The 227,133-nt window shown below is 64.6% G+C and carries 215 protein-coding genes and 1 tRNA gene (2 of these 216 running past the window's edge); 149 read left to right on the forward strand and 67 right to left on the reverse strand.

Annotated elements, in window-relative coordinates; all coding sequences use genetic code 11:
* Nucleotides 1–1,719, forward strand: partial view of a prolyl oligopeptidase family protein gene (locus tag B0G83_RS07840; protein ID WP_105506875.1) — the 3' portion only. It extends 387 nt beyond the left edge of the window; only the last 1,719 of its 2,106 coding nucleotides appear in the window; its start codon lies off the left edge, out of view; its stop codon occupies nt 1,717–1,719.
* Between the two features lie 103 nt (nt 1,720–1,822).
* Here B0G83_RS07840 and xth read toward each other — a convergent pair whose 3' ends face one another.
* The gene (gene xth / locus B0G83_RS07845) at nt 1,823–2,599 is read right to left on the reverse strand and encodes an exodeoxyribonuclease III (RefSeq protein WP_105506876.1); all 777 of its coding nucleotides are present in this window, start codon (nt 2,597–2,599) and stop codon (nt 1,823–1,825) included.
* Nucleotides 2,600–2,783: 184 nt separating this feature from the next.
* Between xth and B0G83_RS07850 the strand changes: the two genes are divergently transcribed.
* Together B0G83_RS07850 and B0G83_RS07855 are read left to right on the forward strand one after the other, a co-directional pair.
* Nucleotides 2,784–3,071, forward strand: coding sequence for a hypothetical protein (locus B0G83_RS07850; RefSeq protein WP_105506877.1), 288 nt, complete (start codon nt 2,784–2,786; stop codon nt 3,069–3,071).
* A 103-nt stretch (nt 3,072–3,174) separates the two neighbouring features.
* Nucleotides 3,175–3,251, forward strand: a tRNA-Met gene (locus tag B0G83_RS07855).
* Nucleotides 3,252–3,371: 120 nt separating this feature from the next.
* Here B0G83_RS07855 and B0G83_RS07860 read toward each other — a convergent pair.
* The gene (locus B0G83_RS07860; protein WP_105506878.1) at nt 3,372–4,070 is read right to left on the reverse strand and encodes an aspartate/glutamate racemase family protein; all 699 of its coding nucleotides are present in this window, start codon (nt 4,068–4,070) and stop codon (nt 3,372–3,374) included.
* A 247-nt stretch (nt 4,071–4,317) separates the two neighbouring features.
* Between B0G83_RS07860 and B0G83_RS07865 the strand changes: the two genes are divergently transcribed.
* Nucleotides 4,318–5,610 carry an amidohydrolase family protein gene (locus tag B0G83_RS07865; RefSeq protein ID WP_105506879.1) on the forward strand — a complete coding sequence of 431 codons (1,293 nt, stop codon included), beginning with the start codon at nt 4,318–4,320 and terminating at the stop codon, nt 5,608–5,610.
* Between the two features lie 173 nt (nt 5,611–5,783).
* On the opposite strand, the gene B0G83_RS07870 is transcribed toward B0G83_RS07865, so the two are convergent.
* Entirely contained in the window at nt 5,784–7,892 is a 2,109-nt protein-coding gene (locus B0G83_RS07870) for a M3 family metallopeptidase (protein ID WP_105506880.1), read from the reverse strand.
* A 327-nt stretch (nt 7,893–8,219) separates the two neighbouring features.
* Between B0G83_RS07870 and B0G83_RS07875 the strand changes: the two genes are divergently transcribed.
* Entirely contained in the window at nt 8,220–9,329 is a 1,110-nt protein-coding gene (locus B0G83_RS07875; RefSeq protein ID WP_105506881.1) for an acyltransferase, read from the forward strand.
* Nucleotides 9,330–9,468: 139 nt separating this feature from the next.
* Here B0G83_RS07875 and folD read toward each other — a convergent pair whose 3' ends face one another.
* The 5 genes from folD to fixL form a co-directional block, all read right to left on the reverse strand.
* Nucleotides 9,469–10,329, reverse strand: a complete 861-nt coding sequence (folD, locus tag B0G83_RS07880; protein WP_105506882.1) for a bifunctional methylenetetrahydrofolate dehydrogenase/methenyltetrahydrofolate cyclohydrolase FolD — start codon at nt 10,327–10,329, stop codon at nt 9,469–9,471.
* Between the two features lie 363 nt (nt 10,330–10,692).
* Nucleotides 10,693–11,643, reverse strand: a complete 951-nt coding sequence (locus B0G83_RS07885; protein WP_105506883.1) for a DUF2950 domain-containing protein — start codon at nt 11,641–11,643, stop codon at nt 10,693–10,695.
* A gap of 20 nt (nt 11,644–11,663) precedes the next feature.
* Nucleotides 11,664–13,007, reverse strand: a complete 1,344-nt coding sequence (locus B0G83_RS07890) for a DUF3300 domain-containing protein (RefSeq protein WP_105506884.1) — start codon at nt 13,005–13,007, stop codon at nt 11,664–11,666.
* A gap of 622 nt (nt 13,008–13,629) precedes the next feature.
* Nucleotides 13,630–14,274, reverse strand: coding sequence for an oxygen response regulator transcription factor FixJ (gene fixJ / locus B0G83_RS07895; protein ID WP_105506885.1), 645 nt, complete (start codon nt 14,272–14,274; stop codon nt 13,630–13,632).
* Nucleotides 14,271–16,787, reverse strand: coding sequence for an oxygen sensor histidine kinase FixL (gene fixL, locus B0G83_RS07900; protein ID WP_105506886.1), 2,517 nt, complete (start codon nt 16,785–16,787; stop codon nt 14,271–14,273). The genes fixJ and fixL overlap by 4 nt, the downstream gene beginning before the upstream one ends.
* Before the next feature lie 275 nt (nt 16,788–17,062).
* On the opposite strand from fixL, the gene aceE reads away from it, so the two are divergent.
* The 3 genes from aceE (at nt 17,063) to lpdA (ending at nt 23,533) form a co-directional block, all read left to right on the forward strand.
* On the forward strand, nt 17,063–19,759 hold the full coding sequence (gene aceE, locus B0G83_RS07905; RefSeq protein ID WP_105506887.1) for a pyruvate dehydrogenase (acetyl-transferring), homodimeric type: 2,697 nt from the start codon (nt 17,063–17,065) through the stop codon (nt 19,757–19,759).
* 85 nt (nt 19,760–19,844) lie between these two features.
* Complete coding sequence (aceF, locus tag B0G83_RS07910) at nt 19,845–21,464, forward strand: dihydrolipoyllysine-residue acetyltransferase (RefSeq protein WP_105506888.1); 1,620 nt, start codon at nt 19,845–19,847, stop codon at nt 21,462–21,464.
* Nucleotides 21,465–21,730: 266 nt separating this feature from the next.
* Nucleotides 21,731–23,533, forward strand: a complete 1,803-nt coding sequence (gene lpdA, locus B0G83_RS07920) for a dihydrolipoyl dehydrogenase (RefSeq protein ID WP_105506889.1) — start codon at nt 21,731–21,733, stop codon at nt 23,531–23,533.
* Nucleotides 23,534–23,915: 382 nt separating this feature from the next.
* Here lpdA and B0G83_RS07925 read toward each other — a convergent pair whose 3' ends face one another.
* A complete protein-coding gene (locus B0G83_RS07925; RefSeq protein WP_105506890.1) occupies nt 23,916–24,488 on the reverse strand; it encodes a phasin family protein in 573 nt (190 codons plus the stop codon).
* Nucleotides 24,489–25,267: 779 nt separating this feature from the next.
* On the opposite strand from B0G83_RS07925, the gene pbpG reads away from it, so the two are divergent.
* Nucleotides 25,268–26,455, forward strand: coding sequence for a D-alanyl-D-alanine endopeptidase (gene pbpG / locus B0G83_RS07930; RefSeq protein WP_105506891.1), 1,188 nt, complete (start codon nt 25,268–25,270; stop codon nt 26,453–26,455).
* 126 nt (nt 26,456–26,581) lie between these two features.
* On the opposite strand, the gene B0G83_RS07935 is transcribed toward pbpG, so the two are convergent.
* The gene (locus B0G83_RS07935) at nt 26,582–27,388 is read right to left on the reverse strand and encodes an IclR family transcriptional regulator (protein ID WP_105506892.1); all 807 of its coding nucleotides are present in this window, start codon (nt 27,386–27,388) and stop codon (nt 26,582–26,584) included.
* Between the two features lie 179 nt (nt 27,389–27,567).
* Between B0G83_RS07935 and B0G83_RS07940 the strand changes: the two genes are divergently transcribed.
* Together B0G83_RS07940 and B0G83_RS07945 are read left to right on the forward strand one after the other, a co-directional pair.
* The gene (locus B0G83_RS07940) at nt 27,568–28,290 is read left to right on the forward strand and encodes a (Fe-S)-binding protein (protein WP_105506893.1); all 723 of its coding nucleotides are present in this window, start codon (nt 27,568–27,570) and stop codon (nt 28,288–28,290) included.
* Between the two features lie 139 nt (nt 28,291–28,429).
* Entirely contained in the window at nt 28,430–29,845 is a 1,416-nt protein-coding gene (locus tag B0G83_RS07945; RefSeq protein WP_105506894.1) for a lactate utilization protein B, read from the forward strand.
* A 137-nt stretch (nt 29,846–29,982) separates the two neighbouring features.
* Here the strand turns inward: B0G83_RS07945 and B0G83_RS07950 are convergent, their stop codons facing one another.
* Nucleotides 29,983–30,549, reverse strand: coding sequence for a hypothetical protein (locus tag B0G83_RS07950; protein WP_105506895.1), 567 nt, complete (start codon nt 30,547–30,549; stop codon nt 29,983–29,985).
* 267 nt (nt 30,550–30,816) lie between these two features.
* Between B0G83_RS07950 and B0G83_RS07955 the strand changes: the two genes are divergently transcribed.
* The 10 genes from B0G83_RS07955 (at nt 30,817) to iscX (ending at nt 38,195) form a co-directional block, all read left to right on the forward strand.
* Entirely contained in the window at nt 30,817–31,056 is a 240-nt protein-coding gene (locus B0G83_RS07955) for a hypothetical protein (protein WP_105506896.1), read from the forward strand.
* 194 nt (nt 31,057–31,250) lie between these two features.
* A complete protein-coding gene (locus B0G83_RS07960) occupies nt 31,251–31,748 on the forward strand; it encodes a low molecular weight protein-tyrosine-phosphatase (RefSeq protein WP_105506897.1) in 498 nt (165 codons plus the stop codon).
* A 153-nt stretch (nt 31,749–31,901) separates the two neighbouring features.
* Nucleotides 31,902–32,432 (forward strand): Fe-S cluster assembly transcriptional regulator IscR, encoded by a 531-nt coding sequence (iscR, locus tag B0G83_RS07965; RefSeq protein ID WP_094783140.1) that lies wholly within the window; start codon nt 31,902–31,904, stop codon nt 32,430–32,432.
* Between the two features lie 86 nt (nt 32,433–32,518).
* Entirely contained in the window at nt 32,519–33,742 is a 1,224-nt protein-coding gene (locus B0G83_RS07970) for an IscS subfamily cysteine desulfurase (RefSeq protein WP_105507203.1), read from the forward strand.
* 72 nt (nt 33,743–33,814) lie between these two features.
* Nucleotides 33,815–34,228, forward strand: a complete 414-nt coding sequence (gene iscU, locus B0G83_RS07975) for a Fe-S cluster assembly scaffold IscU (protein WP_035546491.1) — start codon at nt 33,815–33,817, stop codon at nt 34,226–34,228.
* A 181-nt stretch (nt 34,229–34,409) separates the two neighbouring features.
* Nucleotides 34,410–34,733, forward strand: coding sequence for an iron-sulfur cluster assembly protein IscA (iscA, locus tag B0G83_RS07980; protein ID WP_035546490.1), 324 nt, complete (start codon nt 34,410–34,412; stop codon nt 34,731–34,733).
* A gap of 173 nt (nt 34,734–34,906) precedes the next feature.
* Complete coding sequence (gene hscB / locus B0G83_RS07985; protein ID WP_105506898.1) at nt 34,907–35,434, forward strand: Fe-S protein assembly co-chaperone HscB; 528 nt, start codon at nt 34,907–34,909, stop codon at nt 35,432–35,434.
* Between the two features lie 177 nt (nt 35,435–35,611).
* Entirely contained in the window at nt 35,612–37,483 is a 1,872-nt protein-coding gene (gene hscA, locus B0G83_RS07990) for a Fe-S protein assembly chaperone HscA (RefSeq protein ID WP_105506899.1), read from the forward strand.
* A 157-nt stretch (nt 37,484–37,640) separates the two neighbouring features.
* Nucleotides 37,641–37,982, forward strand: coding sequence for an ISC system 2Fe-2S type ferredoxin (gene fdx, locus B0G83_RS07995; RefSeq protein ID WP_097389705.1), 342 nt, complete (start codon nt 37,641–37,643; stop codon nt 37,980–37,982).
* Between the two features lie 15 nt (nt 37,983–37,997).
* Nucleotides 37,998–38,195, forward strand: coding sequence for a Fe-S cluster assembly protein IscX (gene iscX, locus B0G83_RS08000; RefSeq protein ID WP_035546481.1), 198 nt, complete (start codon nt 37,998–38,000; stop codon nt 38,193–38,195).
* A gap of 116 nt (nt 38,196–38,311) precedes the next feature.
* Here iscX and B0G83_RS08005 read toward each other — a convergent pair whose 3' ends face one another.
* From B0G83_RS08005 to B0G83_RS08030, 6 genes are all read right to left on the reverse strand, one after another.
* A complete protein-coding gene (locus B0G83_RS08005) occupies nt 38,312–39,025 on the reverse strand; it encodes a glycine zipper 2TM domain-containing protein (protein WP_105506900.1) in 714 nt (237 codons plus the stop codon).
* Nucleotides 39,026–39,393: 368 nt separating this feature from the next.
* Complete coding sequence (gene lysS, locus B0G83_RS08010) at nt 39,394–40,920, reverse strand: lysine--tRNA ligase (RefSeq protein ID WP_105506901.1); 1,527 nt, start codon at nt 40,918–40,920, stop codon at nt 39,394–39,396.
* A gap of 135 nt (nt 40,921–41,055) precedes the next feature.
* Nucleotides 41,056–42,160 (reverse strand): peptide chain release factor 2 gene (gene prfB, locus B0G83_RS08015; protein ID WP_105506902.1). Its coding sequence is split into 2 segments (ribosomal slippage): nt 41,056–42,078 and nt 42,080–42,160, totalling 1,104 coding nucleotides; the frame shifts between segments, so codons are not numbered across the junction.
* 181 nt (nt 42,161–42,341) lie between these two features.
* Nucleotides 42,342–44,048 carry a single-stranded-DNA-specific exonuclease RecJ gene (recJ, locus tag B0G83_RS08020; RefSeq protein ID WP_105506903.1) on the reverse strand — a complete coding sequence of 569 codons (1,707 nt, stop codon included), beginning with the start codon at nt 44,046–44,048 and terminating at the stop codon, nt 42,342–42,344.
* A gap of 42 nt (nt 44,049–44,090) precedes the next feature.
* Complete coding sequence (locus B0G83_RS08025; protein WP_105506904.1) at nt 44,091–45,179, reverse strand: regulator; 1,089 nt, start codon at nt 45,177–45,179, stop codon at nt 44,091–44,093.
* A 72-nt stretch (nt 45,180–45,251) separates the two neighbouring features.
* Nucleotides 45,252–46,484: an acyltransferase gene (locus B0G83_RS08030; RefSeq protein ID WP_105506905.1), complete on the reverse strand. Its 1,233-nt coding sequence runs from the start codon at nt 46,482–46,484 to the stop codon at nt 45,252–45,254.
* A gap of 481 nt (nt 46,485–46,965) precedes the next feature.
* Between B0G83_RS08030 and B0G83_RS08035 the strand changes: the two genes are divergently transcribed.
* The 9 genes from B0G83_RS08035 to ftsB all read left to right on the forward strand — a co-directional run bounded on the left by B0G83_RS08035 (nt 46,966) and on the right by ftsB (nt 58,248).
* Complete coding sequence (locus B0G83_RS08035) at nt 46,966–48,219, forward strand: lipoprotein-releasing ABC transporter permease subunit (RefSeq protein WP_105507204.1); 1,254 nt, start codon at nt 46,966–46,968, stop codon at nt 48,217–48,219.
* The gene (gene lolD, locus B0G83_RS08040) at nt 48,212–48,955 is read left to right on the forward strand and encodes a lipoprotein-releasing ABC transporter ATP-binding protein LolD (protein ID WP_181156755.1); all 744 of its coding nucleotides are present in this window, start codon (nt 48,212–48,214) and stop codon (nt 48,953–48,955) included. Before B0G83_RS08035 ends, lolD begins: the two co-directional genes overlap by 8 nt.
* 82 nt (nt 48,956–49,037) lie before the next feature.
* Nucleotides 49,038–49,826, forward strand: coding sequence for a TatD family hydrolase (locus B0G83_RS08045; protein ID WP_105506907.1), 789 nt, complete (start codon nt 49,038–49,040; stop codon nt 49,824–49,826).
* Between the two features lie 109 nt (nt 49,827–49,935).
* On the forward strand, nt 49,936–52,635 hold the full coding sequence (locus B0G83_RS08050; RefSeq protein WP_105506908.1) for a DNA internalization-related competence protein ComEC/Rec2: 2,700 nt from the start codon (nt 49,936–49,938) through the stop codon (nt 52,633–52,635).
* 77 nt (nt 52,636–52,712) lie between these two features.
* Nucleotides 52,713–53,510 (forward strand): alpha/beta fold hydrolase, encoded by a 798-nt coding sequence (locus tag B0G83_RS08055; RefSeq protein WP_105506909.1) that lies wholly within the window; start codon nt 52,713–52,715, stop codon nt 53,508–53,510.
* A gap of 171 nt (nt 53,511–53,681) precedes the next feature.
* Nucleotides 53,682–55,355, forward strand: a complete 1,674-nt coding sequence (locus tag B0G83_RS08060; RefSeq protein WP_105506910.1) for a CTP synthase — start codon at nt 53,682–53,684, stop codon at nt 55,353–55,355.
* On the forward strand, nt 55,352–56,206 hold the full coding sequence (kdsA, locus tag B0G83_RS08065) for a 3-deoxy-8-phosphooctulonate synthase (protein WP_105506911.1): 855 nt from the start codon (nt 55,352–55,354) through the stop codon (nt 56,204–56,206). The genes B0G83_RS08060 and kdsA overlap by 4 nt, the downstream gene beginning before the upstream one ends.
* Before the next feature lie 192 nt (nt 56,207–56,398).
* A complete protein-coding gene (gene eno / locus B0G83_RS08070; RefSeq protein WP_105506912.1) occupies nt 56,399–57,682 on the forward strand; it encodes a phosphopyruvate hydratase in 1,284 nt (427 codons plus the stop codon).
* A 131-nt stretch (nt 57,683–57,813) separates the two neighbouring features.
* Complete coding sequence (gene ftsB / locus B0G83_RS08075; RefSeq protein ID WP_105506913.1) at nt 57,814–58,248, forward strand: cell division protein FtsB; 435 nt, start codon at nt 57,814–57,816, stop codon at nt 58,246–58,248.
* A gap of 121 nt (nt 58,249–58,369) precedes the next feature.
* Here ftsB and B0G83_RS08080 read toward each other — a convergent pair whose 3' ends face one another.
* From B0G83_RS08080 to B0G83_RS08090, 3 genes are all read right to left on the reverse strand, one after another.
* Nucleotides 58,370–58,756 carry a hypothetical protein gene (locus tag B0G83_RS08080; RefSeq protein ID WP_105506914.1) on the reverse strand — a complete coding sequence of 129 codons (387 nt, stop codon included), beginning with the start codon at nt 58,754–58,756 and terminating at the stop codon, nt 58,370–58,372.
* 205 nt (nt 58,757–58,961) lie between these two features.
* Nucleotides 58,962–59,912, reverse strand: a complete 951-nt coding sequence (gene hslO / locus B0G83_RS08085) for an Hsp33 family molecular chaperone HslO (protein ID WP_105506915.1) — start codon at nt 59,910–59,912, stop codon at nt 58,962–58,964.
* A 64-nt stretch (nt 59,913–59,976) separates the two neighbouring features.
* Nucleotides 59,977–60,501: a gamma carbonic anhydrase family protein gene (locus tag B0G83_RS08090; RefSeq protein WP_105507205.1), complete on the reverse strand. Its 525-nt coding sequence runs from the start codon at nt 60,499–60,501 to the stop codon at nt 59,977–59,979.
* Nucleotides 60,502–60,795: 294 nt separating this feature from the next.
* On the opposite strand from B0G83_RS08090, the gene B0G83_RS08095 reads away from it, so the two are divergent.
* The 10 genes from B0G83_RS08095 (at nt 60,796) to B0G83_RS08140 (ending at nt 70,131) form a co-directional block, all read left to right on the forward strand.
* Nucleotides 60,796–61,809, forward strand: coding sequence for a ferritin-like domain-containing protein (locus B0G83_RS08095; RefSeq protein WP_105506916.1), 1,014 nt, complete (start codon nt 60,796–60,798; stop codon nt 61,807–61,809).
* An 83-nt stretch (nt 61,810–61,892) separates the two neighbouring features.
* The gene (locus B0G83_RS08100; RefSeq protein WP_105506917.1) at nt 61,893–62,777 is read left to right on the forward strand and encodes an alpha/beta fold hydrolase; all 885 of its coding nucleotides are present in this window, start codon (nt 61,893–61,895) and stop codon (nt 62,775–62,777) included.
* 99 nt (nt 62,778–62,876) lie between these two features.
* A complete protein-coding gene (locus B0G83_RS08105; RefSeq protein WP_105506918.1) occupies nt 62,877–63,707 on the forward strand; it encodes a 3',5'-nucleoside bisphosphate phosphatase in 831 nt (276 codons plus the stop codon).
* A 232-nt stretch (nt 63,708–63,939) separates the two neighbouring features.
* Nucleotides 63,940–64,575 carry an L-threonylcarbamoyladenylate synthase gene (locus tag B0G83_RS08110; protein ID WP_105506919.1) on the forward strand — a complete coding sequence of 212 codons (636 nt, stop codon included), beginning with the start codon at nt 63,940–63,942 and terminating at the stop codon, nt 64,573–64,575.
* A 47-nt stretch (nt 64,576–64,622) separates the two neighbouring features.
* Nucleotides 64,623–65,285, forward strand: a complete 663-nt coding sequence (locus tag B0G83_RS08115) for a site-2 protease family protein (protein WP_105506920.1) — start codon at nt 64,623–64,625, stop codon at nt 65,283–65,285.
* A gap of 6 nt (nt 65,286–65,291) precedes the next feature.
* The gene (locus B0G83_RS08120; protein ID WP_105506921.1) at nt 65,292–66,494 is read left to right on the forward strand and encodes a tryptophan--tRNA ligase; all 1,203 of its coding nucleotides are present in this window, start codon (nt 65,292–65,294) and stop codon (nt 66,492–66,494) included.
* A gap of 15 nt (nt 66,495–66,509) precedes the next feature.
* A complete protein-coding gene (locus B0G83_RS08125; RefSeq protein WP_105506922.1) occupies nt 66,510–67,109 on the forward strand; it encodes a bifunctional 2-polyprenyl-6-hydroxyphenol methylase/3-demethylubiquinol 3-O-methyltransferase UbiG in 600 nt (199 codons plus the stop codon).
* Nucleotides 67,110–67,152: 43 nt separating this feature from the next.
* A complete protein-coding gene (dapA, locus tag B0G83_RS08130; protein WP_105506923.1) occupies nt 67,153–68,079 on the forward strand; it encodes a 4-hydroxy-tetrahydrodipicolinate synthase in 927 nt (308 codons plus the stop codon).
* A gap of 131 nt (nt 68,080–68,210) precedes the next feature.
* Entirely contained in the window at nt 68,211–69,350 is a 1,140-nt protein-coding gene (gene bamC, locus B0G83_RS08135) for an outer membrane protein assembly factor BamC (protein WP_105506924.1), read from the forward strand.
* A gap of 7 nt (nt 69,351–69,357) precedes the next feature.
* Nucleotides 69,358–70,131, forward strand: coding sequence for an MBL fold metallo-hydrolase (locus B0G83_RS08140; RefSeq protein ID WP_105506925.1), 774 nt, complete (start codon nt 69,358–69,360; stop codon nt 70,129–70,131).
* Between the two features lie 119 nt (nt 70,132–70,250).
* Here B0G83_RS08140 and B0G83_RS08145 read toward each other — a convergent pair whose 3' ends face one another.
* Complete coding sequence (locus tag B0G83_RS08145) at nt 70,251–70,949, reverse strand: Bax inhibitor-1/YccA family protein (protein ID WP_007181342.1); 699 nt, start codon at nt 70,947–70,949, stop codon at nt 70,251–70,253.
* A 317-nt stretch (nt 70,950–71,266) separates the two neighbouring features.
* Here B0G83_RS08145 and ndk point away from each other — a divergent pair, with 317 nt between their 5' ends.
* From ndk to bamB, 7 genes are all read left to right on the forward strand, one after another.
* Nucleotides 71,267–71,692 (forward strand): nucleoside-diphosphate kinase, encoded by a 426-nt coding sequence (gene ndk / locus B0G83_RS08150; RefSeq protein WP_105506926.1) that lies wholly within the window; start codon nt 71,267–71,269, stop codon nt 71,690–71,692.
* A gap of 161 nt (nt 71,693–71,853) precedes the next feature.
* On the forward strand, nt 71,854–73,005 hold the full coding sequence (rlmN, locus tag B0G83_RS08155; protein ID WP_105506927.1) for a 23S rRNA (adenine(2503)-C(2))-methyltransferase RlmN: 1,152 nt from the start codon (nt 71,854–71,856) through the stop codon (nt 73,003–73,005).
* Between the two features lie 218 nt (nt 73,006–73,223).
* Nucleotides 73,224–74,339, forward strand: coding sequence for a RodZ domain-containing protein (locus B0G83_RS08160; RefSeq protein WP_105506928.1), 1,116 nt, complete (start codon nt 73,224–73,226; stop codon nt 74,337–74,339).
* A gap of 86 nt (nt 74,340–74,425) precedes the next feature.
* Entirely contained in the window at nt 74,426–75,742 is a 1,317-nt protein-coding gene (gene ispG / locus B0G83_RS08165) for a flavodoxin-dependent (E)-4-hydroxy-3-methylbut-2-enyl-diphosphate synthase (RefSeq protein ID WP_105506929.1), read from the forward strand.
* A 21-nt stretch (nt 75,743–75,763) separates the two neighbouring features.
* On the forward strand, nt 75,764–77,101 hold the full coding sequence (hisS, locus tag B0G83_RS08170) for a histidine--tRNA ligase (RefSeq protein WP_105506930.1): 1,338 nt from the start codon (nt 75,764–75,766) through the stop codon (nt 77,099–77,101).
* A 77-nt stretch (nt 77,102–77,178) separates the two neighbouring features.
* Nucleotides 77,179–77,808: a tetratricopeptide repeat protein gene (locus B0G83_RS08175; protein WP_105506931.1), complete on the forward strand. Its 630-nt coding sequence runs from the start codon at nt 77,179–77,181 to the stop codon at nt 77,806–77,808.
* Nucleotides 77,809–77,871: 63 nt separating this feature from the next.
* Nucleotides 77,872–79,017, forward strand: coding sequence for an outer membrane protein assembly factor BamB (bamB, locus tag B0G83_RS08180; RefSeq protein ID WP_105506932.1), 1,146 nt, complete (start codon nt 77,872–77,874; stop codon nt 79,015–79,017).
* Nucleotides 79,018–79,148: 131 nt separating this feature from the next.
* On the opposite strand, the gene B0G83_RS38515 is transcribed toward bamB, so the two are convergent.
* Entirely contained in the window at nt 79,149–79,319 is a 171-nt protein-coding gene (locus B0G83_RS38515; RefSeq protein WP_181156757.1) for a hypothetical protein, read from the reverse strand.
* Nucleotides 79,320–79,493: 174 nt separating this feature from the next.
* Here B0G83_RS38515 and der point away from each other — a divergent pair, with 174 nt between their 5' ends.
* From der to B0G83_RS08230, 10 genes are all read left to right on the forward strand, one after another.
* The gene (gene der / locus B0G83_RS08185) at nt 79,494–80,831 is read left to right on the forward strand and encodes a ribosome biogenesis GTPase Der (RefSeq protein WP_105506933.1); all 1,338 of its coding nucleotides are present in this window, start codon (nt 79,494–79,496) and stop codon (nt 80,829–80,831) included.
* Between the two features lie 153 nt (nt 80,832–80,984).
* A complete protein-coding gene (gene hfq, locus B0G83_RS08190; protein WP_006051315.1) occupies nt 80,985–81,221 on the forward strand; it encodes an RNA chaperone Hfq in 237 nt (78 codons plus the stop codon).
* 74 nt (nt 81,222–81,295) lie between these two features.
* Nucleotides 81,296–82,468 carry a GTPase HflX gene (gene hflX, locus B0G83_RS08195; protein WP_105506934.1) on the forward strand — a complete coding sequence of 391 codons (1,173 nt, stop codon included), beginning with the start codon at nt 81,296–81,298 and terminating at the stop codon, nt 82,466–82,468.
* Nucleotides 82,469–82,517: 49 nt separating this feature from the next.
* A complete protein-coding gene (hflK, locus tag B0G83_RS08200; RefSeq protein WP_105506935.1) occupies nt 82,518–83,927 on the forward strand; it encodes an FtsH protease activity modulator HflK in 1,410 nt (469 codons plus the stop codon).
* Between the two features lie 12 nt (nt 83,928–83,939).
* On the forward strand, nt 83,940–84,842 hold the full coding sequence (gene hflC, locus B0G83_RS08205; protein ID WP_105506936.1) for a protease modulator HflC: 903 nt from the start codon (nt 83,940–83,942) through the stop codon (nt 84,840–84,842).
* Nucleotides 84,843–84,886: 44 nt separating this feature from the next.
* A complete protein-coding gene (locus tag B0G83_RS08210; RefSeq protein WP_035546416.1) occupies nt 84,887–85,078 on the forward strand; it encodes a DUF2065 domain-containing protein in 192 nt (63 codons plus the stop codon).
* 246 nt (nt 85,079–85,324) lie between these two features.
* Nucleotides 85,325–86,476: an ATP phosphoribosyltransferase regulatory subunit gene (locus B0G83_RS08215; RefSeq protein WP_105506937.1), complete on the forward strand. Its 1,152-nt coding sequence runs from the start codon at nt 85,325–85,327 to the stop codon at nt 86,474–86,476.
* A gap of 225 nt (nt 86,477–86,701) precedes the next feature.
* On the forward strand, nt 86,702–88,048 hold the full coding sequence (locus tag B0G83_RS08220) for an adenylosuccinate synthase (RefSeq protein ID WP_105506938.1): 1,347 nt from the start codon (nt 86,702–86,704) through the stop codon (nt 88,046–88,048).
* A gap of 3 nt (nt 88,049–88,051) precedes the next feature.
* The gene (locus tag B0G83_RS08225) at nt 88,052–88,642 is read left to right on the forward strand and encodes a phosphoribosyltransferase (protein WP_035546411.1); all 591 of its coding nucleotides are present in this window, start codon (nt 88,052–88,054) and stop codon (nt 88,640–88,642) included.
* Between the two features lie 316 nt (nt 88,643–88,958).
* Nucleotides 88,959–90,845 (forward strand): potassium transporter Kup, encoded by a 1,887-nt coding sequence (locus B0G83_RS08230; RefSeq protein ID WP_105507206.1) that lies wholly within the window; start codon nt 88,959–88,961, stop codon nt 90,843–90,845.
* Between the two features lie 163 nt (nt 90,846–91,008).
* Here the strand turns inward: B0G83_RS08230 and B0G83_RS08235 are convergent, their stop codons facing one another.
* Nucleotides 91,009–93,357, reverse strand: a complete 2,349-nt coding sequence (locus tag B0G83_RS08235; protein WP_105506939.1) for a Tex family protein — start codon at nt 93,355–93,357, stop codon at nt 91,009–91,011.
* Nucleotides 93,358–93,796: 439 nt separating this feature from the next.
* Here B0G83_RS08235 and B0G83_RS08240 point away from each other — a divergent pair, with 439 nt between their 5' ends.
* The 3 genes from B0G83_RS08240 to B0G83_RS08250 all read left to right on the forward strand — a co-directional run bounded on the left by B0G83_RS08240 (nt 93,797) and on the right by B0G83_RS08250 (nt 97,370).
* On the forward strand, nt 93,797–94,657 hold the full coding sequence (locus B0G83_RS08240) for a hypothetical protein (RefSeq protein WP_308701402.1): 861 nt from the start codon (nt 93,797–93,799) through the stop codon (nt 94,655–94,657).
* 163 nt (nt 94,658–94,820) lie between these two features.
* Nucleotides 94,821–95,039: a DUF465 domain-containing protein gene (locus B0G83_RS08245; RefSeq protein ID WP_035546409.1), complete on the forward strand. Its 219-nt coding sequence runs from the start codon at nt 94,821–94,823 to the stop codon at nt 95,037–95,039.
* 63 nt (nt 95,040–95,102) lie between these two features.
* Nucleotides 95,103–97,370: an ATP-dependent DNA helicase gene (locus tag B0G83_RS08250; protein WP_105506940.1), complete on the forward strand. Its 2,268-nt coding sequence runs from the start codon at nt 95,103–95,105 to the stop codon at nt 97,368–97,370.
* A gap of 159 nt (nt 97,371–97,529) precedes the next feature.
* On the opposite strand, the gene B0G83_RS39075 is transcribed toward B0G83_RS08250, so the two are convergent.
* Complete coding sequence (locus B0G83_RS39075; RefSeq protein WP_081935648.1) at nt 97,530–97,805, reverse strand: hypothetical protein; 276 nt, start codon at nt 97,803–97,805, stop codon at nt 97,530–97,532.
* Between the two features lie 245 nt (nt 97,806–98,050).
* Nucleotides 98,051–99,292, reverse strand: coding sequence for a cupin domain-containing protein (locus tag B0G83_RS08265; protein ID WP_105506941.1), 1,242 nt, complete (start codon nt 99,290–99,292; stop codon nt 98,051–98,053).
* Between the two features lie 32 nt (nt 99,293–99,324).
* On the opposite strand from B0G83_RS08265, the gene B0G83_RS08270 reads away from it, so the two are divergent.
* Nucleotides 99,325–99,864: a peptidylprolyl isomerase gene (locus tag B0G83_RS08270; RefSeq protein WP_105506942.1), complete on the forward strand. Its 540-nt coding sequence runs from the start codon at nt 99,325–99,327 to the stop codon at nt 99,862–99,864.
* Here the strand turns inward: B0G83_RS08270 and B0G83_RS08275 are convergent.
* Both B0G83_RS08275 and mutS read right to left on the reverse strand, forming a co-directional pair.
* Nucleotides 99,844–101,211, reverse strand: a complete 1,368-nt coding sequence (locus tag B0G83_RS08275; protein ID WP_105506943.1) for a hypothetical protein — start codon at nt 101,209–101,211, stop codon at nt 99,844–99,846. The two genes, B0G83_RS08270 and B0G83_RS08275, sit on opposite strands and share 21 nt — an antisense overlap.
* Nucleotides 101,198–103,903, reverse strand: a complete 2,706-nt coding sequence (gene mutS / locus B0G83_RS08280) for a DNA mismatch repair protein MutS (RefSeq protein WP_105506944.1) — start codon at nt 103,901–103,903, stop codon at nt 101,198–101,200. The genes B0G83_RS08275 and mutS overlap by 14 nt, the downstream gene beginning before the upstream one ends.
* 169 nt (nt 103,904–104,072) lie before the next feature.
* Here mutS and B0G83_RS08285 point away from each other — a divergent pair, with 169 nt between their 5' ends.
* Complete coding sequence (locus B0G83_RS08285) at nt 104,073–105,791, forward strand: integrase arm-type DNA-binding domain-containing protein (RefSeq protein WP_105506945.1); 1,719 nt, start codon at nt 104,073–104,075, stop codon at nt 105,789–105,791.
* Nucleotides 105,788–106,474: a hypothetical protein gene (locus B0G83_RS08290; protein ID WP_105506946.1), complete on the forward strand. Its 687-nt coding sequence runs from the start codon at nt 105,788–105,790 to the stop codon at nt 106,472–106,474. Before B0G83_RS08285 ends, B0G83_RS08290 begins: the two co-directional genes overlap by 4 nt.
* 65 nt (nt 106,475–106,539) lie before the next feature.
* Here B0G83_RS08290 and B0G83_RS08295 read toward each other — a convergent pair whose 3' ends face one another.
* The 4 genes from B0G83_RS08295 to B0G83_RS08310 all read right to left on the reverse strand — a co-directional run bounded on the left by B0G83_RS08295 (nt 106,540) and on the right by B0G83_RS08310 (nt 112,703).
* Entirely contained in the window at nt 106,540–107,160 is a 621-nt protein-coding gene (locus B0G83_RS08295; RefSeq protein WP_105506947.1) for a hypothetical protein, read from the reverse strand.
* Nucleotides 107,161–107,317: 157 nt separating this feature from the next.
* Nucleotides 107,318–107,926: a hypothetical protein gene (locus B0G83_RS08300; RefSeq protein WP_105506948.1), complete on the reverse strand. Its 609-nt coding sequence runs from the start codon at nt 107,924–107,926 to the stop codon at nt 107,318–107,320.
* A gap of 143 nt (nt 107,927–108,069) precedes the next feature.
* Entirely contained in the window at nt 108,070–111,822 is a 3,753-nt protein-coding gene (locus B0G83_RS08305; protein ID WP_105506949.1) for an autotransporter domain-containing protein, read from the reverse strand.
* A 137-nt stretch (nt 111,823–111,959) separates the two neighbouring features.
* Nucleotides 111,960–112,703 carry a hypothetical protein gene (locus B0G83_RS08310; protein WP_105506950.1) on the reverse strand — a complete coding sequence of 248 codons (744 nt, stop codon included), beginning with the start codon at nt 112,701–112,703 and terminating at the stop codon, nt 111,960–111,962.
* Nucleotides 112,704–112,940: 237 nt separating this feature from the next.
* On the opposite strand from B0G83_RS08310, the gene B0G83_RS08315 reads away from it, so the two are divergent.
* From B0G83_RS08315 to B0G83_RS08330, 4 genes are all read left to right on the forward strand, one after another.
* Entirely contained in the window at nt 112,941–113,528 is a 588-nt protein-coding gene (locus B0G83_RS08315; RefSeq protein ID WP_105506951.1) for a hypothetical protein, read from the forward strand.
* Between the two features lie 92 nt (nt 113,529–113,620).
* Complete coding sequence (locus tag B0G83_RS08320) at nt 113,621–114,526, forward strand: murein L,D-transpeptidase catalytic domain family protein (protein WP_105506952.1); 906 nt, start codon at nt 113,621–113,623, stop codon at nt 114,524–114,526.
* 79 nt (nt 114,527–114,605) lie between these two features.
* Nucleotides 114,606–114,872 carry a toxin-antitoxin system HicB family antitoxin gene (locus tag B0G83_RS08325; protein WP_146120171.1) on the forward strand — a complete coding sequence of 89 codons (267 nt, stop codon included), beginning with the start codon at nt 114,606–114,608 and terminating at the stop codon, nt 114,870–114,872.
* On the forward strand, nt 114,869–115,330 hold the full coding sequence (locus tag B0G83_RS08330; protein ID WP_105506954.1) for a hypothetical protein: 462 nt from the start codon (nt 114,869–114,871) through the stop codon (nt 115,328–115,330). Before B0G83_RS08325 ends, B0G83_RS08330 begins: the two co-directional genes overlap by 4 nt.
* A gap of 66 nt (nt 115,331–115,396) precedes the next feature.
* Here the strand turns inward: B0G83_RS08330 and B0G83_RS38520 are convergent, their stop codons facing one another.
* The 14 genes from B0G83_RS38520 to B0G83_RS08395 all read right to left on the reverse strand — a co-directional run bounded on the left by B0G83_RS38520 (nt 115,397) and on the right by B0G83_RS08395 (nt 133,736).
* A complete protein-coding gene (locus B0G83_RS38520; RefSeq protein WP_181156759.1) occupies nt 115,397–115,570 on the reverse strand; it encodes a hypothetical protein in 174 nt (57 codons plus the stop codon).
* Nucleotides 115,571–115,671: 101 nt separating this feature from the next.
* Nucleotides 115,672–116,856: a hypothetical protein gene (locus B0G83_RS08335; protein WP_146120172.1), complete on the reverse strand. Its 1,185-nt coding sequence runs from the start codon at nt 116,854–116,856 to the stop codon at nt 115,672–115,674.
* 80 nt (nt 116,857–116,936) lie between these two features.
* Nucleotides 116,937–117,425, reverse strand: coding sequence for a hypothetical protein (locus B0G83_RS08340; RefSeq protein ID WP_105506956.1), 489 nt, complete (start codon nt 117,423–117,425; stop codon nt 116,937–116,939).
* A 395-nt stretch (nt 117,426–117,820) separates the two neighbouring features.
* A complete protein-coding gene (locus B0G83_RS08345) occupies nt 117,821–118,111 on the reverse strand; it encodes a hypothetical protein (RefSeq protein WP_105506957.1) in 291 nt (96 codons plus the stop codon).
* A gap of 105 nt (nt 118,112–118,216) precedes the next feature.
* Nucleotides 118,217–118,738 carry a hypothetical protein gene (locus tag B0G83_RS08350; RefSeq protein WP_105506958.1) on the reverse strand — a complete coding sequence of 174 codons (522 nt, stop codon included), beginning with the start codon at nt 118,736–118,738 and terminating at the stop codon, nt 118,217–118,219.
* Nucleotide 118,739: 1 nt separating this feature from the next.
* Nucleotides 118,740–119,342, reverse strand: a complete 603-nt coding sequence (locus B0G83_RS08355; protein ID WP_105506959.1) for a hypothetical protein — start codon at nt 119,340–119,342, stop codon at nt 118,740–118,742.
* Between the two features lie 131 nt (nt 119,343–119,473).
* A complete protein-coding gene (locus B0G83_RS08360; protein ID WP_105506960.1) occupies nt 119,474–122,476 on the reverse strand; it encodes a type IV secretory system conjugative DNA transfer family protein in 3,003 nt (1,000 codons plus the stop codon).
* 15 nt (nt 122,477–122,491) lie between these two features.
* Nucleotides 122,492–122,878: a hypothetical protein gene (locus B0G83_RS08365; RefSeq protein WP_146120173.1), complete on the reverse strand. Its 387-nt coding sequence runs from the start codon at nt 122,876–122,878 to the stop codon at nt 122,492–122,494.
* Nucleotides 122,879–122,985: 107 nt separating this feature from the next.
* Entirely contained in the window at nt 122,986–124,626 is a 1,641-nt protein-coding gene (locus B0G83_RS08370) for a hypothetical protein (protein ID WP_105506962.1), read from the reverse strand.
* 68 nt (nt 124,627–124,694) lie between these two features.
* The gene (locus B0G83_RS08375; RefSeq protein ID WP_258167778.1) at nt 124,695–125,408 is read right to left on the reverse strand and encodes a hypothetical protein; all 714 of its coding nucleotides are present in this window, start codon (nt 125,406–125,408) and stop codon (nt 124,695–124,697) included.
* Between the two features lie 243 nt (nt 125,409–125,651).
* Nucleotides 125,652–130,235, reverse strand: a complete 4,584-nt coding sequence (locus tag B0G83_RS08380; protein WP_105506964.1) for a hypothetical protein — start codon at nt 130,233–130,235, stop codon at nt 125,652–125,654.
* Nucleotides 130,236–130,470: 235 nt separating this feature from the next.
* A complete protein-coding gene (locus tag B0G83_RS08385) occupies nt 130,471–130,695 on the reverse strand; it encodes a hypothetical protein (RefSeq protein WP_146120174.1) in 225 nt (74 codons plus the stop codon).
* A gap of 135 nt (nt 130,696–130,830) precedes the next feature.
* Complete coding sequence (locus B0G83_RS08390; protein ID WP_105506966.1) at nt 130,831–131,721, reverse strand: HNH endonuclease; 891 nt, start codon at nt 131,719–131,721, stop codon at nt 130,831–130,833.
* Nucleotides 131,722–131,957: 236 nt separating this feature from the next.
* Nucleotides 131,958–133,736, reverse strand: a complete 1,779-nt coding sequence (locus B0G83_RS08395; protein ID WP_105506967.1) for a DUF5906 domain-containing protein — start codon at nt 133,734–133,736, stop codon at nt 131,958–131,960.
* 929 nt (nt 133,737–134,665) lie between these two features.
* On the opposite strand from B0G83_RS08395, the gene B0G83_RS38060 reads away from it, so the two are divergent.
* From B0G83_RS38060 to B0G83_RS08420, 5 genes are all read left to right on the forward strand, one after another.
* Nucleotides 134,666–134,872, forward strand: coding sequence for a hypothetical protein (locus B0G83_RS38060; RefSeq protein WP_146120175.1), 207 nt, complete (start codon nt 134,666–134,668; stop codon nt 134,870–134,872).
* Between the two features lie 198 nt (nt 134,873–135,070).
* On the forward strand, nt 135,071–135,652 hold the full coding sequence (locus B0G83_RS08405) for a hypothetical protein (protein WP_105506969.1): 582 nt from the start codon (nt 135,071–135,073) through the stop codon (nt 135,650–135,652).
* Nucleotides 135,653–135,739: 87 nt separating this feature from the next.
* Complete coding sequence (locus B0G83_RS08410) at nt 135,740–136,927, forward strand: hypothetical protein (RefSeq protein ID WP_105506970.1); 1,188 nt, start codon at nt 135,740–135,742, stop codon at nt 136,925–136,927.
* Between the two features lie 105 nt (nt 136,928–137,032).
* Nucleotides 137,033–137,794, forward strand: a complete 762-nt coding sequence (locus B0G83_RS08415; RefSeq protein WP_105506971.1) for a hypothetical protein — start codon at nt 137,033–137,035, stop codon at nt 137,792–137,794.
* Nucleotides 137,795–137,939: 145 nt separating this feature from the next.
* A complete protein-coding gene (locus B0G83_RS08420) occupies nt 137,940–138,986 on the forward strand; it encodes a tetratricopeptide repeat protein (protein ID WP_105506972.1) in 1,047 nt (348 codons plus the stop codon).
* 343 nt (nt 138,987–139,329) lie between these two features.
* Here B0G83_RS08420 and B0G83_RS08425 read toward each other — a convergent pair whose 3' ends face one another.
* Nucleotides 139,330–139,680: a hypothetical protein gene (locus B0G83_RS08425; protein ID WP_146120176.1), complete on the reverse strand. Its 351-nt coding sequence runs from the start codon at nt 139,678–139,680 to the stop codon at nt 139,330–139,332.
* Between the two features lie 171 nt (nt 139,681–139,851).
* Here B0G83_RS08425 and B0G83_RS08430 point away from each other — a divergent pair, with 171 nt between their 5' ends.
* From B0G83_RS08430 to B0G83_RS08450, 5 genes are all read left to right on the forward strand, one after another.
* Complete coding sequence (locus B0G83_RS08430) at nt 139,852–140,211, forward strand: hypothetical protein (protein WP_105506974.1); 360 nt, start codon at nt 139,852–139,854, stop codon at nt 140,209–140,211.
* 86 nt (nt 140,212–140,297) lie between these two features.
* On the forward strand, nt 140,298–140,786 hold the full coding sequence (locus tag B0G83_RS08435) for a hypothetical protein (RefSeq protein WP_258167780.1): 489 nt from the start codon (nt 140,298–140,300) through the stop codon (nt 140,784–140,786).
* 800 nt (nt 140,787–141,586) lie between these two features.
* Nucleotides 141,587–142,048: a hypothetical protein gene (locus tag B0G83_RS08440; protein ID WP_105506976.1), complete on the forward strand. Its 462-nt coding sequence runs from the start codon at nt 141,587–141,589 to the stop codon at nt 142,046–142,048.
* Nucleotides 142,045–143,106, forward strand: a complete 1,062-nt coding sequence (gene trfA, locus B0G83_RS08445; RefSeq protein ID WP_105506977.1) for a plasmid replication initiator TrfA — start codon at nt 142,045–142,047, stop codon at nt 143,104–143,106. Before B0G83_RS08440 ends, trfA begins: the two co-directional genes overlap by 4 nt.
* Before the next feature lie 15 nt (nt 143,107–143,121).
* Nucleotides 143,122–144,531, forward strand: coding sequence for a hypothetical protein (locus tag B0G83_RS08450; RefSeq protein WP_105506978.1), 1,410 nt, complete (start codon nt 143,122–143,124; stop codon nt 144,529–144,531).
* A 30-nt stretch (nt 144,532–144,561) separates the two neighbouring features.
* Here the strand turns inward: B0G83_RS08450 and B0G83_RS08455 are convergent, their stop codons facing one another.
* Nucleotides 144,562–144,867 (reverse strand): hypothetical protein, encoded by a 306-nt coding sequence (locus B0G83_RS08455; RefSeq protein ID WP_105506979.1) that lies wholly within the window; start codon nt 144,865–144,867, stop codon nt 144,562–144,564.
* 349 nt (nt 144,868–145,216) lie between these two features.
* Between B0G83_RS08455 and B0G83_RS08460 the strand changes: the two genes are divergently transcribed.
* Both B0G83_RS08460 and B0G83_RS08465 read left to right on the forward strand, forming a co-directional pair.
* Nucleotides 145,217–147,385 (forward strand): DNA topoisomerase 3, encoded by a 2,169-nt coding sequence (locus B0G83_RS08460; protein WP_105506980.1) that lies wholly within the window; start codon nt 145,217–145,219, stop codon nt 147,383–147,385.
* An 89-nt stretch (nt 147,386–147,474) separates the two neighbouring features.
* Complete coding sequence (locus B0G83_RS08465; RefSeq protein WP_105506981.1) at nt 147,475–148,116, forward strand: hypothetical protein; 642 nt, start codon at nt 147,475–147,477, stop codon at nt 148,114–148,116.
* A 66-nt stretch (nt 148,117–148,182) separates the two neighbouring features.
* On the opposite strand, the gene B0G83_RS08470 is transcribed toward B0G83_RS08465, so the two are convergent.
* Nucleotides 148,183–148,464: a hypothetical protein gene (locus tag B0G83_RS08470; RefSeq protein WP_105506982.1), complete on the reverse strand. Its 282-nt coding sequence runs from the start codon at nt 148,462–148,464 to the stop codon at nt 148,183–148,185.
* A gap of 558 nt (nt 148,465–149,022) precedes the next feature.
* Here B0G83_RS08470 and B0G83_RS08475 point away from each other — a divergent pair.
* The 8 genes from B0G83_RS08475 (at nt 149,023) to B0G83_RS08510 (ending at nt 155,084) form a co-directional block, all read left to right on the forward strand.
* Nucleotides 149,023–149,526, forward strand: a complete 504-nt coding sequence (locus B0G83_RS08475) for a DUF6876 family protein (protein WP_258167783.1) — start codon at nt 149,023–149,025, stop codon at nt 149,524–149,526.
* Nucleotides 149,527–149,589: 63 nt separating this feature from the next.
* Nucleotides 149,590–149,943: a phage protein NinX family protein gene (locus B0G83_RS08480; RefSeq protein WP_105506983.1), complete on the forward strand. Its 354-nt coding sequence runs from the start codon at nt 149,590–149,592 to the stop codon at nt 149,941–149,943.
* A gap of 3 nt (nt 149,944–149,946) precedes the next feature.
* Nucleotides 149,947–150,495, forward strand: coding sequence for a hypothetical protein (locus tag B0G83_RS08485; protein ID WP_146120177.1), 549 nt, complete (start codon nt 149,947–149,949; stop codon nt 150,493–150,495).
* Nucleotides 150,496–150,928: 433 nt separating this feature from the next.
* Nucleotides 150,929–151,528 carry an antirestriction protein ArdA gene (locus B0G83_RS08490; RefSeq protein WP_105506985.1) on the forward strand — a complete coding sequence of 200 codons (600 nt, stop codon included), beginning with the start codon at nt 150,929–150,931 and terminating at the stop codon, nt 151,526–151,528.
* A 214-nt stretch (nt 151,529–151,742) separates the two neighbouring features.
* Complete coding sequence (locus B0G83_RS38525) at nt 151,743–153,176, forward strand: hypothetical protein (protein ID WP_181156762.1); 1,434 nt, start codon at nt 151,743–151,745, stop codon at nt 153,174–153,176.
* Nucleotides 153,177–153,262: 86 nt separating this feature from the next.
* Nucleotides 153,263–153,706, forward strand: a complete 444-nt coding sequence (locus B0G83_RS08500) for a hypothetical protein (RefSeq protein WP_105506986.1) — start codon at nt 153,263–153,265, stop codon at nt 153,704–153,706.
* 81 nt (nt 153,707–153,787) lie between these two features.
* Complete coding sequence (locus tag B0G83_RS08505) at nt 153,788–154,396, forward strand: helix-turn-helix domain-containing protein (protein ID WP_105506987.1); 609 nt, start codon at nt 153,788–153,790, stop codon at nt 154,394–154,396.
* Between the two features lie 127 nt (nt 154,397–154,523).
* A complete protein-coding gene (locus tag B0G83_RS08510) occupies nt 154,524–155,084 on the forward strand; it encodes a hypothetical protein (RefSeq protein ID WP_105506988.1) in 561 nt (186 codons plus the stop codon).
* 75 nt (nt 155,085–155,159) lie between these two features.
* Here the strand turns inward: B0G83_RS08510 and B0G83_RS08515 are convergent, their stop codons facing one another.
* The gene (locus B0G83_RS08515) at nt 155,160–156,431 is read right to left on the reverse strand and encodes an integrase repeat-containing protein (protein ID WP_105506989.1); all 1,272 of its coding nucleotides are present in this window, start codon (nt 156,429–156,431) and stop codon (nt 155,160–155,162) included.
* A 140-nt stretch (nt 156,432–156,571) separates the two neighbouring features.
* Here B0G83_RS08515 and B0G83_RS08520 point away from each other — a divergent pair, with 140 nt between their 5' ends.
* The 3 genes from B0G83_RS08520 (at nt 156,572) to B0G83_RS08530 (ending at nt 158,205) form a co-directional block, all read left to right on the forward strand.
* Nucleotides 156,572–157,150, forward strand: a complete 579-nt coding sequence (locus tag B0G83_RS08520) for a helix-turn-helix transcriptional regulator (RefSeq protein WP_069744913.1) — start codon at nt 156,572–156,574, stop codon at nt 157,148–157,150.
* A gap of 2 nt (nt 157,151–157,152) precedes the next feature.
* Nucleotides 157,153–157,794 carry a uracil-DNA glycosylase gene (locus B0G83_RS08525; RefSeq protein WP_258167788.1) on the forward strand — a complete coding sequence of 214 codons (642 nt, stop codon included), beginning with the start codon at nt 157,153–157,155 and terminating at the stop codon, nt 157,792–157,794.
* A 156-nt stretch (nt 157,795–157,950) separates the two neighbouring features.
* On the forward strand, nt 157,951–158,205 hold the full coding sequence (locus tag B0G83_RS08530) for a hypothetical protein (RefSeq protein WP_105506990.1): 255 nt from the start codon (nt 157,951–157,953) through the stop codon (nt 158,203–158,205).
* A gap of 67 nt (nt 158,206–158,272) precedes the next feature.
* Here the strand turns inward: B0G83_RS08530 and B0G83_RS08535 are convergent, their stop codons facing one another.
* Nucleotides 158,273–158,656: a hypothetical protein gene (locus B0G83_RS08535; protein WP_146120178.1), complete on the reverse strand. Its 384-nt coding sequence runs from the start codon at nt 158,654–158,656 to the stop codon at nt 158,273–158,275.
* A 283-nt stretch (nt 158,657–158,939) separates the two neighbouring features.
* On the opposite strand from B0G83_RS08535, the gene B0G83_RS08540 reads away from it, so the two are divergent.
* The gene (locus B0G83_RS08540; protein ID WP_105506992.1) at nt 158,940–159,245 is read left to right on the forward strand and encodes a hypothetical protein; all 306 of its coding nucleotides are present in this window, start codon (nt 158,940–158,942) and stop codon (nt 159,243–159,245) included.
* Between the two features lie 166 nt (nt 159,246–159,411).
* Entirely contained in the window at nt 159,412–161,106 is a 1,695-nt protein-coding gene (locus B0G83_RS08545; protein ID WP_105506993.1) for a hypothetical protein, read from the forward strand.
* Nucleotides 161,107–161,152: 46 nt separating this feature from the next.
* Here the strand turns inward: B0G83_RS08545 and B0G83_RS08550 are convergent, their stop codons facing one another.
* Both B0G83_RS08550 and B0G83_RS08555 read right to left on the reverse strand, forming a co-directional pair.
* Entirely contained in the window at nt 161,153–161,998 is an 846-nt protein-coding gene (locus B0G83_RS08550; RefSeq protein ID WP_146120179.1) for a hypothetical protein, read from the reverse strand.
* 157 nt (nt 161,999–162,155) lie between these two features.
* On the reverse strand, nt 162,156–162,743 hold the full coding sequence (locus B0G83_RS08555) for a TerD family protein (RefSeq protein ID WP_181156764.1): 588 nt from the start codon (nt 162,741–162,743) through the stop codon (nt 162,156–162,158).
* A gap of 191 nt (nt 162,744–162,934) precedes the next feature.
* Here B0G83_RS08555 and B0G83_RS08560 point away from each other — a divergent pair, with 191 nt between their 5' ends.
* The 5 genes from B0G83_RS08560 (at nt 162,935) to B0G83_RS08580 (ending at nt 169,961) form a co-directional block, all read left to right on the forward strand.
* Nucleotides 162,935–163,600, forward strand: coding sequence for a helix-turn-helix domain-containing protein (locus B0G83_RS08560; RefSeq protein ID WP_105506996.1), 666 nt, complete (start codon nt 162,935–162,937; stop codon nt 163,598–163,600).
* A 29-nt stretch (nt 163,601–163,629) separates the two neighbouring features.
* The gene (locus B0G83_RS38065) at nt 163,630–164,073 is read left to right on the forward strand and encodes a hypothetical protein (protein ID WP_146120180.1); all 444 of its coding nucleotides are present in this window, start codon (nt 163,630–163,632) and stop codon (nt 164,071–164,073) included.
* A gap of 147 nt (nt 164,074–164,220) precedes the next feature.
* Nucleotides 164,221–164,514 (forward strand): hypothetical protein, encoded by a 294-nt coding sequence (locus tag B0G83_RS08570; RefSeq protein ID WP_105506998.1) that lies wholly within the window; start codon nt 164,221–164,223, stop codon nt 164,512–164,514.
* A gap of 18 nt (nt 164,515–164,532) precedes the next feature.
* On the forward strand, nt 164,533–165,042 hold the full coding sequence (locus B0G83_RS08575; protein WP_105506999.1) for a hypothetical protein: 510 nt from the start codon (nt 164,533–164,535) through the stop codon (nt 165,040–165,042).
* A gap of 167 nt (nt 165,043–165,209) precedes the next feature.
* On the forward strand, nt 165,210–169,961 hold the full coding sequence (locus B0G83_RS08580; protein ID WP_181156767.1) for a type ISP restriction/modification enzyme: 4,752 nt from the start codon (nt 165,210–165,212) through the stop codon (nt 169,959–169,961).
* Between the two features lie 66 nt (nt 169,962–170,027).
* Here the strand turns inward: B0G83_RS08580 and B0G83_RS08585 are convergent, their stop codons facing one another.
* The 6 genes from B0G83_RS08585 to B0G83_RS08610 all read right to left on the reverse strand — a co-directional run bounded on the left by B0G83_RS08585 (nt 170,028) and on the right by B0G83_RS08610 (nt 178,145).
* The gene (locus B0G83_RS08585; RefSeq protein ID WP_105507001.1) at nt 170,028–172,865 is read right to left on the reverse strand and encodes a UvrD-helicase domain-containing protein; all 2,838 of its coding nucleotides are present in this window, start codon (nt 172,863–172,865) and stop codon (nt 170,028–170,030) included.
* 168 nt (nt 172,866–173,033) lie between these two features.
* Nucleotides 173,034–173,708 (reverse strand): hypothetical protein, encoded by a 675-nt coding sequence (locus B0G83_RS08590; RefSeq protein WP_105507002.1) that lies wholly within the window; start codon nt 173,706–173,708, stop codon nt 173,034–173,036.
* A 71-nt stretch (nt 173,709–173,779) separates the two neighbouring features.
* Nucleotides 173,780–175,309 (reverse strand): hypothetical protein, encoded by a 1,530-nt coding sequence (locus B0G83_RS08595; protein ID WP_105507003.1) that lies wholly within the window; start codon nt 175,307–175,309, stop codon nt 173,780–173,782.
* Between the two features lie 151 nt (nt 175,310–175,460).
* Complete coding sequence (locus B0G83_RS08600; RefSeq protein ID WP_105507004.1) at nt 175,461–176,357, reverse strand: hypothetical protein; 897 nt, start codon at nt 176,355–176,357, stop codon at nt 175,461–175,463.
* A 54-nt stretch (nt 176,358–176,411) separates the two neighbouring features.
* Complete coding sequence (locus B0G83_RS08605; RefSeq protein ID WP_105507005.1) at nt 176,412–177,692, reverse strand: Y-family DNA polymerase; 1,281 nt, start codon at nt 177,690–177,692, stop codon at nt 176,412–176,414.
* Nucleotides 177,693–177,695: 3 nt separating this feature from the next.
* Nucleotides 177,696–178,145 (reverse strand): LexA family transcriptional regulator, encoded by a 450-nt coding sequence (locus tag B0G83_RS08610; protein WP_069744923.1) that lies wholly within the window; start codon nt 178,143–178,145, stop codon nt 177,696–177,698.
* 340 nt (nt 178,146–178,485) lie between these two features.
* Here B0G83_RS08610 and B0G83_RS08615 point away from each other — a divergent pair, with 340 nt between their 5' ends.
* Genes B0G83_RS08615 through B0G83_RS08630 form a run of 4 tightly spaced genes read left to right on the forward strand, consistent with a single transcriptional unit; the run spans nt 178,486 to nt 182,956 of the window.
* Nucleotides 178,486–180,213: an SIR2 family protein gene (locus B0G83_RS08615; protein ID WP_105507211.1), complete on the forward strand. Its 1,728-nt coding sequence runs from the start codon at nt 178,486–178,488 to the stop codon at nt 180,211–180,213.
* Between the two features lie 2 nt (nt 180,214–180,215).
* Nucleotides 180,216–181,661, forward strand: a complete 1,446-nt coding sequence (locus B0G83_RS08620) for a nuclease PIN (protein ID WP_105507006.1) — start codon at nt 180,216–180,218, stop codon at nt 181,659–181,661.
* 3 nt (nt 181,662–181,664) lie between these two features.
* Nucleotides 181,665–182,438: an abortive infection family protein gene (locus B0G83_RS08625; RefSeq protein WP_105507007.1), complete on the forward strand. Its 774-nt coding sequence runs from the start codon at nt 181,665–181,667 to the stop codon at nt 182,436–182,438.
* Nucleotides 182,435–182,956, forward strand: coding sequence for a hypothetical protein (locus B0G83_RS08630; RefSeq protein ID WP_105507008.1), 522 nt, complete (start codon nt 182,435–182,437; stop codon nt 182,954–182,956). The genes B0G83_RS08625 and B0G83_RS08630 overlap by 4 nt, the downstream gene beginning before the upstream one ends.
* A 3-nt stretch (nt 182,957–182,959) precedes the next feature.
* Here B0G83_RS08630 and B0G83_RS08635 read toward each other — a convergent pair whose 3' ends face one another.
* The 4 genes from B0G83_RS08635 to B0G83_RS08650 all read right to left on the reverse strand — a co-directional run bounded on the left by B0G83_RS08635 (nt 182,960) and on the right by B0G83_RS08650 (nt 188,020).
* Entirely contained in the window at nt 182,960–183,709 is a 750-nt protein-coding gene (locus B0G83_RS08635; protein WP_105507009.1) for a hypothetical protein, read from the reverse strand.
* Complete coding sequence (locus tag B0G83_RS08640; protein WP_105507010.1) at nt 183,706–184,389, reverse strand: hypothetical protein; 684 nt, start codon at nt 184,387–184,389, stop codon at nt 183,706–183,708. Before B0G83_RS08640 ends, B0G83_RS08635 begins: the two co-directional genes overlap by 4 nt.
* The gene (locus B0G83_RS08645; RefSeq protein ID WP_105507011.1) at nt 184,386–185,228 is read right to left on the reverse strand and encodes an endonuclease NucS domain-containing protein; all 843 of its coding nucleotides are present in this window, start codon (nt 185,226–185,228) and stop codon (nt 184,386–184,388) included. Before B0G83_RS08645 ends, B0G83_RS08640 begins: the two co-directional genes overlap by 4 nt.
* Nucleotides 185,229–185,506: 278 nt before the next feature.
* Nucleotides 185,507–188,020, reverse strand: coding sequence for an Eco57I restriction-modification methylase domain-containing protein (locus tag B0G83_RS08650; RefSeq protein ID WP_105507012.1), 2,514 nt, complete (start codon nt 188,018–188,020; stop codon nt 185,507–185,509).
* A gap of 182 nt (nt 188,021–188,202) precedes the next feature.
* Here B0G83_RS08650 and B0G83_RS08655 point away from each other — a divergent pair, with 182 nt between their 5' ends.
* From B0G83_RS08655 to B0G83_RS08760, 21 genes are all read left to right on the forward strand, one after another.
* Nucleotides 188,203–189,684, forward strand: a complete 1,482-nt coding sequence (locus B0G83_RS08655; RefSeq protein WP_105507013.1) for a hypothetical protein — start codon at nt 188,203–188,205, stop codon at nt 189,682–189,684.
* A 210-nt stretch (nt 189,685–189,894) separates the two neighbouring features.
* Nucleotides 189,895–190,212: a hypothetical protein gene (locus B0G83_RS08660; protein WP_146120181.1), complete on the forward strand. Its 318-nt coding sequence runs from the start codon at nt 189,895–189,897 to the stop codon at nt 190,210–190,212.
* 123 nt (nt 190,213–190,335) lie between these two features.
* On the forward strand, nt 190,336–191,472 hold the full coding sequence (locus B0G83_RS08665) for a hypothetical protein (protein ID WP_105507015.1): 1,137 nt from the start codon (nt 190,336–190,338) through the stop codon (nt 191,470–191,472).
* A gap of 129 nt (nt 191,473–191,601) precedes the next feature.
* The gene (locus B0G83_RS08670) at nt 191,602–192,702 is read left to right on the forward strand and encodes an ankyrin repeat domain-containing protein (protein WP_105507016.1); all 1,101 of its coding nucleotides are present in this window, start codon (nt 191,602–191,604) and stop codon (nt 192,700–192,702) included.
* A gap of 119 nt (nt 192,703–192,821) precedes the next feature.
* Nucleotides 192,822–193,166 (forward strand): ankyrin repeat domain-containing protein, encoded by a 345-nt coding sequence (locus B0G83_RS08675; protein ID WP_181156769.1) that lies wholly within the window; start codon nt 192,822–192,824, stop codon nt 193,164–193,166.
* A 111-nt stretch (nt 193,167–193,277) separates the two neighbouring features.
* The gene (locus B0G83_RS08680; protein WP_105507018.1) at nt 193,278–193,832 is read left to right on the forward strand and encodes a hypothetical protein; all 555 of its coding nucleotides are present in this window, start codon (nt 193,278–193,280) and stop codon (nt 193,830–193,832) included.
* 244 nt (nt 193,833–194,076) lie between these two features.
* Complete coding sequence (locus tag B0G83_RS08685; RefSeq protein ID WP_146120182.1) at nt 194,077–194,535, forward strand: hypothetical protein; 459 nt, start codon at nt 194,077–194,079, stop codon at nt 194,533–194,535.
* A 116-nt stretch (nt 194,536–194,651) separates the two neighbouring features.
* The gene (locus tag B0G83_RS08690; RefSeq protein WP_105507020.1) at nt 194,652–195,029 is read left to right on the forward strand and encodes a hypothetical protein; all 378 of its coding nucleotides are present in this window, start codon (nt 194,652–194,654) and stop codon (nt 195,027–195,029) included.
* 45 nt (nt 195,030–195,074) lie between these two features.
* On the forward strand, nt 195,075–195,818 hold the full coding sequence (locus tag B0G83_RS08695) for an SAM-dependent methyltransferase (RefSeq protein ID WP_258167793.1): 744 nt from the start codon (nt 195,075–195,077) through the stop codon (nt 195,816–195,818).
* A 67-nt stretch (nt 195,819–195,885) separates the two neighbouring features.
* Nucleotides 195,886–196,485: an ankyrin repeat domain-containing protein gene (locus B0G83_RS08700; RefSeq protein WP_181156772.1), complete on the forward strand. Its 600-nt coding sequence runs from the start codon at nt 195,886–195,888 to the stop codon at nt 196,483–196,485.
* 218 nt (nt 196,486–196,703) lie between these two features.
* Nucleotides 196,704–196,961, forward strand: coding sequence for a hypothetical protein (locus B0G83_RS08705; RefSeq protein WP_105507022.1), 258 nt, complete (start codon nt 196,704–196,706; stop codon nt 196,959–196,961).
* Nucleotides 196,962–197,063: 102 nt separating this feature from the next.
* Nucleotides 197,064–197,843 (forward strand): DUF5710 domain-containing protein, encoded by a 780-nt coding sequence (locus B0G83_RS08710; RefSeq protein WP_105507023.1) that lies wholly within the window; start codon nt 197,064–197,066, stop codon nt 197,841–197,843.
* Between the two features lie 124 nt (nt 197,844–197,967).
* Nucleotides 197,968–198,354 carry a hypothetical protein gene (locus B0G83_RS08715; protein ID WP_105507024.1) on the forward strand — a complete coding sequence of 129 codons (387 nt, stop codon included), beginning with the start codon at nt 197,968–197,970 and terminating at the stop codon, nt 198,352–198,354.
* Nucleotides 198,355–198,491: 137 nt separating this feature from the next.
* The gene (locus B0G83_RS38070; RefSeq protein WP_146120183.1) at nt 198,492–198,710 is read left to right on the forward strand and encodes a hypothetical protein; all 219 of its coding nucleotides are present in this window, start codon (nt 198,492–198,494) and stop codon (nt 198,708–198,710) included.
* 69 nt (nt 198,711–198,779) lie between these two features.
* A complete protein-coding gene (locus tag B0G83_RS08725; protein WP_146120184.1) occupies nt 198,780–199,145 on the forward strand; it encodes a hypothetical protein in 366 nt (121 codons plus the stop codon).
* A gap of 135 nt (nt 199,146–199,280) precedes the next feature.
* On the forward strand, nt 199,281–199,505 hold the full coding sequence (locus B0G83_RS08730; RefSeq protein ID WP_105507027.1) for a hypothetical protein: 225 nt from the start codon (nt 199,281–199,283) through the stop codon (nt 199,503–199,505).
* Nucleotides 199,502–199,714 carry an ankyrin repeat domain-containing protein gene (locus B0G83_RS08735; RefSeq protein WP_105507028.1) on the forward strand — a complete coding sequence of 71 codons (213 nt, stop codon included), beginning with the start codon at nt 199,502–199,504 and terminating at the stop codon, nt 199,712–199,714. Before B0G83_RS08730 ends, B0G83_RS08735 begins: the two co-directional genes overlap by 4 nt.
* Nucleotides 199,715–199,973: 259 nt before the next feature.
* On the forward strand, nt 199,974–200,546 hold the full coding sequence (locus B0G83_RS08740) for a hypothetical protein (RefSeq protein WP_105507029.1): 573 nt from the start codon (nt 199,974–199,976) through the stop codon (nt 200,544–200,546).
* 234 nt (nt 200,547–200,780) lie between these two features.
* Complete coding sequence (locus B0G83_RS08745) at nt 200,781–201,209, forward strand: hypothetical protein (protein ID WP_105507030.1); 429 nt, start codon at nt 200,781–200,783, stop codon at nt 201,207–201,209.
* A 4-nt stretch (nt 201,210–201,213) separates the two neighbouring features.
* On the forward strand, nt 201,214–201,714 hold the full coding sequence (locus B0G83_RS08750; RefSeq protein ID WP_105507031.1) for an ankyrin repeat domain-containing protein: 501 nt from the start codon (nt 201,214–201,216) through the stop codon (nt 201,712–201,714).
* 927 nt (nt 201,715–202,641) lie between these two features.
* Complete coding sequence (locus B0G83_RS08760; RefSeq protein WP_105507033.1) at nt 202,642–203,205, forward strand: hypothetical protein; 564 nt, start codon at nt 202,642–202,644, stop codon at nt 203,203–203,205.
* A gap of 97 nt (nt 203,206–203,302) precedes the next feature.
* On the opposite strand, the gene B0G83_RS08765 is transcribed toward B0G83_RS08760, so the two are convergent.
* Both B0G83_RS08765 and B0G83_RS08770 read right to left on the reverse strand, forming a co-directional pair.
* Nucleotides 203,303–204,181, reverse strand: coding sequence for a hypothetical protein (locus B0G83_RS08765; RefSeq protein WP_105507034.1), 879 nt, complete (start codon nt 204,179–204,181; stop codon nt 203,303–203,305).
* 229 nt (nt 204,182–204,410) lie between these two features.
* A complete protein-coding gene (locus B0G83_RS08770) occupies nt 204,411–205,130 on the reverse strand; it encodes a hypothetical protein (RefSeq protein WP_105507035.1) in 720 nt (239 codons plus the stop codon).
* A 562-nt stretch (nt 205,131–205,692) separates the two neighbouring features.
* Between B0G83_RS08770 and B0G83_RS08775 the strand changes: the two genes are divergently transcribed.
* Together B0G83_RS08775 and B0G83_RS39080 are read left to right on the forward strand one after the other, a co-directional pair.
* Nucleotides 205,693–206,373 carry an LPD29 domain-containing protein gene (locus tag B0G83_RS08775; RefSeq protein WP_105507036.1) on the forward strand — a complete coding sequence of 227 codons (681 nt, stop codon included), beginning with the start codon at nt 205,693–205,695 and terminating at the stop codon, nt 206,371–206,373.
* A 239-nt stretch (nt 206,374–206,612) separates the two neighbouring features.
* On the forward strand, nt 206,613–206,753 hold the full coding sequence (locus B0G83_RS39080; protein ID WP_258167798.1) for a hypothetical protein: 141 nt from the start codon (nt 206,613–206,615) through the stop codon (nt 206,751–206,753).
* A 63-nt stretch (nt 206,754–206,816) separates the two neighbouring features.
* On the opposite strand, the gene B0G83_RS08785 is transcribed toward B0G83_RS39080, so the two are convergent.
* Both B0G83_RS08785 and B0G83_RS08790 read right to left on the reverse strand, forming a co-directional pair.
* A complete protein-coding gene (locus B0G83_RS08785; protein ID WP_105507037.1) occupies nt 206,817–207,050 on the reverse strand; it encodes a hypothetical protein in 234 nt (77 codons plus the stop codon).
* 139 nt (nt 207,051–207,189) lie between these two features.
* Nucleotides 207,190–207,420: a hypothetical protein gene (locus B0G83_RS08790; protein ID WP_105507038.1), complete on the reverse strand. Its 231-nt coding sequence runs from the start codon at nt 207,418–207,420 to the stop codon at nt 207,190–207,192.
* Nucleotides 207,421–207,636: 216 nt separating this feature from the next.
* On the opposite strand from B0G83_RS08790, the gene B0G83_RS08795 reads away from it, so the two are divergent.
* The 25 genes from B0G83_RS08795 to B0G83_RS08895 all read left to right on the forward strand — a co-directional run bounded on the left by B0G83_RS08795 (nt 207,637) and on the right by B0G83_RS08895 (nt 226,227).
* Nucleotides 207,637–208,359 carry a hypothetical protein gene (locus B0G83_RS08795; protein WP_105507039.1) on the forward strand — a complete coding sequence of 241 codons (723 nt, stop codon included), beginning with the start codon at nt 207,637–207,639 and terminating at the stop codon, nt 208,357–208,359.
* A 392-nt stretch (nt 208,360–208,751) separates the two neighbouring features.
* Nucleotides 208,752–209,213 (forward strand): hypothetical protein, encoded by a 462-nt coding sequence (locus tag B0G83_RS08800; protein WP_105507040.1) that lies wholly within the window; start codon nt 208,752–208,754, stop codon nt 209,211–209,213.
* Between the two features lie 4 nt (nt 209,214–209,217).
* Nucleotides 209,218–209,385 carry a hypothetical protein gene (locus B0G83_RS38530; RefSeq protein WP_181156774.1) on the forward strand — a complete coding sequence of 56 codons (168 nt, stop codon included), beginning with the start codon at nt 209,218–209,220 and terminating at the stop codon, nt 209,383–209,385.
* A 205-nt stretch (nt 209,386–209,590) separates the two neighbouring features.
* Nucleotides 209,591–210,133 carry a hypothetical protein gene (locus B0G83_RS08805; RefSeq protein ID WP_146120186.1) on the forward strand — a complete coding sequence of 181 codons (543 nt, stop codon included), beginning with the start codon at nt 209,591–209,593 and terminating at the stop codon, nt 210,131–210,133.
* 49 nt (nt 210,134–210,182) lie between these two features.
* Nucleotides 210,183–210,722, forward strand: a complete 540-nt coding sequence (locus tag B0G83_RS08810; RefSeq protein ID WP_105507042.1) for a hypothetical protein — start codon at nt 210,183–210,185, stop codon at nt 210,720–210,722.
* Between the two features lie 42 nt (nt 210,723–210,764).
* The gene (locus B0G83_RS08815) at nt 210,765–211,079 is read left to right on the forward strand and encodes a hypothetical protein (RefSeq protein WP_146120187.1); all 315 of its coding nucleotides are present in this window, start codon (nt 210,765–210,767) and stop codon (nt 211,077–211,079) included.
* Nucleotides 211,066–211,323, forward strand: a complete 258-nt coding sequence (locus B0G83_RS08820; RefSeq protein ID WP_105507044.1) for a hypothetical protein — start codon at nt 211,066–211,068, stop codon at nt 211,321–211,323. The genes B0G83_RS08815 and B0G83_RS08820 overlap by 14 nt, the downstream gene beginning before the upstream one ends.
* A 142-nt stretch (nt 211,324–211,465) precedes the next feature.
* Nucleotides 211,466–212,056 (forward strand): hypothetical protein, encoded by a 591-nt coding sequence (locus B0G83_RS08825; protein ID WP_146120188.1) that lies wholly within the window; start codon nt 211,466–211,468, stop codon nt 212,054–212,056.
* 136 nt (nt 212,057–212,192) lie between these two features.
* Nucleotides 212,193–212,510: a hypothetical protein gene (locus B0G83_RS08830; protein ID WP_105507046.1), complete on the forward strand. Its 318-nt coding sequence runs from the start codon at nt 212,193–212,195 to the stop codon at nt 212,508–212,510.
* A gap of 53 nt (nt 212,511–212,563) precedes the next feature.
* Nucleotides 212,564–212,797 carry a hypothetical protein gene (locus B0G83_RS08835; protein WP_105507047.1) on the forward strand — a complete coding sequence of 78 codons (234 nt, stop codon included), beginning with the start codon at nt 212,564–212,566 and terminating at the stop codon, nt 212,795–212,797.
* A 219-nt stretch (nt 212,798–213,016) separates the two neighbouring features.
* The gene (locus B0G83_RS08840) at nt 213,017–214,648 is read left to right on the forward strand and encodes an ankyrin repeat domain-containing protein (protein ID WP_146120189.1); all 1,632 of its coding nucleotides are present in this window, start codon (nt 213,017–213,019) and stop codon (nt 214,646–214,648) included.
* 714 nt (nt 214,649–215,362) lie between these two features.
* Complete coding sequence (locus B0G83_RS38075; protein ID WP_146120190.1) at nt 215,363–215,545, forward strand: hypothetical protein; 183 nt, start codon at nt 215,363–215,365, stop codon at nt 215,543–215,545.
* 61 nt (nt 215,546–215,606) lie between these two features.
* Entirely contained in the window at nt 215,607–215,837 is a 231-nt protein-coding gene (locus B0G83_RS08850) for a hypothetical protein (RefSeq protein ID WP_146120191.1), read from the forward strand.
* A gap of 514 nt (nt 215,838–216,351) precedes the next feature.
* Nucleotides 216,352–216,744 (forward strand): hypothetical protein, encoded by a 393-nt coding sequence (locus tag B0G83_RS08855; RefSeq protein ID WP_105507050.1) that lies wholly within the window; start codon nt 216,352–216,354, stop codon nt 216,742–216,744.
* Between the two features lie 94 nt (nt 216,745–216,838).
* Entirely contained in the window at nt 216,839–217,501 is a 663-nt protein-coding gene (locus B0G83_RS08860; RefSeq protein WP_105507051.1) for a hypothetical protein, read from the forward strand.
* Between the two features lie 619 nt (nt 217,502–218,120).
* The gene (locus tag B0G83_RS38535; protein WP_181156776.1) at nt 218,121–218,831 is read left to right on the forward strand and encodes a hypothetical protein; all 711 of its coding nucleotides are present in this window, start codon (nt 218,121–218,123) and stop codon (nt 218,829–218,831) included.
* 92 nt (nt 218,832–218,923) lie between these two features.
* Entirely contained in the window at nt 218,924–219,382 is a 459-nt protein-coding gene (locus tag B0G83_RS38540) for a helix-turn-helix domain-containing protein (RefSeq protein WP_181156778.1), read from the forward strand.
* An 83-nt stretch (nt 219,383–219,465) separates the two neighbouring features.
* Nucleotides 219,466–220,719, forward strand: a complete 1,254-nt coding sequence (locus B0G83_RS38545) for an ankyrin repeat domain-containing protein (protein ID WP_181156781.1) — start codon at nt 219,466–219,468, stop codon at nt 220,717–220,719.
* Between the two features lie 397 nt (nt 220,720–221,116).
* Complete coding sequence (locus B0G83_RS08870; RefSeq protein WP_105507053.1) at nt 221,117–221,341, forward strand: hypothetical protein; 225 nt, start codon at nt 221,117–221,119, stop codon at nt 221,339–221,341.
* 99 nt (nt 221,342–221,440) lie between these two features.
* Nucleotides 221,441–222,232: a hypothetical protein gene (locus tag B0G83_RS38550; protein WP_181156783.1), complete on the forward strand. Its 792-nt coding sequence runs from the start codon at nt 221,441–221,443 to the stop codon at nt 222,230–222,232.
* Between the two features lie 103 nt (nt 222,233–222,335).
* Complete coding sequence (locus tag B0G83_RS08875) at nt 222,336–223,103, forward strand: helix-turn-helix domain-containing protein (RefSeq protein WP_181156785.1); 768 nt, start codon at nt 222,336–222,338, stop codon at nt 223,101–223,103.
* A 383-nt stretch (nt 223,104–223,486) separates the two neighbouring features.
* Nucleotides 223,487–223,912 (forward strand): hypothetical protein, encoded by a 426-nt coding sequence (locus tag B0G83_RS08880; protein ID WP_105507055.1) that lies wholly within the window; start codon nt 223,487–223,489, stop codon nt 223,910–223,912.
* Between the two features lie 83 nt (nt 223,913–223,995).
* Nucleotides 223,996–224,733, forward strand: coding sequence for a hypothetical protein (locus tag B0G83_RS08885; protein WP_105507056.1), 738 nt, complete (start codon nt 223,996–223,998; stop codon nt 224,731–224,733).
* A gap of 94 nt (nt 224,734–224,827) precedes the next feature.
* Nucleotides 224,828–225,655: a helix-turn-helix domain-containing protein gene (locus B0G83_RS08890; protein ID WP_105507057.1), complete on the forward strand. Its 828-nt coding sequence runs from the start codon at nt 224,828–224,830 to the stop codon at nt 225,653–225,655.
* A gap of 356 nt (nt 225,656–226,011) precedes the next feature.
* Nucleotides 226,012–226,227, forward strand: a complete 216-nt coding sequence (locus B0G83_RS08895) for a hypothetical protein (protein ID WP_146120192.1) — start codon at nt 226,012–226,014, stop codon at nt 226,225–226,227.
* A gap of 397 nt (nt 226,228–226,624) precedes the next feature.
* On the opposite strand, the gene B0G83_RS08905 is transcribed toward B0G83_RS08895, so the two are convergent.
* Nucleotides 226,625–227,133 carry the 3' portion of a lecithin retinol acyltransferase family protein gene (locus B0G83_RS08905; protein WP_105507060.1) on the reverse strand. 253 nt of this gene lie beyond the right edge of the window, so the window shows 509 of its 762 coding nt (coding positions 254–762); the start codon falls outside the window, past its right edge; the stop codon is at nt 226,625–226,627.

Consider the following 227,133-nt stretch of genomic DNA (forward strand, 5'->3'; position numbering starts at 1 on the left):
CTTTATCCCGATGGCGACCGCGCGTTGATCACGCTGTCGCCGGGCGGTTCGGACGCGCTGGTGGTGCGTGAGTTCGATATCGACGTAAGGCAGTTCGTCGACGGGGGTTTCGCGATCGCCAAGGCCGGCAAGCACACGGCGTCATGGATCGATCGGGATACGCTCTACGTCGGCTGGGACAACGGCCGCAAGACGCTGACGCGTTCCGGCTATCCGCGCGAGGTGCGGCGCTGGACACGCGGTACTTCGCTGGCCAATGCGCCCGTCGTCTTCAAAGCCGCGTTCGGCGATATCGGCGTGGAAGCGCATTACGATCCGGTCGAACAGCGCCACACGGTGGCGAGCAGCGTCGATTTCTTCGACTCGCACACGTACTACCTCGACAGCGCGGGCGCGCCCGATGTGTGGCATCGATTCGAGGTGCCGTCGCACGTCGGGGTGGGTGGCTGGCAGGGCTGGTTGCTGCTCGAACCGCGCCTCGATTGGGATTGCGGCGGCGTGCATCATCCGGGCGGTTCGCTGCTGGCCATTCGCGAGGACGCATTTTTGCGCGGCGAGCGCGATGTCGTGCCATTGTTCACGCCGACGCCGCTCACGTCGGCCTGCGAGTGGACGCACACGCGTAATCATCTGGTCGTCGCGTATCTGGACGATGTGCAAAACCGGACGCTGTTGTGGACGCCGTCGCAGCACGGCGATCAAACGTGGCAGTGGGCGCAACGCCTTTTCCCTTCGCGCGACGACACGCAAGCCGATGTTTCGCCGGTCGAACCGACGCTGAACGACGAAGTCTTCGTCGACACCGACGACTATCTGCAACCGCCGGCCTACTGGCTCACCGACCTCACGCGCCACGACCTGAGCGAATGGGAATTGCTCGACCGCTGGCCGACGCAATTCGACGCGACGCAGTACGCCGTGACGCGCGGACACGCGGTCTCCGCCGATGGCACACGCGTGCCGTACACCGTGATCGGTCCACGTGGCGGGCAGGCGTCGATGCCGGCATCCCCGCGTCCCTGTCTACTGAGCGGCTACGGCGGTTTCGCGATTCCCTTGCTGCCGAGCTATCTGACCGGCCAGGGCATCGGCTGGCTGGCACGCGGCGGCGTGTACGTGGTCGCGCATATTCGCGGCGGCGGCGAGTTCGGCACACGCTGGCATACAGAAGCGCAGGGCGCACAGCGCCAGCGCGCCTTCGACGATTTTCTGGCGGTGGCCGAAGCGCTCGTCGACAACGGCGTGACGAGCGCCGCGCAACTGGGCATTCAAGGCGGCAGCAACGGCGGCTTGCTGGTGGCGGCGTGCATGGTGCAGCGTCCCGAGTTGTTCGGCGCGGTGGTCTGCGAAGTACCGTTGCTCGATATGAGCCGCTACCACCTGCTGCACGCGGGCGCGTCGTGGATCGACGAATACGGCGATCCCGACGAACCCGACGAGGCGCGCGTGCTGGCCGCGTATTCGCCGTATCACCGCGTATCGGCGGAGGTGGTGTATCCGCCGGTGCTATTCACCACGTCGACGGCCGACGACCGCGTGCATCCCGGACACGCGCGCAAGATGGCCGCGCGCATGCAGGCGCAGGGACATGAGCGCGTCTGGTATCGGGAGAATACGGAGGGCGGCCACGGCGGCTCCGATGAACTGGAGCAGGCCGAGCACGATGCGATGGTGTTCGAGTTTCTGTGGCGGACGTTGAGCGCTTCGGCGGCGCTATGACAGCCTGAAAGAACGAGCGTCGGCCAAATGATCACGCCCGGTGTTGGGACTTCGGGTTATCGAAGTCTCACCACCGGGCGTGTTTGCGTCTGCCCGCAGGCAATCAGCTGAGCTGCGCCACCACCGGCGCGTGATCCGACGGCTGCTCCCACTTGCGCGGCACCTTATCGACTTCACACGACGTACAGATTTCCGCCAACGCCTTCGACAGCAAAATATGGTCGATGCGCAAACCCGCGTTACGGCGGAACGCCATCATCCGGTAATCCCACCACGAGTAGATCTTCTCCGGTTGCTCGAACTGGCGGAACGCGTCGCTGAGACCGAGCGCGATCAGCCGCACGAACTCCGCGCGTTCCTCGGGCGACACCAGATTCTGGCCTTCCCACGCTTTCGGATCGTGCACGTCGCGATCGTCGGGCGCGATGTTGTAGTCGCCGAGCAGCGCGAGCTTCGGATACAGCGCCATCTCGCTCGCGATCCAGTCGTGCAGCGCGGCGAGCCAGCGCAGCTTGTACGCGAACTTGTCGGTGCCCGGCGCCTGGCCGTTCGGGAAATACGCGGAGACGATGCGCACGCCTTCGATCGTCGCGGCGATCACGCGCTGCTGCGGATCTTCGAAACCGGGAATGTTGCGCACCACGCTGTCTTCGTCGACATTCAGGCCGGCGCGCACCACGATGCCGACGCCGTTGTAGGTCTTCTGGCCGGCGAACCAGCTGCGATAGCCTTTCTCCTCGAGTTCGGCGCGCGGGAATTTGTCGTCGGTCAGTTTCAGTTCCTGCAGGCACAGCACGTCGGTGCCGCTGGCTTCGAGCCAGTCGATCACATGCTGCTGGCGCACTTTCAGGGAGTTGACGTTCCAGGTGGCGATTTTCATGTTTCTCTCACATTCCTGCGGGATTCCGATAGTCCCGCATCTTATCGCGCGGCAGAACCGGCGGTGAAGGCGGGCGCGTGAAAAAATGCCGCGTGGCGAGCCAAAAATAAAAACGCGGCCGCTTCGGGGCGCGGCGTATAGTGAGACATCACATACGCGCGATCATGCGCATCGGGGAGGCATCATGGCGGAACGTTATCCCGCGCTTTATAAGGACTTCGAAGTGCACCCGCTGGTGTTCTCGCGGGCCTTCGACAAATTCGACGGCCACAAGCGTCACGCCGAAGGCTACGACGTCGCTGTCCGCGTGTGCCGGCCGGGAGCGCTCAGCGGTTCGACCGCGAGCCGCGTGTTCCGTCTCGTGTTGCCGTCCACCTTCTCCGATTTCGGCGTCGCCAAACGCAGCGCGAGCCAGTACGGCGCGGATATCATCGACGGCAAAGTGGAAGGTGCCACGGTGCAGGATCTTTGAGCGTTGCACGGACACGTATGCCGTCGCGCGATACGACCGCATGAAATAGTTCGCACGATTGTTTGACGTTTAGATGACGCCCAGCTATAATCTTTTTCTCTGACGCGGGGTGGAGCAGTCTGGCAGCTCGTCGGGCTCATAACCCGAAGGTCGTAGGTTCAAATCCTACCCCCGCAACCAAAGTTTGTTGAAAGCCCGCATGACGAAAGTCATGCGGGCTTTTTGACTTTCCAGCGTGTGAGACGCCGAGCGGCGAGGGTGCTTGCAGGGCATCCGCATGGCACCGCCGTCAACGGCTCCCTACGCCGACTCAATCGCCCATTCCACCGCCGCCTGCGCATGCAACGCCGTGGTATCGAACACGGGCAACACGGAATCTCCCGGTTTGACCAGCAACGTGATCTCGGTACAGCCGAGAATCACCGCTTGCGCGCCGCGCGCGGCCAGCGCTTCGATTACACGTTGATACGCCGCGCGCGAGTCGTCTTTCACCGTGCCGTGACACAGCTCGTCGTAAATGATGCGATGCACGTCCACGCGTTCGGCCTCGTTGGGCACTAGCGTGTCGAGCCCGTAACGCTCGCGCAGCCGGCCGGTGTAGAACGTCTGTTCCATCGTATAGCGTGTGCCGAGCAAGCCGACCCGCTCGATACCCGCGGCACGCAATGCATTGCCGGTCGGATCGGCGATGTGCAGGAACGGCACGTCGATCGCCTGCTCGATCGCTTCGTACACGCGATGCATCGTGTTGGTCGCGAGTATCACGAGTTCGGCGCCGCCGCGTTCGAGCTGACGTGCGGCATCGGCCAGTTGCTCGCCGAGCGCGTGCCAGTCGCCCGCGCGTTGCAGTGCCTCGATCGGCGCGAAGTCGACCGTGACCATCAGGCTGCGCGCGTTGTGGTGACCGCCCAGGCGTGCTTTCGTGTGGCGGTTGATCAGCTTGTAGTACTCGGCGGACGATTCCCAACTCATCCCGCCGATGACACCGATTGTTTTCATGGGTCTGCTCCACGAGTCGACGACGGACGCTGCGGCGCCAAGGCTGCGCACTCCGTTTGAATGGCCGAGTATAGGCGGCCGACGATGTGGAAGGCCGGTACGCATTGGCCGCTGCTCGCCGGTACGGCCGAGTGACAAAACACCGACACGGCGTTTGTGACGTCGATAGAATGGGGTCAATCCAACAAGCTGCACGGGACCGCGGTAAGCGCTAAAACGCTAACCGCGGCCGACAAAGGAGCGACACATGGATCTGATCATCCGCCGCGCGACGCTGCCGCCGGGCGCCGCGCCGCAGCACAAACACACGGTCGACATTGGCATCGAAGCGGGCCGCATCGTCGCCGTCGAACCGAATCTGGCTGCAATCGCCGCCGAAGAAATCGATGCCGCCGGCGCGCTCGTCACGCCGCCGTTCGTCGATCCGCATTTCCACATGGACGCGACGCTGTCGTACGGCCTGCCGCGTGTGAACGCGTCGGGCACCCTGCTCGAAGGCATCGCGCTGTGGGGCGAACTGAAACCGGACCTGACGCAGGAAGCGTTGATCGAACGCGCGTTGCAGTACTGCGATTGGGCCGTCGCACGCGGGCTGCTGGCGATCCGCAGTCACGTCGACGTGTGCGATCCGCGCCTGCTCGCCGTCGAGGCGTTGGTCGAAGTCAAGCGCCGCGTCGCGCCCTATCTCGACCTGCAACTGGTGGCGTTTCCGCAGGACGGCGTGCTGCGCAGCGCGGGCGCGTTCGACAACCTGAAGCGGGCGATCGGGATGGGTGTCGACGTGGTCGGCGGTATTCCGCATTTCGAGCGGACCATGGCCGACGGCGCGCTGTCCGTGCGGCTGCTGTGCGAGTACGCGGCGGAGCAGGGCCTGCGCGTCGACATGCATTGCGATGAATCGGACGACCCGATGTCGCGCCACATCGAAACGCTCGCCGCCGAAACGCACCGGCTCGGCATGCAAGGGCGCGTAACCGGTTCACATCTGACGTCGATGCATTCCATGGACAACTACTACGTCAGCAAGCTGCTGCCGCTGATGCGTGAGGCGGGCGTCGCCGCGATCGCGAATCCGCTCATCAACATCACGCTGCAAGGCCGCAGCGATACGTATCCGAAACGGCGCGGCATGACCCGCGTGCCGGAGATGATGGCCGCCGGCATCACCGTCGCGTTCGGCCACGATTGCGTGATGGATCCGTGGTACAGCCTCGGCTCGGGCGACATGCTCGAAGTCGCGCACATGGGTCTGCACGTCGCGCAGATGACGGGCGTCGACGGCATGCGGAAATGCTTCGACGCGGTCACGGTGAACGCCGCGCAAATTCTCGGTCTGGAGGGCTATGGGATCGCGTCGGGATGCGCGGCGAATCTCGTGCTGCTCGATGCGCGCGATCCGGTCGAGGCGATCCGTTTGCGCGCCGCACGACTCGCCGTGGTGAGCCGCGGCAAGGTGGTGAGCCGTGCGCCGGCGGCGCGCGCGGCGTTGTCGCTTGAAGGGCGGCCTTCGCAGGTGGATTTCAAGCTGCATCGCGATTAACGGGCATCGATCGCGAGTCCGCGCTCAGCGCGCCGAAAAGAAAAAGCCGGTGATTTGCTAACGCAAAAATCACCGGCTTTTCTCTCGAAACGGGATCAGGCACGCGAGCGCTCAACCTACCGCTTGAACGCTCGCTTGAACGCCCGCATCAACCGCTCGCGTGCAACGCGAGATCAATGCTCCGCGCCAGGCGCCATGCCGCTATGACGCAGCAACGCGTCGATATTCGGCTCGCGTCCGCGGAACGCCTTGAACGATTCCATCGCCGGACGGCTACCGCCCACTTCCAGAATCTCCTTGCGATACCGCATGCCGGTGGCCCGATCGAGCACGCTGCCGCTCGCGGCTTGCGCGGCTTCCTCGAATGCGGCGTACGCATCCGCCGACAGCACTTCGGCCCACTTGTAGCTGTAGTAGCCCGCCGCGTAACCGCCCGCGAAAATATGGCTGAACGTATTCGGCCAGCGCGAGAACGCCGCTTGCGGCACCACGTGGAAACGCTCGTTGATCTCGCTCGCGAGTTGGGTGGCGTTCTGCGTGCCGGACGCATCAAAGCCGGTATGCAGCTGCATGTCGAACATCGAGAACACGATCTGACGCAACGTGCCCAAGCCGCTCTGGAAGTTCTTCGCGGCCAGCATCTTGTCGAAGAGATCGCGCGGCAACGGCCTGGCGGTATCGACGTGCGAGGTCATGTCGCTTAACACGTCCCACTCCCAGCAGAAATTCTCCATGAATTGCGACGGCAGTTCGACCGCGTCCCACTCCACGCCGTTGATGCCCGACACACCCAGCTCGTCGACGCGCGTCAGCATGTGATGCAGACCGTGGCCGAATTCGTGGAACAGGGTGATGACTTCGTCGTGCGTGAAGCAGGCGGGCTTGCCGCCGACCGGCGCCGAGAAGTTGCAGGTCAGATACGCGACCGGCGTTTGCAAGCCGCCTTGCGCGTGCTTGTGACGGCCGCGTGCGTCGTCCATCCAGGCGCCGCCGCGTTTGCCTTCGCGTGCGTACAGATCGAGGTAGAACTGCGCGACCAGCCCGCCGTCCTGATTCTCGACGCGGAAAAAGCGCACGTCCGGATGCCACACGGCCGCTTCGTCGCGACGGATGCGCACGCCGAACAGCGTCTCGGTCACCTTGAAAAGACCCTTGAACACCGTGTCTTCCGGGAAGTACTGCTTGACCTCGTTTTCGGAGAACGAATAGCGCTTCTGACGCAGACGTTCGGCGGCGAAGGTCATGTCCCACGGCTGCAACTCGCTCATGCCGAGTTCGTTCGCGGCGAATTCGCGCAGCTCTTTCCAGTCCTGCTCGGCATGCGGACGCGCGCGGGTAGCGAGGTCTTCGAGGAAGGCCATGACCTGCGCGGGAGACTCCGCCATTTTCGGTGCGAGCGAGACCTCGGCGAAGTTGTTGTAGCCAAGCATGTGCGCTTCTTCCGCGCGCAGCTTCAACTGGTCGGCGAGCACGGCGGTGTTGTCCCACTCCGCTTTGCCGCCGCCATATTGCGGCCCGAGTTCAGAGGCGCGCGTCACGTAGGCGCGATACATCGTTTCCCGCATCGGACGATTTTCCGAGTACTGCATGACCGGGAAATACGACGGGAAGTGCAGCGTGAATTTGTAGCCGGTCTTGCCGTCGCGTTCGGCGGCTTCCTTCGCGGCTTCGATCACGTCTTCGGGCAGACCGACGAGTTGATCCGTGGCGCCTTCCTCGACGAGATACGCGTACGCGTTGGTCGCGTCGAGCACGTGGTCGGAGAACGATTTCGACAGCCCGGCCTGGCGTTCCTGCAATTCGGCGAAATGCGGCTTCTGGTCTTCCGGCAGTTCCGCGCCGGACAGACGGAAATCGCGCAGCGCATTGCCGAGGATCTTCTTGCGCTCGCCGGTCAGCGACGCGAAGTCGCTGCTGGCGTGCAGGGTCTTGTATTTTTCGTACAGCGCCAGATTCTGGCCGACGCTCGACCAGAATTCGGTGACGCGCGGCAGGTTCTCGCCGTAGGCGGCGCGCAACTCAGGCGTATCGGCGACGGCGTTCAGATGGCCGACCACGCCCCAGGCGCGCGCCAGCGGTTCGGTGGCGCGCTCGACCGGTTCGACCACGTCGGCCCACGAAGCGGGGGTGATCGGCTGGGCGGCGCGTTCGACGGCGGCGGCCGCGTCGGCGAGCAGCACGTCGAGCGCGGGCGTGACGTGTTCGGGGCGAATGTCGCCAAAACGCGGCAGGTCGGAGAAATCGAGGAGCGGATTGTCGTGCTTCGAGGGGGTAGTGGACATAAGGCTTCCTGTCTGACGCGAGTGAACGGGTAATCGGTGGATCGACGGGCGTGCCGAGGGGACGGTGTTCGGAGCGAGCGCGGGGCGTGCCCCGAGCGCCCGGATGAACGCCCGATGAAGACATTATTGGGGCAGGGCACGCCGATTCCAATCCGTTGGCACACAAATTATCAGATCAGCTCGTCGCGCGTGTACGGAGCACGAGCCGCGGCGCGTTTGTGCGACAGCGAACGGTGCCAATTGCTGCCGTGCCGCAAAGTGACGTGTCGCCGCCAGTCGTCAGTCGGCAGTCACCGGTTAGCGACGCTTTCTGCCTGAGAGGTATCGATGAACCCGCTTTCGCACGCTTTATCGCGCAACGGCAACAACTTCGACCTCGTGCGGCTTCTGGCCGCCGTGGCCGTCGTGTATGGCCACTCGTATCTGCTGCAGGCGCCGGACGGCACCACGGACTGGATCCAGAACGCGCTCGGATTCGACGGTTTCGGCGCGCTCGGCGTGTATGCGTTTTTCCTGCTGAGCGGCATGCTGGTGACCGCAAGCTTCGACCGGCAACGTTCGGTGCCGCGCTTCGCGGCATTGCGCATTGCGCGTTTGTGGCCGGCGGTCGCGTTGGGCTCGCTGGTGACGGTGTTCGTCATCGGGCCGTTGTTCACCACGTTGCCGCTGCGCGACTATTTCGCGTCCGGCATGACGTGGGCCAATCTCGACAACTTCTCGACCATCGTGCTGAAAACCGGCTGGGCGCTGCCCGGCGTGTTCGAACACAACCGCTTTCCCGTCGATATCTGCGGCCCGCTGTGGACGCTGCCGCTCGAAGTGCGCTGCTATCTGATCGTGCTCGTGACCGGCATGCTGGGGCTGCTGTCCAGCGCGCGCGGCGTGGCGCTGGCGGCGGCGCTGGGTGGCGCGGCGTTCGTGCTGCGTGTGCACGTGCCGCATCTGCAGATCGGACTGCGCGACTTCAGCGAAACGCCCGGCGGTTATTCGTTCTGGCCGGAGCCGTTCTTCATGCTGGGGATGCTGCTCTACGGATGGCGCGAACGGATCCACATTAGCGGCCTGACGGCGCTGGGGCTGATGATGGTGTTTCTCGTGTTCCGCGATACGGCCGGCGCGCAGCCGCTGTTTTATCTGGCCTTCGTGTACGGCGTGCTGTGGGTCGGCACGACGCCGCTGCTGCGGCGGCTGGTGCCGCGTCACGATTACTCGTATGGGATCTATCTGTACGGCTTCATGGTGCAGCAATGCATAGCGAATATCGCGCCGCAGTTGAGCCATGTGACGGCGGTGCTGGTCGCCGCGCCGCTGATCCTGCTGTGCGCGGCGCTGTCGTGGCACTGCGTGGAGCGGCCGGTGCTGAAGTGGTGTCGGGCACGGCTCGCGCGCCGCGAGGCGCCGCTTAACGCGGGCATGGCGGCGGGAGATCGGGTGTGAGGTGAGAGCAGTGGCGGGTGCCTCGAATCGGGCCGAGGGCGGCCACGCAGGTCGTGCGGCGGGATTTGCCGTGCGGGTTCGGCGGCAAGTCCCAACCCGCGTGCCGGCGAATCACTCCGCCGGCATTTCCCCTCAGCGTTTACGCGTTCGCCGCCGCTTCGCGCTCGGCGGCTTCGATCGTATTGACCAGCAGCATGGTGATGGTCATCGGGCCGACGCCGCCCGGCACCGGCGTGATGTAACCCGCCACTTCCTTGACGCCCGCGAAATCGACGTCGCCGCACAGCTTGCCGGCTTCGTCGCGATTCATGCCGACGTCGATCACCGCCGCGCCCGGCTTGACCATCTCCGCCGTCAGAATGTTGCGCAGGCCGGTGGCCGCGACCACCACGTCGGCATGACGCGTATGGGCGGCCAGATCGCGCGTCTTGCTGTGGCAGATCGTGACCGTTGCGCCGGCTTCGAGCAACAGCAGCGCCATCGGCTTGCCGACGATGTTCGAGCGGCCGATCACCACCGCGTTCGCGCCTTGCAGCGGAATCTCGTAAGCGGCGAGCATTTTCATCACGCCGTACGGCGTGCACGGACGGAACAGCGGCTGGCCTGTCATCAACGCGCCGGCGTTGGCGATGTGAAAGCCGTCCACGTCTTTCTCCGGTGCGATCGCCTCGATCACCTTGTGGCTGTCGATATGCTTCGGCAACGGCAGTTGCACGAGGATGCCGTGAATGCGCGGGTCGCGGTTCAGTTCGTCGATGCGCGCCAGCAACTCGGCTTCCGGCAGATCCGCCGGATAACGGTCGAACGACGAACCGAGGCCGTTGTCGTGGCAGGCCTTGACCTTGTTGCGCACATACACTTCGCTAGCCGGGTTGTCGCCGACCAGCACCACGGCGAGGCCCGGCTGATGGCCGCGGGCGGTCAACGCGGCGGCGCGCTTGGCGACGTCGGCGCGCAGGGTCTGGGAAAGGGCTAGGCCGTCGATCAGTTTGGCTGTCATGGTCGGGTCGAGATGGGCAGTTTGAAAAGCGGGGCAGGGCATGGGCGCCGGAGCGCGCCACGCAATGGCGCTTTTCGACGGGAGCAGGTCGCCGTATGAAAAGCGCGCGGCGCGAATCGGAGATAGGCGCCACTGCGAAGTCCGCCATTATACCGGCCCTACATGACGCGCCGCGTACGGATTCCCGCGCGCGAGCGACGTAGAGCATGCGTTGGGACGCTTGAGAGGCGGGCGGCGCGCGCGACAACGAGCCGCGCATGACGCGTTCCCGACACCTGCTTCGGCACGGCACCGCCGCCGTGGCACGCGGCAGACCGGCCGCGGTCGGCCGGCACCCGACCGACCGCAGCCTCATCGCCACCTTTAAGGCTGCGGCACCGCCTGCCAGCTATCGTCGGGATCGAACGCCCGGATCGCGGCCGCCGCCCGCGCGGTCTGCGGACCGAGGTTCTTCTGATACACCTGCCCGTCCCGATTGACGACGAAGCTCATCACGCCCGTCTTGCCATACTCGGCCGGCGACGCGATCAGCCCGAATCCGTCCGTCATCGCCCCGTTCAACACATAGTTGTGCGCGCCGCCCTGCGCATGCGCACCTTGCGCGGTCAGGATTCGATAGTGATAGCCGTGGTAGGCCTCCTTGGGCAGCGTGCCGTTCGGCATCGTGGCGGCGAGCGGGCCGAGCGGGCTTTCCGTTTCGCCGGGCGCCGTCGCCCAGTACAGGCCGTCGTGCTGTCCCGGTGTACTCACGAAGCGCTCGGCGTAGCGCTGGGTCAGATTGTGATAATCGTTTTGCGCATCGAGATAAGCGAGCGAGGTCATGATCGCCGCGCGCTCGTTACGCCCGATGCGGCGCGTCAGCATTTCGCTGCTCGCTCCGGGTGGATCGAAGCGCCAGCCGTGCGCGACCTGCACGAGCGGAATCGGCAGGGTCCAGCCGCTGTCGCCGACCGCTAGATGCGCGGTCGCGTGGCCGTGGCCTTTGCCGGTGGTCGGGTCGTCGACGATCTGATGGCCCTTCGACCAGGCGCCGAGGAACTGGTAGATATCGTCCTCGCCGATGCCTTCGGTCGGAATGAAGCGAGGGTAATCGCTGCCGAGCACATGTTTGAGCGCCCCTTCGTCGTTACGCGAGAGGGCGTCGACGAATGCCTTGGCGGCGTCGTCGGCACTGGGGTAGACCGCTTGAGCGTGCGCGGCCGGCGCGGCGATCAGCAAGGCCAATGCCATCAGCAGCGTGCCGGCCGTGCCGAATTCGGCGGCGAGTGTTGCAAGGTGGGCGCGCAGCGCGCCGCGTGGGGATAAGCGCATCATCAGAGACTCCTCTTGATCGTTCAACGGCCGCGGCCGAAATGGTGTCCACCGCCACCGCCTCCGCCGCCGCCCCCACCACCGCCGAGCCTGCCGCCGCCAGCGCCGCCGGCCCCACCACGCTGGACGCCGCCGCCGTTCGCACCGAGCCCGCCGCCCGCGCGCTGCTGGCCGCCGCCGTTCGCACCGAGGCCGCCGCCCGTGCGCTGCTGGCCGCCGCGATTCGCGAGCGATTCGCGACTCGACTGGCCGCGCTGCATATCCTGCCGGGCATTGTTGCCGTCGCCGGCGCCGCGCAGCGCGTTATCGCGATTGACGTTTTGCGCGCGATTCTGCAAATCGGCGTTCGCCGTGCCGCCCTGGTGGATCCCTTGCACGCGCTGGCTCGCGTTGCCGCTCAGATTTTGCCCGGTGCGATTCTGCAGGGTTTGCTGCGCCTGGGCGCGGGCGTCGTCGCGGCCACGGTAGGCATCGCGCTGCGCGCCGCCGCCGAGATTGTTGTTGCCGTTGCGGTTCAGATTCGCGTTGTTGACGTTGCGGTTGACGTTGGCGTTGCGGTTCCAGTTCGTCGTGTTGCTGTTGACGTTGAGCCGGTTGTTCACATTGACGTTGTTGTAGCGATTGACGTTGATGTTGACGTCGTGCGTGTTCCAGTTGAAGCCGCCCCACAGCGAATTCGCCACGGCGACGCCGGCGCCGAACGCGAGACCCGCGGCGAGACCGCTCGCGATCGCATAGCCGGGCGGCGGCGGCACATACACCGGCGGATACGCCGGGTAAGGCCAGGTGCCATACACCACCGTGGGGTTATAGGTCGGCACATACACCACCTGCGGATTGGCCGGCACGATCTGAATCGTGCTCTGCTCGACCACGACCTTCTGCTGCGAACTCGTCTTCAGATTGCCGGCGGCCTGCGCCTGCTTGCGCAGACGCTGCACGGAGTCCATCACATCGTTCGACTGGCCCAGAAAAGCGGTGCCCAGTTGCGCGACCCAGTCGGGTTTCGAGGCCATCGTGGCAAGCACCTGCGGAAACGCGACCAGCGACTGCACGCTCGGATCCCACGGCTCGGCGGCGACGGCCTTGACCGCGTCGTCGCCTTGCAGTTTCGAGTTCGCTTTCGACCACGCCGCCGCGGCCTGCACGTCCTGCGGAAAGGTCGAGGCCATCAGCACCTGCGCGAGCAGCGCGTCGGGATACAGCGCAATCGGCGCGGTCAGTGAGTCGAGCTGCTGGTTCGACATCTTCGGCGCGTTTTGCGCATGGACCGCGTTCGGCGCGAGCAGTCCGATGAAGAGTGGCGCCCCGGCCAGAGCGGCGCAGACCAGCACCACCCGCGAGCGGTGTGCTCCGGATCGTTTCACGATGAGATCCTCCCGGTTGTGTAAGACGCGAGACGTCGATGCGCAGCTAACGCTGCGCCGGTTCACGGCAATGGAACGGACGACGGAGCAAACGGCGGCGTAAAAACAGGCAGCAGCGAGGCAAGACGGCAAACGCCAGGCGTTGCGACGGCAACGCGGGCGAGACGCGGGAAGAGGATGAAACGGCCGGATGCGCGACGGCCATTGCCTTGCCGGGCCGGCCGACCCTGCATGCGGCGTTCGCGGCACGTCATTCCATGTTGATCGTGCATTGGCCATTCCCGTTAAGGCGCTCTGTTTAAATTAGGGCGCGCAGCGAGGCTTGTCAATCACGTCAGAGGAAAACGGGATTCAGACCGGGGTAAGCGATTGCTGAGTCATGCGTAACGATTCGCACGGGTGGGCGTTGTCGAAGCGAGGTGCCGAATCTTTTCAGTGGTGCGGGAATGGAGCGGGAAACAGAGGGGCCAAGGAAGGCGAGAGGCAGGACAGCGGGGCAAGATGACAAGGGCACCGGCACGCACGCATAACGGGCGCGGGCGCCTCGGGCCGGACTGTGTCGGAAGTCCGGCCGTGTTCCACTGTTCAGATCGGCGTGCAGCGGCGAGCGCCGCTACCGATCTTATTGCGCCTGTTGCGGCTTGTTCGACAGCGCCAGTCGCAGCAGATCGGCGACCGTGTTGACGTTGAGCTTTTCCATGATGTTCGCGCGATGTGCTTCGACCGTCTTGATGCTGATGCCGAGGTCGTCGGCGATCTGCTTGTTCAGACGGCCGGCGATGATGCGCTCCAGCACCTGGTGCTCACGCGCGGTCAGCTTGCCCAGACGCTCGGCGGCGGCCCGCTGTTGCTGGACGCTGGTGCTTTCGCTGCGCGCCTTGTCGAGCATGCGCTCGACCAGCTTGCGCAACTCGGCTTCGTCGAACGGTTTTTCGATGAAGTCCATCGCGCCTTTTTTCATCGTCGACACCGCCATCGGCACGTCGCCATGGCCCGTCACGAAGATGATCGGCAGCACGGAGTTGTCGGCGATCAGACGTTCCTGCAACTCGAGTCCGCTCATGCCGGACATCCGCACATCGAGAATCAGACAGGCGATCTGGCCCGGATGCGTATGCGGCTGCCACGCGTCGATGAACTGCTCGGCGCTGGAGAAGCATTGCACGCGGTAGCCGTTCGCCTCCAGCAGCCAGCGCAGCGAATCTCGTACGGCCTCGTCGTCGTCGACGACAAAGACGGTTTCCTGTGTGGTGACTGGGCTGTTCATAGCTCTCCCGTAACGGTTTGTGGTGTCGGCGCCTCTGACCCGCCGTTGCTCGGGCCGTCAGGCTCTCCAATAGGCAGACTGCAATGGAACGTGGCGCCTGTGATGTGGCCGTCGGATTCGACGTTGTTGACCACCCACAGACGGCCGCGGTGCGATTCGATAATCGAACGGCAAATGTTCAGCCCCATGCCCATACCATCGGACTTGGTGCTGTAAAACGGTTCGAACAGACGCTCGGCGGTGGCCTCGTCCACCCCCGGACCCTGATCGACGACGCTGATGCAAACAAACCCGCTCTCCAGCCGCACGACCACGCGGATCACGGGGTCGACGGCGTTCGGCCGCGCTTCGGCCATTGCTTCGGCGCCGTTCTTCAGCAGGTTGACCAGCACCTGCTCGATCAGCACCGGGTCGACGTAGATCACCGGCAGACGCGAGCGCAGATCGGTGACGATCCGGATGCGCCGCTTGCGTACTTCGATTTCCGCCAGTCCCACCGCGTCGGCGACGATATCGGCGACGCGTGTGGCCTGGCGCTTCGGCTCGCTGCGCTTCACGAACTCGCGAATCCGCTTGATGATCATGCCCGCCCGCACCGCCTGCTGGGCGGTCTTTTCGAGTACCGGCAGCAGGTTGTCGGGAGTGGTGCGACCGGATTTAACCAGCGCCACGGTGCCGGAGCAATAGTTATTGATGGCGGCGAGCGGCTGATTCAGTTCGTGCGCGAGCGACGAGGCCATTTCGCCCATCGTCATCAGGCGGCTGGTGAACTGCAGTTTTTCGTCCTGCTGGCGCGACAGTTCCTGCGCCTGCTTGCGGGTGGTGATGTCGGTCGCGATCTGCATCTGCGCGAGGTGGCCGTCCACCCACTGAATGTACTGGCGGCGCACTTCGAACCACTTCTGGATACTTTGCACGTAGATTTCCTGTGCATCGGCGGTGCTTTCGGTCAGCGCCGCGGCGGGCAGTCCCGCGTAGGTATCCACCATATCGATCGAGTCGGACGAGGCCTGTGCGCTATCGAACCCGCCGCCCGCCAATTCCAGATGGCCGTCCGGCCGAATCCCGAACAGATGGCGGTAGTAGCGGTTGGCGAACAGCAGCTCGGCTTCGTCGGCGGCGAGCACGGAGACGGCCGCGTCGAGGCTTTCGAGCACCGTGGTGAAGCGCTCGTGCGCGGCGGCGAGTTCTTCGCGCGCGCGTTTCGGTTCGGTGATGTCGGTCATGGACGACATCCAGCCGGTTTGGCGGCCCGAACTGTCGATCAGCGGCGATACATAGAGACGGGCGTGGAACGTCGAGCCGTCTTTGCGGCGCACCCGCAATTCGAAGCCCGACGACGGCGCCTTGCCGCGCAGTGTCATATCGAGCTGGCGTTGCATCTCCGGGTACGAATCGCGCGGCCAGTAAGCGAACGGCGCGTTCTTGCCGACCAGGTCGCTTTCGTCCCAGCCGGTCATGCGGCAGAACGCCGGATTCACGTGTGTGATGCGGCCGTGCATGTCGAGCACACGCATGCCGATCAGGACGGAGTTTTCCATCGCACGGCGGAAGAACGCTTCGGCGTACAGCGCCTGCTGCGCTTCGAAACGTTGCCGCGTGTGCTTCCACAAACTCCACAGACTCCACAGCACGAAGCACGACAGACCGGCCACCAGCCAGACGAGCGTGTTGTTGGTGAAGTTGGTCATCTGCGGGAACGCGTAGACGCGTACCGAGACGCCTTGGCCCGGCGGGTCGAGCGGCAGATCGTAGAACATGTCGCGCGGCAAGCGCGGGCGGGTCGACGTGGTGGTCAACTCGCGGTTGTTCACGTCGATGATGGAGATTTTGTATTTAGCCGACAACTCGGGCGGAATGTCGTGCTTCAGGATGCCTTCCACCGAGAACACGGCGGCAATCGTGCCGAGAAAATCGCGGTCGCGAAACACCGGCGTTTGCAGCGTGATGTAGCCGTTGCCGACGTCGTCGTAGATCAGCGGGGAGTAGACCTGGCGGCGCGTGTTGCGCGCCTCGGTGAAGGCGGCTTTGACCGCCTCGTCCATTTGCGCGTCGTTCGGTTTGGCGAGACGCTGGCCGAACACGGGCAGCGCGGTATTGGGCCAGCGCGGCTGCTGCTGGCTCGTATACCAGTTCATGTAGAGGATCTCGGGATGCCCCTGCATGATGTCCGTGGTGGACACCTGGAACGAATGCGGATCGGCGTGGCCGGCGACCAGGTCGCGGGCGAGCGCCTGAATCTGTTCCTGCGCGCCCGTCATGGACAGGCGGATCTGCTGCTGCGCCCACGCGACATTACGGTAAAGCGTGTCTTCCTGCTGTTGCTGTTCGCGCCGATTCAGGCTCCACAAAATCAGACTCATGACGACCAGAAACACGAGGATCGACAGGAGCGGCGTCAGCAAATAGGAATTCGACCACCATGGTCCATGGTGCCAGCGGGAGGACGGCGTCGAATCCGCCGGCGAACCGGCGGTGCGCGCCGAGCGAGCGAAAAGCCGTTCGGTCAACATGCGTGGCATTGTAGCGCAGCAGGTCACTAGCAAATGGCGCAAAAAAGCGCTGAAAGTGCCATTAATCGGCGCAAACTAGCCGACGTATCCGTCGAACGGCAGTCAATTCAGGTTGCGCCGCAGCAATTTTCCGCATTATGAGAAGTGATCTCGCAATTCGAAAATTTTGTTGCGCGGACGTCGGGACCCCTTTTACAATCGGCCGAAGCTGCCGCGGCCGTGCTTCGTCCGCGTCGTCTGTTCAAAGAGCGTTCCTCTAAATCCAGGAGACGAGCATGTCCGCTGTACCCGACGAAGTCATGAAATATGTCGCCGCCGAAAAAGACGACGATCCCCAGGAAACCGGCGAATGGCTGGAAGCGCTGGATGGCGTGATTTCTGCTGTGGGCCCCGATCGTGCCCACTACCTGATCGAGAAACAGATCGAATTCGCCCGCGTGCATGGCGAACATCTGCCGTTCTCGGCTAACACCCCGTACATCAACACGATTCCGGTTGCGCGCCAGGCGAAAATCCCCGGCGACCAGGACATCGAGCACCGTATCCGTTCGTACACCCGCTGGAATGCCATTGCCATGGTGCTGCGCGCCGGCAAGGACACCAACGTCGGTGGTCACATCGCCTCGTTCGCGTCCGCGGCAACGCTGTACGACGTCGGCTACAACCATTTCTGGCACGCACCGTCGCCTGAACACGGCGGCGATCTGATTTTCGTGCAGGGCCATTCGTCGCCGGGTGTGTACTCGCGCGCGTTCCTGCTCGGCCGTCTGACCGAAAACCAGCTCGACAACTTCCGTCAGGAAGTGGGCGGCGAGGGCATCTCGTCGTATCCGCACCCGTGGCTGATGCCGGATTTCTGGCAGTTCCCGACCGTGTCGATGGGTCTCGGCCCGATCATGGCGATCTACCAGGCGCGCTTCATGAAGTACATGCACGCGCGCGGTATCGCGAAGACCACGGGCCGCAAGGTCTGGGCCTTCCTCGGCGACGGCGAAACGGACGAACCGGAATCGCTCGGCGCGATCGGCATGGCCGGCCGCGAACGTCTCGACAACCTGGTGTTCGTGATCAACTGTAATCTGCAGCGCCTCGATGGCCCGGTGCGCGGTAACGGCAAGATCATCCAGGAACTCGAAAGCGAATTCCGTGGCGCCGGCTGGAATGTCATCAAGGTCGTGTGGGGCAGCCGTTGGGACGCGCTGTTCCAACGCGATAAGTCGGGCGCGCTGATGCGCCGCATGATGGAAGTCGTCGACGGCGAATACCAGACGTACAAGTCGGAGTCTGGCGCGTATGTGCGCGAACACTTCTTCAACACGCCGGAACTGAAGGCGCTGGTCGCCGAATGGTCCGACGAGGACATCTGGAACCTGAACCGCGGCGGCCACGATCCGCACAAGATCTACGCTGCGTTCACCGAAGCGTCGAATTCGCAAGGCCAGCCGACCGTCATTCTCGCGAAGACGATCAAGGGCTACGGCATGGGCGAAGCTGGCCAGGCGATGAACATCACCCACCAGCAGAAGAAGCTGCATGTCGATCAGCTGAAGAAATTCCGCGATCAGTTCCGTCTGCCAATCACCGACGAAGACCTCGTCAACGTGCCGTACCTCAAGTTCGAGGAAGGTTCGAAGGAACTCGAATACATGCGCCAGAAGCGCATGGACCTCGGCGGCTATCTGCCGGCGCGCCGTCAGAAGGCCGAGTCGCTGCCGGTGCCGGCACTGACGGCATTCGAGCCGCTGCTGAAAGGCACGGGCGAAGGCCGCGAGATCTCCACGACGATGGCGTTCGTGCGGATCCTGAACATCCTGCTGAAGGACAAGGCCCTCGGCAAGCGTATCGTGCCGATCGTGCCGGACGAGTCGCGCACCTTCGGTATGGAAGGGTTGTTCCGTCAGATCGGTATCTGGAATCAGGACGGCCAGAAGTACGTGCCGGAAGATTCCGACCAGCTGATGTTCTACCGTGAGTCGGAAACCGGTCAGATTCTGCAGGAAGGCATCAACGAAGCCGGTGGTATGGCGGACTGGATCGCTGCCGCGACTTCGTACTCGACGCACGGCGAGACGATGATTCCGTTCTACATCTTCTACTCGATGTTCGGCTTCCAGCGTATCGGCGATCTGTGCTGGGCGGCGGGCGACATGCGTTCGCGCGGCTTCTTGCTGGGTGGCACGGCGGGCCGTACGACGCTGAACGGCGAAGGTCTGCAACACGAAGATGGCCACTCGCTGCTGTGGGCCGCTTCGGTGCCGAACTGCATCAGCTATGACCCGACGTTCGGTTACGAACTCGCCGTCATCGTGCAGGACGGCCTGCGCCGCATGGTCGCGGATCAGGAAGACGTGTACTACTACATCACGGTGATGAACGAAAACTACGAGCACCCCGCGATTCCGCAGGGCGAAGCGGTAGCGGCCGACATCGTCAAGGGTATGTACGCGTTCAGCAAGGCGCAAGCCGATGCGAAGGCGCCGCGCGTCCAGCTGATGGGCGCGGGCACGATCTTCAACGAAGTGATCGCCGCCGCCGAGCTGCTGAAGAACGACTGGGGCGTCGCCGCCGACCTGTGGAGCGTGCCGAGCTTCACCGAACTCGCGCGCGAAGGCCACGAAGTGCAGCGCTACAACCTGCTGCACCCGAATGAAGAAAAGAAGCTCTCGCACGTCGAGAAGCTGCTCAAGGACGCACAAGGCCCGGTCATCGCATCGACCGACTACGTGCGCGCGCTGACCGAGCAGATCCGCGCGTTCGTGCCGCAGAAATTCGTCGTGCTGGGCACGGACGGCTACGGCCGTTCGGACACGCGTGAAAAGCTGCGTCACTTCTTCGAAGTCGACCGCTACTGGGTCACGGTTGCCGCGTTGAATGCACTGGCAGATGAAGGCACGATCGAACGCAAGGTCGTCGCCGAGGCGCTCAAGAAGTACGACCTTGATCCCGCCAAACCCAACCCGATGACCGTCTAAGGCATCATTCCCCGTGTGCCACGGCGTGCGTGCCGGCTCCTGATTCCAGGAGCCGGCTGCGTGCGCGGCCCAGGAGACACTAACAATGAGTCAAGCGATCGAAGTCAAGGTGCCGGACATCGGCGATTACAAGGACATTCCTGTGATCGAGGTGCTGGTGAAGGCGGGTGATACCGTCGAGAAAGAGCAATCGCTCGTTACGCTGGAGTCCGACAAGGCGACCATGGACGTGCCGAGCTCGGCCGCCGGCGTCGTCAAGGAAGTGAAGGTCAAGGTCGGCGACAACGTGTCGGAAGGCGTGCTGATCGTCGTGCTGGAAGCGGCTGAAGGCGGGACGGCTGCTCCGGCTCCCGCGCCTGCCGCAGCGCCGGCTCCCGCACCGGCTGCGAGTGGTGGTGGTGGTCTGCAGGACGTGAAGGTGCCGGATATCGGCGACTACAAAGACATTCCCGTGATCGAAGTCTCGGTGAAGGTCGGCGATCGCGTCGAGAAAGAGCAGTCGCTGGTCACGCTCGAATCCGACAAGGCGACCATGGACGTGCCGAGCTCGGTCGCCGGCGTCGTCAAGGAAGTGAAGGTCAAGGTCGGTGACAACGTGTCGGAAGGCTCGGTGATCGTCGTGGTCGAAGCCGAGGGCGGCGCTGCTGCCCCGGCGGCGCCCGCGCCGAAGCAGGCGGTCGAGAAGCCGTCCGACGCGCCGGCCACGCCGTCGCCCGCACCGGCGCAACCGTCGGCGCTGGCTCAGGCCCCCGTGATTCAGGCTGGCGAAGGTTCGCGTCACGCGAGCCATGCGTCGCCGTCCGTGCGCAAGTTCTCGCGCGAACTCGGTGTGGACGTTGCACAGGTGCAAGGTACGGGGCCGAAGGGTCGCATTACGCAAGCCGACGTCACCGCGTTCATCAAGGGTGTGATGACCGGTCAGCGCGCTGCGCCGGCAGGTGCGGCCGCACCGGCTGCCGCAGGTGGCGGCGAGCTGAATCTGCTGCCGTGGCCGAAGGTCGACTTCACGAAGTTCGGTCCGGTCGATCCGAAGCCGCTGTCGCGTATCAAGAAGATCTCGGGCGCGAATTTGCATCGCAACTGGGTCATGATTCCGCACGTCACGAATAACGACGAAGCGGATATCACCGAGCTCGAAGCGCTGCGCGTGCAGTTGAACAAGGAAAACGAAAAGTCGGGCGTCAAGATCACGATGCTGGCTTTTGTTATCAAGGCGGTCGTGTCCGCGTTGAAGCAGTTCCCGACGTTCAATGCCAGCCTCGATGGCGATAACCTGGTGTTCAAGCAGTACTTCCATATCGGGTTTGCTGCGGATACGCCGAATGGGTTGGTCGTTCCAGTTATTCGCGATGCGGACAAGAAGGGTCTGGTCGAGATCGCGAAGGAAATGACCGAACTGTCCAAGGCCGCTCGCGACGGCAAGTTGAAGCCGGATCAGATGCAAGGCGGGTGCTTCTCCATCTCGTCGCTGGGCGGGATCGGTGGCACTAACTTCACGCCGATTATCAATGCGCCTGAAGTCGCCATTCTCGGGTTGTCGCGTGGCGCGATGAAGCCGGTTTGGGATGGGAAGCAGTTTGTTCCGCGTCTGGTCTTGCCGCTTTCTTTGTCGTATGACCATCGGGTGATCGATGGGGCTGCCGCGGCTCGGTTTAACGCGTATCTGGGTGCGATTCTTGCCGATTTCCGGCGTGTGATTCTTTGATTGGGTGATGTTTGTGCGGGGGTGCGGGTTGTTTGTCTGTCTGTTATCCGCGTCTCTCTGTAGAACCTGATTTCACGGTGGTCTATTAGCGTCGCCCCTGTGCGGGGCGGCACCTACTTTTCTTTGTCTTCCAAAGAAAAGTAGGCAAAAGAAAGGCGCGTCCTTCGGCGGACTGCAAAGGATGATTCTGTCCTTCTTTCTGCCAGCTTTTAGGCTGTTTTGTGGCTTGTTCTTTCCATCACCGATCAATAAGAGAAGGGGACACTATGAGTCTCGTCGAAGTTAAAGTGCCGGATATCGGTGACTTCAAAGACGTCGATGTCATCGAAGTCAATATCAAACCGGGCGATGTCATCGAGAACGAACAGGCTCTCATGACCCTGGAGTCCGACAAGGCCTCCATCGAAGTGCCCAGCGATACCGCCGGCACCGTCAAGGAAGTTCGCGTCAAAGCCGGTGACAAAGTCTCGCAAGGCACCGTGATCGCACTGGTCGAGTCGTCGGCCGATGCGGCACCGGCGAAAGAGGCGCCCAAGGCGCCCGCCAAAGAACCCGAAAAGGCTCCGGCTCAAGCCGAGGCGAAGCCGCAAGCGGCGCAAGCTGCGGCGCCCAAGGCCGCCGCGCCCGCTCCGCAAGCGGGTAGCTTCTCCGGTAGCGCCGATATCGAATGCGACATGCTCGTGCTCGGCTCAGGCCCCGGCGGTTATTCGGCGGCGTTTCGTTCGGCCGATCTGGGTATGAAGACGGTGCTCGTCGAACGTTATTCGACGCTCGGCGGCGTCTGTCTGAACGTCGGCTGTATTCCGTCGAAGGCGCTGTTGCACACGGCGCTCGTTATCGACGAAGCCGAAGCGCTCGGCGCGCATGGCATCACGTTCGCCAAGCCGCAAATCGATCTCGACAAACTCCGTGACTTCAAGGCCGGCGTCGTCAAGAAGCTCACCGGCGGTCTCGCCGGCATGGCCAAGGCGCGTAAGGTCGAGGTGGTGACGGGTAACGGCGCGTTTGTCGATCCGAATCACATGGAAGTGCAGACGGAAGCCGGCAAGAAGGTCGTCAAGTTCAAGCAGGCCATCATCGCCGCGGGTTCGGAAGCGGTGAAGCTGCCGTTCATTCCGGAAGATCCGCGCGTGGTCGACTCGACCGGCGCGCTCGAACTGCGTCAGATTCCGCAACGCATGCTGGTGATCGGCGGCGGCATCATCGGGCTGGAAATGGCCACGGTGTACGCCACCCTCGGCGCGAAAATCGACGTAGTCGAAATGCTCGACGGTCTGATGGCCGGCGCGGATCGCGATCTGGTCAAGGTCTGGGAAAAGTACAACAGCAAGCGTTTCGCCAACGTCATGCTGAAGACCAAAACCACCGCGGCCGAAGCGAAAGACGACGGCATCTACGTGTCGTTCGAAGGCGAAAAAGCCCCGGCTGAAGCGCAACGCTATGACCTCGTGCTGGTCGCCGTCGGCCGTACGCCGAACGGCAAGAAGATCGGCGCGGATAAGGCCGGCGTCGCCGTGTCGGATCGCGGCTTTATCGACGTCGACAAGCAGATGCGCACCAACGTGCCGCACATCTTCGCGATCGGCGATATCGTCGGCCAGCCGATGCTCGCGCACAAAGCCGTGCACGAAGGTCACGTCGCCGCCGAAGCCGCTCACGGCGAAAAGGCGTATTTCGACGCGCTGCAGATTCCGTCGGTGGCCTACACCGATCCGGAAGTGGCTTGGGCAGGCAAGACGGAAGACCAGCTGAAAGCCGCCGGCATCAAGTTCGGTAAGGCGGTGTTCCCGTGGGCCGCGTCAGGCCGCGCGATCGCCAACGGCCGTGACGAAGGCTTCACGAAGCTGCTGTTCGACGAGGAAACGCTTCGCGTGATCGGCGGCGGTATCGTCGGTCTGAATGCGGGCGACCTGATCAGCGAAGTCTGTCTCGCGATCGAAATGGGTGCGGATGCAACGGATATCGGTAAGACGATTCACCCGCATCCGACGCTCGGCGAATCGATCGGCATGGCCGCCGAGTTGTACGAAGGCGTCTGTACAGATCTGCCGCCGGTGAAAAAGAAGTAAGGCGGTTCGGCTCGCCTGCGCCTCATGCAGGCGAGTTCGACAAAGCTCACGCCAATGAAAAAACGGCGCGCCCCGCAAAGGGCGCGCCGTTTTTTCATTTCAGCTCGTATTTACTACCCGTCTCAAACCAGCACCGCGTTGTCGCTCAACCGCCGTGACACCTTGCTACGCCTGAGCGCAGCGGGCAAGCGCCAAAAAAAATCCCGGCCATTCGCCGGGCAAACGATACGTTGTTCAACGTATCGGAGCGTCCAGCCAATTAACACCGTGTGAGCGGCAACGGCGCGACGCTGTTGCTTAAGATAACGCCGGCGCCGCGAAAGAGCGGGGCCGGCGCGTAGTGCGACGAATGCTGCCAGTGCTACGAAGTGCTGCCTGAAACTTAAACCGTCTTCTTGGCCGAGCGCGATGCTTGAGCAGCGGCTTGCGAAGCTGCCTTCGAAGCGGCCGTTGCGGCTGCATTGAAGTTGCTTTCGGCGATTTCAACAGCTTGCTTCGTTGCCTTGTGAACCGTTTCGTACGTCGTGTTAGCGGCGGTGATCGCCGACTTGATCACGGCGACAGCCGTTTCCGAACCAGCCGGAGCGTTCTTCGCGACGTTTTCGACGAGCGACTGAACCTTGCGGTTTTGCTCTTCGAATTGCGCTTCAGCGACGCGGGTGAATTCACCTTGCGTTGCCGAGACGATTTCATACACGTGACGGCCGTACGACAGCGCCTTTTCGGCAACCGGCTGCGCGAGGCTGGCTTGCAGTGCCAGCAATTCCTGACCGTCTTTCACGGACAGGGCGCGTTGGGCATTTTCCTGGCTTTCCGCAATCGTCGACTTCACGACTTGCAGGTTCAGCTCAACCAGCTTTTCGACGCCTTCAAATGCTTTGGTCGTCAGGCCGAACAGCGTTTCAAAGTTGGCTTTCTGGGCTGCGGCGAATTGCTCAGGGGTCAGCAGAGTCATGGTTTACGCTCCTGGATTGCGGTCTGTCTGTGCGGACCGCTTTGGGTAAATGGCGAGACGCCTTGAAGCTCGTCCCCCCGAACCGCGATGTATTGTGCATCGCAGCAATGGTTCCCATTTTAGGATGACTGCGACGAATGTCAAGTGCTTTTTGTGCGTCGCACAATATTAAGAAAGTGTTGATAAAACAATACCTTATGCAGTCAGCATGACGATCGTATGACGCAAGTTAAATTGACCGCCGCACCGTGCTGGTGCGCGACAGAACCGCATTTGTTACCGATTTCACGAGCTGTTTCGACCGTCGGCAGCGAGGAATGGTGCGAGGCGGTAATATCCGGGCTGTGACAAAAAATCCTCAAACGACAATTCGATGTAAACCGGAAACTGTCACGGAACGTTAATGCGCTATGCGTGTCGAATGCGCGTTGGCGGTTTCCAGCAGGCGTTTAACAGCGCCGCGGCGAGGCCCCATTAGCGTTCCATGGCACGAGCAATGCGTGACTCGCCTGTGCTCCGACCGTATTTCCCCTGATCAAGGTTGTCTCGACAATGCCGTTATGCTGGAAGAATCATCTCGATTCGAGTGCATGACGGCGGCGACGGGGCGATGCCCGGTAGCGATTGTTTTTTTCGATCGACCGGTGGCACTTATTCGTGTTTTTGCGATCGGATCTTACAAGCCGGTTTAAGGAGCGCGTATAAGTGCTTAAAATTGCTAATTTTTCGTTGTTTTACTACACTTGCGGAAACCTCTCGCCGCTCCCTACCGAACACCCATGAAAACCGACATGTTTTCGTCGCTAAAAGTGATCCACGGCGCGGCCCGCAGCACCGCTCTGTCGGTGGCCGCCTCCATGGTCATCGCAGCGGCGTTCGCCACGCCCGTGAGCGCTTTTGCCGCCACACCCGCCGCAGCACCCGCAAAAACTTCCAAACACGCTAAAACCGCCAAAAAGCCCGCTGCCGCTACCGCCAAGGTCGCGAGCAAGTCGGTCAAGGCCGGCAAAGGCGCGGCCGTCAAGGCCGTCGCCGCGGACGACGACGCGCCCCGCGCGAGCGTCAAGCGCAAGCGCGTGACGTACACGTCGAACGGCCGCCGTCATACGGTGGTGCGTCGCGTCGCGTACGAGCCGCGTCAGCCGACCGTCGGCCAGGCATTCGGTCTGCACGAAACGCCGGACGCGCTGATGCTGCGTTCGAGCGTCGCGTACGTGATCGATCAGAATTCAGGCGAGTCGCTGTTCGACAAGAACTCGCGCGCCGTGGTGCCGATCGCGTCGATCACCAAGCTGATGACGTCGATGGTCGTGCTCGATTCGAAAGAGCCGATGACCGACCAGATCGAAGTCACCGACGAAGACCGCGACTACGAGAAGAACACCGGCTCGCGTCTGTCGGTGGGCTCGGTGCTGTCGCGTGAAGACATGCTGCATATCGCGCTGATGGCGTCGGAAAACCGTGCCGCCGCCGCGCTGTCGCGTTACTTCCCGGGCGGTCGTCCGGCGTTCCTCGCGGCCATGAATGCCAAGGCCAAGCAACTCGGCATGACCGACACGCACTTCGAAAACCCCACGGGTTTGACGAGTCAGAACGTGTCGAGCGCGCGCGACCTCGTGAAGATGGTCAACGCCGCGTATCAATATCCGCTGATCCGCAAGTTCTCGACCGATCACAGCTACGAGGTGTACACCGGCAAGCGTTCGCTGGCGTACAACAGCACCAATGCACTGGTGCGTAACCCCACGTGGGACATCGGTCTGCAAAAGACCGGCTTCATCAACGAAGCAGGGGAGTGTCTGGTGATGCAGGCAACCATTCACGGCCGCCCGATGATCATGGTGCTGCTCGACTCGTCGGGTAAGTATTCGCGTTTCGCGGACGCGACGCGTCTGCGCACGTGGCTGGACAATGGCGGCGATCAGGCGCGTATCACCAGCGCGGATGCCGGCGGTCCGGGCACCTGAAGCGTTACGGCGGCCCGTTCTTCGTGAACCGGCCGCGCCATGAAAAAAGCCTCGCGGCATGCATGTGCCGCGAGGCTTTTTTCTATTCGGCGCTCGGCGCGAGCGAGCTGCCTGCCTAATGAAAACTCACGCGTGATGGCCGTGCGAATGGTCCTGCGGAATTTGCGGCCGATACCCCAGCGACTCGGAAATCAGCAACGCGGTCTGGCTGAGCTGGCCGAGCCATGAGTCCTGCAGGCGATCCGCCGGCGCGGACAGCGACAGACCGGCGACCAGCTTGCCGGTGTCGTCGTAAATGCCGGCCGCGATACAGCGCACGCCTAGTTCCAGCTCCTCGTTGTCGCGCGCGGAGGCTTGCTGGCGCACGATCGACAGCTCACGTTCGAGTTTCGTCAGATCCGTAATGCTGTTCTGCGTGTGGCCTGACAGACCGGTACGCGTGGCGTAAGCGCGCACGCGGGTCGATTCGTCGGCGGCGAGGAACAGCTTGCCCACCGAGGTCAAATGCAGCGGCGCCCGTCCGCCGATCGCCCGCACCACCTGCATGCCCGAGCGTTCGGAATAGGCGCGCTCGATATAGACGATCTCGTCGCCCTGGCGTACCGACAGATTCACCGTTTGCCCCGTCTGACGATGCAATTCGCGCATCGGCGTGAGTGCCGCGTCACGCACCGACAGCCGCGCTTTCACCAGATTGCCCAATTCGAGCAGGCGCATGCCGAGACGGTACGTGCCGGGGTCCGAACGATCGACCAGCCGGCACATCACCATATCGTTCAGGATGCGGTGCGCGGTGGACGGATGCAGTTCCGTACGGATGGCGAGTTCTTTCAGGCTGACCGGGTCGCTATGCGCGGCGAGGGCGTCGAGCAAGCGCATCATGCGTTCGATCACCTGGATCGAAGTTTTGGGATCCGGGTTCGTGTCGCTCATGGGAGGAATCGGTTGACGCGTCAAACAGCGGAAATTGATTGTATCTCGTATTGTGAAAAAAGCGAACGCGGTTGGAAAACCTATTCCAATTTAACGCCTCGTTCGTCTTATGGCTTCCGGCCGTTGGTATTGTCCGCCAAACAGCGGATAATCAGTCACGTTTTCCCGAAGGAGGGCTCATGCGAGTCGGATTGTTCGTCACCTGCCTGATCGACCTGATGCGGCCCGAAATCGGTTTTTCAGTGATCAAGCTGATCGAAGGCGCGGGTTTCGAGGTGGTCGTGCCGCCCGCGCAAACCTGCTGCGGACAGCCGGCGTACAACTCGGGGGAACGGCGCATCGCGCGCGACCTGGCCGAAAAAACGCTGCGCGAATTCGAACAGTTCGACTACGTCGTGGTGCCGTCCGGCTCGTGCGGCGGCATGATCCGCGCGCACTACGGCGACCTCTTCGGCAACGACCCCGAGATGATGAACCGCTTCGGCCGGCTGCGCGCCAAGGTGTTCGAGCTCACGGATTTCCTCGTCAACGTGGCCAGGGTGCAGTTGCAGCCGGGCGAGTTCGCGGGCCAGGTGACTTATCACGATTCCTGTTCCGGTTTGCGCGAACTCGGCGTCAAGGCGCAGCCGCGCGCGTTGTTGAAACAGGTGGGCGTGGCCGTGACGGAGATGAAGGATTGCGAGCACTGCTGCGGCTTCGGCGGCACGTTCGCGGTGAAGTACGGCGATATCTCCACGGCGATCGTCGACGAAAAATGCGCGAATATCGGCGCGAGCGGCGCGGGCACCGTGGTGCTCGGCGACCTCGGCTGCATGCTCAATATAGAAGGCCGTCTGCGGCGCACCGGCGATTCCACCACGCGCGTGCTGCACATCGCGCAGGTGTTGGCCGGCGACGTGTAGCGGCGTCGGCGGCGCGGCGCGTGATCGGCCGCGCGGCGCACCGCGCCGGTTCGCATCATGCTTTTCATGCATTTCGTTTCGCGCGCGTCGGGGCGCGCGTTCCGATTCGCGGTCCGATTCGATTACGCATAAGGCGGCCATGCAAGTTCAATCGATGCAATTCAAGGCGCGCGCCGGTCAAAAACTCGCCGACCAGCGTCTGCAGCAGAACCTGACCAAGCTGTCGACCAAGTTCGTGTCGGCGCGCGCTATCGCCGTGAACGCGATCGACTTTCCGGCCACGCGCGCGGCGCTCAAGGAGCGTCGCAACCGCGCGCTGGAGAACCTCGACGTGTGGCTCGAAGCGTTCGAGCGCGAGGCCAGCCGGCGCGGCGTGACGGTGCTGTTCGCCGAGACGACGCAGGAAGCCGCGCGGCTCGTCGGCGAAATTGCACGTCGGCATGACGTGAAGAAGGTGATCAAGACGAAGTCGATGGTCACCGAGGAAATGCGCCTGAACGAAGTGCTCGGCCAGATGGGCGTGGAGTCGATCGAAACCGATCTCGGCGAATACATCCTGCAGATCAACGGCAACGAGCCGCCGAGCCACATCATCGCGCCGGTCGTCCATAAAGATAAGGACGAGATCGCCGACCTGTTCGCGAAGACGCACGGCCGGCCGCGTCTGACCGAAGTTACCGACATGACGCGGGAAGCGCGCGAGGTGCTGCGTCCGCATTTTATGACCGCGGACATGGGCGTGACGGGCGGCAACTTCGTGGTGGCGGAAACCGGCTCGGTCGTGCTCGTCACGAACGAGGGCAACGAGGGCATGTGCACGGTGATGCCGCGCGTGCACGTTGCCGTCACGGGGATCGAAAAAGTGTTGCCGACGCTGGAAGATCTGGCAACGGCGATGCGTCTGTTGCCGCGCTCCGCAACCGGGCAGGCCACGTCGAATTATTTTTCGGTGCTGACCGGACCGCGCGGCGACGGCGATCAGGACGGCCCCGAGCATATGTATGTGGTGCTGGTGGATGGCGGCCGCACGGGGCTGATCGGCGGCGACTTTCAGGAGATGCTGCGCTGTATCCGCTGCGGCGCGTGCATGAACCATTGTCCGGTTTATCAAAAGGTGGGCGGGCACGCGTACGGCTGGGTTTATCCTGGCCCAATGGGTTCGGTGTTGACGCCGAGTTACGTCGGCCTCGACAAGGCGCTCGATTTGCCGCAGGCCGCAACCTTATGCGGCGAGTGCAATAGCGTCTGTCCGGTGGGTATTCCGTTGTCGGACCTGCTGCGCAAATTGCGCGAGAAACAGGTGGAGCGGCGGCTGCGGCCGTGGAAGGAGCGGGCGGGGCTGGCGGTGTGGGGCTTTCTGGCGCTGCATCCCGATGCTTATGCGCTTTTTACCAAACTGGCCGTGCGTGTGCTGGAGCGGATGGGCGGCCGCAATCGGTCGATCGCGAAGTTGCCGCTGGGCGGCGCCGGCTGGACTAATACACGCGACATGCCGGCGCCGGTCGGGCGTACGTTCAGGGAGTTGTACGTGGCGCAGCGCAGTCACATTGGCTGAAGCGGGGCTCAGCAGCCCGCAACCGCGCGTTCAACTTTCAGGCTGGTTGATTTTCAGGCGCCGAGTCTGAGTAAAGAAGGCCGGTCGAAAAAAATCAGGGTGACGCCCACTGATTGCCGACCCGGCCACCGCCCACTCTAGTGATTCGTCATCCCGGACGGGTTTCGGCCCTCGTCGCCTCGCGGCCGGCTCTGGTTTCCGCCGCCACCTCCATTACCTCGCCCCCCGCCGTTACCCGCTTGCGGCGGTGACGGCGGTGGCCCGCCGGCACCCGGTCGAGGCCCGCTCGATCCACTCGGCCCGCCGGGGCCGCCCACCGCGCCGCGCGGCGGCGGTCCGCCTTGTCCGCCGTTATTGGGCTGGCCATGCCAGCCGCCACCCTGGCCGCGATTGCCGTTATTAGGCCAATCGCCCCGGTATCCCGAATTGCCGCGATAACCTGGCCCCGGACCGTAATAGCGTCCAGGCCCGTCGTAGTATTCCGGCCCCGAATAACTGCCGTAGCCGAGATAGACGTTGCTTTGCGGCACGACCGGCACGCCGGGCGCGTAGCCGCCGTCATTGTCGTAGCCGCTGTAACCGCCGCTGTAACCGCCGCCGTAGCCGTAGCCGTTGCCGACCATGGGCGTGCCGTCCGGATAGACCGCGCAGCCGCTGAGCAAGGTCGCGGCCACGAGTCCGATGAGTGGAGCAATGCGTTTCATGTGATGAACCGGCGCAAGGTTGTCATGTTTGTAAGACCGCCATTATCGCCAGTCGTCGCAAAAGCTTTGTATGTGTTTGTAAGGATTTTCTCTCTACAGCGCGTCGCGCTGAGCCCGCGTGCGGCGACTGGGTCAATGCACTGTTCCATCTGAAGCAACGCTGTATCTCGGTTGGCTGGGTTTTTCCCGATTGCGTATTCCTATAGGATTTCGACTGGGCATAGTGAGCCAAAAGCTCATCCGCCCCTAATCGGAAGAAACGACATCATGAAAAAGACAATATCGGTGTACTGGCCCCTCGCCCTCGTCGCAACCCTCGCCGTGGCAGCTTATTTGCATATTTGCGGCGACGCCGCGTCTCGCGCGAAGCAGGCGCCGCTCGCGGCCGACCAACTGACCGCTGAACTCGCACGCGCCGTCTCCTACGGCATGATCGACGACACCTCGACGCTGCCGGCGAAACCACTGCGCGCGGTCACGACGATGCCCTTGGCCGAAGCGTCGTAAGCGTCGTAAGCGCAAAGCCAGCGGGGTTCCTGTCGGCGAGGCGCTAACGCGCTCGCATCGAGCCGCCAGCCGGGCTGCCGCGACTGAGCCGCCTCCGGCAAGATTTCTGCCTGCTTTGTATAATCGCGCCACCGTTTTTCCAACCGTTGTTCCACGCGTTTAAAACCGCGCTTTAACGCCCCTGAAAACCTCTGATGAAAACTGTGTCCATCTGCTTCGTCTGCCTCGGGAACATCTGTCGTTCGCCGAGCGCGGAGGGCGTGATGCGACGTCTGGTTGACGAGGCCAGGTTGACGGAGCGCATCCTGATCGATTCGGCCGGCACGGGCGACTGGCACATCGGCCAGGCGCCGGACGAGCGCGCGCAGCAGGCCGCCGGCCGGCGAGGTTACGAACTGGCCGCATTGCGCGGCCGCCAGATCGGCGCCGCGGATTTCGAGCGTTTCGACCTGCTGATCGCAATGGACGACAAAAACGTCGCCGCGCTCCGCCAGGTCGGCGCGCCCGAGCAGCGCGAGAAAATCCGCCTGCTGATGGAGTTCGTGCCGGAATCGGACGGGCGTTGGGATGGCGCCCGCGAGGTCGTCGATCCGTATTTCGGCGGCGCGGAAGGTTTCGAACAGGTGCTGGACCAGTGTGAAGCCGCGTGCCGTGGGCTGATCGCGGCGTTGCGTCCCCAGTTGCTCGCGTAGTGCAGGCCGCTCCCGCGTCGAGGCGCCAGCCATGGCATCCAGACGTATCCAGCAATTAAGCAAATGACCCAAATCACGGTAGGGATACTTGACTAAATCGCTCATGTATTTATACTTGACCAAACTTGTCGAGAATTGCGGTTCCCACACCATATGAGACTCACCACGAAAGGCCGTTTCGCCGTCACGGCGATGATTGACCTGGCACTGCGCCAGGAGCAGGGCCCGGTGACGCTTGCGGGTATCAGCCAGCGCCAACACATCTCCCTGTCGTACCTCGAACAGCTGTTTGGCAAGCTGCGTCGTCATGAAATCGTCGAGTCCGTGCGCGGACCGGGCGGCGGCTACAATCTGGCCCGCCGCGCCGAAGACGTGACCGTCGCCGACATCATCATCGCGGTCGACGAGCCGCTCGACGCCACCCAGTGCGGCGGCAAGGGCTCGTGCGAGGGCACCAAGCAACACGACGGCCACTGCATGACGCACGAACTGTGGTCCACGCTGAATCAGAAAATGGTCGAGTACCTGGATTCGGTGTCGCTCAAAGACCTGGTCGACCAGCAGCGTTCGCGTGAGGGCGCGCCGGCGGTATTGCGCGACCGGCGCAACGAAGCGCCGGCGGTCGAGCCGGTGCGTGTGGCGCCGAAAGGGCCCAACTCAGTTTTCAACATGGCCGGTTCGTAGCGGGCGGTGCTTGCAGTAGAGCGAAGCATCGCAGCGAGATAAAAGAACCCAAGAAGCCAGAGCATATGACGTCCCCGGAGCAATTGATGAATAACGACTCTCTCCATCTGCCCATCTACATGGACTACAGCGCGACGACGCCGATCGATCCGCGCGTGGTGGACAAGATGATTCCGTACCTGCGCGAGCAATTCGGCAACCCCGCCTCGCGCAGCCACTCGTATGGCTGGGACGCGGAGCGCGCGGTCGAAGAAGCGCGTGAGAACGTGGCAAAGCTGGTGAACGCCGATCCGCGCGAAATCATCTGGACCTCGGGCGCGACGGAGTCGGACAACCTCGCCATCAAGGGCGCCGCGCACTTCTACAAGAGCAAGGGCAAGCACGTCATCACGGTGAAGACCGAGCACAAGGCCGTGCTCGACACCTGCCGCGAACTCGAGCGCGAAGGCTTCGAAGTCACGTATCTGGATGTGAAGGACGACGGTCTGATCGACCTCGACAAGCTGAAGGCGGCGATTCGCCCGGACACGATTCTGGTGTCGATCATGTCGGTGAATAACGAAATCGGCGTGATTCAGGACATCGAGGCGATCGGCGAGATCACTCGTGAAAAGGGCATCATTTTTCACGTCGACGCGGCGCAAGCCACTGGCAAGATCGAGATCGATCTGCAAAAGCTGAAAGTCGACCTGATGTCGTTCTCGGCGCACAAGACCTACGGTCCGAAGGGCATCGGCGCGCTGTACGTGCGTCGCAAGCCGCGTATCCGTATCGAAGCGCAGATGCACGGCGGCGGTCACGAGCGCGGCATGCGTTCGGGCACGCTGGCCACGCACCAGATCGTCGGTATGGGCGAAGCGTTCCGTATCGCGCGTGAAGAAATGGCGACCGAAAACGAACGCATCCGTATGCTGCGCGATCGTCTGCTGCGCGGTCTGTCGGAAATGGAAGAAACGTATGTGAACGGCGACATGGAACAGCGTGTGCCGCACAACCTGAACATCAGCTTCAATTTCGTCGAAGGCGAATCGCTGATCATGGCGGTGAAAGATGTGGCGGTGTCGTCGGGTTCAGCGTGCACGTCGGCTTCGCTGGAACCGTCGTACGTGCTGCGCGCGCTCGGTCGTAACGACGAACTCGCGCACAGCTCGATCCGCTTCACGGTGGGCCGCTTCACGACCGAGCAAGATGTCGACTACGTGATCAACCTGCTGAAGACCAAGATTTCGAAGCTGCGCGATCTGTCGCCGCTGTGGGAAATGCACAAGGACGGGATCGATATTTCGACCATCCAGTGGGCAGCGCACTGACGCGCCGTGTTGGACAAAGTCGAATTTATCGAATTGCAAATTGCAGGTTGAAACGGATCAAGGAGTGTAATCATGGCTTATAGCGAAAAGGTGCTGGACCATTACGAAAACCCGCGCAACGTCGGTTCCTTCGCGAAAGACGACGACGCGGTCGGCACCGGCATGGTCGGTGCGCCGGCTTGCGGCGACGTGATGAAGCTGCAGATCCGCGTGGGCGCGGACGGCATTATCGAAGACGCGAAGTTCAAGACGTACGGCTGCGGTTCGGCCATCGCGTCGAGCTCGCTCGTCACCGAATGGGTGAAGGGCAAGACGCTCGACCAGGCCATGTCGATCAAGAACACGCAGATCGCCGAGGAACTGGCGCTGCCGCCGGTCAAGATCCACTGCTCGATCCTCGCGGAAGACGCGATCAAGGCAGCGGTCGCCGACTACAAGCAGCGTCATGGCGAAGCAGTCGTCGCCGGCGACAAGCAACACGCGTAACGCGGTTGCGGTGCGAGCCGAGTCTCGCACCAGAGTGAATCGAAGCGGGCGGCACAGGTGGAACGCGCCGTCCGGTATGAGCGATATTTGATGCAGGCAGGGTCGCAGCGCCTGAATTGCCACGTGAGCATTCAAACGTCCACGCGAGCAGACAGACAGGCGCCGCGCAATGAGAAACGCTATGGCAATTACGTTGACCGAAAAGGCAGCACAGCACGTCCAGAAGTATTTGATCCGTCGCGGTAAAGGCGTCGGCCTGCGCGTGGGCGTGCGCACCACCGGTTGCTCCGGCTTGGCCTACAAGCTCGAGTACGTGGACGAACTCGCGCCCGAAGACGAAGTGTTCGACTGCAACGGCGTGAAGATCATTGTCGACCCGAAGAGCCTGGCTTATATCGACGGTACGGAACTCGACTTCGCGCGCGAAGGGTTGAACGAAGGCTTCAAGTTCAACAATCCGAACGTGAAGGACGAATGCGGCTGCGGCGAGTCGTTCCGGGTGTAATCCGGGCATTGCCGCGTGCAGCGGATCGAAGGCGGCGCGTGCCGCCTTTTTAGTTTGATCCGCGCCTTCGTCTTGGGCCGACCGCCGCTTGCCGACCTCTGCTTGCAGTGCTTTCGAGCCGGGTTTTTAGACTGCACTCCGGTGCGCTTTCCTGAACGGACTCCTTCTATCCGATGGCCTCGCTGAACGACAGCCACTTCGACCTGTTCGATCTTCCGGCGCAATTCGCGCTCGACGCCGCGGCGCTCGATCACGCCTACCGCACGGTGCAGGCGCAGGTGCATCCGGACCGCTTCGCGGCGGCCGGCGACGCGCAAAAGCGCATCGCGATGCAATGGGCGACGCGCACGAATGAGGCGTATCAGACGCTGCGCGATCCGCTGAAGCGCGCCACCTATCTTCTGTCGCTGCGCGACGTCGACGTCGGCGCAGAGAACAATACGGCGATGGAGCCGGCGTTCCTGATGCAGCAGATGGAATGGCGCGAAGGCATTGAAGACGCAGCCGCGGCGAAGAACGTCGACGCGCTCGACGCATTGCTCACCGAACTGCGCGACGAAGAGCGCGTGCGCTTCAGCAAGCTCGGCGCGTTGCTCGACAGCGGCGCGAATCAGGCGGCGGGCGAGGCGGTGCGGCAATTGATGTTCATCGAGCGGGTGGCGTCGGAAATCGGCACGCAGATCGAGCGGCTCGAGAACTAGCGGCATAGACGTCAAGCGGCACACGGCACGCAGCACAGGCACGCAGCACACGGCGGGCGCTCCAGTGCCGCGGCGCTCCGCCTGAACCGGCGCGGCGCAAACCGACACGCAGTCGTAGAACTACATCCAGCAACGCGAAAATTCAGGACGGGGCGAAACGGCCCCGAGAAGATCCAGATGGCCCTACTGCAAATCTCCGAACCCGGCATGGCACCGGCGCCCCATCAGCGGCGTCTGGCGGTCGGTATCGATCTCGGCACCACCAATTCCCTCGTTGCCGCCGTACGCAGCGGCGTGCCCGACGTGCTGCCCGACGAAGACGGTCATGCGCTGCTGCCGTCGGTGGTGCGCTACCTGGAAAAGGGCGGCCGCCGGATCGGCCGCACGGCCAAGGCCGAAGCGGCGAGCGATCCGCGTAACACGATCGTGTCGGTCAAGCGCTTCATGGGCCGCGGCAAGGCGGAAGTGGAAGGCGCCGAAAACGCGCCGTACGATTTCGTCGACGCCCCCGGCATGGTGCAGATCCGCACCGTCGACGGTGTGAAGAGTCCCGTCGAAGTGTCGGCGGAAATTCTCGCGACACTGCGCCAGCGCGCCGAAGACACGCTCGGCGACGAACTGGTCGGCGCGGTCATCACGGTGCCCGCTTATTTCGACGAAGCGCAGCGCCAGGCTACCAAAGATGCCGCGCGTCTGGCCGGCCTGAACGTGCTGCGCCTGCTGAACGAGCCGACTGCCGCCGCGATCGCCTACGGGTTGGATAACGGCTCCGAAGGCCTGTTCGCGGTGTACGACCTCGGCGGTGGCACCTTCGATCTGTCGATCCTCAAACTCACCAAGGGCGTGTTCGAAGTGCTGGCGGCTGGCGGCGATTCCGCGCTCGGCGGCGACGATTTCGATCACGCGCTGTACCGCCACGTGCTGGAGCAGGCGGGCATCGCACCGCAATCGCTTTCACCCGAAGACGTGCGTCTGCTGCTCGACAGCGTACGCGTGACCAAGGAGGCGCTGTCGAGCGCGTCCTATACAACCCTGGCAGTAACGCTTTCGAACGGCGTCACGCTCGATCTGACGATCGACGAGGCTACTTTCGAGTCGATCACGCAGGCGCTGGTGCAACGCACGCTCGGTCCGACGAAAAAAGCGCTGCGCGACGCCAAGGTCACCACCAAAGAGATCAACGGCGTGGTGCTGGTCGGCGGCGCGACGCGCATGCCTGTCGTCCGTCGCGCGGTCGAGTCGCTGTTCGGCCAGCCGCCGCTCACCAATCTCGACCCGGATCAGGTCGTCGCGCTCGGCGCGGCGATCCAGGCCGATTTACTGGCCGGCAACCGTGGCGCGGACGGCGACGACTGGCTGCTGCTCGACGTGATTCCGCTGTCGCTTGGCGTCGAAACGATGGGCGGCTTGACCGAGAAGATCATTCCGCGCAACTCGACGATTCCGGTCGCGCGCGCGCAGGATTTCACGACCTTCAAGGACGGCCAGACGGCAATGGCGATCCACGTCGTGCAAGGCGAGCGCGAGCTCGTCAGCGATTGTCGTTCGCTCGCGCGCTTCGAGCTGCGCGGCATTCCGCCGATGGCAGCCGGCGCGGCGCGGATTCGCGTCACGTATCAGGTGGACGCGGACGGTCTGCTGTCCGTGTTCGCGCGTGAGCAGGGCTCGGGCGTGGAAGCGTCGGTGGTGGTCAAGCCGTCCTACGGCCTCGCCGACGACGACATCGCCAAAATGCTCGAAGACAGCTTCTCGACCGCCGAAGTCGACATGCGCGCCCGCGCGCTGCGCGAGGCGCAGGTCGAAGCGCGCCGCCTGGTCGAAGCGACCGACGCGGCGCTGGCCGCCGACGCCGAGTTGCTCGACGACAGCGAACGCGCCGAACTCGACGCGTTGCTGGGCGCGCTGCGCGACATCGCCGGCAGCGACAACGCCGACGCGATCGAAGCCGCCACCAAAACGCTCGCCGAAGGCACCGACGAATTCGCCGCACGCCGCATGAACAAGGGCATTCGCCGCGCGCTTGCCGGCCGTAAGCTCGACGAGATCTGAATCAACGCGCAGGGCAGCCGGCTTGCCTGGCAGGCGGTCGCCCTGCGCACGACACAACCGAAGCGCGTCGCGCGGACTTAAAAACTCCGCGTGACGCCAGTAAAATGGCGCGGCGCCTGCTGGCTGCCGCCGCGCCTCAGACCCAAACGGAAAATGTATGCCTCAAATCGTTGTGCTGCCTCACGTCGAACTGTGTCCGGAAGGCGCGGTGATCGATGCCGTGCCCGGCAAGAGCATTTGCGACAGCCTGCTCGAACACGGCATTGAAATCGAGCACGCGTGCGAGAAGTCGTGCGCCTGCACGACCTGCCACGTGATCGTGCGTGAGGGTTTCGCCGCCTTGACGCCGTCCGAGGAAGACGAGGACGATCTGCTGGACAAGGCGTGGGGGCTCGAACCTGCCTCGCGTCTGTCGTGCCAGGCCATGGTGCCGGCCGAGCAGGATCTGGTCGTCGAGATCCCGCGCTACTCGATCAATCACGCGAAGGAAAACCACTAACAGGAGGTTGCAGCCATGAAGTGGACCGATACGCAAGACATCGCGATGGCCCTGACTGACAAGCACCAGGACATCGATCCGCAGCAGGTGCGCTTCACCGATCTGCACCGCTGGGTCATGGAGCTGGAAGGATTCGACGACGATCCTGACCGGTCGAACGAAAAGATCCTCGAGGCGATTCAGGCGGCATGGATTGAAGACGCGGATTATTGAACGCGCTTCACCCCGTTGGCGGTAAACAGAAAAAGGCGATTCCATCTGGAATCGCCTTTTTTACGTCTGATCGGAAGCCTGGAAAGCCTGGGGAAAACTCAGGCCGTTGTCCGCCCTTAGCCTGCCACCAGCGTACCGTTCTCGATCCGCACGCGTTGGCCTTGCTGGAACGGCGGCGCTTCGTGGTATGTGAAGTAGCGGGTCTTGCCGCTTTCCATATGCACACGCACCGAATATGCGGTCGTGCTGCGGATATGTTTCTCGACCGAGTTACCGGCAAAGCCGCCGCCGAGCGCACCAAGCACCGTCATCGCGGTACGTCCGCCGCCGGCGCCGAACTGATTGCCGACCAGGCCGCCGGCCACTGCACCGCCGACCGCACCGATACCGGTGCCATGACCTTCCTGACGCACAGCCGAAATCCCGACGACCGTCCCGCAACTCGAGCAATACGCCGGTTGCTGCTGCGCGTATTGCGGCGCGGCCTGACCTTGCTGCTGTTGAGCATATTGTTGCTGCTGCGCGGGCGAGGGCGCAGGCGCGCTCGGCGCCGGTTGTTGAGCCTGCTGGACCGCTTGTGCGGACTGCTGCGCCTGTTGAGCGGGTTGCTGCGACGGGCTAGCCGGTGCCGCCGAGTCGACCACGCCCGGCTGGGTCGTGACTTGCGCGGCCTGAGTCTGGTCGTTCTGTGCGCCGTTGCTGGACGCCTTCGGGAACACCCCGGTGACGGCCGCGGTGGCGACGAGACTCGCGATGATGACTGCGCCCGCCGCCGTTGCGACGAGCGGGTGAATACGACGTGATTGCGTGGTTTGGTTCGGGTTGTCCATGTTGGCCTCCGTCTCTAGCAGAGTCGACTGTTATTGAGACTCAGTGTCGGGCAAATCGATTCCGTCAGGGTTTCAATTTGTAACGAACTACACGCAATCATCGTACCCAAAGCGCGTCGAAGGCGCGCGCAGGCTGCCAGGCGCCTTGATTCTTCGGCGTTTGCCGGAGGCAAGGGGGCGGCGCGCATAGCGCACCGCGGGCAGTTTTTACCGACGGTTACAAACCGTCAGCCGCTGCTGCCGCCGTTTTCAGCGATTTTTCCATGGCAGCATGAAAAACGCCCGGCATCGACCGGGCGTTTTTTTAGCTGCTTGCCAGATTCAGACTCAGGCGCAGAGATCGGCGCACACGAAGGCGCGCGACGATATCAGTCTTCGCGACGCAGATGCGGGAACAGAATCACGTCGCGGATGCTCGGGCTGTCGGTCAGCATCATCACCAGACGGTCGATGCCGATCCCGCATCCGCCGGCCGGCGGCATGCCGTATTCCAGTGCGCGAATGTAGTCCGCGTCGTAGAACATGGCTTCTTCGTCGCCGGCGTCTTTCTGGTCGACCTGCTTCTTGAAGCGGGCAGCCTGATCTTCCGGATCGTTCAACTCCGAGAAGCCGTTGGCGATTTCACGGCCGGTGATGAACAGCTCGAAACGCTCGGTGATGCCGGGCGCCGCGTCCGACGCGCGCGCCAGCGGCGACACTTCGACCGGGTAGTCGATGATGTAGGTCGGCTCCCACAGTTGCGATTCGGCGGTTTCTTCGAACAGCGCCAGTTGCAGCGAGCCGACGCCCGCGTTCAGGAACTGCGGCTTCGACGCGTCCACGCCGAACTTCTTCAGTTCGGTGCGCAGGAAGTCGCTGTCGGCCAGTTGATCGTTTGTGTATTGCGGCGCGTACTTCTGGATCGCCTGGGTGATCGTTAGGCGATGGAACGGCTTGGCCAGATCCAGTTCGCGACCCTGATAGGTGATCGTGGCGGTGCCGAGCGAGTCGATCGCCGCCTGGCGGATCAGTTGCTCGACGAAATCCATCAGCCACTTGTAATCGGTGTACGCCGCGTAGAACTCGATCATCGTGAATTCCGGATTGTGGCGCACGGAGACGCCTTCATTGCGGAAGTTACGGTTGATCTCGAACACGCGCTCGAAGCCGCCAACCACGAGGCGCTTCAGATACAGTTCCGGCGCGATACGCAGGAACATTTGCATGTCCAGCGCGTTGTGGTGCGTGGTGAACGGCTTGGCCGCGGCGCCGCCCGGAATCGGGTGCAGCATCGGCGTTTCGACTTCCATGAAGTCGGCCTCGGACATGAACTTGCGGATCGACGAAATCGCCTTGGTGCGCGCGACGAACGTGGCGCGCGTTTCGGGCGTGACGATCAGGTCGACGTAACGCTGGCGGTACTTCATTTCCTGGTCGGCGAGACCGTGGAACTTGTCCGGCAGCGGACGCAGCGATTTCGACAGCAGACGCAGTTCGGTGCAGCGCACCGACAGCTCGCCCTTGTTGGTGCGGAACAGCACGCCGCGTGCGGCGACGATGTCGCCCATGTCCCACTTCTTGAACGCGTCGTACGTTTCCTGACCGATGTCGGCCGGCGTGATGAAGAACTGGATCTGACCTGACCCGTCGCGTACGGTCGCAAAGCTGGCCTTGCCCATCACGCGCTTGAGCATCATGCGGCCGGCGATCGCGACTTCGAGCGGATTCGCTTCGAGCGTTTCCTTGTCGGTCTCGGCGTACTGCGTTTGCAGATCGGCGGCGTGGTGAGTGGGGCGGAAATCGTTCGGATAGGCGACGCCCTGCTCACGCAACTCGCGCAGCTTTTCGCGGCGCTCGCTCATGATCTTGTTGTCGTCGCCCTCGGGCGCCGCATTCGGCTGGGTCGGTTCGGTCATGATGGTTTGGTATTCGGTGGCCCGCGGGGAACGCCCCCCATGCGGGTGGCCAGTCAGTGTAAAAACCTCAGGCGGTAAAAAGAGGCGGCGCGGCAGTGCAGGGCATGACCCCGGACACGACCGCGCCGTGTGCGCTTAAACGCCCTGTTTCAGGCTTGCGCTGATGAACGGATCGAGGTCGCCGTCGAGCACGCTCTTGGTATTGCTGATTTCGACGTTGGTGCGCAGATCCTTGATACGGCTGTTGTCCAGCACGTACGAACGGATCTGATGACCCCAGCCCACGTCGGTCTTGCCGGCTTCGAGCTTGTCCTGCTCTTCCTGACGCTTGCGGATTTCCGCTTCGTACAGGCGCGATTTCAGCATGGCCATCGCTTCGGCGCGGTTGCGGTGCTGCGAACGGTCGTTCTGGCACTGCACGACGATGCCCGACGGCATGTGCGTGATACGCACCGCGGAGTCGGTCTTGTTGATGTGCTGACCGCCCGCGCCGGACGCGCGGTACGTGTCGATACGCAGATCGGCCGGGTTGATGTCGACTTCAATCGAGTCGTCGATTTCCGGATACACGAACACCGACGAGAACGACGTATGACGGCCGCCCGACGAGTCGAACGGCGACTTGCGCACGAGGCGGTGCACGCCGGTTTCGGTGCGCAGGAAGCCGTACGCGTATTCGCCCTCGATCTTGATCGTGGCGTTCTTGATACCCGCGACGTCGCCGTCGGTCTGTTCCAGCACTTCGGTCTTGAAGCCCTTGCGCTCGCAGTAGCGCAGGTACTGGCGTAGCAGCATGGATGCCCAGTCGCACGCCTCGGTGCCGCCGGCGCCGGCCTGGATATCCAGGAACGCGTTGTTCGGATCCGCCGGATTCGCGAACATGCGACGGAATTCCATGTCGCCGACGCGCGCTTCGAGCGCTTGCGCGTCGGTTTCGCAGGCGATCAGCGTTTCGTCGTCGGCTTCTTCACGGGCCATCTCGAACAGGTCGAGCGCGTCGCGCAGGTCGTCGTGCAGCGACGTGAGTTTGCCGACCGTGTCGTCGAGCAGCTTCTTTTCCCGGCCGAGCGCCTGGGCGTGTTTCGAGTCGTTCCAGACCGTCGGGTCTTCGAGTTCCCGGTTGACTTCGATTAGACGCAGTGCTTTGTCGTCGTAGTCAAAGATACCCCCGTAGGTCGGCCGCGCGCGCGCGCAGGTCCACCAGAGAGGCTTCGATCGCGTTGAGACGTTCCGCTTCCATGTCGATCTTTTATAGCTTCGTAAAAAGGGGAAATTATAGCCGATCGGCGCCCCCCGCCGATCACTCTTGAGCGATCCGGCGCGGGTTTGGGGTTGATTTTGCGGAGATTTTCGCGGTTTCGGGCGGGACCGCGAGCGGGGTGCCCGCCGCTCGTTCGATTCGTTCGGCTCGTTCAGCTCGTTCAGCTCGCCGCGTGTTCGACGATCAGTTGCACGCGCGACACGCCGTTCCACGTATCGCTGGCGAGCCGGTAGGCGACGGTCGTGCGCGCGGGCAGCGTATCGGTATGGTTGAACCAGATCGCGTTGAAGCGCTGGCGGCCGCGCACGAGTTGCAGCTTGAGATGTTTGTCCTTCACCAGCGCCTGCGACGCGACCTCGAATTCGCCCGAAAACACCGGCGCGGGGAAGCCTTGGCCCCACACGGCGGCGTCGAGCATTTCGACGAATTGCGGCGTGAAGTAGGCGTCTTCCAGTTCGCCGTCGGTTTCCACGGTGCGCGACAGCGCCTCGGCCGACAACCATTCGCGGCCGACCGCCTCGAACGCGGCGGTGAAGCGCGGCACGTCGGCGGCGGCGAGCGTCAGGCCCGCGGCCATTGCGTGGCCGCCGAACTTGGCGATCAGGCCGGGCTCGCGCTTTGAGATCAGATCGAGCGCGTCGCGCAGATGGAAGCCCGAAATCGAGCGGCCCGAGCCCTTGACGGTCTGGCCGCTGTCGTCGGCGAGCGCGAAGGTGAACGAGGGCCGGTGGAATTTCTCCTTCAGGCGGCCCGCGACGATGCCGATGACGCCCTGATGCCAACTGGGATTAAACAGCGTGATGGTGGTGGCGCCGTCCGGCTCGATCGCGGACAGATCTTCCAGCGCCTGCTGCTGCATGCCGGCTTCGATTTCGCGGCGCTCGCGGTTCATCGTGTCGAGCTGCTGCGCGAGTTCCCATGCGCGGCCGATGTCGTCGGTGGTCAGACATTCGATGCCGAGCGACATGTCCGACAGACGGCCCGCGGCATTCAGCCGCGGTCCGAGCGCGAAGCCGAGGTCGAAGCCCGACGCGCTGCGCGCCTCGCGCGCGGCGGCGCGAAACAGCGCGGCGATGCCCGGCTGCATCTTGCCTTTGCGGATGCGCTGCAAGCCTTGCGCGACCAGCACGCGGTTATTGCCGTCGAGCTTGACGACGTCGGCGACCGTGCCGAGCGCGACCAGATCGAGCAGGCCGTCCAGACGCGGCTCCGGACAGTCGTCGCCGAACGCGCCGCGACGCCGCAATTCCGCGCGCAACGCCAGCAGCACGTAAAACATCACGCCGACGCCGGCAATGCACTTGCTCGGGAACGTGCAGCCCGGCTGGTTCGGATTGACGATCGCGCGGGCGGCCGGCAGTTCGTCGCCGGGCAGATGGTGGTCGGTGACCAGCACGTCGATGCCGAGCGCGTTGGCCGCTTCCACGCCGTCGACGCTGGCGATGCCGTTGTCGACGGTAATCAGCAGTTCCGGTTTGCCCGACGGGTTGCGCGCAGCCAGCGCGACGATCTCCGGCGTCAGGCCGTAGCCATATTCAAAGCGGTTCGGCACCAGATAGTCGATCTGGGCGCCGAACATGCGCAGCCCGCGCACCGCGACCGCGCAGGCGGTGGCGCCGTCGCAATCGTAGTCGGCGACCACCAGCATGCGGCGCTTCTGCTGGATCGCGTCGGCGAGCAACGCGGCGGCGTCTTCGCAGCCTTTGAGGCCGGCGGGCGGCACGAGCCGCGCGAGGCCGGTTTCGATTTCATCGGGCATGCACACGCCGCGCGCCGCGTAAAGGCGCGCGAGCACCGGATGCAGGCCGTGGCGGGTGAGCACTTCGGCATCGACGGGGGAGCAGGCGCGCGTAACGATTCGTGTCATTCGGAAAGGCCGTGGGTCATGCGATCAATGTCGTGCAATCAATCATTCGATGAAGAGCGACGCGAGCACCCGCCGCCGCCAGAATTTACGCAGGTCGCCGCGCGTGACGGTGAGCGTCACCGAGCCGGTGTCGCCGCACAGGGTCAGGTCGAGTTCGCCGAGTTCGCCGGATTGCAGTGCGGCGAGCGCGGGGTCGAACCAGTCGGATTGCAGCGCGGCGAAGGCGTCGTTCCAGCGCGCCCAGTCCTGCTCGATGTAGGGCGCGGAGAAGGGATCGAGTTCGACGAGGGTAGTGCCGGTAGCGGCGCTCTGCAGCGCGCTGAACGACGCCGGCGGCGCGCCCACCTCGACACCCGCCGTCAGCGCCAGACCGCGCGTGGCCGCCGCATCCGAAAGAACCCGCGCGAACGGACTGCGCACCGGCTGCAGCGCGCCTTGCGCGTGAAACCAGATCGAGTTAACCGCCGGCAGGCCTCGCGCCTCGCGGGCTTCGTTGACCGGATGCTCGAACCAGGCCATTTGCACTTCGTTCTGTAGCTTCATCCACGCGCGCGACCGTTCGCCGGAATGCGCCTCGTGCGGCAGCCAGATTTCGATGTTGCGGCCGCTCGCGCGTAGCGGCGACGCGCCCGCCAACGTGCCGAAACCGTCGCCGGACAGATACCAGCGAGCGGGACGCGGCGCTTCGATGCGCACGCCGAGTTCTTCGATCAAGGGCCGCGCGACCGCGAGCAGCGCACCGGCTTCGTCGTCGGACAAATCGAGCGAGGCGGGATCGATCAGCACCAGATGATCGTGCGCGATACGCACATGCACCGGCTGCACGCAGGCCCATGTCGCCGCACCGGGGTCGCCGCCGTCGGCGCGCAGCATGTATGGCGCGAGCGGTGCTTCGTCGGCCGCTGGAGCGCCGCTGGGCAGCGCGCCGAATTGCCGGGCCACCCAGCGCTCGTGCGGCAGCGTGCGCTGAAAATCCTCGCCGACCACGCGTTCCACCAGCGTCGCGCGAGCGATTAGCCGGTCGAGAGCGGGACTCTGTATGTCGTGTAGCGCGGTGGAGGCGTCCGCTGCGGCGGGCAGCGCGAAGGGGAGAAGAAGATGGAGACGGTTGGCGTGCATGATGCTGCGCATTGTAGGGCAAACCATTCCGGCTTTCCGGTAATGGCCGCTTTTCCGTGCCGGGTCCGGCGGCGGCTGATTCGCTCAGTCCGGGTGAAACTTCCGCAGAAAACGGAGCACCTGCAGGCGCGCCGGCATTTCAACGAATCGGTACGAAGCCGTCGCGATCAGGAGCGAGACGCCGATGAACAGCACGCAGCGCGCGATCGCCATGCCGACGTGATCCGACAGGACGGTTTCTGGTGAAACGTGAAAGACCGGTTCGACGTTGGTGTGAACGAGGTAAAGCGAATAGCTGATCTCGCCGATGAACAGCAACGGGGCAAACGTCAACACGCGTGAAGCGAACGCCTCGCTTCGGCTGAGAAAGAAGATGGCCGGGGGCACGGCGGCGACATAGCCGATATTCGTCGCGTTATCTTCGAACAGACGGGGCGCGTGAAACACGGACTCGCTGCCGAACGACACGACGATATAAGCGATACCCGCGAGCCCGGTGAGCATTCCAAGCCGCCGCACGAGACTCGGCACGGGCGCGTTTCTGGCCAGCCAGATTTCGGCGAGACCCAGACCGGCAAAGAATTCAAAACAGCGGCCGTACGGCGAGTAGTAGATAAGCCAATAGTCGACGCTGAGCGTCGGCGACACACCGAATTTGCCGCCGATCCAACTCTGCACGGCCGGCATTGAAGCGATCGCGATAAACAACGTGCGGCAGGCTACGCTTGCGATCACCACCATCACGCCGCGTGCCACGGAAGGCCCGCTCTTGCCACGCAAGATGATGACAGGCACGAAGACGAGATAGAAAAAAAGCTCGGCGCTTATCGACCACGCGGGGTTGCCGTAGTACTGCGATACGCTGACGTTGATGCCATTGATGACCGCGTAGAACCAGGTCTGCACACCGATCAGGTAGAGCGGCAACGTGGTCATAAAGGTCGACGCGGAGGCGGCATCGCCCGTCGCGATAGACCTCGCGATGTTGAGCCCGAAGTTGAACAGCACATACACGATCAGCAGGGGGTAGAGACGTGCTATCCGCGCGAAGATGAAGCGGACCGTGCCGGCCGAAGGCGAACTCGCGATTCGGTGAGCATAGTTGTAATACATCACAAAGCCGCTCAGCACGAAGAATACCGTCATGCCGAGCAGCCCGGTCTTTACGAACGCCGGCCGGGCCGACGAATGTCCGATCTGCGGCAACAGTAACGCGAGGTGATTGACGACGATCAACAGGGCCGCCAACCCTCGCAGGCTCGTCAGGGGCAGAATTTCGGGACGCTCCGAGGTGCCGGTGGGGTGGCTATTTGTCATTGGTGGCCGCTGAGTCAGCTCGCGCGGCGCATTCCGCACGCCGCGCGATTTTACGGTAGATACGCTGTCCGTCTATCTGCCGGGTATGAGCTTGACCGAAGCGCCGGATGGCCAAACAAGCCTTGCCGGGAAAAAGCGGAGCTGAAAGGTAAAGAGTGCGAGTATTCAACACGCTGCGTGAGCGCTATAACCTGCTTTAGCAGCGGCCGCGAGGCCGGAGTCGGCGAGTCCGCGGGATTGTATGGCAAACTTCGCGCTTGATCGGCGGTGACGACCGCAATGGCCGGCTTTCAGACAACAATGAGAGGCGGCACGGAGCGGCGGCGGTGAACGGTGGCGCGCGCCTTGCTACGCGCTGGCGCGCCGCGCCGGAACCATCCGCGTCGCCGCGACACCAATGATCAATACGCTCGGGCCGCACGACAGGCGCTTCACGCCCGCGTGCGCGGCACAAAGCCGAAGAACGCAGAAAAGGATTCGCTTGAAATTTCCCTACGAATGGCAGATTGGCTGGCGCTACACCCGCGCCGGCAAACGCACGACCGGCAACGGCTTCATCTCCTTCATCGCGCTGGTGTCGATGTCCGGCATCGCGCTCGGCGTCGCGGCGCTGATCGTCGTGTTGTCGGTGATGAACGGGTTCCAGAAAGAGGTGCGCGACCGCATGTTGTCGGTGCTCGCGCACGTCGAAATTTTTTCGCCGACCGGCTCGATGCCCAACTGGCAACTGACCGCGCAGGAAGCGCGTCAAAACAAGGAGGTCATCGGCGCGGCGCCGTACGTCGAGGCGCAGGCGCTGCTCACGCGTCAGGATGCCGTGAGCGGGGTGGCGCTGCGCGGCGTCGAGCCGTCGCTGGAGCCTGAAGTGTCCGACATCGGTAAGGAGATGAAAGGCGGCACGCTGAACGCGCTGGTTCCGGGCGACTTCGGCATCGTGCTGGGGGCCGATCTCGCCACCAATCTCGGCGTGCAGGTCAACGACAAGATCACGCTGGTCGCGCCCGAAGGCACCATCACGCCCGCCGGCATGCTGCCGCGGCTGAAGCAGTTCACCGTGGTGGGCATCTTCGAATCCGGGCATTACGAGTACGACAGCACGCTTGCGCTAATCAATATCAAAGACGCGCAGGCGCTGTTCCGGCTGCCCGCGCCGACCGGTGTGCGCTTGCGCCTGACCGACATGCAGCGCGCGCCGGAGGTCGCGCACCAGCTCGCCCGGACCTTGTCTGGCGACCTCTATATTCGCGACTGGACGCAGCAGAACAAGACCTGGTTCTCGGCGGTGCAGATCGAAAAACGCATGATGTTCATCATCCTCACGCTCATCATCGCGGTGGCGGCGTTCAATCTGGTGTCGTCGCTGGTCATGACCGTGACCAACAAGCAGGCCGATATCGCGATTCTGCGTACGCTCGGCGCGCAGCCTCGCTCGATCATGAAGATCTTCGTGGTGCAGGGCGTGACGATCGGCTTTATCGGCACGGCGACGGGCGTGGCGCTCGGCTGCCTGATCGCGTGGAGCATTCCATGGCTCGTGCCGATGATCGAACACGTGCTCGGCGTGCAATTCCTGCCGCCGTCGGTGTACTTCATCAACGAACTGCCGTCGGAACTGATTCCGGCCGACGTCGCGCGGATCGGCATCATCGCCTTCCTGATGTCGGCGCTGGCAACGCTTTACCCGAGCTGGCGCGGTGCGAAAGTCCGTCCTGCGGAGGCGCTGCGCTATGAATGACCGAACCGCGACTTTACCCATGACTTCTCAGGACAACGCGCCGTATCCGTACGTGCTCGAAGCAACCGGCATTTCCAAGGCGTTCGTGCAGGGCGGTTTGAACGTGCAGGTGCTCAACAATACGCAACTGAGCGTGCGCCGCGGCGAGAAACTGGCAATCGTCGGCGCGTCGGGTTCCGGCAAGAGCACGTTGCTGCATGTGCTCGGCGGGCTCGACGATCCGAGCGCGGGCCAAGTGTCCGTGATGGGCAAGCCGTTCACGAAACTCTCCGAGCGCGAGCGCAACGACCTGCGCAATCGCGCGCTGGGTTTCGTCTATCAGTTCCACCATTTGCTACCGGAATTCACCGCGCTCGACAACGTCGCCATGCCGCTGCGGATTCGTCGCTTGCCGACCGAAGTCGCACGCCGCGAAGCGCTCGCGGTGCTGGAGCGGGTCGGCATGGGGCATCGCGCGAAACATCGGCCGGGCGAGTTGTCCGGTGGCGAGCGTCAGCGGGTGGCGATTGCACGGGCGCTGGTGACCAAACCCGCCTGCGTGCTCGCCGATGAACCGACCGGCAATCTCGACGGCGGCACCGCCGATACCGTGTTCAATTTGATGCTCGAACTGTCGCAGACCATGGAGACCAGCTTCGTGATCGTCACGCACGATCCCGAACTGGCTGGACGTTGCGACCGCATCATGCGGTTGCGCGAAGGCGTGCTCCATGAAGAGCCGCCGGTGCCGGTTTGAGCGGTCGGTGACGCTGGCGATCTGATCGTTTCATCGTCTTGTTTTCTGATCGCCTAACGCTGCGCGCATAGCCGGACACGCCATGTGGATCGATACCCACTGTCATCTCGATGCTTCCGAATTCGACGCCGACCGCGATGCCGTCGCGGCGTCGGCGCGCGCGGCAGGCGTCGGACGGATCGTGATTCCCGCGATCGGTCGCCAGAACTTCGCGGCGGTGCGTGAGCTGGCGCATCGGGTGGAAGGCGGCGCGTACGCGCTCGGCATTCATCCGTTGTTTACGCCGGGCGCGCAGGACAGCGACCTCGACTTGCTGCGCATGGAGATCGAGGCGAGTCTGGACGATCCGTTGTTCGTCGGCATCGGCGAGATTGGGCTCGACTATTTCGTCGACGGTCTCGACGATGCGCGCCAGCAGTTTTTCTACAACGGACAACTGCAACTCGCGCGCGAATTCGATTTGCCGGTGATTTGCCATGTGCGCAAATCGCAGGACCAGGTGATCGCGGGGCTGCGGCGGCAGCAGATTCATCGCGGCATCGCGCACGCGTTCAACGGAAGTTTTCAGCAGGCGCAAGCCTATCTCGATCAGGGCATGCATCTCGGCTTCGGCGGCAATCTGACGTTCGAGCGCGCGCGGCAAATTCGCCGGCTTGCCGAGCAATTGCCGTTCGATGCGCTGGTCGTCGAAACCGATGCACCGGACATTGCACCTTCGTGGATCTATAAACAGCGCAACGCGCCGGACCAGATTCCGGCGATCGGCGCGGGCCTCGCGCAACTGCGCGGCATGAGCGCCGACGAAGCCGCCCTAGGCACAACGGCTAACGCGCTCGCCGCCTTGCCGCGGCTGGCGCTTTCCTCTGCATAATCGACACGTTGATCTGAAGGGTTCGCGCCGGGCGATATCCACGTCCGGCGGGCTGGCCGACGCCTGTCGTTGACGTTGTGCCGTCTGGCGATGGCTGGACGGAGGGCGTATGCGGGCGTGGTGGTGCGGATTTGCGTTGGGCGTGGTGGGGTTGCAGCGGCAGGCCGTGTTGCCGGGCGGGTGGCTGTGGTTTGGGCTGCTTGCGGTTGGGGGTTTGGGGGTGGGTGTCGCGGTTTGGGCCGCGACGCCTGCCTGCGCACGAAACGTCCGCGTACACGCCATCGGCTGCAACACGCGTCTGCGGACGTTTGCCCTCTGGACCGGCATCTGGTGCGCGGCAATCTGCGCCGGCTTCGGCTACGCCGCGTGGCGCGCCGAAGTACGGCTCGCGGTGAGCTTGCCGAACGACTGGGAAGGCCGCGACGTCGTCGTGACCGGTAGCATCAAAGGCCTGCCGTCGCGCGACGAAAAGGGCGCCCGGTTTCTATTCGAGGTCGAGTCGGCCGACGCGCCGATCGTCGCCTTTCCTCGCGTGATTCAATTGGCTTGGATCGCCCAGCAAGCGGCGGCGCCTGCGCCTCCGCTCGAGCCGGGTGAGCGCTGGCGTCTGACGGTGCGTCTCAAACGTCCGCACGGCAACGCGAACTTCGGCGTGCGCGACGCCGAAGCCAACCTGCTCGCCCGCAACGTGCGCGCGACCGGCTACGTGAGCGCCCCGGCTTTGGCGTCGCGCTTGCCGGGCGCAGCGCACGGGGTCGGCGTCACGGTGGATCGCTGGCGCGCGGCCTTGCGCGCACGGATCGACGCCGTGCTCGCCGACGCGCCGCATCGCGGCATCGTCGTGGCGCTGGCGATCGGCGCGCAGGACGAAGTCAGCGCGGCGGACTGGCTGTTGATGCGCGGCACCGGCACGAGTCATCTGGTGGCGATCTCGGGTTTGCACATCGGCTTCGCCGCGGGTCTTGCCGGATGGCTGGCGGGCTCGTTGTGGCGGCGCTCGGGCTGGATCGGCGATCACTGGCCGTTGTGCTTGCCCGCTCAGATCGTCGCGGCGGCGGCCGGCGCGCTGTTCGCGGCCCTGCATGCCGCGTTGGCCGGCTTCAACGTGCCGGCGCAGCGCGCACTATGGATGGCCGGTGTCCTCGCGTTGGCGTTTGTCAGCGGCCGCCATGTCGCCCGTTCGATGGTGCTGGCGTGGGCGCTGGGACTAGTGCTGCTGATCGATCCGTGGGCGGTGGTGTCGGCGGGATTCTGGTTGTCGTTCTGCGCGGTGGCGGCGATTCTGTTCGCGGTGTCGGGGCGGCCGCGCGTGCAGGATCATGAACAACATCGCGTGGCAGAGGGCGATGAAGCCGACGCCGTCGCAGCGAACCGGTGGTCGAGCGCGCGCGCCGGTTTGCGGCGCCGTGCCCGGGCTGTCATCGAACGGCTGCGTAGCGCCGCGCACGTGCAGTTCGCGGTCACCGTCGCGCTTGCGCCGCTTACCGTCTACTGGTTCGCGCAGATCCCGCTGATCGGCCCGCTCGCGAACGCGTTCGCGATTCCGTGGGTGAGCCTGCTCGTCACGCCGGCGGTGCTGGCCGGCGTCGCGCTGCCCGCGCCGTTCGACGCCTACCTGTTCCAGGGCGCGCACGCGCTGCTCGATGGGCTGGCGTCGGCTTTGCGGATGCTGTCCGCTCCCGCGTGGGCGGTCTGGCGGTTGCCGCAACCGGACGCCTGGACGCTGGCCGCAGCAGCGATCGGCGTGCTCTGGTGTCTGGCGCCGCGCGGCTGGCCGTTGCGCTGGGCCGCGCCGCTCACCTGGTTGCCGCTGCTGATGCCGCCGCCCAACGGACCTGCGCCCGGAACTTTCCGTCTGACCGCGCTGGACGTCGGTCAGGGCACGTCGGTGCTGATCGAAACCGCCCATCACACGCTGCTGTTCGACGCCGGGCCGGGACCGGAATCGACCCACGCGGGCGAGCGCGTGGTCGTGCCGTTTTTGCAGGCGCGTGGCGTCAACGCGCTCGATACGCTCGTCATCAGCCACGCCGATTCCGATCACTCGGGCGGCGCGCCCGCCGTGTTCGAGGCGATCGAGGTTCGCCAGATGGTGGCGGCGCTGGCGCCGGAGAACGCGTTGTGGTCGAACGCGAAGCAGCACGGCGCCGACACGCTGCCGTGCGCCGCGGGGCAGCGCTGGCAGTGGGACGACGTCGAGTTCGCGATGCTGTGGCCGGATGCCGGGCCGCTGCAAGGTAAGCCGAATGCGCATGCTTGTGTGCTGCGGGTGAGTACGTTGGAGGCGTCGGACGGGCCGGGCTCGGATTCGCTGGGTGCTTCGGGCGTTGGCCCGCGGTGGGCTGCGCCGCTCGCGGCCTCGGACGGCACCTCGGCGGCGCCGTCCACCGCGCCCGTTCAAACGGCGCCCCCGCGTGTCGCGGCCTTGCTGACGGCGGACATCGAGGCGCCGGTCGAACGCGTGCTGCTCGCGCGCGCCCCCGACGCGTTGCGCGCGCAGGTGCTGGTCGTGCCGCATCACGGCAGCAAGACCTCATCGACCGAACCGTTCCTCGACTCTATCGAACCGCTCGTCGCGCTATTTCAGGTAGGCTATCGCAACCGTTTTCATCATCCGGACGCGGGCGTATTCGAGCGCTATCGGGCAAGGCGGATCGAGCTCGGGCGCAGCGATACGGATGGCGCGGTGCGTGTCGAGGTCGAGGCTGATCCGGCGCGTGGCGCGCCTGCCCACTCGGGCACGCAAGGCGTCAGGCTGACGCTCGAACGTTATCGCGACGTGCGGCGCCGCTACTGGATGGATCGCTGACCGCAGCGTCAACTGGATCGTCGAAAAGTGGCCAACCACCGGGCCCGCAAGAAAAAACAGAACGGAGAGAGCCGCAGTTGAAAAACATCATTCACTTCTCGCACGCGAACGGTTTTCCGGCGTCGACCTACCGGACAATCTTCGCCGAACTCGCCGACGACTACGAGCTGCGCTCCATCGAGCGCATCGGTCACGACGCGCGTTACCCGGTGACCCAGGACTGGCCGCATCTGGTCGAGCAGCTGCTCGACGACATCGGTCGCGCGTATGAACAGCCGGTGTGGCTGGTGGGGCATTCGCTCGGCGGCTATCTGTCGCTGATGGCCGCGCTGAAAAAGCCGCAGTGGGTGAGGGGCGTGGTGATGCTCGATTCGCCGGTGATCGCCGGCTGGCGCAGTAGCATGTTGCGCGTGTCGCAATGGACCGGCCTCGACGAGCGCCTGTCACCCGCGGCCGCCACCCGCACGCGACGCACCCAATGGGCGAGCCGCGACGAGGCGTGGCGCCATTTCCATTCGAAGCCGGCGTTCGCGCGCTGGGACGAACGCATGTTGTCCGATTACATCGACTTCGGGATTCCGCAAACCTCGATCGACGGTGCGCGGGCGCTGGCGTTCGATCGCCGTACCGAATATCAGATCTACAAGACCTTGCCGCATACGCTCGGCTCGCGGCTCGCCCGGGGCGCGCCGGTGCCGGTGGGGTTCATCGCGGGCACGCGGTCGAAGGAAATTCGCCAGGCCGGTCTCGATGCGACCCGCCGCGCGACCGGCGGTCATGTGGAGTGGATCGAGGGCAGCCATCTGTATCCGATGGAAAAACCGCTCGAAACCGCCCGCGCCGTGCAGCGGATGTTGCGCGAGCTGGAACGGTGAGCCTGACTCGGGGCCGTGGGCCGCGATAACGCCGGGACGGAAAAACAGTGCATGATCGGCGTGGCGCAAGGGCCGCCGCCATGACACAGTCACATGCAGATGTCGCTCGGATTTTGCTGGGTTGAGACCCTGCTTTACGGTATAATCCGTTTTTCCCGCGAGCATCCAGCGATGACCAAATATGTTTTCGTCACCGGCGGCGTAGTATCTTCCCTCGGCAAGGGTATTGCCGCCGCTTCCCTCGCCGCGATCCTCGAATCGCGCGGTCTTAAAGTCACCCTCCTCAAGCTCGATCCGTACATCAACGTCGACCCCGGCACGATGAGCCCGTTTCAACACGGCGAAGTGTTCGTTACGGAAGACGGAGCAGAGACCGACCTCGACCTTGGCCACTATGAGCGCTTCATCAGCACGAAGATGCGCAAGGCCAATAACTTCACCACCGGCCAGATTTACGAATCGGTAATCCGCAAGGAACGCCGCGGCGATTATCTCGGCAAGACGGTGCAGGTCATCCCGCACATCACGAATGAAATTCAGGCGTTCGTCGAACGTGGCGCAGCGTCGGCCACCTGCGGCGAGCCCGACGTCGCGATCGTCGAAGTGGGCGGCACGGTGGGCGACATCGAATCGCTGCCGTTCCTCGAAGCCGCACGTCAAATGAGCCTGCGCATGGGCCGTAACAGCGCGTGCTTCGTGCACCTCACGCTGGTGCCGTGGGTTGCCACGGCTGGCGAGCTGAAGACCAAGCCCACCCAGCACAGCGTTCAGAAGCTGCGCGAAATCGGCATTTCGCCGCACGTGCTGCTGTGCCGTGCCGACCGCCGCATTCCGGACGACGAGCGCGCCAAGATCTCGATGTTCTCGAACGTGCCGGAAGATGCGGTGATCTCCGTGTGGGACGCCGACAGCATCTACAAGATTCCGCAAATGCTGCATGACCAGGGCCTCGACGCGATTATCTGCGAAGAGCTCAAGCTCTCGCCGAAGGCCGCCGACCTGTCCATGTGGTCCGACCTGGTCGACAAGCTCGAGCATCCGAAGCACGAAGTCACGATCGGCATGGTCGGCAAGTACGTCGACCTGACCGAGTCGTACAAGTCGCTGATCGAAGCGTTGCGCCATGCGTCGATGCATACGTCGACCAAGGTCAACATCGAGTACATCGATTCGGAAGAAGTCGAGACGCACGGCGTCGACAGCCTCCGGCATCTCGATGCGGTGCTCGTGCCGGGCGGTTTCGGCCGTCGCGGTACCGAAGGCAAGATCGCCGCGATCCGCTATGCGCGTGAAGCGAAAGTGCCGTACCTCGGCATCTGCCTCGGCATGCAGCTGGCCGTGATCGAATTCGCCCGCGACGTGGTCGGCCTGAAGAACGCGAACAGCACCGAGTTCGATCCGGAAACGGAGAACCGTGTGGTCGCGTTGATCACCGAGTGGTACGACCGCGAAGGCAAGGTCGAGAAGCGCACCGAAGAATCCGATCTGGGCGGCACCATGCGCCTCGGTTCGCAGCGTTGCCCGATCAAGCCCGGCACGATGGCCGAAGAGATCTATGGCAAGGATGTGAACGAACGCCATCGTCACCGTTATGAAGTCAATAACCGCTTCGTGCCCCAACTCGAAGCCGGCGGCCTTATCATCAGCGCCCGTACCCCGAGTGAAGATCTGCCGGAAATGATGGAATTGCCGCGCAGCATGCACCCGTGGTTCGTCGGGGTGCAGTTCCACCCGGAATTCACGTCCACGCCGCGTGACGGCCATCCGCTGTTCAAGTCGTTCGTCGAAGCGGCGCTCGCGGGTCAGCAGTCCCGCACGGCGGCCGAAGTCGGGGAGAAAGCATGAAACTGGGCGATTTCGAAATCGGGCTCGACAAGCCGTTTTTCCTGATCGCAGGCACCTGTGTCGTCGAATCCGAACAGATGACGATCGACACGGCGGGCCGGCTGAAGGAAATCTGCACGAAGCTGAACATTCCGTTCATTTACAAATCGTCGTATGACAAAGCCAATCGCAGCAGCGGCAAGTCGTTCCGCGGTCTGGGCATGGACGAAGGTTTGCGGATCCTGTCGGAAGTGAAGCGTCAGCTCGGTCTGCCGGTGCTGACCGATGTTCACGCCGAGCACGAGATCGAGCAGGTCGCGTCGGTGGTCGACGTGCTGCAAACGCCCGCTTTCCTGTGCCGTCAAACGGACTTCATTCATGCTTGCGCGCGTTCGGGCAAACCGGTCAACATCAAGAAAGGCCAGTTTCTCGCACCGGGCGACATGAAGAACGTGATCGACAAGGCGCGTGATGCCGCGCGCGAAGCCGGTCTGTCGGAAGACCGCTTCATGGCGTGCGAACGCGGCGTGTCGTTCGGCTATAACAACCTCGTTTCGGACATGCGGTCGCTTGCGATCATGCGCGAAACTCACGCGCCGATCGTGTTCGACGCGACCCACTCGGTGCAGTTGCCGGGCGGGCAGGGCACGAGCTCGGGCGGTCAGCGCGAATTCGTGCCGGTGCTGGCGCGTGCCGCGGTGGCGGTCGGTGTGTCGGGGCTCTTCATGGAGACGCACCCGAATCCGGCCGAAGCCAAGTCGGACGGTCCGAACGCCGTGCCGTTGCATCGCATGGCCGACCTGCTCGAGACGCTGGTTACGCTCGATCAGGCCGTCAAGCGCGCGCCGTTCCTCGAAAGCAATTTCAACTGATTCAGGCATTCGTCGCGTGTCACGATCGGCTTGCATAATGAGCGCGATCGCCGGCATGCGGGGAGTGCACGCAATGGTCGTCGAACATATCGGCGCGCAGGCAGTTAGCCGGGGAGACCGGTTTTCTGCATCGCGATATGCGCCTGGTACAGTGTCACAGTAAAGAATTCAACGTCATTTCTTGAGGAAACCATGAGTGCTATCGTAGATATCATCGGTCGAGAGATTCTCGATTCGCGAGGCAACCCCACCGTCGAATGCGACGTGCTGCTCGAGTCGGGCACGATGGGCCGCGCGGCGGTGCCGTCGGGCGCGTCGACCGGTTCGCGTGAAGCGATCGAACTGCGCGACGGCGAAACCGGCCGTTACGGCGGCAAGGGCGTGCTGAAGGCAGTCGAGCACATCAACACCGAAATCTCCGAAGCGATCATGGGCCTCGACGCTTCCGAGCAGGCCTTCCTCGACAAGACCCTGCTGGAACTCGACGGCACCGACAACAAGTCGCGCCTCGGCGCGAACGCGATGCTGGCTGTCTCGATGGCCGTCGCGAAGGCTGCCGCTGAAGAAGCCGGCCTGCCGCTGTACCGCTACTTCGGCGGCTCGGGCGCCATGCAACTGCCGGTGCCGATGATGAACATCGTCAACGGCGGCGCGCACGCGAACAACAGCCTGGACATCCAGGAATTCATGATCGTGCCGGTCAGCCAGCCGACCTTCCGCGAAGCACTGCGCTGCGGCGCCGAAGTGTTTCACGCACTGAAGAAGATCCTGTCGGATCGCGGCATGAGCACGGCGGTGGGCGACGAAGGCGGCTTCGCGCCGAACTTCGGCAGCAACGACGAATGCCTGTCGACGATCCTGCAAGCTATTGAGAAAGCGGGCTACCGCGCCGGTGAAGACGTGCTGCTCGCGCTCGACTGCGCAGCGAGCGAGTTCTACCACGACGGCAAGTACCAACTGGCCGGCGAAGGTCTGCAACTGTCGTCGACGGAATTCGCGGACTACCTGGCGAATCTCGCCGACAAGTTCCCGATCGTCTCGATCGAAGACGGCATGCACGAAAGCGACTGGGCAGGCTGGAAGACGCTGACCGAGAAGCTCGGCAAGAAGGTTCAACTGGTCGGCGACGATCTGTTCGTGACCAACACGCGCATCCTGAAGGAAGGCATCGAGAAGGGCATCGCCAACTCGATCCTGATCAAGATCAACCAGATCGGCACGCTGACGGAAACCTTCGCGGCCATCGAAATGGCCAAGCGCGCCGGCTACACGGCCGTGATCTCGCACCGTTCGGGCGAAACCGAAGATTCGACGATCGCGGATATCGCGGTCGGCCTGAATGCCGGTCAGATCAAGACGGGTTCGCTGTCGCGTTCGGACCGCATCTCGAAGTACAACCAGTTGCTGCGTATCGAAGAAGACCTCGGCGATATCGCAAGCTACCCGGGTAAATCGGCGTTCTACAATCTGCGCTAATGTGTGGGCTGGCCAAACTTCTGGTCACTACTACTACCGCGCTAACCGATGAGCCGGTTACCCTTCGTTTCTGATTCACCTCGCCGCCCTGCGTATAGCGCAGGGCGGCGCGTATTTATTGTGCTTACTTCATGCGGCTTGTCACTGCTGTCCTGATCGTTCTACTGGCGCTGATCCAGTACCCGCTCTGGTGGGGACACGGCGGCTGGTTGCGCGTGCACGAGTTGCAGCAGCAACTGGCGCAGCAACTGCAGAAGAATGCCGATTCGAAAGTGCGCAACGAGCGGATTCAGGGCGAAGTGCAGGATTTGCAGAACGGCACGGCCGCGGTGGAAGAGCGGGCGCGCTACGAAATGGGCATGGTGAAAGACGGCGAAGTGTTCGTGCAGTTCGTGTCGCCGAACGCGCCGTTGCCGGCCGCGAACACGCCGTCGGTGACGACGTCGACGCGGGGCGAGGTTTCCGCTGCGCCATTGCATATGGTGCCGAATCCGGAGTCGCGTGCGAAGCCGGAGCGCAAGCACGGTGCGAAGAGCGCGGCGAAAGAGAAGAAGCCTGCGCATTGAGCCAGGTCGCGCAGCGCGCGATCAATGTTCGCTGAGCGCGATTCGCGTGAGCAAAAAAAGCCGCTTAACAAGCGGCTTTTTCTTTTGCGCGATGGATCGACACGTGGGAGTCGTGAGACGCTTACCAACCCCAATACGGCGAATACCCGACCCCGATCCCCGTGCCCCAGCCACGTCCCCAACCGCCGCCGCCGTAATAGCTGCCATATACCGAGACCGGTTGCGGCGAGTAGTAACGCGACCACGCCTGCGCCGCGTTTTCGGCGGCAATGGCCTGGTTCTGCTCGGTCATGACCTGTTGGTCGATCGCGTCGTAGCGCTGACGCTCTTCCGGCGTGAGCGGTTGGGCCGTGGCGGCCACGCCCGACTGGTCGGCCGGCAGGCGACTATAAATCGGTGAAGGCCCCGGCGGATCCATCACGCAGCCGGCCAAGGCGGCGCTACCGGCGACGACGGTCAACAACGCGAACAGACGCGCGTGGCGGGACAACGAAACAGTTTTATTCATGTTCGATCTCCATCGGCCGGACGCGTGGGCGAATGATTCGCAGCGTGGCCAGCCAATGATTCAACACAATGATCAAAAATAGCGCGCCGTCGGCACCTCGTGAAGGCGGCGCGCGGCACGCTATTTTCCTGCCGTGAAGCTCGAGCGATGAACCGGCTGCCGACCTTCGCCCGAAAGCGCATAAAGCCCGCGTCGGTCAGCCGTTTCAGTGCCGCTGGTCGGCCGCCGGCGACACGCCTTGTGAGAGCGCGTTGGCGACAAAAAGTTGCGCCACGTCGACCGGATCGAATTCATAACGCTGGTTGCAGAACTCGCAATGAATCTCCACGTGACCGCGCTCTTCGATCACGCTGTCCACTTCTTCGCGGCCCAGCATTTTCAGCATCGCACCGACTTTTTCGCGCGAACAGCCGCATTCGAAACGCGCCTGAGCCGGCTCGAAATGCTGCACGTTTTCCTGCCAGAACAGCCGGCGGAACACGGTTTCCGGTTCTTCCTTCAGCAACTCGTCTTGCGACAGCGTGCCGCCGAGTGTGCAGACGCGTTCCCACGTATCGGCGTCCAGTTCGCCCGGATGCGGGACGATACCGCCGTCGCCGGGCAGCTTTTGCAGCAGCATGCCGACCGCGCGCTCGGTGTTCGCCGCGAGCCACAGACGCGTGTCGAGTTGCTCCGAGTGATGCATGTAGTGTTCGAGCACTTCCGCCATCGATTTCAGCGGGCCGTCCACGCCCGACAGCGGCACGATACTTTGATACGGCTGCTGGCCCGGCTGCTTGTCGGCCGGGTCGAGCGTGATCACGCAGCGGCCGTGGCCGCTTGCGTTGAGCAGGTCGATCATGCTGGTGGCTTCGCCGATCGTCTCGGCCGATTCGCCGGACAGCTTGGCGGTGGCCCGCATGGACAGATCGGAGCCGCACTGGACCACCAGCATCTTGACCGGGCCGTCGCCAAAAATCTGCATGACGAGCGTGCCGTTGAACTTGAGGTTCGCCGACAGCAGCGCGCACGCGGCCATCATTTCGCCCAGAATCGTCCGCACGGGCGCCGGATAATCACGGCGCGTCAGCACTTCCTGCCAGGTATTGCGCAGCGAAACGATCTCGCCGCGCACTGGCGCCGCGCTGAACATGAATTTTTGCAACTGGTCGCTCACAACTTTTCCTCGGTCGAATGACGCGGCCTGATGCCGCGCCCTGCGCGCCGCGCGCTCCGGCTGGTTAGCCGATGCGCACGAGCCGCGCCTTGAAATACTCGCGGCGCTCGGCATAGCTTGCCGTGCCGCGCTGCATATTGGCGATATCCGTTTCGTTCAGCTCGCGCACCACTTTGGCGGGCGCGCCGAGAATCAGCGAATTGTCGGGAAACACTTTGCCCTCGGTGACGATGGCGCCCGCTCCGACCAGACAGTTGCGGCCGATTACCGCACCATTCAAGACCACCGCCTGAATTCCGATCAGCGAGCCTTCCTGGATCGTGCAGCCGTGCAGCATGACCTGGTGGCCGATCGTGACGTTCTGCTCGATGGTGAGCGGAAAGCCGGGGTCGGTATGCAGCACCGCGTTTTCCTGCACGTTGCTGCCGGCACCGATCGTGATCGGTTCGTTATCGCCCCGCAGCGTCGCGCCGAACCAGACGCTGGCGTTGGCCTCGAGCGTCACATTGCCGATGATGTTCGCCGAATCGGCGACGAACACGCTTTCGTGGATGGTCGGGGCGGCGTCGCCGAGTTTGTAAATGGTCACAGTGTCTCCTGTCGGGCCGGCGTCGGCGCTGTCGCGCCGGCTTCGGTCCCATGCAACATCGTTGCTGTTGATCGGTCGCTGCGCGCGCTGGATGGGCCGCAAGCGGTCCGGCACGCCGGGTTGGCCCGGCTCGTACCGCCTCGCCAGCGCGGTGGGCGCGCTGGATTGTCGAATCGAGTATTGTAAACGGTTGTGTGGTTGGGGTGCCTGAGTGCGTTGAGGCGCGCCTCGTCCGTTGCGTTGCCGTCGTTGTCCGTCTTTCCGATTCCCCGTCCGTTAGCCGATCTGTTTGCCATGATGTTTGCTGCTTCGTCCGCTTCGTCCGCTTCGTCCGCTTCGCTGGTTTCGCCCGGGTTGTCGCCCGCTCGATCGTCTGCTGACCCGTCTGCGTTGCACGACGGTACTTCGGCGCCCGGCGAGGCACGGACCGACGCCCCGGCGCAGTGCGCGCGCACCGCGGCGCTTGCCGCGCTGTGCGAAGCCGATCCGGCGACCAAGGCCGCCGCCGCCCGCACGCTTTACGCCGACGTGCTCGAAGGCCGCGCCGCTTGTTCCGCGCACCTCGAATTCGCCGAACCGGCGGGCCTGCCGGGCCGTCCGGCGCGGCCCGAGCTGGTCGATCCGCGTCAGTTGACGCGGCGCGGCATGCAATCGCCGCAAGGCCGTGCCGTCCTACTCCATGCGCTCGCGCACATCGAATTCAACGCGATCAATCTCGCGCTCGACGCCGTCTGGCGTTTTGCCGGCATGCCGGCCGCGTTCTATGTCGACTGGCTCAAAATCGCCGCCGAAGAGGCGTATCACTTCTCGCTGCTGAGCGCGCGTCTCGCGGAATACGGTCACGCGTACGGCGATTTTCCCGCGCACGACGGCCTGTGGGACATGTGCGAGCGCACCCGCGCCGACGTGCTGGCGCGCATGGCGTTGGTGCCGCGCACCCTCGAGGCGCGCGGCCTCGACGCCTCGCCGCCGATCCGCGCGCGACTGCAGCAGGCGGGCGATCAGGCGTCCGCGGCGATTCTCGACGTGATCCTGCGCGACGAGATCGGTCACGTGCTGATCGGCAACCGCTGGTTCCGTCATTTGTGCGAAGGCGGGGCGCTCGATCCGTACGAGACCTACGCGCGCCTTGCCGACCAGTATCACGCACCGAAATTACGCGGTCCGTTCAATTTCGAAGCCCGCCGCGAGGCCGGCTTCGATGAGGCGGAACTGGCCGCGTTGACGGCGTTGGCGGGCCTTGACGCGAGCCCGGTGGCACCGGCGGAAGCCGCAGCGCCCGCAACTCCGCCCTCTGCCGACTCCTGAACGCTTGCTGGAACCCATCCACCGCGCATCGCTCCGCTATCTCGTTATAATCGAACGACCATTCTTTTTTGCGCGAGCCGTTTATGAACACCTCCCAGTCTGAATTCGTCGCCGTGCGCGGCCTCCGTCTGCATGTGCGTCGCTGGGGCAACCCGGACGCGCCGATCCTGTTCATGCTGCACGGCTGGATGGACGTGGCGGCGTCGTTCCAGTTCGTCGTCGACGCGCTGGGCGGCGACTGGCAGGTGATCGCGCCCGACATGCGCGGTTTCGGCCTGTCGGACTGGCCGGTCGCGGAGCGGGGCGGCGGCAATTACTGGGTGCAGGACTATCTCGCCGATCTCGACGCGCTGCTCGATCACTACGCGCCGAGCGGCGAGGTGAACCTGGTCGGCCACAGTATGGGCGCGAACATCGTCAGCCTGTACGCGGGCGTGCGGCCGGAGCGGGTGCGGCGGGTGGTCGATCTGGAGGGTTTCGGACTCGCGCCGTCGCACGCGGCGCAGGCGCCGAAACGCCTGCGCAACTGGCTCGACGACTTGCGCGATCCGCCGCCACTGAAGCGCTACGCGTCGCTCGACGATGTCGCCGCGCGCCTGATCAAGACCAATCCGCGGCTCGCGCCGGAGCGCGCGCGGTTTCTCGCCCAGCACTGGTCGAAGCCGGATGGCGAAGGGCGCTTCATGTTGCTCGCCGATCCGGCGCACAAGCTGCGCGGCCCGACGCTGTACCGCCTCGACGAAGTGATGGCGGTCTGGCGCAAGGTGAGCGCGAAGGTGCTGCACGTCGAGGCCGCCGGTTCGCCGACGCTCGCGCAGATTTCCGGCGAGATCCCGCTCGACGAATTCAAGGCGCGTTTTCAGGCGTTCCCGAACTGGCGGGAAAAGATCATCGACGAAGCGGGGCACATGGTCCACCACGACCAGCCGGAGCAGGTCGCCGCGCTGATCGAGGGCTTCTGCGCGTAAGCCCATGAGGCCGACGGCGACGCGTCTCGCCCACGAGATAGCGCTGCGCCCCCTTACTGCGTTGCAGTAAAATAGGCGTAGATCCCTTTCAAGAACGCAATGAACGCCGACCTCCACTGTCACTCCACCGTTTCCGACGGCCAATTCGCGCCGGCCGACGTCGCGCGCCGCGCGCACGCGGGCGGCGTGACGCTGTGGGCGCTGACCGATCACGACGAACTGGGCGGCCAGCACGAAGCGCGCAGCACGGCTGAGGCGCTCGGCATGAAATACCTGAGCGGCGTCGAGATTTCGGTGACGTGGGCGTCGCGCACGGTGCACATCGTCGGGTTGGGTATCGATCCAACCAGCTCGGTCCTGATCGACGGCCTCGCGCGCACCCGCAGCGGCCGCGCCGCGCGCGCCGAAGCGATCGGCGAGCAACTCGCCACGCTAGGCGTGCCGAATGCCTACGAAGGCGCGCTCAAATTCGTGTCGAATCCGGACATGATTTCGCGCACGCACTTTGCGCGGTTCATGGTCGAAAGCGGCTATTGCAGTTCCACGCAAGACGTCTTCACCCGTTATCTCGGCGACGGCAAGGCGGGCTTCGTGCCACATCGCTGGGCTAGGCTGAGCAACGCGGTCAGCTGGATCCAGGCCGCCGGCGGCGAGGCCGTGATCGCGCATCCGGGTCGCTACGATTACTCGCCGGTCGAATTCGACGCGTTTTTCGCCGAATTCATCGACCTCGGTGGCAAGGCGATCGAAGTGGTCACCGGCAGCCACACGCCGGATCAGTACCGCGAATATGCGGACGTCGCGCGCCGCTTCGGTTTCGAGGCCTCGCGCGGGTCCGACTTCCATGCACCCGGCGAAGGCCGCGTCGACCTCGGCACGCTGCCGCCGCTGCCCTCCGACCTCAAGCCCGTCTGGGAACGCTGGCTGTGATCGCGCGCCGTGCCCTGGCGGCACGTCGAACGCGAGAGCAGGCCAGGCGCACCGCCGTCCGGTTCCGTGGTTCGTTCTGCCTGTCGCTTCATCCGCCGGCGCGGTCGTCCGATCCTCGGTCCGCCATTCGCCTGCACCCCGTATTTCGCCACTCAGCCGCGCTTTCCAACGTGGATTCCACGCCGTGTTCACGCGGATTCCATGCGTCCCCACGTAGCCACAGTTAGCGATCATGTCCCAATACTTCCGGCTTCATCCTGACAATCCCCAACCGCGCCTGGTCAAACAGGCCGTGCAGATCATCCAGGATGGCGGCGTGGTCGCGTTGCCGACCGACTCGAGCTACGCGCTCGCCTGTCATCTCGACGACAAGGACGCGGTCGAGCGTCTGCGCCGCATTCGCGGGCTCGACGAGAAGCAGTTGCTGTCGCTGCTGGTGCGCGATCTGTCGGAGCTCGCGAACTTTGCGATGGTGGACAACCGCCAATACCGGCTGATCAAGTCGGTGACGCCGGGTCCGTACGTATTCGTGCTTCAGGCCACCAAAGAGGTGCCTCGGCGCCTGTCGCATCCGTCGCGCAAGACCATCGGCCTGCGGGTACCGGATCACGCGATCACGCTGGCGATTCTCGAGGAACTCGGTCAGCCGCTGCTCGGCTCCACGCTCATCATGCCGGGCGAGACCCAGCCGCTGAACGACCCGGAAGAAATCCGCGCGCGGCTGGAAAAGCAGCTGGACCTGGTGATCGACGGCGGCCCATGCATCTGCGAACCGTCGACCGTGATCGACCTGACCGGCCCGGCGCCGGTGCTGGTGCGGCCGGGGCGCGGCTCGCTCGCGCCGTTCGGGCTCGAAGAAACGGCATGATGGAAAGCGGACAGACGCCCGCCAGCGCGTTGTTACAATAGCGAGTTATGGATTCTTCCCTGATACAAACCATTGCGGTGTACGCGCTGCCGGTGATTTTCGCCATCACGCTGCATGAGGCCGCGCATGGCTACGTCGCGCGCTGGCTCGGCGACAACACCGCCTACGTGCTCGGCCGCGTCTCCCTCAATCCAATGCGGCACATCGATCCGCTCGGCACGATCGCGATCCCGTTGTTGCTGTATTTCGCCACCAGCGGCGCGTTCATGTTCGGCTACGCCAAGCCGGTGCCGGTCGCCTTCGGCAATCTGCGCAATCCGCGCTGGGGCAGTCTGTGGGTCGCGGCGGCCGGGCCGGCGTGCAATTTCGTGCAGGCGCTGGTGTGGTACATCGTGTTCGTGACGCTGCTCGGCCTGAATGTCGACGAGGCGTTTTTCATCGGTATGGCGAAAGCCGGTGTCTATTTCAATCTCGTGCTCGGCGTGCTGAACCTGTTTCCGCTGCCCCCGCTCGACGGCGGCCGCGTGCTGCTGGCGCTGTTGCCGCCGCGTCAGTCCATCGCGTTGTCGCGAATCGAGCCGTACGGTTTCTTCATCGTGATGGCATTGGTGATGACGGGCACGCTGTCGCGATACTGGCTGAATCCGCTCGTGAATATTGGCTACGGCGCGATTACGGCGATCATGTCCCCACTCGTTTCGCTTTTCTAAAGAACCATGTTCCCAGACCGTATCTTTTCCGGCATGCGGCCCACCGGCTCGCTGCACCTCGGCCACTATCACGGCGTGCTGAAGAACTGGGTACGGCTGCAATCCGAGTACCCGTGTTTCTTCTGTGTGGTCGACTGGCACGCGCTGACCACGCACTACGAAACACCCGAGGTGATCGAGAAGAACGTGTGGGACGTGCTGATCGACTGGCTCGCTTCCGGCATCGATCCGGCGCAGGCCACGCTGTTCATCCAGAGCAAGGTGCCGGAGCACGCGGAACTCGCGCTGTTGCTTGGCATGAGCACGCCGCTCGGCTGGCTCGAACGCGTGCCGACCTACAAGGAGCAGCAGGAGAAGCTGAAGGACAAGGATCTGTCCACTTACGGCTTTCTCGGCTATCCGGTGCTGATGGCGGCGGACATTCTGCTGTACCGCGGCTCGCTCGTGCCGGTCGGTGAAGATCAGGTTCCGCACGTCGAAATGACGCGTGAAATCGCCCGCCGTTTCAACTATCTTTACGGCCGCGAGCCGGGCTTCGAAGTGAAGGCCAACGAAGCCGCGAAAAAGCTCGGCGGCAAGCGCTCCAAGCTTTATCACGAGTTGCGCAACGCGTATCAGCAGGAAGGCGACGACGAGGCGCTCGAACAGGCGCGCGCCATGTTGCAGGAGTCGCAAAGCCTGTCGATGAGCGATCGCGAGCGTCTGTTCGGTTATCTCGAGGGCTCGCGCAAGATCATCCTCGTCGAGCCGCAGGCCATGCTGACCGAGGCATCGCGTATGCCGGGCCTCGACGGCCAGAAGATGTCCAAGTCGTACGGCAACACGATCGGTTTGCGCGAAGACGCGGAAACCATCACGAAGAAAGTCCGCACCATGCCGACCGACCCGGCCCGCGTGCGCCGCACCGATCCGGGCGATCCGGATAAGTGCCCGGTCTGGCAACTGCACCAGGTCTATACGAACGAAACCACCCACGAGTGGGTGCAGCAGGGTTGCCGGACGGCGGGCATTGGCTGCATCGAGTGCAAGCAGCCGGTGATCGAAGGGATTCTGCGCGAACAGCAGCCCATGCTCGAGCGCGCGCAGAAGTACATGGACGACCCGTCGCTGTTGCGCGCGATCGTTGCAGACGGCTGCGACAAAGCCCGCCGATTCGCCACGGAAACGATGCGCGACGTCCGCGAGGCAATGGGTTTGTCGTACAACTGAGCGGACGTTGAACCCATGAGCACTCCCGTCGCTGCAATGCATGGATTGGGCGAGCCGTCGCGCTGGGTGCGCCACTGGGCGCATCTGGTCGCGGCGGGCGGCGCGGTGCTCGACGTCGCGTCGGGGGCGGGGCGGCATGCGCGGTTTTTTGCGGCGCTGGGGCATCCGGTGACCGCCGTCGATCGCGATGCGGCCGCGCTCGACACGCTGCGCGACGCGCCACTGGTCACACCGCTCGCGGCCGACCTCGAAGGCGCCGCCTGGCCATTACCCGGCGACGCGAAATTCGCCGCCGTGGTCGTGACGAACTATCTGCATCGCGCACTGTTTCCCCAATTGTTAGACGCGCTTGCACCGGGCGGTGTACTGGTTTACGAGACCTTCGCGCAAGGAAACGAAAGCGTCGGCAAGCCCTCTAATCCGGCGTTTCTACTCGCGCCCGGCGAGCTGCTCGACGTTGTGCGTGGCCGGCTCCGGGTCGTCGCTTTTCAGGACGGTTTTCTCGCGCAGCCGCGCCCGGCTTACGTCCAGCGCATCTGCGCAATTCTGGAGGCGGAGCGTTCAGCCGACCCCGCGCAGGCGGCACCCCCGCCTTGTTACGAGTTGGCTGGCTAATCCGCTACAATCGCGGTTTACCTGATCAAATTCATGGCGTTTCATGACTAACGGCAATCACAGCGGCACCCACGGCAGCAACGACAGCGTGCAGATTCGCGGCAGCATTCCTGCCATCATTACCCCGATGCTCGAAGACGGCGGCCTCGATCTGCCGGCGTTTCGCAAACTGATCGATTGGCACGTCGCCGAGGGTACGAACGCACTCGTCGTGGTCGGCACGAGCGGTGAGTCGGCCACCCTCTCGGTCGAAGAACACGTGCTGATGGTCAAAACCGCGGTCGAGCACACAGCGGGCCGGATTCCGGTGATCGCGGGCTCGGGCGGCAACTCCACCACTGAAGCCATCGAACTCACGCAGCAAGCCAAAGACGTCGGCGCGGACGCCACGCTGCAAGTCGTGCCGTACTACAACAAGCCGACTCAGGAAGGCATCTATCGCCACTTCGCGAAGATCGCCGAAACCGTCGATCTGCCGGTGATCCTGTACAACGTGCCGGGCCGTACCGTTGCCGACATGAGCAACGAAACGATTCTGCGTTGCGCGCAGGTGCCGGGCGTCATCGGCGTGAAAGAAGCAACGGGCAATATCGACCGCGCCGCGCATCTGATCAAGTCGGCGCCGGCGCACTTCGGCATCTACAGTGGCGACGATCCCACCGCGATCGCGCTGATGCTGCTCGGCGGCCACGGCAATATTTCGGTCACCGCAAACGTCGCGCCGCGCGCCATGAGCGAGCTGTGCAAGGCCGCGCTCGCCGCGGACGGGAAGACCGCGCGTGAGATTCATCTGAAACTCCTGTCGCTGCATAAGAACCTGTTCATCGAATCGAATCCGATTCCGGCGAAATGGGCGTTGCAGCAATTGGGTCGTGTGCAGGGCGGAATCCGCCTGCCGCTTACGCCGCTCGACGCGCAATACCACGAAGTGGTGCGTGGCGCGCTGCGCGAAGCGGGTCTGTTGGGCTAAGCGGATCGACCGCGGCCCCCACCAGCGCCAACGAAAGCCTGCTACCGGCACTCCCTTAAACCGACGTCGATCCAGCCCACGTTCCCTGCACACAGAACCAGGCACCGCGTTCCAGCATCACGAAGGACCTCATGAAACGTTCCGCACTTTCCCTCCACGCAACCCGCATGGCGGCGCTGGCGCTTGCCCTGGTGACGCTCGCCGGCTGTGACACGCTGAACGACTGGTTCGCTTCCGACCGCGTCAACTACAAGGGCGCCGGCAGCGCGCCGCCGCTCGCCGTTCCGAACGATCTGAGCACCACCAAGACCGACGAGCGCTACGTTGCACCGCCAACCAATCTGGCGTTGGGCGGCGCGCCGACGCGCGCGATCACGGCGGCGGGCAATGCCACCGAAGGTCAGCCGAGCGCGCAAGATCCGCTCGGCATGCACATCGAGCGCGACGGCGATCGCCGCTGGCTGGTGGTCGACGGCCGCTCGCCGGAACAACTGTGGCCGCAACTGCAGGAGTTCTGGCAGGAAAACGGTTTTGCGCTGAAAACCGACGCGCCGGCCACTGGCATCATGACGACCGACTGGGCTGAAAATCGCGCCAATATTCCGGACGACTGGTTCCGCCGCACGGTCGGCAAGGTGATCGACTTCGCGTATTCGTCGGGCACCCGCGACAGCTTCCGCACGCTGGTGTCGCGCGCACCGGGAGACACCACGGACATCTCGATCACGCACAGCGCGATGGAAGAAATGCTGACGGGACAGGACAAGACGTCGTCGCGTTGGGAAGAGCGTCCGCGCGACCCGGCGCTCGAAGCGCTGTTCCTCACGAAGCTGATGCAGAAGTTCGGCCTGACCGAAGCGCAGTCGAAGCAACTGCTGACCGATGCGCGTCCGGCTGTCGCGCCGGCCACGATCGACCAGAGCGCGGGCGCGTCGACGCTCGACTTGCCGGAGTCGTTCGACCGCGCATGGCTGCGCGTGGGCCTCGCGCTCGACCGCACCAATTTCGCCGTCGACAACCGCGATCGCGCGAAGGGCATCTACTACGTGCGCTACGCCGACTCGATGCAGGAACTGAAGAAAGAAGGCCTGTTCGGCAAGCTCTTCTACAGCGGCAATTCGGCGAAGAAGCCGGGTCAGGAATTCCTGGTCAACGTGCGTTCGAAGGGCGACGCGGTGACGCAGGTGGCCGTGCTGGATGCGAACGGTCAGGTGGACAACTCGTCCGACGCGCAGCATATCGTGACGCTGCTCCACGCGCAGCTGAACTAAGCGGACCGTGAGGTTCGCGAGTCTCGGCAGCGGTAGTGAAGGGAATGCGTTGCTGGTGGAGGCGCAAAGTGGCGCGACCACCACGCGCGTGCTGCTCGACTGCGGCTTTTCAGCCAAGGAAGTCGAGCGGCGTCTGAACCGGCTCGGCGCGAGCGCCGAAGGTCTCGACGCGATTCTGATTACGCATGAGCACAGTGACCATATTGGCGGCGCGCTGACCTTGGCGCGCAAATGGTCGATTCCGCTGTACATGAGCTGGGGCACCGCCCGCGCGGTAGGCGCCGACGAAGCCGATCTCGACCTGCAGGTGCTGTGGGGCGACGAAGCGGTGGCGATCGGCGACCTCAGCATTCTTCCCTATACCGTTCCGCACGACGCCCGTGAGCCGTTGCAATACGTGCTCTCGAATGGCGCGAGCCGGCTCGGCGTGTTGACCGACGTCGGCACATCCACGCCGCATATCAGCTCGGTGTTGAGCGGTTGCGACGCGCTGGTGCTCGAATGCAATCATGACGTGCAGATGCTCGCGGGCAGTCGCTATCCGCAGTCGCTGAAGGCACGCATCGGCGGCAATCATGGGCATTTGAACAACGAAGCGGCGGCTGAAATTCTGGCCTCGCTCGACCGCTCGCGCTTGCGTCATCTGGTCGCGGCGCATCTGAGTCAGCAGAACAATTCGCCGGAACTGGCGCAGGCCGCTATGGCCCGTGTGCTCGGGGCGGCGCCGACGGAAGTGGTGGTCGCTTCACAGGACGAAGGCTTTGCGTGGTTGAGCCTGTAGCGCTCATCAGACCCAGATAGCGCATTAACCGAGGCAGTAAAGAAAAAGCCCATAACGGTTGCTCGTTATGGGCTTTTTCTTTAAGACGGGCGCTTGACGCGCCACGCCTTGGGTTCAACTTAGTTGCGGTTGCCGCCGAAGATGCCGAGCAGCGCGAGCAGGTTCACAAACACGTTGTACAGATCCAGGTAGATCGCGAGCGTGGCGGTGATGTAATTCGTTTCACCGCCGTTCACCACGCGCTGGACGTCGAACAGCATGTAGGCCGAGAAGATCACGATGGCCAGGACGGACACGGTGAGCATCAGCGCCGGCAGATGCAGAAACACGTTCGCGACGGACGCCAGCAACAGCACGATCACGCCCATGAACAGCCACTTGCCGAGACCCGAAAAATCGCGCTTGCTGACCGTGGCGATGGTCGCCATCGACGCGAAGATCACACCAGTGCCACCGAAGGCGAGCATGATCAGCGACGGGCCGTTAGAAAAACCGAGCACGAAACTCAGGATGCGCGACAGCATCAGGCCCATGAAGAACGTGAAGCCGAGCAGCACGAATACGCCCGCGGCGCTGTCTTTGGTCTTCTGGATCGCGAACATAAAGCCGAAGGCGATCGCGAAGAACGCCAGCATGCTCATGGCCGGACTGGTGGCCGCAAACAGTGAAAAGCCGGTGGCGAGGCCTACCCATGCGCCGAGCACCGTCGGAATCATGGACAACGCCAGCAGCCAATAGGTGTTCCGTAGCACGCGGTTACGCGTTTCGACCGTGCTGACTGCGCCATTGCGGCCAAAGCTATACGGATGATCGTTCATGGTCTCTCCTTACCTCAGAAGCGTGTTGCGTATGGTTGTGAAGCGGTGGTGACGGCGTTAGCAGCGGTTGCAGCCGGTCGTGCAGCGAAGGCGGGGGATATTGGCCGCCGGTCGCGAAGTACCCAACCCTAAGATTGGCGCCGTGGCAGGGAGTTTCAATGCCCAGAAAATACCCGCACGACCTACGCTACCAGTATTCAGAAACTCCTGCTTGGAGTCTTTCAATGCTGTAAGGGTTCAATCGCAATCATACACGGGAACATGCTACAATAGCGGATTCATTTGAATCTGTAACCTCTTAATTTTTTGGAGTTTTTATGGCGATCGAACGCACCCTGTCGATTATCAAGCCGGACGCAGTGGCCAAGAATGTGATCGGCCAGATCTACAGCCGTTTCGAAAACGCTGGTCTGAAGATCGTGGCTTCGCGCATGGTTCATCTGTCGCGCGCCGACGCTGAGAAGTTCTATGCTGTGCACGCCGCACGCCCGTTCTTCAAGGACCTCGTCGACTTCATGATCTCGGGCCCGGTGGTCGTGCAAGCGCTGGAAGGCGAAAACGCGATCCTGAAGCACCGTGACCTGATGGGCGCAACGGACCCGAAGAAGGCAGAAAAGGGCACGATCCGTGCCGATTTCGCCGACAGCATCGACGCTAACGCGGTGCACGGTTCGGACGCTCCGGAAACGGCAGCGGTTGAAATCGCATTTTTCTTCCCGCAAGTGAACGTTTACTCGCGTTAAGACCTGACGTTGCGGGCGGTCCGTGCAGCCGAAGCTGATTTATCGCACGAATCGTCCGGCAAAGTAGTAAGGTAAAAGCAGCAGGAATGGGCGCGAACGGCATTGCGTTCATGCAGCTTGTTGCATGAACGTAGTCTCGCACTGAAATGGCAGGATTCGACATGACGAGCAGTTCCACCGTCAACCTTCTCGACCTCGACGCCCAAGGGCTTGTCGCTTACTGTGACAGCCTGGGCGAGAAGCCGTTTCGCGCCAAGCAATTGCAGCGCTGGATTCACCAGTACAACGCTGCCGACTTCGACGGCATGACCGATCTCGCGAAGTCCTTGCGCGAAAAGCTCAAGGGGCGCGCCACGATCTCGATGCCCGGCATCGTCAGCGACCATATTTCGACCGACGGTACACGCAAGTGGCTGATCGACGTCGGCAACAGCAACGCGGTCGAAACCGTCTACATCCCGGAAGAAACGCGCGGCACGTTGTGCGTGTCGTCGCAGGCCGGGTGCGCGGTCAACTGCCGTTTCTGTTCGACCGGAAAACAGGGTTTCTCCCGCAATCTCTCCACCGCTGAAATCATCGGCCAGTTGCGCATGGCCGAATTCGCGCTGCGCGCCACACGCGGCGGGGACGGTGGTCGCGCCATGGGTGGCGACGGCAAGGGCGATCGCGTCGTCACGAATGTCGTGATGATGGGGATGGGCGAGCCGCTGCTGAATTACGACGCGGTGGTGCCGGCCATGCGCCTGATGCTCGACGACAACGCCTACGGTCTGTCGCGCCGGCGCGTCACGTTATCCACGTCGGGCGTCGTGCCGATGATGGACCGACTCGGCGCCGATTTGCCGGTAGCGCTGGCGGTGTCGTTGCACGCACCGAGCGATCCGCTGCGCGACATGCTGGTGCCGCTGAACAAGAAGTACCCGCTGCGCGAACTGATGGCGGCTTGCCAGCGCTATCTGAAAGTCGCGCCGCGCGATTTCATTACATTCGAATATTGCATGCTCGACGGCGTGAACGACAGCGAGGCGCAAGCGCGCGAATTGCTGGCCGTCACCCGCGACGTCCCGTGCAAGTTCAATCTGATTCCGTTCAATCCGTTCCCCGAATCGGGCCTTTTCCGCTCGAAGCCGGAACAGATCAAGCGGTTTGCACAAGTGTTGATGGACGCGGGCGTCGTCACCACGGTGCGTAAAACACGCGGCGATGATATCGACGCAGCCTGCGGTCAGTTGGCCGGTGCGGTGCAAGACCGCACGCGCCTCGCTGAGCGCACCGGGAAGGCGGCGAAGATTATCGAGGTTCGGGCCGTGTAATCGTTTGGGTTGGCGGGGTGCCGGCGTTCGGCGGAAAGCTTCCTCGAACGTGCGAAAGGCGGTCTGGCCACCCACGATTGAAAAGAAAGTTTGCAGAAGCGATCGGAAGCGGCACACAAGGCCGCACATTTTGTTATAAACGGTCTGCGATTCGGGCGTGAGGCGTGAGCCCGTCCAAATGGCACGAGTTAAAAAGAATCGACGCGAAAGGATTTGGGATGAGTGAGCCGCAGCACCCGCAGCCGCAGGACACAGACACGAACGAAGGCCATCCGGCGCCGGTCGCACGGGCGGTGGTGCAGCCCGTCGTGCAGCCGGGTATGGATTCGTTGGCGGCAGTTGGCGCGCGCTTGACCCAGTTGCGTGAGTCGAAAGGCTGGACGATCGAGGACGTGTCCGCGCGTCTGAAAGTCTCCGTCGTCAAGCTTCGTGCGCTTGAATCGGGCGACATCAGCCACTTGCCGGATACGACCTTCGCGCTCGGCGTCGTGCGCAGCTATGCGAAGATGCTGGGCGCCGATCCCACGCCGTTCACCCAGGCCTTGCGTCGCGAGAAGGGCGTGCCTGCGCCGGATCTGTCGATGCCGGCGTCGTCGGGTAAGGATTTGCCGCGCGGCAAGGTGTCGTTGTCGCTCGGTGGGAGTGGGCAAAAGAGCCGCTCGTGGTTGTGGGGCGTGGCGGCGGTGATCGTCGCGGTGATCGCCTTGGGAATGTGGCATACCAACGGCGGCGATTCGTCCGCTTGGCTCGCGCGCCTGAAGGCGAGTGCGAATGGCGCCACGGGCGGCGCGACCGGTGCATCGGGCGCGGTGGCACAGAGTCAGCCGGCGGGTTCCGACGCCACGGCGGAAGAGGCGGCATCCGGGCCGGACGCGCAAGCCTCGGTGGACAACACGGCATCCGGTACGCCGATGCCCGCGCCGTTGGCTACGGGCACGGCGCCGTCGTCGGCGCCGGCTGTGACGGCAACCGCGGCCGCACCCAAGGCGGTTTCGCAGGCGCAAGTTGCTGTCGCACCGGCCGCTAGTGCGCCGGCGGCCGTGGTCACCGGCGCTTCGGCGGCGGCAACGGACACGGCGGGTGGCGGCGAAGCCATCGTCGCGCTGCGCGTGACGCAAGACAGCTGGTTCAGCGTGCGAGGCAAGGACGGCAAGGAAGTGTTCTCCGGCCTCGTCCATGCGGGCGATACCAAAGAAGTAACAGGCGTGGCGCCGTTCAAGGTCACGCTCGGCAACAAGGCCGGTCTCGAGTCGCTGACGCTCGACGGCCAACCGGTTGATCCGGCCAAATATTCGGCAGCCAAAGGCAACGTAGCCCGCTTCGCGTTGCCTTGATAGATACGGTATGCGCCGCGGCCAAACCGGTCCGCGGCGCTTTTTCAATTCAGGCGCTACGTCTTTGTGTGGCGCATGCGGCGTAAATGGGTTTTTCGATGCAATCCGAAGCTCAATCCCAATCCAGTAGCAAGATTGTCTCCAACGAGCCGGTGTTCGGCGGCCACGCGGCGCGGCGCAAGTCGCACGCGGTCGACGTCCGTTGGGGCGGCCAGCTCGTCACGATCGGTGGCGACGCACCCGTGCGCGTCCAGTCGATGACCAACACGGACACCGCGGACGCCATCGGTACCGCGATCCAGATCAAGGAGCTGGCGCAAGCCGGTTCGGAGCTGGTGCGTATCACGGTGAACACGCCGGAAGCGGCCGCGGCCGTGCCGGCCGTGCGCGAGCAACTCGACCGTATGGGCGTGTCGGTGCCGCTGGTCGGCGATTTCCATTACAACGGCCATTTGCTGTTGCGCGACTATCCCGCATGCGCGGAGTCGCTGTCCAAGTACCGGATCAATCCGGGCAACGTCGGGCACGGCGCGAAGCGCGACACGCAATTCGCGCAAATGATCGAAGCGGCGGCGAAGTACGACAAGCCGGTGCGTATCGGCGTCAACTGGGGCAGTCTCGACCAGGACCTGCTCGCGAAAATGATGGACGAAAACGCAGCACGTTCCACGCCGTGGGAAGCGCAAAGCGTGATGTACGAAGCGTTGATCCAGTCGGCGATCGGCTCCGCCGAGCGCGCGGTCGAAATCGGTTTGCCGCGCAACAAGATCATTCTGTCGTGCAAGGTCAGCGGTGTGCAGGATCTGATCGCGGTGTATCGCGAACTCGCGCGCCGTTGCGACTTCGCGCTGCATCTCGGCTTGACGGAAGCGGGCATGGGCTCGAAGGGCATCGTCGCGTCGACGGCGGCGCTGTCGGTGCTGCTGCAGCAAGGCATCGGCGACACGATCCGTATCTCGCTGACGCCGGAACCGGGCGGCCCGCGTACCGGCGAAGTGATCGTCGGCCAGGAAATTCTGCAGACCATGGGTCTGCGCTCGTTCACGCCGATGGTGATCGCGTGCCCGGGTTGCGGTCGTACCACCAGCACGCTGTTCCAGGAGCTGGCGTCGCAAATCCAGACCTATCTGCGCACGCAGATGCCGGTGTGGCGCGACCAGTATCCTGGCGTCGAGAAGATGCACGTCGCGGTGATGGGCTGCATCGTCAATGGTCCGGGCGAGTCGAAGCAGGCCAATATCGGCATCAGCTTGCCGGGGTCGGGCGAGAACCCGGCCGCGCCGGTGTTCATCGACGGCGAGAAGGTCAAGACGCTGCGCGGCGAGCACATCGCGCAAGAATTCCAGCAAATCGTGAGTGACTACGTCGAGCGCCGCTATGGCCGCGCCGAAGCACTCAACTAAATATCGGCTATCGAAAGACAGATGACTGAACAGAAGAAAAAGCTCGAGAAGTTGTCCGGTGTGAAGGGCATGAATGACATCCTTCCGCAGGAAGCCGGGCTGTGGGAATTTTTCGAAGCGACCGTCAAGTCGATGCTGCGTTCGTACGGATACCAGAATATCCGTACGCCGATCGTCGAGCACACGCAGCTGTTCAAGCGCGGTATCGGTGAAGTGACCGATATCGTCGAAAAAGAGATGTACAGCTTCACCGACGCGCTGAACGGCGAGAACCTGACCATGCGCCCGGAAAACACCGCGGCTGTGGTGCGCGCGGCGATCGAACACAACATGCTGTACGACGGCCCGAAGCGCCTGTGGTACGTCGGTCCGATGTTCCGCCACGAGCGTCCGCAGCGCGGCCGTTATCGCCAGTTTCATCAGGTGGGCGTGGAAGCGCTGGGCTTTGCCGGCCCGGACGCCGACGCTGAAATTATCATGATGTGCCAGCGTCTGTGGGACGACCTCGGCCTGATGGGCATCAAGCTCGAACTCAATTCGCTAGGTCTGTCGCATGAACGCGCGGCGCATCGCGTCGAACTGATCGCTTACCTCGAAAAGCACATGGACGTGCTCGACGAAGAAGCGAAACGCCGTCTGTACACAAACCCGCTGCGCGTGCTGGATACGAAGAATCCGGCCATGCAGGAAGTCGCGCAGAACGCGCCGAAGCTGATCGATTTTCTCGGCGAAGAATCGCTCGCGCACTTCGAGGGACTGCAGCGCATTCTGAAAGCGAACAACATTCCGTTCACGATCAATCCGCGTCTGGTACGCGGTCTCGATTATTACAATCTGACCGTGTTCGAATGGGTGACCGACAAGCTGGGCGCGCAAGGCACCGTGGCCGCGGGCGGTCGTTACGATCCGCTGATCGAACAGCTCGGCGGCAAGCCGACGGGCGCGTGCGGTTGGGCCATGGGCGTCGAGCGGATTCTCGAGTTGCTGAAAGAAGACCAGCTCGTGCCGGAAGACGAAGGTTGCGACGTCTATGTTGTCCATCAGGGCGACGCAGCGCGCGAGCAGGCTTTCATCATCGCCGAGCGTCTGCGTGATACGGGGCTCGACGTCATTCTGCATTGCAGCGCCGACGGCCAAACCGCCAGCTTCAAGTCGCAGATGAAGCGCGCGGATTCGAGCGGCGCCGCCTTCGCGGTCGCACTCGGCGAAGACGAAATCGCGAACGGTACGATCGGTGTCAAGGCGCTGCGCGACACGGGTAACGGCGGTAAGAGCGAGCAACAGAACGTGCCCGCCGAAGACTTGACCGAATTTCTAATCAATGCGATGGTTGCAACCGCCGAAGACGGCGACGACTGATCGCGATGTCGTCGAGCCCATTGGCTCCCGACTGGCTCGACAAGCACACGTATCAAGAAAGAGGAAATCGCCGGGCGATGAGTTATCACGACGAACAAGAATCGATAGAAAGTCTGAAGGCATGGTGGACGCAATGGGGCAATGCAACCACATGGATCGTGCTGGTGGTTCTGGTTGCGGCCGCCGGCTGGAACGGCTGGAATTTCTGGCAGCGGCGCCAGGCGGCGGAAGCCGCCGTGTTGTATGACCAGGTCCAGCAAGCGGTGGCCTCGGGCGACAAGGCGAAGGTCACGCGCGTCGCGGCCGACATGGAAGACAAGTTCAGCGGCACTGCGTACGCGCAGATGACGGCGTTGGGCGCGGCCAAGGCGCTGTACAGCGCGGGCGACGAAGCCGGTGCGAAGACCCAGTTGCAATGGACCATCGATCACGCGAAAGACGACGAGTTCAAGCAGATCGCCAAGTTGCGCCTTGCTTCGTTGTTGCTCGACGACAAGGCCTATGACCAGGGTCTGGCACTGCTCGCCGAGCCGCAGTCCGACGCCTTCAAGGGTCTCGTGGCGAATGGCCGGGGCGACCTGCTGGCCGCCCAGGGCAAGCGCGACGATGCACGCACGGCCTACAAGCTCGCGCTCGACTCGCTGTCGAAAACCGATAGCTCGGCACGCCAGTTGATCCAGTTCAAGCTGGACGCGCTGGGCGGCTGATCGCGCCGCATGCCACGACCAACCGGTCTCCTTTAATCCATTTCCTGAATGCTTCGTCCACCGATGAATCTGCTGAAACGTTACGCTGTGCCCGTTGCCTGTGCGATGACCGTGCTCACCCTGGCGGCTTGCTCATCCACGAAAGACGAACGCCGCGTGCCGACGCCGCTGACCGAGTTCAAACCCGTGCTCGACGTGCAGCAGGCCTGGAAGGCGAGTGTGGGCAAGGCCGGCCGTTACCTGTTCTCGCCGGTCGCGGTCGGCAACGCGGTGTACGCGGCGGGCGCGAACGGTTCGGTTGCTAAGATCGACGCGCAAACCGGCAAGGACATCTGGCGCGTGAAGCTGCGCGACGACCTGTCGGCGGGTGTCGGCAGCGACGGCACGCTGACCGCGGTCGGCGGCCTGAAGGGCGACGTCTACGTGCTCGGCGCGGACGGCAAGCAATTGTGGACCGCCAAGGCGCCGGGCGAAATCATCTCGCCGCCGCTGGTCGGTAACGGCCTCGTGGTGGTGCGTACGGTCGACGGTCAGATCGTCGCGTTCAACGCGCAAACCGGCGAGCAGAAGTGGAACTACCGCAATCGCGCGGTACCGCTCAATCTGCGGGTGTCGTCGGGTATGACGTTCGCGGGCGACGCGGCGGTGCTGGCCGGTTTCCCGGGCGGCTCATTCGCGGCGATCAACCTGCAGACCGGCGACAACTACTGGCAGACGCCAGTGTCGTATCCGAAGGGCGTGACGGAAGTGGAGCGCATCAACGACGTGACCGGTCCGCCCACGCTGGTCGGTTCGGAAACCTGCGCGGTGACGTTCCAGGGCCAGATTGGCTGTTTCGACGCGAACTCGGGCCGGGCGCTGTGGGAGAAAGCCTTTTCGAGCACGAGCGGTCTGGCGCAGGACGACCGCGCGGTTGTCGCGGCTGACGACTGGTCGGTCGTCTCGGCGTTCGACGTCACTAGCGGCGCGCCGCTGTGGAAGAACGACAAGCTGAAGAATCGCGAACTCGGCGTGCCGTACCTGCTGGGCCGCGCCGCTGTGCTGGGCGACTATCAGGGCTACGTGCACTTCCTGTCGCGCGACGACGGCACGCTCGTCGCCCGTGTGAAGACCGACGGCAGCCCGATCACCGCGGCGCCGGTACTTGCCGGCGACACTTTGGTGGTGCTGACGCACGACGGCGATCTGTACGGCTACCGCCCGCGCTAAGCGCGCAGGCAAGTCGCTGAAGTTGCCGTATTGCGCGCAGGCCGGCTTTGCCGGCCGTGCGCGTTTTGTTGGACACAAGTTGTAGAGCAAGTAGAAGAATCGCGCCGGACTGGCTGGTCCGGCAAGTCGGATCAGGAAATGGTCGACGCGCGGCAGGGAAGCATCGCGCGCGTGGCCATCGGTGGCTGCTTGCGGCGCCACCGTCGGCGGTTGCTCCACAGGTCGTCACAGATTTCGTAGAGCACCGTCCGCTCGCAGGCGTGCGAGCCGTCGAGCAGGAAAGACTGAACCTGGCGGCCCATTGGCGCCGCCCCAACCAGCCAAACTCCCGTCCGCCCGGGTGCGCAAATTGACAGCGTGTCCGGGGCCGGTCGAATTCGTGATAATTTTCGTCAAACGCTGCCGTGTAGCGGCCGCATGGCGTCGCTACGCGGGCGGTCGATTTCGATCCCGCGTTTCACCGTGAACAACATCTGATGAAACCCGTTATTGCCCTCGTCGGGCGCCCCAATGTGGGGAAATCCACGCTATTTAACCGGCTCACGCGTTCGCGTGACGCGCTGGTTGCCGACCTGCCCGGTCTTACCCGCGATCGCCACTATGGCGAAGGGCGCGCCGGCGACCGGCCGTATCTGGTCGTCGATACCGGCGGCTTCGAGCCGGTCGCGAAAGAAGGCATCCTGCACGAAATGGCGCGTCAAACCCGCCAGGCGGTCGAGGAGTCGGACATCGTCGTGTTCATCTGCGACGGTCGAAACGGCCTCGCGCCGCAGGACAAGACCATTGCCGATTACCTGCGCAAGGTCGGCCGGCCGATTTTCCTCGTCGTCAATAAGGCGGAGGGGATGAAGTACAGCAACGTCGCCGCCGACTTCTACGAACTCGGTCTCGGCGACCCGCGCGCGATTTCGTCCGCGCACGGCGACGGCGTGACCGAAATGATCAACGAAGCGCTCGCGGTCGCCTACGCCGGCCAGCCGGAAGAAAGCGACGAAGAGAAAGCAGCGCATGGCGTGAAGATCGCGATCGTCGGTCGCCCGAACGTGGGTAAGTCCACGCTGATCAATTCGCTGGTCGGCGAGGAGCGCGTGATCGCGTTCGACATGCCCGGCACCACGCGCGATTCGATCTACGTCGACTTCGAGCGTCAAGGCAAGCCGTACACGCTGATCGACACGGCCGGCTTGCGCCGTCGCGGCAAAGTGTTCGAGGCGATCGAAAAGTTCTCGGTGGTGAAGACACTGCAGTCGATCTCCGACGCGAACGTCGTGATTCTGCTGCTCGACGCGCGCCAGGACATCTCGGAACAGGACGCGCACATTGCCGGCTTCGTGGTCGAGCAGGGGCGTGCGCTGGTGGTGGGCGTGAACAAGTGGGACGGACTCGATTCGCATGTACGCGAGCGCACCAAGGCGGACCTCGAGCGCAAACTAAAATTTCTCGACTTCGCCAAATTCCACTTCATTTCCGCGACGGAAAACACGGGGATTGGCCCGTTGATGCGTTCGGTGGACGACGCGTACAAGGCTGCGATGGCCAAGCTGCCGACGCCGAAGCTCACGCGCGCGTTGATCGACGCCGTGGAGTTCCAGCAACCGCGTCGTCGCGGTCCGGTGCGTCCGAAACTGCGCTATGCGCACCAAGGCGGACAGAACCCGCCGCTCATCGTGATTCACGGCAACGCGCTCGACGCGATCACCGACACGTATAAACGCTACCTCGAAAACCGCTTCCGGGAAACTTTCAAGCTGACTGGGACTCCATTGCGCATAGAGTTCAGATCGTCGACGAACCCTTACGCGGATAAAGGCTGAACTCAGGCTGAAACCCGCGTGTGTGCTGGCTTTGGCCGCTTGGCCAGGCCTGTCGCGCAAAAATGAAAATCGGCTATAGTGTAGCGGTTGACGTCGGATCTCTTTTTCTTCGGCGTCAATTCAGTCAACCTGCAAAAAAATACGGAGTTTGCTATGAGCAACAAAGGGCAATTGTTACAAGACCCGTTTTTGAACGCACTGCGTAAAGAGCATGTGCCGGTGTCGATCTACCTGGTCAACGGCATCAAGCTTCAAGGGAACATCGAATCGTTCGACCAGTACGTCGTGTTGCTCCGGAATACGGTCACCCAGATGGTCTACAAGCACGCAATCTCCACGGTCGTGCCAGCCCGTCCGGTGAATTTCCACCCGGATTCCGAACAGTCCTAACCCCTCGTCGCGGCCGGCGTAGCGTCGCCCGTTGGCGATCACTCCCGGCCGCCTCAATTTTGATACCGTCCAATTTGATCAATGCAGCGCTTGTCGGCATCGACTTCGGTAAGATCGATTTCGAAGCCAGCCTGGAAGAACTCAGCCTGCTCGCGCAAAGCGCGGGCGCGAATCCCTTAGTCACCCTCACCGGGCGCCGGTCCAGTCCGGACGCGAAGATGTTCGTCGGTAGCGGCAAAGCCGAAGAACTGCGTCTCGCGTGTGAGGCGAACGACATCGAACTCGTCATTTTCAATCATGCTCTGGCGCCTGCGCAGCAGCGCAATCTGGAGCAAGCGCTTAATCGGCGCGTGATCGATCGTACTAGTCTGATCCTCGACATTTTTGCGCAACGCGCCCGCAGCCACGAAGGCAAGCTGCAGGTGGAACTCGCGCAATTGCAGTATCTGTCGACGCGGCTAATCCGCGCATGGACTCACCTGGAGCGGCAAAAAGGCGGTATCGGTTTGCGCGGTCCAGGCGAAACGCAGCTCGAAACCGACCGCCGTTTGATCGGCGAGCGCATCAAGGCGCTCAAGACCCGGCTCGAAAAACTGCGTCGTCAGCATGGCACGCAGCGCCGCGCGCGCAGCCGTAATCAGACCATGTCGGTGTCGCTGGTCGGTTATACGAATGCCGGCAAATCCACGCTATTCAACGCGCTGACGAAGGCCCAGGCCTACGCCGCCGACCAGTTGTTCGCCACGCTGGATACCACCTCGCGGCGCGTCTATCTGGGCGACGAAGCGGGGCAGGTGGTGGTGTCCGATACGGTCGGATTCATTCGCGAATTGCCTCACCAGCTGGTGGCGGCGTTCCGCGCCACGCTCGAGGAAACCATTCACGCTGACCTGCTGTTGCACGTGGTCGACGCGTCGAGCGCAGTGCGGCTCGATCAGATCGATCAGGTGAACGAGGTGTTGCACGCGATCGGCGCGGACAATATTCGTCAGGTGCTGGTGTTCAACAAGATCGACGCGGTGCCGGAGTTGGCGGCCCGTGGCGACGCGGTTGAGCGGGATGAGTATGGTAATATTTCGCGCGTCTTTTTGAGCGCGCGCACGGGGCAAGGTCTGGATACATTGCGCGCTGCTATCGCTGAGATCGCTACTGCCGAACCTCTTCCCGACATGCAGATCGATCTGTCGGAAGAAGACCGGTCGGCAGCTCCACGCGACGACCGCAAGGTCCCAGAACTCGGGCACTGACCCGTTCCAATTGCACTGACCCGCTGTCTACTCTGGTGAACGAACACAGGTGAACGATTACAACGAGCGGAGTATCTGGCTGCGCATGCGCGCCATGCTGTCACTGAACGATCCGCGCTGGGGCCGGGGCGACGGCAATGGCGACCGGCAACGGCCGAATGAACCCAAGCGTCCTCCGACCAAAGACGGTGAAGGTCCGCCCGATCTCGACGAAATGTGGCGTGATTTCAATCGTCGTCTGAGCCGCGTGTTCGGTCGCAAGGGCGGCGGTGCGGGCGGTGGCCGGCCGGATAACGGCCGCGGCGCGCGCATCGGCGTGGGCATCGTGATCGGTGTGCTGGTGGCCGTTTATCTCGGCAGCGGCGTGTTCGTCGTGCAAGACGGGCAAGCCGGCGTCGTGATGCAATTCGGCAAGTATCGCTACACCGCCGGGCAGGGGGTGCATTGGCGTCTGCCGTATCCGTTCGAAGCGCATGAACTCGTCAATATCGGCCAGATCCGTCAGGTGGAGATCGGTCGCAACAACGTGGTGCGTCTCGCGAACGTCAAAGACGCGTCGATGCTCACGCACGACGCGGATATTGTCGACGTGCGCTTTGCGGTCCAGTACCAGGTGCGCAAGCCGACCGACTATCTGTTCCGCAGCACCGATCCCGATCAGAGCGTGATGCAGGCCGCGCAGGCGGCGGTGCGCAGCATCGTCGGTGCGCGCAGCACCAGCGAGATTCTCGATCAGGATCGCGAAACGATTCGTCAGCAATTGATGGCGTCGATCCAGCAATCCCTGGATGAATATCAGTCGGGCCTCGCGGTCACCGGCGTGACGATTCAGGGCGTGCAGGTGCCCGACCAGGTGCAGGCCGCTTTCGACGACGCTGCGAAAGTGCGTCAGGAAAACGATCGCGCCAAACGCGATGCGCAGGCCTACGCGGCCGATCTGCTGCCGCGCGCGCAAGCCGACGTGGCGCGCCAGATCGACGAGGCGAAGACCTACAGCGACAAAACCGTCGCTCAGGCGCAAGGCGACGCCGAGCGCTTCAAGCAGGTCTACGCGCAGTACTCGAAAGCGCCCGCCGTGATTCGCGAGCGCATGTACCTGGAAACCATGCAGCAGATCTATTCGAATACGACCAAAGTGTTTGTGGACAGCAAGAGCGGCAACAACGTGCTGTATCTGCCGCTCGACAAGCTGGTCGAGCAGACTCGTCAGCGTGTGGCCGACGCCGCAGCCGCTGCGTCGGGCGCTTCGGCTGCGGCCGCATCGCAAGGGGGCGGTAGTGCCGCTTCGTCGTCCGCGGCGCCGTCGGTCGCTCCGTCCGCCGCCGTGCCGGGCAGCGTGGCCTCCGCGCCCGCCGCGGCCGTCGCCGCGACGCCTGCCAGCCAGGCTGCAGCCAGCAGCGACGCGCTCCGTTCACGCGACTCCTTCCGCAGCCGTATGCGCGAAGACGACGTTCAATAAGGAGCGCACATCATGAACAAGATCATTGCGCTCGTCGTGGCTGTCGTCATCGTGCTGTTCGCGGCGTCGTCAACCGTATTCGTTGTCGATCAGCGGCATATGGCGGTGTTGTCGTCGCATGGCGATGCGGCGCCGACGCTGCTCGGCCCGGGCCTGCACGTCAAACTGCCGCCGCCGCTGCAAACCGTGACGTTGGTCGATAACCGCATCCAGTCGCTCGACGCGCCGGACGAAGACCGATACGTCACGTCCGACAAAACCGACCTGCTGGCCAATCCGGTCGTCAAATACCGTGTCACCGATCCGCTGAAACTGATCGCCGAAACCAAGGGCGACGTCCAAAGCCTGCCGGACCGGCTGGCGCTGCTGTCGCGCAGCGCGCTCGGCGACGCGTTCGGCAAGGTCACGCTGTCCGACGCGCTGGCCAAACAGCAAGCCGTCGCCGACGAAGCACGTGGCGCGATGGACAAGGCCGCGGCGTCGCTGGGCGTGTCGGTCGTCGACGTGCAACTGACGCGCGTCGATTTCCCGGCTGTCATGGCCGACTCGGTCTACAAGCGGATGATCGCCGCCCGCGAACAGATCGCGGCCGACGAGCGTGCCAAGGGCGCCGCCGAAGCCGACCAGATCAAGGCGGAAGCGGTGGGTCAACAGCAGGCGATTCTCGCGGACGGCTACCGTCAGGCGCAGACCATCAAGGGTGAGGGCGATGCGAAGGCCGCGGAAATCGCTGCCGAAGCGTATGGCGCCGACCCGCAGTTCTACCAGTTCTATCAAAGCATGCAGGCGTACAAGAACACCTTCAAACCGGGCGACGTGATCGTGGTCGACCCGAGCAGCGAGTTCTTCCGCTTCATGCGTAGCCCGACCGGCGGCACTGCCCCGGACGCTCCCGCGGTCCCGCGCAAACACTGATAACCGGAAGGCCGCGGCATCCGCATCGCGGCCTCTTGATTCGCATGGATATAGCCGGCTCGTTACTGCTCGCGATCGCGTTGATGCTGATTATCGAGGGAATGTTTCCCTTCGTTTTTCCGAGCGCCTGGCGCGACACGTTCCGTAAAATAGCGGAACGCCCGCCGCATCAGATTCGCGTCGGCGGGCTGATCGTGATGGCGCTTGGGCTGATCCTGCTGTTTATCGTGACCTGAAGCGGTCCGTCCGGCGGAGCGGATGCAGAAGGCCGTAGGCCGCTGCGCGCTCGCCGTGTCGTGATCGCGTTCGTTGCTTCGCGGACGCCGGTCTGCCGACTCGATCAGTCGGCACGCTGGCCGAAAATGCCTATCGCGGGCCGCACCCACGCCTGCGATGGCCGCCAGAATCGAGCCGCCGCCCGCCATTCACATTCACTTACCGGCGCCTCCAGCCGCCGTGTTCAACGTCGTAGGACTGTATCGATGTCGACCTGGTTACTTCCCGAGAATATTGCCGACGTGCTGCCGTCGGAAGCCCGCAAGATCGAAGAACTGCGGCGCCGTCTGCTGGACCGTTTTCGCTCGTACGGCTACGAGATGGTCATGCCGCCGCTGCTCGAATACATCGAGTCGCTGCTGACCGGCGGCGGGCACGATCTGAATCTGCGCACCTTCAAGCTGGTCGATCAGCTATCCGGGCGCACGCTCGGTCTGCGCGCCGACATCACGCCGCAGGTCGCGCGGATCGACGCGCACTTGCTGAACCGTCAGGGCGTGACGCGCTTGTGCTATGCGGGCAACGTCGCGCATACGCGGCCGCGCGGCCTGCATGCCACGCGCGAGCAGATCCAGATTGGCGCGGAAATCTACGGTCACGCCGGCCTCGAAGCCGACCTCGAAATTCAGCAACTGCTCCTCGACGCGCTGCGTCTGGCCGGCCTCGCGAAAGTGCGGCTCGACCTGTGCCATGCGGGCGTCCTGGCTGCGCTGATCGAAGCGGAACCGGCCGCAGCGGAACTGGGCCAGTCGCTCTACGACGCGCTCGCCGGCAAGGACGTGCCGCGCCTGATCGAGCTGACCGCGAATCTCACGCCGGTCACGCGCGACGCGTTGCGCGCGCTGCCCTCGCTGTACGGCGACGCATCGGTGCTCGCGGAAGCGCGCGCCCGTCTGCCGAACGCGCCGGCTATTTCGCGCGCGCTCGACGATCTCGCCTTCCTCGCGAGCCAAGTGGATGGCGCCGAAGTGATGATCGATCTGGCGGATCTGCGCGGCTACGCGTACCACAGCGGCGTGATGTTCTCGGCGTATGTGGACGGCGTGCCGAACGCGGTGGCGCGCGGCGGCCGTTACGACCACGTCGGACAGGCCTACGGCCGTGCACGCGCGGCCACCGGTTTTTCGCTCGATCTGCGCGAAGTGGCGCGGATCTCGCCGGTCGAGGCACGCAGCAGCGCGATCCTCGCGCCGTGGCAGCACGACGACGCGTTGCGCGTCAGCGTCGCCGCATTGCGTGATGCCGGCGAAGTCGTGATCCAGGCGTTGCCGGGCCATGAACACGATCTGGATGAATTCGCTTTTGATCGCGTGTTGGTCGAGCACAACGGCGCATGGGTCGTCGAACCGCGCGCGTGAGCGCGTCGCGGCGCGCTCACGCGCGCTTCGTTCGATCCGCCTGAGGTCTCACCTCGGCGCAACTCGGAAGGCGTCCAAAGCGTCGCCGGATTCCCGGCGCGGCCATCCGCCGCGCTGTTTTCGATATACCCACCATAACGTGCATACCGTTGAGCGGAAACGGAAAAATTCGGAAGGTTCCGCGAACATAGGTAGAATACGTTTTTAACCAGCTTACGAAACAACATGTCTGCCAGCGCAGTGAATGTGAACCCCGGGCGTAACGTCGTCGTCGTGGGAACCCAATGGGGTGATGAAGGCAAGGGCAAGATCGTCGACTGGTTGACGGACCACGCTCAAGGCGTCGTTCGCTTCCAGGGCGGTCACAATGCCGGTCACACGCTTATCATCGGCGGCAAGAAAACCATCTTGCGTCTGATTCCGTCGGGCATCATGCATCCCGGCGTCGCGTGCTACATCGGCAATGGCGTCGTGTTGTCGCCGGAAGCTCTGTTCAAGGAAATTGGCGAGCTCGAAGCCGCTGGGGTCGATGTTCAGAATCGCCTCTTCATTTCCGAAGCCACCACCCTGATCCTGCCGTACCACATTGCCATCGACCAGGGGCGCGAAGCGCGCCGTGGCGCGAGCAAAATCGGCACCACCGGTCGCGGCATCGGCCCGGCTTACGAAGACAAGGTGGCACGCCGCGGCTTGCGCGTGCAGGACCTGTTCGAGCCGGAAATTTTCGCCGAACGTCTGCGTGAAAATCTCGATTACCACAACTTCGTGTTGACGCAATACCTGGGCGTCACCGCTGTCGACTTCCAGCAAACGCTCGACACGATGCTCAGCTATGCGGACCGTCTGAAGCCGATGGTGACGGACGTCTCGCGTCGTCTGTACGACGCGAACGCCGCCGGCAGCAATCTGCTGTTCGAAGGCGCGCAAGGCACGCTGCTCGACATCGACCACGGCACGTATCCGTATGTCACGTCGAGCAACTGCGTGGCGGGTGCCGCTACCGCGGGCGCCGGCGTCGGTCCGCAAAAGCTGAACTACATTCTCGGCATTACCAAGGCGTATTGCACGCGCGTCGGTTCGGGCCCGTTCCCGAGCGAACTGTACGACGCCGACAACGCCGCCCGTCAGGAAGCGATCGGCCTCGAACTGGCCACGGTCGGCAAGGAATTCGGCTCGGTCACCGGCCGTCCGCGCCGCACCGGCTGGCTCGATGTCGCCGCGCTGCGTCGCTCGATCCAGATCAACGGCGTGTCGGGTCTGTGCATGACCAAGCTCGACGTGCTCGACGGTCTCGACGAAGTGAAGCTGTGCGTCGGCTACACGGTCGACGGTCAGTCGGTCGACCTGCTGCCGCGCGGTGCGTCGGAAGTCGCGCGTTGCGAGCCGGTGTACGAAACTTTCGCGGGCTGGAAGGAAAGCACGGTCGGCATCAAGGAATGGGACAAGCTGCCGGCGAATGCGCGCGCGTATCTGTCGCGTGTGCAGGAAGTCGCGGGTATTCCGATCGACATGGTGTCGACCGGTCCGGATCGCGACGAGACCATCCTGTTGCGTCATCCGTTCAAGGTTTAAGTAATGGTTCAAGGTGTACCCATGATTGCGATGAAAGACCCGCGCAACGACGACAAAAACCTGTGGGTCGGCTGGGACGAATATCACCGGCTGATCGAACTGCTGGCGCTGCAGGTGCATGAGTCGGGCTGGAAGTTCGACAAGATCCTGTGTCTCGCGCGCGGCGGTTTGCGCGTGGGTGACCAGCTCTCGCGTATCTACGATCTGCCGCTGGCGATTCTGGCCACGAGTTCGTATCGCGAAGCGGCCGGCACGGAGCAGGGCGATCTCGACATCGCGCAATACATCACGATGACGCGCGGCGAGTTGCACGGCAACGTGCTGCTGGTCGACGACCTGGTCGATTCGGGCGTGACGCTGGCGCGGGTTCAGCAGCATCTGAAGGAACGCTATCCGGCGATCACCGCGGTGCGTTCGGCGGTGCTCTGGTACAAGGGCTGCTCGAAGGTGAAGCCCGACTACAGTGTGCAGTATCTGCCTACCAATCCGTGGATTCATCAGCCGTTCGAGGAGTGGGACACGGTGCGTCCGCATAACCTCGGCGCGTGGATCAAGCGCGGCATGGCGCAAGCGCAGGAGTCGTCCGGGCAGTGATGCTTGCATCGGCGCACGGTCGTCGCGTCGGAGCTTGCGCTTTGTTCAGCGCAGTACGGTGCAATACCGCAAAACGGAGTCCCAACGGACTCCGTTTTTTCGTTTACGCGTCTGATCGCACCGTTGACACCGAGTCCGGCAAGGCGCGAACTCGCGCTTCAAACGAAACACCTTGCAGCGCAGACGCGTCCATATCGCAGTGCTACACTGCGCGGACCAGCCACGTGGTGTATCCACAACAAGCCGGGCGGCGCCATGCCGGCAGTTTAGAATGGCGGTCGTTTTTTCCGCTCAGGGAACGGATTTCCTCGCGTTTATGACAGATAACAATCACGTGCACAAACAGCCTCTGCCGTCCCTCGCCATTGCCGCGATCGGGGTGGTGTTCGGTGATATCGGCACGAGCCCGTTGTACTCGCTGAAAGAGGCTTTCAGCCCCTCGCATGGCATTCCGCTAACCGACCAATCCATCCTCGGTGTGATCTCGCTGCTGTTCTGGGCGATCGTGATCGTGGTCGGCATCAAGTACGTGTTGTTCGTGATGCGTGCCGACAATAACGGCGAAGGCGGTGTGCTCGCGCTGATGGCGCTGGCGCTGCGCTCCATCGACCAGAAGTCGAAAATGGCCGGCGTGCTGATGATGCTCGGCATCTTCGGCGCCTGCATGTTTTATGGCGACGCGGTGATCACACCGGCCATCTCGGTGATCTCGGCGGTCGAAGGTCTGGAGATCGCCGCGCCCAATCTGTCGCATCTGGTGCTGCCGCTTACGATGGTGATCCTCGTGCTGCTGTTCTGGATCCAGCGGCACGGCACGGCCACGGTCGGCCGCCTGTTCGGGCCGATCATGGTGCTGTGGTTTCTGGTGCTCGCCGCACTCGGGCTGTGGCACATCGTCCAATCGCCGAACGTGATTCGCGCGCTCAACCCGTACTACGCGTACACCTTCATGGCCGCGCACGTGCTGCAGGCCTACGTGGTGCTCGGCTCGGTCGTGCTGGTGCTGACCGGCGCCGAGGCGCTGTACGCCGACATGGGCCACTTCGGCGCGAAGCCGATCCGCATGGCGTGGTACGTGCTGGTGATGCCGTCGCTGGTGCTGAACTACTTCGGCCAGGGCGCGCTGCTGATGCACGACCCGAAAGCGATCGAAAATCCGTTCTTCCTGCTCGCGCCGGACTGGGCGTTGTTGCCGCTCGTCGTGCTGTCGACGGTGGCGACCGTGATCGCTTCGCAGGCGGTGATTTCGGGCGCGTATTCGCTGACGAGCCAGGCGATCCAGCTCGGCTATGTACCGCGCATGAAGATCCTGCATACGTCGGAACTGGCGATCGGCCAGATCTATGTGCCGGTGGTGAACTGGATGCTGCTGTTCATCATTCTGTGCATCGTGATCGCCTTCAAGAGCTCGGACAATCTCGCCGCGGCCTACGGTATCGCGGTGACGGCCACCATGGTGATCACCACGATCCTTGCCTGCGTCGTGATGGTGAAGGTGTGGAACTGGAACAAGCTGCTGGTGGCGATGATTATCGGCGTGTTCATGGCGGTCGATCTGGGCTTTTTCGGCGCCAATCTGCTGAAGGTCGCGGAGGGCGGCTGGTTGCCGCTCGGCATCGGCGCGTTGCTGTTCTTCCTGCTGATGACGTGGTTCAAGGGCAGGATGATCGTCAAGGAGCGCACGGCTGCCGACGGTATTCCGCTCATGCCGTTCCTGCAGGGACTGCTTGCGCATCCGCCGCATCGCGTGTCGGGTACGGCAATCTATCTGACCGGCAGCGATTCGCTGGTGCCGGTAAGCCTGCTGCACAACCTGAAGCACAACAAGGTGCTGCACGAACGCACCATCTTCCTGACCTTCGTGACGCGTGACATTCCGTACGTGAATGAAGCGGAACGCGTGACGGTGAAGGATATTGACGGCGGGCTGTATCTCGTCAAGGCGGCCTACGGCTTCAACGAAACGCCGGACGTGAAGGCGGTGTTGCAAGAGGTAGGGCGTACCCACGACATGACGTTCGAGTTGATGGACACATCGTTCTTCCTCGCGCGCGAGACGGTGGTGCCGACGCAATTGCCCGGCATGTCGGTGTGGCGCGAACGCGTCTTCGCGTGGATGCATCAGAACGCCGCGAAGCCGACCGACTTCTTCAGCATTCCGGCCAACCGGGTGGTGGAGTTGGGGACCAAGATCGAGATTTGACGGCGCTCCATGCGTAGTCGCGCGCTTCGCTTGAGCGGGGCGCGCGGGAAAGCAAAAAGCCCACGCAATTGCGTGGGCTTTTTGTTGGGCGCTGCAGGTTGCGCGCGCGGCCAGGGTTTCAATCGCGACGCGCGCTAACCCGCCACGCGCCGATCGACCTCGCTTACTTCTGCTTCAGCTTCGCGAATGCCGCCGCCATGGCGCCGCCGGCTTCCGGCTCACGCGAGCGCTGTTGCTGCGCGCCGCGTCCACCGCCGCCCGAGCGCGCCGCGCCGCCACGGTCCTGCTGCGCACCGCCGCCGCTACGCGTGGCCGCTGCGCCGAACTCATCGTCCAGTCGCATGGTCAAGGCGATACGCTGACGTTTCACGTCGACTTCCAGCACTTTCACCTTGACGATCTGGCCGGCCTTGACGACTTCATGCGGATCCTTGATGAACTTCGTCGACAGGGCCGACACGTGCACCAGACCGTCCTGGTGCACGCCGACGTCGATGAACGCACCGAACGCCGCCACGTTCGTCACGACGCCTTCGAGCACCATGCCCGGCGTCAGGTCGCTGACTTTCTCGACGCCTTCGCGGAACGTCGCGGTCTTGAACTCCGGACGCGGATCGCGGCCCGGCTTTTCGAGTTCGAGCAGGATGTCGCGCACGGTCGGCAAGCCGAAACGATCGTCGACGAATTCAGCCGGCGACAGGCCGCGCAATGCGTCGCGATTGCCCAGCACTTCGCCGACATGCTTGCTGATCTTCGCCAGCATCCGTTCGACGACCGGATACGCTTCCGGGTGAACCGACGAGCGGTCGAGCGGATTTTCGCCGTTGTTGATCCGCAGAAAGCCGGCGGCTTGCTCGAACGTCTTGTCGCCCAGACGCGGCACCTTGCGCAGATGTTCGCGCGACGGGAACGGACCGTTCGCATCGCGATAGTCGACGATATTGCGTGCCAACGTGGCGTTCAATCCCGACACGCGCGCGAGCAGCGCGACCGACGCGGTATTCGCGTCCACGCCGACCGCGTTCACGCAGTCTTCGACCACGGCGTCCAGCGAGCGCGCCAGCTCTCGCTGATTCACGTCGTGCTGATATTGGCCGACGCCGATCGCCTTCGGCTCGATCTTCACAAGCTCGGCGAGCGGGTCTTGGAGACGCCGTGCGATCGACACCGCGCCGCGCAGTGTCACGTCCATGTCCGGGAATTCCTTTGCCGCGATCTCGGACGCCGAGTACACCGACGCGCCGGCTTCCGACACGACGATCTTCTGCAGGTTGAATTCCGGATGCCGCGCGATCAGTTCGCTGGCGAGCTTGTCCGTTTCGCGCGACGCCGTACCGTTGCCGATACTGATTAGCTCGGCCTGCGTCTGCGCGCACAGGCGCGCCAGCTTGGCGATCGAGCCGTCCCAGTCGCGGCGCGGCTCGTGCGGATAGATCACGTCGGTGGCGAGCACCTTGCCGGTCCGATCGACCACGGCCACCTTCACGCCGGTGCGCATGCCCGGATCGAGACCGATCACGGCCTTCGGGCCCGCGGGCGCGGCCAGCAGCAGGTCCTTCAGATTGCGCGCAAACACGCGAATCGCTTCGTGTTCGGCTTCGTCGCGCAGGTTGGTCAGCAGCTCGTTTTCGATGTGCGGCTGCACCTTCACGCGCCAGCACCAGCGGCACACGTCGGAGAGCCACTTGTCGGCCGGCCGGTTCTGATTGGCGATGCCGAAGTGACGCGCGACCAGCGCTTCGCCCGGATGCGGCACCTGCGCGTCGAGTTCTTCGCCGAGGCCCAGCTTGACCATCAGCACGCCCGCATTGCGGCCGCGGAACAGCGCCAGCGCGCGATGCGACGGCACGGTGCGAATGGTTTCCGCGTAGTCGTAGTAATCGCGGAATTTTTCTTCTTCCGCGTTTTCCTTGCCCTCGACCACCTTCGACGACAGCACGCCCTGGTTGAACAGGTAATCGCGCAGCTTGCCGAGCAGGTCGGCGGTTTCGCCGAACTGTTCCGACAGGATGTCGCGCGCGCCGTCGAGCGCGGCCTTGACATCCGCGACGCCTTTCTCGGCGTCCACGTAGGCGGCGGCTTCGGTTTGTGGGTCGAGCAGGGGATTGGCCAGCAGCGCGTCGGCGAGCGGCTGCAAGCCGGCTTCGCGGGCGATCTGCGCGCGCGTGCGGCGCTTCGGCTTGTACGGGAGATACAGGTCTTCCAGCACCTGCTTGCTGTCCGCGCCTTCGATCGCGTTGCGCAGTTCGTCGGTGAGCTTGCCCTGCTCGTCGATGCTGGCGATGATGGCCACGCGCCGGTCTTCCAGCTCGCGCAGGTACAGCAGGCGTTCCTCGAGATTACGCAGTTGCGTGTCGTCGAGATTGTCGGTCACTTCCTTACGGTAGCGGGCGATGAACGGAACAGTCGCTCCTTCGTCGAGAAGTTGCACCGCGGCCGCGACCTGGCGCGGCTGGACGGACAGTTCGGCGGCGATGCGCTGTACGATCTTGAGTGCTACGTTTTCCGTCATAAGGTCTTGGTGTTCCTGCGGACTCGATCTAAGGCCGCGCGCTGACGACACGTTGGGGGCACGGTGTGCGCCATATCGGGCACGTGTTGCACGGTGTGGATCACGCCGTGAAGCACGCCGGGCGTGCGCGCTGCGACCAGGTTGCTAGAGCGGGGCATTTTGCCATAAATGCCAAAGGGCTCAACCGCAGGGTGATAGAATTTCGGGCATGTTCCGTTGACCTCCTACGACGTTGCCGATCTCCTTGTCCCTCAACTGCCTGGGCTCCCGCTTGGTCTCTCGCTTGCCACAATCGCCGCTGTTTTCGCGTTCGCCGCTCGTGTCGCTCACGCGGGTAACGCGCTCCGTGTTCAAGTCCGTGCCCGTTCCCAACAGCGTGTTCGCCGCGTCTTGCGCAGCGGGCGTGCTGGCCGTTGCGCTGGGGCTGTCCGCACCCGCCATGGCGCAGACCGCCGGGCAAGCTTCGGCGCCCATGATGGGCGGCAGCGCCACGGCGGCTGCGTCGGATGCTCGGGCGGTGGATACAAGCGGTGGCATGAACACCGGCAACGCAGACAGCAGCGCTAGCACCGCGGCACAAGACAATGCGTTCGACGCGCGCCAGAAAGTGCTGGATCAGCGCAGCGAGGAAAACAACTACCGTTACGGGGTTGCCGAACACGACTGCTATAGCAAGTTCTTCGTCAACTACTGCCTGAACAAGGCGCGCGACAGCATGCGCGTCGTGCAGGCCGACATTCGCAAGGAACAACTGGCGCTCGACGGTGAGCAGCGCGCACAGCGCGCCCGCGACCGTGATGAGCAGGCCGCGATTAAACGCGCGCAAGACGAAGCGAGCGCCCCGCAGCGCGCCGCCGAAGACGCGCGCAACACGCAGGCGTACCAGGACAAGCAGCGCCAGCATCAACTCGATCAGGCGCAGCGCACCGCCGAGGCGCCGCAGCGCAGCGCCAACGCGCAGGCGTATCAGGACAAGCAGCGCCAGCATGCGCTGGATCAGGCGCAGCGCGGTGTGAGCCCGTCGCAGGCAGCCGCCAATCAGCAGGCGTACGATCAGAAGCAGGGCGACTTCCAGCGCAAGCTCGAGGAAGCCCGTCAGCAGGGCGCGCAGAAGGCGCAGGAGCGCGTCGAAAAACAGCAGAGCTTCGAGAAGAAGCAGGTTGACGCGGCGCAGCACAAAGCCGACGTCGAGTCGCGTCAGAAGCAGGCGGCCGATAAAGCGGAGCAGAAACGTCAGGATCAGTTGAAACAGCAGCAGGAACTCGAACAACAGCAGAAACTGCAACAGGAGCAACAGTGAGCGTGCTGTCGTTGAGCACCGTGCTTGCTTGCTGTAATGGGCTCGGGCCGGTTCACCGTGACTGGTCGGCGCCGCAGTCGCCGTAACGCGTTTTTAAGCCGTACAGCAACCTCAGGCATCGAGCCGCACACGCGGTTCGTGCCGTCGACGAGAGGAGGCGAGCATGCGCGATCAACATCACGTCATCGACGCGAACACACTTCGCGACCGTATTCTGCAACTGGAATCGGAGCACAGCGGGCTCGATCGTTTGATCGACCGAATGTCGGATGAGCCCGGCATCGACGACTTCGAGTTGCAGCGTTTGAAAAAGCGCAAACTCAAAGTCAAGGACACCATCATCTTGCTGCAATTGCAGCTCGAACCGGACACACGCGCCTGAGTTCGCGGCCTGGCAAGCGCCGGGCGCGCGCCGCGCGAGCCGGACTTTGCAGGAACGCTTGCCTTGAATTCATCGCTTGAACCTTCACCCCGCGCCGCCTCGGGCGACGTCGCATCGGAAGCCGGCACGCCGGTGGCGCCGCGTGCGGCCGCGTCCGCGCTGAGCGCGTCGTTGAATCCGCGCCGGGCCACCGAACTGGACGAGATCTTCGCCGACAACGGATTGCTGGCGAGGCAGATCGACGGTTATCGGTCGCGCGCGTCGCAGATCGAGATGTCGCGCGCGGTCGCCGCGGCAATGGAAGCGTCGGGCCGCGCCATGCCCGAACCCGCGATGTTCGAGGCGCAGAAGCGTCCGGCGCGACGACTCGGCGCGCCGTCGGGCGCGGAGGCGGCCGCTGTCGAAAGCGACGAAGCGAACAGCCTCGACGGCAGCGAAAACACGCTGATCGTCGAAGCGGGCACGGGCACCGGCAAGACCTATGCTTATCTCGTGCCGGCCATGTTGTGGGGCGGCAAGGTGATCGTCTCCACCGGCACCAAGCACTTGCAGGACCAGCTGTTTCAGCGCGACATTCCGACCGTGCGCGACGCGCTCGCGGTGCCGGTGTCGGTCGCCATGCTCAAGGGGCGCGCGAACTACCTGTGCCACTACTATCTGCAGCGCACCGCGGACAACGGCCGTCTGCCGTCGCGGCAGGAAACCTCGTATCTACAGGACATCGTGCGCTTCGCGAAGATCACGCGCACCGGCGACAAGGCCGAACTCGCGAGCGTTCCGGAAACGGCGGCGGTGTGGTCGATGGTGACGTCGACGCGCGAAAACTGTCTCGGCCAGGAGTGCCCGCACTACAAGGATTGCTTCGTCATGCAGGCGCGCCGTGAGGCGCAGCAGGCGGATATCGTGGTGGTGAATCACCATCTGTTTTTCGCCGACATCATGTTGCGCGATACCGGCATGGCCGAGTTGCTGCCCACCGCCAACACGGTCATCTTCGATGAAGCGCATCAATTGCCGGAAACCGCCACGCTGTTTTTCGGCGAGACGTTGTCCACCACGCAGTTTCTCGAACTAGCTCGCGACTCTGTCGCGGAAGGCCTGGGTCATGCGCGCGAAACCGTCGACTGGGTGAAGCTCGGCTCGACGCTCGAACGCGCGGCGCGCGATGTACGGCTCGCGTTCAAGGAAGACTCGGTGCGCTTGTCGATCGGGCAGTTGCCCGACGACCATCCGTTGTTTGCCGCGCTCGAAACGCTCGAAACCGAACTCGACGCATTGGCGTCGGCGCTCGCGAGCCAGGCCGAGCGCGCCGAATCGATCGGCGCGTGTCTGCGCCGCGCACGCGAGCTGCAAGGCGTGCTCGCCGGCTGGACCACACCGCCCACTGAAACCGAACGCGCGTCGGCTGATAACGCGGCTCAGGGCGCTTCCGCCGACGGCAAGAGCGAACGCGCCGACCCGAACGAAAAGGTGCGCTGGATCGAAGTCTTCTCGCATACGGTGCAGTTGCATGAGACACCACTGTCGGTCGCGCCGATCTTCGCGAAGCAGCGCGCCGGCGTGCCGCGTGCGTGGATCTTCACGTCGGCCACGTTGTCGGTGCGCGGCGACTTCACGCACTACGCCGCGCAGATGGGCCTGAACGCGAAGCGTTCGATGACGCTGCCCAGTCCCTTCGACTATCCGACGCAGGGACTGCTGTACGTGCCGCGCAATCTGCCGCAGCCTTCCTCGCCCATGTTCACCGACGCCGTGTTCGACGCGGCGTTGCCCGCGATCGAAGCGTCGGGTGGCGGCGTTTTCATGCTGTGCACAACGCTGCGCGCGGTGGACCGTATTTCGAACAAATTGCGCGACACGATCGAAGCACGCGGCTGGGACTATCCGCTGCTCGTGCAGGGCGATGCGAGCCGCACCGAATTGCTCGACCGTTTCCGCTCATACGGCAATGCGATCCTGGTGGGCAGTCAGAGTTTCTGGGAAGGGGTCGACGTGCGCGGCGACGCGCTGTCGCTGGTGGTGATCGACAAGCTGCCGTTCGCCCCGCCCGACGACCCGGTGTTGTCCGCGCGTCTCGACGCGTTGACGAAGAAAGGCTTGAGCCCGTTCGCCGTGCATCAATTGCCGCAGGCCGTGATTACGCTGAAGCAGGGCGCAGGCCGTCTGATTCGCGCTGAGACCGATCGCGGCGTGCTGATGATCTGCGACACGCGTCTCGTCGACAAACCGTATGGGCGCCGGATATGGCAGAGCCTGCCGCCATTCAAGCGCACCCGTGAGATCGAGGTGGTGCGCGAGTTTTTCGAAGAGAGCGCGACACCGGCCGAATAACGCAGACCGGTCGGTATTAAGTCGGCGCCGTTGTAAAAAACGGCGCCCAAACGACAAAACGCCACGGATGTGAATCCGTGGCGTTTTGCTTTACTGCCCGGGAAATCGAGGGGATTTCCCGATGCAGTTTTCGCCCAGAGGCGAACCCTATGCGACAGCTTACTGGCTTGCGCCCGAAGCCGGAGCAGCAGCCGAAGCAGCAGCGTCCGAAGCAGCAGCGGTTGCGTCCGAAGCAGCCGTCGTAGCCGAAGCAGCAGCGTCGCTCGCAGCAGCAGCCGCACCCGAAGCAGCCATCGCCGAATCCGAAGCTGCAGCAGCCGGTGCCGAAGCAGCAGCTGCGTCGCTAGCCGGGGCAGCGGCTTGATCGTTGCTCTTGTTGCATGCAGCCAGTGCCACAGCTGCCAACAGGGATGCTACGAGGAGGGATTTCTTCATGATCACGTCCTTTTATGGTTTAAAGGTAAGCAACAGCGCAAAATAAAACCGGTAATGTGCTCCAACACCGACCTGGGCCGTTGGTGGAGAAGCTCTTTGAACGAGCTGGAATCTTCCCTACGGCTTGGGCGGAAATTATATGCACTTTCGTACTGACAATCCATAAATCCGGGGTCAATACGTTGTCTTTCTCATACAAAATTTGAAAGTACGGTATAGCAGGTGAACAAGAGTTGCGCAAACAGTTACGCAAGCTCGCCCACTTCTATCCAGCCCGCACAATACCACTCGTGCAGCAATGCTGTCACCGACGAATCGTGTGAGAGTGTTACAAAGCGTTTCGCACTCATACACCGGTGGTCAGCGAGGTCAATCAACCACTTTTTCGCGCCGTTAAATAACGTTTCCTCTCCATTTACGAAGAAAAAACGGCGGTTGTACAACAAATTAGTCTTGCGGTTCAGCCGAATGCCTGACTTTGATGCGCGACTGATGAAACGGGCTTCGTTAAGCGGCCTTTGCGGCGGATCAAACACGACGCTCGGCTTCGGTTCGCTGAGGTACGTGCCAAGGAACGACGCAATATCCTGCTCATTCCATTTAATCCCAGCAAGGATCGCGCCAACCCTTTCGACCAGCGGCGCCGGCAACTCGGCCGGACGCTCGACGGCGGGTTGCTGCGGATCGCGATACAACGCGCCCGACGGGCTGGCCGACTCGCCGCGCTCGGCCAGATGGTAGAGGAATTGCGCGGTCAACTCGCTCGCCGAGGGCGCGCGGAAGCCGATCGAACAGGTCATGCATTCGCCCTCGGCGATGCCGTCATGGGCGATATGCGGCGGCAGGTAAAGCATGTCGCCCGGTTCGAGAACCCATTCCTCTTCGGCCTGGAAATTCTGTAAAACTTTCAAAGGCGGACCGTCTTGCAGTGTCAGATCTTTCTGCGCGCTGATGCGCCAACGGCGCTTGCCTTTTACTTGCAAAAGAAACACATCGTAGGAATCGAAGTGCGGGCCGACACCGCCGCCGTCACTTGCGTACGAGATCATCAGGTCGTCGAGTCGCGCGTCCGGCACGAAGCGGAAACGGTCCAGCAACGCGCGCGCACGGTTGTCGTAAAGATCGACGCCTTGCACGAGTAAAGTCCATGCGCGCTGCTTCAGCGACGGCAGTTCGTCCAGCGCGAACGGGCCGTGTTCGAGTTTCCACTTGTTGCGAAAATGGGTGATGAGGCGAGCTTCGACTTCGTCCCGATCGGCCAGCTCGAACAATTCGTCGCGCGAGAGCGGGGCCTCGACGTTCGGGATCGCCTGACGGATCAGCAGCGGCTTCTTTTGCCAGTAGCGGCGCATGAATTGCGACGGCGTCAGATTACCGAGCAACGGTGTCGGCGTATCGGACGAAGGCGGCAGAACCGGCTTTGCCGCCGATGATGAATTCCTTGCCGAAGCTGTGTCGGCCGGGTGGTCAATGGGCCGCTTGGGCATCGTATAATGTGAGTTGTATTCTGGAGAATCGAATGAAAATCGCAAAGAACACCGTCGTATCGGTCGCTTACAAGCTGTCGGATGCGCAGGGCAATCTGATTGAAGAGAGCGACGAGCCGATGGTCTATCTGCACGGCGGCTATGATGGCACGTTCCCCAAGATCGAGGAAGAGCTCGACGGCCACGAGGCCGGCTTCGAGGCCCAGATCCAGCTTGAGCCGGCCGACGCGTTCGGCGAGTACGACCCCGACCTCGTGAAGATCGAGCCGCGCGATCGTTTTCCTGAACCGCTCGAAGTCGGCATGCAATTCGAAGGCACGCCGGAAGAAGGCGACGAAGATCTCGATTCGCTCGTCTACGTGGTGACGGACGTCGCGGAAGACAAAGTCGTGCTCGACGGCAACCATCCGCTCGCCGGCATGGCGTTGCGTTTCGCGCTGACGGTCAAAGACGTGCGTCCCGCGACCGAAGACGAAATCCAGCACGAACACGCGCATGGCGCCGACGGCCTCGAAGTTCTCGATGAAGACGACGAAGCCGACGAAGACGAATCAGGGCCCACGCTGCACTGAACTGGCGGGCACGCCGCCGTTAAGGTTCGAGCCTGAAGCGGCGCCCGGCAGGTACGGCAAGGTAGCGGAAGCGGGCGGGACCGAAGTTGCGGGCCCGTAGCCGCCACCGCCCTGATCGGCCGGAATGCGCGGTTGCTGATCCAGTTGCGACTCCCCAGGCGTCGGCAACAGCGGCGGCAATTCCGAAGCGGGCCCGAGCGCCGGCACGGCCGGCATCGACGCGGCGGGCTCCTCGTGCGGCAGCAATGGCGGCGGCACGGGCAAAGGCATTTGCTTCGGCACATCGCGCACACTCACGCGGAACGGCGGCTTCCTGCCGAGATCCGCTTCAATCCGAATCCATTGGGTAAGACGATCATGCGGCGCAAGGGCGATCCGCGTGAGGTTCGTCACCAGCGCGCCCTTGTCATTGCGTAACGGCTGATCGATCAGAAAGCCGCCGCTCGCGTGTTCGTCGTCGCAATGAATCACGAGCACCGGTCCGCGGAAAGTCTGCGCGAGTTTGACCAGGCTGCGCTTGAACTCCAGAAAACCGTCGCGGCGTGTGCTGCGTGCAAAACGCAGCCAGGCGAAGCGATCCGGCCGTTCATAACGCTCCGGGTCGGGGTCGCCTTGAATGAACACGACGATCGCGCGCGCGTCGCGGCGTTTCGCGTATTCGCCGGCATGCTCGAGCCAGAATGCATTGGCGATGACCCGGTCTTCGAATTCACCGTTGCGGCCACCCGCGGTCAGGTAGTGATTGTTCGGGCTCGGCGCGTTCAGACCGATGAACACGGTATCGCCCACTTGCCAGCGCACGTTCTCGCGAAACGGACGAAAGCGCGAGACTTCGCTTTCGCGCGTCAGTGTGATGGGGTTTTGACCCATCGACGTCGAGTCGGCGAACAGCGTCTGGCGCAGCTGGTCGAGCCGTTCGGTCGGGTCGAACCCGCCGGCCCCGGCCGTGCCGCAATCGGCCCAGTCATGCTGGCCCGGAATGAAGAACAGCGCGGGCCGCGACGTTTCGAGCAACGCGTGACGGCGCTCGTAGAGCGCGTCGCGGCAGGCTTCTTTCGCGCCTTTCAGATTGCCGTTGTAGACGATAAACGCGATGTCGCGTTCTCGCCCGATCGCGTCGATCAGGCGCTGCGTGGCGGCTTCGTCGGCGGTGTTTTGCAGCGTGTTGGCGATCACAGCGAACGCATAGCGTTGCGCTTCGGCGTGCGCCGGCTGGGCGCACATCAGCAGACCCGTAAGCAGACCCACGAGAGGCACGAGTCCACCCGCGAGCGTCAGGGGGAAGGTCAGCGCCGTGCGAAACCTGCACGGACGCCGCCGGGGTCTGGGAGCGTCAATGATCCGCATCTGGCGCGGTAGCCAGCTCGTGCAGGTCGTACAGCAGGTCGAGCGCTTCTCGTGGCCGCAAGTCGTTCGGGTCGATTGCGCGCAGGCGTTCGGCGAGCGCCTGCATGGCGGGCGGTAGCGCGGCGGGCGGCGGTGCGTCGTAACGGTCGTCGTCCGCGTCTTCGACCAGCATCGGCAGCGGGGCGGCGAACAGGTCGAGTTGCGGCGCGGGTTGCGCCGCCGATTGCTGTTCAAGATGCGCCAGATGCTTGCGTGCCGCGCGAATTACCGCGTTGGGCACGCCCGCGAGCTGCGCGACCTGCAGCCCATAGCTCTGATTTGCCGGGCCTTCGCTGACCGCATGCAGGAACACGATGCCGTGCCCATGCTCGACCGCCGACAGATGCACGTTGGCCGCGTGCGGAAACTCGACCGGCAACTGCGTGAGTTCGAAATAGTGCGTGGCGAACAGCGTGTGACAGCCGTTATGCGACAGCAGATGCCGCGCGATCGCCCAGGCCAGCGCGAGCCCGTCGAAGGTCGACGTGCCGCGGCCGATTTCATCCATCAGCACGAGACTTTGCGGCGTCGCGTCGTTCAGGATCGCGGCGGCTTCGGTCATTTCCACCATGAAGGTCGAGCGGCCGCCGGCCAGGTCGTCCGCCGCGCCGATTCGCGTGAAGATGCGGTCGATCGGCCCGAACGCCGCGCGCCGGGCCGGCACGTAGCTACCCACATAAGCGAGCAGCGCGATCAGCGCGGTCTGCCGCATGAAGGTCGATTTACCGCCCATGTTCGGGCCGGTGATCAGCAGCAGTTTGCGCTCGGGTGTCAGCGTGCAGTCGTTGGCGATGAACTGCTCGACCTGCGCCTCGACCACCGGGTGACGCCCCTGTTCGATTTCGATGCCGGTATCCGGCGAGAACGTCGGCGCGACCCAGTCGAGCGCGCGGGCGCGTTCGGCGAAGGCCGCCAGCAGATCGAGTTCGGCGAGCGCCGAAGCAACCCGCTGGCAATCGGGGATAAAGGGCAGCAGCGCCTGCAGCAACGCGTCGTACAGCGAGCGTTCGCGAGCCAGCGCGCGTTCCTGCGCGGACAGCGCTTTGTCCTCGAACGTTTTCAGCTCCGGCGTGATGTAGCGCTCGGCATTCTTCAGCGTCTGACGGCGGCGATAGTCGTCGGGCACTTTGTCGGTCTGGCCGCGCGTGACTTCGATATAGAAGCCGTGCACCTTGTTGTACTCGACGCGCAGATTGCCGATGCCCGTGCGGGCGCGTTCGCGTGTTTCGAGGTCAATCAGGAACTGCCCGCAGTTCTCCGAAATATCGCGCAATTCGTCGAGGTCCGCGTCATAACCGCGTGCGATCACGCCGCCGTCGCGCACCATGGCCGACGGTTCCTGCGCGATCGCGCGTTTGAGCAGTTCGACGCAGTCTTGCGGCGGCACGAGCGAGGCGTCGATACGCGCGAGCGAATCCGCGTTGGACGACACCGCCGCGAGTTGCGTGCGCAGCTCGGGCAACGCGATGAACGTATCGCGCAAGCTCGACAGGTCGCGAGGCCGCGCGGACAACAACGCAAGACGCCCTGTGATCCGTTCGATATCGGAGATTTGCCGCAGCGCGCCGCGCAGCGTGTCGACGCTGACGCCGACCGGCGCATCGAGCAGTGCGCCGATGGCTTGCTGACGTGCTTGCGCCACCGCGGCTTCGCGCGGCGGGTGATGCAGCCAGTGGCGCAGCAGCCGGCTGCCCATGGTCGTGCAGCAGGTGTCGAGCAGCGAGCACAGCGTGGGTGACTCGGTGCCGCGCAGCGTTTCGGTGAGTTCGAGATTGCGGCGCGTGGCCGGGTCGAGGCCGATATATTCGGACTCGTATTCCACCTTCAGGCTGCGCACGTGACGCAATTGCTGGCCCTGCGTGGCCGCCGCGTAGAGTAGCAACGCGCCGGCCGCGCCGCAGGCGGCCGTCAGCGAATGCGCGCCGAAGCCGTCGAGGCCCGCCACTTCCAGTTGATCGCAAAGACGCTGCGTGCCCGACGCGATATCGAAGTGCCACACCGGTACGCGGGTGAGGGCGCCGGCATTGACGGGCGGCGTCCAGCTCGCGGATTCCGCGGTCGAATCGGCCACCAGAATTTCCGCGGGGCGAATGCGTTCGAGCGCGGCCGCCGCCTGGTCGGGCGCGACTTCCGCGAGGCGCAACGCGCCGCTCGCCAGATTCAGCCACGCCAGACCGACGCTGGTTGCGACGCCGCGGCGGTTGTGCGCGACGCACAGCGCCATCAGGTAGACGTCGCTCTTGTCGGACAGCAGCGCTGCGTCCGTGAGAGTGCCTGGCGTGACCACGCGCACCACTTTACGTTCGACGGGACCTTTCGACGTGGCCGGGTCGCCGATCTGTTCGCAGATCGCAACCGATTCGCCGAGCTTCACCAGCTTGGCCAGATACTGTTCGACCGCGTGATGCGGCACGCCGGCCATCTTGATCGGATTGCCGCCCGACGCACCGCGCTGCGTGAGCGTCAGATCGAGCAGGCGGGAGGCCTTTTCGGCGTCGTCGAAAAAGAGCTCGTAGAAGTCGCCCATCCGGTAGAACACCAGCGTGCCCGGATGATCCGCTTTGATGCGCAGGTATTGCTGCATATACGGGGTATGGGTTTTTACCCCCTTACCCGGCGGGCTTTCCGTTTCGGTCGAATCGTTCAAATCCATGCTGCGTAAGCCTTTCAGGCGATCTGTTCAATCTGGGCGCTGGTCGTTTCTCGACAACAGCAGCCAGTAAAATGTATGTCGGGCGTATTCGTACGTCATAGAATACAGACAACGGCTCAAACCCGTGAATACAGCCCAAAACCGTGATTACTTCGGGGCAAAGCACCCTATGAAACTGCACATCACCGCGACCGTCGCGGCTCATTGCCACATCGGCGTTTTGCCGGTGGAAGGACTGCCACCCGAGAAGTGGCCGCCCAACCCAGAACGCAAGTCGTACCTGATCACCTGTACGGATGGCCCCACCGGGTTTGCGATCCGGGTGACCGCCGGCAACGCGTCGTACATCGTTCAGCGCCGGGTCCGAGCGAGCGGGCCTGGAGCCGTGATTCGCGCGACCGTTGGAAAGGTCACGGAGATGACGGTTCAACAGGCGCGCAAAAAAGCCCAGGAGATGCTCGACCAGATCGAGGAAACGGGTCGAGCACCAGGGCCCGACAAGCGGGACCGGGACGAACGGGATCTGTCGTTGGATCAGGTGCTGGACGCTTACAGGCACGAACTCGTGCACCGAAAGCGGCCGGCGAAGGCGTCGTCCCTGCGATCATACGACAAGGCGGTACGTAAACTGGTCAATCTTTGGCCGAGCCGGCGGTTGAACGACCTGTTGGACGAGGAAGTGATCGAAGCGTTTGACGCGATCAACGTGAAGGCCCCGACGACCGCGGAGCAGACCTTCCGCTGGGCCAGCACGGCCACGTCCTTCGCCATCGAGCGCGAGGCGCGGCTGGCGCACCGTCGCGCGGAACGGCCGGTGATGCTGTACAACCCGTTCAACATCCTGCGCACGCGGTACCGCACCCGCCAGGAGTTGGAGAACCATTACAAGAAGGTGGGCCGTCGTCGCCCGCTGACCTTGCAGCAGACGTTGGGCCCCTGGCTTCAGGCGATCTACAACCGGCGCAAGGAAAACCGCACCGGGTGCGATTACCTGCTGCTGGCGACCCTCTGGGGGTGCCGCAGCCAGGAATGCTCGGACCTCATGTGGCTGGACCAGATCACGCCCGAGGAGATCGAGCGCGTGTCGTTCGTCGACCTGGACGCCGGCTACGTGATGATGAGGGAGACTAAAAATAATCTAGACTTCATTCTGCCGATTTGCAGGGCGGCGCGTCGGATTCTGGAGGAGCGGCGGGCGATCCGCGACGAGGAAGCGAAGGCGGACCTGGACACGTTCCGTCGGGACTCCCGCAAGCGGTGGGTGTTCCCGCCCAGGTCCGAGTCGCGGCTGCGCAAGACTCCCCACTACAAGGACAGCAAGTCGCTTCGCTCCTACATTTGCCGCGACGCGGGGCTGGTCCGGTGGGTGATCAAAACCGACCCGGACGGCACCCGGTTCCAGATCCCGGCCCCGACGGTCGGCATGCACGACCTCCGGCGCACGTTCGGTGGGGTCACCGACGCGTTGCATTTCAGCGAGCAGACCACGAAACGATTGCTGAATCACTTCACGAACGCACGGTCGCAGAGCGATCAACGCATCGAGAAGGAGGACGCGGTGACCCCCAACGTGGCCCGGAGCCTGCAAAACACCCAGCACCTGTCGGACGTGACCACGCGCTACACCGAGCCGGACGCCGAGCGCAAACGTGAGGCGATGCAAACGGTGGAACAGGCCATCCTGTCGACCTACCCACCGTTGTTCAACATGCTCGTCGCGACGTCCCCGGAGGTCACGCCGATGCAGCTCTGGGAGCCGGAACCGCTAAAATGGCCGGAGCCCCGGCCCGGCATCGAAGTGCGCTACGGCAAGGACCCGGATCCCGACGCCGAAGACGATGGGGACGATCAGGACGACGAGAACGACGAGGACGACGAAGCAGCATGAGCACCATCACCATCGACCTGCTGGATCAGCCCGACGTTGAGGTGGCGATCCGGCGGCACAACACAATCGCGAAGCTCGACGATGAGGTGAGCGTGAACAAGGAGATCGCGGCCTTGTTCCTCTGCTGCTCCGAACGCACCCTGGACCGCATGCGCACGGAGGGCAACGGTCCCGAGTACACGCAGGACATGCCCCGGGCGGAGGTGTTCGGGGCGAAGCCCAACGGGCGTCGGCCCGGCATCACCTACCTGATGAAGGACCTGCGGCAATGGCGAGACAGCCACAAGGTGCGCAACCCGCGGGAGGCGATCGCCCGGGACCGTCGCGCATTGTCCTTCACCACCCTGGCGGACCTGCTGAACGACCAACCTTGGTTCACCAAGGTGGGGTCGGGCGACCTGGTGGGCCACGCCCTGACGGGACCCATCGAGGTCTTCGAGGAGCGGCTGGTGGATCCCGAGATCGAGGTGACCTGGCTCCCCATGCCCGAGGCCATGACCCGACCTTGGCGCAACCTGCGGGAGCGCACCCCGTTCCACGAGGCGTACATCGGCGTGCTGGGCGAGGCCATGCGCCTGAGCCAGGTCCGGCAGGACGACGCGGTCCTGCGGGCGGAGTTCGACGCGCTGGACGACGAGCGGGGCGAACCCCTGCCACCGGGACCGGTGCACAAAACCTTCTGAACCCCTTCGTGGCTTCAAGACAAACGCCCCGTTCCCGGGGCGTTGTTGCTTCCAGGGGGCGTCGCTCATTGCCCCTTCGGAATGTTGCTCGAGATCACCGTGTGACCGCCGGACAGCGACACCTTCATCCCGCCGGGAGTTTTCCACACGATCTGTCCAGGCGTAGCGTGGTCAGGTGCACCGAGCGCCTTTGACAGCGCGACGACCCCGCGGAAGTCGTTGTCGATCACCTGATGGCCGTCCAGCTCCACCACAACGATGTTGATGGTTCGCGAAGCGTCGTCGTTCACCACGGCCAGGGTGCGACGGACCATCGAATGGCCTGCTTCATCCTTCACCGGCGGCAATCCTTTCACCTCGACGAAAACCGGTCCCTGCGCATCGTTCGTGTTGGTCATGTCCGACAGAACCCAGCACGGGGCGGTGGCGTCGTGCCCGTCGCCCTTGCAGACCGGGGCGAAGGAGGCCAGGGGCGTGTTGATCGGCACCCCGTTCAGGACCACCTTCTTGGCGTCCACGGTGACCGGCAGGCTGAAAGGCGCGGTGTCGTCCGGCCGGGTCGATCCGTCCCAGAACGTACGCTCCGGGGCGTGGGACGTCGATGTGGTCGATGCGATGGCCAGGCCAGCGGTTGCGGCCAAGGCGGCGCCAGCGATGACGAGTCCGGCGATCGTGACGTTCTTCATGTGCGATACCTCCCTTATGAGGCCCACGCGACGGGGTGGGGGTCCGTGTCCGAGAACTAGCAGGATTTTCAGGTCTGTCAAACCGTGCCGTGGCACGGACAAACGCCCACTTCCGTGGGCGTTTAGGCAATAAGGATCTGGGACCTTTTGCGTGTGGTCAGTCGTTCACGCCGGCGACCACGTCGCGCCCGTCGCCACTCACCGCCAGGGAGTTCGGGCCCACGACCCATTGCACGCTGGTGGCGAGCGACGTGGTGGGCTGACCCAGGGCCTTGGTGAGCGACAGGATGGTGCGGTAATCGCGCGGAGCGGTGACCTGCGGGTCCAGGCTCACGTAAATGCGCATGATGTCGCCGTGTTCGTCCAAGTCCACCCGGGTGCTGGTGACCATCAGATTCTGCTTGCCGTCGAGGACAGCGGGCAGGCCGCGCAAGCGCACGTCGCCGGACGGGTGCTGCGGTTGCGTCGGGCCGGGGCCGGTCGCCCAGCAGGGCGTGGTAGTGTTGACCGGACTACCCTTGCAGACCGGGAAAACCGATTCCAGGTGCGAGCCGACGGTGACGCCGTTGAGGGACAGCTCGTCGCCGTCGCGCGAGGCGGGCAGCGTGAACGGGGATGAACCATCCACACGAACGTGGTTGTCGAGGACCACCCAATGCTCTTTGCTGTTGGCAGCGTGGACTTGGGCGGCATAGAGGCCACCAACGCCAGCGGCTACACCGACTACGAGCGCGGCGACGGTTGCGAAAACGGTCTTCGTCATCATGTTGAACTTCCTCCCTTCGATGGAGCCTGCGCGGATTGGCAGGCAATGGACTAGAACTAGCAGGATTTTCAGGTCTGTCAAACCGTGCCAGGGCACGGACAAACGCCCACGGAAGTGGGCGTTGTGCTCATGCGCTGGCGGTATCAGAACGACCACTTCGCTTGCACGCCACCGGCGATACCGGTGTAGTGGCTCCCCGCCTGCACGTTCACCTGGGCGTTGAGCGACAGGCCCTTGGCACGGTAGAGCGTGGCACCCACGGACACGTCGGCGATGTTGCGCACCGGGCCCGCGCTGTTGGTCGTGAACGTGGTCTCGCCCGTGGTGTCCCCGTTGAACACGGCGGTCGTGTTGCTCGGCGAACCGGCGAACTCGTGGACGAGAGAGGGCTTCAGGTACACGTCCACCGTTCCGGCCTTCGTCTCGAACGATTTCGACACCTTCACACCCACCGTCGTGCGCACCGAGGTGTAGGAGGCACCGTTCACGTTCAGACCCACGCCCGATCCACCGTCGCTTTCCGTGTAGCTCCCGAGGCTCAGGTGCTGCACACCCAGGGCGACGAAGGGCGTCACGTCGATCCCGTTGCGCAGCGCGAGCGGCAGACCGGTTTCGACGCGGGCACCGTAGGACGTCCCGTTGAAGCGACCGCTGGCGCTACCCGCGCTCACCCCAGCCAGGTCGATCGACCGGCTTTCGTTGAAGCGATGGAGGCTCGCGTTTTCCGACACGTCCACGTAGGCACGGCCGGAGGTCGGGGTCCAGTTCTGGTAGAACGTCAACCCGAACGCGTTGTCGGAGAGGTGTTGACCGCTCGCGTCGCCGGTCGCGTTGCTTTGACCGTTCGCATACGAGAACGCACCGCCCGCGGTCCACGTCGGCGAGACCGCTTTGTCCACACCGACCGCGAGACCACCGAACGCGAGGTTCGAACCGCTCACCTCACCGAACGTCCCGCCGGCGGTCGTACCGCGCTGCTCGGCACCGCCAAACGCTTGACCCCAGGTCGTCACACCGCTGGGGGTGGCGACACCGGCTTGCTTGGCGACGCGCTGCGCATCAGCGCGGTCGGCGACCACACCCTGGGCGGCATCGCCGATGGCGAGCATGGCGTTACCGGCTTGCGCGTGCGGCACCGGAGCCAGTTGCGTCCCGATCTGCGTCATTTGGCGCGCGGTCCCGGTCTGCTGGGTTGCGAGGACCATGTTCTCCGCGTTCATCAGGCCGTTGCTGTTCCAGCCCGTGTAGCGCAGGATCCCGTTCGTCGAAGCGACCGAGGTCTGCGTGAGGGCAGAGACCGTGTGCACGACGGGCGGCGTCGAAGGCTGGCTGGGCTGGCTCGGCTGCGCCGGAGGCGTCGAGGGATCGCTCGGCTGGGTCGGCTGCGACGGTTGGCTCGGTTGCGACGGATTGCTCGGGGGCGTCACAGGCGTGTCGCCCAACGTCACAACGAGGTCCGTGCGACCGTTCTGCGTCACCGTTTGCGGCGTCACCGTCCCGCTGTACCCCTGCGCACTGGCGATGATGCCAGCCAGACTGTAGGTCCCCGTCCCGCTCGCGCTCACCAGGTCGAACCGTTGCCCCTTCACGAAGGCGTAAGCGGTGTAAGGGCGAAGCGAGAGCGCGGAGCCCGATTCGACGCTGGCGTTACCGTTCACCAGCAGGCGACCGTAGCTCGTGTCCGAGGTCGTACCGGTCGGGGTTGAGCCGGCCTGAACCTGGCTGATGAAGGTCGCGCCGTTCGCCAGCGTGAAGTTGCCGTTGATGGTCACGGGTTCGGAGGCGACCAGGTTGCCGCCCGACCGCACCGTGGTGCTTGGCGCGTTCACCGTGTCGTCCAGGGCGACGTACCCGGTGCCGAAGAACAGATTCGAGTTCGGGTTGTTGATCGACGATTGGCCCGCGACGCCGCCGGTCAACACGCCCATTTGCCCCATGCCACCGGTCGAACCGTCGGTGTAGTTCGGGTTTCCGTTGATCGTGAGGTCGTTGGACGACTTGTTCGTGATCGCGCCTTCGATGAAACCGGTGGCGTTGATCACGGGCACATTGCCCGTCGATTCGATCGTGATCGCCGGACCAGCCCCGCCGTTGCTGCTGGCGCCGACGATCGCGTCCAGATTCAGGGTGGCGGAACCTGCGACGTCGATCACGGGGTTCGTGTTCGTCGCGTTCGTGTTGCCGATGATCGTGAGCGCACCCGCGGACAAGCCGGTGGCGTTGACCGTGGCGTTGCTGCCAGCCGGGACGACGATCGCCGAGCCGCTCCCGCTGTCCGTGATCGACGTACCCGCCCCCTGGTTGATGGTCGTGTTCAAGCCGGTCTGAACCGCGGCAGAACCCGTGGACTGGACCGTTCCGCTCCCGGTGATGTTGATCGTCGCCGACGCGTTCGGACCAACGGTGACAGCGTTGCCCGAGCCGGTCGCGGAGACGGCCCCGTGGCTCCCCTCGACCGTGATGGTCGCGTTGGCAGAGCCGGTCACTTGCAGACCGTCGGCGTCCCCCGAACCGAGGATCGTGCCGTCCACCGTGACCGCGGTGGTCCCGTTGTTCAGTTCGACACCCGCGGTTTCGGTCCCCTCAACGTCACCGGAGGCGGTGACGTTGAGGATGGGCATCACACCATCGTTTTCGAGACCGGACGTACCCTTCACACTGCCACCGATGGTGGTGCCGAACGTGACGTTTCCAGTGGGGGTGTTCCAAAATGCGACCCCATTGGACGCGGACACGTTGCCGTTCAAGACGGCTGCTTTCATCGTCCCGTCGTTTTCGACAACAGCGTTGGTGCCCCCGGTGGTCGCCGTGGTCGAACCCGGATCGGTGGTGAACGTGCCCATGGCCGCGCCTTGAGTGTTCAACACAACGCTGTCACCGGACGACATGGCCTGGTGCGCGATGTCGAGATTGTTCATCGTGCTCTTGTTCAGCACGACGTAGCCCATCGCGTTCGACGTTCCGTCGAGCGTGACATTGCCCATGGCTGCACCGGCCTCGTTATCGATCGCGGCGCTCCCCGCGGTCGAACCGTTGAGCGTCGCGCCAGCGCTTTCCGTCACGTCGCCCATTTGCGCGTAGTTCTTGATCGCGCTTCCGCCGTTCCCGTTGTTCTGCGTCGTCACCGAACCGGTGATCGAAACAGGGCCCATTTTGGCAGTCTTGTTCGTCGTCGAGCCGTTCACGATGGCGTCCCCACTCGTGTTCACCGAGCCGGCGACGGTGACGCCGTTGACCACCCCAAGGTTGATGAAGACCGACCCGTTCTCAGTGATGATGCGCGAAGCCGGTCCGATCGTGAACTGGTTGATCGTCCCGGTTCCCTCGTTGAGAAAGAGGGTTTGAGTGTTCGCGGTCAACGCGGAACTGAAGCCGTCTTCTTCGAGCGTTCCGATCGTCCCAGCGTTGTCCACCAGGGCGATGCCGCTGGACGCCCCCACTACAAGACCGCCGTTGTCGATGAGCAGACCGATGGTGGCCCCGGCTTCGTTCTTCACAGCGTACGTCCCACCGGACGTCGTTCCGATCGTCGCGCCGAGCGCGTCGGTGATCGACGTGATGTTCCCGGCGTTATCGATCCCGATCCGGCCTGAGATCACCCCTTCGTTCGTCAAGCCCCCGATATTGCCGGTGGCGGTGTTCTGGATGCCGGCGCCCGAGATCGATCCGGCGGTCGTTGCACCGTTGGCGTTGTCCCAGGTCTGGACCGTGGCGGCGTTGACCACCCCGGCGTTGCCGGGCGTCGCCTGATCGGTGCCGGAGTTGGTCACGTTGGCGATGACGGTTGAGGCGTCCGGACCGAACGACGCGCCCGTGGCGCCGCTCAGATCGACGGACGGGGTGCTGGTGGTCACGACCACGGACTGCGCAAGCGCGCCTTGACCAGTGAGAGCCATCGCCGTAGCGACAGCGATGCTCAGGGTGGTGCGGCGGAAGCGTGGGCGGGAAGATGCAACCATCATAAGTAGGTCTCCTCAAGGTTGGTGGTTGGGAACGACGGACAACAGTGAAACGAGGTGCTGCGATTGGGGGATCAGAAGGCGACGCGGCCCTGGAAGCCCAGGAAACCGTAGATGCCAGCGCTCTTGAGGTTCGGCACGGCGATGAGGTTCACACCCCACTCATGGTTGTGCTCGTAGGAGACGAGCAGACCAGCGGCGGGCATGATTCCGCGCGGCGTGGTCCCGTTCGGAACGCGAGCGGGCGTCAGGAACGGCAGCCGACCGCCACCAGGTTCCGGGGTGTAACCGATCGTGTAACCCTGCGTGTAGGCGGTCTTCGTGTAACCGGAAAGCCCCCCGGCGACGATCCCGACGTTCACGCGGTCCTTCGACGTGATGTCGAGTTGCACGGGCGTGTAGCGGGCAAGCAGATACCAGCTCGGACGCCAGATGCTGTTCCGGTAGTAGCCGGCCATCACACCCACAACGTCGTTGGTGTACTCCAGACCGCCTCCCCAGTTGTTTTCATTGAAGTCGTTTTCTTTTTTGGCCGTACGGTCGAAGTGATACGCATGCAGGTTCAGGTCCACGTAAAGGTGGAAATCCTTCGAACCCAGCGCCTGGAGCGACACGCGCGGGTAGAGGGTCGGCGTCGGCGTCTGCGGCATCGGGTCCGGCACGTAGCTCACCACCGCGGCCTGCGGCTGACCGGTGCTGTCGCTCACGTTGCGTTCCGCATGGCTCTGGGCGAAGGCGGGCAGGGCTTCCAGCCCGGTGATCATGGCCATGGCCACGGCCCCGAGTTGTTTCAGGCGGTACTTGGTCTTACGCGTCACGGTTCTCCTCCCTTGACGATCCAGGGGCCTCCTCTTCGGGCCCGACACCTCTGTACCTAGCGGGTTCCAACGGCGAGTCAAGCGACTTGGGCAAATATTTTTGAGCGTGCTATGGCACGGGTTAACCGTTCGTCGGACAGGGCTGAAAATCACGTCCCAAAGGCTTGACCGGCCTGTACGTCCTGCTAGGTTGAAGGTAGAGGACAACGCGCCAGCGATGCGCACCAGGAGACACCGATGACCACCCGCAACGGATACACCCCAGAAGGCCTGTACGACTTCTCGATCGAACCCGACGAGGAGCTGAAGGCGATGATCGGCAAGCCGATCGAGGCGCTGCTCGACATGCTCGAGGCGATCCTGGTGATGCTCACCGTCCAGATGCAGAGCCGCGCGATCGCGATGCAGGCGGAGCAGATCCGTCAGCTCCAGCAGCGGCAGGCATGGGCCACCGCGAAGCTGGTGCGGGTTCGCAAGCTGGAAGCGGACGGCATGACGATCGTGCCGCGGGACGTGCTGACAAGCGAGCCGCAGGCCCTGGACGTCGAAGGGCGGCGCATCGACGGCGGCCGGCGCAAGTTCAGCATGGCGGACGTGCGGGCCAGCCGTGGCCCTCGCATCGAACCCAACGGGCGGGTCGCGGAGGTCCGTACCTCCTCGACCGGCATCAACGTGCCCAACCGGCGCAGCCTGGGCGACCGCCTGGACGTGCGTCGGGTGGAGGACCGCATCGAACCGAACGTGGTCCGGCCCAGCGCCGTCACGTTCGACCAGAACAACGGGGTAGAGGCTTACCGTCCCCGTTCACGGTTCAGTCCACGCTGAACCACCACGGGCCCCGCGCTCTGGGGCCCATCACCCACCGTCGCCAAACAACACGACAAGGAGGCGATCACCACGCGTTCCCGGAGGAGATCTTGTACCTGACGTTCAAACCCATCGCCCAGCGTTTGGTGGTGCTCACCGCGGCCTGCCTTGCTGCGTTTGCTCTTTGCCCCAGTCCACTAAAAGCTGTGCCAGGGCACACCAAGGAGCCGGTCGACATCGCTGGTCCGGCGATTCCCCAACCCGTATCCTCGGTCGACGTACCGCCGTCCTTCGACGACCCGGCCCCGGCGTTCGACGCGTCACCGCGGCTCACGCGCTTCACCCGCATGCCCGAGCGCATGGTGGGCGCGTTCTGGCCCACGGTGGCTGGGCTGGCGCAGGTGGTTGTGCCGCGCCCGGTGTTCAGCGTGACGGAGCAGCAGCTCCTCGCGGCGGCCCCCACGATCAACCCGGACGCCCTGCACCTGGCGATGCGGGCGATGGCGTGCGCGTCGAAGCACTACGGGGACAAGGACCGCCTGGTGGTGATCGACTACTCCCTGCCCAGCACCGCGCGCCGGCTCTGGGTCTTCGACCTGCGCAACGGCACGCTCCTCTGGAACGAGTACGTCCTGCACGGCCGCGGATCCGGTGCTGGGCTCTACGCGCGGTCCTTTTCAAACCAGCCGGACAGCGAGCAGTCCAGCCTGGGCTTGTTCGAGCTGGGCAGTCCGTTCAAGAGCCAGTTCGGTCCGGCCATGAGCATGGTGGGGCTGGAGAAGGGCATCAACGACCACGCGGTGGAGCGCGGCATCTGGTTGCACGGCACCGACTACGTGAACGACGAGCGCGCGGCCACGGGCCACGTGTCGCAGTCGGAGGGCTGCGCGGCGGTGCAGCGGGGCGTGATCGTCCCGATGATCGACAGCCTGAAGAAGGGGGCGTACCTGTTCTCCTTCTACCCGGACAAGAAGTGGCAGCAGGCGTCCGGGTTCCTGACGGGGAAGCTCTGCTGATGGGGGCTCCCCCTCTTGCCGCCATGATTCGACCTGCTACGTTGAGATAGACCACCACCACCCAGACCCGGAGGACCTGATGACCACCACCCGCAAGACCCCTCGAACCTCTCGCCGGAGCGCTACGCTTCGCATGGAGCCGGTGCTGCACGACGCCGTGACGGCGGTTGCACGTCACCACGGCCAGAGCCTGAACGAGCTGCTCGTCAAGGTCCTGTCGGACCACCCGGAGGTGCGGTGGTGGGTGGCGTTCAACGAGGCCGCGCCTGGCACGCAGCCCCACCAGGCCCAGCGGTTGGCCCAGTTGCACGTTGACATCGACCGGATCCTGGGGAGCGTGCGATGAGCATGTGGACCGCGAAGCAGCAGGAGGCCCTGGCCGCGATCGTGGCCAGCCTTGTCGCCGGGAAGGTGGAGGTGTCGGTGGTGGTGGACGGGCTCGCCGAGGTGTACCCGGCGCTGACGGTGACGGTGGACGTCACGCTCAACGGCCGGCACCACGCCATCCGGGCGACGGAGCAGCAGGACGAGGGGTGGTGGGCCATGTTCTCCCGGCACGGCCGCCTGGACGCTCTGCAGACGTCGATCGACACCGGCCCGGCGTGGGAGGCCTTGAAACAGCAGATCGGGGACGACGTGTTCGACGGCGAGCTGATGGCGTTCGAGGACATCTTTTTCGCGCAGGACGTGCGCAACGCCATCCAGGCCTTGGCCAGCGACGCGGCGTTCGAGTACCACCAGCAGCACCACGTGGCCGGGGTGCACGCGGCGAAGGAGGAGATGGACGCTGCACGCTGGCAGTGACAGCAGGACCAGGCGGGGAGTGGGAAACGGGGCCGATGGCCCCGTTTGCACGTGGTGGTGGACCGATCAGCGGTTGGCGTTCTTGCCGGCGTCCCGGGCGTCGCGTTCGGCACGCGCGTTGGCGAGGTTTTGGCGGAAGCGCTGGGCCAGGCTCTGCCCGCCGAACAGCGAGCTGGGGGTGTTGCGGAACGCCGTGACGATCCCGGCGATCAGGACGACGATGGCGATGGCGTAAAACATGGACGGTTCCTCCCTGGGTGGTGCCCACCGGACGGCGGGCGATGGTCAAGAACTAGCAGCATTTCAAGGCGCGTCAAGCCCGTGCCCTGGCACGGTTTGGCTCACGCGTGCGGAGCCGATGTGCGGTTGTGGCCCCACGCGTGGTCGGCGGCCTTTACGCGTTCCATCCGGGCGAGCAGGGCTTCGAGCTGCTGCAGCGTCAAGGCGTACCCGGCGTAGGGGCGACGAACGACCTTGCGCCTCGCGTCGACCGGCCCTTGGGCCAGCAGGAACTGGCGGTGCATGGCCCCCATGGTCCCGCGGTGCACGACCATGCACGGCTTGAACATCCAGCGGAACAGCCATCCGCCACCGTGTTGGGCGTCCAGATCGCGGAGCTGCTGGACCTGCCACCGGACGTCGGCCAGATCGTCCACCGTCTGCGGGCGTGCCGTGGGGTAGCGCTTCTTGAACGCCATGTCACACGCCGTGTCCCCATGGTCGTCCTTCGCGGTGACCACCACCATCGGCTGGGCGTATTGCCGGGGCGAATGAACGTCCAGCGATCCCGCGATCCCGATGACCAGCTTCACGCAGTGGTCGGGGATGGGGTTGGGGTCCTTCTCGCCGAGGGGTGCCTCGGAGGTGCGGCAGCTATGAAGGTCCTCCTCGTTGGGCGAACGGAGCCCGTCGGGAGATTCTTCCTTGATCGCCTCGATGATGGCGGCGTACCGGGCCTTCTCGTCCGGCGGCATCGCGGCCCACACGCGCTCAGCGTGGCGATCGAAGTCCCCGCCCCTTGCATAGCTCCAGGCGTAGGGGACCTTCTCCTTCCCGGTCTTGGCACGCTCCATCCGGGCCAGTTCCTTGTCGAGATCGCTCAACCCGATCACCGAACCCGCGTAGGGCTCGGGGACCTCCTTGCGGTAGGCGCGGGCGGCCGACCGGGCCAGCACGAACCGGCGCTGCAGCACACCCGTGGGCCCGCGGTAGGTGACCATGTAGGGCGAGCGCAGTTTTCGCAGGAGCCAGCCGTCCTGGCGCTGGGCTTCCAGGTCCCGGAGCTGCTGCACCTGCTGCCGCACGTCGGGCAGCAACGAGAGGGTGTGGCGAGCGTAGTCCGGGGAGTACGTCTCGAACGTGAACTCGGCCAGTTCGTCCTCCGTGCTGACGATGACCATGGTGGCCATGCGCGGGATGGCGGCACGAGGGTTCCGCTCCAGACCCGTCACCAGCTTCACGCAGACCTCCGGGTACGGGTAGCACCCCTCCTCGCAGTCCAGCACATCGTTGTGATCCGTCTCCATAGTCTCCTCCTGGTGGTTATGGTTCAGCGACACCGGTTTGTGGAGCGTTGGCCCCGCGTTCGGAGTCCTGGGCGTCGTGCTCAGGCCTTCAGACCAAAGCCGGCGGACCACGACGGGTTGCCGTCGATGCGTTCCATGGTCCGGGTGTCGTAGGCCTTCACCACGCCGTCCTCCTCGTCATAGGCGTAGCTCACCGGGTCGTAGGCGGCTTTGCGCTCGTCCGACAGGGCGAGGCTGGCCGCGTCGGCGGCGCTGCGGCGCTTCAGGGCGGCGATCACCACGGCGGCGAGGACCTTGGGGGACACCCCGATCTTGTCGGCCTCGGCCCGGATGAAGGAGGGCACGTGGGCGAGGTGGATGGCCTTGCCGCTGGTGAACAGGGTGAGCGCGGTAACCGGCGTGCTGCGGGGCACCTCGACCCGAACGCCGGTGGCCACCAGCCTGCGGTAGTGGGCGATGGCGCGGTCGATCTCGTCGTTCCGGCGGACACGGGCGGGCACTGCAGCCACGGTGGCCGGGACAGGAGCGGGCAGCCTCTCGGGGGTGGGGATGACAACCAGGTCGTTCATGATGGGGTATGGGTGAGGATTGGGGTGGTGGTAAAGGGTTGGCCGCCGCTGCGGATCGTAAGGGCAATAGCCCGTGCCAGGGCACAACCACGGGTGCAAACGTTGAGTGGGTTGAGGTGGTGCATGGTGCTCTTGGTCAGGTGTGGATTTGCGAACCTCCTACCCTCAACCTAGCAGGGTCTATCGGTCGGTCAATAGCTATAGCCCCATAAAAGGGGCGATTCCAGGATTTATTTGCAGGGGTCGGGCGCAGGCGCGTCGAAACCACGGAAAAAAACAGAGGGCGGGTGCCTTCGGCCCATGGTGGCGGCGAATCGGCGTGCCAGGGCACAGGGGCGTCAGCAACGAAAAGGGGGCCGCGAGGCCCCCAGATCAGGTGGTGGAGGTGGCGGTGCTCAGGCGAGCTTGCCGCTCCGGTTGGCGTTGAACGCGGCGATCTTGGCGCGCAGCCGCGCACCGGCTTCGGCCTGCGTGAACGCCGGGCGGGCTGGGCGGATCCAGGTGGCCTGCACCTCGTGGTCCAGCTCGATGGGCAGCGCATGCGAGGCGTGACGACGCGCACCCAGGACGAAGCCGAGGTACGCACCGCCCAAGACGATGGGGACGCTCGCGAGCAGGACGAGGGCCTGGAACAGGCAAGTGAGCAGCGGGTGGGCGATGTAGAACGGAACGGTCAGCGGATGCACGGTGGTCTCCTCCGGTGTGCGTGGGCCGCCGAGAGAGCGGCCCGGGGTTGAACGTACAAAAACGACGACATGAATCTAAAGCGGTGGATCCTCCTTCTGGTCGGGTCAATGACGGTGCGTGTTGAACAACGCGATGGCCAGCCTATCCTTCGCAGGCCAACGCGACCCGCACAAGCCCTTGAAGACGGCGATCTGGCGGGTCTCGGTCGCGATGCGTTCTTTATCCGCATCACGGCGCTTCTGGACCTCCGGCAAGGTGGCCACCACCGACATCACGAGCTGGTCGTGGTTCATCGGCATATTGGCCAGCGAGGGATTGAACAGCAACAGCCAGTGGCGCAGGTCTTGGTCCGAATGCGCTTTCGCCTCGGCCTCGGTGAGCAGCGAGTTTCGGTTAGGGTCCTGCAGCGACGCCGGCAGAGGCTGCACCCCCAGGCGGAGGCATGCCTCGCGCGACACAAGCGCCGGGTTGACCGCCACCTGCTGGGCGGCGATCTGCTCCGGCGTGAGCGGTGCGGGCCCGGTGTGGTGGTGCAGGAGCTTGGTCACACCGATGGTGGCGGCGAAGAGCACGCACAGACCGGCGAGGAGGGCAGCGCCTTGTTGGATACGAGGATCGAGTTGCATATCAGTAGAGGGCCTCATGGATGGCTTGTTTCGGGTTGGCGAAGAACTGCCCTCCTTGCGTGAAAATCCCCGGTGCGCACAGGTTCACGCGGTCGCCGACTTGGGTGGTCTGAAGTGCTTCCGGGTCAAGCTGGTTGTAGACGACGGCGTTTGCCGGAGTGCCCGGCGCGTTGCACTGGTAACCCCCTTCGACCCACCAGTTGGCCCAGCACATTGCGATCATCCAGAAGCCCAGGGCGGCGAGCAGCCCCAGGAACGCGAACCCGGCGACGAAAAGGTGACCGTGGCGGCGTTCCGCTCGGATGTCCATGGCGAGCTTTTGAACGTCCGCCGGAGAGAAGTCCAGGTCGACCTCGTGTTCCCGCCCGTCGCGCCGGGCCTGCTTGAACTGGTCCAGCTTGGTGGTCATCCACTCGTGGTTGTGGACGTGAACGGCATGTCGCCGGCGGAAGATCCAGTACCGGAAAGCAACCAGGGCCATGACCGTCAGGACGGCGACCAGCATGAGCACGACCAGATCGGCCGTGCTGCCCGGGTCCAGGAGCGAGGGAACGTAGGAATGCCCAGCCCAATACGCGGCGCTGGGGACGGTGGTGCTCTGCATGAGGTCTCCTCCTCGTCGATGCCCACACAGCCGGGTGAGCGTCCGTCATCCACACTTAGCAGCTCTACACCGTCTGTCAAGCTGTGCCCTGGCACAAGCAAGCCCGGATTCGTCCGGGCTTGCGGGCGGGGTCAGGCGGCGGCCTTCGTCGCGTCGTTGGCGGCGGCCTTGGCTCGGCGATCCAGTTCGTCGTAGACCGTCGGGATGCCCTGCAGCGCGGCAAAAACTCGGATCTGGTCGACTGAGAGCTTGCCGATGGTGTCGCACAGGTCACGACGAGGCATACCACCTCGCTTCACGTTGATCATGCCAACGTAGCGGTGGTGCAACAGGCCCCAGTCGTCCTCGGGGAACAGCTCGACGACCGAGCCGTTCGGACCTACCTCTTTGTTCTTCGGGTCCTGCACGTAGAACCGCGGGGGCTTGTAGTCGTCGTGCTCGACGGCGCCACCCATGAACTTACGGCTCAAGGCACCTGTGGCACGCCGGGTCAGCGCCGACGCGAGCGCGCCGGTACCCCGTACGACTTCCCAGAGGTTGGTGGTGACCGCGCCCACGGAGAACATCAACGCGAGCTTGGCCAGGGACGCCGGCAGACGGCCGGAACGGTCGTTCGGGTTGTTCAAGGCTTCACGGTCCGCCTTGGTGAGGAGGACGTCCGTCGGGCGGCTCAGGTCGTAGCGCAAGCGCTTGAGCATCGCGAGCCGCTGGTTCGGGTTCAGCTCAGGCTTGCCGATCCGGGCGGAGTCGAGCGCGTCCAGGTGGGCACGCTGGAAATCGTTCGAGGTGATTTCCTTGAGGCCGCCCGACAGGTAGTAGCTGTACTGGTGCACCCGCTGCCGCATCATGCGATCGTTGGCCCAGGCGTGGCTCGCGGGCAGGGACCGCATCACGCACCACGACACGAAGTTGCCCATGAACGCCTTGGCGGCATCCTCGCCCAACCGGTCGTAGAAGGCATTGACCGTCTGCGACGCGAACACGCACCGGAGGCCCAGGCTACGGGCAATCGACAGCAGCGAGCCTTCGTCGGACGTGCTCTTCCGGCTCAGCAGCAGGTGGGCCTCGTCGACGATGCACAGCAGCGGACGCTGCTCCGGGAACTGCTTCTGCCAGTCGCTCACGGCCCCGCGGGCCTTCACGGCGTTGAACACGCGCTTCTTGGCCAGCGTGGTGATGACCACGCCGGCTTCCTGGTACAGGGTCTCGGGCAGGGAGATCCCCACCACGGCGCCGCGCATGCAAGCCAGCAGGTCGCAGCCCTTTTCCAGGGAGGCCCAGTGCACGATCTTCTCGTTGGACATGATCGGGGTGAACATGGTCGACAGCGTTCCACGAATGTCGGACCGCATGTCGGCCCGCAGCTTCGGCAGGTCGGATGCGGCAAACTTCAAAGCTTGCACGATCAGCATGCCCCGGTTGTTGTTCGCCTTCACGTCGGGGTGGTTCTTCAACCAGCCGAGGATCCCGGCACCACCGCTAACGGACGGAGCGTTGGACGGCGGCGGCAGTTGGCCGGTCTTCGGATCCGGCACCGGCGGCGTGCCGCTGATGAACATCAAATCTTCCAGGTACGACATGGCGAAGTCGCTCAACGCCGCGAAGTGCCAGAAGTAATGACGAACGGCATCGGCGAACGGTTGCGGCACGTTCTGACCGTTGCGCTCACGCCACGCCACATACTCCATCCAGCTCGTGTAAGGACGGTTCGTGTCGGGGTTGGTCTTCCCTTGGGCATCCTTGTCCAGGTGGTCGGACCAAGCCTGGTAGCTGATGAAGCCACGAACTTTCGCCTTGTTCGCCAGTTCAATCTGTTCCAGCTCGTAGCAGCTCCACAGGAGGCGGGCCGTGTGGCGCAGCCAGTTCGCGGCGCTGACCGTCCAGAAGTCCGACAGGTCGCTGTCGTCGTTGGTGGCCGCCAGGAGGGCGGTCGTCACCTGCTCGGGCGTCATGCCTTCGAGCAGCGCCAGCGCGGCCCCGCCCGGTTCAGGCGTGACGTGGATGATCTCGATCACCTCGCCCAGACCCTGCGCACGCAAGGCCTGGATGATCTCGGAGGGTAGCGAGCCCTTGCCGTCGAGAAGCAAGGCCCCGCCGCAGTTCTCGAACACGCCGTTACGGAACTGACCGTAGGCGAGCCACTGCTGGGCCACCGGCGTGATGAGACCGCCGGTTTTGCCGGCACCGGTCTCCCCGATCACCAACAGGTGGGTGGTCAGGTCTTCGTGCGCCGACAGCCCCATGTACGAGTCCGGGTCCGGGGCCAACGGGTCGCACTTGTTCAGCTTCAGATGGCCCCGCGCGGTCGCGAGGACGATCACCGGACCGTTCTTGGCGAAGTTCGACGCCGTGTTGATCTGCGCCTGGCGCATCGTCATCGCATCGTTGTCGTTCGGCGACTGGAAGTTTTCCGGGAGCTTGAACAGGCGGTCCTCGCCGGAGCGGTTGGCGATCAACGACTCCAGGATCGGACGCGCCAGCATCAAGAAGGTGCCGGCGGCCACCACGGGCCCGGCCAGCGCCGGGATGTACCGGGCGGCGGCGGTCTGAACGGCGAAGATGCCGAGCGTGTATTGCGCGGTCGGACGGATGATGTAGCGCCAGTTCCGACCGAGCAGGGCCAAGGTTCCGATGGCGTACGCGGCTTGCGTCAGCACGAAACCGGGAATGCCCATGTGACCGGTGGCCATGACGGCTTCCGACGCGACGGTGACCAGCGAGTGTGCGTACAGCAGGGCGGTCTCGGCCAGGCTGGACCCGCCGTAGCCGATCTCGCAGTCGTCGCCGTACGCCTTCACAAACTGCACGAGCGGGGTACCGTTGCCGGACACGGCACCGTCCCCTTCCTTGTCCTGCAGATCGAACGGAGCGAGGGTGGTGGGGGGGATCTTGCGCCGGAAAAGCTCGGCGACTTGCAGTTTCACGTTTTTGCTGATCCGCTCACGGGCGCGGCCCATGAGTCCGGTGTAGGCCATGCCTTGACCAGCGTCCTTACGCAGCGCGGGCGTCAGACGTTCGATGAACGCGGCGGCATTCCGGTCGTAGGGCGGAGCCTTGACCTTCGGGGCCACAGCCGCGGCGGTGCCGGTGCTCGCGTTGGGGTCCGTCGGTTCGGCCGTTTGAACGTCGTGCATGGTTCCTCCCATGGATCAGTTGAAGAAGTGCTGCGCCGACGCGGACAGCGCCTGGGTGTAGCTGTCGTTCAGCACGTAGCTCACAACGATCAGCACCGCGCCGACGATCAGCATGCGGCGCGAGACCCACACGCGGATGTCCCGGCGGATGAACTGGTCACGCACGTTGTTGCGCAGGTTGTCTCGGGTGCGAATTTGGGGACGTTCGGCCGCCACGTGGTAGAAGCCCTCCCGTACGGCCAACGCTTTCGTCGGGCCGAACACCAACCGACCGATAAAGTCGAACACCTTGCTCCGCCACGAGATTTCATCGGCCAAGGCTCCGTACTGCAACGCGGGCGTGGGCTTCTGACGGTCGGGGCGACCGGTCGTGGTCGGAACATTGGGTTGCTTCTGGTTCAAGGTCTTCTCCTTGCCGTGCGGTTGGTTCAAGATGGCAGGTCCGGGTGGCAAGTCAAGTCTGAGAAGTGCAAAACCAGGGGTGCCATAGCACCCCTCTTGCCACCTGGTTACGGCTGACTGTTCGCCTTGGCCCAGGCGTCCAGCTTGGCGTTGGCCGCGTTGAGCTGGGCTTGCTCGCGAGCCAACGCATCGGCCTGGCGGACCACCGGCGCACGATGTACCGGCGCGGGCGTGGGACGGTGCACCACCGCAGGTGCCGGCGCGGTACCGGTGATCGCTGCCACGGGTGCCGCGGGTGCAGCGGGTGCCACGGGTGCCACGGGTGCCACGGGCGTCGGATCCGAACCGCTCGAACCGATCCATACCCCAGCCACGATCACCAGGAGCACGGCCAGCCCGATGCCAACCGGCTTGATGGAGCTGGGGAGGTTGGCAAAAGCGAGGCCGGCACGAGCGGGTGCGGCCCCCCAGGATGCGTCGTGGACGGCCATCCCTTCAGGAGCGGTAACGGCGACGTTGATCCGGTTCGCCATCCTCGCCAGGTTCGCTCCGCCAAGGTCGACAGCTTTGGCTGCAGCATCGAGCAACTCCGAATCGGCATAGCCCACGGCCTTCAGTTCCGTGAAGGTTTGGGCCAGCCGTTCGTGCGCCGTCCTGTAGGCAAACTGAGCCCGGATACGAGCGTTGGAGTCGGCCTCTTCCTCCGCCGTGTCGTACGCGTCGGCGGCGGCTTCGAGGGCGCAGTACTCCTCCAGTGCACGGTTTTCCAGGGGGGCGTTCCGCGCGTAGCGACGGGCGTCCGCAGCAATGAGGCGTGCGGAGTCGAGCATGCTCTCCGCGGCTTCGGTCACCTTCGGATCGGGATCCTTGCCCTCCATCTGGTACTCGGCGAGCACGTCCCCAAGGGCCTTCGCCGCAGCTTCCGCGTCGGCCACGCGGCCCTCGACCGCTTCGGGTTGGGCGCCCTCGATGGCGGAAACCGCCTGCACCACCTTCCCCGTGGCGTCGACCACCTTGGCGCCAATGCCTTCGAGAGGGGGGCGCTGCGGTTGCACGGGTTGAGGCTCCCCCGTCGCATCGACCACCGGGGTGTGCTGCTCGACGGGTGCCTTGGCATGAGCAGCAGGCGAGGCATCGCCCGTCATGCCGTCGAGCATGGCTAGGGGATCCTCCGCCTCGACGGTCGGCGCAGCTTGCGCGGCCGGAACCGCCTGGGGTACGACGCTCGCGCTTTGCTGCGCCTTCAGCACCATCGTGTCGACGTGCTGGGCACCCTTTTCGATCTCGGCACGCAGGGCGTTGAGACGCTCGGTGATATGGGCTTCGGCCTCGATGGCCTCATCGGCGTCCACGACCTCGTCGGGCTGGCTGAACCACTCGGTCGGCTCGCACCCCACGGCCTCAGCGGCCTCTACCGCCTGGAGCCATGCGTGTCGGGCGTCCCGGTACGCCTGCTTGCCGTCGTTGGCACTTTTGAGCTTGACCTGAAGCTGCGTGTCTTCCGCGAACGCAACGGTCATCTGCCCGGCGGGCTGCTTGCGCAGCTCGGCCATGAGCTGGCTGGCCTGTTCCAGACTCAGGTTCTGCATGAAGATCGTGGTGAGCTGGCGCTGCACCTCGTCGAACGCAGCGAGCGTGTTCTGCGCGGCGTCGACATACTCCCGCGCGGCCATCTTCACGAGCACCGCGGCGTTGCCCAGGTTGTTCCAGGCGTAGTTGACCTCGGTCTCCAACGTTTTCTTGTCCATCGTCTATCTCCTCCAGAGATGTTTGAATGGGGCAGGGCGACCGGCGGCCGCCCTGGACGTCCGGTTGATCAGACGGACGGGACCGGCGTCAGCACGAGCTTCGCTTTCGCGGGCGAGGTGACGGTGTGCACCACGTACGACGTGGCCTTGTTGCTGTTGGGGATCGCAGCGTCCAGAAGGCCGCGCACCCAGTCCGCATCACGCGCCATCACGTACACGCCGATGGTCACCGGCTTGTCGGACTTGCTGGCCAGCTCGCCGGCCTTGCTGATCAGCGCGCCAACGCGCGGATCGTGGGTCTTCATGCCGGCGGGCGGCAGGCCGATGTCGGTGTGGTTCCAGCCCGGCATTTCCTTGCTGGTCTGCTTCCCGTCCTTGTCGTGGTCGTGGACCATCTCGGTCGACACGATGACCTGCTGCTGCGCGTTCATCGCGGTCAACTGATCCTGCAGAACCTTGGCACCTGCACGCGCGTTGTCGAGTTGCTTCTGCACCGACGCGGCGTAGCTCTCAGCGCCCAGCAAGACAGCACCACCGGCGCAACCGATTCCGGCGCCGGCGAGGCCATGGCCGGTGAGCACGCCGACCACACCCCCGACGGCTGCACCACCGATGCAACCGAGGGCTGCGCCGCCGGTTGCAGCGGCACCGCTCTGGTTCGAAATGCCGAGGTGATGGCCCAGCGATTCGCTCGTGTCGTTGATCGACGCGCAGCCAGCGGTGAGGCTGACCGACGCAGCAAGGGCCACGAACGTGACCGAGGTTTTGAGGGTGTTGCGCATGGGGTGGATCCTCCCGAACGTTAGGGCCGTGTGAGGCCGATCCCCCACATCTAGCAGCTTCATGGGGTATGTCAATCCGTGCCAGGGCACGGATTAAAACAACTGGAAAAGGCGGGCGATCCGGCTTCGCCCCGTCACCTGGGGAGGGGCGAAGCCTTGGGGGTTGGGCACAAAAATGCCCCGGGGCAAACCCGGGGCAGGGGCCCTGCCCATGCCGGACAGGGCGGGAGGAGACGTTGCGGATCAGCGGCGGCGCTCGTACTCGACGTCGAGGCTCAACTTCAACTCGCGGAGCTTGCCAAGATCCTGGGCAGGGCCCGTCTGGGTCCGGCTCACGCCTTGCGCCTGGTTCACCGGCGGCAGGCCCAGGCGTGCACGCTGCGCGGCTTCGGCCTTCGCACCACGCAGGCCCAGGTCCTCCCACTGACGTCGTGCTTCGTCCGAGTTCTCGCGTACACGTTCGTTGTGCTCGTGGACCTGCGGGGCCAGCGGCTTGTTCGGATCCACCACGATGGGCGACGCGTCCTTCCGTTCCTGCGAGCCAGCGCCACCCGTCCGGGACATCAGGCTGTCCAAGATCTGATCGGCGCCCGTGATCTGCTGCTTCGGCGCCTGCGCACCCGACTGGCCCGGCGGCAGCAGCTTGGCCTCGCGCTCGACGATGGGGCGCTCGGCCTGCTGGGTCGGCGCGGCAGGGACACCTACCGCACGGACCGGTTCGCGGTCGCCACCCGTCCACGACATGAGGCTGTCCAGGATCTCATCGGTCCCCGTGAGCTGCTGCTGGGGCACCTGCGCGCCCGACTGACCCGGGGGCAGGAGCTTCGCTTCACGCTCGACGATCGGACGATCGGCCTGCTGGGTCTGCGACGCGGTGGGCATCAGCGGCGTGGCTTCGACCGGGCGCAGGTCCTCGGCCTTGCCCACGCTGACCGTGGACGGTGCAACCACATGCGCTTCGGCGATGGGCTGCACCGCCTGTACCGGCTCCGCCGTGACGGCGGCCGGCACAAGCGTGGCCTGGCCCTGCTCACCGCGACCCTGCTGCTGGTTCTGCTCGGCGTTCTGCGCCTGGGCGTGGGTCCAGGTGTCCAGACGCGCGGCGAGGCCGCCGTTCTGGCGATTCGGCACGTGGGCCTCCATGGGGGCGATCTTGTGGCCGTGCTCGCGCACGAACGCCTGGGTCTTCGCTTCCAGGTGCTCGTGCAGGACGTCGTTCACGAACGCGCGATCGTCCGGCACGATGGGCCCGCCCATCGCGTTGTTCAGGCGCGCGCCAGCGGTCATCATGTTGAGCGCGGGGCTGGTGCCACCGTCCAGGCTGTTCGCCTCGCGGTTCCACGGCGCGACACCTTCGACGGACTCGCCGCCCATCGACATGCTGTACGCGACGCCATGGGCGGTGAAGCCCTTCACGTGGATCGAGTTGAACCCGTCGTTCAGCACGTCGGCGTTCAGCGTCGCGGCGGGCGCGTTCATGGCGGCCTGAATCCCTGCTTGGCGTTGCGCTTCGGCGGAGAGTTCCTCGTGGGCCACGACCTTGGTCTGCTCGGCCGCGGCGCTGGCCAAGGTCGTGGCAGAGCCGGTCTTCTGGATGCGCTCGGGGTTCTGGACGCTTTCGTCGAGCCACGAGGCCATGCGTTCCTCGACGGTCATGGCCACCTCCTGTCGGACCTTCCCGTGCAGGGCCTCGTGCGCGTCGCGCTGCTGCGCTTCGTGGGCCACGAAATCGTGCGGGGCCGCCGACCAGGTGGACTGGGGTACCACCCGTTGCTCACCGTTGGCGAGCTGGACGGTCTTCGGCTCCGTGCGGTACGCACGCAGTTCCACCGTGTCGCCGATCTTGACCCCGCCGACCTCGATGGCCTTCGGCAGATCCTTGCCCCAGACGGTGTGCTTCTCACCGTCCCGGCCTTCCACCACGGCGAACGGGGCGGGCTTCGCACCTTCCCGGTCCTGGTACGGGCGGATGCCTTGTTCGAGCAGCGTGCCGCGGGCGTAATGCTCGCTGGCCGTCCGGGCGTAGTCCGGTTGCGGGACGAACGGCAGAATCCCCTGAGCCGTGGCCAGCTCCATCTCCTTCGCCTGGTTCGCCAGCGCATCGTGCGTCGCGCGCTGCTGGGCGTCGTACTGCTCGAAGTTGTGCGGACGAGCGCTGAAGTGGACAGCCGTGGCCGGGTACTCCTCGCCGGTCTTCTGGTCGAGCTTCATGTATTTGGTCGTGTCCCCGCGCAGCTCCACGGTCATGCCGGGGAGCACGTTGCCCTCCTGGAGAGCACGCGGAATGTCGTGACCGAGGATGCGGCGCACGTTCCCCTCGCGATCCTCGATCGACGCGTAAGGCATGGGGTCCTGGCCGTTGATCTTCATGTCGTCGACCCCGTGATCGACCAGCTTCCCACGAGCGATGACTACCGCGTCCGTCTTCTGGTAGTCGGGCTCGGGCACAAACGGCCGGGCGACGGCCGCCTGGGCCGCCTCCTGGACCTTTGCCTTCGCCTGGACCTTTTCCAGCTCGACGCGGACGGCGTTCTCCGCCTCCTGCAGCTCGTGGACCTTGGCGTTCTTCGCGGCGACCTCCGCGGCGTGTTCCTTCGCCATCGCGGTGCGGATCTCCTGCGGCGCGGTGAACTCGCTGCGTTCGAGCGGGGTGACCTGCAACGGCTTGAATCCGATCATCGACCGGCGGCGGCCGACGATCAGCTCGCCCTGGCCGGTCATCAGCGTCATGAACAGGTGGCCCTCGCTGGGCACGGTCCCAAGGACGGACGCGCCGATTTCCATGCGCAGCGCGAGACGGCCGTCCTCATGGGTGTCTTCGCGCTTGATCCAGTTGTACTGCTCCTGGACGGTGGCCCCGCTGCTCAGGTCACGGTCCGGGTCGGTGATCGGGTGACCGTGCTTCACGTCGTACGCGAACAGCGCGCCGAAGGCCTCACGCGCCTTTTCGCGGTTCTGCGCCACGGCCTCGGGGGTCCCGCGAAGCAGGGCGGAGCGCTCGGCGTGAAACGAAGCATGTTCCGCGGCCTTCACCAGGTCCAGCCGGATGCTATCCGGCCCGGTGGTGGTCATCCGGCTGACGTACATGGCCTCCTCGTGGGCCGTGTACGCATTGTCCAGAGCCACGAACGAGTCGATGCGGCTGGTCCCTTCCGGCAGCGCCTTCAGGAACGCCGCGGCGTCGAACAGGCCCTGACGCTCGCCCTTGGCGTTCTTCACGAACCCGTCCGGGGCGTCCTCGCGCGGGCTCATCGCCACGTTGTTCACCGGGTCGGCGTAACGAGCACGCCAGGAGTCGTACACGGCCACGCCCCACTTGCCCGGGTAGTTTTCCCAGGGGCCAGTCGGCACGCGCTCGGGCGCAGCTACCGTTTCCGTAGCGTGGGCGGGAGCACCTTCCTGGGCCTTCGCGGCCGGGGTGTTGGCGGTGGTGGGCGTGGAAGAGGAGGCAGGGGCCTCGGTCTGCTCGACCCGCTCGGTCGCGGCGACGGACCGCGTGCTCGACGGAGCGGCGGGCGCACGCGCAGCGTCCGGCTGACCGGTCTGGGCGCGCTTCTGGGTGGTGCCCTGAGCCTTCGCGGGCGTCGGGGCGGTCAGGCCCAGGGTCTTCTCGACGGCATCGTCCACCATCTGGCGGCTGGGCAGGTCGGTGGGCGCGAGCACGGTGCCCAGGTCCTCCTCAGCCTGCTGGCGCACGGCGTCGCGCTCCTCGGCCGGCAACTGGTCGACGAACGGTACCATCGCGTCCAGCAGCCGCGCTTTGAAGCGCTGATCGAACAGGTCGGCACGGGTGATGCCGTTGGGCACCTCGACGCCCGGGGCGATGACGTCGTTCATCGCGGCGATCGCGACGTCCAGGGCCGACAGGCGATGCTCGGGCGTGGGCAGGTTACGTTCGTACGCGTAGTCGCTGAACGCCTGCCCCGTCGGCGTGCTCTCGAACCGCTCCAGCAGCTCGTCCTGGCGCGGGTACACGTCGCGCCAATGCAGGTCGCGGTCCTCGGCGGCTTGCAGGCGCTCCTCGAACTGAGGCGTGAGGTCGATGCCGGTACGCTCTTCGAGAACGCCGAGGGCGTGCTCTTCGAACTGCTGCGGGATCGAGGCGTCCGGGGTGTTGACCGGACGGGTCTCCCACACCCAGGCCACCGCATCGCGCACGACCGACGCGAGGTTCTCGTCGAACAGCGCGCGCTCGTCACCGGTCAGCCCGACGGCCAGATCGATCAGCAGGTCCTCGGGCATCTTGTCGGTGACGTCGTGCAGTTCCGAGGCATGGCGCTCGGGCCACGATTCGGGCGCGTCGACGTGGAACTGTTGGGAGAGGGCGATCCCTTCCGGGCCGCGCCAGTCGAGCCCTTGCTCCTGCACCATAGGCTCGAGGAACCTGCGTGCGATCGTGTGGCGGAGCGTGTCCTGTAGGCGATCGGGGACGGTGTGGGCCAGGAAGTCGCCGATGGTGTCGGGGGTCGGGCGTTCGTGCAGCAGATTTCCGCGCAGCGCTTCGGCTTGGGCCCTCGTCGCCTCGGCGTTCAGATCACGGTCGAAGGCGGCCGGGCCGTCGGTGTAGCGCTGACGCAGCCAGTCGGCGGTGGGCGAGGCCTGGAACCGTTCCATATAGCGCTGGAACTCCGCCTTGGACGCGTCGCTGGCAGCCATGGCCGTCAGCTCGAACACGTCCTGAGCGCTGGACTGCTCCAGCGGCTTGGACGCCGGCGCGGCGCGGGCGGTCTCCACGGTGCGGAACTCGCGCACGCGGCCCCACAGGTTGCTCACGCGTTCCTGAACGGAACCGAAAAGGCCCGGACGGGCGTTCTGCTGGTCGGCCATGCTGTCTCCCCCTGTACTGTTCGTGGCGGGCGCGCGAACGCGTCCGATCACCCCAGGGTAGCGGCTTTTCGAGCGGGCGCAAGCCCCGGTGGCAACACGTTGGCCCGTGCCTTGGCACGGCTTGAAGTCCGGCTCGCCAGACGAAAACGAGGGGGCATGGCGCCCCCTCAAATCGCAACGCTTCACCCCTGAAACGTCGCGTCCCCTTGCTCTTTAGATCGGTCCAGCGGGGCGGTCAGACGGCCCACTGCCCGTAACGTTTCCCCTGGGCCTCACGGCGCCAGGCTTGGCGGTTCGCGGCCTGCTCCCTTTCGTTTTCCCGCACGGCCTGGTGGCGGGCCCGGTTCCCCTTGGGCGAACGCATCATGCGCTGCACCCCGTAGGCCTCGGCGAGCTGTTGAATACGCTGCTTTGTGAGCAGGCCGTCATCGTCGATACCGTCGAACAGATGGGCGGGCATGTCAGGCTCCTCGCTGGTTGTGGGGCCGTGCCGTGGCACGTCTTGCATACCTTCAACCTAGCGGGTCAAACGCGACTGTCAAGCGCCTGGGGCGACGAACGATCGACCACCGGGGGGCTAACCGTCGACGGCGGATCAGTCCTCCGCGTTCTCTTGGGCGGCAAGGAACTCGTCTAGGTGGTGGCGCAGGTAGACCGCCTGGCGCTTCGTTGGTTTCTTGCGCAGGCCGGCGGGGACGCCCACGAGCGCGCGGTCCTTGGGCGTCAGGAGGTCGGACACCAGCATGTCCCCAGTATCGGGATCGAACGCGATCAGGTGGTTGTCGAACAGGCGATCGAGGTTGGCGATGAGCGGCAACCCGTTGGCAGGGTCCAGGCGCTGCTCGTCGTTCGAATCGGCCCAGGCCATGGCGTGGGACGCGATCAGGAGGGCGCCGACCGAGCACCCGGTGACGGCGCAGGCACCGCCCCATTGGGCGAGCAGCCCGGCGCGGTAGCGACCTTGGCCCATGCGCGCTTGCACGAGCGCCTGGCGGGTGGTGGCTTGGTCCGGGTTGGGGTGTCGAGCGTCGATGTCCGCGAGATCGCGGGTGAGGGTGGGCTGGACGTCCGGCCGGGCGAGGAAATCGTCCACCGGGACCAGGCGCTTCACGCGCACGTAGACGTCCCCGTTGGCCCGGCGCTCGACCCCATCCAGCTCGCGGAGGGTCTCCCCGTCGTAGCGCTTCGAATCCGCGTCCCCCGCCTCCTGGCCAAACCGTAGGACGGCGAAGGTGGGGCGCCCGGCTTCCAGGTGGGCGATGCTGCGCTTGCGCTCCGATCGACCGATGGGGGCTTTGCCCTTCCCGGAGCGCACGGGCGTCCACACGCGGATCGACATCCCGTCGGACCCGGGCTCCACCTCTTTGAACCAGAGCTTCATGACCACCGTGTCGGTGGTGTCGTCGATCCCATCCCAGGACGCGCGACGGACAGCGAGGCGCACGCCCAGGCTGTCGAGAAACTGGTTGATGCTCGGTGTTGCCATGCTGCCCCCGGTGGTGTGGTCTCGGTCTGGTCCTGGTCATCGCCGACCGGTGGTCCGGCCTGGCCTGGTGATGATACCGGAGGGCACCGGACCTTCGGGGAAACCGCCGGGGCTCACGCCCGGCACCCGAATGCCGGCGGCGACGCACCCCGAACTTCGCCGTGGGCCTGGGGCGGGGCCCCAAGCAAAAAGCCCGGCGCTGGGCCGGGCTGGGAGGGTGGAGAGGTGGGGCTCGCTTACGCGGCCGGCGTGGCCGTGTCCGGCACGTTGGCGGGCGTGAAGGCTTCGAAAGCATCATCCGGGTTCATCGCCACCGCCGGGAGCGGCTTCTGTACCAGCATCGCCACGCCGTCGATCACCTCGACCTGCAGGCGGAGCTGGTCGATCACGCCACCGATCACGGCTTCGATGCGCACCTCGTCGAGGCCGACGGCCAGCGGAAGATCCTTTACCACTGCGGTCAGCACCTCCGCCTTGATCGGACCGTCCGGGGTGCCGAGCGCGGCACGCACGGCCTTCACCGAGTCGTTGATGCACGCTTCGAGAGCGGCTTGCTTGGCCGTCTGCGGCGGCAGGTCGTCCATGCCGTCACGACCGCGGCAGAAGGGCATCACCCCGTCGATGCGCAGGCGCATGAGGCGCGGACGGTTGCCCAGCTTGTCCGCCGGCGCGCGACGCGTGTTGTTCGGCGAGTCGATGTCCACGCCCATGGGCAGCAGGTAGGTGCGGGCACGCTTCCAGAACTCCGGAGCGCCCAAGGCCTTGCCACCGTTGGCGAGCGTGTAGTCCTTGTAGGCGGTGTACAGGGCCTGCTTGTCCGTCCACACGTTCGGTTCCTGACGGAAGTTCACGAACTCGAACCAGTCCAGCGTGTTGTCGTTCGAGCGGCGGATCGTCATCGCGTGTTGGCGCGCTTCGAGCGGTACGCGATTGTCCTCCGGGAAACCGTGCTGGCTCAGGTGGACCAGCCCCTTGATCAGCCACGCCACCACGCCGGCCATCTCCTCGGGGCTATCGATGATCTTCTTGTCGAGGTCCGCGATACGATCCTTCGGCGCGATCGTGCGGTTGAACGGCACGTTGGCGATGCGGCGCGCGAAGCCGTACGACATGTCGGTGAACCCGATGGTGTCGTTCATGAGCAGGATCCAGCGGGCGCGCAGGGCCACGGTCAGGGGCACCTTGTTCTTACGGTTGACCGACACGAGGTCACCGGACACGTACGCCTTGAACACGCCTTCGCTGATCGGCTTGCGGCGCGAGGGGGCTTCGGCGACCGTGACCAGGGTGGCGGGGATCAACGGCTCGGCGTTGAAATCACCGTCGAGCTTGCCCAGATCGAACGCCACGACGTTCGCATGGATCGCGGCGATGACGCTCAGCAAGACGCTCTTGCCGTTGCTCCCCGACCCTTGCCACCACTGGCACTTCTGGTAGTTCGTGCTGGAGATGGTCGAGGCGCAGCACGCCCCGAGGTAGTCCTGCATCTCCCGGGACTGGATCGAGTCGAGAAACGTCCCGAACATGCTGGACGGACCCAGCGACGGCACGGTGTACGTGCCGTCCTCGGCCACGTGATTCCAGTCGATGGTGGCGCGCACGGCGTGGGTGGCCCCCAGCTCGCGCGTCGGCTTGTGCGCACGGACCACCCCGGTGGGCAGCACTTCCAGCACCCCATTCTGCATCGGGAGCAGGACGCCCGTGCTCTCCGGGGGAACCGGCAGGAGCTTGGTGCCCGAGAGGCGGGTCAGGGCCGTGTCGACCATCGAGCGGGCCGTGCGACGGCTGAAATGCTCAGGGTTCTCGCGTTCGAGGACGTTGAGCGCGTCCTGTTCCAGCGCGACGTCGCGCTGGGCTTCCCAGTACACGCCGTTCCAGCGGAAAAGCTCCGGCACCTCGCCCTTGCCAACGGCGAGGTCTGCGTCCTTCGTCAGCTTCTTCGCGTAATACAGCTCGATGGACGACTTCTTTTTCTTCGGCTCTTCGGTGCCAACGCCCGGGAGGTTGAATGCCATGATCGCGTGTCCTTCGTTCGTGCTCGGTTGGTACGCGGGAGGCGTCCCGTGGGACCACCTTGCCGCTCAGGACGAAGTGTCGAGGGGCGCCCCCCTGGACCTGAGTCGCCGGACCGTCATCACCTGGACGGTGCGCGACTCACGGCCGGATCAGCCGAAGCACGGACTCCCCCGGACTCGGGCTGTCCAGGGTGGTGGCCGCCAGGCTTGGACCGTGCGGTGGCATGGAGGGCCGCGGGGCAAGGGTTCCCGGTCGCCGACCAGGCGGTCCAGGGTGTCCGGGTAAAAACCGGGTGCTCGACGAGCACGGGGAACGGTGACGGATCACCGGGCGACGGATAGGTCACCGTCTCCCATGGACGGCGACCTATGGGGGTTTCCTTTCTGATCCCGTGAGGAAACACCTGGACCGGTTGGACCGATCCCCGGTGAGCACCGTGGGGCGGTCCCTTCGGGCTGTCCAGGCATCCCAGCGATAGCCTGGCCCGACCTGGACCAGGAACCTGGCGAGCCCGGACAGCGCACCGGTGGTTCCCGTAAAGCCTCACCATCGGTCGAGCATCCATCCGTGCCAGGGCACGGGCTTACCCCATCCACCCGCTCGCCGCGAGGCATTCCGTCTCCCCAGCAGCGCCGCTGCAGACGTCCCCGTTTTCCCCGTTCCCGTCCTTCCCCGCGACCATGCCTCGGGCCCAAATCCCGTCAAGGCGCACCAGGCCGTGTTGCTGCGCGGCCCGCACCACCTGGCGCTCGAATCCTTGACCGTCCCCGGGGCCTCGGCCACCCCGTCGCGGGACGAGAACTCAGGAAAACGGCGGCAACGACGCGAGGCACGCAGGCTCGACGGCACAAGGTCAACGGCCAGGTCAACGGCGGGCCTCCAAGCTCGGAGCCGGTCAGCTCAACGGCACCACCACCAGGAGAAGGTCATGTTTCACAGCTTCAGTTATCGCGGTCACACCATCCACATCGCCATCCCGGATCGCAGCAGCGTCGAGGAGATCAAGGTCCAGTTCCACAAGCCGGGCGGGGGCTTCGACCTGGTGCCTTGCAAGACCCTCCTCGGTGCGAAGCGGCGGATCACGCGCTATGTCCGGAAACAGGCGCGGCTCGACCCGCCCGCTGGGGAGCGGTGACACGTGCCAAGCGCAGCCGAACGAGCACTCGTCATCTTGCCGGCGTGTCGCCGTCGCCCGCTGGCTGTGGGTATATAGGAGTTGCATTTTGCGTCACTAAATGATCTGAAATGTTGTGTTCTGGCGTCGGTAACCGTAAACTCCCGCCAAAGAACAAGGACGAGCATCAACAACAGCAACAAGCACCGGGGATGACCCATGAAGCATAACCAGCACCAGCGCACAACCGCGGCCATCGTTTTCGGTACCGCGATTTTGCTGAGCGCTTGCAGCGGTAAGCCGTCGGACGGGGCATACACCGACGCGGTAAAGGCGGGCCTGGACCGGCAGTCGCTCTGCTGGAAGCTCCCGCCGGTGGACGGCAAGTTCCCGTCGACCATCAAGGCATCCGACTACGACATGAGCAACGAGGCCAAGAAAGCCGCGGTGCGCGCCGGCATCGTGACGCTCGTTCAACAGGGCTACGACTACAACGTGGCGCTGACGCCCAAGGGCCAGGCAGCGAACGCGTGGGACCCGAAAACCGGGATCTGCGTGGGGCACCCGGAACTGGTCGGGGACGTGAAGTTCCTGCCGGGCGGTGATCGTGGCGACGGCTCGGACATGCGCGTGGTCGAGTACAGCTACCAGCTCACCGACGTACCGCAGTGGGTGAAGGACAGCGACCTGGCGAGCCAGGGCCTTCGGGCGCAGAACCTGGGGCTCGGTTCGCCCGTGAAGGTTCAATCGCTGGTCATGCGCGAGAAGAAGGACGGCCCGTTGCTGCTGGAAGAGCACTGACCCGAACGCATCGGCCGACCCCAAGACATGCCATAGCACAGCGTAGCAGTGAATGGCCATTACAAACGTAGCACGAGGGACCACAACATGAAACGGACCACGCCTCGCGGGACCACCGCGATCGGCCTCACGCTCCTCGCCCTGGCGCTTGCCGGATGCGGCGGCGGTGGCGGAGGCAGCAGTGGCAGCTCGACGTCGGGCACGGGCACAACCTCGACCACGAGCAACGGCGCGGCATTGCTCGCGGCCTACACCCCGCCGGCGGACATCGTGGCGGACGTCCAGACAAACTACACGGGCCCTGCGTTCAGCACGTACAACAGCGGGCTGGCGTCGAACTGCGAAAACCCATCAAAGGTCAGCAGCACGGTGATCGTCACCCCCAACGCCGTGGTGTTCTCCGCCGGTGCGTCCCTGAAAGCGCAGGAGTTGGCGGCGGACCTCCTGGAGCAGGCGATCCCCCAGATCCGCGCGGATTTCGGTCTCCCATCGAGCGGTGTGGCCTTCGACGGCACCCACAGGATCTCGCTTTGTGTGGATCCGGCGATGGGTCAGAGCGCTGGCGAAACGGGAACCGGCGTGACCGGCCAGACGGGCACCGGGGTGGGCCCGGTCATGCAGGTCATGAGCGCCGACGCGGCGTCGTTCGACCAGCGCTACCCGGGGGCGACCAGTTACAGCGCGCCCGTGGGCCAATCCTACGCGGATCTGTTCGTGCATGAGACCACGCACGCAGCGGTCTACTCGCTCACCGAGCCGTTCCTTGGACCCGAGACCTTCTTCCAGGAGGGATTGGCGACGACGCTGTCCCACCTCCCGCTGGGCAGCAAGGCGAGCATCCTTGCCGCGGTGCAGGCGAGCGACCTCCTCAGCACGAGCAACGCCAACTCGGACATGAACGCCTACCCGGTCTACGAAGCGACGATGACCTACGTGACCTCGACGGCAGCGGGGGGCTTGGGCTACGGGATGACCAACATCCCGGCGTTCCTGGCCACATTCAAGGCCCAGGCGGAAACGGCGTGCGCGCAGGCGATACCCAATGGGCTGACCCCGACGGCGGCGCAGACCGTGGGCTTGCCGACGGGGCAATACAACACGTGCATGGGGGCGCCTGGCGTGATCGATTCGCGTCTGACCGCGGCGTTTGATTCAGCGTGGAACGCCACCTTCAAGGACAACGGAGGGGCGACCCCGTTGTATTTGCACACCGCCGATTCAGCCGACAGCCTGGAATCGACCTTGTATCAACGGCTGAGCGGCTTTTTGCAGTAGCGGTGCGAGCAGGGCCGGGCTGCCCAGGTGGGCGGCGCCGGCGTGCGGTGAAACCGACACGAGCGCGGGGCCACCAAGGATCGACCAACAACAAGCAGGAAAACGATGAAACACCACGTCATGTACGTCGCTGCGGCGACGGCTTTGTGCGGCCTGCTGGCTGCGTGCGCGAACGGCGGCCCGGACGTCAACGGCTACATTCAGAAGGCCAACAGCGCGGTCGAGAACGCGATCAGCGGCGTGACCGGAAGCAAGGCCGGCACGAACGGCAGCGACGGGCTCACCAACGCGGCGGGTCCGGTTTACACGTCGATCTCGGGCGGCAGCAGCTTGCAGGGGCTTTTCGCAGGCCAGAACCAGCAGAAGGCGAACTATGGCCAGATCGCTTACCCCCGGGTGGCGCTGGAATACCTTTCGTACGGGGCGAACCAGCCCTGCTGGAAGGTGCGGGCCACCATCTGGGCGAATGCCAAGCGCTCGCACGACGAGGTGTTCCAGATCTGCACGGCCCCGGTGGTCATGCGCGACGCCACCGGTCAGGCCGGAACGATCAGCGACCAGGCGTTGGGCACCATCGCGTACAAGCTGGACCAGACCCGAGCGCCCATGAACGTGGCCAACACGGGGGAGCAACGCACGCGGGGTCCGTTACCACCGGCGCGTCCCATGAACGTGGCGCTGATGTCGACCACCCAGGTCGGCGCCAACCCGTTGCAGGTGCGCCTGGACGAGATCAACGCGCGAATCGCATACGTGTCCGGCTACGTTCCCTTTGGCGACACGTCGATCATGAGCGGGCTGAGCACAGCGTTTTACGACTATCGCGTGTGGATTCACGCGTTCGATCCGGCCGGCAACCGCGGGTGAGCCGCCGGTCGGTCGTGCGATGGCGCGATGTTGTCCTTGGGGCCGGAGGGCCGGTCCCGGCAACCCCGGTGCTGACGTCCACGGGCGCGGGCCACCGGTTTCGACGCAAGGCGTGCCACGGCACGACTAAAGGAAGGACAAGAGCATGAGCAAGTTTCAGGAAGAGATCGCGCAGGTGATCCAGAACCAGGATTGTTATTTCCTGGGCGACGCGTTGCCCCCGGATTGGTATGCTGGGTTCAAGCTATGGCTCCCGCTGGCGGAGGCCGGCGATCCCAAGGCCATGCTGAACGTCGGCTACTGCCTGACGTATGGCAAGGGTGCGGACGAGGATCGGGACGCCGGCCTGGTCTGGTACCGGCGCCTGGCCGACCTCGGCGATGCACGCGGGATGCTCGCCATGTACCTTCAGTTGAAGGGCGGCAAACCCGACGAGGCGGAGGAGTTCTTGCAGCGCGCCGCGTCGACCAGCGACGGTCGTGCCAAACGGGTCCTCAGCGATCGGGACTGGAAGCGGGACGAGCAGGCCCGCAAGGCCAGGGAAGCGGCCGAAACGCAGGAGCGGGAGGCCAAGGCGTCGCAGCAACGTCGGGATTCGATGAACCGCTCAGGGGCGGTGGTCGCGGAACTGAAGGCGTTGTTGGAGCGTGGGGACAACGAGGGCGCCCGGCAGCGCGCGGAGCGGGCGATCCAGGAAGGGTTGACCTGGGCCGGTTCGGTGGTGGCGGCCACGTCGTTGCAGCTCAACGTCAACCGGACATCCCGGAAAAGCTACACAACGTTGAAGGGCGCGAGCACCACGGTGAAGGTGATGAACGGCGTCTACAACACCACCCCAGTCGTGACCACCCACAGGGAATACACGTACAAGGGCACGCTGACCAACCCGACCGCCTACCCGATGACCATCGACCTCTTCGAGTCCAGGGGCTCACGGTTCATCCCGGCGGGGGGCACGGTGGACATCGGCAAGGACGACACCTTGACCTCGAAATGGCCCGACCAGTGCACCCTGTTTTTCGACGACCCCATGAAATCGTGGGCGAAGATGACGCTCAAACGCGGCAAGACATCAAAGACGAGCAGCGGTGTCGGCAAGGTCTGGAAGATCGTTGGCACGGTCGTGGCGCTGTACGTCGCGATGCGCATCTACCACGTCTGGGTGCTTTACCAGCACTGGCACGGCTACTGACCGGGCCGCGTGGCCTCCGGCGAGGGGTGCCAGGGCATGGCCTAAGATGACGGCCTCGAAGGTGTAGGACCGTACCGCGCACGCAGGCCCTCGGATCGCGCGGTGTGTGTTTGGACGGCCCCCATGTGGGGCCGCTTTTTCGTTCAGTCGCGGTCAGCGGCCCTAGCGGGGAGGGCGCCCAGGAGTCTTCTGCGGACGGGTGGACGGGCAAGCGAAAGATTGTACGGGGACCGCAGGACGATTGCTTGACCATCGGGAGGCGCCGGCGTGTCACCGGATCCCCGGGGATTGAACGGCGAACGGCCGCCACCTGGGCGACCGTTTCGACGCGTCCGAATCGGGATCACCAACCACGCGGTGGGAGCCAGTCCCGGGAGTGCTCGTTTAGGAACCGGCGGGTCCGGTAGAACGAGCGCAGGGTGGTCAGCGGCAGGGTCACCCCGCGTTCCCGGGCGACGCGTTGGGCCAGCTCCGCCATCCTGGTGGTCGGGCGTCGCGGCCCGAACAGGAAAAACGGGTGACGCAGGAACCGCAGGGCGGCCAGATCGGCCCGGGCCTCGTGGCTGAACGGTGCACGCAGCAGGGCCCGGACCAGACCGAAGATCGCGGTCATGACCCAGACCCAGGCCAGGAACAGGAAGGACACGCCGATCGCGCCGGCGATCAGGGCAAGGACGATTTCAAGGCCGACCACGGTTCTCCTCCTGTCGGTCTGTTGGCGGTGTTCGGACCAACTTAGCGGGTCATGGGGCGAAGTCAAACCCGTACCCTGGCACGGCTCGACCGCTTGACGGACCTGCACGACCTGCTAGGTCTTGGGCACGCGGCCCACGTTCAGCGGCCGGAAACGAGGAGGAGACCTGCGATGCGGCTGTTCAAACCCATGGCCCTGGCCACCACGATCGGCATCTGCGCGCTGACCGGGGGCGGGGACGCCAACGGCAGCACGGCGTTCGCCCTGCCGACGTCCCTGGCGGCCGTACGCCAGGACGCGACGGCGGTGTGCGACCGGATCCCGGGAGAAGCGGGGCAGGCGGGCCTGCCGGCATTGGGCGCGCTGCCGAACGGCTGCTACGACGCGGTGGCGTTCGTGAACACGAAGCTCGACGCGGTGCTGGGCGACGGTGGGTCCGCGCTGGTCGTCGCGGACGACGGCGGTCCAATCCTCCTGCGCGTGGCCACCATGACCGAGGGCGTCGGGGCCCGGGTGCGCAACGCCCGGTGAGGCGCACACGGCGGAGCGACCAGGCGGCCAACTCGGCCGCCTGTTGCGTTATGCTGCGGTTCCGCTCGACAGCACCATCGCACCGTATGGCCATCCGATCTGAACTTCACCCACCCCTGGACCTTAAACCGGACACGGTGCTCTACCGCGGCGTCAACCGTGCCATCCACGACGACGGCCGGGGCCTGCGCCCGCGAAACCCGGACAAGCCGTTCGAGAAGCACGTGTACTTCGACGGCACGTGGAAGCTGGACGGCTCGATCAACTTCGGTACACCGCACGGGCAGGCGGTGCATGCGCACCAGTGGGACAGCGAGGACTTCAACGGCCCGGCGCTCTCGTTCACCACCATCGAGAAGGTGGCGCGACGTTTCGCCACCACCGACGGGCTGGAGGACGGCGTGGTGTATGCGGTGACGGTGGCGGAGCTGGAAGCGGCGGGATGCAGCCTCCAAGATCCCAGGGTCTACACCTCGGGGCTGCAGAACCCCGACGAGCACGAGGTGATCGTGGTCCCACCGGCCGGCGACGGGCTGAGCATTGACCGGGTGCGCGTGACCGAGGTGGTGGCGTAGGCCTGGGCGAACGGCTGGGCTCGGGTGCGTGAAAACCCGCCTCCGGCGGAAGTGGCGATCCCGCTTCGCGCGGTGGGCCGGGGGCAGGGAGGACTGCACCCGGTTTCATGGAGATAGCCGTGCCAGGGCACGGTTATCCACACCCGGCATCCCATTGGGTTCGCCCCCCGGGAAGCAAAACATCCCATCCGGTTCGCCCCCATGGCGGATGCCCCCGCTTCGTGCCGCAGGCAGGGTTTCGGGGGGCGCGGGTTCCGGGGTTGAGTGCCCGGGCCGATAGGCCCCCAGGGTTTTGACGTTCCCGGAGGGGACCGGCTGAGCCCTGCACCGGAGGTGGTGGCAAAGCGTTGTGTCCTTCGTCTCGTGGGGTTCGGGTGATCCGCCACCGGGCGGATTCACCCAAGAACCCCCTGCACGGATTTTCTCTAGAGTTTTTCTCTACATCTCGTAGAAGAGGGGGAACGCGCCCTCGGGGCGCTCCCCTCTTTACGTACCTTTAAAAGCCTTTAGCGCGGGCTGGACACCTTGTCCCATAAGGGTTTGCTGGGCGTGCCTGCACCCGGTTTCATGGGGGAGTGCACCTGGATTCATGGAGGAGTGCACCTGGATTCAGGGGGGCTGCACCTTGTTTCATGGGGGTACTGTACCCATGATTCATGGAAGGGGGTGGGCCGAAAAAACGGGGTGCCCTGGCACGGCTAAAAGTATTTTCAAAAAAGCTCTGTTTTATGACGGCCGGATTAGACACGGGGTCCTTCTGGAGTTTTACTGGATGTAGACCAAGGCAATGGAGCCACCCCGTGAACGTCCGCCAACCCCTGTCCAACGTGCTTCCCACGAGCATCAACACGGCGCAACGCCAGATGCTCGTGAAGCTTTCGACCGCGATGCACCTCCCGCTGGGGACCGTCTGTCGCGTACTGATCACGGGCGTGTTCGCTGACCCGTTGCTGCGCGCTCGCGTCCCCGAGGAAACCTCTCGCCAGAAGGGCTGGCAGTTCGCGCCGGCCACGGACCGCTGCTCGGTCCATGTGCTCGTCGATGACCGCACCCAGGGCATGGTCAGCGAGGTCATGGACAGCACCAAGGCGCGTCGCGGCGAGGTGGCCCGGGCCGCGTTGATCGTGGCCGCCGAAGATCTGCAGCGTTTCCACGATGACCTGCGCAGCGAGGCCCAAGCACGCGCGGAAGCGAAAGGGCGGGGCCAGCATGAGCTTGCGAAGCGCCTGGGCCGCACGAACCACAGCGAGGTGCGAGCATGACCCGTCCGTCCGTTTTCCCGCGTCCGGCACCGAACGTGGCCCCCGCTCGCAAGACCGCCACGAAGTCCGGCCGGGCACGGGCGGTCCCCGTGAACCCGATCGAGACGAGTGCCGTGGTCTCAGCACAATGGCAACGTCCGGAGCGGATGGGCCCCGTCGTGGACTGGCCCAGCGAACACCAGACGGTGCCGAACGCCGCCTCGCGCAGCGCGCTGTTCACCTGCACCCGCCCGGAGAAACTGATCGCCCCGGCGGTCGTGACGGACGAGTACGCGCCGCGCGTGGTGAACCTGGTGGTCGAGCGGCGGATTCCGTCGATGCCGCAATACAAGATCCTGTACCGCGGGGAGATCCTGAACCAGGCCGATGCCGAGGTTTGGCAGATGGCGGTCCACGACGCACGGACGGCCGCCAAGATCGGGGTGCCCGTTGATTTCTCCCTGAACGCCTGGTGCCGCACGCTCAACCGCACGGTCAACGACCCGCGGACGAACCAGAGCATCATCAGCTCCATGACCCGCCTGCAGGGCGCGGTCCTGATCGTTGATGACCAGGAGAAGGGCACCGTCGACACGATCAGTCTGATCGAGCGCTTCTGGCGCGACAAGGCGACCGGGCGATGCACGTACACCATTCACCCGATGCTGGGCCAGTACCTGCGCCACGATGCGACCGAGATCGATTTGTGGCGGAAGGCGCGGCTTCGGACGGCCCTGGCCAAGTGGATGCACGACTTCTATTCCACCCACAGCGACCCCATCCCCCTGCCTCTCGCCCAGCTCCACACGTTGAGCGGATCGAACTCGGAGATGCGCAACTTCAGGCCGCGGGTGCGGGAGGCGATCGAGGAGCTGCAGGCGTGCGATCCGCCCCTGTTCGCGAAGGAGACCCGGGTCGAGAACGATCGGCTGTTGGTGGTCAAGGCGACGAACTCGTATTTCGAGAAACCCCTCCCGGTTAACACGCCCGAAACCGTGGTCGAGACCGTCGAGGAAGACGATACGCGCAGCCCGGCCGCCAAACGCGCCGCGTACCTGCGCACACGAGTCGCGCTTTAAATCAGGGGGGAGAGCATGTACAAGAGCGAGGGTGTCACCACCAAGGTCGGGCGGCGAACGACGCAAGGTCCCACCAACAAGGACAACCTGGTGGATCGCAGGAGGCTGGTCAAATGCTTGAAAAAGGAAAGGTGGATCCCCGAGATTTTCGGCGCCGTTTCATCTTGGAAACCGGTGGAGCGCTGTCCCCGATCGAGCCGGGCAAAGGATCGTCGCGGGTGGGTCATTCGGCCGCTCCTGCGACGGCGTTTTGGCGAGTTCGGTTTTGGCTCGTGTCGGTTCGATCTGGAATGCTATGAACCGCTGACCACGGTCGATCTGACGGTGCTGTTGTTATGCGTCGTGGATGCACAAAGCAACAGTAATCGCGAAGCAAAATCCACGTTCAGGGGCACGATGTCGGTGAAGAAAGCTATGTCTTCCATTGGTCCTGTCCCCGGTTGGCTGACCGATGATGTGATCCGTGAATCGCTGGACCGGATGGGGGACTGCGTCCTACGCTTTCACCTCGATGGCGAGAAGAGCAGCCTGGACTTCGTTCAGCGCGATGCGTTCGTCGATAGCGAGGACGGGTATGGCTACGTCTTGAACCGGTCGACGGTGGAACTCCTTTCGGACCACGTGGGCGAGATCGACTTTGTACGCATGGTTCATTTGAACAATGCCGTGGCCCGGTGGATTCATGCGACCTACGCTTGCGGGTTCCTGGGGAACAACCTCCCGGTGAGGGTCCTGCGATCCGCTTGCGGTTACGACGAACAGCAGGCGAACGCCTTTCGTCAATGCCTTGACGAAGCCATCACCGAGTTGCAGACGCCCCGCACCATCGAGAAAGACGGGAAAACGATTGTGGAAATCCCACCCCAGGTCGCGTTGGACCTGCGGATTCAAAACGATGCCCTGCATTTTGAGTACGCGGTTGACGTTGAGGAACACGATTCGGCCACGCCGGGTCGGGTGTTCGTGATCACCACCGCAGCAGAGATTTCCGACGGGTACATCGACTTCGCAGCACGGTTGGCCAAGTTCGGCAACAAGGTCGACGGGGTGGTCCGCATGGCGCCGGCCAGGAAGAACCAGGACAACAGCCTGCACCTCCTGGCCGCGATCAGTGACCTGATGACCACCTACAAGCCTCGCCATAAGGACATCGTGGCGATCGTGCGAGGCGGTGGCGGGGATAGGTGGCAATACACCATGTACCAGGACGTGAGCAGCGTTGGTGGGATCAACGCCCTTCGGAACCAAGGCGCGTACGTGGTGCTGGGCGTTGGACACACCCGGCACCAATGGCTGATCGACCCCTACGTGGATTACGTGGCGGAGGTCCCCTTTGCGGCAGCGGAACACGTGAACGGGGTGCTCGCTCAGGGGATTCCCGCTGTCGTCGCGCCCGCTCCTGTCGAGGAAGTAGCCTTCGCCTGATCAACGGCCCCTCGGGGCCGTTTTTCATGGTCACCCCCTGGACGTCGCCACCCGGTACCGCGCGTGCACGTGCGGGCGTCCGGCCGGCAGGTTGGTGCACCAGACCTGCTGCGCGGCGATGGACCCCTGATTCTCGCGCACGAGGCGGTTGAACGCTCGCCCGACCTTGCGTCGCCAACCGTGGAGCAGGGACGCCCACAGGGCGGCATGGCGCGCTTCCCGGGCGCAGAGCTGGCGCAGGGTCCCGGCCTGCTGGTCGCGCGTCATCAGCCAGGCGAGCAGGCCCTGGGCGATGGCGGCGGTGGTCGTGTCGTGGTCGAGCGGGGTGGTGGTCATCGGGTTCTCCTAGAACGTTGGCCACCCGCACGATCGCGGCGTGGCTCTACATATAGTGAAAAACAGACCAAAACAGACACCGATTTCCCCGACTGTTACAAAAAAGGTCGCCGACCTCCCGTCCGGGCCAGCCGGGCGGTGACCCGCAGCACCATGAATCCAGGTGCACCCACCGCCCTGGGCCACCGCGCGAAGCGGGATCGCCCCGTCCGCCGCAGGCGGTTTTCCCCGCCACCCGCGCCTCCGCACCAACCCCTCCCGCAGCACCCTGACCCTCCTGGTTTGACAAGCATCTGGGACCTGCTAGGTACGAGTATCCGTGCCATGGCACAGCTACAGGAGGCTCAACGTGCGTCTTTGGATCTTCGAAAAACCGTCCATGGCCAGAGCCGTGATCCCCCATCTGCCGAAGCCGCACACGCGGCACGAGGGCTACTACGAGACGGGCGACGGCTACGTGTCCTGGCTGGCCGGCCACGTGATGGAGCAGGTGCAGCCGGGCGACTACGACGAGCGCTGGGGCAAGTTCCCCTGGGCGTTTGAGGACCTGCCGATCATCCCGAAGGACTGGAAGCTCAAGGTCTCGGAGGACAAGAAGGACCAGGTCAAGATCATCGAGACGCTGCTGAAAAAGTGCACCTCGATCGTGAACGGCGGGGACGCCGACCGCGAGGGTCAGCTCCTGGTCGACGAGGTGCTGCTGCACTTCGGCAACACCAAGCCCGTGGCGCGGATCCACCTGAGCGCGATGGACCCGACCAGCGTCAAGAAGGCGATCGCCTCGCTCGAGGACAACGCGACCTACCGTCCGCTGTACGAGGCCGGCTTGGGCCGTCAGCGCGCCGACTGGCTGGTGGGCATGAACATGTCCCGGGCCTACACCATCCTGGCGAAGAAGCAGAACTACCCCGGTGTGCTGTCGGTCGGGCGCGTGCAATCGCCCACGCTCGCCCTGCTGGTCAAGCGCGACCGCGAGATCGACGGGTTCGTCCCGAAAGACTTCTGGACCGTCGAGGCGCAGTTCGCCGACCCGGGCCAACCGGCGTTGCCGTTCTGGTCGCGCTGGCTCCCGCCGGGCCTGTCGCTAGAATCCGCGGAAAAGCAGGCGGACGTCGACGCGAAGGGCGAGGCCGACGAGGACGAGGAGGGCGACGAGATCGAGGGCGAGGGCGGCACCGTCGCCGGTCAGCGCCCGGCCTGGCTGGACGAGCAGAACCGGATCGTCAACAAGGCGGTGGCGGACCAGATCGCGGCGAAGGTGCAGGCCGCGGCCCAGGGCACCGTCACGCGCTACGTGAACAAGCCGGCGGAGGAGCAGCCGCCGCTGCCGTTCGAGCTGACCGGTCTTCAGACCGCGCTCAACGGGAAGTACGGCTACTCGGCCAAGGAGGTGCTCGACACCTGCCAGGAACTGTACCTCGCGGGCCAGACCACCTACCCGCGCTCGGACTGCCCGTACCTGCCCGTCTCGCAGCACGCGGAAGCCCCGGACGTGCTGGACGCGATCGCACGGGGCGCCCCGCACCTGGCCACCCTGGCGGCCAACGCCAACGTGACGATCCGCTCGCGGGTGTGGAACGACAGCAAGGTGACCGAGCACCACGCGCTGATCCCGACGCGCCAGGCCCCGGACTGGTCCACCCTCACCGAGATCAAGCGCCGCACGTACGAGATGATCGCGCAGCGCTACCTGGCCCAGCTCTACCCGAACTGCCTGGTGGACAAGGCCAAGGTCGAGGTGTCGATCGCGGGCGAGCGCTTTGCGGCCAGCGGTCGCGTGGTGAAGGACCCGGGCTGGCGCGTGGTGTTCCAGGGTGAGGCCCAGACCACCGACGCGAAGAAGGCGAAGGACGCCACCGCGACCCTGCCGGTGCTGACCGAGCAGGGCCCGGTGAACCGCCTGGCGGTGAAGGTGGACGCAAAGCGTACCACGCCCCCGCCGCGCTACACCGAGGGCTCGCTGCTGACGGCGATGAAGCACGTCCATCGGACCGTGACGGACCCGGTGGAGCGCAAGAAGCTCAAGGCCCTGGACGGCATCGGCCGGTCGGCGACCCGCGCCGGGATCATCGAAACGATCATCAAGCGCGGCTTCGTGGACGTGAAGGGCAAGCAGCTCGTGGCCACCGTGGTCGGCAAGATCCTGGTGGACGCGTTGCCGGCCAAGCTCACCGACCCGGGCATGACCGCCCGGTGGGAGGCCCTGCTCGACGCGATCGCGAAGAAGCAGATTCCGCTGCACGCGTTCATGGCGAAGCAGGAAGAGGCCATCGGCGAGCTGGTCGCTGCGGCGCGCGTCTCGACCCTGCCGACCATCCCGGCGGATGCGATGCCGGCGCGCAAGCCGTACACCGGATCGTCCACCCCGAGGCCGGCCCCGGACGGCGCGAAGAAGTGCCCGAAGTGCAAGAAGGGCTACCTGGTCCCCCGGACGGTGAAGAACGGTCCGAAGGCCGGGCAGACGTTCCACGGGTGCAACAACTACCCGGAGTGCAAGCACAGCGTCTGGCCGAAGTAAGGCCCGGCGCACGACGTTCACGAAGCCTGCCTGGCGACCACCGGGCGGGCTTTTTTCATGGTCATTCGGCCGTTCGAGGAGGTACCACCATGCAACAGCCCGATGTTCAGCCTTCCCCTGTTGACCACCCGTCGCCCGAGCGCGAGCGGATCGTGGCCGACCTTCTGGGCGCCAAGCTCGACGCCTACGACGTCACCCGCCTGATGGTGGCCTGCTCGGACCCGGTGCCCCTGGGTTGCCTGGTGATGATGGGCGTACCGATGGAGGATCGGTTTTCCTTCGTCGGGGCTCAGGGTGCCGAGGCGCAGCAGCAGGTCCGCGAGGAGTCGACGGCGGCCGACCTGTTGACCATGGCCAGGATCCTGGTCGTGATCAGCGAGCGCGAGGAGCGGGGCCTGCGCATGAACACGCCGGTGGGCGAAACCTTCTCGCTGCTGGAAATCAGCGCGCTCTGCGTGCACGCGCACGAGATCGTCGAGCCGGGCATCAACGCGTTTCTGCGGTCGGCGGACCTGGACGGTGCGCGCATCAACGAGCGTTACACCACGGCGTTGCGGGACCTGCCCGAGATCGAGAAGACGGCGCTGCTCGTCATGGGCGAGGCGTGGGATGAGACGGACGACCTCGATGAGGTGGACCGGATGGTCTGCTTCAGCTTCCAGCGAAGTCCTGTCGCCGAAGCGATCGCGGAACGCCGGGCGACCGGTGCGGGTGGCATCACAATGCACTGATCGCTCGGTCGAACGAAAAAACGCCCACTCAGGTGGGCGTTTTCCGTGGCGGCGGGACTGCGGCGCTCATTCCTCGATGTCGTCCGGGTTCCACGCGATGACCAGCTTCTGGCGATCGCCGTTGGTGTCCTCGACCGTGACGGTGTAGTTCTCTTCAGTCAGGCGCTCGACCAGGGGTTCAACGAACTCCTTGCTGTCCTTCGGCAACCGGTAGGTCGTGCTGTTGTTGCCGGCGTCGGCCTCGTTTTTGATGTCCAGCTTCACGGACTCGTACAGGTCGCGATATTCCCGGTTCTTGCGGCCTTGCTCGGCCCGGGTCCTGGAATCATCGGCATCATCGTCAAACATGGGTGGTCTCCTGGTGGATGGTCGGCGCGATTTTGTCTCGCGGTTTCGATACATCGGGGCGACCCGCCCCATTGCAAGATCGTCGCGCAAAAAGTTGCTGAAAACGCGCAACTTCTTGCCGATGGCCCTGGCCCGCAGGGCACGGGTTCGTGCGGGGCGTGAGCCCCGGGTTTGAACGGGCCATGGCACGGGTGCGGAACTCCCGCAGATCCCAGCAGCGCACCGGCGCAGCGCGACCCCTCACCCCGTACGTCCAGAGCACCGCGGCGCCGGCCGCGGGGTGGTGCGTTCAACCGTGACGCCGTGCTTCCTCCATCCCCGTTTTCGATTCACCGCTGGGTGGCCCGCCCACTTCCTCGACGTGTAGCTCAACCGCGCCCCTGATGGGGGCAAGGCACCGCTGCGCGCGTTGTCCTCTCCCGTTCCCCTCGCTCCCTTCGGTCGTTCGGCGCATGCGGCATCCGGCAACGGCCTGGCCCCCGGGGCGGGTCTCACTCTTCCCACGACGAGGCGGCTCCACTGAGCAGTGAAACGAAACCCAACGGGGAGGGCAGGGAAATGGTCCACGGCGTCGAACGCACCACCAACAGGCACACCGCGGCGTTCCCCCGCACCCCCGAGGCTCACCACCGAGCAGATAGCAGCGCCACCAACACCACCACGAAGGAGAGCAAGACGATGAGCAAAGCAACGATCGACGCGGCCACCCTGGGCCAGTTCACGGGCACGGAAAACTACTACCGGCTGGGTCCGGTCCTGCGCGACGCGCTCGCGACGGACGGAGTCCACTACCTCATGACCAACGGTCTGGCCTGGCTGGTCACCGACGCCGTGGCGGTGTGCGTGCTGCGCGCCGAACACGACGGTTTTTTCATGATCGAGTTCACCCCGCGTGAAGACGGTTCGGGTGAGCTGGTCATCGGCGACGGCAACGGCACGGTGAGCCACCGTCAGGAGTATCGCAGCCACTCGTACAACCTGGCCAAGCCCCTGCGCCTGTTCGCGGAATGGGGTGAGGTCGAGAAACCGCAATGGGTCATTTTGCTGGCCAGCGAGCACTGATCTCCCCACGCCCCGGACGCTACGGTTTCCGGGGCTCCCTCCCGACACGACACCAGGAAGACCATGAACCTCATCACCATCACCACGGGCGATCTGATCGGCCCGGCCCTCGACTGGGCGGTGGCAAAGGCCATCAACGCACCGTTCACCACCGGACCGTTTTCCACTGACTGGGCACTGGGCGGCCCGATCCTCGAAACGCACGGCGTCGGCTACTTCCGCAACGGCAAGCGGGTGTACGCCAACGACGCCAAGCGCTGGGAGGCCAACCGCATCGTCAACCCCGACGAAGCGCCGATCCTGCGCCACGGTTACCGCGCCCTGGGCCCGACCCCGCTGGTCGCTGGCTTGCGCTGCCTGGTGCGCAGCAAGCTGGGCGAAACGGTCGACGTCCCGGCCAACCTGGTGGAGGCCTGAGCCATGGCGAAATCGACCTTTCAAAGTCGCGGGATGATCGGCGGTGTGTTCACGTGCGGCATCTGCGGTCGGCGCACGCGCCACACCAACCAGGGCATGTCCCACCTCTGCCCGCAGTGCGACACCTGGACGGCGATGGAAAACAGCATCGTCGACGGCGATTACAAGGGCATGCCCGAGGAACTGGCGCGCGCCGAGGCCACCATCCTCCGGCTCAAACGCGAAGCGATGAAGCGGGGCGGGGACGCCCGGAGCCTGGGCCTGTCGCTCGACGGCTCGCGCGACCTGCGCACCGAGATCAACACGATCCTGAGCGCGGTCACGGCACGCGGTCACCGTCTCGACATCGCGGGCGGGGCGCTCCCCGGCGAGACGGCCCTGGTGGTGGACGCGAACGGCGACGCCGTGGAGGGACCGGGCGAACTGCTGGCCGCCTACGCCCAGCTCTACGCGCTGCTGGTGGACGTGCTCCAAGGGCACCTGACCGAGCAGCAGTTCGAGGACATGGGCGGCAACGTGTGCCGTGAGATCGTGCAGCAGTCCCAGGCATAACGACGGATCCTACGGCTCGCGCGGTCCGTCCAGCGCCCACCTTCGCGGTGGGCGTTTCGTTTCTTGGGCGCCTGACACCCTTCGGGCAACACCCCGCCGGAGGCGGAAACGGCACTCAACCCCGAACACCGTGAGGCAGCAACCCACCGCGGCGTGGTTCGCCACGGCCGTGCTGGTCGAGGCGCGTTGGTGCGTGGTCCCGTTCCCGTTCGTTGGTGCTGCTCCGTGTCGCCTTCAACCGACGTGTAGGACCGATTCGACCACCGTTCAGGGCAAGGGGTTCGCGTCGCGCTTCCTCTCCCGGTCTTCTCCTCCTGGCGTCGTCGAAGCGTGCGGCATCCGGTGAGCCCCCTGGCCCTTGTGGTCGTTCGGTCCTGTTCCCCGTCCAGGCGATGACGGCAGCAGGCAAACCCAACCGAACGGAGAGCAAGCCATGACCACGAACCAACCGACCAGCACGAACGGCCACAACGAAACCGCGCAGTTCCTCGCACCCCAGGCTCCAACGACTGCAGGTATGACCACCGGCGACTACTTCGCCCAGCCCTACAACACCATGGCTGCAGGCTTCTACTTCTCGGATTACGAGGAGTACACGGCCAAAGCCGAGGCGCTGCGCGACCCGTTCGGTTCCCCGGTGGAGGAGTTCGAGATTCAGGCGATCGATCTGGACCGGGCGCAATCGGAGCTTTTCGAAGCCTTGAAGATCGATCAATCGACCCTGGAACGCTGGTTCGATGAGGTGGTCGACCTCGACGAGCGCGAAATGGCGGCGGTGTTCTTCCTGGTGGACAACAGCGGGTACGACCTCGACAGCGCGATGGACAAGAAGGACGACGTCTCGCTGCACCACGGCGACCTGCTGGACGCGGCCACGGAGCTGTTCGACGAGTGCTACGGTTCGTCGATCCCGGACAACCTCAAGTCCTACATCGATTACGAAGCGTTTGCCCGTGACTGCCGTTGCGGCGACATGGTGGAGTTCGACTTCGGTGGCACGACCTACACGTGCACCAGCGCGAACCACTGCTGACCACGGGCCCGGGGCACCACCCCCCGGGCGATGCGTTTTGGATCGTCCGGGGTGGTGCCAGGGCACCCCTCGACGCCCGGGCGTCCAGGGGGACCCCACGCCGAAGGCGCAGGGCCCGGAGGGAGGGGGACTAGGCCTCCGGCCGGTTTTTAGGGACGTGTGGCACACTCCTCATCACCACCAGACCAACACGACCGATCAACGCGAGCGGGGCATGGCCAAAACGACCAACACGACCAAAACGACCAAAACGACGACCACCACCAAATCAGGGAAAACGGGGAAAACCGGCAAACCCAAGACGGCAGGCCCGGCAGGCGGTGATGCCAGCGACGTCGGGACGGTGCTCCCCAATCAGACGGTCTGGGAAGACACCGTCATCATCGCGTTCCGCGACCTGCAATGGCACCGCTGGCGCGTGGCGGTCCAGAAGGCGCGAGGCGCAAAGCGTACCGCGCTGCTGGCTGCGAGCCCGGCCGACCTGCACAAGCTCGACCACGACGCGGAGTCCGCGTTCGGGGACGTGCTCACCTCTCAGGGCGCGCGCTATTTCCTCTTCGAGTTCAAGGCGGTGCGCGATGGCCACGTGGACGAGCGTGGCAAGGGCATGTTCGAGCGGCTCAGCCACTTCGTCACGCTGGCCGCATCCACCGTCGACCAGAACGCCCAGCTTCCGCCGCCGGTGCAGGCCCTGATCGATCTGTCGAAGCGTTGCCACTTTGGGGTGTTCGGGCTTCGTGAGGCGCTGACGCCCAAGGATGCCGCCGCCAAGTCGGCCACCCCGACACCGTTCACGTTCCAGACGATCGACGCCCCAGCGCTTCCGAAGGACGCGGTACGGCTGCGCCTGTTGGCCGACCCCTACATCGAGTGGGTCCACCTGGCCAACCGCAGCCTAGCCGATGGGTTCATCAAAGCGCAGGCGAAGAAACAGGCCGAGGCGCAGAAGGCCCCAGATGCGTCGCGCAAGCGCAAACGCGTGGCCGTCCAGGAGGCCTCCCTGCAGGACAAGGCCACCAAGGCGATGCAGGAAGCGAAGGACGCCATGGCCTTGGTCGCGGCAGCCGCCGACGCCGCGGCCAACGCGTTGCGCAGGACGGCCCTCGCGCTGTTCGCCAAGGCCAATAAGGCTCAGGTGGAGGCGAATCGCGAGGAACGTGCGGCCGTGATCGCCGACGGTCGGGAGACCATCGAGCGCATCAGCATCGACCGGATCGACGACCCGATCCCGCTGGAATCGATCGTCTGGGAAGCGCCGCCGGTCACCCAGTACGGCGTCTCGCTTGAGGAGCTGGCCGTCTACCTGGCGGCACTGCTCGACCTGCCTGGCCCGGGCCAACCGAAATCGCCATCGGGTGGATCGCCCGGTACACCGGGATTGCCGGGCGACCGGATCCGCATCAACCTCGCGCGGGTCATCAACGGCGACGTCGTGCAATGGACCCTCACGGCCTCGCAGATCCGCAACGCCGCGAACTTCCAACGGATCGTCGCGCGCCTGGACAACGAGCAGGACGTTGAGGTCGACGTCGAGGTGGACGCAGGGGCACCATCGTCGACGCCCACCAGGCACACCAAGCACACCACGCAGTTCAGCATCGGCGGCACCGAGAAAGAACAGAGCACCGACCCCGAGGACCAGGCCTGATCGGGCGGGCGTCAATCGGCTCGATCGACTTGACGCACCCGCAAAACCCGCTAGGTTGGGATCTCGCACCCCCTTGTGAGATCCCCATGAAAACCCGCCTCATCAACCTGGACGCCACCCTGCGGCTCGTACGCCGCGCGTTGCGCGAGACCTTTCCCCGCCACACCATCGACGCGTCGCCGACCCCCACGGGGCTGTGCGGGATCCACGTCACTTGGTGCGACGGCCCGACCGTGGAGCAGGTGCGGCGAGTCCTCGAACCGTTCAGCCTTGGCTGGCACAACGAGGTGCATTGGCACAGCATGAAAGGTGCACCGGTCAAGTTCCAGCCCTTCGTCCGTCCCTACCGCACGACCAGCGGACAGCCGGTCGACCAGGTGGCGCCGCAAACGTCGGCCACGCTGGCCAGCATCTCGACGTTCAAGGAGTGTTCGACCTGGACCGCACACTTACGGGAGTTGGACGCGATGCGTCGAAGCAAGCGGTTGCTGCGCCGGCTGGAGGGGCAAAGCGCCTTCGCGGCGACTTGACTCGCCTGCAAAACCTGCTTGACTGGGTCCAGCACCGCGAGAGCGGTGCCTTCGCCACTCGCCACGGGAGACCCAGCCACCATGACCCTCGGACCGATCGCCAGCACCACCCAGCCTACCCCGGAGGGCACATCGGCGACCCGGCACGACGCGCTGCACGGCATGCTGATCCGCGGCGAAGCCGCAACGTTCCTGGGGTGCAGCCTGTACGCCGTCGACCGGCTTTGCCGTCGGTACGACATCCAGCGTATCCGCAGCCCGCGGGGCTACCTTTATGTTGACCGTGCAGGGTTGCAGAAGATCAAGGATCAGCTCGACACCATTCAGAGGGGAAGCCTGCTCGACGAGTGTGGCGCAGCGGAACGCCTGGGCCTGTCCCGAGCCACCGTCCGAACGCTGGTCAAGCGGGGTGCGCTGAAACCGGCGGTGCTGGCCCGGCGAACGCGGTACTTCCGCCCGCGGGACCTCGACGATCTGGACGGCCGGATGCAACGCGATGGCTACATCATCGCTGCCCGGGCTGCCGGGCACCTGGGCGTAACGCGTCAGCGGCTGTCCCAGCTTGTGCGCGGGGGGCGCCTGCATCCGTACATCGACCCGCGGGGACGGCGGCTGTTCGAGGTGGCAGAGCTGGACGCCTACCGACGCGAGCACCCGATGCAGGTCCCCCGATCCACCGCCACCGTTTGACATGAAGCCGTGCCCTGGCACGACTTCATCGGCTGTAAAAACTTGCCATGAGCTCCGAAGTACGAGAGCTTGAACCGACCGGCCCCGCACCCGCAGGGCCTTCAACACCGACAGGAGGAAGAGACCCATGGAGCAGTTCGGCAGCAACCCCGAGGCCCTCGACGAGGACCGTTTCAACGACCCAGCCGACCGTTCGGAGCCGGCGGTGGAGTTCACCCCGGACACGTTCGGCAAGACCGGGACGGCAAAGGGCGGCAAGGCCCGCGCGGCGGCGCTCCCCGAGGAAGATTTGAGCAAGCCGCTTGCTCCGACCTTCGCGGAAGGGCATGGCCTGTTGAAGTTCTTCCCGCCGACCCTGCGGGACATGGCGCGCGCCGGGGTGAACTTCACGCTCGACAACAGCGGGGCCGTCACCGTGAACGGCTTCTACAAGCGCGGGCCGCTGTCGCTCGAAATCGGCGACGACGACGCGCTGACGGCGATCGACCGGCGCGGCCAACGGCATCCGATCGGGTCGTACGACGATCTGGTGACCCTGAACTACCGCGCCTGGATCCAGAGCAACACCCGGGGCGAGTCGTGCGCCCCGGAACGCCCGTGGCTCGACGCGTTCATCGCCAAGAACTGGGTGAAGCGTCAGGTCATTTTCGTGCCGCGCGATCCGTTGCCGACCGCTGACGGCGAGTGATCCGCTGACGCTCGCGCAGCAAGCAAAACGCCCGGCTACGGCCGGGCGTTTCCGTGGGCGTCGGGCAGGCAATGCTCAGGCGGTCACGAGATCGTCGACGGCCGCCGTATCAACATCCCTTGCTCGCGGGTGATCGGTGGCGAGGAAGTGGGCCCAGCCGCGCCACTCGACCTCGTAGACGTTCTGGGGATTCGACGGGATGTGCGCTGGCCGATCCCTTCGGGCACCCCATTCCTTCTTCGTCGAAATGCCATGGTCCCGCCCCCAGGCGGAGGCTTCCGCCATCACGCAAAACCGGCGCTCGCCGTTGGCGACGGTGCCGGTCCCCAGGAAGTGTCCCCATCCCTGCCATTGGGATTTGTAGATGGTTTGGGGATTCGACGGGATGTTCGACGGTCGGCGATCACCGAGTGCCTGCCAAGCTCGCTGGGAGCGGACCTGCTGCGCCTGGGCCCACGTCGACGCTTCGGCTAAGGTGCAGAACTCGCGGTCGCCGTTGTACACATTCCCGGTGCCCAGGAATACTCCCCAACCTTCCCATACATCAGGGTACGCACTGGGCGGATTGCCTGGCATCCCCGGCGGAAGTTGGCCGCTCCGCGTCAGCATCCGCCATTCGTCTTCGGTTTCGATCCCCATGGGCTGGACCCAGGCCTTCGCATCGACGTACGACCACTTGGCCACTGGCTCGACGTGACGGAACGCGTCGGGTGGCAACGGCATACTGAGCGCTTCGTCGATCCTCTCGGACAAACCATCGTCCTGCAGATGACCCTCCGCGATCAGCCTGGCCATGTGCCGCAGCACGGCTTCGATCACCGACCAGTAGTTCCCACGAGGCGACTGGACCGCAACGTCCCAGGTGGGGTTGAGGAGGGCAAGCGGTGCCTCGCGAACCCGGATGACGGACCATCCGGCCGTGGTAAGGCGCAGGGATTTTTGGGCGTCGCTCACGTAGCGAGCCTCGCCTTTGTGCCAATGGCGCCCGTCGTATTCGATCGCCAGGCGTCTCGATCGGTCGAGCAGGTCGAGGAAGAGCACCCGCTCCCCATCCGCGGGGTCGACTACAGCACGCTGTCCGGGCACCAGGTCCAGGACGCCCTGCAGCCCGTGTTTTAGCGCCAGTTCAGGGCGGGACAGTCCGCCGCTCCACGCGGAGACGCCGAGGAAGCTCTTGAAACCTTTCCACTGCCCCTTGTAGGCCACGACGCTTTGCGGGCACTTGGGAATGTCGGCGGGCCAACCGTCCATTTTGGTCCGCGCGTCCCATTCGTCCTGGGTCATGATCCCTTGGGCCTGGGCCCAGGCGCTTGCATCGTTCAACGAGCGCACCGTCTTTCTCGCCACAGTCTTTCTCCTGCAGGTAAAAGCCAGTACCTAGCAGGGCATGAGGGGCTGTCAACCTCGGCCCGGGCGTAGTGGGGCTGGGGATGTTCACTGGATCCCCGTAGAATCGTGCGGTTCCAGCACCACCGCGGCAACCCACCATGATCATCGACGAAACCAAGATCACCACCTACAACAGCATTTGCGCCGTCCTGCTCCGCGAGATACGCGTGCAGCGCGGTTTCCACCGGGCTCAGTTCGCCGATTTTTTCGGCAAACCGGCCAGCGCCTGGGAAGCCATCGAGGCTGGGAAGTCTCGGCTCGACCTCGACGTTCTACTGCGCGTGTGCCGCGGGCTGATGCAACCGCCGGGGCTGGTCTTGACTGTGGCAGACGCCTACGAGCGGTTTCTGCGCTACTTCGGCTGGTCGGTCGTGCTGACCGACACCGGCGCCGACGGGCTGATGAAGTTGGCCAACGAGTATTGGAAGAGCCCCGGCGGTCGTTTTGCGGACAACGCACCGATGTTCTCGTCGTCCATCCTCGTCGAGCCCTACCAGCAAAACAACGTCTGGTACAACTTTGCTCCGGTATTCCGGTACGTGGACGACCCCCAGTTCCGCACCGAACAAAACGACGAAGAGCGTTTCAAACCGTTGCCGTCGGCCGCCGACCGCGTCATGCAGAACGGAGTGAGCGGCAGGACGAACGGCGTCAACGGCGATCCCGAGGGCATCTGACGGTGGTCCTGCTCGACGACGCCCCGCGCGCACTGCGCGACCCCGAGACCGTGGCCCTGCGCCGCGTGATGCTTGCGGAGCCCCACGTCGCCCCGCTGGCGCGGTACGTCCAGGCATTGCGGGCGCAGCACCCGACCTGGGAGTTCCAGGACTTCGACCCAATGGACGGGGGCGTGCACGCGGACATGCTGTTCCTGCTCGAAAAGCCCGGGCCCATGACCTCGCCCACGGGCAAGAAGCAGGGCTCCGGGTTCATTTCCCGCAACAACGATGACCCCACGGCGGAGGGCGTGTTCCGGTTCATGCAGGAGGCGGGCATCCCCCGCAAGCGCGCGGTCCTCTGGAACGTGATCCCCTGGTGGGACAGGTCGATCAAGTTCACGACGGCGGAGGTGCGGCGGGGGATCGAGGAGCTGCGCAACCTGCTCCCGTTGCTCCCCGCGATTCGCACCGTGGTGCTGATCGGCGGCCAGGCCAGGCGAGCGCTCCCCCTGCTGCAGACGCTCCGGCCGGACCTGCGGATCTGCACGTCGGCGCACCCGGGCCGGCAAGTCTACCGGTTCAACCCCGACCAGTGGAAGGCGATCCCGGCGCAGTGGAAGGCCGCGGGCCTGACACAGGATGAGGTGAGCGCCGCACCCTGATCACCGCGACGTGGGCGGGAGCACCGGGGTGGAGGCGGGCGCTGGCGCCCGGGTGTTGAAGGGGTGCCACGGCACGGCCCCATCGACAGGAACGCTGGTCTTCAGTGTGCGGATGGGCTACCGTACAGCAGGATTACAACCAACCGGAGGCCAGCCATGCTCAACGCTCGTTTTCTCCCTGCTGTGCTGCTCGCGCTGGGCCTGGCGGCCAGCACGTCGAGCTGGGCGGAGCAGCCGATCAACACCACGAACATCAGCCCCGAGCTGTACGTCCCGAAGGTGCGCTCGCGCAACGGTCAGCCCCCGCTGGCCCATTGCCGGCAGATCAATCAGGAAGTGAACGGGCACATGGTCTCGCGCCGGCAGTGCATCACCCCGGCGTCGATCCTGCCTGACCGGGACGGGTCCTGACGGAACCGCGCCCACCAGGCAAAACGCCCGGCATGGACCGGGCGTTTTTGCGTGGGGCGATCGCAGATTACTTTTTGAGGCACCCTCCGGGCTTCCCGCAATGCGAGGCGATGAAGTCGGCCAGGCTGCGGGCCTGCTGCGCCTGGATGGTCCCCGGGGCCTTGCGTTCGACCTCGGTGGCCATCTGATCGGCGCCGGTGAGGATCTTCGCGCGCTCGGCGTCGAGCTGGGCCTGAGGCACCACCTGCGGCGGCGTCGGGAAGGGCACCCGCACAGGCGGCTCAACGACCACGGGCGCCGGGGCCGGCTTCGGCAGGAGCGAGTTCAGCGCCACCACCCCGCCCACGCACACCGCCGTGATGGCCAGGACAGACCCGAGGATTTTCAAACGCCGGATCCGCTCCTCGCGCGGCAACATCTTGATCGGCGGCAACCAGAAAAAGAAAAACACGATGGACCTCCCCCTGTTGTGGGCACCTGCGGGGTGCGTTACTCACAGCTTAAGGGGGTACGGTCCGGTGTCAAGTCAAGCCGTGCCAGGGTTACCTGCCCTACTTTGCGGTGCAAAAGGTGCAAGCAAATATCATGTTTTTGTCATCATTTGACATACGTTTATTTGATGCCAATGTAAAAGGAGACCATCGCCACTTGGAGGAGCTATGTTGGCAGGAGTAAGGGGGCACCCGCCGAGTCGAGCCCGATCGACCCGCGGTGACGATAGCGAGGAGGACATCATGCGCCACGAAGACTTGAAGGGCATTCATCACAAACTGGATCAGATCCTCGAAGGCCAACCCGTGCAGACCTCGTCTCACGCGGGTGAGGTGTCGCCCACCATCAAGTTATTCGTCAAGACGCAGGGCGATGAAGTCGTGTCCAAGATCGAGGCCCAGTTTTCGGAAATGAAGACTGCGATTGCAGATTTGCGGAAAGACGTTCGTGACGACATGAAGGAACTGACGTCGAACATGTGGAAAGGCATCGGCGCGCTCGGTGTGATCGCTGCGATCATCACGGCATGCTCACGCATCTTCCACTGAGGCCAAAACAGCCGAACGCATTGAAGGTCGGCGCGCGCTTCCGATCAGAGCCCACCCTTGCGGTGGGCTTTTTCATGGTCCGTCGGCCAGGCTGTTGCGCAATCCTGGCAGGCCATTACACTGGATTCAGCAGTCACTCCAACCTCCCTCCCGAAGGATCCACCCCATGGCCTGGAAAGACCAACCGACGACCCCTGCCGAGTTCCGCGACATCGCACTCGACGTTCAAGACGATCTTCATCTCGACAAGAAAGACGAGGCCGTGAAGAAGGCCGACGACGGCGGCCAACGGATTCGTTCCACGGTCAAGACCAAAGGGCGCAAGGCCACGGAACAGATCGTCGTTGACAGCGGAGCCTCGGCTACCGTTGCCAAGGCGATCGTCGATGAAGCCGCCAAGGAGCGGAAGATCTTCCCGTCCGCGTTGATCTCCGTGATGCTGTCGCGTTCCCAGTCCGAACGCCACATGCTCACCGCCGAGGCCATGACCTCGAACGAAACCAGCCGCTGGATTGACGACGTAAACGTCAGCGACAAGCAATCGCTGGCCGGCAGCAACGAACTGCTGGCACAAGCGAAGGTCAGTGGCGATGCTTACACCTGCTTCCTTCTGGCCTTGAAAGTGTCGCAGCGCGTTGTTCGGTCTGAACAGGCTCTGGCGGTCGCTTTCTACGCGTTGTCGAACGATTTCGAGCGTGATCGCAAAACCTACCTGGCGGGCAAGGCCACGGGGCAGGTCAAGGCCGTGTTCGACCTGCTGGAGAAAGTGCTCGACGGCACGGCCAGCAGCGAGGAGCAGAACATCTTCCGTAAGTCCCTGATCGCACGGGTCGAAGAGGCCAACAGCATGGATCCGGGTGACCTGACCAAGCCTAATCGGCCGGGCCCGGATGCGCAGGTTTCGTCCAAAACCAAGAGCGGCCAATCGCTCCTGGTCGCTGGCTACATGACGACGCGAGACGACGCAGGCAAACCGATCGATACCGCCCGTTCCCTCGAAAAGCATTGGCGAGGTCTGTTCAGTGGCCTTGCAGAAAATGCGCAGGTGCTGATCGTTCTCGCAGGCGCATCGCCTGTCGCCGAAGTCGCCCGGATGCGTGGCGAGAACGCCGAACGGATCGCGTCGTGGGCCGATGATGTGGCTGTGCTCCGCACCGCGAGCACGGTTTTCGAGACCATGGACGCCACGGTCATGCCTGCAATCCTGAGCGGGAAGGCCAAGTTCGCCGGTTGGTTTTCGTCCGCTGAGCCGGTCGTGCTCGATGCGGGGATTGCCGAAACGGTCCAGCAATCTCTCGATCACCTGATGGCTCAGGGTTACCCGGCCAGCACCGGCCGGGGTATCGAGATCATGACGCAGACGCTCAACGTCTTGAACCACTGGGCCGTCAAACACCCGGAGTCGTTTCCCTACTTCCAAGATCAAAAGGTCATCGACTGGGTGGAGAAGTGCCCAGTCATGAAGGGTGGTCTGGCATCGGCCCTTTCGAACACCAGCCTGGCCATCGATCAGTCTCAAGAACGCGCCATTCTGCGGGCGGAAATGAAGCGCGCCGCGCGTGAAGAAGAGATCGCCCGTGATCTGGAGAGCAGGCCTCAAGCCGCACCCAAGGACGTCGCCAAACTGAAAAAGAAGGTGATGGACAAACTGATCGGCGAAGGCAAGCGCTTCAAGGACCTCGAAACGTCGAGCGTCGCCTACCTCCTTGCATGCGTGAACGAAGGCGATGCGCACTCCGTCCAACGGATCATCGACGGGGAGAACCCGCGAACCGTTCGAATCGAAGTGCTGGAAGCGCGTGCCGCGATTGCCTTCGATGATGAAGGTCCGCAGGTGAAAAACGGCCGCGCTCACCGCTGACCCAGGTGGCAATGAACAAAGCCCACCCTTACGGTGGGCTTTGTTGTCATCGAAGGTCGTATCCATTCTTCCAGGCTGTCCACAACCAGAGGTGATCGCGCAGCCCGTCGATCGTTTTCGAGGTGGTCCACGTTTTTCGGCCGAGCCGGGCCAGGTCGTTTCGCATCTTGGCGAACGTGTGGTTGATCGCGAACAATGGATCGAACCCGTCATCGTGCGGGGTGCTCAGCGTCGTGTGTCGCACACCGGGCAGGTTCGCGGTGATCCACTTACGATAGGAGGCGTTACCATCGGTGGCGATCGTGGCCCCTGGGGCAAGCGCAGGTCGAATCCTCAGCAGAACGCGACGCATGACCTTCGGTCGCTCGTCCACGTGCCACTGGTAAAGCGTCCTGCCCTTGGGCTGATTGCTCGGCTTGCGAGCCACGTCGAACGCCAGCACCTCACCGGTCTTCGCCCGGATCACCATCGGAACGCTCAACTGTTTCATGCGTGAATGCATGAACGTTTCCAGTTCGTCCATCATCACGTAAGTGGTTTGGATCGTGGCGAGGTGATCCTTGTGAACGGCCTCGGCTTGTCGCGCCAGGTAGCGGATCTTGCGGGTGATGGTGACCGGGTGGCAATCGAGGATCACGGCCATCCGGCGAAACGTCACCCCTGAAACTGCCATCTGAAGGATCCGACGATTCAAGTCCGGCCGATGGTGCTGCTTGTGCGGCTTGGTCCGCGTCGCGCAAAACGAGGTGAGGCAGGTTTTGCACTGATAGCGCGGCACCTTCTGCCCGTTGTGCTTGGTGACCCGGTAACCCTTCTTCCAGTAGAAATCGGCGGGCGGATCTGAGTGGTTGACGCACGCTTCGTTCGGACACGTCGGGCGAGGGTTTTTCATATCACCACGATAGACCAAGCCGCGCACGATTTCGAGCAGTTTTATCCAAGTTGGCTTAAATATCCCGCTCAACCTCAATAAAGATAAGTTTGTTGCGACCGATCTTGCACCCTAAAGTAGGGCAGGTAAGTGCCAGGGTCCATCTTATCGGTGGCGTTCAGTTGGGCATGTGCTCGTCGACCAACTCGCCCAGGTCGTGCTGGGAGCCCTCGCCGGCGGCTTCAAACCAGCACGGGGCGTCCGGCGTTTCGCGCTGGATCGTGGCGATCAGGACGGAAGACACGTCGCCATCCGCTTGCTCCACGTCGTAGCGGGCCAGTTCGACCCCGGTGGTGTTGTTGTACAGGCGAACGCCCAGCGTCGGCACGTCGGCGAAGGTCTGGCCGCGCTCCTCGGACCGGTGGATGGTGACGAAGAACCGCAGCTCCTGGGCGTAACGGCTGAGCTTGGCGAGGTCGATCCGGACCACTTGCTTGTCCGGAACCCCGTCCGTCCCCGGCACGGTGTCACCCTGGTGCGTCACGGCACCGTCAGGCGAGACCTTGTTGTTGTAGAAAACGAAATACTCGTCGCTGATGATGGTCTTGGTCCCGTTGGCGATCTTGCAGACGAACACGCTGGCGTCAACGTCCGGCTTCTGGCTGGTGTCGGCCAGCGCCCAGAGGATCTCGATGCGCAACGGGTCCGTGCCCACAGCGTCGTTCAGGTTGAATCGTTCCCCGGTTTTCAGCGTAACAGCGGACACGGCGTTCTCCTTCAGTGGGCCCGCGGCGGTCCAGACCGCAGGCGATGGTGGTGCCTCGGATGGTAGCCTGGCGCGGGCGTTTCCAGGGGCAACCGGTGAGTTGACGGGGACCCGGAAGCTGCTAGATCTGGACGTGCGCGACGGCCTTGGGCCGCGCGTCCGATCAACACGACCCCAGGAGGCAGACCACGATGTCCAAGGCTATGCAGGACCAACCCACCACGGCGGACGCACCCCCGGCTCGACGGCTGAGCACCGCGGAGGCGGCGTTGCTGCTCGGGCGCGGGACGCAAGCCGTCACTCAACTGGGCCGAACCGGGCGTTTGCCACGGGAGCGGGGCGAGAAGAAAGCCTGGACCTACGCCGAGACGGACGTGCTGGCGTTGAAGGCAAGCCTGGCCCCGTCGACCGGGACGATGAACACCGCGGAATGCGCCCGGTACCTCGGGGTGTCGATCAAGAAGGTCCAGAACCTGGCCCGTAAGGGCGCGATCCATTCCAGCGGCGGCGGCAAGGGGCCTGGCAATGCTCGGGTCTTCACGCTTGCGGACGTCGAGCTGTATGCCGCGCGCAAGGCGGCCGGCAGGGACTACAGGTTCGACATCCTGTCACAGGACGCGCTGGACCGCCGCGAGCTGGCGTGCTTGCAAGCGCAGCAGCCGAAGGTCGAATCGGCTCCGGCGACGGCACCCGTCCAGAGGTTCGTCCTGCCCGACGTGATGCGGAACTGGCCCATCCTGGACGATCGGGACTGCGCGCCCCGTCGGCCGAGGTATGGGGCGGGGCGATCTGATCCAGGCGAAGCCGTGCCCAGGCACGGCTTGCGTTCCCCTGGGGGCCTGCTACGTTGGAAGTAGGACACCAACGATCGCCAACGGAGGAGACCTTGAGCGACCCGACCACCCCCCAGGATTTCGTGCTGCACCCCACCCGCGGCTTGCTGAACCAACCCGTGTCACGGTTGGTCACCTTCGGCAAGCCCTCCTACCTCCCGCCGAGCATGCTCAGCGCAGCGGTGGAGGACCCCACGCTGGCTCGATCTGCACCGAAAACCCCGGCCGCCCCGGTGGAGCAGGCGGAGTCGACCATCTTGGACTTCTTCGCGGTGATGCTGCTGAGCCACGTGGTCGGGTTCCTCGCGCATTGCCACCTGCTGGGCGAGGCCCTGGAAGTCGGCATCGAGGCGAACGACACGTACCGCAAGGGTCCCGGGAAGGCATCGGCGCCGGACAAGCTCAACCGCAACGCGGTCCCGTCGAACGTCACCGAGTTCGGCCCGCGGCGGGTGGGCTGGCTGGCGCGCTCGCAGGTCAGCTTCGGCCGCCGGTGACCCCATGACCGCGCTCGCAGGCCCAGGTTGCGCGGCACCGGTGAGGCTCTGAGGCGCTGCTGTTGACCGGCTGGGAAATCCTGCTACCTCTCGAGCATCCCGGGAACGCCCGGCCAAGCGTCGAACCCCACGAAACGAGGTACCACCATGAGCACCGAACAGTTTGACCTGACCACCGTACAGTTTGACCAGTTGATGGCGGCCATGAACAACGTGAATCAGATGATTTTGGCTATGAAGTCACAGTTTGCCGACGTCAAGGCTGATCTGTGCGAGATCAAGGCTGACCTTGCCGACATCAAGGCAGGTTGTTGCGACATCAAGCAATCCTTGACCCGCGTGGATGCGACCGTCAAAGCTACTGGCGAAACGATCGATCGGTTGACGGGCTACGAAATCCTGCTACCTCTGGAGCATTCCGGGAACGCCCGGCCCATCTGATCCCATGGAGGACTTCGCATGAACACCCGTATCGACACCGTCAACAACGTTCGCGCCGCTATGGCCGCGGCCGGCATCGGCGCGGACACCCAGGCCCACGGCCAACTGCGCGCCGACCACGCCAACAACCTCGTGGCCATGCTCAACGCGGAGGACAGCGGCACCTGGTCCCGGCTGGGCAGCACGTTGCTGATGGACAGCATGGGCCAGCTCCCCGACGACCTGAGCGAGTCGGCCAGCGAGATGTTGTCCATCGCCCGCAGCCTGGGCCGGCTCGACGGCAGCTCATCGACCTTCGTGGGCGTCGCCGAATCCTGGGCGGGCGCGCGTGCGTTGGCCGGCAAGACCGGGGCGAAGAGCTACAGCGCTCGGGTCGCCCTGAACCTGATCCGCGAGGGACGCCTCGTGCTCGACGGCAACACCACCGTCCTGTTCGACGAGCGCGGCGTGCTGGACCGCCTCGGCGAGCTGCAGGAAGCCTGCGAGGCGGCGGGTGCGCGGCTCGTGCAGCTCGCGCTGGTGCACTGATCCGCCTCGATCGCTCGCGACCGTCGGCCACAGCCGGGAGCCCCACCGCCCAGGTGGGTTTTTGCGTTGTGGCCCGCCTGCGTCCGATCGCCATCCGGTCAGGGCGGCCAGACGGTAAAATGCGTGACTTTTCAGAAATCAGCGCACGCACCACGGACCGCCACCTCATGATCCGCACGATACTCCAACAATACCGCGACAACTCCGCGTTCAACCGAGACCTTGGCGATCGCTTCGAGCGCCTGATGCGCGCCTATCTCAAGCTCGATCCCAAGTACGTGGGGCAGTACGAGGATGTGTGGCTGTGGAAGGACTGGCCCCAGCGGGCTGAGCTGGGCTATAACGCGCCGGACACTGGCATCGACCTGGTGGCCAAGCTGCGTGACGGGGAGGGCTTCTGCGCCATCCAGTGCAAGTTCTACGAGACGCCGATTCAGATGGGCGACCTGGGTAACTTCTTTACCCTGTCGGGGAAGGGCGGCTTCACGCAGCGCATGGTCATCGCCACGGCGTCGCTGAGCAAACACGCTGCTGCCGCGATGGATAACCAAACTATTCCAGCGGAGCTTCTGACCTTGGAAGACTTGGATGAGTCTCCCATTGACTGGTCCCAGTTTTCCCTCGACAAACCCGAGCAGCTTCGGAAGCGCCCTAAAAAGACGCCGCTCCCGCATCAGGACGAAGCCTTGGCCGACGTGGTAAAGGGTTTCGCCTCGAACGATCGGGGCAAGCTGATCATGGCGTGCGGTACCGGCAAGACCTACACCTCGCTGGTCATTGCCGAAAAGATGATCGCGCCGGGCCAGAACGTTCTCTTTCTCGTCCCATCCATCGCCTTGCTGTCGCAGACACTGCGCGCATGGACGGCTGACACGAGCATTCCCTTGCGCTGTTTCGCCGTATGCTCGGACAGCGCGGCGGGGCGTAACGAGGAAGACATTCGGATTTACGAGCTGGCGTACCCTGCGACGACCAATGCGACGAAGCTGGCGAAATCGTGGCAAGAAACGCACAGCGACGATGCGGTGACGGTGATTTTTTCCACCTACCAGTCGATCGAGGTTGTTCACCGCGCCCAAGAGAAGACTGGGATGGTCTTCGACTTGGTGATCTGCGACGAAGCGCACCGCACAGCGGGTTATACAGCCCCGGGTGATGAGCCGTCCGCCTTCGTCAGCGTCCACAACAAGGACTACATCAAGGCGCAAAAGCGCCTCTACATGACCGCGACTCCGAAGATCTACGCGGAGGCCAGTAAAGCCAAGGCGGAGGAATCGGAGATCGATGTCTATTCAATGGACGACCAGGCCACCTTCGGTCCGGTGTTCCACCGCCTGCGGTTTGACGAAGCCGTACGTCGCAATCTGCTGTCCGACTACAAGGTGCTGATCATTGCGGTCGACGAGCTGCACGTGAACGAGGTGCTCAATCGGCGGATCGCGGACAGTGGGGACGAGTTGAAGCTGGACGATGCTGTGAAGATCGTCGGGTGTTGGAACGGGCTGGGTAAGCACGTGTCAGCCGACGACGGCATGGACGTGTCGGTCGATCCACAACCGATGCGCACGGCGCTCGCGTTCGCCCAATCGATCAAACATTCGAAGCTCGTACGTTCGGAGTTCGAACGCATCTCCAACGACCTTTCGGACGACCTGGACTACCTCCCGGCTCTCGAAGCCAAACACGTCGATGGGACTATGAACGTCGTCGACCGGAACCGCAGCCTGTCATGGCTGAAGGAAAACATCGGGCGGGAGGAAGACGTATGTCGAATCCTGACCAACGCGCGATGCCTGACCGAAGGCGTTGACGTCCCGGCGTTGGATGCGGCGATCTTCCTGAACCCCCGCGATTCGGTCGTGGATGTGGTTCAGTCGGTGGGGCGCGTTATGCGCAAGGACCCGTCCGGCCGCAAGAAGTACGGCTACGTGATCCTGCCCATCGGCATCCGCAAGGACGCATCCCCAGAAACCGCGCTGGACGACAACAAGAAATACCGTGTTGTATGGCAGGTGCTGAACGCGTTGAGGGCCCACGACGATCGCCTCGACAAGCAGTTCGCGACCATTGACCTGACCGGCAAGGGCAACGGGGTGGTGAACGTGATCGGCGTGGGCGGTGGCAACGACGGCACCGACCGCACGCAGCAGCAACTGGGCTTCGCGTTCGACCCGATCGAGTTGGGCAAGTGGCGGGATGCCATGTTTGCAAAGATCGTTCGCAAATGCGGTAACACCCGCTACCTGGAAGACTGGGCCAAGGACGTGGCGGACATCGCCGAGCGCCACCAGATGCGTATCCGGGCGCTGCTCGATCGGCCGTACTCGAAGGGCAAGAAAGCGTTCGACGAGTTCCTCAAGGGCGTGCGGAAGAATCTGAATCCCAGCGTCAGCCAGGACGATGCCATCGAAATGCTGGCGCAGCACATCATCACCAAGCCAGTGTTCGATGCGTTGTTTGAGGGCTATGCGTTCACTAGCCTCAACCCGGTGTCCCAGTCCATGCAGAAGATCATGGACATCCTGGAAGCCCAGGCCATGGACAAGGACCATGACACGCTGGAAGGCTTCTACGCGAACGTGCGCGAGCGCGTGTCCGGGATCACCGACCCCAAAGGGCGTCAGAAGATCGTCGTCGAGCTGTACGAGAAGTTTTTCAAGACCGCGTTCAAGCGGATGGCGGACCGCCTCGGCATCGTCTACACCCCGGTGCCCGTCGTTGATTTCATCCTGCGGAGCGCGGACGCGGCCTTGCAGGAGCACTTTGGTCTCCGCCTGGCAGACCGAAACGTTGACATCTTGGACCCGTTCACGGGCACCGGCACTTTCCCCGTGCGCCTGATCGAGACAGGGCTGATTCCGCCGGAGCAACTGGCGTACAAATATCGGAACGAGCTGCACGCAAACGAGATCGTCCTGCTAGCCTATTACATCGCGGCGATCAACATCGAGGAAGCGTTCCACCGCATCGCTGGCGGTGCCTACGAACCGTTCCCCGGCATCGTCTTGACCGACACGTTCCAGATGAACGAGCCACAGGCCGGGGATTTGGACGAAGGGTTGCCTGAGAACCACGAGCGCGCCGACAAGCAGCGCTCGCGGGATATCCGCGTCATCGTGGGCAACCCTCCGTATTCGGTGGGCCAAGAGAGTGGCGACGAGAACAACCAGAACCTCAAATACGCGCAGCTTGATGATCGTATCGGTGCCACGTACGCGGCGCACTCGACGGCGACGCTGGTGCGCAACCTCTACGATTCCTACATCAGGGCGTTCCGATGGGCCTCGGACCGGATCAAGGACGAGGGCGTAGTGTGCTTTGTGACCAACGGCACCTGGATCGATAGCGCGACCATGGACGGCTTCCGCCGGTCGCTGGGCGACGAGTTCTCCGACCTCTACGTGTTCAACTTGCGGGGCAACGCGCGCACCCAGGGGGAACAGCGCCGCAAGGAGGCCGGCAACGTGTTCGACGCCGGCTCCCGCACGTCGGTGGCGATCACCTTGCTGATCAAACGCAAGGACCACACTGGGAAGGCCAGGATCCACTACCACGACATCGGCGACTACCTCTCGCGAGAGCAGAAGCTCGATGCGATAGCTGGGTTTGAAAGCTACAAGAGTGTGCCCTGGACCGAGGTCAAGCCGAACGAGCACCACGATTGGATCAACCACCGAAGCGGTGATTTCGGCACCTTCACCGCGATGGGCGAGGAGCCGCAAGCCATTTTCGCCACGAAGGCGCTGGGCGTGTCCACGAACCGCGATGTGTGGGTGTACAACCATGGGCACGCGGCGTTGGAATCAAACGCGAGGCGGATGATCGACTTCTACAACGAGCAGGTGGAGAAGATCTACACGCCTCATCAGAAGCAGAACGAGAAAGATGTCGCCGGCAAGGTGGCGATCGCCCCGACGAAGATCAAATGGACGCGGGGCCTCCGCACGTCGCTGGCGCGCGGTACCCGATCGACGTTTTCCGAATCGTCGATCGGTATGGCGCTGCATCGGCCGTTCTCGAAATCGTGGCTCTACCTGGACTCGATCTGGGCCGAGTACAAACCGACGAAAATCTGGCCATCGATCGACTACACGAACCTGGTGATCTCGGTCATCGGCGTCCCGGAGCGCAAGGGCTTTTCGTGCCTCATGGCCAACGTTCCGTGCGATCTGCACATGATGGACACGGGACAGGTGTTCCCGTTGTACTGGTATGAGCAGCAAACGGCGCAGCGCCAGAAGGGACTGGCCTTCGGCGACGAGGATGGTGCGTCGGACGGTAAGGGGTTCATCAAGCGCGACGGGATCAGCGACGTTGCGCTCGAGACCTTCCGCAAACAGTACAGCGATCCGTCGATCACCAAAGAGGACATCTTTTTCTACGTCTACGGGATATTGCATTCGTCCCAGTATCGCGAGCAGTACGAGGCGGACCTCAAGAAGGTGTTGCCCCGCGTCCCGTTTGCCACCGACTTCCGAGCCTTCGAGCAGGGCGGGCGCAAGCTGGCCAAGCTTCACCTGGACTTCGAGACCGTTGAACCGTGGGCCGTGCAGATCGAGGCCAAGCCGCAGGGGGACATGGACCCCTTCACGTACTACCGTGTCGACAAGATGCGGTTCGCATCGGCCGGTGGGCGCGAGAAAGACAAGACCACGCTGATCTACAACCCCCGGATCACCCTCAAGGGGATCCCGGCGGAGGCAGCCGATTACGTGGTCAACGCGAAGAGCGCGATCGAGTGGATCATGGAGGAGTACCAGGACTACACCGAGGGGGAGAGCGCCATCCGCAACGATTCGAACGCCTGGTCCCGCGAGCACGACGATCCCGCGTACATCCTGACGCTGCTGCAACGTGTGATCCGCGTCAGCGTCGAAACGATGGGGATCGTTCGGACCCTCCCGCCGCTGCAAGGTTGAGCGTTGGGCCGTCGCGCCCTCGGAATGCCCGCGCAGGGCACCCGAAGGGGCGCGGACGGGGGCGGCTCAGCGACGCGACGCGGACGAGGCCGTGGGTCGGCGGTTGGTCTGGCTGGCCCGCGCTCCGTGGGTGGTCGCAGGCACTGGCGCGTTTCCCCGCTTCTTGGGCTTGTACTTGCAGGCGGGGAAGTTGGAGCAGGAGCGAAACTCCCCGTAGGGGCCGTTGCGCAAGACCAGAACCCCTCTTTTGCACGAGGGGCACTCTTCTTCCTGAACGACCTCCCCATCCGTGTCGGTGATCGACACCGCGCCGTCCTGCTCGAGTTCCCGCAAGAAGCTCGAACGCTGACCGCGTGCCGTGAACATGGCCACGCTGCGCCGCGCCCTGGTCAGGGCCACGTAGAACAGTCGACGCTCCTCCCCGTCAGGGCAGTTGTCCCCGGCGGGCATGGCCAACGCCAGTACCGGGTCGTCAGCGCGCGTGTTCGGGAAGCTACGCCCGCGCATCACGCTCAGCATTTCCGGCAAGATCACGTAGTCGGCTTCGCTTCCCTTCGATCGGTGGACGGTGAGGAACGACACATCCACCCAACGCTCGAAGCGGGCCTTGTTGGGCGGGACGTACTGCCGATCGGCGTTGTACCGGCCAAGCACGAAGACCGAAACCTTCCCATCGCGCCCAGGCGGGATGCTGCCGTCCTGGACCCCATGGGCCAGTTTCATCACGAACTGGTCGATGGCGTCGGCCAGCTTTTCCTTGTTGTCCACCTGGAACGCTTGCAGCACGGGGCCGATGGTGGGGGTGACCGACGTCACGCGTTTGCTGATCTGCGCTGGGTTCTTCGACACGAACCGGCTGGACACGTCGCACAGCGCTTGCGGACAGCGGAACGTCTGTTCGAGCTTGAGCACCTGCCCGTGGCCGAACCATTCCCGAAAGCCGGTCATCGCCGACACGTCGGCGCCCGCGAAGCGGTTGATGGACTGCCAGTCGTCGCCCACGGCGAACAGGTATCGCCCGGGCTTCTGTACCAAGGCGCGGCACAGTCGGGCCCGAGCCCGTGAGGCGTCCTGGAACTCGTCGGCCATGACCAGCTCGTAGGGCGCCTCGTAACGACCGCTTTCCAGATGCTCGGCCGCCAGGTTGAGCATGTCCTCGAAGTCGATGCCGTCCTCAGCCGCCAACGCGGCGTCCCACGCTTTGATGATGGGCTCGGCGATGTCGAGGAACATGCGGTACCGGTACTTGAACGCATCGTCCGGCAGGGCGTCCAGGCGTTGGCGCAGCGCCGCCGCGGTCAAGCAGTTGCTCTTGGCGTGGCTGATGAAAGTTCTCACCAGGCTCACCAGTTCCCCTGGCTCCATGGGCTTCTGACCGCCTGAGGGAATCTCGCGATCCGGGTTGGGGTCGAGTTGGATGCCCCGGCGGGTCAGCTCGTTGGCGAGGTGCTTGAACACGTCGCCGGTGCGGACCTGGTGGGACGTCGTTTCGATCAACGACGTCCCACGTTCCCGATGCAACTTGCGCTTCCAGTCGACGCCGGCGAGGTAGTCGCCAAAATGTTGCGGGGCCTTGCCGTTGGCGTCCAGGGCGAAGTGCTCGTGGTACAGCTCGATCCCTGGGTAAAAGAAGTCCGGGCGGTATTGGCGATGGTCCTCGTCGGCGGTCTTGAACTTGTACCGCTCCTCGTAGAGGTAATCCACGCCGTTGTAAAACAGCCAGTTGGAGAGGGTGGCCTCTTCCTGGCTGCGCACGCGCTTCCCGTCGGCGGTGAGGGTCCGGCCGTTGCCTTGATCGTCCCAGACGTCAGGTGAGCCGTTGGATCCGAACGCAGGCAGATCCTTGCCAAATACGAACCGGAAGAGGTCCCATTGGGTTCGGAAGGTGGCAGAGCGGTCCTTGAGCTGATCGACGATCTCGGTCAGCTTGCTGATGCCGCCGGCGGTGTCGGTGGCCCAATCCGGGACGTCCGGCTTTTCCTTCGTAGCCTTGCCGATGATGCGAAGGCCCAGGGCGTGGAAGGTTGAGGCTTCCACCGCGACGTCGTCCATGCCCAGCCGCCCGAACGATTTGGCGGCACGTTCCGCCAGTTCGACGGCGGCCTGTTTGTTGAAGGCCAGCATGACGATCCGCTTCGGCGCGACGAATCCCCGGTCGATCGCGTAGGCGGCCTTTGCCACCATGGTGGACGTCTTGCCCGAGCCCGCCGAGGCAACAACCTGCACGCGGTTGTCGAAGCAGATCACCGCCCGCGCTTGCTCCTCGGTGAGAGGCTTGCGCTCCACCCGGTCGAACAGTTCCTTGCACGCCGTCAACTCGCGCTTGGTATGGGCCGCGTTGAGGGAGGCCCAGTAGGGCCGATGGTCGGCTTCCCATTGGACGAGGGAATGTTCCACATCGGCTGCTTCTTTTCCCAGCCTGGCGTTCACGTTGGCCTTCGTCATGCGCGCACGAACGGCCTTCACGTCGATGGACGGTCGGGCCGCTTCAATGGCCGCCTGCGCCTCGTGCGTGATCCATCGTCGACCGGCTTCTGCAGCCAGCTCTTGCTCGGCTTTGTGGTCCAGCCAATCAAGCACAGTTTGATGAGCGCCTTGCACGAACGCCACGTCGTCGCGGATTTGCTTCTCGACCAGCGCGGCTTCCACAGCACTGGCCAAATCGGTCCCTCGGGCGTTGGGCAGCCCGTCCACTTTCACGACCCGCGAGGGGCTCGGGCGGAGCATGAGGTCGGTCCAGAACACGCCCGGATTCAGCCGATACGAGCTGGCGTCATCGACGTTGACGGTGTGCGTTTTTCCATCCACCGTCAACGACAGTTTCAAACCTTGAAGGACGAGGCGCCAGTCCGGCGATCGTGTCAGTTTTCGGCCCCACGCGGAGGGGGCCCATTCTTTTTTCATCGTCTGCCATGCAATAACCCCGGAAACCGGTCTCGGTCATGCCAGAGGCCCGGTCGCGCCATGATAGCCTGACGCCGCTTTGCAGGCGGGCGACGCATGCCATGCAATGTGCATTGGCATCACCCGCTGGCACGCCATCGGGGATGGGGCCTTCGGGGCCGTCCGACCTCAGCGCGAACCGTACAGCTTTTCTTCGATGGCCGCGTCGAGCCAGGCGACGAACCGTTGTACCGTGTCGATCGAGGTTTCCAACGCTTTCTGGTCGACGTGCACGGTAGGAGGGGCGAGCCATGAGCTGGCGCCCGGGTCCATCCCATCGAGCAACTCGACCTCGCGAGCATCGAGAAAAAACGAGCGCGTTGCGCCGGGTTTTCGGTCTGCGTGCCGCGGGCGCATCGAGGTGAGTTCGACCTCGTGCTGAATGCTGTTGCGCGTCAGAACGATGTCCTCGAGAGCATCCAGGCTCACGGGGCCGTTTTCGAGCGGGATGCCGAACGCCTCGGTGAAGATGGTGTTGTAGCCTCGGATCCATCCTTTCCGGAACACGCGCTTGCGTTCCTCGTCGGTCAGCTTCTCGCAGTGCAGGATGACCCGGGTCTGCAGATAGGCTTGCAGCGAGGAGGCCAACAGGCAAAGGCACGTGTGGCCCAGGACGTTGATTGAATCGCTGGCCTCCTGCCATTCAAGTTCGAACGGTGGGTCACCGTCCTCCGAGTAGGGAGGGATCCACGGGTCTTCCTCGTTCTCGATCTTGGTCCGGCGGTCGACGAAGGGCGCCGACGACCGCGCGTAAAGCTGCCGGATGAAATCCAGGCGGCGGTTCAGAAACCAAGCGACGTCCATGGCGGTCCCCCGATTGCATGTGTTCGAAACGTTGCGCCCGGCGCCATCCGCGACACCGGGCGCGCGTGCGCTTACGCGGTCTGGCGCGAGCGCTGTGCCTTGTGTTTGGCCAGGAAGGTTTCGATCCCATGGGTGCGCGGGAACGCCTTCTTCACGGCCTCGTGCGTGACCGTCCCAGCGTCAAGCAGGCGGGTCAACTCGTCCTCCCAACGCACCAGGCGGTGGGCGGTCAGGAACTCGTCGACGTCCGTGGATCGCTTGATCCCCCCGACGTCGTGCCCGCTGGCGACGTAGAGGTCGGCGACCGAGGCAGTGCCGCTGCCCATCGGGATGTCGACGGTGGCCGCGATGGCGATGATGCGGGTCAGCAGGCTTTCCTCTTCCTTCGCACTGCCGTAACGGGCGGAGGCCATGAACACCTGCGAGAGGTCGCTGCCGTAGGCCCCGCTGATGAGCAACATGTCCTTGCTGGCCTCAAGCAGCCGGTCCGAATGGGTGTAGCTCGGGGTGTAGACGATCCGGCGATACCCCTGGGCGTGCGCGCTCTCGATCGACGGCAGATACGGCAACGTCCGGATGGCTTCCGGCACGTCCCAGTCCTTCGACGGGGTGGAGCGGTGCCGCGGCATGATACGGACAGCGGGGCCCGCGTGCTCGGTCAGGGCGAGCGACGCCGCCACCAGGTGGATCGCGGCGTGGTCCTCGATGGCGCCCGATCCGAACAGCACCAGACCGCTCGTCTTGCCCGCCAGAGCGTCGCGGAGCGGACCGACCACCGAGGCCGGGAACGCGTCCGTGGTGGCCACGGTGGCCACGGTGGGCACCAGCTCGATGCGTGGCCACGGCCGGGCGAACGGCGTGACCGCTTCGAGTTCTCCCGCGTCAGTGACGACGCCGATCAGCGCCGTGTCGTGGTCCGTGTGGCTGGGGCGTGACGTCACGATCAACTGGACGTTCTCGTTGATGGTGTCCGGCGTCGGGGTGTCGAGAAGAACTGCGATGCGATGCCCGGAGTTCAAGGCATGGTTGCATGCCATTTCGAGGCGCTCGCCCGCGTCGTTCCACGACTGCTGGTCGAGCTTGAGCGGCCCAACGACCAGCAGCGTGCCGCTGGGCACTCGATCGAGGCCCGACGACCACAACCCGTAGTCGCCCAGGTCGATGCTGCCGGACCATCCGTTGCCGGCGCTCTCGGCGTAGACCAGCGCGCCGTCGGTCGCGTCCTCGTACGCTTCCAGCAGGGCGCCGATCGCGTCCGAGGAGGTCGTGACGTAGACGCCCGGGACGGGGCCCGTCGGCCAGATCTGCGGGGCATTGCGGGCGACGACCGCACCGGGCGGCGATAGGGCGACGAGCAACTCCTGCGGGGACATGTTGATCGCGAAGCGCTTCTTCAGGCGGAACGCCAGGCGGCCGGTCGAGGTGGTGTCCAGCTCGGCCGCGGCGACGCGCTCGGGGAACGCCATCACCTCGGGCCAGTTACGAAGCCCGGGCAGCGCTGCGATCAGGTCGAGCGCCTGGCCATGACCAAGGGAGGGGTGCGTGGGCTGCAAAAGGCCGCGGACGAGCCCGGCCAGCAGCTTCAACTGCTGCGTATCCATTGCTTTCTCCTGGGCGGCAAATCCGATGCACGCTTTGCGGACCGCCCATCGAAAACAAGGACTATGGAATGGGGTAGGTGCGGTGAGACATCGTCTTCGTCATGCCCCGGAGGGCGCGTGCGGCAGGCGACGACAGCCTGCCGCCACTATATCAGGAATACAGGGTCGTTCGGCACAAGGTCAGATAGTCCTCGTACACCCGTGCAAACTGCGCTGCGAGCTTGTCGAGTTCGGCCGCATCGGCGAGGTCGTCAGCGTTCGGACGGTCCCGAAACTGTTCATGCACAACCCAGATCCGATCGGCCGCTTTGCCGTACAGCGATGTGCGGTCGCCCAGCTCCTCCGACAACGTGTCGCACGCGTTGTACAGTCCGCTAAACGCTTCACGCAGCGTCTCGTCGTAGAACGCCGTGGCGATCGTACGCCAACCGTGCAGGAACTCGTGCAGCCGGGTCACCGGCTTGTACGGGAAAGGATGGCGAAAATCATGCTCGGCGAACTGCAAGACGAGCGTGTGGGGCAACGCCGCCTGCAGCTCGTCGAAGCGCGCCCGATCCTTGACCAGTCGTGCGTCGGGCCCGCCCAACGCCTCCAACCCGAACCCCCCGTAATGCTTGCGCAGCGCGTCTGGGCTGTTGCACAGTAGGTCTTGCAAATCAGCCCAGAACAGCACCTCGACGGTGAACTTCCGCTGTTCCTTGCGTTCGTCCGAGAGCAACAGAACCTGGCGCTCGATGGGGCCATTCTTTTTCGCCGACGTGGCGATGCAGTAATGCTTGATCGCCGGCTCGAACGCTTCCGCTTTCTGGATCTCGTCGAGGATGATCGCCATCGTGATCCCGTCGGGCATGTTCTTGCACTGGTACGCGATGAAGCGGTCGTCCTTGTCCCGCCCGTAGACGTCGACGCCAATCTGCTCTTGCCCGGCACGAGCGTGCAGGCGGAAATCTTTTGTGTGCCAGCGTAGATTTGCGCAGGTGCACACGATCTTTTCAAACGCTTGAAAACCTTCAGGCACCGGGAGGAACGTTTCGATTGGACTGGGCATGGCAGCAGACGGCAGTGGGCAACGCGTGAGTTTAGCGTGCGGAAACGGGCTTGCTCACCGCGCGGTGGGCAAACCCTCCCACTCGGTGGTGTAGCTCGGGGTCTTCGCGTTCTGGCTCATGTGCCAGGCCTGGTGGCCCTCGACGTTCCCGACCCGCAGGGTCCCGCGCCCGAATCGGTCGTTCACGGCGTCCAGCGCGGCCATCAGGCGCTCCCGGTGCGGCGCGGGCCCGGTGAACAGGTCGGCTTGCTCCACCGCGCGGTCCGTCAGGTCCAGCAGCATCACCCCCGCCTTGGCGTACTTGAAGCCCGGCTTGTACAGGCGGGCCAGGCCGGCCAGCGCGGCTTCCACCAGGCGCAGGGTGTCTCCCACTGGGACGGCGAGCGGTACCACCACCGCGGCGCTGTACTGCTTGTCCTTTTTCCGAAACGCGGACGTCTGGATGAACACGTGGACCTGGCCCGCCTTCAACCCCTGGCGTCGCAGGCGCTCGGCCGCGGTGGCGGCGAAGTCGCGCACGGCGATCGACAGGTCCTCCTGGGTGAGCACCGGGTGACCGAACGATCGCGAGCAGATGATCTGCTTCTGGGGCTGCGCCTCGGCCTCGAACCCGTAGCAGGCGATCCCGTTCAGCTCGTGCACCGTTCGTTCGAGCACCACCGAAACGGTGGACCGGATGAACGATGGGCTGGCGCGCTTCAGGTCCAGCGCGGTGGCGATCCCGTCGGCCAACAGGCGCTCGCGTAACCGGCGGCCCACGCCCCAGACCTCGCCGACCTCGACCCGGCCCAGCAGATCGTCGCGATCACGCTCCGGCAGGGCGGTGAGGTCGCACACGCCGGCCCACGGGCGCCCGACGTTCTTCTTCGCCACGTGGTTGGCCATCTTGGCCAGGGTTTTCGATGGGGCGATGCCCACGCAGGTCGGAATCCCGATCCAGCGCAGGACGCGCTCGCGCATCATCTGGCCGTAGACCGTCAGGCTCCCGGCGACGCCCTGCATCCCGGAGAGGTCCACGAAGCACTCGTCGATCGAGTAGACCTCCTGCACCGGGCTGAACTGGCCGAGGATGGCCATCATCCGGGCGGACATGTCGGCGTACAGCGCGTAGTTCGACGACAGGGCCACCAGGCCGGCCTCCTGCACCAGGTGGCGGATCTGGAAGAAGGGCACGCCCATCTTGATCCCCAGGTCCTTGGCCTCCTGGGACCGTGCCACGGCACAGCCGTCGTTGTTCGACAGGACGATGAGCGGGCGGCCGTTCAGCGCGGGCCGGAACACCCGTTCGCACGAGCAGTAGAAGTTGTTCCCGTCGACGAGGGCGAAGGTCGGCATGGCTCAGGCCCACGTCCGGACTTTGGTGGCGAGCACCTGGCGCAGGTTCCAGGTCACCACGCCCCAGACGGTCATTTCCTGGGCGTCGGAGAACACGATCGGCGGGTACGCTGGGTTGGCGGCCACGAGCTTGACCACCCCGGCCCGGCGGTACAGGCGTTTGACTGTGAACTCCCCGTCGACGCAGGCGAGCACGACCAGGCCATGCTTCGGTTCGATCGACCGGTCCACCACCAGCTTGTCGCCGGCCCAGATCCCGGCCCCGCTCATGCTGTCGCCCTCGACGTTGAACAGAAAGGTCGAGAGCGGGTTGAGCACCAGGACGTCGTTCAGATCGATGCGGCGCTGGGCGTGGTCCTGGGCGGGGCTCGGGAAGCCCGCCGGCACGCGCGACAGCGCTTCGACGATGAAAAGAGCGGCCGGGTCCTCGGCGAGGGGGACGGGGTGGTTCATGATCTGCGAAATACTGTATGGATATACAGTCTATCAGTCGAAAGCCATGCCAAGGAAAAGGGTTGGATCGCAATCCCCTGTCGCAGTGCGGGTTTGATTACAATCGTCGGACGAAGGGATGCTTGCAACCGCGCGTCCCTGGACGCGTGCGATGGCGAGAGGGCGGGAAGATCCCGGACGCCGCGCGTGCCAAGAACGAAAAAACACGGGAGCGGTTTTGAGCATTCAAACGGTTTCGGGGTCGCAGTTCGCCAGGATGTTTTGCCTTCGGCCTACGCAATACGCGTGGTTTTTGGGAGCGGGTGCGTCAGCCGCCGCGGGGATACCCACCGGCTACGCCATGATCACCGACTTCAAGAAGCGGATTTTTTGTGAGCTTTCAGGGGCGAAGCTCAAGGAGGTCGATGCGGACGACCCTATGTGGATTCAGCGTATTGAAGCGTTCCTCGCGTCGCGTTCTGTCCTTCCGCCGCCGAATGATCCAACGGAGTACGCTGCAGCCTTTGAAGCGGTCTATCCGACGCCGGAGGACCGACGCAACTACATAAGCGTGGCGGTGCAGAAGGGCACGCCGTCGTACGCGCACCGGGTGCTGGCGGCGTTGATCACGGCGGGTCGTGTGCCTTGTACGTTCACGACGAACTTTGACACCTTGGTGGAAACCGCAGCGACCATGACCGACCAAGTTGTGGCACCGGCCGATCGTGCCAACCTGTCGGTTGCGGGGATTGATAATGCGGATCGCGCGATGCTGGCCCTGGGCGAAAGCCGACCGCTCCTGGCGAAGATCCACGGTGACTATCAGTCGGTCAGCCTGAAAAACACAAACGAGGAGCTACGCGAACAGGACAAGAAGATGCGTACCGTCCTGACCAACGCTTGCGGACGGTATGGCCTGATCGTGGTCGGATACAGCGGCCGTGATGCGTCGGTGATGGAAGCGCTGAACGACGGGCTGAACCAAGCGACTCCGTTTCCTGCCGGGCTCCACTGGATGTCACGCTCCGCGAGCGGTTTGCTGCCGGACGTGCGGACTTTCCTCGAAGCGGCGGCAGCCAAAGGTGTCCGGGTCAACGTCATCGAATGCCAAACGTTCGACGAGTTGGCCGCTGACATTTCCGATGGGTCGACGTGGCCAGACCAGCTCGACGCCCATATCGGAACCTATACGGTGCCGACCGCGCTGAGGCCCGTGCCGCTGCCAACAGCAGAGCACAGCGCGTTTCCCGTACTCCGATGCTCAGCGTTACCCGTTCTGGAGATGCCGGCGGTAGCGAGGCGGATCACGCTCGATCGAAGTCTGACGACACCGGAGGCTCGACAGTGCCTCCGGGACGCGGACGTGTGGGCGATTGTCGCGAGCCGGGGGAAGGAGATCGCAGCGTTCGGAAACGATGAGGAGTTGGTGCGAGCCTTTGAAAAGGTTGGCGGCCGGATCGACGGCACCGTGAGCCTGGCACCGGCCGTGGACAGTTGGGCCCTTGGGCTTCTGTACGACGCTCTCACGCGCGCCGTCTGCCGTCATCGGCCACTTCGTGCCCGGTGGCGACGCGCTGGGCACGCAGTGATGGTTCACGGCGATTCAGACAAGGAAACGCCACAAGCTCGCGAGGCCCGCCGGTCGAAACAGGAGGGGCTCCGCAAGGCGTATCCGGCGGCACTGTACGGCGCCACCCCGCAGGGCTATCCGTTTTACGAGGGTGTCGAACTTCATCTGGAGCAAGCGGCTGAACGTTGGTGGTTGACGTTTGAGCCCGCGACCTTCGTCGATGTCCCATACCCCGAGCGCTCCATTGATCAGGCGGACGCCGATGCGCTCCTCGAAAAACCACGTTTTGTCGATCCCACGATCGACTGGCGGCGCGAACGTTGGGCGACGCGCTACAACGATGTCTGGGCTGCCATCATTGATGCTTGGGCGAACACACTTGCGGGCGATGCTGGCCAGGCGCTCTTGACGACGGGTGTGCCGCAAGGCGACGGGATTGACGCGGTCTTCAAACTATCGCCCGTTACCGCGTGGAGTCGACCCAGTCACGACCACGCATACTTCCATAGGGCCAAGTAACGATGGACTACAACCTTTCGAAGGCCCCATCGTTTTCACTGCTCGACGAGCCCTCGTTGACCTTCAACAGCGACGACACGGATTTGGACGAAAACCCCTTGCGTGGTTTGTTGCGCTTTGGCGCATACAACGGCAATACGTTTGCGGGCTATACCCCGAAGCTTCGCGTCGCGACGGTCGCGCCCGCGTCCGGGTGGCCGAAGCTCAAGGGCCTCGTTGACACCATCCGAACTGGGCATGAGGCGACCGACCGCGTTAAATACTTGCCCGCGTTTCCCGGATTTGAATCGTTGTTTCGCGTTCCGCTTGTCGCGGGACCGAAAGAGGTTCATATCAAATGGCCGGATGACCTCATGGCGCTTGCACCATCCGGAGCGCCGCATGAGCGGTTGTTCGCGGCCATGGCTCGAGCCATGGCCCAACTCGACGCTTTACATGATCAGTTCGACGTTGTGCTGGTGCATCTGCCTGATGCGTGGCAAACGGCTTTTACGGCGCAGGGCTTCGACGCCCATGATGCGCTGAAAGCGCTTGGCGCACGGTATGCGATTCCAACCCAGGTGATCAACGATCGCGCGTTCACGTTCCGGTTGAAGGCGTCGTTGGCTTGGCGCCTCTCGATCGCGCTATTCACGAAGGCGGGCGGCATACCCTGGAAGCTGGCGCCGATGAACGGCGTACCCGAGGGTACGGCGTACATCGGGCTCGCCTACGCGTTGAGGGGCGATCCCAAATCAGCGCAGTTCGTTACGTGCTGCTCACAAGTGTTCGACGCGGACGGTGGCGGCATGCAGTTCGTGGCGTTCGAGGCAAAGGATCAGGTCGCAGATCCACGGGAGGCTCGACGGAACCCCTTCCTCAGTCGCAGCGACATGCGAGCGGTCATGGCGCGCAGCTTGAGCCTCTACCTTCAGCGAAACGGGGGACGGCTGCCGCAACGCTTGGTCGTCCATAAGACCACATCCTTCAAAGACGAAGAACTACGGGGCGTATTCGATGGCCTGTCGACGGTGCCCGAGGTCGAGTGCATCGAGATCGGCAGCAGCGCGACATGGCGCGGGGTGTGGCTGAAACAAGGGAAGCCCGGAGGGCCCCGAAGCGTGCCGGATCGTGCACCCGTTCCGCGGGGAACGGTTCTGGTGAGAACAGGAAACTCGGCATTGCTGTGGGCATCTGGCAACGCACCATCGGCGGCGCTGAGCGGCGCGCTGTATTTCCAGGGCAGCAAAAGCATTCCTCGCCCGATCAACGTCACTCGACACGCTGGTCATGGCCCGCTCGAAGTGGCGGCCCTCGAAACCCTCGCGTTGACCAAGATGGATTGGAACAATGATGCACTCTACGACCCAGTCCCTGTGACCATTCGCTACTCACAAAAGCTGGCGAGAACGATCGCCAATGTTCCAGATTTACCTGGGCATGCCTATCCTTACCGTTTGTTCATGTGATCCATGTCGAGCCTGACCTCACGCGATCGTCGCTGCCTTGAACCGTTTCTCAACATGGGAGGCGGTTACGTGCTCAACTTTTCTGATCGCACCATGGGTGAGTTTTTCCAGGAGCAGGTTGGTCTCAACATTGACGGCGAAAAATTTCGGTTTAAGGGGACGTCTAAAGCCAACCGGATGCGCGCCTTCTGGGAACTTGAATCCGATCACACCGTGGCTCATGCGCTCGTCGCGTTGGTCGAATGGGGTGAGGAGTTCCGCTGTTTGCCGGACGATGCTCAACAGCGGGCCGCCGTCGAAACGATCATTGCACGACTGAAACTGAGCAGTCCGGTCCCCGAGATCGACGCTTTCACGGCTAGCGTCAACGCACTGGATTTCACCGCTGCGGCCAAACACATCCGCGCTGCGATCGAGGCCAACGAACCAGCGACTGCCCTGGACCGCGTGCACGTTTTTCTGATGAAGTTCCTGCGCACGCTCTGCGAGAAGCACGGCATCACCGTTTCTCGCGAAAAGCCACTGCATAGCCTGATGGGGGAGTACATCAAGCACCTTCGGGTGGCCGGACACCTAGAAAGCGAGATGACCGAACGTATTCTCAAGACCAGCATCTCGAACCTTGAAGCGATGAACACGGTGCGCAACGACCAGAGCTTGGCGCACGACAACCCTATGCTGAACCATGACGAGGCCGTGCTGATCGTCAGCCACATAGGTGGCCTCGTCCGTTTCCTGAAAACCATCGAAGCGAAGATCCAGTCAGGGCAACCATGACCACAAAGAAGACGGCCAAGCGCGGCGAGTTCAACCCCAACTGGCCCGTCCCGGACGAGTACCTGCTCGAGTTGGGTCGCATGGTCAGTTTGTGGGGTTCGTTGGAATCGACGACCGCAGTCGCAATCTCAAAACTTGCCGGCTACGACTCACCGACCGACCCTCGCGCATTGACGATGGTGGCACAGAGCAGCTTCCAGCAGCGGGTCGACATCGTAAGCTCCTTGTGCGGACAGCTTGTCGATCAGGTACCTCACCTGAGGGACTACGAAAGCGTCATCAAGAAGGTTCGTGCGGCCCAGGCAGGTCGCAACAAATACGCACACAACGCGCTTTCGCTGGACGACGACGGACTGGTCCATATTGCATACATGTCCGCTCGGGGCACCTTCAAGACGACGGTCGAGATCGTGCGGGTCGCCGAGATCAAGGAGGTCACCGCCAAGATTCACGAAGCGACGGTGGCGTTGCACGGATTGATCACTAACACTGCGGTCAAACCAATGTGGGAGCGCTGACGTTCATCGGGAGCGTGCGATGCGAGCTTGACGTCGACCACGTAGGTGGTTCATTTCGGCCCACAGTAGGTCGTCTTGCTTGGACGGCTCGATGCTGTTGAGCCGTATGTAGGCGACATCTTCCCAAAACCCCACGATCGCTTCGGCAAACCGGTCGAGCAGCTCGCGGGGCAGCACAGCCTGCTCGAACAACGGCGGCGACGGAGGGCCCATCGGCGGATCTCCAGCCGGCATCGTCAGCGGCGCCGACGACCAGTTGGGCCACAGCTCCGGATTCGCGCGGAACAGATCGTTTGCCGACTTGCCGTCCCCGTGGCGGCACGCGTTCCCGACCAGGTGCAGCAGCATCAGGTCGTCCCAGGTGGAGAACGCCCTTAGCGGGATGCCTCGCATCTCGGACAGCAGGCTACTAAGCTTGTCCATCGGCCCGTGTTGGGCCGTCCGACGCTGCTGGCCACTCGACGGGCCCGGGCCAACGCATTCACTCAACCAGTTTCGAAGCTGGCGCTCCCACAAGGACTGGATCGAAAGGCAGAAGGCCTGGATCGTCACGCGGAGAAGTGCTTCGGATTCAGCTTTGGCAAACATCCACGCGCCCTCGCGCCTCGTGGCCCATCGAGTGATGTCAGCGTCCAGCGCGGCGAGTGATGGGCGAACTACATCCTTTAGAAATGCTCGGGTCCGTAGGGGATGGTAGCCCGTTCGAACGTCGGCGAAGTTACTCGCCCATGTGTGGGTGTCGATGGTTTTCATAGGCGCTTGCGCAGGCGAATGGCGCGAAGGGCACGACGCCACCACGTGAGATCAGGGTAGGGCTCGGGCAGATCGCTGAAACGCTCGTACGCATCCATGTAGAACTTCAGCCCTACGTTGCCGGGGCGCGGATCGGTGCTGCTGAAAATCTCGTCGAAATCGGCGAAATCGAGCGGATCTCGTCGCCCTTTCGGCCACTTCGCGAACGCATGCACGATGATGGCGGATTGGATTTCAATCCCATCGCGATGTTGTTCACTCGGCGCGGGAAGTCCTACCCTTTGATAAAACGAGGGTTGATGGTAGGCCGGCCCTCGGAGCGCCAGATAAAACCGGTGCCTCCAGTGCTCCTCGTGGTCTTCGACAATACGGCGGTGCACCCGAACCCGGATTTTCTTTTTCAATGCCTTGTAGGTTTCTAGGTTCCGCGCGGCGGTCAACCAGTTCAGGCGCTCGACCGGGACAGGGGCTACGTGCGCCCCTTCGTCCGTCAACGCATCGTAGGCACGTTTGAGCGCAAGAACAGCCTGGTCGAGCAGTGCTGCATTCCTCTGGTAACGCAACGGCCACGTGATCGCGAAGATCGCGATCACGGCGGCAACCGACGCGACCTTGACGTCCGTCACGGATTCGAACAAAGCGGTGATCGCGTCAACCGCGTGGGACAGGGAAACGATCATGTTGCTGTCCCGACGGACGCCGCCTGCAACGCGACGGGTGCCAGGCTGACGGCCAACTTGTATTCCATGAGCTGCACGCGCGGGGCGACCTTCCCGGCGTATTTGAGCTTGTCGCTGATCGAGTTCGCCACGATCACCCCGGACACGGTCTTGCCCTTGGCCACGTGGTGCTCGATCCAGCCCATGTAGCGCTGCACCTGACCGAGCGCGGCGTCCGGGCCCCGGCCCAGTTTCAGCTCGAACACCACGAAGTTGCCGTCGCGGTCGAGGAACAGCAGGTCCGCGGGGCCGCAATCGGTCTGGTACTCGACGCCGTCCCGCCCGTCGGCGTCGACGAACAGGGTCAGCGGGCCGTGCGCGGTGGTGCTCGGCGGGTTGCGCGCCAGGTAGTCGCGCAGGTGGCTTTCCAGGGCGAACGCACCACCCCCGAACCCATCGTCCACCGGCTCGGACGCTTCGCCGTCCAGCGGGGTGGGCACGCCTTCGGCATCGTCGTCCACGCGGCGCACCTTCAAACCGTCCGGGGTCTCCTCGATCGCCCACAGGCCGTGCTTGTCCGGGTCGTACCACACGACCTTGCCGCGGCCGGTGGCGAACAGGAAGTCGTACCGGCCGTTGGCCAGGCGCGGCTTCTTGTTCTCGGGGTAGCCGATCCGGCCAACCCGGTTCACCGTGCAGATCGCGATCTGGCAGTTCACCGTCCCCTCGTTCAGGTCGGGGTAGTCCTGCGCCAGGATCTGCTTGATCTCCGCGTTGCTGGTCTCGCGACCGAGCGGCTGCACCGCGTCGTGGATGAGTTGCCAGATGAGCGGGCGTGGGGTGGTGGGGATGGTGCTCACGGCTTGGGTCCTCGCGTTGGTCGTGTGGCCGGGCGTCGAGGCCAGGCAGGCACCGATTGAACCACGACGCCTCGCGCGGGCACCAGCGGAAAAGTGTTGCTCTCCAGCGTACCCCAGGGCCATAGGCCGGGCGGGAAAACCGGCGCTGACGCCGTGGAGGCCGCAGGCCGGGTTCGTGCGCAGGAGCCTCCGGCTCCGAGGCCTTCACGGGGCACGGACCGTCCGTACGGGAAAAGGGGTGCCACGGCACCCCTTCGCGTTCCACCCTCCGGTTCGACCTACACCGTCGCCGGCTGCTGGGCGGTGGCCACCGGCGCCGCCACCACGCGCGGCGTCACGACCTCCGGCACCAGGCGGAGCTGGTTGGGCGTGAACGAGCGGAAGCCCCCGGTCCACTGCTTGCCACGGCGGCGCAGGAAGCGCCACGTGTCCGGGGATTCGAGCAAGGCCTTCACGCGCTGGTGGTCCGCCGGGTTCTTCGCACGCACGACGTAGCCCGACGCCCAGAGGAATCGTCCGCCCAGATCCTCCGGCGTCACGTCCAGGGGGGCCATCGGGCCCTTGGCCATGCACGGCACCAGCAGCAGGCGCTCACTCGGGGCGAACGTGTAGAGCCCTTGCTTACGACCGAAGGCATACCACGCCCCGTAACCGCGCAGGTCTCCACCGTCGCGGGCGTGCAGACGCGCATAGTGGTCACGGAACCAGTCCAGTACCTCGGGCTCCATCCCCGGCTCCGGGATCACGTTAAGCGACGCGTCGTACGGGCAGAGCAGGCGGTCGGCCCGCTGCGCGTCGGCGAGCGTCTTCACCTTGGTGAGCTTCAGGAACAGCGGGGCGGCGGCCAGCGGCAGGCGCACCGGGCGACCGTGGACGTTCGACGCGTGCACCACGTCCCCGTCGACCGTCCAGTTCTCGACCGCGTACGCCTCGTTGGCGTTGGTGTTGACCCCCACCAGCACCTCGGCGAGGACGCCCAGCGTGGTGGCGTCCGGGTCCACCGCATCGCCCGGCATCGCCGGATCGAGCGCCCATGCCGCCGGGCCCATGGCCTCCTCGCTCTGGCGGAACGCCACCGTCCACGGGGCGTTGCTCTCGTGCGGCATGTCCGTGCGGAACAGCACGGGCGCCTGGGTGGCCGGGCCGGTCACCACAATGGCGGTGAGGACGCTGGCCCCCTGCGGACCGAGGAAGACGCGGCGGTGCTCGAAATCGATCACCGAGCGCACGCGCGGGCGCAGCAGGACCCGCAGCGCGGTCCCGGCCGTGGTCCGCATCCACGCGTTCGGGGCGATGATCACCGAGCGGGTGGACTGGCGTTGCGCCAGCTCAAAGAAGGCCTGGTACAGGTCGGCCGTCCCCTTGGCGCACGTGCTGAACGACGCGCGCACACGGGCGGCGTAGTTCGCCGGCAGCTTGCCCAGCCCCACGTAGGGCGGGTTGGCGATCGTCGCGTCGAACGTGCGGTCCGACCAGCCGGCGAACAGGGCATCGCCGACGCGGGCGTTCAGATCCGACGTCACCCCATGGCTGGCGAAGTACGCGCGGTACAGGTCCGTGAGGTCCTGCACCGCCTGACCGTCGAGATCGCTGACGAACAGTTTTTCCTCGCAGTACCGCGCGACCTGCTCGTGGGTGAGGCCACGGGCCAGCCAGTGGTCGACCATGGCGAAGACCAGCGAGCCGCGACCGCACGACGGTTCCAGCACGGTCTCGTGGGGCTGCAGACGCGCAAGGTCGACCATCGTGCGGGCCAGTTCGAACGGGGTGTAGACGACACCGCCGACCATGCGTCCCTGGGCGTCCATGCCCGACAGGCGGACCAGGTCGGCGATGCGCTCGTATACGGCCGGGATGGTCATGGGGGCGACGGCCGGCTCTGCCACCGACTCAGCCGGTTCCTCGGCGGCCGGCTGGACCACCACCTCGGCGACGTCCGCGAACCAGTCGGTGGTGGCGAACCAGCGATCGACCCCGGCCCGCTCGTAGGCCTGCACCATTTCACCGTTGGCGATGCTCGGGTTCCCCGCGACGCAGGCCTTGATCGGGGCCCAGTCGATGGCCTCGAAGTCGGCGCGGACCTCGGCGACCCGGGTCCGGTCGGTCACGCGCACGAAGCGGTGGGACCCCTGACCGAGGTGCTCGGCGTCGAGGTCCTTCACGCGACCGGCGTGAACGCCGACGCGCTGAATCGCGAAGTCGGCGGTGTGACGCTGGGCGTAGGGCACGAACGCGAAATCCGAGTGCTTGGTCGGCAGCACGGTCAGCGGGCGTTGCTCCTCGCAGCGTTCCCACACCTGGAAGACCGTGGGCACCTCGGCGGGCTGGCCCTCGAAGACGAACGCGTCGAGCGGCAGCACCTCCTCGTGGGCGAGGTGGAACGCGCGGTCGAGCTGGTTCTGGACCGACGGCTTTTGCCACGAGCGCGGGACGATGAACGCGATGCGTTCGGCGCGCAGCTCGGCGCAGCGGTTGAAGAACGCGACGTCGTGCTTGAACGGCGGGTTGCCGACCACCACCAGCGGGCGATCGTCACCGGCCGGGGGCGTCCAGCTCAGGAAATCCGCCTGGACGGCCCCCGGGCACTTCGGGTCGAGGTCGACCCCGAGGGCGTCCGGCGGGAGCAGCGACAGGAACGCGCCGGTGCCGCACGACGGCTCGAGCCAGCGCACCTCGCCGGACCAGCGGTCCCCGAGGTGCTCGGCGATCAGCTCGTCGAAAAGGCGTTGAGCGAGTTGGGGGTTGGTGTAAAACTGGTCGAGATCACGACCGACGTTGTTGGAGGTCTTCACGAGGTCCGCTCCGAAGTGGGTGGACCTCTACTTTTTTCTCCCACACCTCCTGAGCTGAGTCGCTCCCCGCACGGGGCCTGGACCGCTTCGCGACTCACCGCCCGGTGCCCCGCGTCCCGCAAGGGCGTCCGCCCGTCGCGCTACAATCCCTGGAACAACACGACCAGCAGACCGGGGGCGAGATGGCGACAGGCAAGGCAGCAGGCAAGGCGAACGCAGCGACCAAAACGAAGCGAACGGAGAATCACGCGTACGACTGGAAGCCCGTGCGGGGCAAGGCGTGGTCGCGCACAATGCGCTCGACGGTGGAGCGGGTGCTCAACCGGTCGGAGGACCTGCCGCCCCGGCTGCGAGAGCCGCACTTCCGCGCGCATCTGCTGCTGTCGTTGAAGCACATCGTCGGCGACGGACCCGACGTCGAGGACGGCAAGGGCACGGTCTGGGAGATCTCGGGTCGGCGGATGGACAAGCTCAACGAGGGGCAGCGTGAGAAGGATGGCGGCGCCACGGGCAACGCCTGGACCCGGTGGGAGAACGGGGCGAACGTCCCGTCCGAGGACAAGATCCGCGGCACCTTTGGGCTCTTCCCGGGCCACGAGACGGTGCTGGGCACCGACCACGACGGCAATCCCTTTAAGGCGATCGACGTGGGGTTCGCGGAGCTGTACTGGTCGGTCGGCCCGTGCGCGGACGACACCGTGACGCCCATACCGCTCTGGGCGATGATGGGCTGCGACACCTCGACCGCGGCGCTCTGGGTCCCCGTCCTGCGCTACCACGACGGCAGTGGCGAGGACGGCCATGCGGTCGCGGACCACCTGGACACCGGCGTGGCGTTCGTCCGTTCGGACGCGCCGGTGCCTAGCGGAGCAAAGGCAGAACCCAGGGCCACGCCATCACCAGCGTTGGAAGGCAAGGCGCGCATCGAGGCGACGCGTCAGAACCTCAAGCTGTTGCTGAACCGCTCGGGCGAACCGAACGGTGAGGGTGCGTCCGACGATGCGTCGGGCGGGCGCTCGATGTTCCCCAAGCCTGGATTCACCCCATCGCCGGACGCGGCGCCGTCAGCGTTCGACGGCCCGGCGCGCGCCGCGAACCTGCGTCTGAACCGGCGTCCCTTGCTCAACCCCGATCTCTCACCGGCGGAGCAGGTCATGCTCCTCAAGGCGAACACCAGCCACCAGGCGCAGCAGCTCAGCGAGCTGGGCGCGGACGGCTTTTTGCACCTGATGGGCGTTGACAGCATCGAGCCAGCGGGCGAGGGGAGCGCGCTCAGCGTGGGCGATGTGATCGTGCTGGCCCTGGCCACCACCTTCGCCAAGGGCGAGCGGGGCGACCTGCGCAGCCGTCTGGAAGACCCGGTCTTCACGGCGCTGCGCGAGCGGCACCGCAAGATCGTCCGGTGGGCTCAGGCGTTCGGGATTGAGGCGGCCGTGCGTCGCTGGCTGCGCACGCTGCACAGCGACTACCTGGACCGCAACGGCCACGCGTTCCTGCCGATGGAGACACCGGCACGTCCGGACGAGGAGCTGGTGTACGACCGCGACGACCCGGAAGCGGAGTACCAGGCATACGAGGACAACGTGCCCACCGTCACCGCCGAGCGCGCCCGTCCGGGGCGTTTGAGCGGCGACCAGCGGCTTTCCCGTCGGCGCAAGGCCTGACGTCCAGCGGCTCCGCACCCTGGTGCCGACCACCGATCCGCACCCCGGCCCCCAGCCCGGGTTCCCCGGGGTTTTCCGCCCCGGGACCGCTGACCCTCTCCCCACCATGTGAGTTGCGCGGCGTCCAAACCAGGACGCGGGCGTAACTCAGCCTGGGCGACCCGCCCACCGACACTGGTCTCCGAAGAAAACAACGTCACGGTGACCAGCATGACCCAGCAGACCACGTCCTCCGCGTTCCCGAACGATCGCCCCGGTCCGATGGTGGACGTCAAACCCCTGATCGAGCAGTCCTGCACCCGCGTCCCGTCGTGGGTGGCGCAGGTACTGGTGCCGCACGGCACGTTCGAGCAGTGCGGCCAGCAGGTGGACCGCAACCTCCCGATCGCCAGCCCGAACTACGCCGAGGCCCTCTGGTGGTCGCTCCTGCTGCGCATCCTGCAGGACGGCTCGGGCCGCATCGTGGTGCGGATGCCCATCAACGACATGGAGAGCATCGACGGTTGGGATCCGCTGATCGCCGACTGATCGTTGGTTCGCATCGCCCAGCGCTTGAGTCGTGCCACGCGCTGGGCGACCCCCTCCCGACGACTCAAGCCGACCCGCTCGGGCCGCAACACTTCCCCGGTTTCACATCACCAAGGACCCACCATGCCCTTTTGCCATCTGGACCTCATCACGCTCCCCGCCGAGATCCCGTCGGACCCGGACGAACGCGCGTCGTTTTGCCAGCTCGTCACCGACCTGCTGGCCAACCCCAAGGCCAAGCCGGGGACCTACCGTCACCACGGCGTGCCGTTGGTCCACCACGCGGTGCGCACCAGGAACCTGGCGGCGCTTCAGCTCCTCGGGCGCGGCGGGGTCGACCTGAACAAGCCGTTCCGGGACGTGGTGGACGGCACGCCGGCGGCGTTCACCCTGACGGCGTTGGAGGAAGCCATGCTGCGCGAAGACATCGGTCTGGTGACGGCGCTGTTCGAGGCGGGGCTGGACCCGATGGTTCTGAACGAGCAGAAGATCAACAAGCGGCCGTACCGCGCGCTGCTGCGCATGGGGAAGGAGCCCAGCGTCGAGATGGTCGACACGCTGCTGGACACGTTGGCGGGCGCCGCCGAGCTGCAAGCGCTTGACATGACCCGCGCCATGGTCTTGGGGTTCTTCCGCTGGAAGTTGCCGTATGTCGACCTGGTGGAGCATCTGCTGGCTCGCATCAAGTGGGAATGGGTGCGCACGCCGATCGCCACCGCTGCGCTGACGAGGTTGGGGGACACGCTGGCCAGCCACAAGCACGTGACGATTCACCGGTTCGTGCCGATCCTGCTGGCCGCGGGCGCGGAGGTGTATCCCGAGGTGCTGGTGGACGTGGTGGATCGCATCCGTCCGAACGCGGCGCGCGCCAAGACGTTGGACCTGCTGCTGGCCGCCGGTGCAGATCCGCACGAAGAGGTGACGCCTGACAGCGGTCCCCCGTGGACGACTGCGTGCCTCACCGCGATCGTCAAGGGCGATGAGGTGGCGATCGACCGCTTCATCGGCACCGGTGAGCAGGGCAAGGCGTCGCTCCAGATTCTCCGGGAGCAGTTCGACGACAACACCGGCGGGTGGATGGCGTGGTTCAACCGGCCCTCCGGATGGGTGACGCAGGCCGGGCGTCAGGCGTACCTCGGGGTGCGTCGCCGCTTCATCGCGCTGGAAGTTGAGGAGCTGGCCGTGGTGGCAGACGCAGCGCTCGCCGAGGCCAAAGGGGCTGCAGCGCCCGAAACGGCACGGGTGCGCGCCCGTTTGTAGCCCAGCGGGCAGGCCAGCCCTGGGCGTGAGTCGCGACACCCCGGGGGCGACCTTGGGCTCACGACTCAACCAGGGCGGACCCCCTCGCGATACTGAACCCATCGACACCACACACCACGGAGCAACCCCATGACCGCCACGAACATCGCAGCAATCCTTCGCCCGATCACGTCGATCGACCAGTTGATGAAGGAGGCTGATGCCCTGATTCAGTGCTACTTCAAGCGTGAAATCGCGCAAGAAAAGGCACACTGCCTGCTGGACAAAAGGTTGATGGCGGCGGCGCTGGAAACGATCGGTGGCCCCGACGCCGCCACCGCTGTTCTGAATGCGGCTGTGGCACTGGACCACCCTGCATTCGTAAGGGAACTGCTCGATGCTGGTGCGAATCCCGACGGTCTCAAGTTCGGCGGGTACGGCCCGGAAAGCACGGACTGCCCCCTCGCCACGGCGATCTTCGACATCTTTGAAAGCAGCAGCGCGTCCATCATCAACATGCTGCTGATCGAAGGGGCTACGCCGGACCGTCGGCGCACCGGCGACACCCTTCTGCACGCACTCGCACGCGGCGGAGACCTGCTGGGCGCCGACCCGGCCCGCGAGCAATGCTTCCATTGGATGGTAGCTGCCGGTTGGGTGGTGAACGCTCGCAACGACGAGGGCGCTACCCCTCTGATCGAAGCGGCCAATCTGGGTAACCACTACGCGGTCGCGGCACTGATCGCGTTGGGCGCCGACGTCCATGCCATCGACGTCTATGGGTACAACGCCCTCGACATGGCCATGAAGAGCGTGGATCACCGCAATGTCGCGGCCGACTTCGGCGCCTGCGTTGAAGTGCTGGTCGGCGCTGGGGCGAAACCGTGCAAGCCGTGCGGTGACGATTACCACGTAGAGCGGGAACGCTTGCGCGCGCAGTATGCCCAGATCGTCCAGCTTATCAAGGCCAACGTCGATCTCACCGAGCTGGCGCAGCTCCTCGACAAGGGGCAATACCTCGAATCTCGGGTGGATAACGAGGGCGCCACGCCCCTGATCATCTCCGCCAAGCACGGCAACCACAATGTTTTGACCTTCCTGATGGGGCGTGGGGCAAACATCAACGCGGTGGATCACAACGGCCTGAACGCTCTGGACCATGCGGTGGGCGCGGTACGCCAGTGCCGCTCGGAGCTGCTGCTCAGCATGGCGATGGCCACGCAGCCGGTAGGTGCGTCGCGCAGTTTGTAGGCCGGCAGGCGGGCATGAGTCGCGGGACCCCGGGGGCGACCTTGGGCTCACGACTCACCCAGGGCGGACCCCCTCGCGATACTGAACCCATCGACACCACACACCCACGGAGCAACCCCATGACCACCAGCATCGCCAACGCGTCCCTCTGCTGCGCAGCGTTTTTCGGCGACCTCGACGCGATCCGCTCCTACCTCGACGACGGGGCAGACGTCAACGGCGCGTTGACGAACAACGCCGGAGAAGCGCTCACCCCGCTGATGTGGGCCAGCGCCGGCGGCCAGATTGAAGCGATGTACCTGTTGCTCGCCCTCGGGGCATCGCCGACCTTCACCGATCCGCAGACCGGCGTGACGGCGCTGCACTGCGCAGCCATGTCCAACCAGCCGGAAGCGGTGGCGGTGCTGAAGGCCTACGTGGCGGACCACCACGCCTTGGCGCAACACAACCGCGGCACGACCTGATGAAGCCCATCGACCTGAGCAAACCGGGCGCGGCGGCGCACGCGCTGCTGAGCCGCTGAACCCTGAAACGTCTTAACCAACCACCAGTTTTTCACACCAAGGAGCTTGACCATGGCCACCCAGATCCAATGCACGTCCGCGGAGCTGCCGAACCTCATGCCGTTGCTCGCCACGCTGACCGATTTCACGTTGAACGTGATCCCGGCGTCGATCACCACCGCCGCGCAGGCCGCTCAGGCGGTCGTACAGCTGGTGGTTCCCGTTCCGGTGGCGCAGGTGGCAGCACCCGTTGCCCCGGTGGCTTCCGTGGCCCCGGCGGAGGACGTATCGACCATGGGCACGGCGGAGGTGATGGAGCTGTTCGGCTACGTCACGCCGCAAGCGGTGGCGGACCTGATGCAGCGCGCCGAGATCCCGGCGATTCAGCGCGGGCGCAACAACTACTACGACCGTGCCAAGGTGCTGGCCCTGAAGAAGTTGTACAGCGAGACGTTCAGCTTGTCCGAAGCGTCGGAGCTGGTGGGCTACAAGAACCCGTCGGGCCTGTTGCTGCACATCGGGCAGCGCCGCATCACGCCGACCATGGTGGCGGGCCACATGCGCTTTCAGATGAAGGACATCGAGCAGTTCGAAAAGCTGCGCGGCCCGGTACGCCGCCACTGGTAAGCACGGCATCGCGCACCACCCGCAGCACCGCATCCCTAGCTCCACGCGCAGCACCCAGCGCCACGGCGCTCTCCCTCGCGACACGTCCGGGTCCCTCCGGAGAAATCGCCCCGGTTCGTCGGGGGCACCACACCGTCCCACCTCGCTGACCTCCAACCGCCATCACCGGGAGACCCCATGGCCACGCACCACCGCATCCTCGGCACGCCGTACGCGCGCCGTCCAGGCGTCGGCCGCCCGTTCCGTGTCGATCCCCATGCCGCCGCACGGGGTCCCGTACGACTACTACGCGGCGGCGTACCTGCTCGCGGTGCAGACCGCCAACCAGCGCGGGGCCGTGCTCGCGCTTGACCTGGTGCGCAAGGCCCACACCGTCGATCTGCTGGGCACGGCGCTGCTGGCCGACATCGCTTTGGGCGACATGGTGGCGGTGCGCGAAACCTTGTCCTCCCCGTTGGCGGCGGAGCACCTGCACCGCGTGCGCTACCACCAGGACGACCAGGGCGGGGCGTTCATCGGGTTCAAGGACCTCACCCCGTTGCACGTGGTGGCCATGCACGGCCTGGCGAAGTTCGTCCGTCCGTTGCTCAAAGCCGGGGTGAATCCGCGGGCGCGCACGGCGTGCGGCAAAACCGCCCGCGACCTGGCGGAGCGCCGTGGTCACAACCCGGTGGTGGCGGCGCTGTCCGGGCGCACCGGCTAAGGGGGCGCTCCCCCGTGAGTCGCCCGCCGCGTTTTCGACGAGCGGTCCGCGACTCACCAGGGGAGACCCAGGCCACGACACTGGATCCGTCGAAACCAACCCACGAGGACACCACCATGCGCTACACCCCCATCGAACGGATCAACGCCACCCGCACGGCCAGCAAGGACCTGAGCTGGGACACGGGCACGGGCACCTCGCTGTCGTGGACGATCTCGAACGTCGGTCTGGATCAAGCGGCCGAGGACAACCTGCCGATCGTCAGTCGCTTGGTCGACGACCTGTTCCACAGTCTGGGCGACTCGGGCGCTCCGCCCCGCAAGCTGATGGCCGGCCGCTTCAAGACCGTGGCGAAGCACATCGGCGCCGGCTCCCGTTGCCGCATCACGTTCGACATGGTGCTGCGCGCTAGCGCTACCAGGTGGGCCTACAAGGCCACCTTCAGCTCCCGCTGCATCGAGTTCGCCGAGCTGGAAATCTCCGGCGTCCTGTAACCCCAGCCCCTGACCACCTCACCCGAAACCCACCAGGAGAACCGTATGGCTCGCAAAACCACCACGAGCACGACCACCACGACGAAGGCGTTCACCGACCGCGTGGAGCGCTTCGCGCAGACCAACCCGATCCGCTCGGGCGTGACGGCGATCCTCGACGACATCATCCAGTTGCAGTTCAACGTGTTGTCGGTCACGGCTCCGACCATGTACGCCCTGACCGCAGGCGCGGCGTGGTTCAACAAAGTTCACCTGCTCGCGCTGGAGGAATACCGCGACCACCCGCAGGCATGGGCGGAGCAGTTGGCCCTTGGTGCGATGTACTTGGAGCTGGTGAAGACCTCGGCACCGTTCACCGACGTGTTGGGGGACGTCTACGGGTCCGCGATCGCACCGAAGCAGGCCAAGGCGATGGGGCAACACCTGACGCCGGCCGGTCTGGCGGACGGGCTCGCGCGCTTCGCGGCCCAGATGGGCGAGGGCGCAACGACCGGGGAGGCCTCCCGCCCGTTCAACCCGAACGAAGAGCAAATCGTTTGCGACCCCGCGTGCGGCAATGGTGCGCTGCTGCTGGCAAAGCTCCGTCAGGCCTTTACGTCCCACGGGAAGGAAGGGGTGGCGCGTATGTACGTGTTCGCGAACGACATCGACGCCGCCATGGTGAAGGCCACGGTGGTGCAGATCGTGCTGTCCAGCATCCTGCACAACGTACCGTTTGGGGGGCTGCGTGTGCATTGCTCGGACCTGATCCGCCACTACCACGACGCGAAGGCCGACACGGTGGCTTAGCCGATCCGAACCACAGGGCGCGATGGGCGCCCTGTTCAACGCACAAACAGCAATCGTGGAGAACTGCATGAATGACAAGCCGTACGCCAATGAGGCGATGATCAAAATGCTCGTCAACGTGTTTGGGGTGAGCCCGAACGACTACGAGAGCGAACACGAGCAAACGTTGCTTCACTACGCGGCCTGGGCCGGAAATGCCGAAGCCGCACATGCGCTGATCGAGCTGGGGGCGGAGGTCGATGCCAAAACGCTCGACGGGCACACGCCGCTTCTTTTTGCCGTGCAGCAGCGCTCGGTCGACACCGTACGGGTGTTGATCGAGGAGGGGGCTGACGCGAACGCATGGGATGAGTCGAACCGCTCCATTCTCGATCATCTCTTTGTTGACAACATGGTTGAGACGACCCGGCGGAACGATCTGCGAGTGATCCGGCTGCTGCTTGACGGTGGGGCCGATCCGACGTTGGGCCTGACCTTTGCCCTCAGCGAGGATCATGGCTTGGGCGTGCGCGCGATGATGCGCGCCGGCGCCGACGTACAGGCCGCATGCATCGACGTGGGCGACCAAGCTGGGGCATGCGCACTCCGGCAGGTCGACATCCTCCGTGCGCGGCGTGAAAAAAACAGGCGGTCAACCGGCCCTGATGGGATCAAAACCCGGTGCTGACGCCGATGGGGCCGAAGGCCGGGGTTCGCGCCCAGGGGCCTCCGGCCCCGGGGGTTGCAGCGCACACGGGCAGGACCCCATTGTGAGCGTGCCCTGGCACGGGTCGACCGTTCGTCCGAAAGGCGGCCCGCTCGCTTGACCCACCGTGGAATCCCGCTAGGTTGAGGAATGAGACGGCGCAGGCAGCGCTGCACCCCAACCCATGCCCCGGAGACCCCATGTCCACCAATGCCCAGGCCAATCCGCTCCCTCTCCTCGAAGGGTTCACAGCCGAGGAGATCGACGAAGCGTTGAAGAGCCTCCCCATCAGGGAACCCAACTTCTTCGACACCGCGGCCACGATTGCGCTGGCCGCTCTTCTAGACCGCCAGGCTGATGAGCAGCGAGCACTGACCGAGGCCGAGGTTGATGCGATCCTGAACGAGGTTCTGGGCTCGCCGATTATCCTGACGCGGGCGACAACGATCAACAAGTAAGCCGTGCCACGGCACATCAAACGCAGCACCTGGGCCCGTACTTGACGGGCCCGCTTTAGCCACTAGCCTGGACCGCGTCAGAACCGATCCAGGAGGTGCGCCGTGCTGTTGCTCAACGTTCCGTTTTCCCAGAAGGATGAAGCCAAGGCGTTGGGGGCGCGCTGGAATCAGGCGGAGAAGAAGTGGTACGTCCCCGACCATGTGGACCCGGCACCCTTCCTGGCTCGCCCGGCGTGGACGGACCCGAACTATGTCCCGCCTCCGCAGGTGCCTGGAAAGGGGCCGAAGTGGCCGCTGTACGTCGACCTGGTGCCGCGCACGGCGTGGTTCTCCAACCTCCGGTCGGAGCTGGGCGAGGACCAGTGGAAAGTGTTGAAGCGCCAGACGTTCGACGCTGCCGGCTGGGTGTGCGAGATCTGCACCTGCAAGGGCCCCAAGTGGCCGGTGGAATGCCACGAGCGCTGGGCGTACGACGAGGAGAACGGCGTGCAGACCCTCGTCCGGACCGACGCGTTGTGCCCGGCCTGCCACGAGGTCACGCACTTTGGCCTGGCGCGGGTGCGCGGTCGTGAGGCGGAGGCCACGGCGCACCTCATGGCGGTCAACGGCTGGACCCGCGAGCAGGTGCGCGCGCACGTCCAGGATGCGATGAACGACTACGCGCGCCGCAGCAACCGGCAGGACTGGCAGCTCGACGCCCGCTGGCTGTTGGGCAAGATCGAACTGCCGGATGAAACCCGGGAGGCGATCCTGGGCCACGCCGAGGGCCTGGGTGCGCGGCACATCAGCGCGGAGCAGCAGGCGATCCGCGACGTACACGCGCACGAGGGGCAGGGCCCCCGCAGCGTGCTCGACGACGATCCGTTCGAAGTGCCCGCTTGATTGGCTGTAGCCCGTGCCCTGGCATGGGCTTATTTTTGGGCCGGACGCTTGACTGGGGTGCAAGACCCGCTAAGTACAGGGGAGAGGTCCCAGAGCCTGGGGCTACCCATTGGAGGAGAGAACCATGCTGGAAGCTATCGGAATCATTTTGGCGGTCATCGTCGGCCTGTTCGTGCTGTTCGTGGCGTTCGGCTACTTCTTGAAGCGGGTTCACGACGTCCGCCAAGACCGGGCTATCCGGGCGCTGCACGAAATAAGTATGAATCGGCCATCCCTGCCGGAGACGCACATGTCAGCCCATCGTAAGGTCTACCTTGAAATGGATGCCGAAGAGCTTCTGGCGATCCAGAAAATCATCGGCGCCCGCGATCCCAACGAGACGTTTGATCGTCTTATGAAACTTCCATTCGCACTGCAACAACGTGCAGACAAGGAAGGTAAGTTGTTCATTCCTGATCTTTCACAAAGAAGTGAAAAGGATCACCTTTTCCTTTCGTTTAACAAGGCCTGAATCCGAACCAACACATGGCATCGAGCCTGTGCCCTGGCACGGGCTTATTTTTGGGCCAGACGCTTGACAGGGGTGCAAGACCCGCTAAGTACAGGGGAGAGGCCCCAGCCTGGGGCCACACACTGGAGGAGAGAACCATGCTGCTGGAAGCTATCGGAATCATTTTGGCGGTCATCTTCGGCTTGTTCGTGCTGTTCGTGGCGTTCGGCTACTTCTTGAAGCGGGTTCACGACGCCCGCCAAGACCGGGCTATCCGTGCGCTGCACGCTGCGATCGACGCGCACATGGCCGCCAACCCGGGCGTGACGCGCGAAGAGGCCATCGACTTCTTCAACGCCCGGAACGGCAAGGCCTGACGTCATCGCTCTGCGGAGCGTCCAACGACCGGGGGCGCTTGCCCCCATCCGTTCAAGGGGGAGACCACCGTGTTGCATTCCTTTCAATCCATTCTGCACGTCGAGGTTTGGGCGGCCATCATCAGCATCATCACGGCCATCCTGGTCCGTGGGGTGGCGCGATCCGCGATCGCCAGCGCGGTACGACAGGGTGTTCAGATCGACGCGAAAACGATGGGTTACCTGCCGATCGTGTGGAGCACCATCAAGGTGGGGGGCTACCTCTACGTCGCGCACGTCCTTCCCATTCAGTCGATCTGGCTGAACATCCTCCTCGCGGTGTTCCTGTTCGGTGACGCGGTCATGGCGTTCTGGAAGGTCTTCGTGCTTAGCCTGATGGTGATCTTGAAAATGCGGGGAACCGTACAGCGGGTGCGCGGGGAGGCTAAACCGTAAGCGCCGTCACCCCGACGAACGTCGGTGCCCAGGCACGGGCTATTTTTTGACCAGAACGGTTGACAGGCATTCGGAACCCGCTAGGTTCGACCATATAGGTCCTGAACCGGGACCACCACACGGAGGCGGAGTGACATGCTTGAAATCATCGGAGTCGTTCTGGGGATCGTGATCGCAGACTACCTGCGACCGATCGCTCGGTTGAGGTTCGCGATCAGGATCTTGACCGCCGTGAGCACGGTGGTGGTGGTCGCGTGTCTCCCCATCCAGGGCTTGATCGTGAGCCTGATCGTTGCTTTGGGCCTGCGGCTTGCCTGGGCTCAGCTCATCAACAGCATGACGGAACGGGGGCGATCATGAGCACCGTCGCCGCCAAGGACCACAACACGGTCCTGCTGAGATTCGCCGCCACCGGCAACGCATTGGGCATCAAGTTCGCGCTGGAATACGGCGCTGACCTCCACGCCACGGACGGGCGTGGCCAGACGGCGGTACAGCTCGCGGAGCAGAACGGCCACACCAAGGTGGCGCAGTGGCTCCTGGAGATGCGGGCTCCACGCACCGCGTAAGGGGGAGGGCTGGGGAGCCTGAACACCCACCTGGCCGCGGAGCGCCAGGTCCCAAAACCGTGCTGACGCCAACGAGGCCGGAGGCACGGGGTTACCGCCAGGGGAGCCACAGGCTCCCCATCTTGTTGGCCCCGCCGCACCACCATCACCCGTGCCACAGCACAGCCTGGAATCCTCCCCGTCGGCGTTTGACAAGCCAGCCTGACCTGCCATGGTGGTTCGACGACCTCGCCGAGGCCGCACGACCGGAGGAGACCCGATGCAATACGCCCTGATCACGCTGAAAGACACGCCGTTCATCATCGACGCCCACGAGCTGAGCGCCCTGGACACGTTCCACGACGGCATCCGGGACTTCGGGCCCAAGCCCGACGAGAACGGCTCCCTGTACGTTGCGTACGGGGTCTACATGCCGCAGCCCGGCATCGGGTGGGAGGACGCGATGGGCCACCTGCTCGAACGCCAGGACGTCTGGCTGGGCCACATCGACGGCGAGCACTGCCACACTCTTGGATTCCACCAGGTCGACCCGCTCCCGCCGATCTCGCACGGCAGGTCGTTCAGCATCCCCTTCGCCGCGCTCATCCACGCCCACCCGGACCTGATCGAGAAGATCGGCGACCAAAAGATCGGCGACCCCGAGAACAGCCACGCCGTCACCGCCTTCGTGCGCTTCTGGAACATCAGCCCGGCCAACAACATCTTCAACCGCAAGGGCCTGCTCGCGTTCAAGGGCATCGAGCACAGCGGCACCACCACCGTCACCAAGGAAAACTGGCGCAGCCACGTGGACCCGGAGCGGCTCCTGCAGACGGCGCTCGAGATTCACTGACCCGGCCCACCGCCCAGCACGCACGACCGTCACCCCAGGGTGGCGGTTTTGTTTTGTTCGAGGGTCGACGTCCCCGCGCCCGGTCCCAAATGTAACGTAACCGTGCCGTGGCACGGGTAATCCGTTTGTCGGGATCCCGTCCACGACGGTTGACGGGCGCGTTAGACCCGCTAGGTTAATCCCATAGGCCCCGCGTCCGCATCAGCCATCCCCATCCAGGAGGAACACCTCGCCATGAAGCCCCGTCACATCCGTCGCCTTGCCGCGCTTGCGATCTTCGCGCTGGGCCTTTCCGGTGTTCCACCGCTCGTCCACCTCTGGAGCGCCGAGGCGCAGGCCCGGATCGGCGTGGCCGACCTGGTGGCCATCGTGCTGTACCTCGTGGGAACGGCGCCGTTCAACCCGTGGATGTTGAACGAAGACAAGAGCCGGTTATGCCGGGCCACTCGCTACGGCCAAGACATCGCCTGGGCGGTCGGCTTAGGGTTCGCCTTGGTGTTGGCGGGCGTGTTCATGCCGAAGGGCATTCATGGGTTGGCTCTCGCCGGCGGCATCGTGCTGGTGGCCTTGGTCGCGACCATGATCATGCACAAGGTCAGTCAATGGGCGACCGTGTGGACCTACCTCCGGATTGAAGCTGCCCACGAACGGGCACGGTCGTAACGCCATGACCAACGCCACCAGCACCGCCCCCGGTTACCCGCTCGACGACTGGGCCCTGGAAGCCGCGATCAACGCGGGCAACGCGCAATGGGTGGCCCAGGTCATCGCAGCCGGCGTGGACCTGTCGCGTCGCACCACCGAACCGTCGGGCCGTTGCCTGCACCCGGGCACCACCCCGTTGGGTCTGGCGATCGGCAACGTTGAGATCGTGCGCATGCTGCTCGACGCGGGCGCCCCGGTGAACCAGGTGGCGGTCCGTTGGGGCGGTACCGCGCTGCACATGGCCGTGGTGCAGAGCATCGGCGACGGCACCATCGAGCTGCTGCTCAAGGCCGGGGCCGACCCGCTGCTCACCGACGCGAAGGGGCGGCGCCCGATCGACTACCTGAGCTGGGCCGTGGCCAAGCACCTGTCCGACGGCGACAAGGAGCTGGTGCGCGTCGCCACCAAGTTCGCCATCGACACCGCGAAGGCCAACGGGCAGAAGCACCCGAAGCGGCGTTGACCCAACCCTGTACCCTGGCACGGACCATCAAACCGAGGAAGCCCATGATGAAAATCGACTGGCTCACAACTTTCAACGGGTTTTACGACCGGGCGACTCGTCGGGCCGAGACCTTGCACCGGTTGCGCAAGCTGCAGAACGACGTGCAGGGCGCACACGAGATGTCCGCGCACGACGAGGACGCCTTCGAAACGGTGCGCGGTTACGCCCAGGGCGACCATCGCTTGGCGGTGGCCCACGCCGTTCAGTACGCCCAGCACGTTCCCCTGGACAAGCTGCGCGCGTTGTCCCTCGAAGCGCAGGCGAGGCTGGGCACGCGCCTGGCCACCTTGGCCGCCCAAGAAGGGAACGCGTGCGTGCTGGCCGCGGGCCTGGAACTGGGGGCGTCACCATACCCGCTGCTGATGGTCAAGGGCGTGCTGGCCAGCGCGGACCTGCTGGACCTGGTGCTCGCCCGTTGCACCACGGAGCGGCTGAACGGCGTGTCGAACGACATGGGGCTCCCGGTCTGGGAAACCGTCGTGGCTGGCATCCCTGACGGGGACGCGCACGAGCACGATCAGGGCGTGGAGACCCTGGTCAACGTTGTCCTGCCTCGGCTGGACGCAGCCGGTGCGGACCTGGACCATCCGGTGCTGCTCGTACGCACCGGGCGACGAACCGACCTGCTCACCGAGGCGCTGGTCCGCTACCAAGGTATGGTGCTGGGCGAGGCGGTGGGCACCGGCGGCGCAGAGCGGGGCCGTCGGCGGTTGCGACGCTGGGCGAGTCCCGGTGGGCAAACCCCGATCCGGGGGATTGGGCGATCCGCTGACGCCCACCTGTCACGCGCACCATTCGACCCCGTGCCCTGGCACGGCTTGGGGTTGACAGGCCCGCACGACCCGTCATGTTGGCCTTACGACCCAACCGGAGGAGGAGACCTCGATGCCCAACCGTCACGCGCGCTTTTTCAACGCTTTCCTGTTCGGCACCCTGGCCACGAGCCTGGTGGCGATCGCCGCCCTGATCGCCACCGCGGCCGCGGCCCCGCGGGCGCACGCGGCGGGCGTGGTCACCGCCCCGACGATCACGCTGGGAGTCCCGCTCGCCACCGTGGGGCCAGCCTGCTCGGGGGACCCGTACGCGGCGCTCCGGCCCTGCGTGGTTCTCGACAGGATGACGCCGCCCCGAACCGACGCGATCGCCGGGGACGGCTTCTTTTGGGTCTACGGCGCGACGCCGAATCAGGGCGCACGCGTGACGACCGTGGAGGTCGTGCACGGCTCGGTCCAGGCCGTCGCATACAGGCTCGACCCGGCCTACGGTGACCCGGCGTCGGAGCGCTCGATCGCGCGCACGTTCGGCGCCACCGCGTACGTGCCACGGCATGCGAGCGGCGATGGCTGGAACGAGGAGGGGCACTGGGTTCTGCCCAACGGCGCGACGTTGACCGTGGGAAGGTCGGACGACGGGCAGGGCACCGACGTGTGGGTGGCGCTGCACGGGTGACCGCCACGCTCCGTTACCGCGCACCTGGCCGGAGGCCCGCCTTTCCCGCCCGAGGAGCCGTCAGGCTCGCAAGAGCTACCCCCGGCCCGCGGATCGACTATTTTGCTTCGCTGATGGTCGCTTCGATCAAACCGGACGTGTTCACCAGGCAAGCGATGTTGTATTTCAGTTTTAGGTTGTACCCGTTCTTGGCGGTGAAGGTCGAGGTCACCCGCGTGTTGCCGTTTGCGCCGTCGGACACCGCGACGTCGAGCACGCGGGAGAAATCCACGGTGCTGGGGTGGGTCGCGTGCGACTTGGCGTAGGCCTCGCACATCGCCACGGCCTGGGTGTGGTCGACGTTGCGCGGAGCTTCGAACTTCTTGCCACTGGCCACGTCACGCGGGGTGAAGAACACGTTGAACACCTGGGTACCTTTGCCGCATGTCACGTAAAACGTGGGGTTCGCCTGCGTGCTGTTGGAGCTGAGGTAAGCGGACGACGGGTCGATGTCGGAGCATCGGTCGTTCTCGCGATGGATCCGATTCACCCCGTCGATGATCACTTTCTTGTACGGCAGCGTGGCCTTGTCGAACTGAAAATCCGCTTCGGTGAAGACCCGCTGACCCGAGGCGTCCACCTGGGGCTTGCGCAACGCGGAGGACGGCACCCAGCCGATGTGCGTGACGGACAGGAAGTCCGGGTCGGTGACCTGCACGCGGGACCACGGTCCCTGGGTGCACTGCTCGTTCACGGTCACGGAGTTGTCGATCGCCATGTACTGCGTGGTGTGCATGATCGACGTGGCTTTCTCGTTCACCAGCTTCGCGGCGCCGGCCTTCGGCGCAGCCAGGAGCAGGATGTTCTGCCCGTTCACGCTGTAGCTTTTCCCCGTGGTCGTGCTGCCCGATCCGCACGGGAGCGCGGTCTCGGCGTGAGCGACGTTCAGCAGGGCGGCCATGGCGATGAGCCAGCCGAGCAGAAATACCCGTTTCATGGTGGTCCTTCGTTGTTCTTGGTGGTCGTGAATGCGTGGGGGCGTTGCTTTTACGCCGGCCCCGTTACTCCGTGAAAGTAGCCGCTGAGGAGGACTGGGGTCCGGGTCATTTGGTCCCTCGTTCAAGCCTGTTTTTCAGTGCGATATTCGATCGTTACTATACCAGCGGCACTCCCCGGAAAGGCTCACCATTGCTCCCGAAAGGGCTCACCTTTGACGTCCCGCGGCATCACGTTTCCGGTTTTGCCGGCTCGCCCAGCAGAGCGAGGAGGCGGTCGGACGTCACAATCAGGCCGGGAAGCTTGTCGGCTGCCCGTGACGGGATAAAGCCGCCGTACTGTTTTCGAATCGCAAGGATTAGATCTGCTGCGACCAGGCCGGCCTGGGCGCACTCCCAAAGATCGACCTTCAACCAATGGTCGTCGTCAAAGTCGAAGTAGCTCGTATAGATGGCGGCGTTTTCACCGCCAACGAACTCGAAGTTGTGGAAACTGTTGTAGACGTTCGCGTGAGCGGTTTGCTCGTTGATCAGATCCTTCATCCGTTTGATCTCGTCGGATTGCGCCTTGAAATGCTGACCGAGCCAGGTATAGGCCGCTTTTGACGCTTTCTGCGGGTCGTGCTTCTTGCCTTCCGTCGTGTCGAAGTAGTTCGTTGTATCGACATGTACCAACGAAAACGCAGCGTGGACCGTCGATTCGAGGAAGTAGCGCAAGACCATCTTGGCCTGAATCCGGTGCTGCCTCACGAGCGACATCAGGCACAACGTGTGCCCCTTCTTCATCTGCGAAAGAAACCGGATGAAGATGTCGCAATCCTTGGTTGGCCACGTCATGATGTTCGAGAGCAACAGGGTTACATCACGAGCGTTGGTGAAGAAGTCGCCATAACGCTCTTCGGCACCAAGAACCAACTGATGTTCGATGTGGGAGAACTCCTCGATGCTCACTGGTCTGCCTCTCTTCCGTTGATGTGTTATCGGCCATGGCGCGGTCGAGCGCTGACGATAGGGCACCGCGGCGGCAATAACGCCGTTGGTTGCCTGACCATCGCTCCGTTCAGCGATGACTATACATTGGCCGCACGCGTTGCCCACGCCGACCACAGCACGGACACCATTTGCAAGAACCGCAGGTCTTGCACACGCGACACCGCGGTGAAGCGAGCGGGGCGCCGTGCGCCGTTCCTGCCACCCCTGAACGTCCTCCCACCAGGCGCTGAAGCGCCGAACGAACGCGCCCGGTGTCCCGAGCGCTCGAACCCCTACGCGCGTGCTGGGCTCCCCCGTTGTGCGCCGATCCAGCCTCGTCGTGAGGCGCTTTCGAACCCGTCGGTTAAGCGACGCCTGGCACAGGGCCACCCTTCATGCGCAATGGTCCGTGAACCCCGTCCTCACCCGATCCCTGACGGGCGTGCGGCCTCCGGGCGGGCCATTGCGCCGGGTGTCCCCGTGCTGCTTCAGGCGCACCGACGGCTCCGAAAAGCACCCACTTCACGACGAGGGCAAGACCATGACCAGCGCACAACAGCACAGCACGCAAACCCCGAACAGCAACGTCCCGACTCACCAAAAAGCACGGTTTAACAACCACCCCAAGGCACCGGCTACGGCGACCACCCCGGAAGCGCTGAAAACGGTGTTGACCTTGGTCGAGACGGCCCAGCTCGTCCAGCAGGTGCTGCGTGAGGCGTTCCCGGCCACGGGCTTTTACGTCAAGACCCAACGCGACGCGAACGGCGCACGGCTCCACGTCGAATGGACGGACGGCCCCCGCGAGCAGCAGGTGAACAAGCTCCTCCTCCCGCTGCAATCGGCGACCCCGGGCCAGTCGGGCGGCACGTCCCCGGTGGAGCACTTCCGGCTGACCGCGCAGGGTCCGCAACGCGTTCGCCTGGGCGCTGGTCGCATCACCGTCAAACGCAAGTTTTCCGACGGTCTGGTGGGCGGCGTCCTGCAGCGCCTGGCCCACCGCCACGTCGGTCGCCTGGACCCGGAGACCCGCAAGCTGTTGACCGTGGAGAGCTTCAAGAAGGGGGCCCTGGTGGCCGTGGCCCTCTACGGTGTCCACTTCGCCAGCAACAGCCTGCACACCGACGTCGAGACCGCGCTGCACGACCACACCGACGTGCAGGGCTACCCGCGCAGCGCCACGGCCGCCGGCCTGTTCGTGCGCAAGCCCCTGAAAGCGTGAACCCAAGGGGACCGCACGCTACGGTTTGACGGTCCCGCACCCCATCCCCGGAGATCCCCATCATGGCCTACACCAGCACGAATCCCTACCTTGAAGCCCGGTGCGAGTACGTCCTCGCGAAGCTCGCCCTCATCGCCAACTCCGACGGGGAAGACGAGACCTAGTCCTCGCTGGTCGACGCCCAGGCCCTGGGCTCGCAAGACGCAGCACGCGCGCACGAAACGGGGGAGGACATCCCCGTGCCCGCGTTTTTCGCGGACGTCCCCGAACTGAAACGCGAATGGCTCGACGGCTGGAACCGCTACGACGAGCTGGTGGACATGCAGAACTGCTCGGGCTGCAACAACGAACGGGGGGACCCGTGCCCGTGCCACGGGTGAGCAGAACCAGCAGCAAAACGAAGCGGCCCGGGTGGGCCGCTTTTGCATGGTGCTGCACGTCGCTCAGTGGCGCGTGGCGTCCCCGATCCGCGGGTTCCCGAGCGCGTCCAGCACGGCCTGGTCCGCCTCGACCTTGTTGGCCTCGGCCGCGGCCACGTCGTCCGCCAGGCGGGCGGTCTCCGCGTCGTACGCGCCACGGGCCTCGCGCTCGGCGCTCCGGCGTTTCGGGAGCACGCCTAACACGGTGATCAACAGGCCGGCGACGACCGCCAGAACGATTGCAACGGTTGCGAGCATGGGTTTTTCTCCTCCAGTGGGTGGCCCCGGGGTGGGGCCGTCTCCCTGTACCTAGCGGGTCTTGGCGACAAGTCAATACGGTGGGGTGACCAGCGAAAAGCGGCCCGGTTGGGCCGCTGGACGATCGCTCGATCGGCGATCAGAACGGGACGTTGACGCGGGCCTGGGCCCCGATGAAACCGCGCGCCTCGTTCTGCCCCGGGTTCGACCGGGCCTGGGCCAGGGCGGCCAGCATCGCGGCCTCGCGGCGCTCGCGCTCCCGGCGTTGCTTCACGACGTTCAGGACGGTGAACAGGACGAACAGCGCCACGGCCATGAAGGGCAGCAGCACCGTCAGAAGGTGGTCGATCGAGGTGAAAAGGTTGAGCATGGTCTCCTCCTATTGCGTGAGCCCGGGACGGTGCGACGGATGGGCGGGTCCAATGACGTCGGTGGGGAGCCACCGAGCACCTACTTCAAGACCTAGCAGGTCGTACGGGCTTGGCAATACCCGGGGAAGGTTGACATCCTCGCAAAACCTCTTATTGCTGGAGGTGAGGGCTTTTCGGCCCGGCACCGTTAAACCATCCAGGAGGAACCTCTCACCATGCGCAAGCCCATTCTCATCGCCGCCATCGTCGCGGCTTCGGTCGCGATCGCCACCGTCGCGGCTGCTCGGACTTCGTTGTTCGGACTCCACCCGAAGCCCACGCCGTACACGCTGCTCGACAGCCTCGATTTGTTGCACGACGAGCCGACGTACGCTGGTAGGGTCGCTGCGGCCAATGTCCTCGCTTACGATCGGTCGTCCGTCAGCTTGATGGGGATGCGTCTCGGCGACCCGTTGCCCGCCGCCTGCGCGAAGGGTGACCACAACCATGCGTGCGTCCTGCAATCCAACGCGCAAGGTGCCATCGCCGGTGGGTTGGACGACCACGTTGGCATCGTTCAGGAGACCGTGCCCGGTGTGCCGACCCCTCGTATCGGGCCTGGGCAAGCCCTTGTCGCAACGGATTCGACGGGACGCATCGATGCGATCGTGGTTCCCCTGGTGCCCACGGACGAGGTCGCCCGAATCGCCATGCAAGGCTTCGAGTGGCGCTTCGGCGATCCGACGGATTCCAGCGACACGTACGCCCACTGGGGCCTTCCTGATGGAGTGAGCGCAAGGGTCGTCTACTACGCTGGTGATAACGATCACCTGGCGCAACGTCACCACCTGAACCCGACGCAAACGAAAATGCTCTACGTTGCGATCAACACGCCAGAAGGCGATCCGAAGGTCTACGACCTGCTGAACGCAGATTGGTCGGTCAACACCATGAAATGATCCTTCTCCCGTGGTGATGTCCAAAGCCCCGCCCTTGCGGGGCTTTTCGTTCTTGGGCGCCTCCTGCCAGATAACGGCAACGTCAAAAGCACCGGGCACAAGGCCCACTCCGCCCCGACACCGCGCAGCGGCAGGAAGCGGGGCCCAGGCCCGAGAGGAAGGTGAAGCGGTGCGTGGGGAGGGTGGCCGCAGGCGCGGGGTTACAGGGGGGCGTGAACCCCGTTTTTCGTGTGCCGTGGCACGGGCTAACCACCGCAGGTACCGAGGGTCGACCGTTCGTCGGATAGCACGAAGTTTCTGCCTTCTTACCGTTGCTTTAGTTGGTTGATCTTGTAGTCTGGAAGTGTAGGCAGTGCGATCGACGCTGCAGCATCTCTCCAAGGAGCCCCACCATGCTGACCAACCCGCAAGAGCTTCAAGCCATCCTGTCCAGCATCAAACTCGCCTGGGCCCGTTCGATCGCCGTCCCCGCAGACGAGCGCGACCACGGGTACGACGACGGGGGCGTGTTCGCCCTGAACGCCACGCGCCTGAGCATCGAGACCACCCTCACGATCGCCGGCAAGACCTACGGCATCACCTACGAGACGGACGACCAGGGCCGCGTGTCGCGGGCACCGGCGGACGAGAGCGGCCTGGCCTGGGTTTTGTTCCAGCTCACGCTCATGTTCGGCGAGCGCTTCCAGTTCGAAGGCGACGGCCACCAGGAAGACCAGCTCGAGCACAACTACCTGCATGGCTCCGGCCGCACCAGCCCCGTGGGCCAGTTCGCGGCGCAGGTTCTCGCGCGCCTGGATGGCGTCGCGGAACGCGCGGCCCAGGCCTTCGCTCAACCCGTCCTCGAAGCGGCCTGACCCGATGGCTACCGTGGCCGACCTCCTCGCCAACGACGACCTGCAGCAAGGCTTCGCGGGAATCCTCGCGGAGCACGACGCGCACCGGGCGGATCAGATCCGCGCCGAGCGCGAGGCCCTGGCCGTCCTGGTGCAGGAGGAGCAGGCGCAACGACCGAGGGCACGGCTCTGATCACGGCACGGCCCCGAGCGTTTCAGATTGACCGTGCCATGGCACAGCCAAAAAAACCACCCGGCGGGGCTTGACCAGCGTGCAAGACCCGCTAGGTTGGGGACAGAGCAGGACCACATCGCATACAGGGACGCCACGCACGGCTTCGTGCCGCTGAACGACACGAACGATCCCAAGCCCCCAACCATTGGAGACCACCACCATCATGCGTAAGCACATCCTCACGATCGCCCTGACCATCGCTGGCCTGACCCTCGGCACTGCATATGCGGCTCCCGCCGCCAACGTCACGCAAGACATCCACACCGTCCGAGGAGCGCTGATCGGGCACGACAGCGACGGTCACCGGACGTTGAACGAGGTTGCCCTTGGGGTGCCGCTGGACGATGCCATGCCGGCCTGCGAAGGGGATCCGCACAAGGCGACGTCCCTTTGCCACACGCCGCTGACGCGTCCCTACACCGGGGCCAACGAGCTGAAGGCGGACGTGTACGGCTTCGAGGTGCGCAAGGACGATGAGGGCCACCCGAAGGTGATGAGCATGGTGGTCACCACGAGCATCAGCTCCACCGTCATCAAGGACGTGACGGCCCACATCGCCTCCGCGTCGACCTACAAGACCTTCCTGGAGACCAGCCAGGTGCTCGGTATCCCGACCCTTGTGGAGGACGATTTCACCAGTTGGGATCGGGGCCGTGGCCCGGTCGTCCTCTTGGGCACCTCGTTCATCACCCTCTACCAGCGTTGATCAGCCGTCCACCTGACCCTCATCCCAACCACAGGAGACCTTCACCATCATGCGCAAGCACCTCATCACCATCGCACTGGCCCTGTCCGGCCTGACCCTCGGCACCGCGCACGCGGCTCCCTCGGACCCGTCCCTGCGCCTTCTGGACCGTGATGCCCACGGCCACCTGACGCTCAACGGCGTCCCCATGGGCGTGCGCATCACGTCGTTCAAGGCATGCAAGGGCGATCCGTCGACCGCCACCGCGCCGTGCGTGCTGACGGCCCCGGAGATCGACGGGCACGGCACGGCGGAGGTCCACGGGCTTCCGCCGGTGAAGGACGGGGCAGGGCACCTTGTGTTCAGCGGGGCCGACGTGACCACGCACGACGGGGTGATCGACGCGGTGCTGCTCTCCTTCGCCGACGCGCGGTACGCCAAGGTGTTCAGCGACAGCACGAGCGAGACCGTAGGCCTGCCCGACTTCACGGATCACAACGGTGCCCAGGAATGGCGCGGTGTGTTCAAGGACACCTACATCGTCGTGGTCCCGGCGGACCAGAACGGGGAAGGGGCGGAGTACGGCATCGTCTACGACCCGAAGCCGTAAGGCGGAGGCCCTAGGCCAGCACCGAACAGGGAGGAGGAGCCCATGGTGTTCGATCCGATGCAGTTGTTGGTCGGGGGCGCGTGCATGCTGACGCTCGTCGCGTTCCTTTGCCCGGTCTGCCTGATGGTGCTCGCCTCGGCGGTGCTGTCTTACATGGTCGGGGCCGGCGTGGGCATGAGCCTGGCGGTCGGCCCCCGCATCGTCGTTCGCGCGCTGGTGAGCGACCAGACCCTGGGCTGGCCCGACAACGCCGGCCCGATCTGGTGCGTGGGCATCCCCTTGGGCGTACTGGTGTTCATGACCCTTATGGTCCTGCTGTTTCGTGGTTCGGGCGAGGCATCCCGTGCGCACTCGTAACGGCGGACCCACGCGGCACCGTCTGGCCCATGCGCTGCTGGCCCTGCTGCTCGTCGCGGCGGGGCCGGTTCACGCGAAGCAGGCCCGGGCCACCATGACCGTGTCCGTCACGGTGCTCAGCGCGTGCAGCGTGTCGACGGACCAGCGGGACCCCACCTGCAGCGCGAGCGCACCGCCCACCGTCGAGCACCGCACGCAGGGCCAGGGGCCCGGCCAGGTGCAGCTCACCGTCGTGACCTTCTGAAGGTCCGTGCCCTGGCACGGGTCGACCGTTCGTCGGATAGCACAGAATACCCGCGTCCCGGCTATTGCCAGGGCTGATGGTTTTTGTAGGATGGATTTATACCCAGCGTGCGATCGACACGCCCATCCTCCCCGAGATCACCATGCCCCTGCTGACCTTTCCTTTTGAACCGTCTGAGCCCGTCCCGCTGCGACTCATGGTCTGGCAGGGCACCACCGCGCTGCATCGTTTCGCGGCCGAATCGCTGCACCTGGGGCCCGAGCCCCTGGTGGCGTTGCTATGCACGGGCGTGGACGTCCTCGCCGGGGACGACCAGGGTCATCACGCTCTGCGCCTGGCGCAGGAGCGCTACGAGGAGACCCATGGCGAAGGTGGGCTGGGCCGTGAGCTGGCCCCGCTGATCGGCGGGGACCGCTCCCTGGAAGCGCTGAACGTCCTGCAGGAGGCCACCCTCGAGGCGGCGCGGATGATGCGGGCGGACGAGGACGCCTGGTGCAGCTTTCTGCAAGAGGTGGCTGCCGAACGAGTGGCCATCAGCGACCAGGAACGGTTCCGGATGCTCATGGGCCCCGAGCACCAACCGTCCATGCTGGACCTTGCCATGTTCAGAGCCATGGTGAACCTTGACATGTTCGAAGAAGCAAAAAAGCGGATGGCGGAGCGCTGGGCCCTCCGCGCGATCGCCAACCGAGAGGCCACGACCACCACCGTGAATACTCGGTATCGCCTCTGAACTGCACCATGCCCTGGCACGGGTCGACCGTTCGTCTAAAGGGCCGGCCGAACGCTTGACGAGCGCGCGAATCCCGCTACGTTCAACCATGAGGTGGCGCGGAGGAGCGTCACCACCAACCCACCGAGGTGCCCCTATGTTCTCGTCCGCCTACGACTTCTTCTCGTTCTTCATGCTCATCCAAGTGTTTTACGTCACTCTCGCGTTGATCGTTACCGCCGCGTCGGCGGTGATGGTCATCGTCATCATGAAGTATGCGTATGGAAGTGGCGACCACACCGACACGACAGGCACCGCGCAGAAGCCGGAGGCGAGCGGGCCCGACGGGTCCATCGCATCGTCGAGCGACGACGCCCAAAACATGGCGCTCAACGTCAACGAGGCGATCAGCACGATCCAGCACAACCCGGCTGTCGATGCCGTGACCCATTCGATGCCCAACAACCTTTTCTGAGCCTGGTCGGCGAGCGCCATCACCATTATCACCACCCACGACGGAGTCCTTTCATGTCCCTGCTCGTCCTGTCACACCTCATCCAGCTAGCGGCCCTGCTCCCCGTCGAAGCGCTCAACGTCCTCTATGCGGCATGGCTCGCAGTCACGGTCGGTCTGCTCGACGGCGCGGTGGCGGGCCAGGCGGTCTTCCACGACCACGTGCTCACGGCCTTCGAGTACCTCCCGAAGCACCCTGATGGCGTGGTCTACGTGGTCGCCTTTACGGCGTACGTCGCCACCGACTGACGCCGGTGGCCGGGGGGTAACAGTGTGTCCCGCGGCCTGGGCCGGAGGCACTCACCCCGGCCCCTTGCGGCGGGTGGGATCATGGGGCTGGCCCGTCCCAGTCCGTGCCCTGGCACGGATCCCGGATTGACTCACCGTTCCACCAGCACGACTTGACGGCGGCCCAGAACCCGCTAAATCAGAACGAGCGAAACACCGCAGCCCTGGAGGGGGCCACCCATGAGCGTCAACGCACAACAGCTTCGCACGTCCACCCATTTCCGGAACGAACCGCCCGGCAGCGAGAAGCGCATCAACATGATCCGTTTCGCTCGGGCTGAACGAACGGAGAAAAAGGACTACCACGAAGGCGATGTCCACATTGCGTCGCCCCACCTGAACCCGCCGTGCCCGTCGTGCGGCGCCACCATGGCCTACCAGCAGGAGTACGTGTGGACCTGCGCCGCGTGCGAGGCGGCCCACGGTGAAGCGTTCCTGGCTGGGGCCGATGTCCTCCCGTTCTGCGGCACCGTGACGCTGTCCTTCGCGGAGCGCGACCGGCTGTACAGGGCCATGAAGCAGCGGCTCTCCCGCGAGGTGACCCTGGCCGAGGCCAACGCGATGTGGGACGACTGGAGCGCGCGCCTGCAGGCCTTCGTTCCTCCGGCGCCTCCGTCCCGGCGCAAACCGTTCGCGGTGGGCCTTCTCCCCGAGGCTCGGGCCCAGGTGGACCGCATGGTGGTGGCGATCGACACGACGTACGCCAATGGCGATGACCTCGCGGACTTCCTGGTCAAGGCCTCTCCGTTGGTCCAGCAGGGGCATGAGGCGATGTTCGACGGGCTGATCCGGGCCGCCGTGGCTCGGGAAGGCCTCAGCTCCGGCACCTACGTCACGTTCGGCATCGATGGGACCACCCGGGATGCCACGCCCCTCTGGTGGAAGATCTTCGGGCAAGTCGCCGGCGGCGATCCGCGCCAGACGTTTAACCACGTCAAACGAAACGACACCGTGCGCTTCTGCGAACTGGCGAAACCGCTGGACGTGGCCCATGCCTGGCGCGTGCTCGACATCCTCGCTCACCACCTCCCTGGGTGCGTCACCCTCAACGCGATCCACGCGCTGCCCAACGGCAAGCGCGGGTGGGAGCAGCAGGGCAAGGCCGCTCACCGCGCCGTCGCGTTGGCCTGGGCGGAGCACCGTTTCACCGAGGAGCTTCTCGCGGTGCAGGCCTACCATGCGCGGCACCCGCGGCGACCGGAGCGCACGAACGCGGCGTTCAACCGGTTGTTCAACGGGACCTGGCGTTCCCAGCCGCACATCGAACGGCTGATTGAGGCCGGCGCGAATCCGGCCCACACCAAACTCAGCACCAGTTTCCTGGGCTCGGGTCCGCTGCTGACCACGATCACCGACGAGCCGTACCTCAGCGACACGAACACCGCGAAGCTGGTGGCGTACCTCCTCGCGCACGGGGCGGACGTCAATGAAACGGCCTCCAGCGGTATGACGGCGTTGATGAAGGCTGCATGCGCGGGCTACCTGGCCACGGTCAACGTGCTGCTTGCGGCGGGCGCCGACGTGCACCTCCAGAGCGACGACGGATTGGGCGACGGATGGAACGCAGGGCACTACGCGGTCATGCACGGTCATTTCAAGCTGTTCGAGCGGCTGGTGACGGCCGGGCTCGACCCCATGCCGATCATCGGCGACTTCGCCCGGGTCGACGGGGGTACGTACGCGCCGACCGTCGAGGCGTACTGCCGGGAGTACGAAGCCAGGATCCTCCGAAAAGTGGCGGACGAGGTGATGGCCCTCCCCCAGGACGAGGCCCCGGCCGCCCCAGCTCGCGCGGCACGTCGTCGCCTCTGACCGCATGACCCAGCGGGTCCCGCTCCCGGTTGACGGGCGGCCTGGACCCGCTACGTTTGTCCCATGCCGTCCCGTCGAACGGCGCCCACCACCAGGAGGTCCGTCATGCGCTTCAAACCCCATTGCCCGGTCTGCACGGGCCCCGTCGTGTACACCCGTCGGCCCGAGTGCTGGTCCTGCGCCACCTGCGAAAGCGCGTACGGCGCGGCGATTCACGCGGAGCGGCACCCGCCGGCGTACACCGGCACGTTCGGCCGGGCCGAATACGAGCGGCAGCGGGCCCAAGCCACCGCGCGTTCCCGGACGTAACCGCTCGACCCATCCAGCGGATCCGGGGCACCTCCGTGCCCTGGCACACCTTCAAGGCCCCACCCGGGGCCTTTCCTCCTTCCACGTCCAGCGTCGCCTGGCTCCGAAGCGCACGGGCAACCGCGCCCGTGCCGTGATGGTGATGCTGCGGGAACCGTCGTGGCCGTGCCGTCCTGGGCCCGTCGTTCACCCCGTTGCGTTTTCCCCGGTCCGCCTCATTTCCGACGCGTAGCTCAGCCCGTTCCCCGCGCAAGGGTTCGCTTCGCCAGGTTCTCACCCGGTCCCTCCCTCTGGTCGGGCGTGCGGCCTCCGGTCCTGCCCCTGCACGTTGCCCTGGGCCTCGCTGACCACGCGTCGAGGCGGCTCCAGGGAACACGGCAACAACGACGAAGGAAGGGCAGAACCATGGGCACGACCACCACCCGCAGCACCACCACCCCGAACAGCAACGTCGCGGCGTTCCCCCGCACCCCCGAGGCTCACCAGCGAACAGCAGGCGAAGGCGACACCCGGGAGGTGGTGCTCAACGGCGCTCGAATCCTCATGCGCTTCACCGGCGGCCAGTGGTGGAACGTCCGCGTGAGCTGACCCGCAACACGGACCGCAGCGCCCTGGGGCCTGCACCAACCGAACAGACAGGAGATCCACGATGGCATATTTTCTTCGCATGGGTGCCGATTACCTTGAGGACGCCGTGAAGTACACCTCGAAGGCGGGCGCGATCGATACGTTCCGCGAGACCTCGGACGAGCTGGACCGCTACGGCCAATCGATCACCGCGTCGCTTCACATCGCCGACACCATGGAGGAGGTCGTTGAGTACCCCGACTTCGTGCTCGAGCGTGGCCCCCGCGGCGGCGTGAAGGTCGAGCGCGCGTAACCGCTGGACGCCTGGCACAAGCGCCCGCCGATCGGCGGGCTTTTTGCTGTACGGGGCAGAGGACGACCAGCGCGCCGTGCGCGGGGTGGTGCTGGGACCCGGTGAAACCCCGCCGGGGCCGGAGGCCCGGCACTCGAAAGGCGGGACGACCGCACCCCGAACGGCGCCAGGGGCAGGGGCGGGGCTCAGGGCAGGTGGTGGATGAGGACCACGTCCACATCCAAGTCAGCGTGTCATCGCGCCTACCTCACCGCTGCGGAGCAGAAGCGGCCCGGAGGGACCGGGGTTGGGGCGGGCGCGGATGCGGCCGGGTGTCGGTGTTGAGGGGTGCAATGGCACGGGCTAATCGTTGCTATAGCGGCCTGGCTTTCCATAGAAAAATACCATTGAAAACAACGGGATACCTTGTTTCGTCAGGCTCCAAACCTTTGACTAGAGGGTCTTAGTACGAGAAGGTAAGTATGTAGGCAGCGCGATCGACGCAATGCCAAAACCCCTCCCAAGGAGCCCCACCATGATCATCACGTCCCTGACCATCGACCAGCTCGAAGGCGAGTTCGCCGAAACCGAAGATGAAGACCTCAGCCTCGTCAACAACCACAAGTTCTACGCCCAGGTCGGTGAGCTGTTCCCCAACACCGACCCCCGCGTCATCCACGCGGTCACGCTGACGGTGATCGAGGGCAACGACGGTGACCTCGAATCGTCACTGGTCCGCCGCACCATCAATGCCATGGAAAACGGGTTCGTCAACGAGGGGTATTTCTTGAGGACGTTCAACGAGGAATACCCGGCGACCGAGGACGACGTGGACGACCGCGCCGAATGGGAAAACACCGCGCTGGTGGTCAAGCGCAATAGCGATAGCGGTGACCTCTATTGGGCCTTCGAAGACTCCGAGCTGTAAGCCACCCCATCCAACGTTCACCTGGGCCCGCGGCAACGCGGGTTCTTCCGTACCACCGGGGCGCGAGCCCTCCACGGTCAAACGAGGACCTGCTATGCGCACCACCAGCGTCCCACGTCCGTTCCCCGTCCTGCCGTCGGCCGAGGCCGTGCACGACACGCAACGCGTCGCCGAGCAGGTGAGGGCCGCGCTCACGGAGCTGGAAGCGGCGATCGAACACGCGCAGGGGCACCGGGGCCGAATCGTCGCGGCGGTGCGCACGTTCGACGCGCCGACCGTTCTCCGGCTGCTCGAAGCCGGCACCGGCACCGGCACCACCCAGCGCTTCGACCTCGGGTACCGTCTACCGGAGCACGTGTTCGCGCTCATGCCCGACACGGCCAGCGACCACGAGGTGGTGGACGTCTGGCGCAGCATCACCCCACGACCCATGGCCGTGATGCCCGAGCTGGACGGCCTGCTGGTCGAGCTGGTGCAGGCCCTGGGCGCGCTGCACCCGGCGACCGGCTACTTCCACGAGCAGCACGTGCTGTTCACCGCGCACCTGCTCGTCAGCGTGGGGTGCCGAGACCGCGTCCTGGACGGGGTGCCGTTGCGCGACCTGCTGCACCAGGCGTGGAGCTACAAGCACGGCAAGAAGCCAGAGGCCCTGGTGGTCGAGGCGGTGCTGAACGCGTGGCTCAAGCCATCTCGCAAGCCGCATACGAAACGTCAACCCCGCACCTTCGCCAACACCAACCCGAACCCGGGGGTCTAACGGCCCGGGCCGATCAAAGGCAGAGGCAACCCCATCCGGCACCGCGCAGCGGGCACGGCCGGGCTCTTGTCCATGCACCTGGGTTTTGCTGTCCGGGCGCCCGTGGCTCACACCCTGGACAACGGACGTAGCTGAACGCCCCACGCGGCAAGGGCGAACACGGCATGGGTCCGGGCTGTCCAGGTGTCCGGGTCAAAACCACCTGGTGAAGCTGGAGCCGCAGGTCCGACGGCGGGGGCATGGCTCGACCAGAACACCCGGGCCCCGTACCTCCCTTTCCCTTGGACACCTGGACAACCACTACGGGGAGCCAGACGGGCAGGGCGTCCGAGGCCTGTCCAAGTCCAGCACCATCACCTGGCCCGGGCCTGGACCGAGCACGGTTGACCCTGGACTGAGTCTGGACTGCACCGGGGGCATGGGCGTTTAGCCGTGCCACGGCACATGTTGTTAAGCGCTATAGGCAGGATCGGCGGCATAGAAAAATACCATTGTAAAACAACGGGATACCTTCTTTCGTCATGCCTCAAACCTTTGACTAGAGGCTCTTGGTACGAGAAGGTAAGTATGTAGGCAGCGCGATCGACGCAATGCCAAAACCACCCCAAGGAGCCCCACCATGGCATCGAAACTGACCCAAGCCGTTCAAGACGCGATCCTCGCCAGCGTCGAGCTGAACGACATCGAGACGTTCGACGACGGACACGATCCGGAGGTCTACAGCACCAACGTCTACGTCGACGTGACCATCGACGGCACGACCTACACCGTCGTGCATGAGCGCGGCACGGACGGCGAGGTGGAACGCGCACCGGACGACGGTTGCGGCATCGTCGACGTCTACGTTGCCGTCATGAAGCTGACCGGCGAGTACAACGACGAAGAAGCGGACGACGTGCTGGACATTTTCGAGCACAAGTCGGAAGACCACGACCTGTCGACCGAAGCGTTCAACATGGGCCTCGCGATCGACCAGAAGATCGCTCAGGTGGCGGAGGCCGAGCAGGCCGATTACGACACGAAGCGCGCGGCTGAGCTGGTGATCACCCCCGAGTTCGGCGTGGACGCCAACGGCAACGTGGTGGGCCTGGACAGCGAACGGGCTGTTCTTCAGTTCGAACACGGCTCGGAAAAGTACGGGAACATGATTCGGTTCATCGTCAGCGAAAAGAACGACGATGGGCTTTGGAAGGACGCTGGGGAATATCACTGCTTCCACTTCCACCTCGAACCGCAAGAGGTCTACCGGCGCTACGCAGAGCGGCAGGCGTTCCGCGAGGCCGAACGCGCGGAACGGGAGGCTTACGAGAGCGGCGAGATCTACGCCTGACCCCCAAGGCTCCACGTTCGACCAGGGCCCACCCTCACCGGTGGGCTTTGCGGTACAAGCCCCTCGGGCTTCCACCGCACCGGAGCCGTTCGATGACCACCGCACCGTCCTCCCCGTTGACCGTCAAAGAAGCGGCCCAGGCCCTGGCCGTCAGCGACGGGCGGGTGATGCAGTTCCTCCGCGCCGGCGTGCTCACCCGGGCCGCCAACCCGGATCCGTCCAGCGTCCTCGGTCGACCAAAGCACCACGTCGACCCGTCGTCGGTCGAAGCGTTGCGGCTGGCCCGTGCCTTGGCACAGGTCGACAAGACCTCGCGGGAGGCCCGACGGCAAACGTTCCTCGCGGGACGGCAGCGGCTGCAGACCCTCCGCGACGCCCAGGCCCAGGGCCTGCTGACTCCCGCGGACGCGGCACGCGAGCTGGGCGTGTCACGCCAGATGCTCCACTTCCACGTGCACCGCGGCAACCTGGTCACCGTGACCGTCGCCGGCCGCCGCCTGGTGCAACGGTCCGACCTCGACGTGTTCAAGCAGCTCCGCGACGAGCGCTGACCGGCACCACCACCTCTGGGGGCCAAGGCCAGTCCGAAGAGGGCTGGTTTTGGGGTACCACAACCACCCTGATGAGGTATCCCATGTTTTCCGGCGAACTTGACGTGCGCGCCCTGTCCGACGCGATGGGCCTTCCCGAGAACGAGGTCAACCACCGCCTGTACGGTGGCCGTGAGCCCATGCTGGTCGGCGCAAGGGGCGCGCTGGGCGCGACGGCGTCGTTGTCGAAGCCGAATCCCCCGTCAAAGCACCGACAACCGTTCCTGGCCCGGTATCGCCCGGCGCCCGCGGGTGATGAGGAGCTGCTCACGCAAGCTCAGGTGGCCCACGAACTGGGGTTCACGTCCGCATCGGTCTGCAACCTGGTCAAGAAAGGCCGTTTGGCAACGGTGGAACGGGGCGGGCGGCGCTTCATCCTCCGGGCCACCCTCGATGCGTTCCGCGCGGTGCGCTTCCCGGCGAACCGGCAGGAGGTCATGACCGTTAAGCAGGCGATGCGGGAGTTGGGCCTCACCACCGAGCACTCCGTCTACCGGTTGCTTCGTGAGAACGGCATCAAGCCCACCAAGTTCGGCCTGCAGATTTACCTGAGCCGCGACGAGCTGGACACGATCCAACGGGCACGCAAGGGCAAGGGCCTGGAACGTTCGATGGAGCCGGAGGCCAGCATCGCTCCGGCCCCAGCCGACACCAGCGCGCCGACGATCGCTCCCACGGCACCCGAGCCGATCGTGGCGCCCACGGTCCAGACCCATACCTCGGCATCGGCCCCCACGGTTGAGGCCCAGGCTCCGGCGTTGGACCTGGCGCCCGTGGCGCACCCGGAGCGTCCGGTGTACGCCGGGCCGAATCGACCGAGGAAGAGGGGCGAGAGCTACGTCCAGGCGACGCGCACGGTGCCCGACCCGGTCTCGCCGACCGGATTCGCGGTGCGGCGCGGCACCCCGGTGTGCAGCGACGACCTGTCCAACCTGCACGTGCTCGTGTTCAAGAAGAGCCGGGGCGCCCTGGCCGACCGGCTGCGTTCCGTACCCCTCGAGACGATCGATGAGCGGGCTCCCAACGGCGAAACTCCGTTGCACCACGCGGCCCGGCGTGGCCACCTGCACGGCGCGGCGCTGCTCCTCGCGCACGGGGCGGACGTGCACGCGGTCGACGAGTTCGGCCTCACCCCGCTGCACCACGCTGCCGAGCAGGGCCACCGGGACGTGGTCCTGCAGCTCATCGCGTTTGGCGCACGGCCGGAACGGAAGAGCTACGACGGGCAGACCGCGTCCGACCTCGCGAAGGACGCCGGGACCCGGGACGTGCTCAAGGCCGCGCGAGCGCTTGGCTAAACCGGAGGCAGGGGCCAGGGGCTTACCGTGGAGGAGCGGGCGGCCCCTGGTGCGGTGGAAAACCGGAACCGGCGAACGGCAACGTCAAAAGCCTGGGCACAAGGCCCACTCGACCCCGGACCCGCGGAGCGGCAGGAAGCGGGGCCCAGGCCCGAGGGGCAGGGTGAGGCGGTGCGTGGGGAGGGTGGCCGGAGGACCGGGGTTGCGACGGGGCGCGAGCCCCGTTTTCCTTGTGCCCTGGCACGGGCCAACCACCGCTGGCAGCGAGGGTCGACAGTTCGTCCGATAGCACAAAGTTTCTGCGTTCTTACCGTTGCTTTAGTCGGTTGTTCTTGTAACCTGGAAGTGTAGGCAGCGCGATCGACGCAACGCCAAACCCCACCCCAAGGAGTTCATCATGCCCCGCCTTTCCCATGACCAAATCCAAGCCCGGTTCGACGCTCTGCACGCAAGCCGGACCGACTTCGACAGCGACAGCCGCACCGAAGTCTGGCCGTTCAACCGCTACGTCGACGGCACGTTCTACCGCTGGGAACTCGTCAGCGTCGTCAACCCTGGCCAAAACGAGCACGTGGGCTACGCGCATACCCTCGCCGAAATCGAGCAGCGCTACCTGGCCTGATCCACTGCCTTCAACGTTCAGCCCAGGGCCCGCGGCAACGCGGGTTCTGGCGTACGAGGGCTTGCACGGTGCGGCCCAGTGCCAGGAGGGGCAACCACCATGTTCGACCGACCAGACCGCACGCGCAAAGGCGCAATGCACAACATTTCCTGTTCCGCCATCCGCGCCGATCATTTCGGCGAAGCGGCGACGTCCAGCGGTAACACGCATTTCACCTTCATCCCGTTCGGTGGCACCTACCAGGACCTCCGCGCTTACGGGCTTACCGGCGCGTTGATCCTCAAAAGCGTTTCGTTCAAGCTGTTGTCGACCATCGACGAGAACGGCGACGCGGTGGAGGAGCCCATCGCCGTGGTTGTCGCTTCCGCCGGCGGGCGTAACTTCGACGTCTGGTTCCAGCGGAACGACCAGGGTGACGTGGCCCCATACCAGCGCATCGGCTCGATGACGGACGCCGTGGATTCTCGCTTCACCCTCGGCGACGCGCTGTCCGAGCTGGCGCTGACCATGGTTCAGGAGCACAAGGACTTCATGGACACGAACACCGAGGAGGACAGCGAACGGCTGGAGCCGATCGCGCAGATCGCCAGCTTCAAGAAGGCCCTGATCGAGCGGATGATCGCGACCGCCACCGACGAGATTGTCGCGTTCGAGCTGAACGCGGCGCTGCACCGGCCCCTGCCGGACGTCTGGACGCTGGTGGAAGCGGCGGCTTACATGTCGGTATCGGTCGAGTACGTCCGTCAGGCGATGGACCATGGCGCACTGGCCTGCCTCATGGTCCGGGAGCCGACCGGCGAACGCATGTGGTTCTCGAAGCAGGCGATCGACGACTTCTGGACGACCGAGGTGGGGATCGCCCACCGGCCCACCCGCACTCGGTACGCGTGAAACGTTGCCAACACGTTCAGCCCAGGGCCCGCGGCAACGCGGGTTTTGGCGTAACGAGGCCCAGGCCTTACCCTTTACGCTTCACGCAGGAGACAGGACGACCATGACCGCACGCGCGACCCCCACCACCATCCAGGGCAAGCCCTGCCTCGGGCTGGCCGACGCCACCGTACACCTGGGCCTCGCCAGCACCAGCAAGGCGGCGGTCTGGCGCAAGATTCAGGCGGGCCACCTGCACGGGCTGCAGGATGCCCGGGGCGCATGGTTCGTCCCGGTCGCCGAGCTGGACCGCCACAAGGCCCGGGCCGCCGACACGTCCCGCGTCGGGGCCCGCGAGGCGGCGGCGCTGCTCGATGTGGCGACCACGACGGTCCGCGACTGGGCACAGCGGGGCGTGCTGGCCGGGGCCCTGGACGACGGGGGCCGGTGGTCGTTCGCGCGCAAGAGCGTGGCGGCGCACGCCAAGAACCTGGCGTTGCAGCGCGAGGGGCTGACCGCGTCCCAGGCCGCGCGGTACTGCTCGCTGGGGCAGGTCAACTCCCCGCTCCGACACCTCAACACGTTGAACGACGCGGTGAAGCGGGGGGAGCTGTCGGCGTTCGTCGACGCCAGCGGCCGGCGCCGGTTCCACCAGCAGGAGCTGGACCGTTTTCTCGTGGAGCGCGCGAAGCAGGACCGCCACGTGCCGGGCACGCTGAGCGCGAAGGAGGCGGCCGACGTCCTGGGCGTTACCGACCGAAGTACCGTCGCGTGGTTCGCCGAGCGGGGTCAGCTCGACCGGGTCCGGGTCGGGCGATACTGGCGTTACCCCGTGAAGTCGGTCCAGGCGTTGAAGCGCCGGCGGGACAAGGCGGCCCGGGCCGAGGGCTGAACCAGGGGCGGGGACCACCGGCACCAGCGCGAACACCAAAATCTGGGCACAAGGCCCACTCGACCCCGGACCCGCGTAGCGGATGGGAGCGGGGCTCCAGGGCGATCGCCCGAACATCGCACCGCACGCGGAGGTGGCGGGCACATGCCAGGTGGTAGGAGGAAGGCGGCGAACGGTTTCCCCATGTGCCAAGGCACGGCTCCGCCAATCGGATAGGCCATTGCCAGATGAGGGTCGACCGTTCGTCCGATAGCACGAAGTTTCTGCGTTCTTACCGCATAAATCCCGCTTACCGGTGTTGCTTGAGTTGATCGTTTTCGTAAACTGGAAGTATATGCAGTGCGCAACGACGCCTCGCCACAACCCCAGCCCCGGAGTTCTTCATGACCACCGCAACCCCGCACCTCAACCTGAAAAAGGTCTTCACGTTTCAGAAGGGTCAAGCCACCAAGTCCATCGTTCGATTCTTCGCCCACACCGGCGCCGTGTTCGAAGCGAGCAGTCTCGAGGAAGTGATCGAGCGCGCCGAAGAAGGGCTGGGCGTGTCGCTCGACTACGGCATGGACGAGCACGGCCGACTCGAACGCGTGACCCTGGTCCGCAGCCGGTCCGGCAAGTGGCTCGAGCCGAAGGTGCAGCGCACCCGCGTATGGCCGGACACCCCCGAATGGCAAGCGGTGCGCCGGACCTTGTTGGACGTGCTCGACGCGTTCCAGAGCGGTGCGCCGGTTGGCCCGTGCCCGTATGACGCCGACGGCTACCTCCCGGGCGAGCGCGAAGCGCAGGCGGGCCTGGCCCTGGCCGCCTGATCGGCGGAAGACCAACGTTGCACCAGGGGCCGCGGGAACGCGGCATTCTGGGTACCATCCCTCCCACACCCCTGGGGCACGACATGACGAACGATGAACTCAAAGCTGTAAAGGACCGTGAGGAGCGCCAACGCAAGGCGCAAATCCCGGTGCAGGCGCTGATCAAGTCGGGGCGCTACACCGAGGCCTTGGCCGCCATCAAAGCTCGCTTTGGCGGTGAGGACCAGACGGCGGTGCCCGAGCGGTTCCCGTTCTACCTTGAAACTTGGCTCGACAAGGCGTTCAACGGCGGTGGCGAGCCCACCGCACGTGCAGCCTTCATCCGGGACCTGGTCGGCATGGAGCCCAACGTCGCCGCGCACGCAGAGGCCCTCTTGCGGACGGCGAACAGCCACGGCGTTCGGACCGACGTGTTTCCGGTCCTGGTGGCGATCCTGGGCGCCGATCTGAACCGTGAGTTTTCGCTCTACGTTACCCCAGGGCTCAACCTCTCCACCCGGCAGGGTTCCCCTTCTCAGTTCATGCAGGGTCCGTTGTGGCTGGTCCTGCTGCTGTGCGTGTGCCGACCGAACGAGGCTAGGTCGTTCGGCGTGCTGGCACACAAACGCGCCTTTACCAAGGACGACCTCGCATGGATCGACGAGGCCGCGAGCCTGGCCGCGAAGCACGGCGCTGACCTCGGGCTCACCAGGACGGTGACGTGGAAACGCAGCAAACCCGTCCTGCAGGCCATGGTGTCGGACATCGAAGCGCGACACCTTCGCCAGGCGCTCGACGCGGATCAGATGGAGGAACCCGTGCGGGCCCGGTCGCGGCTCTGACCACTCGCTGCACCAACGGTGCCCCACGGCCCACCGCGCAACGGTGGGTTTCGGGGTACCGGGGCCCCGAGCCCTACAACGTTGGAGAAGCAGCATGTCGAGACCGAACCGAGCGGAACTGGACTCCGCTTTCAGCAGCGGGCGGATGACGAAGGCAGCAGCGGCCCGGCAGTTGGGCATGTCCCCCGCGTGCCTGAATCGCTACATCGCCAAGGGGCGCTTGGCGACCGTGACGGTGGACGGACGTAACTGGGTGCGGCGGGACGACCTCAACGCGTTCGAATCTGATTGGAAACGGAACAGGGACGTCGACAGGGCTAGGGCCCGGGCGCAGGGTCAGGTCGTTCGCCGGGCCCTAGCCGAGGGGATGCTGACCCAAGCAGATGCCGCGCGACAGCTCGGCGTAGTGGCGAAAACGGTGTCGGATCACATCAATCGTGGAAACCTTTCCGTGGTGGTGGTCGACGGGCACCGGCTTGTGCGGCGGGAGGATCTGGAGGCGTTCAAGGCTGCCAAGGCGGCTAGGGCCACCCCGGCCGGCATGCTGACGCTGTCGGACGTTGCCCGCGAACTGGACGTCACCCGTCAGCGCGCACATCAGTACCTGAACAAAGGACAACTTGGCACGGTCCAGATCGACGGCCGACGGTTGGTCCGGCGCGAGGAACTCGATGCGTTCATGCAGAACCGCGCTGCTGTAGCCGCAGCACTGAAAAACGGGTTGCTCACGATGAAGGACGTGGCGCAAGCATCGGGGTATGCGCAGATCACCGTTCAGCAATGGGTGCGCACCGGTCGCTTGGCCTCGGTCAAGGTCGGTGGCCGCCGACTGATTCGGCGCGAGGATCTCGACGTGTTCATGCAGAAGCCCCAGGCGCACACGGGACCCAAACCCAAAGTGCACATCGAGCAGACCTGCTGATGCGGGCGCTGCACCCAGGGCCCACCTTCGCGGTGGGCTTGTCGTTGGTGCGCCTCGATCGGCCCGACCGGGCTCCATGACCCCAACCCCGCCGGGGCTCCGCCCGGCACACCAACACCTGACTCGGGCCACCCCGAACCTCGCCGAAGGCACGGAGCGGGGCTCCAACGCACGCTTCCGGGCCGTGCCCTGGCACGGGCTGATCGGCTGCTATAGCGGGGGCGGGGCCATTGAAAAATACAAATGGCTGGCCACGTGAATCGCTGGGTCAAACTGTTGACGAGGTGGAGCGTTTCTCTAAACTGGATTTAGAGGCAGCGCGATCGATGCACCGCCACCACCCCGAGGACCCCACCATGAGCACCACCCCCTGGAACCTGTTCCGCTTCTACCCCAGCAACGACGACCGGTACACCGAAGCCCCCACGAAGCTCGACGCCATCGCCCGGGGCCTGGGCCTCTCGGTCGATGAGCTGGACGCAGCGATGCTGACGTCCGACAGCTTCGCGGAGGGTTACGTCATCCGCGCGGCGCTCGACACCCGTCCGGAGTACAGCGCGTCGATGGCCTGACCACCGCCAGCACCACCGTTGGCCCAGGGCCCACCGTCGACGGTGGGTTCGTCCGTACCGGGGCATCCCGCTCCGCTGGACGGACAACGAACATGGGCAAACCGCACTACTCGAACGACAAGGACCTCCACCGGCACGTGGCAGGGCTGGTGAAGCAGGGGTGGACCTACACCAAGGGCAAAACACACGGGAAGCTGGTCGCGCCCAACGGAAGACGGATGGCGGTCCCGGTGAGCCCATCGGACCGGCGGGGATTCGAGAACCACGTGCACCAGGTGGAAAGACTACAGGCTTTGCCGGCGAGGCCGATACGGAAACGCAAGGGCATGTGCCATTGAAGCGGGGTGATGAGCTGGCTGGGTAAGCGGGTGCCCTGGCAGGGGCCCCGCATGTCCGGTCAGTCGAAAATGCTGTCCCACAGGGCGCTCACCGCGCTGACGGCGAGACCCACACCGGCGGCCACCGCCACCACCGGAAGGCTCACCGGGGCGGACACGATCCCCACGGCAGCGGCACCCACACCACCGACCACGCCGGTCAGGCCCGCCGCGGTCAACCCGTTGGCGATCGCGGTCGTTGCGGCCGGGGCCGACGAGGTGAGGGCGGCGCTCACCGTAGGGGCCAGTGATGCGGCGGTACGGGCGGCGGACGCGGCGTTCATCGCGCTCGTCACCGTCGACGCCGTGCGCCCGGCGCTCAACATCTGGGTGGCGACCCGAACCGTCGGGCCCATGGCTTCTTCCATCGCCCAGGTCTGGTACCAGCGGTACATGAGCGCGGTGGCGGCGGTGGTCCCCATCGAGCGAACCGTCTTGTTGACCTGCTCGCTGGAGTGCTTGTCCTCGATGCACCACATGACGAAGTGCTCGCAGTTGTTGAACACCAGGTTGTACTCGTCTTCCCCGA

Origin of the sequence: Paraburkholderia sp. BL21I4N1 (genome assembly GCF_002973525.1) — a bacterium.
GTDB lineage: Bacteria > Pseudomonadota > Gammaproteobacteria > Burkholderiales > Burkholderiaceae > Paraburkholderia.

What these genes read in the sequence shown, in the direction of transcription:
- xth (WP_105506876.1), bottom strand. Translation starts at nt 2,599, where the DNA reads ATGAAAATCGCCACCTGGAACGTCAACTCCCTGAAAGTGCGCCAGCAG.
- B0G83_RS07850 (WP_105506877.1), top strand. Translation starts at nt 2,784, where the DNA reads ATGGCGGAACGTTATCCCGCGCTTTATAAGGACTTCGAAGTGCACCCG.
- B0G83_RS07860 (WP_105506878.1), bottom strand. Translation starts at nt 4,070, where the DNA reads ATGAAAACAATCGGTGTCATCGGCGGGATGAGTTGGGAATCGTCCGCC.
- B0G83_RS07865 (WP_105506879.1), top strand. Translation starts at nt 4,318, where the DNA reads ATGGATCTGATCATCCGCCGCGCGACGCTGCCGCCGGGCGCCGCGCCG.
- B0G83_RS07870 (WP_105506880.1), bottom strand. Translation starts at nt 7,892, where the DNA reads ATGTCCACTACCCCCTCGAAGCACGACAATCCGCTCCTCGATTTCTCC.
- B0G83_RS07875 (WP_105506881.1), top strand. Translation starts at nt 8,220, where the DNA reads ATGAACCCGCTTTCGCACGCTTTATCGCGCAACGGCAACAACTTCGAC.
- folD (WP_105506882.1), bottom strand. Translation starts at nt 10,329, where the DNA reads ATGACAGCCAAACTGATCGACGGCCTAGCCCTTTCCCAGACCCTGCGC.
- B0G83_RS07885 (WP_105506883.1), bottom strand. Translation starts at nt 11,643, where the DNA reads ATGATGCGCTTATCCCCACGCGGCGCGCTGCGCGCCCACCTTGCAACA.
- fixJ (WP_105506885.1), bottom strand. Translation starts at nt 14,274, where the DNA reads ATGAACAGCCCAGTCACCACACAGGAAACCGTCTTTGTCGTCGACGAC.
- fixL (WP_105506886.1), bottom strand. Translation starts at nt 16,787, where the DNA reads ATGTTGACCGAACGGCTTTTCGCTCGCTCGGCGCGCACCGCCGGTTCG.
- aceE (WP_105506887.1), top strand. Translation starts at nt 17,063, where the DNA reads ATGTCCGCTGTACCCGACGAAGTCATGAAATATGTCGCCGCCGAAAAA.
- aceF (WP_105506888.1), top strand. Translation starts at nt 19,845, where the DNA reads ATGAGTCAAGCGATCGAAGTCAAGGTGCCGGACATCGGCGATTACAAG.
- lpdA (WP_105506889.1), top strand. Translation starts at nt 21,731, where the DNA reads ATGAGTCTCGTCGAAGTTAAAGTGCCGGATATCGGTGACTTCAAAGAC.
- B0G83_RS07925 (WP_105506890.1), bottom strand. Translation starts at nt 24,488, where the DNA reads ATGACTCTGCTGACCCCTGAGCAATTCGCCGCAGCCCAGAAAGCCAAC.
- pbpG (WP_105506891.1), top strand. Translation starts at nt 25,268, where the DNA reads ATGAAAACCGACATGTTTTCGTCGCTAAAAGTGATCCACGGCGCGGCC.
- B0G83_RS07935 (WP_105506892.1), bottom strand. Translation starts at nt 27,388, where the DNA reads ATGAGCGACACGAACCCGGATCCCAAAACTTCGATCCAGGTGATCGAA.
- B0G83_RS07940 (WP_105506893.1), top strand. Translation starts at nt 27,568, where the DNA reads ATGCGAGTCGGATTGTTCGTCACCTGCCTGATCGACCTGATGCGGCCC.
- B0G83_RS07945 (WP_105506894.1), top strand. Translation starts at nt 28,430, where the DNA reads ATGCAAGTTCAATCGATGCAATTCAAGGCGCGCGCCGGTCAAAAACTC.
- B0G83_RS07950 (WP_105506895.1), bottom strand. Translation starts at nt 30,549, where the DNA reads ATGAAACGCATTGCTCCACTCATCGGACTCGTGGCCGCGACCTTGCTC.
- B0G83_RS07955 (WP_105506896.1), top strand. Translation starts at nt 30,817, where the DNA reads ATGAAAAAGACAATATCGGTGTACTGGCCCCTCGCCCTCGTCGCAACC.
- B0G83_RS07960 (WP_105506897.1), top strand. Translation starts at nt 31,251, where the DNA reads ATGAAAACTGTGTCCATCTGCTTCGTCTGCCTCGGGAACATCTGTCGT.
- iscR (WP_094783140.1), top strand. Translation starts at nt 31,902, where the DNA reads ATGAGACTCACCACGAAAGGCCGTTTCGCCGTCACGGCGATGATTGAC.
- B0G83_RS07970 (WP_105507203.1), top strand. Translation starts at nt 32,519, where the DNA reads ATGAATAACGACTCTCTCCATCTGCCCATCTACATGGACTACAGCGCG.
- iscU (WP_035546491.1), top strand. Translation starts at nt 33,815, where the DNA reads ATGGCTTATAGCGAAAAGGTGCTGGACCATTACGAAAACCCGCGCAAC.
- iscA (WP_035546490.1), top strand. Translation starts at nt 34,410, where the DNA reads ATGGCAATTACGTTGACCGAAAAGGCAGCACAGCACGTCCAGAAGTAT.
- hscB (WP_105506898.1), top strand. Translation starts at nt 34,907, where the DNA reads ATGGCCTCGCTGAACGACAGCCACTTCGACCTGTTCGATCTTCCGGCG.
- hscA (WP_105506899.1), top strand. Translation starts at nt 35,612, where the DNA reads ATGGCCCTACTGCAAATCTCCGAACCCGGCATGGCACCGGCGCCCCAT.
- fdx (WP_097389705.1), top strand. Translation starts at nt 37,641, where the DNA reads ATGCCTCAAATCGTTGTGCTGCCTCACGTCGAACTGTGTCCGGAAGGC.
- iscX (WP_035546481.1), top strand. Translation starts at nt 37,998, where the DNA reads ATGAAGTGGACCGATACGCAAGACATCGCGATGGCCCTGACTGACAAG.
- B0G83_RS08005 (WP_105506900.1), bottom strand. Translation starts at nt 39,025, where the DNA reads ATGGACAACCCGAACCAAACCACGCAATCACGTCGTATTCACCCGCTC.
- lysS (WP_105506901.1), bottom strand. Translation starts at nt 40,920, where the DNA reads ATGACCGAACCGACCCAGCCGAATGCGGCGCCCGAGGGCGACGACAAC.
- recJ (WP_105506903.1), bottom strand. Translation starts at nt 44,048, where the DNA reads ATGACACGAATCGTTACGCGCGCCTGCTCCCCCGTCGATGCCGAAGTG.
- B0G83_RS08025 (WP_105506904.1), bottom strand. Translation starts at nt 45,179, where the DNA reads ATGCGCAGCATCATGCACGCCAACCGTCTCCATCTTCTTCTCCCCTTC.
- B0G83_RS08030 (WP_105506905.1), bottom strand. Translation starts at nt 46,484, where the DNA reads ATGACAAATAGCCACCCCACCGGCACCTCGGAGCGTCCCGAAATTCTG.
- lolD (WP_181156755.1), top strand. Translation starts at nt 48,212, where the DNA reads ATGAATGACCGAACCGCGACTTTACCCATGACTTCTCAGGACAACGCG.
- B0G83_RS08045 (WP_105506907.1), top strand. Translation starts at nt 49,038, where the DNA reads ATGTGGATCGATACCCACTGTCATCTCGATGCTTCCGAATTCGACGCC.
- B0G83_RS08050 (WP_105506908.1), top strand. Translation starts at nt 49,936, where the DNA reads ATGCGGGCGTGGTGGTGCGGATTTGCGTTGGGCGTGGTGGGGTTGCAG.
- B0G83_RS08060 (WP_105506910.1), top strand. Translation starts at nt 53,682, where the DNA reads ATGACCAAATATGTTTTCGTCACCGGCGGCGTAGTATCTTCCCTCGGC.
- kdsA (WP_105506911.1), top strand. Translation starts at nt 55,352, where the DNA reads ATGAAACTGGGCGATTTCGAAATCGGGCTCGACAAGCCGTTTTTCCTG.
- eno (WP_105506912.1), top strand. Translation starts at nt 56,399, where the DNA reads ATGAGTGCTATCGTAGATATCATCGGTCGAGAGATTCTCGATTCGCGA.
- ftsB (WP_105506913.1), top strand. Translation starts at nt 57,814, where the DNA reads ATGCGGCTTGTCACTGCTGTCCTGATCGTTCTACTGGCGCTGATCCAG.
- B0G83_RS08080 (WP_105506914.1), bottom strand. Translation starts at nt 58,756, where the DNA reads ATGAATAAAACTGTTTCGTTGTCCCGCCACGCGCGTCTGTTCGCGTTG.
- B0G83_RS08095 (WP_105506916.1), top strand. Translation starts at nt 60,796, where the DNA reads ATGATGTTTGCTGCTTCGTCCGCTTCGTCCGCTTCGTCCGCTTCGCTG.
- B0G83_RS08100 (WP_105506917.1), top strand. Translation starts at nt 61,893, where the DNA reads ATGAACACCTCCCAGTCTGAATTCGTCGCCGTGCGCGGCCTCCGTCTG.
- B0G83_RS08105 (WP_105506918.1), top strand. Translation starts at nt 62,877, where the DNA reads ATGAACGCCGACCTCCACTGTCACTCCACCGTTTCCGACGGCCAATTC.
- B0G83_RS08110 (WP_105506919.1), top strand. Translation starts at nt 63,940, where the DNA reads ATGTCCCAATACTTCCGGCTTCATCCTGACAATCCCCAACCGCGCCTG.
- B0G83_RS08115 (WP_105506920.1), top strand. Translation starts at nt 64,623, where the DNA reads ATGGATTCTTCCCTGATACAAACCATTGCGGTGTACGCGCTGCCGGTG.
- B0G83_RS08120 (WP_105506921.1), top strand. Translation starts at nt 65,292, where the DNA reads ATGTTCCCAGACCGTATCTTTTCCGGCATGCGGCCCACCGGCTCGCTG.
- B0G83_RS08125 (WP_105506922.1), top strand. Translation starts at nt 66,510, where the DNA reads ATGAGCACTCCCGTCGCTGCAATGCATGGATTGGGCGAGCCGTCGCGC.
- dapA (WP_105506923.1), top strand. Translation starts at nt 67,153, where the DNA reads ATGACTAACGGCAATCACAGCGGCACCCACGGCAGCAACGACAGCGTG.
- bamC (WP_105506924.1), top strand. Translation starts at nt 68,211, where the DNA reads ATGAAACGTTCCGCACTTTCCCTCCACGCAACCCGCATGGCGGCGCTG.
- B0G83_RS08145 (WP_007181342.1), bottom strand. Translation starts at nt 70,949, where the DNA reads ATGAACGATCATCCGTATAGCTTTGGCCGCAATGGCGCAGTCAGCACG.
- ndk (WP_105506926.1), top strand. Translation starts at nt 71,267, where the DNA reads ATGGCGATCGAACGCACCCTGTCGATTATCAAGCCGGACGCAGTGGCC.
- rlmN (WP_105506927.1), top strand. Translation starts at nt 71,854, where the DNA reads ATGACGAGCAGTTCCACCGTCAACCTTCTCGACCTCGACGCCCAAGGG.
- B0G83_RS08160 (WP_105506928.1), top strand. Translation starts at nt 73,224, where the DNA reads ATGAGTGAGCCGCAGCACCCGCAGCCGCAGGACACAGACACGAACGAA.
- ispG (WP_105506929.1), top strand. Translation starts at nt 74,426, where the DNA reads ATGGGTTTTTCGATGCAATCCGAAGCTCAATCCCAATCCAGTAGCAAG.
- hisS (WP_105506930.1), top strand. Translation starts at nt 75,764, where the DNA reads ATGACTGAACAGAAGAAAAAGCTCGAGAAGTTGTCCGGTGTGAAGGGC.
- B0G83_RS08175 (WP_105506931.1), top strand. Translation starts at nt 77,179, where the DNA reads ATGAGTTATCACGACGAACAAGAATCGATAGAAAGTCTGAAGGCATGG.
- bamB (WP_105506932.1), top strand. Translation starts at nt 77,872, where the DNA reads ATGAATCTGCTGAAACGTTACGCTGTGCCCGTTGCCTGTGCGATGACC.
- B0G83_RS38515 (WP_181156757.1), bottom strand. Translation starts at nt 79,319, where the DNA reads ATGGGCCGCCAGGTTCAGTCTTTCCTGCTCGACGGCTCGCACGCCTGC.
- der (WP_105506933.1), top strand. Translation starts at nt 79,494, where the DNA reads ATGAAACCCGTTATTGCCCTCGTCGGGCGCCCCAATGTGGGGAAATCC.
- hfq (WP_006051315.1), top strand. Translation starts at nt 80,985, where the DNA reads ATGAGCAACAAAGGGCAATTGTTACAAGACCCGTTTTTGAACGCACTG.
- hflC (WP_105506936.1), top strand. Translation starts at nt 83,940, where the DNA reads ATGAACAAGATCATTGCGCTCGTCGTGGCTGTCGTCATCGTGCTGTTC.
- B0G83_RS08210 (WP_035546416.1), top strand. Translation starts at nt 84,887, where the DNA reads ATGGATATAGCCGGCTCGTTACTGCTCGCGATCGCGTTGATGCTGATT.
- B0G83_RS08215 (WP_105506937.1), top strand. Translation starts at nt 85,325, where the DNA reads ATGTCGACCTGGTTACTTCCCGAGAATATTGCCGACGTGCTGCCGTCG.
- B0G83_RS08220 (WP_105506938.1), top strand. Translation starts at nt 86,702, where the DNA reads ATGTCTGCCAGCGCAGTGAATGTGAACCCCGGGCGTAACGTCGTCGTC.
- B0G83_RS08225 (WP_035546411.1), top strand. Translation starts at nt 88,052, where the DNA reads ATGGTTCAAGGTGTACCCATGATTGCGATGAAAGACCCGCGCAACGAC.
- B0G83_RS08230 (WP_105507206.1), top strand. Translation starts at nt 88,959, where the DNA reads ATGACAGATAACAATCACGTGCACAAACAGCCTCTGCCGTCCCTCGCC.
- B0G83_RS08235 (WP_105506939.1), bottom strand. Translation starts at nt 93,357, where the DNA reads ATGACGGAAAACGTAGCACTCAAGATCGTACAGCGCATCGCCGCCGAA.
- B0G83_RS08240 (WP_308701402.1), top strand. Translation starts at nt 93,797, where the DNA reads ATGGCGCAGACCGCCGGGCAAGCTTCGGCGCCCATGATGGGCGGCAGC.
- B0G83_RS08245 (WP_035546409.1), top strand. Translation starts at nt 94,821, where the DNA reads ATGCGCGATCAACATCACGTCATCGACGCGAACACACTTCGCGACCGT.
- B0G83_RS39075 (WP_081935648.1), bottom strand. Translation starts at nt 97,805, where the DNA reads ATGAAGAAATCCCTCCTCGTAGCATCCCTGTTGGCAGCTGTGGCACTG.
- B0G83_RS08265 (WP_105506941.1), bottom strand. Translation starts at nt 99,292, where the DNA reads ATGCCCAAGCGGCCCATTGACCACCCGGCCGACACAGCTTCGGCAAGG.
- B0G83_RS08270 (WP_105506942.1), top strand. Translation starts at nt 99,325, where the DNA reads ATGAAAATCGCAAAGAACACCGTCGTATCGGTCGCTTACAAGCTGTCG.
- B0G83_RS08275 (WP_105506943.1), bottom strand. Translation starts at nt 101,211, where the DNA reads ATGCGGATCATTGACGCTCCCAGACCCCGGCGGCGTCCGTGCAGGTTT.
- mutS (WP_105506944.1), bottom strand. Translation starts at nt 103,903, where the DNA reads ATGGATTTGAACGATTCGACCGAAACGGAAAGCCCGCCGGGTAAGGGG.
- B0G83_RS08285 (WP_105506945.1), top strand. Translation starts at nt 104,073, where the DNA reads ATGAAACTGCACATCACCGCGACCGTCGCGGCTCATTGCCACATCGGC.
- B0G83_RS08290 (WP_105506946.1), top strand. Translation starts at nt 105,788, where the DNA reads ATGAGCACCATCACCATCGACCTGCTGGATCAGCCCGACGTTGAGGTG.
- B0G83_RS08295 (WP_105506947.1), bottom strand. Translation starts at nt 107,160, where the DNA reads ATGAAGAACGTCACGATCGCCGGACTCGTCATCGCTGGCGCCGCCTTG.
- B0G83_RS08300 (WP_105506948.1), bottom strand. Translation starts at nt 107,926, where the DNA reads ATGATGACGAAGACCGTTTTCGCAACCGTCGCCGCGCTCGTAGTCGGT.
- B0G83_RS08305 (WP_105506949.1), bottom strand. Translation starts at nt 111,822, where the DNA reads ATGGCTCTCACTGGTCAAGGCGCGCTTGCGCAGTCCGTGGTCGTGACC.
- B0G83_RS08315 (WP_105506951.1), top strand. Translation starts at nt 112,941, where the DNA reads ATGACCACCCGCAACGGATACACCCCAGAAGGCCTGTACGACTTCTCG.
- B0G83_RS08325 (WP_146120171.1), top strand. Translation starts at nt 114,606, where the DNA reads ATGACCACCACCCGCAAGACCCCTCGAACCTCTCGCCGGAGCGCTACG.
- B0G83_RS08330 (WP_105506954.1), top strand. Translation starts at nt 114,869, where the DNA reads ATGAGCATGTGGACCGCGAAGCAGCAGGAGGCCCTGGCCGCGATCGTG.
- B0G83_RS38520 (WP_181156759.1), bottom strand. Translation starts at nt 115,570, where the DNA reads ATGTTTTACGCCATCGCCATCGTCGTCCTGATCGCCGGGATCGTCACG.
- B0G83_RS08335 (WP_146120172.1), bottom strand. Translation starts at nt 116,856, where the DNA reads ATGGAGACGGATCACAACGATGTGCTGGACTGCGAGGAGGGGTGCTAC.
- B0G83_RS08340 (WP_105506956.1), bottom strand. Translation starts at nt 117,425, where the DNA reads ATGAACGACCTGGTTGTCATCCCCACCCCCGAGAGGCTGCCCGCTCCT.
- B0G83_RS08350 (WP_105506958.1), bottom strand. Translation starts at nt 118,738, where the DNA reads ATGCAACTCGATCCTCGTATCCAACAAGGCGCTGCCCTCCTCGCCGGT.
- B0G83_RS08355 (WP_105506959.1), bottom strand. Translation starts at nt 119,342, where the DNA reads ATGCAGAGCACCACCGTCCCCAGCGCCGCGTATTGGGCTGGGCATTCC.
- B0G83_RS08360 (WP_105506960.1), bottom strand. Translation starts at nt 122,476, where the DNA reads ATGCACGACGTTCAAACGGCCGAACCGACGGACCCCAACGCGAGCACC.
- B0G83_RS08370 (WP_105506962.1), bottom strand. Translation starts at nt 124,626, where the DNA reads ATGGACAAGAAAACGTTGGAGACCGAGGTCAACTACGCCTGGAACAAC.
- B0G83_RS08375 (WP_258167778.1), bottom strand. Translation starts at nt 125,408, where the DNA reads ATGCGCAACACCCTCAAAACCTCGGTCACGTTCGTGGCCCTTGCTGCG.
- B0G83_RS08380 (WP_105506964.1), bottom strand. Translation starts at nt 130,235, where the DNA reads ATGGCCGACCAGCAGAACGCCCGTCCGGGCCTTTTCGGTTCCGTTCAG.
- B0G83_RS08385 (WP_146120174.1), bottom strand. Translation starts at nt 130,695, where the DNA reads ATGCCCGCCCATCTGTTCGACGGTATCGACGATGACGGCCTGCTCACA.
- B0G83_RS08390 (WP_105506966.1), bottom strand. Translation starts at nt 131,721, where the DNA reads ATGGCAACACCGAGCATCAACCAGTTTCTCGACAGCCTGGGCGTGCGC.
- B0G83_RS08395 (WP_105506967.1), bottom strand. Translation starts at nt 133,736, where the DNA reads ATGGCATTCAACCTCCCGGGCGTTGGCACCGAAGAGCCGAAGAAAAAG.
- B0G83_RS38060 (WP_146120175.1), top strand. Translation starts at nt 134,666, where the DNA reads ATGTTTCACAGCTTCAGTTATCGCGGTCACACCATCCACATCGCCATC.
- B0G83_RS08405 (WP_105506969.1), top strand. Translation starts at nt 135,071, where the DNA reads ATGAAGCATAACCAGCACCAGCGCACAACCGCGGCCATCGTTTTCGGT.
- B0G83_RS08410 (WP_105506970.1), top strand. Translation starts at nt 135,740, where the DNA reads ATGAAACGGACCACGCCTCGCGGGACCACCGCGATCGGCCTCACGCTC.
- B0G83_RS08415 (WP_105506971.1), top strand. Translation starts at nt 137,033, where the DNA reads ATGAAACACCACGTCATGTACGTCGCTGCGGCGACGGCTTTGTGCGGC.
- B0G83_RS08420 (WP_105506972.1), top strand. Translation starts at nt 137,940, where the DNA reads ATGAGCAAGTTTCAGGAAGAGATCGCGCAGGTGATCCAGAACCAGGAT.
- B0G83_RS08430 (WP_105506974.1), top strand. Translation starts at nt 139,852, where the DNA reads ATGCGGCTGTTCAAACCCATGGCCCTGGCCACCACGATCGGCATCTGC.
- B0G83_RS08435 (WP_258167780.1), top strand. Translation starts at nt 140,298, where the DNA reads ATGGCCATCCGATCTGAACTTCACCCACCCCTGGACCTTAAACCGGAC.
- trfA (WP_105506977.1), top strand. Translation starts at nt 142,045, where the DNA reads ATGACCCGTCCGTCCGTTTTCCCGCGTCCGGCACCGAACGTGGCCCCC.
- B0G83_RS08450 (WP_105506978.1), top strand. Translation starts at nt 143,122, where the DNA reads ATGTACAAGAGCGAGGGTGTCACCACCAAGGTCGGGCGGCGAACGACG.
- B0G83_RS08455 (WP_105506979.1), bottom strand. Translation starts at nt 144,867, where the DNA reads ATGACCACCACCCCGCTCGACCACGACACGACCACCGCCGCCATCGCC.
- B0G83_RS08465 (WP_105506981.1), top strand. Translation starts at nt 147,475, where the DNA reads ATGCAACAGCCCGATGTTCAGCCTTCCCCTGTTGACCACCCGTCGCCC.
- B0G83_RS08470 (WP_105506982.1), bottom strand. Translation starts at nt 148,464, where the DNA reads ATGTTTGACGATGATGCCGATGATTCCAGGACCCGGGCCGAGCAAGGC.
- B0G83_RS08475 (WP_258167783.1), top strand. Translation starts at nt 149,023, where the DNA reads ATGGTCCACGGCGTCGAACGCACCACCAACAGGCACACCGCGGCGTTC.
- B0G83_RS08480 (WP_105506983.1), top strand. Translation starts at nt 149,590, where the DNA reads ATGAACCTCATCACCATCACCACGGGCGATCTGATCGGCCCGGCCCTC.
- B0G83_RS08485 (WP_146120177.1), top strand. Translation starts at nt 149,947, where the DNA reads ATGGCGAAATCGACCTTTCAAAGTCGCGGGATGATCGGCGGTGTGTTC.
- B0G83_RS08490 (WP_105506985.1), top strand. Translation starts at nt 150,929, where the DNA reads ATGACCACGAACCAACCGACCAGCACGAACGGCCACAACGAAACCGCG.
- B0G83_RS38525 (WP_181156762.1), top strand. Translation starts at nt 151,743, where the DNA reads ATGGCCAAAACGACCAACACGACCAAAACGACCAAAACGACGACCACC.
- B0G83_RS08500 (WP_105506986.1), top strand. Translation starts at nt 153,263, where the DNA reads ATGAAAACCCGCCTCATCAACCTGGACGCCACCCTGCGGCTCGTACGC.
- B0G83_RS08505 (WP_105506987.1), top strand. Translation starts at nt 153,788, where the DNA reads ATGACCCTCGGACCGATCGCCAGCACCACCCAGCCTACCCCGGAGGGC.
- B0G83_RS08510 (WP_105506988.1), top strand. Translation starts at nt 154,524, where the DNA reads ATGGAGCAGTTCGGCAGCAACCCCGAGGCCCTCGACGAGGACCGTTTC.
- B0G83_RS08520 (WP_069744913.1), top strand. Translation starts at nt 156,572, where the DNA reads ATGATCATCGACGAAACCAAGATCACCACCTACAACAGCATTTGCGCC.
- B0G83_RS08530 (WP_105506990.1), top strand. Translation starts at nt 157,951, where the DNA reads ATGCTCAACGCTCGTTTTCTCCCTGCTGTGCTGCTCGCGCTGGGCCTG.
- B0G83_RS08540 (WP_105506992.1), top strand. Translation starts at nt 158,940, where the DNA reads ATGCGCCACGAAGACTTGAAGGGCATTCATCACAAACTGGATCAGATC.
- B0G83_RS08545 (WP_105506993.1), top strand. Translation starts at nt 159,412, where the DNA reads ATGGCCTGGAAAGACCAACCGACGACCCCTGCCGAGTTCCGCGACATC.
- B0G83_RS08550 (WP_146120179.1), bottom strand. Translation starts at nt 161,998, where the DNA reads ATGAAAAACCCTCGCCCGACGTGTCCGAACGAAGCGTGCGTCAACCAC.
- B0G83_RS08560 (WP_105506996.1), top strand. Translation starts at nt 162,935, where the DNA reads ATGTCCAAGGCTATGCAGGACCAACCCACCACGGCGGACGCACCCCCG.
- B0G83_RS08570 (WP_105506998.1), top strand. Translation starts at nt 164,221, where the DNA reads ATGAGCACCGAACAGTTTGACCTGACCACCGTACAGTTTGACCAGTTG.
- B0G83_RS08575 (WP_105506999.1), top strand. Translation starts at nt 164,533, where the DNA reads ATGAACACCCGTATCGACACCGTCAACAACGTTCGCGCCGCTATGGCC.
- B0G83_RS08580 (WP_181156767.1), top strand. Translation starts at nt 165,210, where the DNA reads ATGATCCGCACGATACTCCAACAATACCGCGACAACTCCGCGTTCAAC.
- B0G83_RS08585 (WP_105507001.1), bottom strand. Translation starts at nt 172,865, where the DNA reads ATGAAAAAAGAATGGGCCCCCTCCGCGTGGGGCCGAAAACTGACACGA.
- B0G83_RS08590 (WP_105507002.1), bottom strand. Translation starts at nt 173,708, where the DNA reads ATGGACGTCGCTTGGTTTCTGAACCGCCGCCTGGATTTCATCCGGCAG.
- B0G83_RS08595 (WP_105507003.1), bottom strand. Translation starts at nt 175,309, where the DNA reads ATGGATACGCAGCAGTTGAAGCTGCTGGCCGGGCTCGTCCGCGGCCTT.
- B0G83_RS08600 (WP_105507004.1), bottom strand. Translation starts at nt 176,357, where the DNA reads ATGCCCAGTCCAATCGAAACGTTCCTCCCGGTGCCTGAAGGTTTTCAA.
- B0G83_RS08605 (WP_105507005.1), bottom strand. Translation starts at nt 177,692, where the DNA reads ATGCCGACCTTCGCCCTCGTCGACGGGAACAACTTCTACTGCTCGTGC.
- B0G83_RS08610 (WP_069744923.1), bottom strand. Translation starts at nt 178,145, where the DNA reads ATGAACCACCCCGTCCCCCTCGCCGAGGACCCGGCCGCTCTTTTCATC.
- B0G83_RS08615 (WP_105507211.1), top strand. Translation starts at nt 178,486, where the DNA reads ATGATCACCGACTTCAAGAAGCGGATTTTTTGTGAGCTTTCAGGGGCG.
- B0G83_RS08620 (WP_105507006.1), top strand. Translation starts at nt 180,216, where the DNA reads ATGGACTACAACCTTTCGAAGGCCCCATCGTTTTCACTGCTCGACGAG.
- B0G83_RS08625 (WP_105507007.1), top strand. Translation starts at nt 181,665, where the DNA reads ATGTCGAGCCTGACCTCACGCGATCGTCGCTGCCTTGAACCGTTTCTC.
- B0G83_RS08630 (WP_105507008.1), top strand. Translation starts at nt 182,435, where the DNA reads ATGACCACAAAGAAGACGGCCAAGCGCGGCGAGTTCAACCCCAACTGG.
- B0G83_RS08635 (WP_105507009.1), bottom strand. Translation starts at nt 183,709, where the DNA reads ATGAAAACCATCGACACCCACACATGGGCGAGTAACTTCGCCGACGTT.
- B0G83_RS08640 (WP_105507010.1), bottom strand. Translation starts at nt 184,389, where the DNA reads ATGATCGTTTCCCTGTCCCACGCGGTTGACGCGATCACCGCTTTGTTC.
- B0G83_RS08655 (WP_105507013.1), top strand. Translation starts at nt 188,203, where the DNA reads ATGGCGACAGGCAAGGCAGCAGGCAAGGCGAACGCAGCGACCAAAACG.
- B0G83_RS08660 (WP_146120181.1), top strand. Translation starts at nt 189,895, where the DNA reads ATGACCCAGCAGACCACGTCCTCCGCGTTCCCGAACGATCGCCCCGGT.
- B0G83_RS08665 (WP_105507015.1), top strand. Translation starts at nt 190,336, where the DNA reads ATGCCCTTTTGCCATCTGGACCTCATCACGCTCCCCGCCGAGATCCCG.
- B0G83_RS08670 (WP_105507016.1), top strand. Translation starts at nt 191,602, where the DNA reads ATGACCGCCACGAACATCGCAGCAATCCTTCGCCCGATCACGTCGATC.
- B0G83_RS08675 (WP_181156769.1), top strand. Translation starts at nt 192,822, where the DNA reads ATGACCACCAGCATCGCCAACGCGTCCCTCTGCTGCGCAGCGTTTTTC.
- B0G83_RS08680 (WP_105507018.1), top strand. Translation starts at nt 193,278, where the DNA reads ATGGCCACCCAGATCCAATGCACGTCCGCGGAGCTGCCGAACCTCATG.
- B0G83_RS08690 (WP_105507020.1), top strand. Translation starts at nt 194,652, where the DNA reads ATGCGCTACACCCCCATCGAACGGATCAACGCCACCCGCACGGCCAGC.
- B0G83_RS08695 (WP_258167793.1), top strand. Translation starts at nt 195,075, where the DNA reads ATGGCTCGCAAAACCACCACGAGCACGACCACCACGACGAAGGCGTTC.
- B0G83_RS08700 (WP_181156772.1), top strand. Translation starts at nt 195,886, where the DNA reads ATGAATGACAAGCCGTACGCCAATGAGGCGATGATCAAAATGCTCGTC.
- B0G83_RS08705 (WP_105507022.1), top strand. Translation starts at nt 196,704, where the DNA reads ATGTCCACCAATGCCCAGGCCAATCCGCTCCCTCTCCTCGAAGGGTTC.
- B0G83_RS08715 (WP_105507024.1), top strand. Translation starts at nt 197,968, where the DNA reads ATGCTGGAAGCTATCGGAATCATTTTGGCGGTCATCGTCGGCCTGTTC.
- B0G83_RS38070 (WP_146120183.1), top strand. Translation starts at nt 198,492, where the DNA reads ATGCTGCTGGAAGCTATCGGAATCATTTTGGCGGTCATCTTCGGCTTG.
- B0G83_RS08730 (WP_105507027.1), top strand. Translation starts at nt 199,281, where the DNA reads ATGCTTGAAATCATCGGAGTCGTTCTGGGGATCGTGATCGCAGACTAC.
- B0G83_RS08735 (WP_105507028.1), top strand. Translation starts at nt 199,502, where the DNA reads ATGAGCACCGTCGCCGCCAAGGACCACAACACGGTCCTGCTGAGATTC.
- B0G83_RS08740 (WP_105507029.1), top strand. Translation starts at nt 199,974, where the DNA reads ATGCAATACGCCCTGATCACGCTGAAAGACACGCCGTTCATCATCGAC.
- B0G83_RS08745 (WP_105507030.1), top strand. Translation starts at nt 200,781, where the DNA reads ATGAAGCCCCGTCACATCCGTCGCCTTGCCGCGCTTGCGATCTTCGCG.
- B0G83_RS08750 (WP_105507031.1), top strand. Translation starts at nt 201,214, where the DNA reads ATGACCAACGCCACCAGCACCGCCCCCGGTTACCCGCTCGACGACTGG.
- B0G83_RS08760 (WP_105507033.1), top strand. Translation starts at nt 202,642, where the DNA reads ATGCCCAACCGTCACGCGCGCTTTTTCAACGCTTTCCTGTTCGGCACC.
- B0G83_RS08765 (WP_105507034.1), bottom strand. Translation starts at nt 204,181, where the DNA reads ATGAAACGGGTATTTCTGCTCGGCTGGCTCATCGCCATGGCCGCCCTG.
- B0G83_RS08775 (WP_105507036.1), top strand. Translation starts at nt 205,693, where the DNA reads ATGACCAGCGCACAACAGCACAGCACGCAAACCCCGAACAGCAACGTC.
- B0G83_RS08785 (WP_105507037.1), bottom strand. Translation starts at nt 207,050, where the DNA reads ATGCTCGCAACCGTTGCAATCGTTCTGGCGGTCGTCGCCGGCCTGTTG.
- B0G83_RS08790 (WP_105507038.1), bottom strand. Translation starts at nt 207,420, where the DNA reads ATGCTCAACCTTTTCACCTCGATCGACCACCTTCTGACGGTGCTGCTG.
- B0G83_RS08795 (WP_105507039.1), top strand. Translation starts at nt 207,637, where the DNA reads ATGCGCAAGCCCATTCTCATCGCCGCCATCGTCGCGGCTTCGGTCGCG.
- B0G83_RS08800 (WP_105507040.1), top strand. Translation starts at nt 208,752, where the DNA reads ATGCTGACCAACCCGCAAGAGCTTCAAGCCATCCTGTCCAGCATCAAA.
- B0G83_RS38530 (WP_181156774.1), top strand. Translation starts at nt 209,218, where the DNA reads ATGGCTACCGTGGCCGACCTCCTCGCCAACGACGACCTGCAGCAAGGC.
- B0G83_RS08805 (WP_146120186.1), top strand. Translation starts at nt 209,591, where the DNA reads ATGCGTAAGCACATCCTCACGATCGCCCTGACCATCGCTGGCCTGACC.
- B0G83_RS08810 (WP_105507042.1), top strand. Translation starts at nt 210,183, where the DNA reads ATGCGCAAGCACCTCATCACCATCGCACTGGCCCTGTCCGGCCTGACC.
- B0G83_RS08815 (WP_146120187.1), top strand. Translation starts at nt 210,765, where the DNA reads ATGGTGTTCGATCCGATGCAGTTGTTGGTCGGGGGCGCGTGCATGCTG.
- B0G83_RS08825 (WP_146120188.1), top strand. Translation starts at nt 211,466, where the DNA reads ATGCCCCTGCTGACCTTTCCTTTTGAACCGTCTGAGCCCGTCCCGCTG.
- B0G83_RS08830 (WP_105507046.1), top strand. Translation starts at nt 212,193, where the DNA reads ATGTTCTCGTCCGCCTACGACTTCTTCTCGTTCTTCATGCTCATCCAA.
- B0G83_RS08835 (WP_105507047.1), top strand. Translation starts at nt 212,564, where the DNA reads ATGTCCCTGCTCGTCCTGTCACACCTCATCCAGCTAGCGGCCCTGCTC.
- B0G83_RS08840 (WP_146120189.1), top strand. Translation starts at nt 213,017, where the DNA reads ATGAGCGTCAACGCACAACAGCTTCGCACGTCCACCCATTTCCGGAAC.
- B0G83_RS38075 (WP_146120190.1), top strand. Translation starts at nt 215,363, where the DNA reads ATGGGCACGACCACCACCCGCAGCACCACCACCCCGAACAGCAACGTC.
- B0G83_RS08850 (WP_146120191.1), top strand. Translation starts at nt 215,607, where the DNA reads ATGGCATATTTTCTTCGCATGGGTGCCGATTACCTTGAGGACGCCGTG.
- B0G83_RS08855 (WP_105507050.1), top strand. Translation starts at nt 216,352, where the DNA reads ATGATCATCACGTCCCTGACCATCGACCAGCTCGAAGGCGAGTTCGCC.
- B0G83_RS08860 (WP_105507051.1), top strand. Translation starts at nt 216,839, where the DNA reads ATGCGCACCACCAGCGTCCCACGTCCGTTCCCCGTCCTGCCGTCGGCC.
- B0G83_RS38535 (WP_181156776.1), top strand. Translation starts at nt 218,121, where the DNA reads ATGGCATCGAAACTGACCCAAGCCGTTCAAGACGCGATCCTCGCCAGC.
- B0G83_RS38540 (WP_181156778.1), top strand. Translation starts at nt 218,924, where the DNA reads ATGACCACCGCACCGTCCTCCCCGTTGACCGTCAAAGAAGCGGCCCAG.
- B0G83_RS38545 (WP_181156781.1), top strand. Translation starts at nt 219,466, where the DNA reads ATGTTTTCCGGCGAACTTGACGTGCGCGCCCTGTCCGACGCGATGGGC.
- B0G83_RS08870 (WP_105507053.1), top strand. Translation starts at nt 221,117, where the DNA reads ATGCCCCGCCTTTCCCATGACCAAATCCAAGCCCGGTTCGACGCTCTG.
- B0G83_RS38550 (WP_181156783.1), top strand. Translation starts at nt 221,441, where the DNA reads ATGTTCGACCGACCAGACCGCACGCGCAAAGGCGCAATGCACAACATT.
- B0G83_RS08875 (WP_181156785.1), top strand. Translation starts at nt 222,336, where the DNA reads ATGACCGCACGCGCGACCCCCACCACCATCCAGGGCAAGCCCTGCCTC.
- B0G83_RS08880 (WP_105507055.1), top strand. Translation starts at nt 223,487, where the DNA reads ATGACCACCGCAACCCCGCACCTCAACCTGAAAAAGGTCTTCACGTTT.
- B0G83_RS08885 (WP_105507056.1), top strand. Translation starts at nt 223,996, where the DNA reads ATGACGAACGATGAACTCAAAGCTGTAAAGGACCGTGAGGAGCGCCAA.
- B0G83_RS08890 (WP_105507057.1), top strand. Translation starts at nt 224,828, where the DNA reads ATGTCGAGACCGAACCGAGCGGAACTGGACTCCGCTTTCAGCAGCGGG.
- B0G83_RS08895 (WP_146120192.1), top strand. Translation starts at nt 226,012, where the DNA reads ATGAGCACCACCCCCTGGAACCTGTTCCGCTTCTACCCCAGCAACGAC.